The organism is Streptomyces albidoflavus (genome assembly GCF_000719955.1).
Classification (GTDB): Bacteria; Actinomycetota; Actinomycetes; order Streptomycetales; family Streptomycetaceae; genus Streptomyces; species Streptomyces albidoflavus.
Genome location: NZ_JOII01000002.1, coordinates 1 through 226720, shown reverse-complemented (window position 1 = coordinate 226720; position 226720 = coordinate 1). Strand labels below are relative to the sequence as shown.

The following is a 226720-nucleotide window of genomic DNA, read 5'->3' as shown; positions in this document are numbered from 1 at the left end:
CCGGATCGTTCCGGAGCGCGCCCCGATCGTGCCTGCCGCCGCGCGGTCCCCGCAGGCCACCCTGGTTCCCATGAACCGAGCCCTGATCGTCGTCGATGTCCAGGAATCCTTCCGCGCCCGGCCCGAGTGGAGCCGGATGGCCGACCCGGACATCGCCCGTTCCGTCGACCGCCTGGTGGCGCTCGCCCGCGACCGGGGCGACCTCGTCGTCCGCGTCCTGCACACCGAGCCCGGCACCGGCAACGTCTTCGACCCCGAGCGCGGGCACGTCCGCCCGCTCGCCGAGCTGGCCCCGGCGCTGCCCGGCGAACCCGTCCTGACCAAGACCTCGCACAACTGCTTCACCACCACCGAGCTCCAGCGCCTGCTGACCGAGGCCGGCGTCACCGCGCTGACCGTCTGCGGCATCCGCACCGAACAGTGCGTCGAGACCACCGCGCGGATCGGCAGCGACCTCGGGTACGCGATCACCTTCGTCACCGACGCCACCACCACCGACGGGGTCGGCGGCTTCAGCGCCGCCCAGATCGTGGAGCGCACCGAGGCCGTCCTCCGCGACCGGTTCGCCCGGATCGCCACCGTCGCCGAACTGGAGGCCGAAAGAGCGGCCGAGCGCACCGCGGGAGCCGGCGGACTGGCAGTATCGGCCGGGTGACCCACGTCGTCCTCCTGCTGCTGCCCGGCGTCCACCTGCTCGACCTGGCCGGACCGGCCCAGGTCTTCAGTACCGCCACCGACTTCGGACACCCGTACCACCTCAGCTACGTCGCCGAGCGCGAGCAGGTCGTCAGCGCCCAGGGGCTGCCGCTCTCCGCCGCCACCGAGTGGCCCCGCCTGGGCGCCGGTGACCTGCTACTCGTCCCCGGCCGCCGCTCGCTCCGCCTGGGCGGCGGCCCCTGGTTCGGGCCGGAGGCGCAGGCGCGGCTGCGCGCCCACCACGCGGCCGGCGGGACCGTCGCCAGCGTCTGCTCGGGGGCCGGGGCGCTGGGCGAGGCCGGACTGCTCGACGGGCGGCGCTGCACCACCCACCACGAGCTCCAGGACGAGCTGGCCGCCCGTCACCCCCGCGCCACCGTGGTCCGCGACGTCCTGTACACCACCGACGACCGGGTGGTGACCTCGGCGGGGATCGCCAGCGGCATCGACCTCGCCCTCCACCTGCTCGCCGAACGCCACGGCCCCGCACTCGCCGCCCGGGTCGCCCGCAGCATGGTCGTCCACGCCCGCCGCAACGGGCACGAGCCGCAGGCCAGCGTCATGCTCCGGCACCGCGCCCACCTCGACGACGCCGTCCACCGCACCCAGGACCTGATCGACGCCCGCTTCGCCGAACCCCTGCTCCTGGCCGACCTCGCCGACGCCGCCCGGGTCAGCCCCCGCACCCTGACCCGCCTCTTCGCCCGCGCCACCGGCGGCCTGACCCCGCTCCGCTACCAGCAGCAGCTACGGCTGGAGCACGCCCGCCACCTCATCGGCCAGGGCACCCCGGCCGAGACCGCCGCCCGCGCCGTCGGCTTCAGCGACGCGCGGATGCTGCGCCGCCTGCGGCACCGGGAGGCGGCCCCCGCCTGAGCCCTTTACGGAACCCGCGCCACCCCCACGTAGAACCCGCTGCGCTCACTGACCGGCGCGGGCCCCTCCCGGTACCAGTCGGTTGCCGTCACCAGCCCCGGTTCCGCCAGCTCCAGCCCCGCGAAGAACGGCTCGACCTCGGCGCGGGACCGCATCCGCAGCGGGATGGCGCCCTCCTTGTAGGCGTCCTTGGTGTCGTTCTCCAGCTCGGGGTGCTGGTCGGCGGTGCCGTGCGAGAGGACCAGCCAGCTCCCCGACGGCAGCGCGTCGACCAGCGCCCGCGTGACGCCGTACGGGTCGTCGCCGTCCGGGACGAAGTGGAGCAGGGCGATGAGCGAGAGGGCGACCGGCCGGTCGAAGTCCAGGACCGACCGGGCGTGGGCCAGGATCGCCTCGGGGTCGCGGACGTCGGCCTGGATGTAGTCGGTGGCGCCCTCCTCGGTGCTGACCAGCAGGGCCTCGGCGTGGCGCAGCACGATCGGGTCGTTGTCCGCGTAGACCACCCGGGCCGAGGGGATGAGGGCCTGGACGATCTGGTGGAGGTTGGGCTCGGTGGGGATGCCGGTGCCGATGTCGAGGAACTGGTCGACGCCCTGCCCGGCCAGCCAGGCGGCCGCCCGGTGCATGAAGGCGCGGTTGCGCGCGGCGTTGCCCCGCGCCTCGGCCGGGAGCTTCTCCCCGACCTCCTGGTCGACGAGGTAGTGGTCCTTGCCGCCGAGAAGCCAGTCGTAGACCCGGGCCGGGTGCGGCCGGCTGGTGTCGATCACGGGCTTGGGCGTTGCCGTCATGGGCTGCTCCGGTGGGGCTCGGAGGTATGGGACGCGGTACCGGCCGGACGCCGGCCCGGCCACCGGTGCGCTCCTGAGGGCCGCTCAACTCCCTGACGTGCCACGCCAGGTGCGTCACGACCGGCCAGGTGGGCCCCGGTCAGCCGGATTATGCCATCGCTCACCTGCTCGATCCGGCTGGGGCGGGCGGCGCCGCCGGTCCGCTCCGGCGGGGGAGCGGCAGCGCCTGCGGGCTCTGTGGGCCCGGCCCGTACTGCGCGGCCTGCGCCGCGTACATCGCGGCGTACCGGCCGCCCGCCGCGAGGAGCTGGTCGTGGGTGCCCTCCTCGGCGACCCGTCCGCCGTCCAGCACGTAGATCCGGTCGGCCCGGCGGACCGCCGCCATCCGGTGGGTCACCAGCACCACCGCGCGGTCGGGCCCGGCCAGGCCCCGGATGCGGTCGAAGGCGGCGATCTCCGCCTCGGGGTCCAGCGCCGAGGTCGGCTCGTCCACCAGCAGGAAACGGGCGTCGCGGTACTCGGCCCTGGCCAGGCCGATGCGCTGCCACTGGCCGCCGGAGAGGTCGCTGCCGCCCTTGAAGACCCGTGACAGCAGCGTGTCGAGGCCGCGCGGCAGCCCGTCGACCAGCGGGCCCGCGCCCGCCGCCCGGGCCGCCTCGTGGACCTCCGCGGCACCGCCCGGCCGGTCCGGGGCGCCGATCCGGATGTTGGTCCCGGCCGTCATCGGCCACCGCTCGAAGTCCTGGGTGACCAGGCCGACCTGGGCGAAGACCTGGGCCCGGTCGGCCTCGCGCAGATCCACCCCGTCCCACAGCACCCGGCCGGAGGCCGGCAGCAGGAGCCCCGCGAGGAGCTTCATCAGGGTGGACTTGCCCGCGCCGTTCTCCCCGACCACCGCCGTCACCTCGCCGGTCCGCACCCGCAGCGACACCCCGTCGAGCACCGGCTCCGCCCGGTCCGGATAGCCGAACCGCACCTCCTCGAACTGCACTTCCGCCACCTTGGCGGGCAGCGCCGCCCCGCCCACCGGGATGGCCCGCTCCGCCGCCCGCGCCACGCAGTTCTCCAGGTCGGCGACGTACAGCGACTCCTCGGTCAGGTTGTTGAGGCTCACCACCAGCGCCCCCAGCGTCGCCGACCCGGTGCGGATCGCCACCACCGCCGTGCCCGCCACCGCCAGATCGACCCGCCCCGACACCACCAGCAGCCCCAGCGCCACCCAGGTCACCACCATCGCCAGCCCCGAGAGCGCGGCCGCCGCCAGCTCCGTCCCCGCCCGCTCCCGCGCCAGCCTCGCCTGCTCCGCCTCGGCGTTGGCCGCCATCGAGCGGAAGTGCCGCAGGAGGAACGCGCCCGCCCCGTGCACCCGGATCTCCGGCGCCGACTCCCGCGAGGTCAGGTGACGGCCGATCAGGCTGCTGGCCCTGCGGTGCTCCACCCAGAGCATCACCGAGGCGTACCGGCGCTGCGTCACCCGCATCGCGCCCCAGCCGCGCGGGGCCGCGATCAGCACCAGCATCGGCAGCAGCACCGGGTGCAGGACGGTCAGCACGCCCGCCGCCGCCAGCAGCGACAGCAGGCTGTTCACCGTGGAGACGCCCTGCCCCACCATCCGCCGGGCCGAGGAGGCGCCGAGGTCGGCGACGTCGATCAGCCGCCGGAACTCGCCGTCCTCCACCGCCTCCAGCTCCACCGCCACGACCGCGCTCAGGTACCGCTCGTTGGCGGTCCGCTCCACCTTCGGCTCCAGCCGGCCCGTCGCCGCGGTCGACAGCGAGGCGAGCAGCGCCCCGACGACGGCCACCACCCCGCCCGCCACCAGCGCCGGCAGCGCGCCGTGCAGGCGGCCGGCCACCTCACCCGTGCCGAGGAGCGCCCCCAGCACCTGGTTGACCAGGACCAGCCCCACCGCCGCCGCCACGCCCTGCCCCACCTCGGCCGCGCCCACCGTCCACAGCGCCCGCCGGTCGGCCCGCGCCGCCAGCCGCAGCGTGCCCGCCACCATCCCGGGGAAGGCCCGCAGCGTGGCCCCCAGGGTCTGCCCCTCGAAGGCGTACTCGTGGCGGGACCAGCCCGTGTCGTACCGGAGCGGGCCGCCGAACAGCTCCTCCTCCGAGGCCGACACCCGCTGCCGCCCCGGGTCCTCGTCCGTCGGGTCGTCCTTCGGGGACTGCTTCCTCCCCGGCCACCTCACCGCGACGCCCCGTCCCCGCACGCACCCGCCACCGCGTCTCCCCTCGCCGACCGACCGGACGGGCACACCCTCCCCGCCCCGCCCGCCGGTTACGCGCCGCGCTCCCCGTGCGACCTCGGTGTGCCCCCGGGCGCCCCCTCGCGAGGAAGGGGACGCCCGCGGGACCGGGGGTCAGCCGTCCAGGGCCGCCCGCACCAAGGCCTTCGCCTCGTCCTGGACCTCGGCGAGGTGCTGCTCGCCGAGGAACGACTCGGCGTAGATCTTGTACACGTCCTCGGTCCCCGAGGGCCGGGCGGCGAACCAGGCGTCGGCCGTCGTCACCTTGATGCCGCCGATCGGCGCGCCGTTGCCCGGGGCCTCGGTGAGCACCCCGGTGACCGGCTGCCCGGCCAGCGTGTCCGCCGTGACCTGCTCCGGCGAGAGCCGCGCGAGGACCGCCTTCTCCTCGCGGGTGGCCGGCGCGTCGATCCGCGCGTACGCCGGGGCGCCGAACCGGGCGGTCAGCTCCGCGTACCGCTCGGAGGGGCTGCTGCCGGTCACCGCGAGGATCTCCGAGGCGAGCAGCGCCAGGATGATGCCGTCCTTGTCGGTGGTCCACACCGAACCGTCCCGGCGCAGGAAGGAGGCGCCCGCCGACTCCTCCCCGCCGAAGCCGAGCGAGCCGTCGAGCAGCCCGTCCACGAACCACTTGAACCCCACCGGCACCTCGACCAGCTCCCGGCCGAGGTCGGCGGCGACCCGGTCGATCATCGAGGAGGAGACCAGGGTCTTGCCGACGCCGGTGGCGGCCGGCCACCGCTCGCGGTGCTCGAAGAGGTAGCCGATCGCCACCGCCAGGTAGTGGTTGGGGTTCATCAGCCCGCCGTCCGGCGTGACGATGCCGTGCCGGTCGGCGTCGGCGTCGTTCCCCGTGGCGATGGCGAACCGGTCGCGCCCCTCGATCAGCGAGGCCATCGCGTACGGCGACGAGCAGTCCATGCGGATCTTGCCGTCCCAGTCCAGCGTCATGAACGACCAGGCCGGATCGGTCCGCGGATTGACCACCGTCAGGTCCAGCCCGTACTGCTCGGCGATCCGGCCCCAGTACCCCACCGAGGCGCCGCCCAGCGGGTCGGCGCCGATCCGCACGCCCGCCTTGCGCACCGCCGCCAGGTCCACCACCGACTCCAGCGCGTCGGCGTACTGGCTGAGGAAGTCGTGCCGGCCCGTCGTCGGCGCGGCCAGCGCCCGCTCCCACGGGACGCGCCGGACCTCCTTCAGCCCGCCCGCGATGATCTCGTTGGCCCGGTCCTGGATCCACCGGGTCGCCTCGCCCGCCGCCGGGCCGCCGCTGGGCGGGTTGTACTTGAACCCGCCGTCGGTGGGCGGGTTGTGCGAGGGCGTGACCACCACCCCGTCGGCCAGGTGCCCGGTGCGCCCCCGGTTGTACTCCAGGATCGCCAGCGACACCGCGGGCGTCGGCGTGTACCCGTCGTTCAGGTCCAGGAGCACCCGCACCTCGTTGGCGGCGAACACCTCGACGGCCGTCACCCGGGCCGGCTCCGACAGCGCGTGCGTGTCGGCGCCCAGGTAGAGCGGCCCGTCGGTGCCCTGGAGCGCCCGGTACTCGCAGATGGCCTGGGCGGTGGCGGCGATGTGCGCCTCGTTGAACGCCGAGGCCAGCGAGGAACCCCGGTGGCCCGAGGTGCCGAACGTGACCTGCTGAGCCGGGTCCCCCGGGTCGGGCCGCAGCGCGTAATAGGCCGTCACCAGCCGGGGTACGTCGACCAGATCCTCGGGCCGTGCCGTCTCTCCCGCACGCTCGTGGGCCATCCGCCTTCTCCTTCTCCTCGTCCACCGGGGTCCGCCGCCATCTTCGCCGCTCGGCGCATCCGCCGCGAGTACACCCGCCCCCGGGCGGCGGCCCGCCCGCCGCCTTACGGTGGCCGCATGCCCCGCCCCGCCGCCCCCCACCCGGACGACCGCGACTACCCGGCGCTCCGCGCCCCCGGCGCCCCGGACCTGGAGGTCCTGGACACCCGGCTGACCGGCTGCCGGGCCTGCCCCCGGCTGGTGGCCTGGCGCGAGGAGGTCGGCCGGGTACGCCGTGCCGCGTACCGCGACGAGACGTACTGGGCCCGGCCCGTCCCCGGCTTCGGGCCGGCCGACGCCTCCCTCGCCGTCATCGGGCTCGCCCCCGCCGCGCACGGCGGCAACCGCACCGGGCGCCTGTTCACCGGCGACCCCACCAGCGACTTCCTCTTCGCCGCCCTGCACGCCGCGCACCTGGCCGCGCTGCCGTACTCCCACAGCCGCGACGACGGCCAGCGGCTGTACGGCACCCGCCTCGTCTCCCCGGTCCACTGCGTCCCGCCCGACAACCGCCCCACCCCCGCCGAACGCGACACCTGCCGCCCCTGGATGGCCCGCGAACTCGACCTGCTCGGCCCCACCCTGCGCGCCGCCGTCGTCCTCGGCGGCTTCGGCTGGCAGGCCCTGATGCCCGTCCTCACCGCCGCCGGATACGTCCTGCCCAGGCCCCGCCCGGCCTTCGGCCACGGCGCGCACGCCCGGATCGAGGGCCCCGACGGCCCGCTCCACCTCCTCGGCTGCTACCACCCCAGCCCCCGCAACACCTCCACCGGCCGCCTCACCCTTCAGATGGCCACCGACGTCTTCCGCCTCGCCGCCCGCCTCGCCGGGTCCGCCCGCTGAGACCCCCTGCCGCACCCCCACGGCCCTGCGGTACGGTGCGGCCATGCAGCAGCCCCGACTCCGCACCCAGGACGCGCCCTTCCGCGCCTCCTGCGCGCACGGGGTACGACTCGGGCTCAGCCCGCTGCACCGCCGTGGCCGGGTGGGCTCGCCCCCGGCCCCTTCCTGTAGCTGATCCCGGCACCCCCGCCGCGGCCAGGAAGCCCGCCCCGGACCCGTGCGTCCGTGAGGCCCGCCAACCTTACTTTCCCCGCGCGGGACCGGTACCGCCCCACCATGCCGCGCGCCCGCGTGCGCGGCTCCGAGCAGAGGGAGACCGACCGATGAGCATCACCGCGGAACCGACCACCACCACGCCCGCCCGCCCGCTCCTGCGCGACCACCGCATCCCCGCCGACGGCATCCACGAGGGCCCCCGCCTCCTGCGGCGCCTCGCCGAGGGCGCCGAGGACCGGCCGTACGAGCGGTTCACCCTCGTCCCGCAAGGCCCGCTCATCGGCGCCGAGATCCGCGGGCTCGACCTCTCCCGGCCGCTCACCGCAGCCGTCCGCGCCGAACTCGACCGGGCCCTGCTGGAGTGGAAGGTTCTCTTCTTCCGCGGCCAGCACCTCACCTCCGCCGCCCAGCGCGACTTCGCCCGGAACTGGGGCGAGCTGGAGACCAACCCGCTGCTGGCCACCGGCGACGCCGAGGACGTGGTCCGCTTCGACCGCAGCCAGGTCCCCACCTTCGAGAACGTCTGGCACACCGACACCACCTTCCGCGAGAACCCCGCCCTCGGCGCCGTCCTCCAGCTCCGCGAGGTCCCCCCGTACGGCGGCGACACCCTCTGGGCCGACATGGCGGCCGCCTACGACAACCTGCCCGAGGAGGTGCGGGAGCGCGTCGAGGGGCTGCGCGCCGTCCACGACTACCTCCCCGGCTTCGCCCGCTTCACCTCCGCCGGGCACCTCGCCGCCTTCCAGTCCACCTTCCCGCCCGTCGAGCACCCCGTGGTCCGCCGCCACCCGGTGACCGGCCGCCGCACCCTCTTCGTCAACACCTCCTTCACCACCCGCATCACCGGCCTCCCCCAGGAGGAGAGCGACCGGCTGCTGCGCCTCCTCTTCCAGCAGGCCCACGTCCCCGAGTACCAGGTCCGCTTCCACTGGCGCGCCGGTGACGTCGCCTTCTGGGACAACCGGGCCACCCAGCACTACGCCTCCGGCGACTACGCGGGCCACCGGCGCGTCGCCGAACGCGTCGCCGTCGTCGGCGACCGTCCCCACTGAGCCGGCCGACCGGCCCGGCCGCCCCCGCACGCCCCGCCCGGCGCGAAGAATCGCCGCACCCCCACTAGGGTGCGACGAGGGGGCGGCCCCCCGGCCGCACCGTCCGACACACAGGGGGCAAGCCCGGTGAGTCAGCAGCAGCACGCGCCCGAGGAGTACGAGCCCGATCCACGGCGCTGGCGGGCGCTCGGCGTCTGCCTCGTCGCGGGGTTCATGACGCTCCTCGACGTCTCCATCGTCAACGTCGCGCTGCCCTCCATCCGCGAGGGCCTGAACACCCCCGAGTCCGACCTCCAGTGGGTCCTCTCCGGCTACGCCCTCGCCTTCGGCCTCTTCCTCATCCCGGCCGGACGCCTCGGCGACGCCCGGGGCCGGCGCACCGTCTTCATCGCCGGGCTGATCCTCTTCACCCTCTCCTCGGCCGCCTGCGGCGCCGCGCAGAACAGCACCTGGCTGGTCATCGCCCGCCTCGTGCAGGGCGTCGCGGGCGGCCTGATCGCCCCGCAGATCTCCGCCCTCATCCAGCAGATGTTCCGGGGCCGCGAACGGGGCCGCGCCTTCGGCATGTTCGGCACCGTCGTCGGCATCTCCACCGCCGTCGGCCCGCTCCTCGGCGGCCTCCTCATCCAGGCCGCCGGCCACCAGGAGGGCTGGCGCTGGGTCTTCTACGTCAACCTGCCGCTCGGCATCGTCTGCGTCCTGCTCGCCCGGCGCCTGCTCCCCGACACCCCGCACGCGGGCCGGGTACGGCTGCGCGACCTCGACCCGGTCGGCGTCGTCCTGCTCGGCCTCGGGATCGTCGCCCTGCTCCTGCCGTTCGTCCAGTCCCAGCAGTGGAGCGGCAACGGCAAATGGCTGCTGCTCCCGGTCTCGGCCGCCCTCCTCGCCCTCTTCCTGCTCTGGGAACACCGCTGCTCGCGCCGCGGCTTCCAGCCCGTCGTCACCCTCTCGCTCTTCCGGGTGCGCTCGTACTGGCTGGGCTGTCTGCTGATCCTGCTGTACTTCGCCGGGTTCACCTCGATCTTCTTCATCACCACGCTCTACCTCCAGGTCGGCCTGGAGTACACCGCCCTCCAGGCCGGCATCGCCATCACCCCGTTCGCCCTCGGCTCGGGGCTCGCGGCCGGCACCGGAGGCCGCCTCGTCTCCCGGTTCGGCCGGCCCCTGGTGGTCGTCGGGCTCGCCATGGTCGCCGCCGGACTGGCCTTCACCGCGCTCGCCGTACACCTGGTCCCCGGCACCAACGCGGGCTGGGCGATGGCGCTGCCACTGCTCCTCGCCGGACTCGGCAGCGGCCTGGTCATCGCCCCCAACCAGACCCTCACCCTCTCCGAGGTCCCCGTGCACACCGCCGGATCGGCCGGCGGCACCCTCCAGACCGGGCAGCGGGTCGGCTCGGCCGTCGGCATCGCCGCCGTCGGTGCCGTCTTCTTCGCCCAGGTCGGCCCGGACGGCTGGGCCGACGCCTACGACCGCGGCCTGATCGTCTCCGTCGCCTTCGTCGTCGCCGCCCTGATCGCCGCGGTGGCCGACGTCGCCGCCGGCCGCCGGGAGGTCCGCCACGGCACCGGCGGTCCCGCCACCCCCTGACCGCTCGCCCTCCCGTCCGGACGCGCCCGGGAACAGGACGCGTATGTTCCCCCGGACGGGTGGGGAGGAGCCACGAACACCGCCGGCGGGGAACGATGATGACCGTCCCCGCCACCGCCCCCCACCGGAAGGAGCCCGGCGATGAGCAGCCCCGCCACCACCCCCGCGGCCGACCCCAGCGGCAACGCCGAGTACGGCCACAAGCCCTTCAAACGGGCCCGCAGCCACTTCGCCGACCGCATCACCGCCGACGGCCGCGACGGCTGGCCCGTCGAGGCCGGCCGCTACCGCCTGGTCGTCAGCCGCGCCTGCCCCTGGGCCAGCCGCGCCCTGATCGTCCGGCGCCTGCTCGGCCTGGAGGACGCCCTCTCCCTCGGCGTCACCGACCCGCTCCAGGACGACCGGAGCTGGCGCTTCACCCTCGACCCCGACGGCGTCGACCCGGTCCTCGGCATCCGCTACCTCGGCGAGGCGTACCGCGCCCGCGAGCGGGAGTACGACGGCGGGATCAGCGTCCCCGCGATCGTCGACGTCCCCAGCGGCGAACTGGTCACCAACGACTACCAGCAGATGACCCTGGACCTGGAGACCCAGTGGACCGACCTCCAGCGCGACGGCGCCCCGGACCTCTACCCGGAGCGGCTGCGCGAGGAGATCGACGAGGTGATGGACGCCGTCTACCAGGACGTCAACAACGGCGTCTACCGCGCCGGGTTCGCCTCCACCCAGGAGGAGTACGCCGAGGCGTACCGGGCCCTCTTCCGCCGGCTCGACTGGCTCTCCGAGCGGCTGGCGGGCCGCCGCTACCTGGTCGGCGACACCATCACCGAGGCCGACATCCGGCTCTTCACCACCCTGGTCCGCTTCGACGCCGTCTACCACGGCCACTTCAAGTGCAACCGGGAGAAGCTCACCGAGGACCCGGTGCTCTGGGCGTACGCCCGGGACCTCTACCAGACCCCCGGGTTCGGCGACACGGTCGACTTCGACCACATCAAGCGCCACTACTACCAGGTGCACACCGGGATCAACCCGACCGGCATCGTCCCGCTCGGCCCGGACCTCACCGGCTGGCTCTCGCCCCACCACCGCGAGGAGCTGGGCGGCCACCCGTTCGGCGACGGCACCCCGCCCGGACCGCCGCCCGCCGCCGAGGTCATCGGCGCGGCCGGACGTCCCTGACCGGTCAGCCCGGCATCCGGCCGCTGACGATCCGCGTCGTCGAACGGTCCGGGGTCTCGGCGATCTCCCAGGCCCGCGCCCCCAGCCCGGCCGCGGCCCGGCGCTTCTGCTCCGTGTACGGGTCGTGCGCGGTCCAGGCCATCGCGCCGGGGGCGAGCGGGGCCAGCAGCGCCGTGTAGGCGGTCCACTCCGTCACCGAGGGGTCGCCGTGGACGAGGAAGGTCCCGTCGACCGGGCGCAGGGCCCGCAGCAGTTCCGCCCGTTCCTCCTCCGGCTGGAACGGGCGCGCCGGGCCCTTCCAGCCGCGCGTCCGCCGGTCGTCCTCGACCCCCACCAGCAGCGGCAGCCCCCGCTCCCGCACCGCCGCCAGGAACCGCACGTGCCCCACGTGCAGCAGATCGAAGACCCCGGTCACCACGGCGGCCCCGCCCGCGGCCGCCTCGGGCACCACCCCGCCGGGCCACGACAGGGTCAGACCCCCCCCCCGCCCCCCCCCGCCCCCGGGGGGGGGGGGGGGGGGAGGGGGACGAAGCAGACGACGCGGAACGGCTCATGGGAGACACGCTAGTACCCGCCATGACCTGCCGCGTCGGCCCGTGCCCGGCAGCGGGCGCCGGCCTCCACGTCGCGGGAGTGGCGCACCTCACCGAGGGGACCCCGGTGTGCAGGAACATTCGGAGATGGTTCATAGTTGAACCAACCGTGGGAGCGGACGGACAGTGTCCCCGGGCCCGTCCTCCGCCCACAGGGACGATCGTTCGGCTGAAGCCCTGTGGAGCCTTTCGCCGCGAGGCGACCGCCGCCCGCCCCCACCCTGATCCGCCCCGGCCGTGATTCCCCCGTCCCGGCCGGGGCTTCCTTCTGCCCGCCGCCTCCGTACGCGCCGACCGGCACCCGCGTACGGAGGCGGCCGTGCGTCAGCGGCCCACCCGCGCCGCCTCCTCGCAGAGCCGGGCGAACGGTCCGTCGGCCGAGGCCAGTTCCGCGAAACCGCCGTCCTCCACCACGTGGCCGCCCGCCAGCACCACGACCCGGTCGGCCAGCCGGGCGTGGTCGAGCCGGTGCGTCACCATCAGCGTGATCCGCTCCCGGGCGCCCTCGCGGACCGCCGCCAGGACGTGCTGCTCACCGGTGGCGTCCAGGGCGCTGGTCGGCTCGTCGAGGACCAGCAGTCCAGGGGCGCGGTGCAGGGCCCGGCCGCAGGCCAGCCGCTGCCACTGCCCGCCGGACAGCTCGTGCCCGCCCCACAGGGCGCGTGCCAGCAGCGTGTCCAGGCCGTGCGGCATCCGCCCGGCCGCCTCGTCCATCCCGACCCGCCGGGCCGCCCGCCACAGCGCCTCGTCCCCCGGCGTCCCGGCCTGTCCGAGGTGGAGGTTCTCCCGTACGGTCAGCGGCCACCTGCCGATGTTCTGCGGGACCAGGCCCACCTGGCGCCAGACCGACTCGGCGTCCGCCCGGGCGAGGTCGGCGCCGTCCCAGCGCACCGTGCCGCTCGTCGCCGTGACCAGGCCCGTGACCAGCCGGACCAGCGTCGACTTGCCCGCGCCGTTGCCCCCGACCAGGGCCACGACCTCGCCGCGCCGCAGGGTCAGGGAGAGGGGGCCGAGCGTGGGCCGTTCCGCCCCCGGATGCGTGTAGCCGGCCGTCTCCAGCCGGATCTCGCGCGGCGCCGCCACCGCCCGGGTGCCCCGGCGGACCCGGCGGGCTCCGGCGTCGGCGACGAACCGGTGGTAGCCGTCCAGGTAGAGGCCGTCGTGGAAGAGCGCCGCCCCGTACCGGACCAGGTTGCCCAGCGCCCGGCCCGCGCCCTGCGCCGCCACCACCGCGGCCCCGGCCGTCGCGGCCGGCATCCGCCCGGTCAGCACCAGCCCCGCCAGCGTCGCCCACAGCCCAGCCGTGCACACCCCGCCCAGCACCGCCGCGACCGCCCCCACCCGCAGGAACCGGGGTGCGGCGGCCAGCGCGCGCCCCTCGACCCGCTCGCACATCTGCTGGTACCAGCGGTACAGGTACGGCCGCATCGTGTTGGCCCGCAACTCGTCCGCGAGGTCCGGCGTGGTCAGGAACCAGCGCATCACGTCCCGGGTCGTTCGCGCCGAGGTCGACGCCTCGAAGACCTGGTGGTCGATGCGGGCCGCCACCGCCCCGCCCACAGCGCGCGGCACCACCGACAGGGCCAGCACGGCGAGGAGCAAGGGGTGCAGCACCGTCAGCACCGAGGCCGCCACCGCCAGCTGCACCGCCCCCTCCGTCAGCGCCTTGGCGTCCTCGGTGAGCGCCATCGCCCGGCCCACACCGGTCTCGGCCGCCCGGCTCCGGTCGGTGAAGCCGGGATCGTCGAAGGCGGCCGGCTCGGCCCGCATGTGCAGGTCGACCAAGGCCAGTTCCATCGCCCCGGCGATCTTCGGGTTGAGACGCCGGGTCGCCCACTCCGCGACCAGCCGCGCCCCGGCTCCGGCCCCGGTCGCCGCGGCCGCCACCAGCAGCGCTGGCGCCGCCTCCCGAACCGTCCGGGCCGGGTCCCCGGCGCCGAACAGCACCTCCATGGAACGGGCGACGGCGGCGAGTGTCACCGCCGTGCCCGCCCCGGCGGCCAGCTGGCAGCCGAGGACGGCCAGCACCATCCACCGGTCGACCGACCAGGCCAGCCGTACCGTCCGGGCCAGCGCCGCCGGAATGCGCCGCAGCATCCGCCCGAGCGACACCTCCCGCTCCGCCGCCGCGGCGGGGCCGCAGCGCAGCTCGGGACCGGGCGCCTCCGACGGCCCGGGCACGGCGGCCCGCCGCCGGCTCATCGGCGCCCGCCCTCGGCCAGGCCGGCGGGGGCGGTCCCGTGCGCGCGGGAGCGGCAGGCGCCGGGCGGTGCCGCGTCAACCGGCCGTGCGGCCGGCGACGGCACGGGACCGGGGTGATCGAACGCCGGGGCTGCGGCGCCGGAGAAGGGACAAGGGTGCACGGGTCCTCCGCTGAAGGGGTCGACGGATACGAGCGACCGGAGAACGTGCCTGATCAAGAAGGCGTCACGGCCGTCCCCGAGCGAGGCGCCGCACGTATGTGCGAGTGCCGGGGTGGTGGCGGGACGAGGTCCGGGCTGCGCCCGTCGTGTGCCCTGTTCGATTCACTCGTCGGTGCGGAGTCACCCCTGAGGGGGATTGCCTCGCACCCCCGTCGCTGCTGGTGCGGAGCGGACAGGCGCGGTGTAGAGAGGAGGCATGTCGCAGCCTGTCGAAGGCGCTCGCCGGCCGGGACGGGAGGGCCGCGCGCTCGTCGTCGTCCCGGTCGTGTGGATCGTCGCGGTGACCGTCGTCGACGTCCTCGCGCCACCCCACATCCACCTCGGCCCGCTGCTCGTGGCCGCCCCGGCGCTGACCCCGTCGTTCGGCGGCCCCCGGACGGTCGGCGCGGTGGCCGCCCTCGCGGTGATCGCCCAGACGGTCATCGCCGTGGTCCGCGACCCCGCCGAACTCTTCTCCGCCAACCACGAGGCCCAGATCATCGCCCTGGTCCTGGTCGGCGTCAGCCTCGTCGTCTTCTGCGTCCTGCGCGAGCGCCGGGCGAAGGAACTGGAACAGGTCCGGTACGTCTCCGAGGCCGCCCAGCGCGTGGTCCTGCCCCCACTGCCCCGCCGGCTCGGCCCGCTGCGCACCGCCTCCCTGTACCTCGCCGCCGAGGCCGAGGCCCAGATCGGCGGGGACCTCTACGCGGCCGTGCGCACCGCCTCCGGCACCCGGCTGATCATCGGCGACGTGCGCGGCAAGGGCATGCCCGCCGTCCACGAGGCCGCCCTGCTGCTCGGCGCGTTCCGCGTCACCGCCCACCGCCGCGAAGACCTGCGGGATCTGGTCTCGGAGCTGGACCGCAGCGTCCGGTGGGACCTGGCCCAGCCCGGCGGGACGGGGGAGGACGAGGAAACCTTCGTCACCGCCACCGTCCTGGACATCCCCGACCGGGACGGCCAGGTCCGGATGGTCTCCTGCGGGCACCCGCCGCCGATCGTGGTCCGCGACGGCAGGGCCACGACGATCACCGCCCGGCACGCCTCGCCCCCGCTGGGCCTCGGCGGCCTCGCCGACACCCGGCACCACCTCGACGCCTTCCCCTTCGCGCCGGGGGACCTCCTGCTCCTGTACACGGACGGCGTCACCGAGGCCCGGGACGCGGCCGGCACGTTCTACCCGCTGGCCGAACGCGTCACCGGCTGGACCGGGACCGACCCCGACGCCTTCCTGCGCCGCTTCCGCACCGACCTGCTGCGCTACGTCGGCGGACACCTCGACGACGACGCCGCCATGATCGTGGTGGGCCGCACGGCCGCACCCCACGCCTGACTCCTCCGGGAGCGCCCCGCACACACCGACGGGCGGGCCCCGCCGAGGGGACCCGCCCGTCCGTAGCTTCCGGGGGCAGCGGCACTCACACGCCGTGCGAGGTCGCCACCATGCTCACCGTGGCCATCGCCAGGACCACCCAGCCGAACCAGACCCAGCCGTTGCTCTCCAGCGCCACCGAGTACGCCGTCGCGAGCACCAGTGTGCCGACGGTGAGTCCCCCCATGGTCTTCGTGGAACCGTTCATCGGACGCCTCCTTCCGGCGGCCGGGACCGGAACCGGTGCGGGACCGCCTCGGCCTCCATGGTCGCCCGCCAGGCCCCGCACCGCCAGGTCTGTGACCGGCCCGGCGCCCCGGCGTCAGCCGTTGCGGGCGTGGAGCGAGGCGAGATAGGCGTTGTACGCCTCCAGCTCCTGGTCGCCGTCCCGGTCCGCGGCCCGGTCCTTGCGCCGCGCCTGCCGTTCCTCCGAGCGCCGCCACTGGAACAGCAGCGCCAGCAGCACCACCACCGACGGGATCTCGCTGAACGCCCAGGCGATGCCGCCGGCCGCGCTCTGGTCGCTCAGCGGGTCGATGCCCAGCGAGGCCGGCGGGTCCATGTACGTCCCGATCATCGGGCCCGAGGCCATCATCAGGGCGATGCCGAAGAAGGCGTGGAAGGGCATGCCCGCGAAGAGCTCCAGCATCCGCATCACGTAACCCGGCCGGTGCGGGCCCGGGTCGACGCCCATGATCGGCCAGAAGAAGACCAGGCCGACGGCGAGGAAGTGCACCATCATCACGATGTGGCCGGCCGTCGAGCCCATCAGGTAGTCGAAGAGTGGCGTGAAGTACAGGGCGTACAGGCTCGCGATGAACATCGGGATGGTGAACGCGGGGTGCGTGATGATCCGCATGTACCAGCTGTGCAGCAGCTTCAGCAGCAGCTCCCGCGGCCCGGTCCGGCCACGCCCCGCCACCGGCAGCGCCCGCAGCGCCAGCGTGATCGGCGCGCCCAGCAGGAGCAGGATCGGCGTCAGCATGCTGATCACCATGTGCTGCACCATGTGCACGCTGAACATGACCATGCCGTAGTCGTTGAGCTTGGTGCACATCACCAGCAGCACGGTGAGGACGCCGATGACGAACGAGACGGTCCGCCCGACCGGCCAGCGGTCGCCGCGTGCGACCAGCCGCGCCACGCCCCAGCCGTAGAGAGCCAGCCCCAGCAGGCAGGCGAAGAGGAAGAAGCCGTTGAACGACGGCTCCAGGCCCCGGCTCAGCGTGAACGGCGGCAGATCCGTCATCATGCCGTGCCCGCTGTGATCCATGTGTCGCGCTCCCACGGGGAAGGTCCGGCGCCGTACGGAAGGATTCGTACGGGATGTCCGCACCAGACTAGAGGCGCCCCCGGTCGCGTCGGCGGCCGGGGGCGTCCTTGCGCCGCGTGGCGGCGGGCGGATGCGGTCAGAGGACCGTCTGCGCCTCGGCGTACCGCGCCTCGGGCACCGTCTTCAGCGTCTCGACCGCCTCGGCGAGCGGCACCATGGCGATCTCCGTACCGTGCAGCGCCGTCATCTTCCCGAACTCCCCGCGGTGCACGGCCTCCACCGCGTGCCAGCCGAACCGGGTCGCCAGCACCCTGTCGTAGGCGGTGGGGGTGCCGCCGCGCTGCACGTGGCCGAGGATCACCGCGCGGGCCTCCTTGCCGAGCCGCTGCTCCAGCTCGATGGAGAGCTGCTGGGCCACCCCGGCGAACCGCTCGTGGCCGTAGATGTCCTTGCCGCCCACGTCGAACTTCATGGTGCCCTCGACGGGCTTCGCGCCCTCGGCGACGACCACTATGGCGAACTTCTTGCCCATCGAGAACCGCTCGCCGACCACCCGGGTCAGCTCCTCGATGTCGAAGGGCCGCTCGGGGACGACGATGGCGTGCGCGCCGGCCGCCATGCCCGAGTGGAGGGCGATCCAGCCGGTGTGCCGGCCCATGACCTCGACGATCAGCACCCGCTGGTGGGACTCGGCGGTGGTCTTCAGCCGGTCCAGCGCCTCGGTGGCCACGCCGACGGCCGTGTCGAAACCGAAGGTCACGTCGGTGACAGCGATGTCGTTGTCGATGGTCTTCGGCACCCCGACGATCGGCAGGCCCGCGTCGGAGAGCAGCCGGGCCGCCTTGAGGGTGCCCTCGCCGCCGATCGGGATGATCGCGTCGAGACCCAGCTCGGCGACGTGGCCCCGGGCGCGCTCGACGCCGCCGCGCAGGTGGGCCGGCTGCACCCGGGAGGAGCCGAGGATCGTTCCGCCGCGGGCCAGGATGCCGGAGACGGCGTCCAGGTCCAGCTTGCGGTAGTCGCATTCCAGCAGGCCCTTCCAGCCGTCGTGGAATCCGATGACCTCGTCACCGTGGTCGACCACGGCGCGGTGCACGACCGAACGGATGACGGCGTTCAGACCGGGGCAGTCGCCGCCGGAGGTGAGGACACCAATACGCATGGCCCGCAAAACCTTTGCAACGTGGGCGGAGACCGGACCGCGTCGTCCGGCTGGATGGCCGCCACCCTACCGGCGCCGAGGGCCCGTTTCCGAATCCGGAGTCCGCCTGCTGGACCTCTGTCAAGTGTGCGAAGAGGCCGTCGTTTGAGCGGAGTTGGCCCAGCTCAGCGGCGTGCGGGGAACTCCCGCCGGACGCACGCCGGTTGACCTGCGCGGGTACGCCGACGGCGCCGCCCCCGGGTCGGGGACGGCGCCGTCGGGACGCTCGGGAGGGCCGGTCGCGGTCAGGCCGGCTGCTGGGTCGCGGCCGCGATCCGCTCGGCGCGCAGCGCCTCGTACCAGCGGTCGTCGGCCGGGGGCAGTGCGTTGACGTCCAAGGCCAGCTTCAGCAGCAGGTCGCCGATGAGCGGGTTCCGGGCGAGGACCGGGCCGTGCATGTACGTGCCGAAGACCGTCCCGTTGAAGGCGCCCTCGGTGCCGTCGCCGGTGCCGTTGCCCCGGCCCATCCTCACCTTGGCGAAGGCGCTGGCCGAGGGGCCGAGGTGGGTGACGCCCTGGTGGTTCTCGAAACCGGTCAGCTGGGGCAGGCCCAGGCGCGGGTCGATGTCGGCGAGGACGTCGCCGACGCACCGCTCACCCTCGCCCCGGGTCGAGACGACGTCGAGCAGGCCGAGGCCGGCCTGGCGCTGGCCCTGGTCGTTGACGAACTCGTGGCCGAGGATCTGGTAGCCGGCGCAGACCGAGAAGACGATGGCGCCGTTGCCCACCGCGCGGGAGAGGCCGCCGTCGCGGTGCAGCCGCTCGGCCGCGAGCCGCTGCGGCCGGTCCTCGCCGCCGCCGATCAGGTAGATGTCGCCGGAGGTCGGCACCGGCTGGTCGCTGCGGACGTCGATCCGCGTCACGTCCAGCCCCCGCTGCCGGGCCCGGCGCTCGACGACCAGGGCGTTCCCCTGGTCGCCGTAGGTGCTGAGAAGGTCCGGGTAGACCCAGACCAGACGCAGGCTGTTGTCGCTCATGCTGTGGTGTCCTTACGGGCTGGGGCGGATCAGTTGCCGACGCGGCGGCGCACGTCCTGGAACGCGGTGTAGTTCGCGATGATCTCGATCCGGCCGGGCGGGGCCGACTGGACCGCCTCGTCCAGGGTCTCGCACACCCGGAAGTCCAGTCCCGCGACCTCCAGGCGCACCGCCATGTCCAGCTTGCGGTCGCCGATCACGAAGATCGGGTGTCCGGCCAGCTGCGTGTAGTCCACGTCCCACAGCCACGAGGTGTCGGTGCCGTCGGCGCCGCGTGCGTTGACGGAGAGGACGACCGGCGTGGGCGGCGGGTCGATGAGCGAGAAGGTCTCCAGCCAGCCGGCCGGGTTCTTCGCCAGCAGCAGCCTCAGGTTCCGGCCGAGGAACGACACCACGTCGTACCGCCCGGCCACCGCCTGCACCTGGTACATCCGCTCCAGCGCCACCTGCGGCGGTACGCCGAAGACGGCGGCGACGGCCGCGGAGGAGGTGGCGTTGGCCTTGTTGGCGCGGCCCGGCAGCTGGAGGTGGATCGGCCAGGCCGAGCCGTGCGGGTCGAGCACGTGGTCGCCGGTGAGCGCCCAGGTCGGCGTCGGGCGGCGGAAGCCGCACTGACCGCAGAACCAGTCGTCGCCGGGACGCTGCATGACGCCGCCGCAGGACGGGCACGACCAGGCGTCGTCCTTCCACGCCTGCCCGGCCGCGACCCAGACCACCTGCTGCGAGGAGGAGGCGGCCCACACCACCAGCGGGTCGTCGGCGTTGGCGACGATGACGGCCTTCGAGCCGGACAGCCCCTCACGCCATTTCTCCGCCAGCATCCGGGTCTCGGCGGCGCGGTCGAGCTGGTCGCGGGAGAGGTTGAGCAGCGCGATGCACTTCGGCGTGACGTCGCGGGCCACCCCCGCCAGGTACTTCTCGTCGACCTCGATCACGCCGAACTTGGCGTCGGAGCCGCCCGCCAGCGCCGAGGTGATGCCCGCGGGCATGTTGGCGCCGAGCGCGTTGGAGACGACCGGTCCGGCCGCCCGAAGCGCCTCGGCGATCAGCCGGGTCGTCGTCGTCTTGCCGTTGGTCGCCGAGACCAGGACCACGTCCAGGTGCTGCGCGAGCCGCGCCAGAAGATCGGGGTCGAGCCTCAGGGCCACCTTGCCGCCGATCACCGACCCGCTGCCGCGGCCCGCGGCGCGGGACACCGCCGCCGCCGCCTTTCCCGCCGTCACGGCCAGCTTGGCCCGCGGCGACAGCGGCTCCGTGTTGCCTGCCATCGTCCTAGCTCCTCCTTGCGTCCGCGCCCGCGCCTCCACACCTGGCGGCTCGCCGTCGCACCGTCGGTGCCGCGGCTGTCGCCCCTGGGCACCGCACACCGGCCGGGGGGCGTGCGGTCGGGATCAGCCTATCGACTGACGCGCCCGGCCCCGAACCGCGGCACCTGCGCGCTCACCCGCCACGCCGTCCTGCGTACGCTGATCGCCATGCGACAGCGCTCCATTCCGGGCAGCACCGGACGTGTCCGGCCCCTGGCCCTGCTCGGCGACCCGGTCCTCGCCGCCCCCTGCGAGGAGGTCACCGACTTCGGCCCCGCACTCGAACGCCTCGTCGAAGATCTCTTCGCCACCATGTACGCCGCCCGGGGGGTCGGCCTCGCCGCCAACCAGATCGGCGCACCGCTGCGCGTCTTCGTCCACGACTGCCCGGACGACGAGGACCGCCGCCATCTCGGCCACCTCGTCAACCCGCGCCTGGTGGAGGCCGACGGCGTGGTGGTGCGCGGGCCGGAGGGGTGTCTGTCGCTACCCGGACTGGAGGCGGGTACCGAGCGGTACGACCACGCGGTGGTGGAGGGGGTGGACCTGCGGGGCGAGCCGCGCACCGTGCACGGCACCGGCTTCTTCGCCCGCTGCCTGCAGCACGAGAGCGACCATCTGGACGGCACCCTCTACGTCGACCGGCTCACCGGCCTGCGCCGCCGCCGGGTGCTGCGGGCGGCCGCCCGGGCGCCGTGGGCGGGGGAGCGGGAGGCGTAGAGCGCTGCCCTTACAAGGCAGATGTCGCCCCCCCCGCGGACCGCTGTCAGAACCCCGGCCCTCCGGCCTTGTCCCCCGCCGCCGCCAGTCGGCCCCAGAGCAGGTCGGCCAGGGCGCTGACCAGGGCGGCGCGGTCGCACGGGCGCTCCGAGAGCCACCAGTCCCCGGCGGCGTGCATCATGCCGACGATGCCGTGGCCCCAGGCGCGGGCCAGCTCGCCGCCGCGCGGTCCGAGGTCCACGCGCTCGGCGATGACCTGGGCCAGCTCCTCGCCCATCAGTCGCAGCAGGGGCGCCGAGTGGCGGCCCGCGTCGAAGGCGGTGTCGCCCGCCGTCACCGGCTCGCCCTCGGCGGGGTGCATCAGGAAGCGGTAGACCTGCGGCCGGGCCTCGATGGCCGCGAGGTAGGTGTCGAGGGTCGCCTCCACCCGCTCCCGGCGGTCGGCCGGGGCGTCCAGCGCCGCCCGCAGCGAGGCGAGCAGGGCGTCGGTGTGGCGCTTGGCCAGGGCGCTGTAGAGGCCGCCCTTGTCGCCGAAGTGCCGGTAGAGGATCGGCTTGGTGATGCCCGCCTCGGCGGCGATGGCGTTCATCGAGGCGCCGGGGCCGTCCCGCAGGACCACCCGGTCCGCGGCGTCCAGCAGCTCGCGGCGCCGCTGGGCGGCCCGCTGCTCGGCGGTCCGCTGTGTGGTCTCCATGGATTCTCCCCGCCGGCTGCTCATTCGTGACGCCTCGGCAACGTAACACCCTGAACGTCGCCGACCGTGACCGGGCGGCCGGGCCGGGGCGCCCCGGTGGCGGAGGTTGACAGACCCTACCGACCAGTAACAGACTCGGGTTACCGCAAGTAACAAGCAGCTGGAGGGGTCATGGCCGAGTTCACCATGGAGCTCAACGACGAGCAGAAAGAGGTGCGGGACTGGCTGCACGGCTTCGCCGCCGACGTGATCCGCCCGGCCGCGGCCGAGTGGGACGAGCGCGAGGAGACCCCCTGGCCCATCATCCAGGAAGCCGCCAAGGTCGGAATCTACTCCCTCGACTTCTACGCGCAGCAGTACTTCGACCCCACGGGCCTCGGTATCCCGATGGCGATGGAGGAGCTGTTCTGGGGTGACGCGGGGATCGCCCTGTCGATCGTCGGCACCGGCCTCGCCGCCGTCGGCGTCCTCGCCAACGGCACCGAGGAGCAGATCGGCACCTGGATACCCCAGATGTACGGCGACGTGAACGACGTCAAGGTCGCCGCCTTCTGTTCCTCCGAGCCCGACGCCGGCTCCGACGTCGCCTCCATGCGCACCCGCGCCGTCTACGACGAGGCGAAGGACGAGTGGGTGCTCAACGGCACCAAGACCTGGGCGACCAACGGCGGCATCGCCAACGTCCACGTGGTCGTCGCCGTGGTCGACTCGGAGCTGGGCTCCAAGGGGCACGCCTCCTTCATCGTGCCGCCGAACACCCCGGGCCTCTCCCAGGGGCAGAAGTTCCAGAAGCACGGCATCCGCGCCTCGCACACCGCCGAGGTCGTCCTGGAGAACGTCCGCGTCCCCGGCTCCTGCCTGCTCGGCGGCAAGGAGAAGCTCGACGAGCGCCTCGCCCGCGCCCGGGAGCGCGCGAAGAGCGGCGGCGAGCGCGTGAAGAACGCCGCCATGGCCACCTTCGAGGCGTCCCGCCCGGCCGTCGGCGCGATGGCCGTCGGCACCGCCCGCGCCGCCTACGAGGAGGCCCTGGAGTACGCCAAGACGCGGACCCAGTTCGGCCGCCCGATCATCGACAACCAGGGCATCGCCTTCCAGCTCGCCGACATGCGGACCTCCGTCGACGCGGCCCGGCTGCTGGTCTGGCGCGCCTCCTGGATGGCGGTCAACGGCAAGCAGTTCACCGCCGCCGAGGGCTCCATGTCGAAGCTCTTCGCCAGCGAGACGGCGAAGAAGGTCACCGGCCAGGCCATCCAGATCCTCGGCGGCAACGGCTACACCCGCGAGTACCCGGTGGAGCGTATGCACCGGGATGCCGCCATCTACACCATCTTCGAGGGCACGAGCGAGATCCAGCGCCTGGTCATCGCGCGCACCCTGGCGGGTATGCCGATCCGCTGACGCCGACGCGACGGTGCGCGACCGCCGCCCTCCCTGGCAAGGGGAGGGCGGCGGTCGCCGTATGCGGACAAGCGTGACGAGCCGGGACGAATTAGCCTGTTGCCCGGCATGAGCCGCCCGTCCGCAGCGCAGGGAGCACCCCATGAAGGCAGCCGTGGTCCGCAGCTTCACCGAGCCGCTCGTGGTCGAGGAGCGGGAGGTGCCGGAACCCGGCGGGCACCAGGTGCTGGTCCGGATGGAGACCTCCGGCCTCTGCCACACGGACATCCACGCCGCCCACGGCGACTGGCCGGTCAAGCCCAGCCCGCCGTTCGTCCCCGGCCACGAGGGCATCGGCGTCGTCGAGGCCAGAGGCGACCAGGTGGACCACGTACAGGTCGGCCGGCGGGTCGCCATCCCCTGGCTGGGCGAGGCGTGCGGGCACTGCGAGTACTGCGTCAGCGGCTGGGAGACGCTCTGCCTCCAGCAGCAGAACAGCGGCTACTCCGTCGACGGCAGCCACACCGAGTACGCCCTGGCCCACGGCACCTACGTCGTCCCCGTCCCCGACGGCATCGACCCGCTCGACGCCGCCCCGCTGACCTGCGCCGGCGTCACCACGTACAAGGCGGTCAAGCTCTCGGGCGCCCGTCCCGGCAAGCGCGCCCTGGTCTCCGGCATCGGCGGGCTCGGCCACCTCGCCCTCCAGTACGCCACCATCTTCGGCGCCGAGACCATCGCCGTGGACATCACCGACGAGAAGCTCCAGCTCGCCCGCGACCTCGGCGCCGACCACGTCGTCGACGCCCGCACCCAGGACGTGGCCGAGGAGGTGCGGCGGCTCGGCGGCGCGGACGCGGCCATCTCGCTGGCCGTCAGCAACGACTCGTTCCGCGCCGCCTACGACTCGCTCAACCGGGGCGGCACCCTCGTCCTGGTGGCCCTGCCGCCCGAGGGCGAGCTGTCGATCCCGGTCTTCGACACCGTGCTCAACGGCACCACCGTCACCGGGTCCATCGTCGGGACCCGCGAGGACCTGGTGGAGGTCTTCCGGCTCCACCAGCTCGGCCGTACCCGCGTCGTCCGCGAGACCCGCCGCCTGGAGGACATCAACACCTCCATCGACGAGGTGCTGGGCGGCAAGGTGACCGCCCGCCTCGTCTTCGACCTGCGCTGACCGGGGCGGGCGGGCGCGGGGTCAGCGGTACTCCAGCTCCGTCAGCTCGTCGCCGCCGGAGAGATGGCCGGTCACGCGGGGGTCGGGCTCACCGTCGGTACGGACGGCCGCCGTCCGGCCCTGCTCCCGCTCGTGCCCGGAGACCGTCAGTGCCCGCACCTCGCGGCTCCCCGCCGCCAGCGAGTACCACCGGCCCGACGGCGCCCGCCAGGCGGTGCTGGCCACCAGATGCTGCCCGAACCGGCTGCACGCCGCGGTCGGCCCGGTCTCGCCGACCAGCCGCACCGCAGCCCGCCCGGCCTCGGGACGCAGATGGACCAGGACGTGCCCCGGCCCCTGCCAGGTGCTGACCCGGGTGCAGCCCCACACCGCCCGCCCGGCCTCCTCCGGCAGCGTCTGTTCGGCGAAGTCCCAGGTGTTCACCGACCGCACGCCGCTCCGCTCCAGCCCGGCCAGCCGGCAGCCGACCCGGGCCCACGCCGCCAGCGCCGTCTCGCCGGTCGCCTCGCGGGGCGCGCGGGCCCCGGCCCCAGAACCGGGCAGCGGCGTGTACGAGAGGTGGGCCGCCGTCAGTTCGCCCAGGTCGGTCACGAGGAAGGCGTGGTCCTCCACGATCCGGGGCGAGGAGCGCAGCCGTACCACCGGCCACCGCTCACAGGACGCCCCCGCCACCGGCGGCCCGGCCACCGCCTCCGTCACCCCGTCCTCGTCGACCCGCAGCTTCCGGGCATCGCCGCCGGGCCGCAGGAGATCCCGGGTCTTGGCCTCGCCCACCCAGGGGGCGAGCAGGAACCGCACGCCGCTCTCGGTACGGCTGACCACCAGCGCCGCCGCCGTCGTCACATCGGCCTCGTCGGTCCTGGCCACCTCCAGCGAGGGCGGGGAGGAACCATTCAGCGGCTCGGCGTAGCGGGCCGCGCGGGAACCGTCGTGCAGCAGGACCACCGCCGCCCCCGCCACGTCGCCCGCGTAGAGCAGCCGGGGCGGTCCCGCCGGGGGCACCGCGGGCGTCGTACGGGACCGGGACAGTTTCACCCCGGCCGCCTCCGGCGAGCTCCAGGCGCGCAGCGCCCGGCCCAGCAGCTCGGTGTCCTCGGTACGGCCGCCGCGCGGCGGCCACGCCGTGAAGTCCACCCGCGCGGTGTCGGCCCACTGCGCGGCGTCGGTACGCCGCAGCAACGCCGGGTTGAGCGCCGGGGTCCCGCCCCGCGCCTCGGCGACCGGGGCCACCCCGCCCTTGCCGTCCGCCTCGCTCACCTCCGGGCCGGGCGCGGGCGCCGGTCCGGAGACCGCCAGCGCGCAGGAGGCGGCCACCGCGACGAGGCCCACGCCCACCAGCCGGCCCTTGCGGCGGCGGCTCAGCAGGTCGGTCGGCCGGGTCTGCACCTGGCAGGGGTCGAACTCCTGGGAGGCGAGCAGTACTCCGGCCGCCTCGCCGGTCCGCGCCCGTACCCCGGCCGCCTCCTTCAGCGCCGCCTCGGGGTCGGCGACCCCGGCCGCCGCCAGCAGCGCGGCCACGTCCTCCGTACCCAGCTCCTCCAGGGCGTCCAGCGCGAAGGCGGCCCTGGCGGGTGCCGAGACCTCCGCCAGCACCCGGTCGAGCGCCAGTTCCTCGGTACCGCCGGCCCGGGGGAAGAACCGCAGCCCCCACACGGCGGGCAGCCCCGGGCGCAGGGCGCGCGGCGGCGGCAGGCGGCGCGGCCAGAGCCGGGGGCGGTGCTCGAAGGCGAGCGCGGCCGACAGGACCTGGCCGCGCACCCAGGCGTAGCCGACCGGGTCCGTGCTGCCGTCCGGGACCGGGACCTGGCCGCGGCCCGTGGTCAGGCCGGGCAGCGCGCGCTGCACCACGCCGTGGGCGAGCAGGACCCGTCGGTGGCGGCCCAGTGCGGGCGGCAGCACCAGATGGGCCAGGCGCACCAGATGGGCGTAACGCTCGACCACCACCGCCTCGGCCCGGTCGAGCCCGATCCGGGCGGGGGGTGCGGCGTCGGGACGGTGGGGGAGGGGCGCCATGGGTCGGAGAGCCTTTCGCGGGAGCAGGAGACTGGTGCTGACGAGCACTCCGTCAAACGAGTGAACCGGAGGAGGGTCACAGCGCCCGCGCGCACCCGCTCCCACCTGCGCGGCGGCCCCGCGCGCCCACGGTCGCCCCGCCATCTGTGATCCTGGAGCCAGCGAGGTGCGCACGGCGGACGGGAACCCGCCGTGCCGCGCCACCGGACGGCGCCACCGCGCCGCACGACGAAGAGGAGAGGCACCAGAGATGGCACAGCACGTGCGGGGCGTCATCGCCCGCGCCAAGGGCGAGCCCGTGGAACTGACGACGATCGTGGTGCCGGACCCCGGGCCCGGCGAGGCCGTCGTCGACATCCAGGCGTGCGGCGTCTGCCACACCGATCTGCACTACCGCGAGGGCGGCATCAACGACGACTTCCCCTTCCTCCTCGGCCACGAGGCGGCGGGCGTGGTGGAGTCGGTCGGCGAGGGCGTCACCGAGGTCGCCCCCGGCGACTACGTGATCCTCAACTGGCGTGCCGTCTGCGGCCAGTGCCGTGCCTGTAGGCGGGGCCGCCCGCAGTACTGCTTCGACACCCACAACGCCAAGCAGAAGATGACCCTGCTCGACGGCACCGAGCTGACCCCGGCGCTGGGCATCGGCGCCTTCGCCGACAAGACCCTGGTCGCCGCCGGGCAGTGCACCAAGGTCGACCCGGCCGCCTCCCCGGCCGCCGCCGGGCTGCTGGGCTGCGGCGTGATGGCCGGCATCGGCGCCGCCATCAACACCGGCAACGTCGGCCGCGGCGACTCGGTCGCCGTCATCGGCTGCGGCGGGGTCGGCGACGCGGCCGTCGCGGGCGCCCGGCTCGCCGGGGCCCGCCGGATCATCGCCGTCGACATCGACGACCGGAAGCTGGAGAAGGCCCGCTCGGTCGGCGCCACCCACACCGTCAACTCCCGCGAGGCCGACCCCGTCGAGGCCATCCGCGAACTCACCGACGGCTTCGGCGCCGACGTGGTCATCGAGGCCGTCGGCCGGCCCGAGACCTACCGGCAGGCGTTCTACGCCCGCGACCTGGCCGGCACCGTCGTCCTGGTCGGCGTCCCCACCCCCGAGATGAACGTCGAGCTGCCCCTCCTCGACGTCTTCGGCCGCGGCGGCGCCCTCAAGTCCTCCTGGTACGGGGACTGCCTGCCCTCCCGGGACTTCCCGATGCTGATCGACCTCTACCTCCAGGGGCGGCTCGACCTCGACGCGTTCGTCACCGAGACCGTCGGCCTGGACGACGTCGAGGAGGCGTTCGCCCGGATGCACGGCAACGACGTGCTGCGCTCGGTGGTGGTCCTCTGATGGCCGCCCGCATCGAACACCTCGTCACCAGCGGCACCTTCTCGCTGGACGGCGGCACCTGGGACGTCGACAACAACGTGTGGATCGTCGGCGACGACACCGAGGTGATCGTGATCGACGCCGCCCACGACGCGGCCGCCATCGCGGCCGCCGTCGGCGAGCGGAAGCTCGTGGCGATCGTCTCCACCCACGCCCACGACGACCACATCGACGCCGCCCCCGCCCTCGCCGACCGGTACGGCGCGCCGATCCTGCTCCACCCGGACGACCTCGTCCTGTGGGACCAGACCCACCCGGCCCGCCGCCCCGACGCCGACCTCGCCGACGGCCGGCAGATCACCGTCGCCGGGACCACCCTGACGGTGCTGCACACGCCCGGCCACAGTCCCGGGGCCGTCAGCCTGTACGCCCCGGAGCTGCACACCGTCTTCAGCGGCGACACGCTCTTCCAGGGCGGACCCGGCGCGACCGGACGCTCCTTCAGCGACTTCCCCACCATCGTCGCCTCGATCCGGGACCGCCTCCTCACCCTCCCCGAGGCGACCGTGGTCCGCACCGGCCACGGCGACACCACCACCGTCGGCGAGGAGGCCCCGCACCTCGACGAGTGGATCGCCCGCGGCCACTGACCCTGCGTCAGGCCGCGCGCCAGACACGGGACATGCGCCCGCTCCCGCCCGGGGGCGGGCGCTTCCCGTGGTACGAGACGGCGCGCCGGGGCCCGTACACACCCCTTACGCACCCCAGGCACCTGGAGATCACCCCCGCACGCCCCCGATAGGGCACCCTGTCCCCGTGTCCTTCGCCTCGACCCCGTCCTCCTCGCTGCCGAGCCAGTCCCCGCCCGCCGCCCCGCACATGGTGGTCTGCGGGGACGACGCGCTGGCCCAGCGGCTCGCCGCCGAACTCGCCGACGTCTACCGGGTCCGCGTGGTCCTGCTCACCCCGGCCGGCTCCGAGAGCCGCAGCCCCGGCCTGCCCGGCGCCGCCCGTCCACCGGGCCGCGCCTCCCTGCTGCTGGGCCGCGTCTCCTCCGTGATGAACCGCAACGGCGGCCCGGCCACGGCCAACGGCCCCACCCCGCCGCCCGCGCCGCAGGAGCCCCGGCGCTCGGGCCAGGTCCGCGTGGTGGACGCCCCGGCCCCCGACGACGAGGCGTTCGCCGTGGCCCGGGTCCACACCGCCGAGGCGCTGGCCCTCGTCTACGACGACGACGAGACCAACATCCACGCCGCCCTGCGCGCCCGCCGCCTCAACCCCCGCCTGCGGCTGGTGATCCGGCTCTACAACCGCAAGCTCGGCCAGCACCTCGAAGAACTCCTCGAACAGGCCGCCCACCTCGCGGGGCTGGAGGACGTCGACGCCGGTGTCACCGTCATGTCCGACGCCGACACCGCCGCGCCCGCCCTCGCCGCGGCCGCCGTCGCCGGGTCGAGCAAGGTGGTCGAGGCCGACGGCATCCTGCTGCGCGCCGCCGAACGCGACCCCTCCCTGCCGCGCCGCCCGGGCGACCCGCCCCCGGTCACCCTCGCCCTGCTCTCCGCCACCGTCAGCGACCCGGCCGGCTCCGAGGGCTCCGACAGCGACGGCGACACCCCCACCCTGCTCCCCGACGACACCGATGTGGCCGACTCCCAGAGCAGCCGGGCCACCGTCGTCCTGGAACGCGTCGGTACCAGCGTGCCGCAGCTCCCGCGCCGCCGGCTGCGTCGCCGGCTGCGCGGCCGGGGCGCCCCGCTCGGCTCGCTCTTCTCCCGTCAGCTGCGCTGGTCGGTGGCGGGGCTGGTGGCCGCCGTCTGCGTCCTGGCGGTGGTCGCGATCGTCACCACCGACGAACGCCCGCTGCACGCCATGCACATGACGCTGCTGGACCTGCTGGCGATCAACGAGCCCGCCGTGGAGGACGGCGAGGTCCTCACCCGGAAGATCCTCCAGCTGCTCGCCTCCGTCGTCGGCATGCTGCTCCTGCCGTTCCTGCTCGCCGCCGTCCTGGAGGCGCTCGGCACCTTCCGCACCGCCACCCACCTGCGCCGGCCGCCGCGCGGGCTCAGCGGCCATGTGGTCCTGCTGGGCCTGGGAAAGGTCGGCAGCCGGGTGCTGAGCAGGCTGCACGAGATGGAGGTGCCGGTGGTCTGCGTGGAGGAGGACCCCGAGGCCCGGGGCATCGCCCTGGCGCGGCGGCTGCGGGTGCCGACCGTCATCGGCGACGTCACCGAGGAAGGCGTCCTGGAGGCGGCCAAGGTCCACCGGGCCCGCGCGCTGCTCGCCCTCACCAGCGTCGACTCGACCAACCTGGAGGCGGTGCTCTACGCCCGGGGCGTCAAACAGGACCTGCGGGTGGTGATGCGCCTCTTCGACGACGCCTTCGCCACCGCCGTCTACCGCACCCTGCGCGCCGCCCACCCGCAGGCCCGCACCCGCAGCCGCAGCGTCTCCACCCTCTCGGCACCGGCCTTCGCGGTCGCCATGATGGGCCGCCAGATCCTCGGCGCGGTCCCCGTCGAGCGGCGGGTCCTGGTCTTCGCCGCGCTCGACGTCGCCGGCCACCCCGAGTTCGAGGACCGCACCGTCGAGGAGGCGTTCCGGCCCGGCTCCTGGCGCGTCGTCGCCCTCGACGCCGCCCGGCCGGACGAACGCCGCGACCACCTCGGCGCCGTCCCGGGGGAGCGGCGCCCGCCCACCCTGGCCTGGGACATCCACCCCGGTTACGTCCTGCGGGCCCAGGACCGGGTGGTCCTGGTCGCCACCCGGCAGGGCCTCGGTGAACTGCTGGGCCGGCAGGGCATGACCGACCCGGCCGGCCGCTTCTGACCCGCGAGGGTCCGCCGGACGGGCCCGAGCGCCGCCCGGCCCATAGCGGGACGGGCGGCGAGGCGCTCAGAGGCCCGCGGCGGCGTCCCGCAGCGCCTGGATGTCGAGCTTCTTCATCTCCAGCATGGCGCGGGTGGCGCGGGTGGCGGCCTCCCGGTCCGAGGAGGCCAGCAGCTCGACCAGGGCCCGGGGCACGATCTGCCAGGACAGCCCGTACTTGTCCTTGAGCCAGCCGCACTGGACCTCCTCGCCGCCGTCGGCGGTCAGCGCCGCCCAGTAGCGGTCGACCTCCTCCTGCGTCTCGCAGTCCACCGAGAGCGAGATCGCCTCGGTGAAGGTGAACTCCGGTCCGCCGTTGATGGCGACGAACTCCTGTCCCGCCAGCTGGAAGGTGACGGTGACGACGGAGCCCGGCTCACCGGGGCCCGCGTCGGTGAACCGCTCGACGCCGAGGATCCGGGCGTCCTCGAAGAGCGAGGTGTAGAAGGCCGCCGCCTCCTCGGCCTGGCCGTCGAACCAGAGATTGGTGGTGATCTTCTGCATGGCGTGCTCCCGTGCGTTCGGCTCCTCCCGGCCACCGGCGCGGGAGGCGGGGCCGCGGCGGCCCCCTCACAGGGATAGACCGCGCGGGCCCCGCCGATTCATCGGGGCAGCCGTTCGGCGGGTACCGGCGGCTGTGCGGTGGTGGTGTGGTGCAGGAGGTGGTTGAGGGGGAGGGTGGCGGCGCCCTGGGTGATGGCGTCGGGGCCGAGGGTGGAGAGCGTGATCTCGGTGTGGCGCCCCGGGTGGTGCAGGGCGTACCCGCGGGTCCGCTCGCGGATGGTGTCCAGCACCAGCGGCCCGAGCTGGAGCCCGGCCCAGCCGCCGATCAGGATGCGCTGCGGCTGGAAGAGGTTGACCAGGTCGGCGAGGCCGGCGGCCAGGTACTCGGCGGTGTCGTCCAGGATCGCCAGCGCCGTCGGGTCCGCCTCGGCGCCCGCCGCCTCCGGCCGCGCGGCCGCGAGCAGCCGGCTGATCCCGTACTCCTCCGTGGCCTCGTCGGGATCGGGGCCGCCCGCCTCGTGCCAGCGGCTCAGGATGGCCTGCGCGCCGGTGTACGCCTCCAGGCAGCCGCGTGAGCCGCAGCGGCAGGTGCGGCCCCGCACCTGCACGGTCAGATGGCCGAACTCGGCCGGGGTGCCGTGGTCGATGCCGTGGATCTGCCCGTCGGTGACGATGCAGGCGCCGACGCCGGAGCCGAAGAGCACGATGGCCGCGTCGGTGGTGCCGCGCCCGCCGCCGTACCACATCTCGGCCTGGCCCAGCGCCATGGTGCCGTTGCTGATGTGGAAGGCGGTGGCGGGCGGCAGGTCGGTGGCGCCGCGCAGCAGCCGCTCCAGCGGGACGGCGTCCCAGCCGACGGTCTGGCCGTGCACCACCGCCCCCTCCGGGGTGCGCTCGACGATGCCGGGCACCCCGACGCCGATGCCGGTGAGCGCCTCGGCGGCGATGCCCGACTCCTCCAGCACGGCGGCGATGGAGCGCGCGGTGTGCGCGATGACGGTGTCGATGTCGCGGGCGCCGCCGGTCAGCGGCAGCTCGCAGCGGGCGAGTTCGGTCATGGCGAGGTCGAAGAGCTCGGCCCGGACCCGGGTCTCCCCGATGTCGATGCCGATCAGGTACCCGGCTCTGGGAGCCACCCGCAGCAGGGTGCGGGGGCGGCCGCCGTCGGACTCGACGTGCCCGGCCTCCTCGACCAGTCCCTCCGCTGCCAGCTCGGTGACGACGTTGCTGATCGACCCCGAGCTGAGGCCGGTCGCGGGCCCCAGCGCCTGGCGGCTCATCGGGCCCTGGAAATACAACCGTTGCAATACGGCGGCGCGATTGCCGCGCCGCAGGTCGCGGACGGTCCGTCTGTGGTTCTCGGCCATGTGGCTCCTTCCCAGGCCGCAACATACCCGTGTGCGACCTCTTGACGCGACCTTCTCTCGGGGTTTAACTCACGTCCTAAATTAAGCCGTGACGGTGTTCGGGGACTGAACGCCGACGGTCTGGCCGCCACCTGTTGGTGTTTTCCCTGGAAGGGGCGTTTGCCTCATGCGCAGATTCAGAGCCGCCTGTATGACCGCCACAGTCACCGCGCTGGCCACGGTGGTCGCCGGTTGCGGCGGAGGGACCAGCACCTCCGGCGACGGCGGCGCGGACAAGCCCAAGGAGCTCGTCTACTGGGCCTCCAACCAGGGCCCCAGCATCGAGGCGGACAAGAAGATCCTCACCCCCCGGCTGAAGAAGTTCGAGCAGGAGACCGGGATCAAGGTGAAGCTGGAGGTCGTCCCCTGGTCCGACCTGCTCAACCGCATCCTCGCCGCCACCACCTCCGGCCAGGGCCCCGACGTCCTCAACATCGGCAACACCTGGTCCTCCTCGCTCCAGGCCACCGGCGCGCTGCTGCCCTGGGACGACAAGAACTTCGACAAGATCGGCGGCCGCGACCGCTTCGTCGACTCCGCCGTCGGCTCCACCGGCGCCGAGGGCCAGGACCCGGCCGCCGTCCCGCTCTACTCCCTCGCCTACGCCCTGTACTACAACAAGGCGATGTTCGAGGAGGCCGGCATCGACAAGCCCCCGGCCACCTGGGACGAGATGGTCTCCGTCGGCAAGAAGCTGTCCAAGGACGGCAAGTGGGCGCTGGGGGCGGAGGGTTCCAACCTCTCCAACAACATCCACCAGGTGTTCGTGCTGGGCCAGCAGCACGGCGCCGACTTCTTCGACGCCGAGGGCAAGCCCGACTTCACCTCGGACGGTGCCGTCGCGGCCGTGAAGCAGTACGTCGACTTCATGGCCAAGGACAAGATCACCGCGCCCGGCAACGCCGAGTACGCCCAGAACCAGTCCCTCCAGGACTTCGCCAAGGGCAAGACCGCGATGGTGCTCTGGCAGGCCGCGGCCAGCACCTTCAAGAGCCACGGCATGGCCGACGACGACTTCGGCGTCGCCCCCGTCCCGGTCGCCTCCGGCACCCCGGGCACCGGCGAGCAGGTCAACTCCATGGTGGCCGGCATCAACATCGCCGTCTTCAAGAACTCCAAGAACCTCGACGGCGCCACCAAGTTCGTCGAGTTCATGACGAGCGACACCGAGCAGGTCCACCTCAACAAGACCTACGGCTCCATACCCCCGGTCAAGGCCGCCCAGCAGGACAAGGCGTTCGACCGCCCCGACACCGCCGTGCTGCGCGACACCCTCCTGGAGAGCGCCGCGCCGCTCCCGCAGGTCCCCAACGAGTCGCAGTTCGAGACCGCCGTGGGCACCGCCGTCAAGGAGCTCTTCGCCGACGCCGCCGCCGGCCGCGCCATCACCGACGAAGCGGTGAAGACGCGCCTGGCCAAGGCCGAGCAGCAGATGCCGAAGCAGTGAGCGAATCCGTGACTGCCACCGCCGCCCGCCGCCCGGCCGCCTCCGGCCCGGGCGCGGGCGCGGCCGGCGCCGGCCGGCCCTCCCCGGGCCCGGCCGGCGCCCGGCGGCGCCCGCGCATCCCCGCCCGCCTGCGCAAGATCGGCCTGCCCTACCTGCTGCTGCTCCCGGCGCTCCTGCTCGAACTCCTCGTCCACCTCGTGCCGATGGTCATCGGCATCTGGATGGCGTTCAAGGAGATCACGCAGTTCTACATCGCCAACTGGGGCGACGCCCCGTGGGCCGGGCTCGACAACTTCGCCCTCGCCGTCGACTTCAACGCCCCCGTCGGCGAGGCGCTGCTCCGCTCCTTCTTCACCACCTGCCTGTTCACCGTCCTCTCGGTCGGCCTGTGCTGGTGCGTCGGCACCGCCGCCGCCATCTTCATGCAGGACAACTTCCGAGGCCGCGGCATCCTGCGCGCCCTCTTCCTCACCCCGTACGCGCTGCCGGTCTACGCCGCCGTCATCACCTGGGCGTTCATGTTCCAGCGCGACTACGGCCTGGTGAACCACGTCCTCACCGACCAGCTCGGGCTCACCGGCGAGCGGCCGTTCTGGCTCATCGGCGACAACGCCTTCGTCGCCCTGCTGACCGTCTCGGTGTGGAAGGGCTGGCCGTTCGCCTTCCTCATCGTCATGGCCGGGCTCCAGAACATCCCCAAGGAGCTGTACGAGGCCGCCGCCATCGACGGGGCCGGTGTCTGGCAGCAGATCCGCCGGATCACGCTGCCCTCGCTCGCGCCGGTCAACCAGGTGCTGATCCTGGTGCTGTTCCTGTGGACGTTCAACGACTTCAACACGCCGTTCGTCCTCTTCGGTGACTCCGCCCCGGAATCGGCCGACCTCATCTCCATCCACATCTACCAGTCGTCGTTCGTCACCTGGAACTTCGGCTCGGGCTCGGCGATGTCGGCGCTGCTGCTGCTGTTCCTGCTCGTGGTGACCGCCGCCTACCTGCTGGTGACCTCCCGCGGAAGGAAGTCCTCCGATGGCTGACACCACCCTGACCAAGACGGCGGAGCCCACCGGCAGGGCGAGCGGACAGCCACCCGCCGGACCCCGGTCCCGGCCGGCCCGCTCGCCGATGGCCTCGCCCCGCTCGTTCGTGTGGACCCGGTGGATCTTCCTGGCCGTGCTCACGGTCTTCGTGCTGGTCCCGATCTACGTGATGATCTCCAGCTCGCTGAAGCCGCTCCAGGACGTCTCGGGCGAGTTCCGCTGGATTCCCAGCGGGCTGACCGTCCGCCCGTACTTCGACATCTGGGAGACCGTCCCGCTCGCCAGGTACTTCGTGAACTCCCTGATCGTCGCCGGTGCCGCCACCGTCTTCTCGGTGATCGTCGCCGTCTTCGCCGCCTACGGCGTCAGCCGCTACCGCTTCCGCGGCAAGCGCGTCTTCACCGTCACCGTCCTGTCGACGCAGATGTTCCCCGGCATCCTTTTCCTGCTGCCGCTCTTCCTCATCTACGTCAACATCGGCAACGCCACCGGCATCGCACTCTTCGGCTCCCGCGGCGGCCTGATCCTCACCTACCTGACCTTCTCGCTGCCGTTCTCCATCTGGATGCTCATCGGCTACTTCGAGTCGGTCCCGAGGGAACTCGACGAGGCGGCCACCGTGGACGGCTGCGGCCCGCTCGGCGCCCTCTTCCGGGTGGTCGTGCCCGCCGCCACCCCCGGCATCGTCGCCGTCGGCGTCTACTCGTTCATGACCGCCTGGGGCGAAGTCCTCTTCGCCTCCGTCATGACCAACGACACCACCCGGACCCTCTCCATCGGCCTCCAGTCCTACGCCACCCAGAACGACGTCTACTGGAACCAGGTCATGGCCGCCTCCCTGGTGGTGAGCGTCCCCGTCGTCGCCGGCTTCCTGCTGCTCCAGCGCTACCTGGTCGCCGGACTGACCGCCGGCTCCGTCAAGTAACCACCGCGCCTCCGCGCACCCCGTCCCGGCCCCGGCCTCCCGCCGGTACGGCGCCGCGCCCTGCCCCCACAGGCTCCCGAAAGGACCCGCACGTGACCACCACCGACCCCGCGCCGCTCACCGCACCCGCCGCCCCCGATCTCAGCGGTCTGCCCGCCGGCTTCACCTGGGGCGTCGCCACCGCCGCCTACCAGATCGAGGGCGCCGTCGCCGAGGACGGCCGCGCCCCCTCCATCTGGGACACCTTCTCCCACACCCCCGGCAAGGTCGCCGGCGGCGACACCGGTGACGTGGCCTGCGACCACTACCACCGCTGGCCCGAGGACCTCGCCCTGATGAAGCGGCTGGGCGTCGACTCCTACCGCCTCTCGATCGCCTGGCCCCGCGTCCACCCGCAGGGCGACGGCCCCGTCAACGAGGCGGGCCTCGCCTTCTACGACCGGCTCGTCGACGCCCTCCTCGAAGCCGGGATCACCCCGAACGTCACCCTGTACCACTGGGACCTGCCCCAGGCCCTCCAGGACCGGGGCGGCTGGCCGGCCCGCGAGACCGCCGAGCACTTCGCCGCCTACGCCTCCACCGTCGCCGAACGCCTCGGCGACCGCGTCAGCCGCTGGGCCACCCTCAACGAGCCGCTCTGCTCCGCCTGGATCGGCCACCTCGAAGGCACCATGGCTCCCGGCCTGCGCGACATCGACGCCGCCGTGAAGGCCTCGTACCACCTGCTCCTCGGCCACGGCCTCGCCGCCCAGGCCGTCCGCGCCGCCTCCCCGCACGCGAAGATCGGCATCGTCAACAACCTCTCCACCGTCCATGCCGCCACCGACAGCGAGGCCGACCAGGCCGCCGCCCGTCGCATGGACGGCCACACCAACCGCTGGTGGCTCGACCCGGTCCACGGCCGGGGCTTCCCCGCCGACATGCGCGAGGTCTACGGCGTCGACCTGCCCGAACGCCCCGGCGACCTCGACACCATCGCCCAGCGCCTCGACTGGATCGGCCTCAACTACTACTTCCCGGCCGTCGTCGCCGACGACCCCGACGCCCCCCACCCGCACATCCGCACCGTCCGCCGCGAGGGCGTCCCGCGCACCGGCATGGACTGGGAGATCGAGGCAGGCGGCCTGGAGGAACTCCTCCTGCGTCTGACTCGCGAGTACGGCGCACAGTCCATCTACGTCACCGAGAACGGCTCGGCCTTCCCCGACACCGTCGCCCCCGACGGCTCCGTCCACGACCCCGAGCGCACCGCCTACCTCCAGGACCACCTGGCGGCCTGCGCCCGCGCCGCCCGCGCCGGAGCCCCCGTCGACGGCTACTACGCCTGGTCCCTGCTGGACAACTTCGAGTGGGCCTACGGCTACGACAAGCGCTTCGGCCTCGTCCACGTCGACTACCCGACCCAGCGCCGCACCATGAAGACCAGCGGCCACACCTACGCCCGCCTCATCGAGGAGTTCCGCCGCACCCGCTGACCGGGCACCGGCCGGAGCCGGGGCGGCCGCGCCTCAGGGCCGCCCCAGCTCCCGCCCGATCTTCCGCAGCTGCTCGAGGCGCTGCTCCAGCGTCGGGTGCGAGGAGAAGAGCCGGGCCATGCTCGTCCCCGAGGAGAAGGCCGGCACGAAGTAGAACGCGTTGTAGGGCTCGGCCTCGCGCAGATCCCGGGTCGGGATGCGGCCCATCTGGCCGGTGATCTTCGTCAGCGCCGAGGCCAGCGCCGCGGGTCGGCCCGTCAGCAGGGCCGCGCCCCGGTCCGCCGACAGCTCCCGGTACCGCGACAGCAGGCGCGTCAGCAGGAACCCGACGGCGTAGACCACCGCGCTGACCAGCGGGATCAGCATGATGAGCAGGCCCGCCTGGTTGTTGCCGCCGCGTCCGCCCCGGGCCAGGCCGCCCCAGAGGGCCACCCGGGTGATCACCCCGGCCAGGACGCCGAGGAACGAGGCGATCGTCATCACCGCCACGTCCTTGTGGGCCACGTGCGACATCTCGTGCGCCAGGACGCCGTCCAGCTCCTCGGGCTCCAGCCGCCGCAGCAGCCCGGTGGTCACGCAGACCAGGGAGGTCTTCTCGCTGCGGCCGGTGGCGAAGGCGTTCGGCACGTCGCTGTCGGCGATGGCCACCTTCGGTTTCTCCATGTCGGCCAGGGCGCAGATCCGGTCGACCGCCCCGTGCAGCTCCGGCGCCTGCTCCCGGGTGACCTGCCGCGCCCCCATCCCGTACGCCGCGATGGAGTCGCTGAACCAGAACTGGGCCACGAAGAGCCCGCCGACCAGCAGCACGATCAGCGGCCAGGAGCCGCGCGCCACCGCCAGCAGCACCCCCACCAGGACCACGTACAGCAGTCCGATGAAGAACATCGTCATGACCATGCGCGCGGTGAGCCCCCGGTCACCCGCGAACCGCGATCCCCGCCGACCAGCCATCGGAGCACCTCTCACCGGCTGACAACTCTTTCCCCTCCATTCTCTCCTCACCGGCGCGAAACGTGCTGAATCGTCCCGTACGTGACGGTGGCCGGAACGCGTGCGGCCCCCCGCGCCGGCCGGAGCCGGGTGCGGGGGGCCGCGTCGTCGTGCTGAGCGGTCAGGCCGTGTGCAGGGTCAGCCCGTACCGGCCCAGGATCTCGTTGACCGGCTGGTACCAGGTCTCACCGCCGCCGGAGCAGTTGCCCCAGCCGCCGGAGGTGACGCCCTGGGCCTGGTCGCCGCTGATGAAGGAGCCGCCCGAGTCGCCGCCCTCGGCGCAGACGCTGGTCTTGGTCATCTGGTGGACCGCGCCCTGGCTGTAGTTCACGGTCTCGTTCTTGGCCAGCACCGTGCCGCAGTGCCAGTGGGTCGTGGAGCCGGACCGGCAGATGGAGGCGCCGACCGGCGCCTCCGCCGAGCCGCGCACCAGCTGGTCGGAGACGGTGCCCCAGCCGAGCACGACCGGTACGGTCCACCAGCCGTTGCCGACGCTCACGTACGCCATGTCGTCGCCGGGGAACGAGGAGCCCTGGAACGAGCCGATCGTGCTGTTGTCCCAGCCGCGTACTCCCTGGCCGGTGGGGCCGCAGTGACCGGCGGTGACGAAGCCGCCGTGCACCGAGAAGCCGATCGAGCAGCGGACGTTGCCCGTGTAGTACGGGTCCCCGCCGACGGTGCCCGCCGCGAAGGTCTCCGGCGCCGCCGCCACCGTCTCCACCTCGACGGGTCCGGCCGCCCGCGCCCGCTCCACGAAGCCGCGCACCGCCTTCCCGTCCGCCTGGTCCCCGACCACGCTGACCACGACGCTGTTGGCCTGCGGGTCCACCCGCCAGCCGGCCACGCCCCGGGGCGCGTCCAGAGCGTCGATCCGCTCCTTCGCCGCGTCCAGGGTCTTCGCGCTGTGCTCCACCAGCCGGACGGAGGCGCCGGCCCCGGTCACGGCGTCGGCCGCGGCGCGGTCGCTGACCGCCACCACCAGCGCGCCCTTCTCGGCGTCGAACCAGGAGCCGCCGTACGCGGCGCCGGCCGCGCGCTGGGCCTTCTTCTCGACCGCCGTCGCCTCCTTCTCGGCGGCGAGGCGCGCCTTGGCCTCCGCCGGGGTGAGGCCGAGGTCGCGCTCCATCCCGGCCAGCACCGCGCCGGAGGCGACGGGCGCGGGGTCCGGGGCGGCGGTGGCCGCCGGGGTCAGTCCGAACGCGGCCCAGCTGCCGGCGAGCAGCAGGGAGGAGAGGCCGACACGTGCTGCGGTGGTGCGTCTCGTGGTGCGTCTCACGGGGGGACCCTTTCGTCGTTCCAGCGGGGTGGGGGTGGGAACGGAAGTGGTGAGAGCGCTCTCAATCAGGCTCGGCAGGAGCTTAGAAGTGGCCCACTAGGCATGTCCATACCAATAACCGGCCGGATCGGCCGACCTCGCTCACCCGCCCGGACGACCCGGCTTGCCCGCCCCCTCCCACGCCGGAAATCTGGGGGTTTACGCCGATCAGGCCGGGAGTGAGTCACCATGACCGAAGGCCCGTGGGCGGGACCGATTCCGCCCTCCGCCCCACCGGAGCGCCTGCCGCAGCTCGACATCCCCCCGCCCGGCCCGCAGCGCCGCCTGACCGTCTTTTTCCGGCTGCCGCTGCTCGTCCCGCACTTCGTCGTGCTGTTCTTCCTGCACATCGCTGCGTGGTTCGCGACGATCGCCACCTGGTTCGCCGCCCTCGCCACCGCCCGCGTCCCCGACCCGCTGTACCGCTTCCTCGCCGGCTACCTCGGCTGGGCGACCCGGGTGGACGCCGAGGCGATGCTCCTGGTCGACCGGTACCCGCCGTTCGCCCTCCACGCCCCCGGCTATCCGGTACACGTCGAGGTCACCGGCGACCGGCTCAACCGCCTCGCCGTCCTCTTCCGCCTGATCCTGCTGATCCCCGCGCTGATCGTGCAGGCGCTGGCCTCCTCGGGCTGGTGGGTGCTGGGGCTCATCTGGTGGCTGATCGTGCTGGTCATGGGCCGCGTCCCGCAGCCCCTCTTCGAGGCGTCCGCCGCCGTCGTGCGCTTCCGCATGCGCACCGGCGCGTACGCCATGATGCTGACCCCCGCCTACCCGAAGGGGTTCTTCGGCGACCGTCCGGGCGCCCTGGGCACCGACGCCGAGGAGGCCGAGGAGGTCGGCCGGGTCACCGAGAACCTGGGCGCCTCCGGTTCCGCCACCCGGCCGCTGGTCCTGGGCACGCCCGCCACCGTGCTGCTGGTGGTCTTCCTCCTCGCCGGGCTGGCCGGCGGAGCCTCCGGCTCCACCTCCTCGTACACCACGGGCGACGAACCCGGACGCGGGCCCAGTCCCTCCCCGGCCGTCACGGACCGCTGAGCGCCGGACTGTTCCACAGCGGGTACCAGCGGCTGAGATCCGCCTCCAGCGGCAGCTCGTGCTCCAGCGCCCCCTGGACGCGCAGCTCCAGCGCGTTGTCGCGGCGGTCGGCCTGCCGGGGCGCGAACGGGTAGAAGGTGCCGCGCTTGTAGAGGTAGACCAGGCCCAGCGGCCGCCCCGCCTCGTCGCTGTCCTCCGCGCCGGTGAAGCCGACGAGGGAGCAGAGGAGCTGCGGGCCCCAGCCGTGGTCCTGGAGCATGCTGTTGATCGTGTGCAGGTCGTTGACGAGGGCCGGGAGATCGTCCGGGGGCTGCTCGACCTGGAGCCAGGTGTAGCCGTACCGGTCCTGGCTGTACTCCACCGGCTCGCCGCCCTCGGCGGTGTCGGTGTCCAGCAGCTCCCTGATCTCCTGCTTGAGCCGCGCGAACTGCCCGCCCTCGACGCCGGTGAAGCAGACGGCCCCCCGGCCGGTGGGGGTGAAGCCGGTGGCCGCCTGGAGTTCCAGGGCGGCCGACGGCAGGGCGAACCAGTCGTCGAGGTTGGGCTGGATCTGCTTGCGGCGGCCGAAGAGGGCGTCGAGGAATCCCATGGGGCGATCTTCCGTGATCCGCGCGGTGTTCCCGCCGCGACGTGCCGGTCAGGCGTGACCCGGCCCGGGCCACGCCTGACCGGATCAGAGCGGCGTCGTCGTCCGGGCGGGGGCGTACCAGCCGAGGGCCGCGGCGACGAAGAGGGTGGTGGTGAGGAGGACCGCGCCGGCGCGGAGGGCGGGGGAGGAGGTGGTGCGGGCGGCCACCGTCCAGGCGAGGAGGGGGAGTGCGATGCCGAGCAGCACCATCGCGGGGAAGTCGAGGTAGAGCACGCTCCAGTTCGGGCTGGTCTCGAACTCGCCGGGCCACCGGCGGGGAGCCGCCACCGCCCAGGAGCCGAGTCCGGCGGCCCCGCCGAGGGCGGCGGAGAGGCAGCCTCCGGTGGTCTCGGCTCTGCCTTCGGCCTCCGGGTGCTTCCGTCGCGTCGTGGTCATGGAGGTGGGGACGTTCCGTGATCGTCTCCGGTTCCGGGCTCGTGGCGCGTTCCGGTCAGCGCAGGACGAAGGCGTCCGCCAGCATCAGCGCGGCGACGGCGAGCAGCGCCGTGCCGAAGACCCGTTGCACGGTGCGCCCGGAGACCCGCGCGGCCAGCCGCCGGCCGTCCCAGGCGCCGAGGACGGCGGCGGCGGTGAAGGGCCCGACCACGGTCCAGTCCAGCGCCGAGAGCGTGCCGCCGCGGGCCGCGAGGGAGGCGGTGGAGGTCAGGGTGATGACGAGCAGGCTGGTGCCCACCGCCGCCCGTATCGGCAGCCCGACCACCCGCACCAGCGCGGGCACCCCGAGGAACCCGCCGCCCACCCCGAGCAGCCCGGTCACCGCGCCCAGCCCCGCCCCCGCCCCGATCGCCCGCGCGGTGTTCGTCCCGCCGGTGGCGCGGGCCTCGTCGCGGGTCCGCAGCATCCCGGCGGCGGCCACGGCGGCCAGGACCGCGAAGGCGGCGGTGAGCAGGGCGTCGGGCAGCCGGGCGGCGAGCAGGCCGCCGAGGACGGCCGGGAGGAGCCCGGCGGCGGCGAAGAGCAGCCCGGCGCGCCAGCGGACGTTGCCGTCGCGGCCGTGGGCGTACAGCGAGGTGGCCGTGGTGATCGCGACGATGACCAGGCCGGCGGTGGTGGCCTCCACGGGGGAGAAGCCGAGCAGGTAGACCAGGGCCGGGACGGCCAGGACGGAGCCGCCGCCCCCCATGCCGCCCAGCGCGAGCCCGACCACCGCTCCGGCCAGCAGGGCGAGGACCACGGCGCTCATGCCGTGCCCCCGGAGGGGACGGACGGGAGCGGGGGACAGCCGGGGTGGGACATGGTGCGGGGTGGTTCCGTTCGTGCGGCGGTGCGGTGGTGGCGTGCGGGTCGGGCTCAGGTGACGGTGAGCCCGGCGGCCTCGGCGTGGTCGAGCGAGTCGTCGACGGCGACCACCTCGTGGCCCGCGGCGTCCAGCAGGGAGGCGGCGACGGCGGCGCGCATGCCGCCGGCGCAGTGCACCCAGACCGGACCCTCGGGCAGCTCGCCCAGGCGCCCGACGAGGGTGTGGAGCGGGATGTGCAGGGAGCCCTCGATCCGGCGCCCGGAGCGTTCGCTGTCGCGGCGTACGTCCAGGACGGCGGCGGGGCGCTCCCGGGCCAGCTCGGCGAAGGTGGCGCGCCGGAAGGAGGCGGGGGCGGTGCCCGGCGGCAGCCAGTCGGCGGGGCCGCCGGTGGCCGCGGCGGCGGGGCGGTCGATGCCGACCCGGACCAGTTCGCGCTGGGCCTCGGCGAGCTGTGCGGGGCTCTCGGCGAGCAGGGTGACGGGCTTGCCCCAGGGGATGAGCCAGGCCAGGTAGGTGGCGAGCTGCCCGTCGGCCTCGAAGTTGTAGGTGCCGGGCACGTGGCCCTCGGCGAAGGCCACCCGGTGGCGCAGGTCGACCACCCATTCGCCGGCGGCGAGGCGGTCGGCGAGCGCGGCCGGGTCGGCGGTGGCCGGCGGGGTCAGGTCGACCGGGGCGGGGCCCGCGCTGTTCACCGGGCCCATGTGGGCGTAGTAGGCCGGGACGTCGTCGAGGGCGGCCAGCAGGTCGGCGACGAAGGTGTCGGCGTCCTTGACCAGCGCCTCGTTGGCGCTCCGCTCCTGGCCGACGGTGCTGGTCTCGCCGGTGGCCTGCGCCGAGGAGCAGAAGCTGCCGAAGCCGTGGGTGGGCAGGACCGCCGTCGCGTCCGGCAGCGTGCCGGCAAGGCGGTGGGCGGAGGCGTGCTGGGCGCGGGCCAGCTCCTCGGTGAGCCGGGGCTCCACGAGGTCGGGGCGGCCGACGGTGCCGATCAGCAGCGAGCCGCCGGTGAAGGCGGCCACCGGCGTACCCGCCTCGTGCAGGACGTACGCCGTGTGGTGCGGGGTGTGGCCGGGGGTGGCCACGGCGTGCAGGGTCAGCTCCTGGTCGACGCTCGCGCTGTCGCCGTCGTGGACCGGGGTGCGGGGGAAGGAGACCCGGGCGCCGGCCGGGACGAGGTACTCGGCGCCGGTGACCCGGGCCAGCTCCAGCCCGCCGGTGACGTAGTCGTTGTGGACGTGGGTCTCCACCACCAGGGCGATGCGCACGCCCCGGCGCGCGGCGGCCGCGATGACCTGGTCGATGTCGCGCGGGGGGTCCACGGCGACGGCGGTGGTGGCGCCACCCGCCAGGTAGTGGCGGTTGCCGAGGCCGGGTATGGCGATCGTCTCGACGAAGAACACGCTGCGCACTCCTTGCTTCGCGAACTATTACCCCCCGGGGTATCTATTTCACCGTAACAGATGCCCCCGGGGGTATGTTGACCGGCGGTTCCGGAGGCGTGGAACGGCCGTCCGGCCCCGCCCGGGGTGCGGGCGGGGCCGGACGGCCGGGGCGCGGTGCGGGCGGCGGATTCAGCCCCGCCGCAGGAGGTAGGTGTCCATGATCCAGCCCTTGCGCTCACGCGCCTCGGCGCGCAGCTCCGTGATCCGGTCGGCGACCTCGCTCAGCCGGCCCGAGACCAGGATCTCGTCGGGAGTCCCCACGTAGGCGCCCCAGTGGATGACCGGGTCCTCGTCCAGGTGGTGGCGGTACGCCTGCTGGGCGTCGAGCATCACCACCAGGTCGTCCACCCCCTCCGGCCACCCCTGCGCCAGCCGCCGCCCGGTGGTGAACTGCACCGGCCGGGCCACCCGGTTGAGCCCGGTGCGGTGCCGCGCCAGGAGCGCCGAGACGCTGCTGATGCCGGGGATCACCTCGTGGTCGAAGGCCACCCGGCCGCGCTGGAGGATCTCCTCCAGGATGCCGAGGGTCGAGTCGTACAGCGCCGGGTCGCCCCAGACCAGGAAGGCGCCCGTGCCGTCCTCGGGCAGCTCGTCGGTGATCATCCGCTCGTAGACGTCGGCCCGGCGGCTGCGCCAGTCCTCGACCGCCTCGGTGTACGCGGCGGTGCCCGCGCGGCTGTCCCGGTCGCGATCCGGGTCCCTGGCCTCCACCAGCCGGTACGGGCGGTCCCCGGCGTGCTCCGCCAGGATCTCGTGGCGCAGCCGCAGCAGGTCCGCCTTCTCCTCGCCCTTGTCGAGCAGGAAGAACACGTCCACCCGCCGCATCGCCTTCACCGCCTGAAGGGTCAGCTGATCCGGATCTCCCGATCCCATACCGATGACATAGATGTTGCGCACCCGGCCGAGTCTGCCCTACCGCCGCCGGCGCCCGGCCGCCAGCCCCCACGGGCCCGCGCACGGCACCCGTGCGCGCTCCCCGCGGTGATCACCTTGACCGGATCGTGTTCCCGCGGACCGGTCCCCGGGCCCCTTGCCCCGGTATGGGCGAGTGAGCCCGAACACAGTGCGCCGTGCACGCCCCCTGCCTTTGGCGGGATGTGCCCGCCCCCGGCCCCCTCCGGGGGCGTACGCCCCAGCCCCTGTCGCATATGCTTCCGGCCGGTGGCGCCGCACGCGCGTGTCACAGGTGAGTGAGGGGGGTGGAGCGCAGCCGTGCTGCTCCCGCAGGTGATGCCGCCTCCTCCGAGGACGGCAGGAAAGATGAACCCACTGAACGGCACCGGACCGGTGGGCGGCTCCCTCAGAGCCGTCGACGCCGTACTGCTTCTCGTCGAGGACGACCCCGGCGACGCGCTCCTGCTGGAGGAGACGCTCGCCGACAGCGACCTCGACGCCGAACTGGTCAGCGTCCGCACCCTCGCCGAGGCCCAGAGCTACCTCGCCGGGTGCGACCGACTGGTCTGCGTCCTGCTCGACCTGCACCTCCCGGACGTGCACGGCCTCGACTCGGTCACCCGCATCGTGCACTCCGCCCCCGACGCCGCCATCGTCGTGCTGACCGGCCTCGCCGAGTCCGAGGCCGGGCTCGCCGCCGTCGCCACCGGTGCCCAGGACTACCTCGGCAAGGGCCACCTCGACCCCGAGACCCTCAGCCGCGCCGTCCGCTACGCCCTCCAGCGCAAGCAGGTCGAACGCGCCTCCGCGGCCCTGCGCGCCAACGAGCGGATAGCCCAGGAGAACGCCCGGCTCGAACGCGGCCTGCTCCCCGTCCCGCTGCTGCACGGCGAGGACTTCGGCGCGGCCGCGCGGTACGAACCCGGCCGCGCCCACGGCCTGCTCAGCGGCGACTTCTACGACGTCGTGCAGACCGCCGACGGCGCCGTCCACGCGGTCATCGGCGACGTCTCGGGCCACGGCGCGGCCGAGGCCGCACTCGGCGTCTGCCTCCGCGTCGCCTGGCGCACCGCCGTGCTCTGCGGCACCGAGCAGCTGGAGAAGGTCCGGCTGCTGGAGGAGATCCTAGTCGCCGAACGCTCCGACCCGCACGTCTTCGCCACCGTCACCCTGCTCGTCTTCCCGCCCGACCGCCGCTCGGTCCGGGTGGTGCGCGCGGGCCACCCCGGCATGCTGATCCGCTCCGGCACCACCGTCCGCCAGGTGGAGACGCCCGGTGGCATGGCTCTCGGGCTGCTGCCCGGCCGGGGCGAATGGCCGCAGGAGGAGGTGGAGCTGCCGGACGGCGGCCACGTCGTCCTCTTCACCGACGGCCTCTTCGAGGGCCGCACCGGCCCCGACAGCCGCCTCGGCGAGGAGGGGCTGCTGGAGCTGGCTCTGCGCAACGCCGCCCTGGAGCCCGCCGCCTTCGTGGACGCCCTCGTCGACGGCGCCACGGAGGGCGCCGCGCCCTTCGGCGGCCTCGCCGACGATGTCGCTGTTCTGCACCTCGGATGGGGGAAGTCGTGAGTCCGGCCCGCAAGACCTTCCAGGAGCGCCTCTCCGTCCAGGGCTGGGTCCGCCTGGTCCTGATGGCGATGGTCGTCGTCGTCCTCGGCTGCACCGCGGTCGCCGGCGCGCTGCTCTCCCGTACCAACGACCAGACCAACGAACTGGTCGACCGCATCCAGCCGGCCCGCTCCATCGCCTTCCAGCTCCAGAAGTCGCTGCTGGACCAGGAGACCGGGGTCCGGGGCTATGTCCTCTCCGGTGACGCCTCCTTCCTCACCCCCTACGAGGAGGGCCGCGAGGGCGAGCGCGACCACATCGCCCGCATCCGGCAGTACATCGGCGGCGACGCCCGCTTCGCGGAGGACGTCGAGCGCATCGAGAAGGCGGCCGCTGCCTGGCGCCGCGAGCAGGCCGAGCCGCTGATCGCCGCCGTCCGCGAGGGCGGTCCGCAGGCCGCCACCACCGTCGACGTCACCGAGAGCAAGCTCCAGTTCGACTACATCCGGGACCTCTTCGACGCCCAGCAGAGCCACCTGGAGGAGGCCCGCGCCGCCACCCGGGCCGAGCTGAACGACGCCCGCTCGGTCCGCGACATCGTGCTCGTCGTGGTCCTGGTCGTCTTCGTCCTCGCCGTGGTCGTCCTCGCGCTCCTCCTCCACCACATGGTCGGCCGTCCCCTGGAGAGGCTGCAGGCCGCCTCCGGACGCGTCCGCGAAGGCGACTTCGAGCGCCGTATCGAGGTGGGCGGCCCCTCCGACCTCAGGGCCGTCGGCACCGCCGTCGAGGCGATGCGCCGCCGCCTGGTCGAGGAACTGGTCGCCGCCCAGACCCGCGAGACCCTGCTCACCGGCCAGACCGACGAGCTGCGCCGCTCCAACGCCGAGCTGGAGCAGTTCGCCTACGTCGCCTCCCACGACCTCCAGGAGCCGCTGCGCAAGGTCGCCTCCTTCTGCCAGCTGCTGGAGAAGCGGTACAGCGCCGAACTGGACGACCGCGGCCGCCAGTACATCGACTTCGCGGTCGACGGCGCCAAGCGGATGCAGGTCCTCATCAACGACCTGCTCACCTTCTCCCGCGTCGGCCGGGTCGGCGACGCCTGGCAGCAGACCTCGCTCGACGCCGCGCTCGACCGGGCGCTGGGCAACCTGGAGCTGGCCGTCGAGGAGAGCGGTGCCGTCGTCGTCCGGGACGCCCCCCTGCCCGAGATCAGCGGCGACCCCACCACCCTCGCCATGCTCTGGCAGAACCTCCTCGGCAACGCCCTGAAGTTCCGCCGCCCCGACGTGCCGGCCCGGATCGAGATCGACTGCGTCCGCGAGGACGACGACACCTGGCACCTGTCGGTCACCGACAACGGCATCGGCATCGCCCCGGAGTTCTCCGAGAAGGTCTTCGTGATCTTCCAGCGCCTGCACGCCAAGGACGCCTACGGCGGCACCGGCATCGGTCTCGCCCTCTGCCGCAAGATCGTCGAGTTCCACGGCGGCCGGATCTGGCTGGAGCCGGTCGCCGGCCCCGGCGGGGACGGCGACACCGGTGAGGTGCGGGGCACCCGCGTCCACTTCACCCTGCCCGCCGCCGTCACCGGCTCGCGGTCGGACCTGCTCACCCCTGCCACCACCAGCCTTCCGGGAGACGGACAGTGACCACCCCCGCCCAGCCCATCGAAGTCCTGCTCGTCGAGGACGACCCCGGCGACGAGCTGATGACCCGCGAGGCGTTCGAGGACAACAAGATCCGCAACACCCTCCACGTCGTCCGGGACGGCGAGGAGGCCCTCGACTTCCTCTACCGGCGCGGTGCCTACCCCGACGCCCCCCGCCCCGACCTGATCCTGCTCGACCTCAACCTCCCCAAGTACGACGGCAGGCAGGTCCTCGCGCAGATCAAGGCGGACGCGGAACTCGCCCTCATCCCGGTCGTGGTGCTCACCACCTCGTCCGCCGAGGAGGACATCCTGCGCAGCTACAAGCTGCACGCCAACGCCTACGTGACCAAGCCCGTCGACCTGGACCAGTTCATCGCGGCGGTCAAGCAGATCGACGACTTCTTCGTCACGGTGGTGCGGCTCCCGGGCCGCTCCTGACCTGGGACTTCCGCCGGGTGACACCTTTCACGGCGGAAGGAGACATACCCGGGGAATCACGGGGCACAAGGGATTCGAGGAGAACCCACAGAGCTTCTCACCGGGTGCACTGGCAGGAGCAGATGAACGAACAGGTCACCATGGACACGGGCTTTCCCTTCACCGCGGCGGACTCCGTCGAACCGCTGCGGCAGTCAGTGGAGTTCGACGGCGAACCAGGCTGCATAGCGCGAGCCCGCGAGGTCGCGAGCCGCTTCCTCCAGCAGCTCCAGGCCGAGTGGCTGGCCGCCCCGCGGCCGCGCCTCGCCGACGACCTCCTGCTGGTCGTCAGCGAGCTGGTCACCAACGCCGAGCGGCACAGCCACGGTCCGTACGTCCTGGAGCTGGAGGGCACCGACAGCCTGCTGTCGGTCACCGTCTACGACAGCAGTTCGGCCCTGCCGCGCTGGTACGAGCCGGACCCGACGCGCCTCGGCGGCCACGGGCTGGAGATCGTCCGGGCCGTCGCCGACCACGTCACCGCCGAGCGGGTGCCGGTCGGCAAGCGCGTCACCGCCACCTTCACCCTGGCTCCCCAGGCCGCTGGCTGACCTGCCCCGCGGCGGCCCGACCACGCCGTGGAAGTTCACCGGGGGAAGTGTGAAGAAACGGGGGAAGTCGCTTGTTGTCAAAGACTGACGCTCGCTCATATCGTGTGGCCTCGCGCCGCGGCTCCGTGGCCGTGGTGCGTACGGGAGCATCGTCCACGACCACCGGCCTCCAGCCGGTTGATCAGAGAGGTTGTCGTGTCCTCAGCCCAGCCGTCCCCCCGTCCCGCTGACCGTTCGCTCCAGATCCGGCAGCGCTCCGAAGGCGGAGGCATCGTCGTCCAGCTCGGCGGCGATCTCGACCTGGAGAACATCACCCCCCTGGGCCCCGCCCTCTCCGACGCCGCCGCGACCGTCTCCGGCCCCGTCGTGGTGGACCTCTCCGGGGTCGGCTTCGCCGACTCCAGCACGGTCAACGTCTTCCTCCAGGCGTACGGCGCCATCGGGCCCCGGCTGCGGTTCGCCGCGCTCTCCCCCTTCGGCGAGCGGCTTTTCGGGCTCATCGGCCTCCAGAGCGCCCTGCCGGTGCACGAGACGGTGGCCGAGGCGCTCGCGGCCCCGCTGCCCGACGGCGACCACGCCCGCTGAGGGCGACGGGCCGGCCGGGGACTGTGGCCCCGGCCGCCCTCAGCCCAGCAGTACGGCGACCGTCACCAGCGCCGGCACCGCCAGCACCGTGGAGAGCAGCACCGCCTCGCGGGCCAGCCGGACGCCGGTGTCGTAGCGCGAGGCGTAGGTGAAGAGGTTCTGCGCGGCCGGCAGGGCGCTGGTGACCACCACGGTCAGCAGCGCCGGGCCCGTCAGCCCGAAGACGCCCGCGCCCACCGCCCAGGCCGCCACCGGCTGGCCCACCGTCTTCAGCCCGACCGCCAGCAGCACCTGCCCCCGCTCCGGCCCCCGGGCCGGCAAGGTGGCGCCCCGCAGCGAGATCCCGAAGGCCAGCAGCACCGCCGGGACCGCCATCGCCCCCAGCAGCTCCACCGGGTCGAGCAGGGGAGCGGGCACCCGCACCCCCGCGGCCGCCACCGCCACCCCCGCCAGCGAACCGAGCACCACCGGATTGCGCAGCGGAGCCGTGACCACCGCCAGCGGCGAGGTCCGCGCCCCCGGCCGGGACAGGTCGATGACGGTGAGCGCCAGCGGGGAGACGATCAGCAGCTGGAAGAGGAGGACCGGCGCGATCAGGGTGGCGTCGCCGAGCACGTAGACCGCGATCGGGATGCCGAGGTTCCCGGCGTTGACGTACCCCGCGCACAGGGCGCCGATCGTGGTCGGCCCGGTACCCCAATGGCGTAGCGCGCCCACCGCGATGTAGACGCCCGCCACCAGCAGCGTCGAGGCGGCGGTGACCAGCAGGCCCGGGGAGGCCAGCGCGCCGAGGTCGGCGTCGGCGAGGGTGGTGAAGAGCAGGGCGGGGGAGGCCACGTGGAAGGCGAGCCGGGTCAGCACGGGGCCGCCCTGCTCCCCGAGGACGCGGGCGCGCCCCGCCAGGTAACCGGCGGCGATGAGGGCCCCGATGACGGCGAAGCCCTCCAGCACTCCGGTCACGGCCGGCCCCCGGGGCCGGGTATGAGGGAGGGGATGCCGCTCACCGGCTGGTCAGGATCGTGTCGCACATGACCCGCACCCTAAGGATCATGGAAGCCCGCGGGCAAACCTGTCTCACGCCCGCCGCCAAGGCCCGCCCGGCCCCGACCCGAGGAGTCCCGACGCCATGACCGGACCGATCCCGCCCCTCGCCCCGACCGTCCGGCTGCGCCACGGCGCGGAGATGCCCCGCCTCGGCTTCGGCACCTACCCGCTCGACGACACCGAGGCCGAGCACGCCGTCGCCACCGCCATCGAGAACGGCTACCGCCTCATCGACACCGCCGCGCTCTACGGCAACGAGATCGGTGTCGGCCGCGGGCTGCGCGGCGGCGGCGTCGCCCGCGACGAGCTCTTCGTCACCAGCAAGCTCACCAAGGAGCAGCAGGGCACCGGCACCCGCCGCGCCGTCGAGGAGAGCTGCGCCCGCCTGGGCACCGACCACCTCGACCTGTACCTCATCCACTGGCCCGACCCCGCTCAGGACGCCTACGTGGAGACCTTCCGGACCCTGGCCGACCTGATGGGGGAGGGGACGCTGAAGGCGGTCGGCGTCTCCAACTTCAAGCCGCACCACCTGGACCGGATCATCGAGACCACCGGGGTGGTGCCCGACGTCAACCAGATCCAGCTGAGCCCGTACCACACGCGCGACGGCGTCCGGGCCCACCACGAGAAGCTCGGCATCGTCACCGAGGCGTGGAGCCCGCTCGGCCGGGACGGGACCGTCTTCGCCGAGGAGCCGGTACGACGGGCCGCCGAGCGGCACGGGCGCACCCCCGCCCAGATCGTGCTGCGCTGGCACGTCCAGCAGGGCATCGTGCCGGTGCCGAAGTCCGGCCACTCCGAGCGGATGCGGGAGAACCTGGACGTCTTCGGCTTCGAGCTGACCGGGGCCGAGCTGGACGAGATCTCCGGGCTCGACCGGGGCGAGGCGGCCGCCGACGACTCGGACGTCCTCGCGCACTGAGCCGGCCGCACGGCGGGCCGGGCACGGCGCCCTGGGGGCTGCCGGACGTGCACCTGACACCCGGGCATAGGATCGGCCTCCGCATGGACACGATCACTCCCGGGGCGTTCGCCCTGCTCGCCGCGGCCGCCCTGCTCGTCGGCTTCTCCAAGACCTCCGTCAGCGGTGCCAACACCATCAGCCTCGCCGTCTTCGCCGCGGTCCTGCCCGCCAAGGAGTCGACCGGCGTCCTGCTGCCGCTGCTCATCGTCGGCGACATCTGCGCCGTCCTCGTCTACCGGCGGCACGCCCACTGGCCCACGCTCTGGCGCCTCTTCCCGGCCGTCGCCGCCGGGGTGCTGGCCGGCACCGCCTTCCTGGCCCTCGCCGACGACGGGGCGGTCCGCACCTCCATCGGCGCGATCCTGCTGGCGATGTCCGCCATGACGTACTGGCGCCGCCGCAGGGCCGCCCGCGCCCCGGCTGGGACGGACGGGGAACCCGGGCCGGAGGAGGAGCCCGGGACCGGCCGGGGAGGCCGCCTGAAGGCCCGGGGGTACGGCGTCCTCGGCGGCTTCACCACCATGGTCGCCAACGCGGGCGGCCCCGTGATGTCGCTCTACCTGCTTTCGGCCGGCTTCCGGAAGCTCGGATTCCTGGGGACGTCCGCCTGGTTCTTCCTCATCGTCAACACCTCCAAGGTGCCCTTCAGCGTCGGCCTCGGGCTCATCGACGGGCCCTCCCTGCTGCTCGACGCCGTCCTGGTGCTCTTCGTCGTCCCCGGCGCCCTGCTGGGGCGGGCCCTCGCCCACCGGATCAACCAGGCCCTCTTCGACCAGCTGGTCCTCGCGGCCACGGTCGTCGGCGGGGTCCAGCTCCTCCTGCTGGGCTGACGGGCCCGTGCCCCCGCTCAGCGGGAGAGGGCGGCGGCCCGCGCCATGCCGGTCAGCTTCTCGGGGTTGCGCACGGCGTAGATCCCGGTGACGAGACCCTCGTCCAGGCGGAGCGCCACGACGGTGTCCAGCTCCCCGTCCAGGCTGAGGACCAGCGCCGGGTGGCCGTTGACCTGCGCGGGCCGCAGCGAGTCCACGCCGATGCCGGGGACCTTGCCCACCCCGGCCACCAGCAGCCGCGCCACCTTGTCGGCGCCCACGACCGGCCGGGCCGCCGCCTGCTTCACGCCGCCGCCGTCGCCCAGCATGACCACGTCCGGCGCGAGGATGTCGACCAGCCCCTGGAGGTCACCGGTCAGCGTCGCCCGGCGGAACGCCTCCAGCGCCCGCCGCGTCTCGGCCGGGGAGGCGGCGGAGCGGGGGCGCCGCGCCGCGACGTGCGCCCGGGCCCGGTGGGCGATCTGGCGGACCGCCGCCTGGCTCTTGCCGACCGCCTCGGCGATCTCCTCGTACTCGACCGCGAAGACCTCGCGCAGCACGAAGACGGCGCGCTCGGTCGGCGCCAGCGTCTCCAGCACCAGCAGCATCGCCATCGAGAGGCTGTCGGCCAGCTCCACGTCCTCGGCCACGTCCGGTGCGGTGAGCAGGGGTTCGGGCAGCCAGGGGCCGACGTAGGACTCCTTGCGGCGGCCGAGGGTGCGCAGCCGGGTCAGTGCCTGGCGGGTGGTGATCCGCACCAGGTACGCGCGCCGGTCGCGGACCTCGGCGAGGTCGACGCCGGACCAGCGCAGCCAGGTCTCCTGGAGCACGTCCTCCGCGTCGGCCGCCGAGCCGAGCAGCTCGTAGGCGACGGTGAAGAGAAGGTTCCGGTGGGCGACGAACGCCTCCGTCGCCGCGTCCGCCCCGGTCCGCCCGCCATGCTCGGTGTCCATCGCCCGCTCCTGCCCGTCCTGGTCGCTCGGTCGGTTCCTCATGCGCACAGGACGCCGCCGGACACCGCGTTGTGACACCGGTTCACGGTGGCGCTCGTCACGTGCCCGCCCTGTCACGGCGGGCGGGGCGGCCGGCGTCTGGTGGATGTCCGGTACCCACCTCGGCCCACACGTGAGGACACCACCATGAACGCCCGGTTCCCCCTCTTCGAGAACGCCCTCTCCACCCGGTTCGCCAAGCGGTTCTTCGGCGCCGCCCAGGTGATCCTCCAGTCCCCGCTGCCCCGCTCGACCCAGGAACTGGTGTCGCTGCGGGCCAGCCAGATCAACGGCTGCGGCCACTGCGTCGACATGCACACCAAGGAGGCCACCGCCGCCGGGGAGAGCGCCACCCGGCTCCACCTGGTCGCCACCTGGCGCGAGTCCACCGTCTTCACCGAGGCCGAGCGGGCCGCCCTCGCCCTCGCCGAGGAGGGCACCCGGCTCGCCGACGCCCACCAGGGCGTCTCGGACGCCACCTGGGAGCAGGTCCGCGCCCACTACGACGACGACCAGATCGCCGCCCTGGTCTGCCAGGTCGCGGTGATCAACGCCGCCAACCGGCTCGCCGTGATCGTGCGTCAGCCCGGCGGCTCGTACCAGGCCGGCATGCTGGCGGCCGCCGACCTCTGACCGCCCGCGCCGGGGCTCGACCCGGCGGGAGGAACCCCCTCCGGCCGGGCGCCCTTGACCTCGACTTAAGTCGAGGTCCTAGCTTCGCCCTCATGAGCATGGAGACCACGGCATGGACGCAGCTCTACAGCGTCCTCCACGCCGAACAGGACCGCCGCCCCCTCGCCCGCGCCACCGTGCGCCGCATCGCCGCCTTCGCCCGGCCGCACCGCGCCCGCATCGGCTGGTTCGTGGTGCTCAGTGTCGCCACCGCACTGCTCGCCGTCGCCACCCCCGTCCTCGCCGGACAGGTCGTCAACGCCTTCGTCTCCGGCTCCGACCCCTCCCTCGTCACCCGGCTCGCGCTGCTCATCGCCGCCATCGCCGTCGCCGAGGCCGGGCTCGGCATGGTCGCCCGGGGCCTCAGCTCCCGCCTCGGCGAAGGGCTCATCCTCGACCTGCGGACCGCCGTTTTCGACCACGTCCAGCGGATGCCCGTCGCCTTCTTCACCCGGACCCGCACCGGCGCCCTCGTCAGCCGCCTCAACAACGACGTCATCGGCGCCCAGCGCGCCTTCAGCGACACCCTCGCCGGCATCGTCTCCAACGTCGCCACGCTGGTCCTCGCCTTCGTCGTCATGATCGGCCTCTCCTGGCAGGTCACCCTGCTCGCCCTCGTCCTGCTGCCCGTCTTCGTCCTCCCGGCCCGCCGCACAGGGCGCCGCATGGCGGCCCTGCGCCGCGAGGCCGCCGAGCACAACTCCGCCATGAGCACCCGGATGACCGAGCGGTTCTCCGCCCCCGGCGCCACCCTCGTCAAGCTCTTCGGCCGGCCCGCGGACGAGTCCGCCGAGTTCGCCGGACGGGCCCGCCGCGTCCGCGACATCGGTGTGCGCACCGCGATGGCCGAGTACACCTTCATCACCGCCCTGACCCTGGTCTCGGCCCTCGCCCTCGCCCTCGTCTACGGCCTCGGCGGCCGGCTCGCCCTGAGCGGCGCCCTGGAACCGGGCGCCGTCGTCTCCCTCGCCCTCCTGCTGACCCGCCTGTACGCCCCGCTGACCGCCCTCGCCGGAGCCCGCCTGGAGGTGATGACCGCCCTGGTCAGCTTCGAGCGGGTCTTCGAGGTCCTCGACCTGAAGCCGCTCATCGCCGCACCGGAGCACCCCCGCGCGCTGCCCGACGGGCCCCTCGACGTCGCCTTCGAGGACGTCGTCTTCGCCTACCCGTCCGCCGACAAGGTCTCCCTCGCCTCCCTGGAGGAGGTCGCCGCCCTCGACGGCCGCGAGGGCACCGAGGTCCTGCACGGCGTCAGCTTCCGCGCCGAGCCCGGCCAGACCGTCGCCCTGGTCGGCTCCTCCGGCGCCGGCAAGTCCACCATCGCCGCCCTGCTGCCCCGCCTCTACGACACCGACGCGGGCGCCGTGCGGATCGGCGGCCAGGACGTCCGCGACCTCGACGCGGACACCCTGCGCGACGCCCTCGGCATGGTCACCCAGGACGGCCACCTCTTCCACGAGTCGGTCCGCGCCAACCTCCTCCTCGCCCGCCCCGCCGCCACCGAGGAGGAACTCTGGGACGCGCTGCGCCGCGCCCGCCTCGACGGCCTCGTCGCCTCGCTGCCGGACGGCCTCGACACCGTCGTCGGCGAGCGCGGCTACCGGCTCTCCGGCGGCGAGCGCCAGCGCATGACCATCGCCCGGCTGCTGCTGGCCCGCCCGCGCGTCGTCATCCTCGACGAGGCCACCGCCCACCTCGACAACACCTCGGAGGCCGCCGTCCAGGAGGCCCTCGCCGAAGCCCTCGACGGACGGACCGCCCTGGTCATCGCCCACCGCCTCTCCACCGTCCGCACCGCCGACCGCATCCTCGTCGTGGAGGACGGCCGCATCGTCGAACAGGGCACCCACACCGACCTGCTGGCCCGCGAGGGCCGGTACGCGGAGCTGTACCGCACCCAGTTCGCCCCCACCGAGGCGGGGGAGACCGTCGGCTGACCGTGCACATGCCGCCCGGCCGCCCGGAACGTACGGTGGCGACCGGAATGCCGGACCGGCCAAGGAGCGAGGAAATGAGCGAGTCCCCGACCGAGCGTCCCGTCCCCGAGCTGATCGACGACCGGACGGCGGGGATGCTCCGCGCGGTCGCCGAGGACGAGGTGATCGGGCACATCCAGTACCTCGTCCTGGAGACGCCCGAGGCGGCCCTGGCCCCGGTCCACACCATCGTGGACCCGGGCCACGAGGGCCACGGCATCGCCTCCGCGCTGGCCGCCGAGCTCTACGCGACGGCCGGCCGCGAGGGGCTCGCCGTCGCCCCGCTCTGCCCCTACGTCGCCCAGTGGGCCCAGCGCCACCCCGACCGGGCGGCGCCCGCCTCCGAGGAACTGCTGGAGGCGGCCCGCGTCAAGGTGGCCGAGGACCCCTCGCTCTGGTGAACGGCCCGGACCGTACGATCGGCGGATGCTCGCTCTGCTGCACACCTCGCCCGTGCACGTCCCGGTCTTCGACGCCCTGCGGGACCGGCAGCGGCCCGGGCTGACGCTGCGCCACACCGTCGCTCCGGAACTCCTCGACCGGGCCCGGCGCGAGGGGCCCGACGCCGTCGCCGACGAGATCGCCGAGGTGGTGCGGCGGGCGGTGGACGAGGGAGCCGGCGCCGTCCTGTGCACCTGCTCCACCCTCGGCGCCGTCGCCGAGACGCTGCCCGCCCCCGTCCCGGTGCTGCGGGTCGACCGGCCGATGGCCGAGGCGGCGGTGGCCCGCGCCGGGGACGGGCGGATCACCGTGGCCGCCGCCCTCGCCTCCACCCTCGGCCCCACCGCCGACCTGGTCACCGAGGCCGCCCGCCGCGCCGGACACCGCCCCCGGATCACCACCCTCCTGGTTCCCGGCGCCTGGGACCTCTTCGAGGCCGGCGACACCGACGGCTACCACCGGGCCGTGGCCGCCGCCCTCACCCCGGTCACCGGGACCGACGCCGTGGTCCTCGCCCAGGCGTCCATGGAGCCGGCCCGCGCCCTGCTCCCCGCCGAACCGCCGGTCTTCGCCAGCCCCGGCCCCGGGTTCGCGGCCGCCGCGCTGGCCGCCACCGGTGAGCCCGGTCCCCCGAACGGATGAGTGGGCGCGCGAGTGCCGGGTAGCCGTGGGAGACATCAGGAGCCGGAACCTTCCGGCGCCGCCCGTCCACGCCCGCTCCGGGCGCCGGCCGTACGGCGGGGGCACCCCCCGCCCGGCCGCCCCCGGCTGGAGGACACGATGACCCACCCGTACCCCGACCCCGTCCCGCCGGCGCCGCCGAGCCCGGAGCCCGTCCCGCCGGGGCCCGACCGGCCCGACCCGGTGCCCGGGCCCCAGCCCGGACCGCGTCCCCCCGGTCCCGGCAGCCCCGATCCGGTCCCGCCCGGGCCGCCGCCGGACCCCGGCCCGCTCCCCGGGCCAGGTGGTCCCGCGCCGGGTGACCCCGGACCGCTGCCCGAACCCCCGCCGGACCCCGCGCCCTACCCCGACCCGGCGCCTCCGGAGCCCCAGCCCGACCCCCGCTGAGCACCGGGACGGCCCGGCACCCGTGGAACTCCACGGGTGCCGGGCCGTCCGCGTTTGTCTGCGGCCCGGACGGGTCCGCCCATGATCGTTGTCGGTCCGCCGGAGGTGGCCCCGGTGACGGCGTTCGGGCGGATCGGCGCCGTCCCTCCTCCGCTCCGGCCGTCCGCGCACCGCCTCGTCCCGGCCTGTCGCGCCCAGTTCTCCAGCCGTCGGCGCATAACGTCCGGCTCCTATTGGGCTCTGCTTTGGCCGGTGTTCATTTCCCCTGGCCGGGAGTGCTTTTCGCGTTACCGGAATGCTGGAATCCGCAGGGCGCGCACAGCGATACTCACCTTTCGTTCATCTGGGACGAAATCGCCTGCGCGCGGCCGGTATCGAAACCCTGGCGGCGTAAACCTCTGCAGGTAGAGGCCAAATGTGGCCCGATTTCAGCAGCGCGGTCGAAGGAACGTTGAATATCTCGGCCTCCTGGCGCACTGGCCGGTCCGGCATGGCTGACGATTGACAGGTTCTTATTGAGCCACCTAGTGTTCCCGACCGTTCGGGGTCGGCGGTCTGGACCCCGAAACGTCCGATGTGACTTGGGGAGGCTGCATCGAGCCCCCAGTCTGGTATTGCGGCGTACGTGTTCGCCGTTCCATCTTCCACGGGGGGTCGTCTTGATTTCTGCCCGAAATGTGTTGCTGCTGCCGCAGACCAACCAGTTACGCGCGCTCCACACCGTCATACGCGACAGAAGCGCGTCGGGAAGGGACTTCGAGGTCTACTCGCGGCGCATCATCCGGCTGCTGCTGGAGGCGGGGCTCGATCTGCTTCCTTTCGGGAAACGCGACGTCACCACGCCGGTCGGCGAGACCTACCACGGACTCGAATTCACTCCGCGGGTCTGCGGGGTTTCGGTGGTCAGGGCCGGGGAAAGCATGGAGGCTGAGCTGCGAGACATGATCCCCGGAATCCCTATCGGAAAGATCCTGATCCAGCGGGACAAGCGGACAAAGCAGCCCGAGCTGTTCTACAAGCATCTTCCCGGCGACATCGGCTCGGGCCACGTGCTGCTCCTGGAACCCATGCTGGCCACCGGGGGTTCGGCCCTCGCCGCCCTGGACGTGCTGCGCGACGCGGGAGTTCCGGAGGAGAACGTCGTTCTGGTCAACTTCCTGGCGTCCCCCACGGGACTGGAGCGTGTCAGCCTCGCCGCCCCGGACATGAAGATCGTGACGTCCTCGGTGGAGGACGGAATGAACGAACACGCGTTCATGGTGCCCGGCATCGGCGACTTCGGGGACAGGTTCTTCGGCACGGTCCCGACGGCCGCCTCATGAGGCAGCGTGCCGGATTCGACTCCGCGCTCACCGTTCTCGCTCCGGTCGTCTGGGGCAGCACCTATCTGGTGACGACGCAGTTCCTTCCGCCGGACCGGCCGCTCCTCGCCGCCGCCGTGCGGGCCCTGCCGGGCGGGCTGATCCTCACGCTGGCGGGGAGAAAGCTCCCGCAAGGCCATTGGTGGTGGCGGATCCTGGCGCTCGGCGCCCTCAACATCGGCTTCTTCTTCTATCTGCTCTTCGTCGCCGCCTACCACCTGCCCGGCGGTGTCGCCGCGCTGGTCGGCTCCATCCAGCCCGTCTTCGTCCTCCTGCTGTCCGCGCTGCTGCTGCGCGAGAAGATCCGCAGCTGGCAGGTGGGCGCCTGTGTCCTCGGTACGGCCGGGGTGGGCATGCTCGTCCTGGGGCCGGAGGCCGGACTCGACGCGGTCGGGGTGGCCGCCGGTCTGGGGGGTGCCGCATGCATGGCGGCGGGCATCGTCCTGACGAAGCGCTGGGGCCGGCCTCCGGGGGTGGGACTGCTCACCTTCACCGGCTGGCAGCTGGCCGTGGGCGGTCTGCTCATCGCCCCGGTGGCGCTGGCGGCCGAAGGGCTTCCCGACCGGCTGACCTGGCCGAACTTCGCCGGGTTCGCCTACCTCAGCCTCATCGGTGCCCTCCTTGCCTACGCCGTCTGGTTCCGTGGCATCGAGCGGCTCCCGGCCCTGACGGTGTCGCTGCTCGGCTTCGCGAGCCCGCTCGCCGCCACCGTCCTCGGCTACCTCTTCCTGCGACAGGGCCTGACGCTCGTCCAGGGCGCCGGAGCCGTCGCCGTGATCAGCGCGGTCCTGCTGGCCCAGCGCTCCAGCGCGCGGGAGTCCCGGGTGGCCCGGAAGTCCGGCCCGCCACCGGAACCGGCGGAGGCGGGCACGGAGACGCCCGCGGCCGCCGGGCCCGCCCATCCGGCACCGCCTTCGCCGCAGCCCGGTGACCGGCCGGCGGCACGTTCCTCCCAGCCGGTCCCGGAGAGCCGAAAGATCACGGAAAAGGAGCAGTCATGACGCGGCCCGTTCTGTTCGATCTCGACGGGACCCTCGTCGACACCCCGAACGCCATCGTCGAGAACTTCACCGCCACCCTGGCCGAGCTGGGCGCTCCGGCCGCCTCCCCCGAGGAGATCCGGTCCACCATCGGGCTCCCGCTCGAGAAGGCGTTCGCCCAGCTCATCGGAGCCTCCGTGCCCGCCGCCACCCTCGACGCGGCCGTGCCGTGCTACCAACGGCTGTACCGCGAACAGATCGTGCCGAAGGCCAAGTCGTTGCTGTACCCCGGAGTCGTCGACGGCCTGGCCGAGCTGTCCGAGGCGGGCCTGCTGCTCGCCATCGCCACCAGCAAGCACACCGCGAGTGCCGAGGTGCTGCTGACGGCGGCCGGCATCCGGGACCGGTTCGCCATGGTCGTCGGCGCGGACGCCGTCACGGAACCGAAACCGGCTCCGGAGACGGGCCTGCTCATCGCCGCCGAACTGGGCCATCCGGCCGCCCGGGCCATCATGGTCGGTGACACCACCCACGACATCTCGATGGCGCACAACGCCGGTATGCGCAGCGTCGCGGTCACCTACGGCATCCACTCGCCTGGCCAACTGGCCGCGGTCCGGCCCACCTGGACGGTGCGGGACTTCCCCACCGCCGTGGAGCGGATCCTCCGCGCCGACTGACCACGCCCGACCCCGGCGCGCCCGTGCCCAGCGCGCGGCCCCGCCCGTCACCCGTCACTCCCGGCCCGGGGGCAGCTCTTCCCCCGGGCCGTCCGGTAACCCTGCTCCCGGCGGCCGGCCGTCGGGCCATGCCGTGATGCCGTCTCGCACTCCCGCAGGGCACAACAGGGCCGACCACGCCCATGAGTTCACCTCGCACGATCAGCACCAGCCTGCACCGGCGCCCGCCGCCGATCCGGCCGTACCCATCGCAGATCACACACTCGGGGGATCGTCAACGATGAGCACCAGCACGCCGCCACCCGCCACCCGCCAGCACGCCTCCCTGCCCGCCCTGCTGCGCCACCAGGCCCGTGAGCGCGGCGACGACACCGCCGTGACAGCGGCGGAGGGCCGTCTCACCTTCGCGGAACTCCACTCCGCGGCCACGCGGATGGGCTCCCACCTGGTCGGCGCCGGAGTGTCGCCCGACACCTGCGTCGGGCTCTTCGTGGAGCCCTCCGCCGACCTGGTGACAGGTGTGTGGGGCATCCTCACCGCAGGCGCGGCCTATCTTCCGCTCTCGCCCGACTACCCGGACTCCCGGCTTCGCCACATGGCGGCGGACGCCGGAGTCGGCGTGGTCGTCACCCAGAGCCACCTGCGCGCCAGGCTGCACGGCCTGGTTCCCGCGGGCACCCTGGTCGTCACCGTGGACGAGGCCACGGACGCCGACGGCGCGCACCCCCTTCCCGAGCCCCGGGAGGACCACCTCGCCTACGTCATCCACACCTCCGGCAGCACGGGCAGCCCCAAGGGCGTGATGATCGAACACCGCAGTGTCGTCGCCCAGTTACGGTGGCTGACGCGCCGTGGGTATCTCGGCCCGGCGGTCTCCGTCCTGCAGAAGACGCCGATCAGCTTCGACGCGGCGCAGTGGGAGATCCTGGCCTGTGCGGCGGGGGCGCGGGTGGTCATGAGTCCGCCGGGGTCCTTCCGCGACCCGCAGGCGGTCATCGACGCGATCCACACGTACGGCGTCACCTGCCTGCAGGGGGTGCCCACCCTGCTGCGGGCCCTCGTGGACACCGGTGAGCTGGACACCTGCTCGACACTGACCCGGATCTTCTCCGGCGGCGAAGCCCTCACCCGGGCCCTCGCGCAGGAGCTGCTCCGCACCCTGCCAGGCGTCTCGCTGGTCAACCTCTACGGCCCGACCGAGACGACCATCAACGCGACGTCCCTCGAGGTCTCCCCGGACACCCTCGACGACGAGGACCTCCACATCCTGCCCATCGGCAGACCCGCGGACGGCGTCACCTGCCACATCCTGGACGAGAACCTCCGGCCCGTCGGCACCGGGCGGAGCGGGGAACTGTTCATCGGCGGGGTCCAGGTGGCCCGCGGGTACGCCGGCCGGCCCGAGGCGACCCGGGAGCGCTTCCTCACCGCGCCGTCCGCCCCTGGCGAGCGGCTGTACCGCACGGGCGACCTCGCCCGGTGGCGGCCCGACGGCACGATCCAGTACGAGGGCCGCACCGACAACCAGGTCAAACTCCGCGGCTACCGGGTCGAGCTGGAGGAGGTCGCGTCGCGCGTCGAGGAGCACATGTGGGTGCGCAAGGCCGCCGCGGTGGTCACGGACAACCCCCGCACGGGCTCGCAGGTCCTGGTCGCCGCCGTCGAACTCAACGAACACACGGCGGCGGTGATGGACCAGGGGCGCTCCGACGCCGGGCACCACCAGTCCAAGTCCTCCAAGCTCCAGGTGAAGGCCCAGCTCGCCAACCCCGGGCTGCGGGAACCGGAAGAACTGGCAGGCCGGACCGTCGTCCCGCTGGCCGGCGCCGAGGCGACGCCGGAGCAGCGAAGAGCCGCCTTCGCCCGCAAGTCGTACCGGTTCTACGAGGGGGGACGGGCGACCGCCGAGCAGCTCACCGCGCTGCTCACCCCGCCCCCGCCGCCCGCTGCCGCCGCCCGCCGGCCGGGCGGACTCACCCCGCAGGAGCTCGGCTCCCTCCTGCGGTGGCTCGGTCCGCACCGCAGCCCTGACCGACTGCTGCCGAAGTACGCCTACGCGTCCCCCGGAGCCCTGTACGCCACCCAGCTGTACCTGGAGATCGACGGTGTGGCCGGGCTGTCGGGCGTCTACTACCACCACCCCTTCGACCACACCCTCGTACGCGTCGGAGACCACCCGGCGCCGGGCCGCACCGCCGAGCTGAAGATCCACTTCCTGGGGAAGCGGCGGGCCGTCGAGCCCGTCTACAAGAACAACATCGTCGAGGTGCTGGAGTTCGAGGCCGGGCACATGCTCGGGGTCCTGGAGGAGGTGCTGCCGGGCATGGGCCTCATGGTGGCCCCGCACGGCTTCGACCCGGACGCCGCGGCCCGGCTCGACGTCGCGGCGGACGACCACTACCTGGGCACCTTCGCGGTGGTCCCGCACGACGGCCGGCCCCGCCCCGAGGAGGTGGAGCTGTTCCTCCAGGTGCACGGTGACCGGGTCGAGGGACTGCCCGGCGGCCTCTACCGGCACCAGGACGGCACGCTGGTCCGTCTCGGGGACGAGGTGGTGGAGCAGCGCCACGTCATCGCGATCAACCAGGGCGTGTACGAGCGGGCCTCGTTCGGCATCGGCGCCGTCGCGCGGACGAGCGACGACTGGCGCCGGTACATGGTGCTCGGGACCCTGCTGCACCGCCTCCAGCGCGTCGGGGGCATGGGGCTGATGTCGGCGGGGTACTCCTCGCGGACCGGCCACCCGCTGCCCGCCGCGCAGCGCCTGGACGACCTCCTGAGCCGCGCCTCGGTGCGCGCCGCCCCCGCCTCGTACTTCTTCGTGGGGGGTCCGGTCTCCGCGGAACAGGCCGCGCACGAGGGCATGAACGAGGACGCCGTGCACACCAAGGGACCGGCGGAGATGATCCGCGACGACGCCGCCCAGTTCCTCCCCGACTACATGGTCCCGGCGCGGGTCGTCGTGGTGGACCAGCTGCCCGTCACCCCCAACGGCAAGACCGATCTCAAAGCCACCGCCCTCCTGCCCGAGGTGGCCGCCGGCCGGAACACCACCCCGCACGTCGCACCGGCGACGCCCACCGAACGGTGGCTGGCCGGCGAGTGGGGCCGCCTGCTCGGCTACGAAGACGTCTCCACCAGGGACGAGTTCTTCGCCTCCGGAGGCAACTCCCTGCACTCCGTGGCCCTGGTGAACCGGATCAACAGACGGTTCGGGACACAGTTCCCGCTCCAGACGGTGTTCGAGGCACCTACCCTCGCCGAACTGGCCGCCCGCGTGGCGGAGCGCGCCCCGGCACCCGCCTCCAGGCTGATACGCCTCAACAGCGACGGCGCCCCGGCCCGGGCCTTCGTCTGGCCCGGCCTGGGCGGCTACCCCATGAACCTGCGCCCGCTCGCCCTGGGCTTCGACGGTGAGCGCTCGGTGACCGCCGTACAGGCCCAGGGCATCAACACCGGCGAGACCCCCCACCCCACCGTCCGGCGGATGGCGGAGGCGGACATCGCCGAAATACGGCGCGTGCAGCCCTCGGGGCCGTACACCCTCTGGGGCTACTCCTTCGGCGCGCGGGTGGCCTTCGAAGCCGCCTGGCAGCTGGAGCAGGCGGGCGAGAAGGTGGAGGACCTGCTGCTGATCTGCCCGGGCAACCCGCGCGTCCGGACCGAGGACGGCCGGCGCCGGGGCCGCGAGGCATCGTTCGCCAACCCGGTCTACGTGACCATTCTCCACTCCGTTTTCACCGTCACCATCCACGGGCCCGCCGTGGCCGCCTGCCTGCGCGAGACCACCGACGAGGACTCCTTCGTCGCCTTCGTCCATCGCACCATGCCCGCGCTGTCCCCGGAGACGATCCGGCGCATCACCCAGGTCGTCGCGGCGACCTACGCGTTCGAATACACCTTCAGCGAACTGCGGGAGCGTCGGGTCGAGGCACCGGTGACCGTCTTCAAGGCGCACGGGGACGACTACTCGTTCCTGGAGGACAGTTCCGGCTACTCGGCCAGGCCACCGCGGGTGGTGCCCCTCACCGGCGACCACTACGAGGTGCTGAGGGAGCGGGGCGTGGCCGAACTGATCTCCGGCATACGCGCCTTGGACCTCTTCGCCTAGACCCCGACCCGGCCTCGGCCACCGCAGAATCGCACCCGGGAGGAACCCGCCACATGCCACACGTCAGCATCCAGCACTTCAGCCGTACGTTCTCCGAGGCCGAGAAGGCCGAGCTGGTCGAAGCCCTGACCGAGACGGTCACCCGGGTCTTCGGCACCGGGCCGGAGGCGGTGTCCATCGCCGTGGAGCCGGTCGACCCGTCCCGGTGGACCGAGCTCGTCTGGCAGCCGCAGATCGAGGCCCGCCCGCACCTGCTGTGGAAGCAGCCCGGATACACCCCGAACGCCACCACCGAAGGAACCCGATGAATCCCGCAGCACCGTCCATTCCGGTCGTCCACACCGAAGAAGTCCGCGAGGCCCTCCACGAGGGCCGCCCGGTCGTCGCACTGGAGTCCAACGTCATCACCCACGGACTGGCCTACCCGGACAACGCACAGACCGCCCACCAGGTGGAGGCGGCCGTCCGCAAGGGCGGGGCCGTTCCCGCCACGATCTGTCTGGACGGGGGCGCGATCAGAGTCGGCATGAGCGAGGACGACATCGAACGGTTCGCCTCCGAGCCGGGCATCCCGAAGGTCTCCAGCCGCGACCTGCCGGTGGTCCTCGCCAGGGGCGGGCGCGGTGCCACGACTGTCGCCTCCTCCCTGGTCGCCGCCGAACTCGCCGGCATCCCGTTCTTCGCCTCGGCCGGGCTCGGCGGGGTCCACCGGGGCGCGCAGGCCACGATGGACGTCTCCTCGGACCTGATCCAGCTGACCCGTTCCAAGGTGGCGGTCGTCTGCGCGGGCGCCAAGATGATCCTCGACCTGAAGCTGACCATGGAGTACCTGGAGACCCAGTGCGTCCCGGTGATCTCCACCGGCTCGGACGACTTCCCGGCCTTCTACTGCGCCTCCAGCGGCGTGCGTTCCCCGCACCGCGTGGACGACGACGCTCTCCTCGCCCGCATCGTCGCCACCCACTGGGCCGCCGGCCACCCCGGCTCCGTCGTCATCACCACACCCCCGCGCCCCGAGGACGCGGTGGACTCCGCCGAGGCCGAGCAGGCGATCACCGAGGCACTGGCACAGGCGGAGCGGGACGGGGTGAGCGGCCAGGGTCTCACCAAGTACCTGATGCGGGCCGTCGACAAGGCGACCGGAGGCCGGACGGCCCAGGCCAACATGGCCGTGCTGATCTCCACCGCCGAGACCGGGGGCCGGCTCGCCGCCGCCTACGCCCGGCACCTGCAGTCGGGGAACTGACCGAGGGCGCACGCCGGCCGGCCCGGGGATCCTGCCCCGGGCCGGCCGGCGTGCGGCGACGGTCTCAGGCCTCGGTCTCGCTCCGGTCGCCGCCCCAGAACGTGTGGAAGGTGCCGGGGCGGTCGGTGCGGTGGTAGGTGTGGGCGCCGAAGTAGTCGCGCTGGCCCTGGGTGAGGGCGGCGGGCAGGCGCGGGGCGCGCAGGGAGTCGTAGTAGGCGAGAGTGGCCGCGAAGCCGGGGGTGGGGACGCCGTTGGTGACGGCGGTGGCGACGACGGTGCGCCAGTCGTCCTGGGCGGCGGCGGTCTCGTCGGCGAAGCCCTGGTCGGCCAGCAGGCTCACCATCCCGGGCTGGGCGTCGTAGGCCTGGGTGACGCGGTCGAGGAAGGCGGCGCGGATGATGCAGCCGGCGCGCCAGATCGCGGCGATCCTGCCGAGGTCGATGTTCCAGCCGTACTGCTCGCTGCCGACGGCGATCTGGTGGAACCCCTGGGTGTAGGCGACGATCTTCGAGGCGTAGAGGGCCTGTTCGACCTGGTCGGCGAAGGTGGCGGCGTCGTCCGCGGGGAGCTTGCGCGGGGTGGGCCCGGCGAGGTGCCGCGAGGCCTTGCGCAGATCGGCGTGGCCGGAGACCGCGCGGGCGAAGACCGCCTCGGCGATCCCGGAGACCGGAACCCCGAGGTCGAGTGCGCTCTGCACGGTCCACCGCCCGGTCCCCTTCTGCTCGGCCTGGTCCAGGACCACGTCCACGAAGGGCTCACCGGTGGCCGCGTCGGTGTGCGCGAGCACCTCGGCGGTGATCTCGATGAGGTACGAGTCGAGCCGCCCGGTGTTCCAGGTCCGGAAAATCTCCGCGATCTCGGCGGGGGAGTAGCCGCCGACTTCCCGCAGCAGCTGGTACGCCTCCCCGATGAGCTGCATGTCCGCGTACTCGATCCCGTTGTGGACCATCTTGACGAAGTGGCCCGCTCCGTCCGGCCCGACGTGGGTGACGCAGGGGGTGCCGTCGTCGGCCTTCGCGGAGATCTTCTCCAGCATGGGGCCGAGCGCGTCGTAGGACGCGGCGGAGCCGCCCGGCATGATCGACGGGCCGTGCAGCGCGCCCTCCTCGCCGCCGGACACCCCGGTGCCGACGAAGTGGACGCCGCGCTCGCGCAGCGCCTTCTCGCGGCGCCGGGTGTCCTCGAAGTGCGCGTTGCCCCCGTCGATGATCATGTCGCCCTCCTCCAGGAGCGGGGCGAACTCCTCGATCACCGCGTCGGTCGGGGCGCCGGCCTTCACCATGACCAGCACCCGCCGGGGCCGTTCCAGCGACTCGACCAGCTCCTCGGGGGTGGAGGCGGGCAGGAAGGTGCCCTCGTCGCCGAAGCCGGAGACCAGCTCCTCGGTCTTGGCGGCGGTGCGGTTGTGCACCGCCACGGTGTAGCCGTTCCGGGCGAAGTTCCGGGCCAGGTTGCGGCCCATCACCGCCAGGCCGGTGACGCCGATCTGCGCGGTACCAGTGGGCTGGGCTGTCTCACTCATGGCCGTCTCTCTCACACGTTCGGGCAGGCAGGGGGAAAGGAAGGGCGTCAGGTCAGTATCGGCGCGTGACCGCAGGTCCGCGCGCCCGGCGCCGCCTGCCCGCCGCCGCCACCCCCACACCCGGCCACCCCGTGCGGACCCGGTGCCCCGTGCGCCCGTCGTGCGCCCCCTTGTCACGGAGCGTTGACCCCCGTTACGTTCGGGTCCTCACACCACGCCCGGCCGGGGCGGGCCCCGGGCGCGCAAGAGTCAAGGGGGGCCTGTCATGGCCGTACGCGGACGTCACCGGCGCCGGCAGCAGAGCAGAATCAACCGCGCGTCACTCACCGTCACGGCGGGCGGGGCCGGACTGGCCTTACCGCTGGTCGCGGCCGGTACCGCCGACGCCGCCTCCGCCGACACCTGGGCCAAGGTCGCCGCCTGCGAGTCCTCCGGCGACTGGAGCATCAACACCGGCAACGGCTACTACGGCGGCCTCCAGTTCAAGCAGTCCACCTGGGAGGCGTACGGCGGCGGTGCCTACGCGGGCCGCGCCGACCTCGCCTCCAAGGACCAGCAGATCGCGGTCGCCGAGAAGGTGCTCGACGGACAGGGCCCGGGCGCCTGGCCCGCCTGCTCCCAGAAGGCCGGACTGACCCGGGGCGGTCCGGCCCCGGCCGCGCCCGAGGCGGCCCCGCCACCCCGGCCCGCCAAGGCCCCGGCGGCCACGCCCACCACCACCCCCCAGTCCAAGGCCGGCACCGCGGAGATGTACACCGTGGTCCGCGGGGACACCCTCTCCCAGATCGCCGAGGAGCAGCGGGTCAAGGGCGGCTGGCAGCGGCTCTACCAGGCCAACCGCGAGCGGGTCGGCACCGACCCCGACCTGATCGTCCCGGGCCAGCGCCTCCAGGTGAAGCCCGGCGCCGCCACCCCGCCCCAGGACCGCCCCGCCCCCAGGGCCAAGGACAGGACAGGGCCGGAGCCCACCGGCAAGCAGGCGGCCGAGAAGGCGGCGGCCAAGGCGGCGGAGGCGAAGAAGGCCGCGGACGCCAAGAAGGCCGCGGAGGCGAAGAAGGCCGAGGAGGCCAGGAAGGCGGCGGCCGCCAAGAAGGCCGAGGAGGCCCAGAAGGCGGCAGCGGCGAAGAAGAAGGCCGAGGAGGCCAAGAAGGTCTCCGCGCCGAGCACGGCCCGGTTCAGCTCCCCGGTGGACGCGGGGACGGGCACCCCGTACCGGGCCTCCGGGGCCTCCTGGTCGAAGGGGTACCACACCGGGGTCGACTTCCCGGTCCCCACCGGCACCAGCGTCAAGGCCGCCGCCTCGGGCACCGTCGTCTCGGCCGGCTGGGGCGGCTCCTACGGCTACCAGGTCGTCATCAAGCACAACGACGGCAAGTACTCGCAGTACGCCCACCTCTCCGCGCTCACCGTCAGGAGCGGGCAGAGCGTGCAGGCCGGGCAGCGCATCGCCCGCTCCGGCTCGACCGGCAACAGCACCGGCCCCCACCTCCACTTCGAGGTGCGGACCGGCCCCGGCTTCGGCAGCGACATCGACCCGCTCGCCTATCTCCGGGGAGGCGGCGTCAAGGTCTGACCGCCGTTCGCGCGGTCCGGCTCAGCCGTGGCGCGCCGCCTCGGGCCCGGCCGGCTCCGCTCCGGCCGGGCCCGAGGCGGTCTGCCGCCGCTCCGAGGCGGTGGCGTGTGTCCGCATGCGTTCCGTGGTGAGCAGGATCAGCCCTCCGGCGGCGATCACCCCGCAGCTCAGCGCCAGTACCGTGCCCGTCGTGCCGAACCGGAACCCCTCGCCGAAGAGCGCGATCCCGACCGCCGCGGCGGCGACCGGGTTGACCACCGTGACCGTGGCCAGCGGCGCGGCCAGGCCGGCTCCCCGGTAGGACGCCTGGGAGAGGAGCAGTCCGCCCACCGCCAGCACCGCGACCACCGCCAGGTCCGGGATCTGGCCGAGGAGGCCACGGCTGCCCAGCGCCTGCGTGACGATCTTGGTGAAGACCGAGGCGATGCCGAAGGCCACCCCGCCCGCCGCCGCGAGCAGACCGCCGCGCACCGCCGGATGCCGGTGCGCCGCCAGCGCCGCGCCGGCCAGGACGCACACCGTGGCACCGGTGACGATCACCAGGAGGGTGCGTTCCGTCGCGTCGGGGCCACCGTTCCCCGGTGAACCGGTGAGCGCGAGCAGACCGGCCAGCCCGACCGTGGCCATCAGCGCTCCCCGCCAGGCGGTCGCACCGGCCTTGCGGCCCACCAGCAGCGCCGCCATCGGCAGCGCGAAGACTATGGTCAGCGCGCCCAGCGGCTGCACCAGTGTCAGGGGTCCGTAGGCGAGTGCCAGGACGTGCAGAACGGCGCCCGAGCCGTTCAGCGCCACCGCGCCCCACCAGGTGGGACGCCGCCAGGGGACGAAGGCCGGACCCTGTTCCTCGGCCACCCGCTCCTGCACGATCGCCGCGCCGGCGTAGGCGAGCGCGGAGGCCAGGCACATCAGCAGCGACAGTGTCAGATCATTCATGCGATTCGGCTCCCAAGCGGCGCCGCCCTCTGCCGGGGGACATGGCCCGTGTCGTCGTTCCACGGAGGCCCTCGCGCCGACTGCCGCTGGAGTACACGAGGCCGCGATTGCTCCCGTCCCGTGCAGGGGCCACCGCCTTGCGCCGACGGTCCCCGCCTCTCTTCAGTCTCCCGCTCCTGCCCGCTCACCGCCCCCGGAACCCGGCCCGCCCGCGCCACCCCGGCGGCATGGCAAAATTGGCGGGGCCGCCGGTACCGGCGAGCCGCCCCGCCCCGCGAGAAGCGCGTCCCGGCCGGCACCGCCCCGGGACCCCGCGGACGAACACACGAGGAACAACGATGACGGTGGCACCCGAGGGCCAGGAATTCGGCCCCGGCATCGATCCCGAACGTCTGGCCGTCTGCCTGTCGGTCCTGGACGAGCTGGACGGCCTGGAGATCGACCACCCCGACGCGATCACCGTGCGCCGCGCCACGGCCGGGATCTACCGGACGGTCAAGCAGCGCCGCCGACAGGAGCGCAGGGCCGCCAAGACCGCCCACGACCGGTCGGTGACCGAGGCGACCGCGACCGGGTCCGCCGACCGCATCGACGACGAGACGCAGGGGCTGCTGCCCACCGCCTCCGCCGCTGGCACCATCGCCGGGGTGCTCCAGCGCCCCCGCTCCTGCTACATCTGCAAGACCCGCTACGTCGAGGTCGACGTCTTCTACCACCAGCTCTGCCAGAGCTGCGCCCACGAGAACCGCGAGCGCCGCGACGCCCGCACCGACCTCACCGGCAAGCGCGCCCTGCTCACCGGCGGCCGCGCCAAGATCGGCATGTACATCGCGCTGCGGCTGCTGCGCGACGGCGCCCACACCACCGTCACCACGCGCTTCCCCAACGACGCCATCCGCCGCTTCAAGGCGATGCCGGACAGCGACGAGTGGATCCACCGTCTCAAGATCGTCGGCATAGACCTGCGCGACCCCGCCCAGGTGGTCGCCCTCAGCGACTCGCTGGCCGCCGAGGGCCGCCTCGACATCCTCATCAACAACGCCGCGCAGACCGTACGCCGCTCCCCGCAGGCGTACAGCGAGCTGCTCGGCGCCGAGTCCGCGCCGCTCCCCGCCGGTGAGCTGCCCGCCTCCGAGATCATCGGAGGCTTCGGCTCCGGCGCGGTCGCCGCTCTGCCCGGACCCCGCCAGGGCGGGCTGAGCGCCCAGGACATCACCGAACTGGCGCTCGTCACCGGCTCCGCGACCCCGGCCCGGATCGCCGCGGGCACCGCCATCGACGCCGGCGGGCTCGTCCCGGACCTGCACGACTCCAACAGCTGGGTGCAGACCGTGGACGAGGTCGACCCGGTGGAACTGCTGGAGGTGCAGCTCTGCAACTCCACCGCGCCGTTCATCCTCATCAGCCGCCTCCGGCCGGTGATGGCGGCCGCCGCCGAGCAGGCCGGGCGCGCCTACATCGTCAACGTCTCCGCCATGGAGGGCGTGTTCGGCCGGGGCTACAAGGGCGCCGGCCACCCGCACACCAACATGGCCAAGGCCGCGCTGAACATGCTGACCCGCACCAGCGCCCAGGAGATGTTCGAGAAGGACCGCATCCTGATGACCGCCGTCGACACCGGCTGGATCACCGACGAGCGTCCGCACCCGGACAAGATGCGCCTCGCCGAGGAGGGCTTCCACGCCCCGCTCGACCTCGTCGACGGCGCCGCCCGCGTCTACGACCCGGTGGTCCGCGGTGAGGCCGGGGAGGACCTGTACGGGGTCTTCCTCAAGGACTACGCCCCCGGCCAGTGGTGAGGCCGTAGCACCGCCCCCTGCCCCACGCACCCGCGCGGCCCGTTCCTCCTCCGGAGGGGCGGGCCGCGCCGCGTTGGCGGATCATGGCCGGATGAGGTGGGTTCGTCCCGACATTCCGTCCGCAATTCGAGCGCCATCGAGCGCGGCGCCGCTCATTTGGTTAGTCTGGGCGACGGACAGCCCATCCGGGTTCCACCTCACCCACGGCGCGTCCCCGGGACTCACCGGTCACCCGGTGGCCCTCCCGCACGATTCCCGGCGCCACCGCGCCCGAACGGCCTCGAGAGCAGGACCCATGAGGGCGGGCGCCCCGGCACGGAGCCGGACGCGCGGCACCCGACGGGTAACGGAAACGAAGGAGTGCGCGGTGACACCAGAACAGATGGTCCAGGACGAACCTCTCCCTGTCCGGCAGGACCGCAGGATCAAGGTCAGCCAGAACCCCGGCTGCCTCGAAGTGTGGTCGCGGTCGGCCCCGATCCGGCTCGCGGGCTACGAGGACGACCTCGCCGAACCGCACATCCTGCCCAGCGTCGACTGACGCCCGGGCGGCCCCGGACGCCCCGGCCCCACGGCCCCGTGGCGGCGTACGACGCCTCCGCCGGGCCGGGGCCGGGCACCAGCCCGGCCGGGAGAACAGGCCCCAGTCAGGCGGACCCGTATCAGCGCGGCCCCTTCGGTGACCATCATCGAGGGGGCCGTTTTCGGACATAACCGGCCGAGCTGTCGCCGGTGTCGTCAGGTCCGCCCGCCGGGTCCGCCGCTCAGCCGCGTGGGTCCGGCCTGTTCGCGGACGAAGGTCCGGTGCCACCAGTCGCCGGTCGCCCGGCGTTCCTCCCGGGTGGTGAAGCGGTAGCGGTAGAGCAGCACCCGCACATGGACCGGCGGCGCGTCGGGCGGGAACGGGCTGTGCCGCAGCAGCCGCAGGGTGTCCCGGTCGCCGGTGAGCAGGCGCTCCAGGAAGCCGTCGAACCACGGCCGGGCGAACGCGGGGGAGAGCGCCGCGAACCACATCATCCAGTCGAGCCGCAGATGGTACGGGGCGAACTGGCGCGGCCGCCGGGCCGGATCGCCGGGCTTCCCCCGGAACTCGTACGCCAGCCACCGCGTCCCGGGGCCCGGTGCGGGGTCGTCGGTGCCCTCCACCACCAGTTCGTGGCGGACCCGGCTGACCGTGCCGAAGGCGCCGTAGGAGTTGACCAGCCGGAGCGGGTCCCAGGAGCGGTTCATCGCCTGTTGGCGCGAGAGCAGGTTGCGGGCCGGGCGGTAGCTGAGGGCGAGCAGTCCGGCCGTCGCCGCGCACACCACGACCACGTACCAGAGCGGGGGAGCGGCGAAGGCGCGGTCCCCGGCGAGCGGGGTGAGGTCCAGGGCGGTGACCGCCAGGGCGATGGTCAGCCAGTTCAGCCAGGCGAAGTTGCCCGAGGCGACCAGCCAGAGCTGGGTGGCGATCATGAGGCAGGCGGCCGCGCCCGCCACCGGCTGCGGGGTGAAGAGGAGGAACGGCACCCCGAGCTGCACCACGTGGTTGGCGGCCGCCTCCATCCGGTGCACCCGGCGCGGCAGCAGGTGGAAGAGGCGGCTCAGCGGTCCGGGCATCGGCTGCGTCTCGTGGTGGTGGTACAGGCAGGTCAGCTCCTGCCAGCAGCGGTCCCCGCGCCACTTGATCAGCCCCGCGCCGAACTCCAGCCGGAAGAGCGCCCAGCGCAGCAGGAGCAGGACCGGCAGCGGCGGGGCCACCCGGTCGTTGCCCAGCAGGACGGCGAGGAAGCCCGCCTCCAGGATCAGCAGCTCCCACCCGAAGCCGTACCAGAGGCTCCCGGTGTTGACGAAGGACAGGTACAGCACCCACGGCGCCGTCCACAGCAGCATGGCGCCCCACAGCGGCAGCAGCTGGTCGGCGCCGGCCAGCAGCGCCGCCGACAGGGCGCACCCCGCCCAGGCGCAGCAGGCGGTGAGCCGGTCCGAGCGGCGCGGCAGCAGCAGGCTGGGGGAGTGGCGCCACTGGGCCCAGGTGACCGACTCGCGGACCGGGGTCATGCCCCGGCTGCCGCTGAGCGCGCGGAACTGGAGCGCGGTGGTGAGGAAGGCGACCAGGTAGAGCAGGGCCAGCAGCCGCTGGAAGACCAGGCGGCTCAGCCAGTACTCCGGTGCCGCGAACCATTCCATCGGGCCTCTCCTCCGTGCCGGGGCGGGCCCATCGTCACCCCCGCCGTCCCCGCGCCCCCGCATTTCCGCCCGGAACGGGAAAATATCGACCTATCTGCCAAGCGGTGGGAGAGTGGGGACATGGCTGACCGGGGCGCGAACGCCCACTCCCTCCCGGACGACTGGCCGGCGGACCCGGACCCGATCCTGGCTCTGAACCGCATCGGCAGCTTCGACTGGGACCTGGACAGCGGCCTGATGGCGATGGACGGCCAGGCGCTGGCCGTCTTCGACATGCGCCCGGACGAGTACGACGACAACCCCGAGACCCTTTCCGTCCGGATTCCCGAGGACGAGGGGCGCCGCCTGGACGAGACCGTCTCCGAGGCGCTCAAGGCGGGCGTGGAGAACTACGGCGCCTACTTCCGGATGCGGCTGCGGGACGGCACGCTGCGCTGGACCCACACCCAGGGCTACATCCGCCGCGACGAAGAGGGCCGGCCGCTGCGCATCGTCGGCCTGATCCGCGACGCCACCCAGGAACTCAACGACACCACCGCCCGCAGCCGCCGCATCGACCGGCGCCGCCGCGAGGCCGGCATCGTCCAGTCCACCACCGACGCCCTCGCCGGCGCCCGCACCCTCGCCGACGTGATCGAGGTCCTGGAGGACCCGAGCACGCTGGAACGCCTCGGCGCCTCCGACATCGCCCTCGGCCTGCTCGAAGGCGGCCGGGTCCGGCTGCGGGCGACCGGGCCGGCCCTCGGCTTCATCCGCGAGGCCGAACACTTCCGGCTCGACGAGGCGTACCCGATGGCCGAGACGATCCGCACCGTCACCCCCCGTTTCATCGAGAGCCGCGCCGAGTTCGAGCGCCGCTACCCGGCCGTCACCGGGCACCTGCGGCGCAGCGGCATCAGCTCCGCCGCCTACCTGCCGCTCGTCGCCCAGGGCCGCCCCATCGGCGCCCTCGCCGTGCTGTACCGCGAGGACACCCGGTTCGGCGAACGCGCCCGCACCCTCCTCATCGGCCTCGGCTCCACCATCGCCCAGAGCGTCCAGCGGGCCCTCTTCTACGAGCAGGAGAAGGACCTCGCCCAGGGCCTCCAGCAGGCCATGCTGCCGCGCTCCATCCCCGCCGTCCCCGGTGCCCGGATCGCCGTGCGCTACCGCGCCGCGCGGGCCGGGCGCGACGTCGGCGGCGACTGGTACGACGTCATCCCGCTGCCCGGCGGCCACACCGGCCTGGTCATCGGCGACGTCCAGGGCCACGACACGCACGCCGCCGTCGTCATGGGGCAGCTACGGATCGTGCTGCGCGCCTACGCCGCCGAGGGCCACCCGCCCGCCACCGTGATGGCCCGCGCCTCCGCCTTCCTGCGTGAGCTGGACACCGACCGGTTCGTCACCTGCCTGTACGCCGACGCCGACCTCACCACCGGGGTCCTCCAGATCGTCCGCGCCGGCCACCTCGACCCGATGGTCCGCGCCGCCGACGGCACCTGCACCCGCGTCCCCGTCCCCGGCGGCATGCCGCTCGGCCTCTCCGCCGAGTTCGGCCGCCTCCAGTACCCGGTCGCCACCGTCGAACTCGACCCCGGCAACACCCTCATCCTCTGCACCGACGGCCTCGTCGAACGCCCCGGCGACGACCTGGACGACGGCTTCCGCACCCTGGCCCGGCTGGTCCGCGAGGGCCCGGCCGATCTCGACGAGCTGGCCGACGTGCTCTGCGCCGACGTCGACCGCCGCGACGGCCTGGACGACGTGGCGATCCTGCTGATGCGCCGCCGCACCGGCTCCACCCCGGCGGCGGGCGGCCGGCTGCGCCAGCACGTGGCGCCGGAGGACCCCGAGGCGCTCTCCGGGGCCCGCCACCTCATCCGGGCCGCCGTCCGCTCCTGGGGCTCGGGCGAACGCGCCGACGAGATCGAACTGGCCGCCGACGAGATGATCGTCAACGCCCTGATGCACACCGAGGGGTCCGCTGTCGTCACCCTGCGCGTGCTCACCGGCACCGAGCGGCGGCTGCGGGTAGAGGTCGAGGACACCTCCAGCGCCCTGCCCCGCCGCCGCGAGGCCGGCGAGGACGGCGTCTCCGGGCGCGGCCTCTTCCTGGTGGACCGGCTCGCCGACGGCTGGGGCGTCGAGGCGCGCGGCACCGGCAAGTGCGTCTGGTGCGAGTTCGTCGTCCCGCCGGGACCGGGCTGAGCCACCTCCCCGTACAGGAAGCGTTCCGGCGGCCGCTGAGGCAGGCTGGAACCATGCCGGAGCTGCCGGAAGTCGAAGCCCTGCGGGAATTCCTCGCCGTCCACGCCGTCGGCCGGACAGTGGAGCGGGTCCTGCCGGTCGCCTTCCACGTCCTGAAGACCTACGACCCGCCCGCCACCGACCTGGCCGGGCAACGGATCACCGCCGTCGACCGGTACGGCAAGTTCCTCGACCTGACCGTCGGCCCGCTCCACCTCGTCACCCACCTGGCCCGCGCCGGCTGGCTCAAGTGGCAGGACACCGTCCCCGCCGCCCCGCCCCGGCCCGGCAAGGGCCCGCTGGCCCTGCGCGTCGTCCTCGACGACGGCTCCGGCTTCGACCTCACCGAGGCCGGCACGCAGAAACGCCTCGCCGTGTACGTGGTCCGCGACCCCGCCGACGTCCCCGGCATCGCCCGGCTCGGCCCCGACCCGCTCGCCGACGGCTTCGACCGCGACCGGCTCGCCGCGCTCCTCGCCCCCGAGAGCCGCCTGCTCAAAGGCGCCCTGCGGGACCAGAGCCTGATCGCCGGCATCGGCAACGCCTACAGCGACGAGATCCTGCACGCCGCCCGGCTCTCCCCGTTCAAGAACGCCGGACGCCTCACCGACGAGGAGACCACCGCCCTGTACGAGGCGCTCCGCACCACCCTCACCGACGCCGTCGAGCGCGGCCGGGGCGTCGCCGCCGGCCACCTCAAGAAGGAGAAGAAGACCAACCTGCGGGTCCACGGCAAGGACGGCGAACCCTGCCCCGTCTGCGGCGACACCATCCGCTCGGTCAACTTCGCCGACTCCTCCCTCCAGTACTGCCCCCACTGCCAGACCGGCGGCAAGGTCCTCGCCGACCGCCGCCTCAGCCGCCTGCTCAAGTGAGCCGGGGCCCCGGTCCGGGCCCCGCGGGGCCCAGCCAGGGCCCGGACGGATTGGCCGGAACGCGACCTGCGCCTACACTCCACCGGCATGCTGCGCGTACTGGCTGTGGACGACGAGGAACCGGCGCTGGCCGAACTGCTCTACCTGCTGCGCGCCGACCCCCGGGTGCGCGCGGCGGAGGGCGCGACCGACGCCACCGAGGCGCTGCGGCGCATCACCCGGGCCGTGGAGGCGGGCCCGGAGAGCGACGAGGCCATCGACGTACTCTTCCTCGACATCCAGATGGCCGGGCTCACCGGGCTCGACGTGGCCCGCCTGCTGGCCGGATTCGCGCGCCCGCCGCTCATCGTCTTCGTCACCGCCCACGAGGGCTTCGCCGTCCACGCCTTCGACCTCAAGGCCGTCGACTACGTCCTCAAGCCCGTCCGCCGCGAGCGCCTCGCCGAAGCCGTCCGCCGCGTCGCCGAACAGGCCGAGGCCCTCGGGTACCGCCGGGCCGCGCCGCCCGCCACCACCACCCCCGACACCATCCCGGTGGAACTGGGCGGCGTCACCCGCCTCGTCGCCGTCCAGGACATCGCCTACGCCGAGGCCCAGGGGGACTACGCGCGGCTGCACACCCAGGACGCCAGCCACCTGGTCCGCATCCCGCTCACCACGCTGGAGGAGCGGTGGCAGCAGCACGGCTTCGTCCGCATCCACCGCCGCCACCTCGTCGCCCTCCACCGCATCGACGAACTGCGGCTCGACGGCGGCTCGATGAGCGTCCGCGTCGGCGAGGCCGAACTCGCCGTCTCCCGCCGGCACGCCAGCCGACTGCGCGAACTGCTCCTCAGACGCTCCGCGAGCTGACCTTGTGACCTGGCTGTTCGCCGCCGGAGCCGCCTCCCCGAAGAGATCCGCCGACCCCTTCAGCCCGCCCCGGCCAGCGGTTAGACTCCCCGCCGTGTCCGCAGAGCCAGCGCCGCGCCGCGAGACCGTGACCGGCGAACCCCGGCGCGTGCACCGGCCCCAGCGCCCCCACACCCGCTGGGAGATCGACGAACAGACCACCCTCGGCGCCGCCTACGTCCGCTCCCTGATGCGCGGCCAGCTGCGCACCGGTCTGGCCGCCTTCGCCGTCCTCGTCCTGCTCCTCGCCACCCTGCCGCTCTTCTTCGGCGCCCTCGGCAGCGCCACCGTCGTCTGGGTCGTCCTCGGCTTCGCCGCGTACCCCGTCCTCGTCCTCCTCGCCTGGTGGTACGTCCGCCGCGCCGAGCGCAACGAGAGCGACTTCGCCCGCCTCGTCGAGGGTGCCGAGCACCGCGGTGGCCCGTGAACCCGGCCTACGCCATACCGGCCGTCGCCGTCGTCGTCCTCGCCACCGTCCTGATCGGCGGCTTCGGCCTGCGCCTGTCCCGCACCACCTCCGACTTCTACGTCGCCTCCCGCAGCGTCGGCCCCGGCCTCAACGCCGCCGCCATCAGCGGCGAGTACCTCTCCGCCGCCTCCTTCCTCGGCGTCGCCGGACTGCTCCTCGTGCACGGCCCGGACATGCTCTGGTACCCGGTCGGCTACACCGCCGGCTACCTCGTCCTGCTCGTCTTCGTCGCCGCCCCGCTGCGCCGCTCCGGCGCGTACACCCTCCCCGACTTCGCCGAGAGCCGGCTGGAGTCACGGCAGGTGCGGCTGCTCGTCTCGATGTTCGTGGTCGGCGCCGGCTGGCTCTACCTCGTCCCGCAGCTCCAGGGCGCCGGGCTGACCCTCTCGCTGCTCACCGGCGCGCCCCGCTGGCTCGGCGGCGCCGTCGTCGCCGCCGTCGTCATCCTCGCCGTCGCCGCCGGCGGGATGCGCTCCATCACCTTCGTGCAGGCCTTCCAGTACTGGCTCAAACTCACCGCGCTGCTCGTCCCCGCCTTCTTCCTGCTGCTCGTCTGGCACCGCGACGGCGGCGCCGCCCCCTCCTTCCCCGACATCCCGGCCGCCCTGCTCGGCGGCGCCGGCGCCGACCAGCCGCTCGCCACCAGCCGCGCCGCCCACCCGCTCTACGCCACCTACGGGCTGATCTTCGCCACCGTGCTCGGCACCATGGGCCTGCCCCACGTCGTCGTCCGCTTCTACACCAGCCCGCACGGCCGCGCCGCCCGCCGCACCACCCTGATGGTCCTCACCCTGGTCGGCTTCTTCTACCTCCTGCCGCCCGTCTACGGCTGGCTCGGCCGCCTCTACGCCCCCGCCCTCAGCCAGGCCCACGACGCCGACGCCACCGTGCTGCTCCTCCCGGGCCTCATGGTCGGCGGCGTCGGCGGCGACCTCCTCGGCGCCCTGGTCGCCGGAGGCGCCTTCGCCGCCTTCCTCTCCACCGCCTCCGGCCTGACCATGGCGGTCGCCGGGGTGCTCAGCCAGGACGTGCTGCCCTCCCGGGGGGTGCGCCACTTCCGGTTCGCCACCGTGCTCGCCATGGCGGTGCCGTTCGGCGGGACGATCCTGGTCAGCGGCGTGCCCGTGGCCGACGCCGTCGGCATGGCCTTCGCCGTCTCCGCCTCCGCCTTCTGCCCCCTGCTCGTCCTCGGCATCTGGTGGCGGCGGCTCACCCCGCCCGGCGCCGTCGCGGGGCTCCTGCTGGGCGGCGGCTCCTCGCTGCTCGCCGTCGGCCTCACCGTCGCCGGGGTGGTCCGCTCCGGCTGGCTGCACACCCTGCTCGCCTGGCCCGCCGTCTGGTCGGTGCCGGTCGGCTTCCTCACCATGGTCCTGGTCTCCCTCGCCACCCCCGGCAGCGTCCCGCCGCACACCAGCGCCACCATGACCCGGCTCCACCTCCCCGAGGCCCTCACCGTCCGCCGCCCGCCCCCGCCCGGCGAACCCGCCCCGGGCGTACCGCCCGCCCGCCGATCCCGCGTCACCGGAGGCGGCCCATGAGCTCCACCGCCGTCCTGCTCGCCCTCTGCCCGCTGCTGCTCGCCGGCGGCTTCCTGGCCGGCCGCCGCACCGCCCACCCCGCCGGCCGCAGCGACCTCGGCAGCCCCGTCGAACGCGCCACCTTCGAGACCCTGCACACCGCCTCCCTCGCCGCCCCGCCGCTGCGCGCCGGGCTCACCGAGGACAGCGCCCGCAAGGCGGCCCGCCGGCTGCGCTCCCTGCTCGGCACCGACGCCCTCTGCCTCACCAACCGCTCCACCGTGCTCACCTGGCACGGCACCGGCGAACACCACGCCAGACAGGTCCTCGACCGGCTCGCCGAGGTGCTCGACACGGGACGCACCGCCGCCTTCGACTGCGGCTGCCACGCCGACGACTGCCCGCTGCGCTGGGCCGTCGCCGCCCCGATCGTCGTCGACCACCGGGTGCTGGGCGCCCTCGTCGCCTACGCGCCCCGCGAGTCGGCGGTGCTGGCCCGCGCCACCGACGAGGTGGCCCGCTGGGTCTCGGTCCAGCTGGAACTGGCCGAACTCGACCGCTCCCGCACCCGCCTCATCGAGGCCGAGATCAAGGCGCTGCGGGCGCAGATATCCCCGCACTTCATCTTCAACTCGCTGGCCGCCATCGCCTCGTTCGTCCGCACCGACCCCACCCGGGCCCGCGAACTCCTCCTGGAGTTCGCCGACTTCACCCGCTACTCGTTCCGCCGCCACGGCGAGTTCACCACCCTCGCCGACGAACTCCACTCCATCGACCAGTACCTCGCCCTGGTCCGTGCCCGCTTCGGCGACCGGCTCTCCGTCACCCTCCAGATAGCCCCCGAGGTCCTCGCCGTCACCCTCCCCTTCCTCTGTCTCCAGCCGCTGGTGGAGAACGCCGTCAAACACGGCCTGGAGGGCGCGGTCACCCGCAGCCGCATCACCATCACCGCCCAGGACGCGGGCGCCGAGGCGGAGGTGGTCATCGAGGACGACGGCGTCGGCATGGACCCCGACCGCCTCCGCGCCCTCCTGCGCGGCGAGGGCGGCCCCTCGGCAGGCGTCGGCCTCCTCAACGTCGACGAACGCCTGCGCACCGTCTTCGGCGACCCCTACGGCCTGGTCATCGAGACGGCCCGGGGCGCCGGCACCCGCATCACGGTCCGCATCCCGAAGTTCCGCGCGGGAGTGCACTCCTCGCCGCCGGAGGCGGGGGAGTAGACCGGCCCTTCCGCCCGCTGGGGCTGCTGGGGCGAACGGGACCCTGACGTCGCCGTCGTCCGGGGCTTCCCGGACGAGGCCGCGCGGGAGCGGTGGCGTCGTCGCTACGGGCCGTGCGCCGACGCAGCCGGCGTGCTTGCGTTCTGGCTGCCACCGGTCTTCGGCGGGCGGGGGGTGCCGGACGCCTACGCGGCCGAGCTGATCGCCCACTACGGCGCGCGGCGGGACGAGCTCGGACCCCTCCTCAGCCTGAGGCGGCCTCGTACGCCTGGCGGAGTTGTTCGGAGGCGCTGGGGCCCGTGTGGTTCTCGCGGGGGACGCCGAGGTGGATCTCGCGCAGTTCGGCCATGAGTTCGGCGACGAGGTGCGGGGAGTCGGCGAGGACGCGGGCGCGCACCGCCAGGCGCGGGGTGGTGGGCCGGTGCCGTAGCCCCCAGGTGCCGAGGGCGACCATCACGGGGAGGGTCTTGATGCCGGCCTCGGTGAGGGTGTAGGTACCGCGCTGGCCGCGCCGGGCGGCGTCGTCGCGGGTGAGCAGGCCCGCCTCGACGAGCCGGCGCAGGCGGGCGGCGAGGACGTTGGAGGCGATGCCCTCCTCGTTCCGGGTCATCAGCTCGCGGAAGTGCCGCCGCCCGCCGAAGATCACGTCACGCAGCACGATCAGCGTCCACGGGTCGCCCAGCACCTCGACCGCGGCGTTGATCGCACACCCCGAACGGGGTTCCTCGCGCATCGCGTACCTCCTGACTGATTGCGACTCGCAACTCCTGATCGTAAGCTGCGTCAACCAGTTGCGAATCGCAAGCACTCAGGAGAGTGGACCCATGGCCAGGGCGCGCGTGCACAACTTCCATGTCTCTCTCGACGGCTACGGCGCCGGCGAGACGATCACGCTGGAGAAACCGATCGGGGAGGCCCAGGGGCTCTTCGCGCCGTTCGACGGGCGGTTCATCGACGGCCTCGGCGGCGTGGACGCCCCGATCACCCTCGACCGCGCCCTCACCACCACCTGGGGCCAGGGCATCGGCGCCGAGATCATGGGCCGGGGGAAGTTCGGCCCGCAGACCGGCGCCTGGACCGACGACGAGTGGCGCGGCTGGTGGGGCGACGAGCCCCCGTTCCGTACGCCCGTGGTGGTGCTCACCCACCACCGGCGCGACCCCCTCCACTTCGACAACGGCACGAGCTTCCACTTCCTCGACGCGACGCCCGAGGAGGCGCTGGCCCGCGCCGTGGAGCTGGCGGGCGGCCTGGACGTCCGTATCGGCGGCGGCCCCACCACCATCCGGCAGTTCCTGGCGGCGGACCTCGTCGACTTCCTGCACCTGGTGACGGTGCCCCTCACCCTCGGCGCGGGGGTCTCGCTGTGGGAGGGGCTGGCGGGGGTGGAGGACCGGTTCACCGTCGAGTCGGTGACCTCGCCGAGCGGTCTCACCCACCAGTTCTGGAACCGCGTCACCTCCGGCTGAGGCCGTTCCCGCCCGGCGGCTCAGAACAGGTGGATCGCCAGGTGCCCCAGCGGCAGCCCCAGCCGCCACGCCGGGGTCCACACCTGGGGCTGCTCCGCGTCGGGCAGGGCGGCGGCGCCGGGGACGGCGTCCAGGTCGGGGGCGAGGAGTTCGGTCTCCTCCAGCCACCGCCAGGCGGCCCGCGCGAGGCGCAGGTCCGCGTCCTCGGGGCCGCGCGCCGCCCGCTCGGCCAGCCGCCCGGCCACCCACTCCTTCCAGGGCTGGTCGTACGCGGTGAGGGCGAGCCAGGTCTCCAGCTCGGTGACGACCCGGATGCCCGAGAGGGCGTCCTCGGTGTCGGCGAGGAAGACGGTGAGGGCCAGCGCCTCCCGGCCGGCCCGGAACTCGAAGGTGGTCGGCGGCATCAGGTCGCCGGTGCGCAGCAGTTCCTCCGCGATGTACTCCGCGTAGAACCACGCCATCGGCACCGCCGTGCCGCCGGTTCCGCCACTCCCGTCCGTGCCGGTCCCGCTCTCGTACCGCATGCCGTCCTGCCTTCCTCCGGTCCGCGTCCCCGCCGCCCGGGCCGGTGGCCCACGAGGGCGGACAGGGACAGCCGATTACCGCGAGGGGCCACCCGGCAAGGCGCTTTGCCGAGGTTTGACCGAGCGTACGGTTTCAGCGCAGGTCGGTGGCGTATCCCGGCAAAACCCTGCGCAGCGCCCGCAGCGCGTAGTAGGCACGGGACTTGACGGTGCCGACCGGGATGCCGAGCACCGCCGCGGCCTCGGCCACGCTGGCACCGCGGAAGTAGACCTGGTGCAGGACGGCCCGGTGCTCGGGGCTGAGGGTGCGGACGGCCTCGCGTACGTCCAGCGTGGCCGCCGAGCGTTCGGCGTGGTCGGCCGCCACCCGGGAGTGCTCCAGGACCGCGTCGCCCACCTCGGCGGGGCGGGCCCGCCGGGCCCGGCGCGCGTCGATGGCCAGGCGCCGGGCGACGGTGTACAGCCACGGCCGGATCGAGCTGTAGTCGGACCGCAGCGCCTCCGGGTGCTGCCAGACGCGGACGAACGTCTCCTGGACGAGGTCCTCCGCGCGCTGGCGGTCGCCGTCGGTCAGGCGGAGAAGGTAGGCGAAGAGGGCTCCGCCGTGTTCGTGCTGGAGGGCCGCGAGCTCCCGCTCGTGGGTGCGCGCCGCCGGAGCCTCGAAAGTGGTGTGGGTCACGGTGGTCATGGGCGTATGCCAACGCAGCGCGCCCGCGACCGACATACGCCGTGCACGGCTCTGCGGCGGGCGGTCGATGCTGTCGGTGAGTGGTGCGGCGAACGGGCGACCGGACCGGCGGCGCGCCCGGCCGGGTCAGGGGACGACCGTCACCGGCCAGCGGCCCGCCTTCACCAGACGGACCGCCACCGACCCGACGATGCGGTGTCCTGCCTGCTCGGAGGCGCCGACCACCACGGCGTCGGCGGTCAGCTCGTCGGCCGCCTGGACCAGACCGGAGTACGGGTCGCCGTGGAAGGTGTGGAACTCCCAGCGCACCTCGTAGAGGTCCCGCAGCCGCTCCGCCGAGGCGCGCACCTCGCGGATCAGGTCCTCCGCCAGGCCGTCGGGGGCCGCGGCCGGGACCGGCATGCCCATCGCCGTCCCCGCCATGACCACCGGCTGGACGTAGACGATGGCCAGCAGCGACTGCTGGCGGCGGGCGAGACCGGCCGCGTAGGCCGCCGCGCGCAGCGAGGGCGCCGACCCGTCGAGGCCGGCGAGGATCACCTTCGGCCCGTCCGTGCCGCGTTCGAACGAGGACGACTGGTGGCTGGTCACAGCCCAGAGGATAAGCGGTCGCGCCCGGGGCGGAGCGCGTCCCATCGGGTGCAAGTGCCCGGCCGTCCGGTGTGGGGGAGCGGCGGCGGCCCGCCCCACGTGCTTGTCATGAGATATGACGAACGACGCGCCTCTGGTCCCCCGAAGATTCCTGCTGCGGACCGCCGCGGTCCTCGGCGCCGCCGTCACCACCCGCCTGCTCACCGCCGACCCGGTCGCCGAACCGGGCGGCACCCTCCCGGCGGCCGGGCCGCCACCCGCCGCCGGGCCCGGCGCCGCCGTCCCCGCCCACCCCGACCACCGGCTGCGCCCGCTGGCGGGGTACGCCGCGCCCGGGACGGCCCGCCGCCTGCCCACCCCGGTACGGACCAAGCCCGTGCTGCGGATGCCGGGGGCCGCCCACCCCATGGTGCTGACCTTCGACGACGGGCCCGACCCGCGCTACACACCGCCCATCCTCGACCTGCTCCGCCGCCACCACGTGCGGGCCACCTTCTTCGTCTGCGGCGAGATGGCCGAGAACCAGGGCGGGCTGTTGCGGCGGATGGTCGACGAGGGCCATGTGATCGGCAACCACTCCTGGTCGCACCCGCTGCTCACCCGCGCCTCCACCGCCGTCGTCCGCGCCGAGCTGGAGCGCACCAGCGAGGCCGTCGAGCGCGCCGTGGGCCGGCCCCCGCAGTGGATGCGCGCCCCCTACGGCGCGTGGAACCGCCGGGTCTTCCGGCTCGGCGCCGAACTCGGCATGGACGCCTTCGCCTGGACCGTCGACTCGCTGGACTGGAAGGAGCCCGGCACCCGCACCATCATCGACCAGGTGCTCGGCGGCGCCGGCCCGGGCGTCATCGTGCTGGCCCACGACGCGGGCGGCGACCGCTCGCAGACGGTCACCGCGCTCCGCACCTGGCTGCCCCGGCTCCTCGCCGACGGCCACCGCTTCACCGTGCCGGTGCGCGGCGAGGTCTGACGCCGCGTCGGGCCCGCCTCAGGTCACCGCGCCGAGGCGGGCGAAGACGACCACGTTGGCGTCGTACCCGCCGGCGGGCCGGTAGGTGCCGCCGCAGGTGATCAGCCGCAGTTCGGGCCGGCCGGTGTCCCCGTACACCCGCCGGGCCGGGAAGTCCTTCTTCGGCACCACGTCCACGCCGTACACGGTGAAGACCGCCGCCCGCCCGTCGGCGCGGGCCACCTCGACGCGGCCGCCCTTCTCCACCGCGCCCAGGCCGTGGAAGACGGCGGGGCCCTCGGCCCCGTCGATGTGCCCGACCAGGACGGAGGTGCCCCGGGTGCCCGGCGCCGGGGAGCCGGTGAACCAGCCCGCCGGGTGGGGTGCCCGGGCCGGCGGCGGGTCGATCCAGCCCGCCTCGTCCAGCCCGACCGGGCGCACCGGCGCGTCGACCCCCGCCCCCGGCACCCGTACCCGCACCGCCGGTGAGGCGGGCAGTGCGGCGGGCGCGGCACCGGCCGCGGCGGGCGGGGCGGCGGGGGAGCGGGCGCCGGTGGAGGCGGGCGGGGCGGGCTGCGGCGGGCCGCTGTCGAACTCGCCCGAGCCGTTGCGGATCAGGGCCAGCCCGGCCAGCAGCAGCAGGACGAGGATGCCCCAGGGCGCGGGCCACGACGGTGGGCCGAGGCGGTCGAAGGGCCGGGGTTCGGTCATGGCGGCTTCCCCTCTCGACGCGGCCGGACGGGCCTGTCGCCACGGTAGGCGCGGTGCGTGGGGGCGGCGACAGAGCGGGGGCGAACGGGTGGTGGGGCGCGGGTGCCGGTTCGGTCGTCTGACGGGGCGTCGTGATCGCCGACGAGGCGCGCCCGACGTGTCCCTGACGGGCGCTCACCAACCGGAATCCCGATGCTGACGCTCCGCCACACCGTGTGTCCCTCCGGCCGGGCGCGCCCATCCGGGTCGTCGCGCCGGGCGGGGCGGAACGGCTGTGAGCTGGGAGAACCGTACGCGTCGGGGGTGTTGTCCGGCGTGTCGGCCGGTGGGCGGGGCGGGCGCCGACATGCGGGTGGCGGCGGGCGGTCCGAGGGTCTCCCCTGGGAGGCGCTGCCCGCCGACCGACCGGGGGACCGCCCCCGGGGTGTCTCCCGCGGAGGTCCCAGATGCGTACTCCCCGTGCCCGCACGGCCGCCGCCGCGTGCGTCCTGCTGGCGCTGGCGGCCCCGTCGGCCGCCGCGAACAGCGGCACCGGCACCGGTACCGGCAACATCGTCGTCGCCCCGGCGGTCACCACCCGGGACGAGCCGGTGACGGTCACCGTCCACGCCGCCTCGTGCCGTACCGGCTCGGCCTCCTCCCCGGCCTTCGGCGAGACCCCGCTGACCCCGCAGGCGGACGGGGCCGGGGGCCGCGCCACCCCGGCCGTCGCCCGCGACGTGGCACCCGGGAGCTACGACATCACCGTCACCTGCGAGGACGGCCGGTCCGTCACCCGCACCGCGGCCTTCACCGTCATCAACGGCGCCGTCCGCGGCGGCGACGGCCCCGCGCCGTCCGAGGGCACCTCCACCGCCGACCTGGTCATCGGCGGCCTCATGGTGGCCTCCGCCCTGATCGGCGGCGGGGTGCTCTGGCTGCGGGGCGAGGGCAGGGAGGACCGCCCGGCGGGGTGAACCGCCTGCGCCGTCAGCGGTCCAGGTGCGGGAACAGCTCCAGGAACGGCTCGGCCGAGGTCGCCACCCCCCGGCTGTACGGCGCGTCGAAGTCCCAGATCAGGAAGAGCAGGAAGGCGATCAGGGCGGAGAAGAGCCCGGCGAGGATCAACTCCCGGGCCGTCCGCCGGATCTGGAGGGCGAAGATCATCCCCAGGGTCACCAGCCCGCCGGTGATCAGCCCGAACCAGACCACGGCCGGCATGGTCGCCTCGGTGCTGTCGGCGCGGGCGCCACGTGCCTGGTCCGCCGCCATCACCTGGTCCATCAGCGGCTGGTACGCCTGCGCCTCGAACTCGTCGGCCGGTTCGTAGTCGGTGACGGCGTGGCGGACCCGGTCGAGGAGCCGGGCGCCCTCGTCGGTGAGTTCACCCCGGTCGGCCATCGACTGCCACTCGGTGGTCGTGACATGGCCGACATAGGCGTCGACATCCGCCCGGATACGGTCCCGGACGTCCGCCGGGTAGATGCGCACGCGCTCCGAGACCTCGTGCAGCGCCTGGGCCTCGGCGCGGACGTGGTCCTCCGCCGCGTTCCGGGCCTCCCAGACACCCGCGATGGCCAGACCCAGCACGATCGCGTAGACCACGCCGATCATCATCGTCATGTACTCGATGACGTCCGGCGTCTCGCTGGGGTCGTCGTCGTCCCCGACGCGCCGGTGGCGCAGGGTGGTCACCAGCACCACGACAGCGCAGACGGCCGCCATCGCGAGAGTGAGAACAAGCCATTCCGACATGGGTTCCTCCGGCGGTCAGCGAGGCCGCAGCGCGGCGACCGCGAGGACCGCGGGTGCCGTGATGAGCAGGGTGAGCGAGACGAGCGAGGGGCCGTGCCGGGGCTGCGTGCGCCGGGCCGGCGGGCGGTAGGCCGGGTAGACCACCGGCTTCACCGAGGGGCTGGGCGACGCCGACGGGGTCGGGGACGGCTCCGGGGTGGGCGTGGGCCGCGGTTTCGGCGAGGGTGGGGGCGGCGCGGGCGCGGGCGGCGGGGGAGCCGGCGGCGCCGGGCGCGCCGGAGGCTCGACCGCCTTCGGGGGCTCGGGCCTGGGCGCCGGGGCGGGCGGTGGTGGCGGAGGCGGGGGCTCGGGCGCCGGAGGCTTCGGCGTCGGGGTGGGGGCGGGCGTGGGCGGGAGCGGCCCGGCCGAGCAGTCGCCGTCGGTGGAGACTGAGACGTTGCTCTCCCCGTCGTCGCCGATCGAGGCGTAGCCGCAGTCGGAGGCGTGGGCGGGCGGAGGCGCCGTCAGCAGCCAGGCCAGGCAGGCGACCGCCACCAGGCAGAACGGCCGGAGCAGCGGCCGGAGCCCGGGCGGGCGTAAGGGGGCGGCCGGCCCCCGCGCGGATGCGTACACGCCTCGGATCATGGGCCGCCCGCACCCGCCGCACGCGTCGGCCGGGAGTGATTGGTCCGATCGGGTGGTTCCGGAGCGTAAGCGTTTACCCGGAGGCGGGGGTGGACCGGTAACGCTCGGCACGTGTGTCCCGCACCGGTCCCGTCCGGGTGTCCTCGATCACGTGCCACTGGTTCCGGAATTCCCGCTTCCGGTGTTCCGTCGATGCGCCGGGCGTGGGCCGGCGGGGAGATTTCCCTTCAAGGAATCCCCGGATTTCTGCGGTACCTGGTCCAGGTTTTCTTCTTTTCGCCCACCCGTGCCGCGCGTTCCGCACCCGCCCCGCACTTGAGTCCCGGGGGCTTCGGGGGACATGATCCACCCTGCCCCCACAGAGCCGCTGTCGCAGGCTGTGACTGAGAACGGACGGTCAATTTCCGCTTCAGCTCGCTGTATTGGCGGGTGATCAGTAGCCTCTGCCCGAAACACCGGCTGTCCACCTCTGGGAGACATTGATGGAGCGTCCCGCCTGGGCGCCGCGAGGTATCGACATCACGGTGCCGAGCGTGTCCCGCATCCATGACTACTACCTGGGCGGTTCGCACAACTTCGAGGTCGACCGGGAAGCCGCCCGGCAGGCGGTGGGCTTCCTCCCCGGACTGCCGAAGTTCGTCCAGGCCGACCGCGCCTTCACCCGGCGCGCGGTGCGCTGGGCCGTCGGCCAGGGCGTCACCCAGTTCCTGGACATCGGCTCCGGGATCCCCACCCACGGCAACGTCCACGAGACGGCCCGCGCCGCCGATCCCGGCGCCCGCGTCGTCCTCGTCGACCACGACCCGGTCGCCGTCGCACACAGCCGCACGGTCCTCGCCGGTGACGAGCGCGCCGGCGCCTTCGCCGCCGACCTGCGCCGGCCGCGCGAGATCCTGGAGCACCAGGTCACCACCGAGGTGCTGGACCTGACCCGGCCGGTGGCCGTCCTGCTCGTCGGCGTCCTGCACTTCGTGGACGACGCCGACGACCCGTACGCGGCCGTCGCCCAGCTGGTCGAGGGGCTCGCCCCCGGCAGCCTGCTGATCCTCACCCACGCCGCCTTCGACGCCGTCCCGGCCGGCGAGGAGGGTGTGCGCGGCGCCGTCGAGGTCTACCGCTCGGTCCGCGCCCCGCTGGTGGAGCGCTCCCGCGAAGGCATCGCCCGCTTCCTCGACTCCGTCGAACTGGTCGACCCGGGCCTGGTCCCGCTGCCGCGATGGCGCCCCGAGAGCGACGTCGACGACGAACACCCGTACGCCTTCTCGGGCTTCGGCGGCGTCGGGCGCGCCGCGTGAGCGCGCGGGCCGAGGCGGAGGACCGCCTGCGCCGGTTCGCCGCGATCTGGAGCCGCGCCGTCTACCCGGTGACGACCACCTCCCGCACCCGCGCCGAACTGGAGGAGCAGCTCCTGCCGCTGGCCGGCCGGCTCAGCGAGGCGCTCACCGACCGCACCCTGGAGTCCGAGGCCGGGCAGTACGCGGGCGCCGCCCTGGTGGACGCCCACTGCACCGATCCCGAGGCGCTCAGCCGCAGCCTCGACGTGGTCGACTCCTACCTGGTGCTGTACTGCGGCGCCGACGGCGACCGCGAGGAGCAGCGCGCCCGGTGCGCCCGCCTCCAGCACCGGATGGCCGCCGGGTACGCCCGCGCCCTGCGCGACCGCACCCTCGCCGAACAGGAGTCCGTCGCCTGCGCGGCCCTCGACGCGCGCAGCGCCGTCGCCGAGGCGCTGCACGACAGCGAGGTCCGCTTCCGCGCCGTCTTCCAGGGCGCCGCCATCGGCATCGCCATCGCCTCGCTGGACGGCCGGGTGCTGGAGGCCAACGACACCCTGGTCCGCATGTTCGGCGGCCTCGGCCACCCGGTCCGCCGCAACCTCACGGAGTGGGTCCACCCCGACGACGCGCCGCACGTCTGGAACCTCTACGGCGAACTGGTGCGCGGCGAGCGGGAGAGCTACCGCGTGGAGAAGCCCTTCTTCCGCAGCGACGGCACGGTCCTGTGGACCAACCTCACCGTCTCCCTGCTCCGCGACGCCGACGGCGAACCCCAGTACCAACTGGCGCTGCTGGAGGACACCACCGAGCGCCGCCTGCTCCACCTGCGCCTGCGGTACGAGGCGACCCACGACGCGCTCACCGGGCTGCCCAACCGCACCCTCTTCTTCGAGCGGCTGGAGAAGGCCGTCACCCGGCCCGAGGGCCGCTTCTCCCTCTGCTACCTGGACCTGGACGGCTTCAAGACCGTCAACGACAGCCTCGGCCACGCCGCCGGCGACCGGCTCCTGGTCGAGGTCGCCGACCGGCTCCAGTCCTGCGCCACCGCCCCCGGCGAGATGGTCGCGCGACTCGGCGGCGACGAGTTCGTCGCGCTGACCACCGACCCGCGCGACGAACCGGGCCACAGTGAGCTGGCCGGGCGCATCCTCCAGGCGCTGGAGGCCCCGATCAGCATCGACGGCCGCGAACTGCTGGTCCGCGGCTCCATCGGCGTGGTCGACGGGCCGACCGGCGAGCGCGGTCCCGCCGAGGTGCTGCGCAGCGCCGACATCACCATGTACCGGGCCAAGTCGGCGGGCGGCAACCGCTTCGAGCTGGCCGACCCGGAGTCCGACGCCCGCGCCATCACCCGGCACGCCCTGACCACGGCCCTGCCGGCCGCGCTGGAGCGGGGCGAGTTCTTCATCGAGTACCAGCCGCTGGTCCACCTCGGCGACGGCAGCGTGCGCGGCGCGGAGGCGCTGGTGCGCTGGGCCCACCCGCAGCACGGGGTGCTGGGGCCCGACCGGTTCATCCCGCTCGCCGAGCACACCGGGCTCATCGTGCCGCTGGGCCGCTGGGTGCTGGAGGGGGCGGTCCGCCAGGCCCGTCGCTGGCAGGGCACCGACAACGGCCCGGTCCGGATCAACGTCAACGTCTCCCCGATGCAGCTCCACCACCCCGGCCTGGTCGCCGACACCGTGGACATCCTGGAGCGGGAGGGGCTGGAGCCGGGCGCGCTCTGCCTGGAACTCACCGAGTCCGCGCTGATAGGAGCCGACGACGACCTGCTCAAGCCGCTCCGGCGGCTGGCCGAGATGGGCGTGGACATCGCCCTGGACGACTTCGGCACCGGCTACTCCAACCTCGCCAACCTCCGCCGGCTGCCGGTGAGCGTGCTCAAGCTCGACCGGTCCTTCACCCGGGGGATGCAGCAGTACCCGGCCGACCCCGTCGACCGGAAGATCGTCGAGGGGATCGTCGGGCTCGCCCACAGCCTGGACCTCTCGGTCACCGTCGAGGGCGTGGAGACCGGCGCCCAGGCGGACGCCCTGCGGGAACTGGGCTGCGACACCGCCCAGGGCTGGTTCTACGCCCGTCCGGGCCCGCCCGACCGCCTGCACACCCTCGACCTGGTGGACGCCGTCGGCTGAGCCCGGACGTGGGAGACCGGGGCGTTCGCCGCCGGCCAGGCCGTGCGGCGGTGCCAGGCCGCCGCCGGATTCCGCGGACCGCTGATCCCGCCGGCCTATGGGCGCCCGGCGCCCGCCCCTACGCCGCCGGTTCCCGTACCGTCCCCGTCGTCTCCAGCAGCATCCGCTGGAGCTCGCGGGCGGCGCGGGGCGGGTCGACGTCGCCGCGCCGGGCCAGGCCGATGGTGCGGTGGAGGCCGGGGGAGGCGAGCGGGGTCACCTGGACGTCCTGGCCGGCCCGGGTGGCGACCATGCGCGGTACCACGGCGTGGCCGAGGCCGGCGCGGACGAAGCCGAGGACCGCGTCCATCTCGCCGCCCTCCACCGCGAAGGTGGGTTCGAACCCCTCGGCCCGGCAGGCGGAGACGGTCAGTTCCCGCAGGTCGTAGCCGTGCCGGAACATCACGAGCCGCTCGCCCGCCAGATCCGCGATGCGCACCGGATGGTGTCCGCCGGGGGTGGGCACGTCCCGGCCGGAGACGACGACCAGGTCCTCACGGAGCAGTTCGGTGGTGAGCAGCGCGGGGGAGGGGGTGGGCAGCGGCAGCACCACCAGCGCCAGGTCGAGGGCGCCGCGCGCCAGCTCGCGGACCAGATCGTGCGAACCGTTCTCCTCGATCATCAGCCGGATGCCCGGATAGCGGTCGTGGTACGCGCGCAGCACGTCCGGCAGGAGCCCCGTGCACAGGCTCGGGGTGGCGCCGAGGCGGACCCGGCCGCTGCGCAGCTGGACCAGCTCCTGCACCTCGTGGCGGGCGGTGTCGGCGTCCGCGAGGATGCGCCGGGCCAGCGGCAGCAGCGCCTCCCCGGCGTCGGTCAGGGTGATGTTCCCCCGGGCACGCAGGAAGAGGTCGGCGCCCAGCTCCCGCTCCAGGGCCCGGATCTGCTGGGAGAGGGAGGGCTGCGCCACGTGCACCATCTCGGCGGCCCGGGTGAAGTGGCGGGTCTCGGCGACGGCCACGAAGTAGTGGAGCTGCTGGAACTGCATACCGGTACATTACACCCGAATAGTCTAAGCCTATGGAAATGAACTGTTCCATGTCTTGGACCTCTCGGGTCTTCCGGCCCTACCGTCATGCTCATGGCTCTGGCAACGAGGACGGACCGACGGCCGTCCACGATCCGCACGCTCTGGGACTCGTCCGTCGGCAAGAAGACCGTGATGGCCGTGACCGGCCTCATCATGCTCGGCTACCTGGTCGCCCACATGGCGGGCAACCTGAAGATCTTCTTCGGACCCGGTGACTTCAACGGCTACGCCCACTGGCTGCGGACCATGGGCGAGCCGGTCCTCCACTACGAGTGGGCGCTGTGGATCGTGCGGTTCGTGCTGCTGGCCGCCGTGATCCTGCACGCGGTCTCCGCCGCGCAGCTCAGCCGCCGCGACATCAAGGCCCGCCCGGTCAAGTACGTCCACAAGCGGCCGCGCGCCAGCTACGCCACCCGCACCATGCGCTGGGGCGGGATCATCCTCGCCCTGTTCATCGTCTGGCACATCCTGGACCTGACCACGGGCACCGTCCACGCGGGCGACTTCCAGCACGGCCAGGCGTACCAGAACGTCGTCGGGACCTTCTCCACCTGGTACGGCAACACCATCTACATCGTGGCGATGGTCGCGCTCGGCCTGCACATCCAGCACGGCTTCTGGAGCGCCGCCCAGACCCTCGGCGCGGGCAGCAGGAACCGGGACCGGCTGCTGAAGACCGTCGCCAACGTGCTGGCCCTCGTCCTGACCCTCGGCTTCATCGCCGTACCCGTCGCCGTCATGACCGGATTGGTGAGCTGACCCATGGCTGACACCGACTACACCCGCTACACCACCGGCGAGCCGGTCACCGACACCAAGGCGCCCGCCGGACCGGTCAACGAACGCTGGGACACCCGTCGCTTCGAGGCGAAGCTGGTCAACCCCGCCAACCGCCGCAAGCACACCGTGATCGTCGTCGGCACCGGCCTGGCCGGCGGCTCGGCCGGCGCGACCCTGGCCGAACAGGGCTACCACGTCGTCCAGTTCTGCTTCCAGGACTCGCCCCGCCGGGCCCACTCGGTCGCCGCCCAGGGCGGCATCAACGCGGCCAAGAACTACCGCAACGACGGCGACTCCGTGCACCGCCTCTTCTACGACACGGTCAAGGGCGGCGACTTCCGCGCCCGCGAGTCCAACGTCCACCGGCTCGCCCAGATCTCGGTCGAGATCATCGACCAGTGCGTGGCCCAGGGCGTCCCCTTCGCCCGCGAGTACGGCGGCCTGCTCGACAACCGCTCCTTCGGCGGCGTCCAGGTCTCCCGCACCTTCTACGCCCGCGGCCAGACCGGCCAGCAGCTGCTGCTCGGCGCGTACCAGGCGCTCTCCCGGCAGATCGGCGCGGGCACCATCGAGATGCACCACCGCACCGAGATGCTCGACCTGGTCGTGGTCGACGGCAAGGCCCGCGGCATCGTCGCCCGCGACCTGGTCACCGGCCGCATCGACACCTACTTCGCGGACGCCGTCGTCCTCGCCACCGGCGGCTACGGCAACGTCTTCTACCTGTCGACCAACGCGATGAACTCCAACGCGACGGCGATCTGGCGGGCGCACCGCAAGGGCGCGTACTTCGCCAACCCCTGCTTCACGCAGATCCACCCGACCTGCATCCCGCGTACCGGCGACCACCAGTCCAAGCTCACCCTGATGAGCGAGTCGCTGCGCAACGACGGCCGGATCTGGGTGCCCAAGGCCAAGGGCGACCAGCGCCCGCCGGACCAGATCCCCGAGGACGAGCGCGACTACTACCTGGAGCGCATCTACCCCTCCTTCGGCAACCTCGTCCCCCGCGACATCGCCTCCCGCGCCGCCAAGAACGTCTGCGACGAGGGCCGCGGCGTCGGCCCCGGCGGACAGGGCGTCTACCTCGACTTCGCCGAGGCCATCGAGCGGATGGGCCGCAAGACCGTCGAGGCCAAGTACGGCAACCTCTTCGACATGTACCAGCGGATCACCGACGAGGACCCCTACCAGGTCCCGATGCGGATCTACCCCGCCGTGCACTACACGATGGGCGGCCTCTGGGTCGACTACGACCTCCAGACCACCATCCCCGGCCTCTTCGCCATCGGCGAGGCCAACTTCTCCGACCACGGGGCCAACCGCCTGGGCGCCTCCGCGCTCATGCAGGGCCTCGCCGACGGCTACTTCGTCCTGCCGTCGACCATCAACGACTACCTCGCGCGCAACCCGCACACCGAGGACGTCTCCGCCGACCACCCGGCCGTCCAGGAGACCGTCGCCGACACCCAGGACCGCCTCAACCTGCTGCTCTCCGTGGACGGCGACCGCACCCCGGACTCCTTCCACCGCGAGATCGGCGAGCTGATGTGGGAGTACTGCGGGATGGCCCGCACCGAGGACGGGCTGCGCACCGCCCTCGCCCGCATCCCCGAGATCCGCGAGGAGTTCTGGCGCCGCATCAAGGTTCCCGGCACCGGCGAGGAGTTCAACCAGTCGCTGGAGCGCGCCAACCGCGTCGTCGACTACCTGGAGCTGGCAGAGCTGATGTGCCTCGACGCGCTGCACCGCGCCGAGTCCTGCGGCGGCCACTTCCGCGTCGAGTCGCAGACCCCGGACGGCGAGGCCGCCCGGCGGGACGAGGAGTTCTCCTACGCCGCCGCCTGGGAGTTCGGCGGCACCGGCGAGGCGCCCGTCCTGCACAAGGAAGACCTGGTCTTCGAGTACGTCCACCCCACCCAGCGGAGCTACGCATGAAGCTCACCCTGCGCGTCTGGCGGCAGAAGAACGCCGACGAGCCCGGAGCCATGTCCACCTACCAGGTGGACGACATCAGCCAGGACATGTCCTTCCTGGAGATGCTCGACACCCTCAACGAAGAACTCACCCTCAAGGGCGAGGACCCGGTCGCCTTCGACCACGACTGCCGCGAGGGCATCTGCGGCGCGTGCAGCCTCGTCATCAACGGCGACGCGCACGGCCCGGAGCGGACCACCACCTGCCAGCTCCACATGCGCTCGTTCTCCGACGGCGACACCATCGACATCGAGCCGTGGCGCGCCTCGGCCTTCCCGGTCATCAAGGACCTCGTCGTCGACCGGACCGCCTTCGACCGCGTCATCCAGTCCGGCGGCTACATCTCGGCGCCCACCGGCACCGCCCCCGAGGCGCACGCCACCCCGGTGCCCAAGCCCGACGCCGACTACGCCTTCGAGAACGCCGAGTGCATCGGCTGCGGCGCCTGCGTCGCGGCCTGCCCCAACGGCTCGGCGATGCTCTTCACCGCCGCCAAGGTCAGCCACCTCAACGTCCTCCCGCAGGGCGCCCCGGAGCGCGAGTCCCGCGTGCTGGACATGGTGGCCACCATGGACGCCGAGGGCTTCGGCGGCTGCACCCTCGCCGGGGAGTGCGCCACCGCCTGCCCGAAGGGCATCCCGCTCTTCTCCATCACCAACATGAACAAGGAGTGGCTGCGCGCCACCCGCAAGAGCGGCAAGCGCTGACCCACCCCCTAGGCAGACGGGACCGGCCGTGGTGCTCAACCCTCCGGTCCCGTCCCGTGTCCCGCGCCCCTTCCGGCGGGCCACCCCGAGAGCCCCGTCACCGTCCCGGCCGGTCGGTGACGGGGCTCCCGTGCGTCTGCCCCGCCTCAGCCCCCGCCCGCCGGGACGATCCCGGCGAGCCGCGCCAGGCGCCGGTACGAGTCCAGCAGACCCGCCCGGTCGTACGTACTGGTCGTCACCAGCACCTCCTGGGCCCCCGTCGCCTCGATCAGTCCGCCCAGCCGCTCCACGACCTGCTCCTCGGTGCCGTACACCCCGCCGTCCAGCCCCTTCTCCAGCAGGCCCCGCTGCCGCTCGGGCAGCTCCATCGCCTCGATCCGGGCGGCCGCCTCCAGGGGCGGGAAGGTGCCGTGGGTGCGGGCGTGCGACATCGCCCACGCCTCGGGGAGCAGCAGGCGGCGGGCGGAGTCCTCGTCCCGGGCGAGGGCGACCTCGCCGGAGACCACCACGTAGGGTGCGGCCGCCCAGGGGCCGGGCCGGAACTCCTCGCGGTAGGTCCGCGCCGCCTCGGCGAGCTTCTCCCGGCGCGGACCGCCGATCACCAGCGGCAGCCCGGCCGCGGCGGCCGTCCGCGCGCCCGCTCCGGTGGCCAGGACGAAGGCGGGGACCCGCACGGCGTCGGCGGGGCGGGCCCGCAGGCCGGAGGGGGCGGGTCCGTCGAAGTAGCCGAGGAGTTCGGCGAGTCGTTCGGCGAAGGCGTCCGCCTCCTCCTTGCCGCGCCCCAGCGCCTTGCGGACCCCGTCGGTGAAGCCGACCGAACGCCCGAGGCCCATGTCGATCCGGCCCGGGAAGAGCGACTCCAGCACCCCGAACTGCTCGGCCACCACCAGCGGCTGATGGTTGGGCAGCATCACCCCGCCGGTCCCCACCCGGACACGGGAGGTCGCCGAGGCCACCGCCGCCGCCAGCACCGTCGGCGCGGAGCCCGCCACCCCCGGCACCCCGTGGTGCTCCGCGACCCAGAACCGGTGGTACCCGAGCGCCTCCGCCTCGCGCGCCAGCGCCACCGTGTCCCGCAGCGCCTCACCGACCGGCCGGCCCTCCCGCACCCGGGACCGGTCCAGGACCGAGAAACGGACCCCGGGAAAGGGCCCCGTACCCGGCGAGGCCGCGGTGGCGGGGGAGGGGGCTGGGGGGCTCACGGGGCCGGTCACGGTACTCACCTCCGCTGCAACGCCGCGCGCCGGGCGCGCGATTCCCCCGGGGGTTACCGTGACCCGGTGACCGAGCCGCGCCCCCTCGCCGTCTTCGACCTCGACGGCACCCTCGCCGACACCGCCCACCGCCAGCACTTCCTGGAAGGCTCCCCGCGCGACTGGCGGGGGTTCTTCGCCGCCGCGCCGGACGACACGCCGCTCTTTGAGGGGGTCGCGCTGGCCCGTGAGGCCGCCGCCGACTGCGACCTGCTCTATCTGACCGGGCGTCCGGAGCGGTGCCGGGCCGACACCGAGGAGTGGCTGCGGGCGCACGGGCTCCCCGAGGGGCCCGTGCGGATGCGCCGCGACCACGACCGGCGCCCGGCCGTACGCACCAAGCTGGAGGCGTTGCGCGGACTGCGGGCCACCCGCACCGTGCGGATGCTCGTCGACGACGACCCGCTGGTCCTGGCGGAGGCCGAGCGGGCCGGGTTCACGGTGGTGGAGGCGGACTGGGGGCGTACCTCCGCGGAGTTGCGCGCGGGCCAGGAGAGTGAGGGCCGGACCTGATCCGGTCCGGCCCGCTGCGGCGGGGCGGCCGGGCGTCAGCCGCCGTCGGAGCCCTCCAGGCGGAAGCCCACCTTCAGCCCCACCTGGTAGTGGGCGACCTGCCCGTCGGCGATGGCGCCGCGCACCTGGGTGACCTCGAACCAGTCGAGGCCGCGCAGGGTCTGGGAGGCGCGTTCGATGCCGTTGCGGATCGCCTGGTCGACGCCCTCGGGCGAGGTGCCGACGATCTCGGTGACGCGGTAGACGTGATCGGACATGGCGTACGTCCTCCTAGCGGTACGAGTGTGCTCCCCGAGGCGGGTGTCGTCACCCAACCGTAATGGGCGGATTCGCCCTCAGCCTCTTGACCACCGATTTGGTCTATACCAGGGTGGTGCGTACACCCGTACGAGCGCGTGCGCTGCCCCCACACGTCGGGACCTGTCTCCCTCCTGTCCTCAGGCAGAAAGCGACCCACGTGAAGACCCGCTGTACGACCCTTGTCGTGTTCCTCGCCTCCGCCTCCCTCCTGACGGGCTGCGGACTGCTCCCCGGTGGCGACGACCGCGAGGAGGTCACGCTCTGGCTCATGAAGGGCAGTGCGACGGCGGGCTTCGTCGAGCGGTTCACGAAGGAGTTCGAGAAGGAGCACCCCTCCCTGAGCCTCAAGGTCGAGATCCAGGAGTGGGGCGGCATCACCGGGAAGGTCGACGAGGCGCTCAAGTCCGACGAGCACGACACCGCGCCCGACGTCATCGAGGTCGGCAACACCCAGGTCGCCCAGTACGTCGACGGCGGCGGCCTGGTCGACCTGACGCTGGAGTCGATGCGCGACCTCGGCATGGACGACTGGCTCCCCGGCCTCGCCGACCCCGGCCGGTTCGGCGGCTCCCAGTACGGCATCCCCTGGTACGCCGCCAACCGTGTCGTCATCTACAACAAGGACGTCTTCGCCGAGGCCGGCGTCAGCAAGCCCCCGAAGACCCGCGATCAGTGGCTCGCCGACACCGCCAGGATCAACGACTCCGGCAACCAGGGCATCTACCTCGCCGGCCAGGACTGGTACACCCTCTCCGGCTTCATCTGGGACGAGGGCGGCGACCTCGCCAAGGAGTCCGGCAACATCTGGGAAGGCACCCTGGACACCCCCGCCGCCCTGCGCGGCATGGACTTCTACCGGCAGCTCCAGGAACTGGGCAACGGCCCGAAGGACGCCGACGAGGAGAACCCGCCGCAGGCCGAGGTCTTCGCCAAGGGAGACGTCGGACAGATCATCACGGTCCCCGGCACCGCCCAGACCATCGTCGAGGAGAACCCCGCCCTCAAGGGCAAGCTCGGCTTCTTCCCCGTCCCCGGCAAGACCGCCGCCAAGCCCGGCGCCGTCTTCACCGGCGGCTCCGACCTGGTGGTCCGCGAGAAGACCGACAACCGCGCCGGGGCCGTCGAGCTGATCAAGGCGCTGGCCGGCGAGAAGTGGCAGATCGACCTCGCCAAGACGATGAACTACGTGCCCAACAAGACCACCCTCGCCGAGGCCGTCAGCGGCGACGAGGGGTCGGCCGCGATGGCCGAGGGCGCCGCGCACGGCCGGGCCACCCCCAACTCCCCGCGCTGGGCCGCCGTCGAGGGCGACAACCCGATCAAGGCGTACATGACCCAGGTGCTCACCGGCACCGACCCCGAGGCCGCCGCCGAGGCCGCCTCGAAGCGCATCACCAAGACGCTCGACCTGCGCACCCGCTGACCGCACGGCCGTACGCCCGGGGGAAGGAGATCCGTCCCCCGGGCGTACCGGCGCGTCAGGCCAGCGACAGCGACAGGGCGAACCGCCCCGCCCGGTCCGTCCACCAGCCGGCCGCCGTGAGCCCGGCCGCCGCCAGCTCCGCGCGGACGCCCTCCTCGCGGAACTTCGCAGACACCTCCGTACGCACCTCCTCGCCCTCGGCGAACTCCACCGCCAGATCCAGCGCCGGGATCTTCACCGTCGCCGCAGAGCGCGCCCGCAGCCGCATCTCGATCCACTCCCGCTCCGCGTCCCAGCGGGCCACGTGGTCGAAGCGGTCCAGGTCGAAGTCGGCGCCCAGCTCCCGGTTGACCACCCGCAGCACGTTCTTGTCGAACTCGGCCGTCACACCCCGCGCGTCGTCGTAGGCGGCGACCAGGGTCTCCTCGTCCTTCACCAGGTCGGTGCCGAGCAGCAGCCCGTCGCCCGGTGCCATCGACGCCCGCACCGAGGCCAGGAACTCCGCCCGCTCCCCGGGCAGCAGATTGCCCAGCGTCCCGCCGAGGAACGCCACAAGGCGTGGCCCCGGCAGCCCCTCGGGCAGCTCCAGCCGGCCGGTGAAGTCGGCGATCAGCGCGTGCACCCGCAGGCCCTGCCGTTCCCGCGCCAGGGCCTCCCCGGCCCCGCGCAGCGCGCTCTCGCTCACGTCCACCGGGACGTACGCCTCCAGGCCGGTGAGCGCGTCCAGCAGCAGCCGGGTCTTCTCCGAGGAGCCCGAGCCCAGCTCCACCAGCGTCCGGGCCGGGAGCGCCGCCGCGATCTCGCCGGCCCGGTCCGCGAGGATCTCCCGCTCGGCACGGGTCGGGTAGTACTCGGGGAGCCGGGTGATCTCCTCGAACAGTTCGCTGCCCCGCGCGTCGTAGAACCACTTGGGCGGCAGCGTCTTCGGCACCGAGGTGAGCCCGGCGCGGACGTCCGCGCGCAGGGCGGCGCCGGTGGCGTCCTCGGGCAGGGTGCGGGTGATGCGGAACGTGCTCACGCGGAGGGCTCCTTGAGGGGGAGGAGGGTGACTTCCCGGGCATCGGCGAGCAGCAGGGTGCGGTCCGGCACGGCCCGCCACCCCGGCTCGTCGTCGTAGGGCTCGGAGGCGACCACGCGGCCGCCGGCCGGTCCGGGACGGTGGAAGAGGGTGTCGCCCCAGGTGGTGGCGGCGATCGAGCGGCCGTCGGTCAGCAGCAGGTTGAGCCGGGAGCCGGGCGCGGCCGCCGCCACCGCCCGGACCGCCCCGCCGAGCGCGTCGCCCGGCCCCTCGCCACGCCGCAGCCGGTCCCGGACCAGCGCCCACACCAGGGCGGCGTCGCACCGGGACTCCAGCTCCAGCAGGGCCAGCGGCTCCAGCGAGGCGGCGGGCTTGGCCAGCGACTCCGGCCACCCGGCCACCGCCCCGTTGTGGCTGAACAGCCAGGGCCCGTCGGCGTACGGCGCGACCGCCGCCTCCGGGTCCGCGCCCGCCGCCGTCGCGTCACGGACCGCCGCCAGCAGGGCCGTACTGCGCACCACCCGCGCCAGATCGCCGAACGACGGGTCCGCCCAGATCGGGCCCGCCCGGCGGTAGCGCGCCGGGACCGGGTCGCCCGGCGCGTACCAGCCCAGGCCGAACCCGTCGGCGTTGACCGTGCCGTACCGCTGGTGGCGCGGCGCCCAGGACTGGCGGAACAGGCTGTGCTCCGGCGCCGAGACCAGCTCGCCCAGCGGCAGCGCCGGGCCCACGTAGGCCAGGTGACGGCACATCAGGACCGCCCCCGCCCGCTCACGCGGCGCCCTCGCCGGTGGCGGCGTCCCGGGCGGTGCGGAACCCGGCGAAGATCTGGCGGCGCACCGGCAGGTCCCAGTTGCGGAACGTGCCCCGGCAGGCGACCGCGTCCACCCCGAACGACCCGCCGCGCAGCACCTTGTGGGCGTCGCCGAAGAAGACCTCCGAGTACTCGCGGTACGGGAACGGCGCGAACCCCGGGTACGGCAGGAAGTCGCTCGCCGTCCACTCCCACACGTCGCCGATGAGCTGCCCGACGCCCAGCGGCGAACGGCCGGCCGGATAGGCCCCGGCGGGGGCGGGGCGCAGATGGCGCTGGCCCAGGTTGGCGTGGGCGGGGCCCGGGTCGGCGTCGCCCCACGGGTAGCGGCGCGCCCGTCCGGTGGCCGGGTCGAACCGGGCCGCCTTCTCCCACTCGGCCTCCGTCGGCAGCCGCCGCCCGGCCCAGCGGGCGTAGGCGTCCGCCTCGTACCAGCTGACGTGGACCACCGGCTCCTCGGCCGGTACCGGCTCCACCACACCGAACCGGCGCCGCAGCCAGGTCGTCCCCTCCCGCCGCCAGAACAGCGGCGCCCGCAGCCCGTGTTCGCGGACCATCCGCCACCCCGCCGGATGCCACCACCGCTCCTCGTCGTACCCGCCGTCGTCGAGGAACCGCAGATACGCCCCGCAGGTCACCGGGGCCGTGTCCAGCCAGAAGGCGGGCACGTCACGGCGGTGCGCGGGCCGCTCGTTGTCCAGCGCCCACGGCTCGGCCGAGGTGCCCATGGTGAACGGGCCGCCCGGCACCAGCGCCTCCGGGCCCGGCAGCGGCGCCTCCGGCGCGGGGCCGGGCGGCGCCGGGGCGTCCAGCACCGCCGGGCCGCGCCGCAGCTGATGGGTGATGAGCATCGTCTCGTCGTGCTGCTGCTCGTGCTGGGCCACCATGCCGAAGGCGAAGCCGGAGGCGGTCAGCCGCTCACCCTCCACCGGGGCCGCCGCCAGCACGTCCAGCGCCCGGCCCCGTACCTCCGCCGCGTACCGCCGTGCCTCCTCGGGAGCGAGCAGCGGCAGCGAGGGACGCTCGGCGCGCGGATGCTCGAACGCGTCGTACAGCGAGTCGATCTCGGGCCGCAGCGCCTCGCGCCCGCCCACCGCGCGCACCAGCCACAGCTCCTCCTGGTTGCCGATGTGGGCGAGGTCCCAGACCAGCGGGGACATCAGCGGGGAGTGCTGCGCCGTCAGGTCCGGGCCCTCCACGCAGTCGGTGAGCAGCGCGGTCCGCTCCCGCGCCGCGAGCAGCGCGGCCAGCGCCCGCTGCCGCAGCGCCTCGGGGCCGGCCGGGGGCTGCCCGGCGGCCTGCGGTGTGTCTGTGGACGAAGTCATGCCGGTGCGTCCTCTCCCCTGACCGTCCCGTGCGCGGGCGGCCCCTCGGCGGGCCCCCGGCCGGGGCGGATGTCCAGACAGGTGTCCAGGAAGTCGTCGGCGGGGCAGCGCCCCGCCCGCGGGTACCGCTCGGTGAACGCCGCCACCTGGGCGGTCAGCTCCTCGCCGGCGCCCAGGCGGGGCAGCGCCTGGAGCGCGGTGGCGAAGCAGGCCGTGGCCGCCTCCCGCAGCTCCGGGTCGGCGAGGCCCGAGCGGGCCGCCTCCTCCCACAGCGCGTTGTGCGGGGCCGGCCCGCCGGTGGCCCGCTCGGCCAGCGGTTTGACGATCCGGTACGCCGTCTCCGTCGCCTCGGCGTCGTCGAAGAGCGCGCAGGTCACCGCGAGGGGGACCCGCCACCCGTCCTCGCCGGGCTGCGCGTCGATCATCCGCAGCTCCAGGTGGCCGCGCGGGCGCACCGGCGGGAAGAGCGTCGTCAGGTGGTAGGCGAGGTCCTCCTCGGTGACCGGCCGGGGCCCCTTGCCGCGTACCCAGTCACGGAAGGTCAGCCCCTCGGGCGCGTCCCACGGCCCCTCCTCGGCGCGTACGCACATCACCGGGGCGTCCAGCACCCGCTCGGTCCAGGCGGCGCGGGGCTCCGCGTCCAGCGGCGGGGCGGCGGAGCGGCCGGGCTCGATCTCGGCCCACAGGGACTGCCGGGTCGACCGCCACCCGGTGAGCCGGCCCTCGTGGACGGGGGAGTTGGCGAAGGCGGCGACCAGCACCGGCCCCAGGAGATGGGCGAGGTGCCACCGCCGGTGGTGGCCCTGCGGCCCCGGCTCCTCGTACCCCGCGTCCAGGCAGACCTGGACCGAGGCTGAGGAGCGCATCATGTGCCGGCCGGCGGGTCCCGCCCGGTCGAGGTAGCGCTCCATCGCGTCGTAGCGCGGCTCCCGCAGCAGCCGCTCGCCGGGGAGGGAGGGTTCGGTGCCCAGTCCCGTCACCCGCAGGCCGAGGGCGGCCAGCGCCCCGCGCAGCACCACCATGTCGGCGGAGACCTGTTCCACGCAGACGGCCAGCGAGGGCGCGGGCGCGGAGCTGAGTTCGAGCTGGCCACCGGGCTCCACGGTGAACAGCGAGTTCAGCGGCAGGTCCTTGAGGACCGTGTGGGCCGCGCGCAGCCGGTCGGCGGAGACCTCGCGCAGCGGGTCGGCCGCGTCGTGCACGAGCCATTCCAGCTCCACCCCCACCTTGCGGGGCGGGCCGGTCTTGAAACAGATGCCTCGTACCAGGTCCGAGAAGGACTCCTCGCCCAGACCCGTTCCGGGAGGCGAGGTCCCGGGCCAGGCGGGCGCGCCGCCGTCGGGCGGGGGCGAGGAGGCGGACGAGGGGATAGACGACTGGGACATGGACGCACTCCTTGTGGGAGGACCGCCGTGGTGCACGGCGCTCCGCAGGCGGGCGCGCCGTGGTGTCACCCGTCCAGCCAAGACGCTCGGCGCGCATCGCACAACCGCGCCTCCCGGCCGGGCCGGTGATCCGGAAAAGGAGTTGTGCCCCGTAAATCCCGGCCGACACCATGGCACTCCCGGCCGCCGTGCCGGTGGCCGGTACCGGCGTGCCCGCGAGCGGCCGGAGGACCAGCGACAGGAGCGGCGTGAGCGCACGACTGCGGGCGACGGCCCGCGAGACCCAGGAGATCGTTGCCCGGGGCGGGTATCACGCCCCGTCCGGAATCTGGCGCGATCTGTCCGGTCAGCTGGCTCTCGCCCGCGAGGGAACCCGGCTCCACGGACCCGGACCGGTCCCCGTCCCGGACACCCCGCGCGCCACCACCGCCGTCACCGCCGTCACCGTCACCGGGGAGTCCACCACCACCGCCGTCCTGCGACTGGCGGCCGAGGAGGGCGGCCCGGTCGCCGCGCTCAACTTCGCCTCCGCCCGCAACCCCGGCGGCGGCTACCTCAACGGCGCCCAGGCCCAGGAGGAGGCGGTCTGCCGCGCCTCCGCCCTCTACGACTGCCTGCTGCGCGCCCCCGCCTACTACGCCCACCACCGCGAGCACCGGGACGCCCTCTACTCCGACCGGGTCATCTTCGCGCCCGGCGTGCCGGTCTTCCGCGACGACCGGGGCGCCCTGCTGGAGACCCCGCGCACCGCGGGTTTCCTCACCAGCCCAGCCCCCAACGCGGGCGTCCTGCGCCGCACCGACCCCGCCCGGGCGGAGGCCGAGGTGGGGCCCGCGCTCGCCCGCCGGGCCGAGCGCGTCCTGGAGGTGGCCGCCGCCCAGGGGGTGCGCAGGCTGGTGCTGGGCGCCTGGGGCTGCGGCGTCTTCCGGAACGACCCGGCCGAGGTGGCCGGCGCCTTCCGGCGGCTGCTCACCGCACCCGGCGCGCGGTTCGGGGCCACCTTCGACACGGTGGTCTTCGCGGTCCTGGACCGGTCGAAGGCCGGCACCACCCGGTCCGCCTTCGAGAGGACCTTCGCCCCGGAGGGGCCCTGACCGGGCCGCTCCGGGGCCCCGACGGTTCCTCGGGGCTACTTCCAGCCGTACCGCTCGCGCAGCCGCAGCACCACCAGGTTGAAGCGGCCCCGGTCCAGCGCGCACGCCTCGCGCCGCATCCCCGCCTCGTGGACCCGCAGCACCCGGTCGACCGCGACCCACGACGGGCGCTCCTCGCGGTCCCAGGGGCCGGTGCCGATCGCCACGAAGTCGTTGTCGCCGCGCCGGTCCTTGCTGGTCAGCTGGACGGCCAGCAGCGTGCCCGCCCGCTCCCGCGCCACCACCAGCACCGGCCGGTCCTTGCCCCGGCCGTCGTTCTCCTCGTACGGGACCCAGGTCCAGACGATCTCCCCGGGATCGGGGTCGCCGTCCGTCTCGGGCGCGTACTCGGTCCGTACCGCGCCGACGCGGCGCGGGTCGGCCTCGACCGTCGCCGTGGCGCCTTCGCGGCCGGGGGAGGGGGAAAGGGGCTGGTCACCGGTGTCGATAGTCACCCGCGCCACGGTAGGCCCCGCCGCCCGCAACCCGTCCACCGGGTACGGGTGTTCACCGGACCGCCACCTCGGAGCCGCCACAGGCCGCCGGACACGGCGAAGGCGGGGCCGTACCGGCACGGCGGTACGGCCCCGCCTTCGAGGGCCTGGCGGACAGCAGGGGCGGCTGGTCAGCCCTGCGCGTCCGGCTGGTCGCCCTTGCCCTCGGCGGCCTGTGCCTCGGCCACCGACTTGTGGACCTCCTGCATGTCCAGGGCGCGGGCCTGGCCGATGACGTCCTCCAGGGCCTCCGCGGGGAGCGCGCCGGGCTGAGCGAAGACCGCCACCCGGTCGCGGACGATCATCAGGGTCGGGATCGACTGGATGCCGAAGGCGGCGGCCAGCTCCTGCTGCGCCTCGGTGTCGACCTTGCCGAAGACCAGGTCAGGGTGGGTTTCCGAAGCCGCTTCGTAGACCGGTGCGAACGAACGGCACGGACCGCACCAGGACGCCCAGAAGTCGATGAGGACGAACTCGTTGTCCATCACCGTCTGGTCGAAGTTCTCCTTGGTGAGTTCCACAGTGCTCATGAGGTCGTACCTTCCTGCTGACTGCTGAACCGCCTCGCACAACGGCGCGAGCGGCGCTTGTATTCCGTATCCGGGTGCCGCTACCCGTGTGGCCACGGCGCACACCCCCCGTCACACTGGCGCCATGACGCATGCCCGAACGGACGACACGCCCGCCCCCGCGCAGACCCCTGACCACACCTACGACGTGGTCGTCATCGGCGCCGGACCGGTGGGCGAGAACGTCGCCGACCGCGCCCGGGCCGCCGGCCTGAGCGCCGCGATCGTCGAGAGCGAGCTGGTCGGCGGCGAATGCTCGTACTGGGCGTGCATGCCCAGCAAGGCCCTGCTCCGCCCGGTGCTCGCCCAGGCCGACGCCCGCAGACTGCCCGGACTGGAGCGGATGACGGCGGGCCCGCTCGACACCCGTGCCGTCCTCGACCGCCGGGACAGCTTCGCCTCGGACTGGAAGGACGACGGCCAGGTGGAATGGGTCGACTCCACCGGCACCGACCTGTACCGCGGCCACGGCCGCCTCGCCGGGCAACGCCGGGTCACCGTGACCGGCGCCGACGGCCGGGTCACCACCCTCGCCGCCCGGCACGCCGTCGCCCTGTGCACCGGCACCCGGGCCGCCCTCCCCGATCTGCCCGGCATGGCCGCCGCCCGCCCCTGGACCAGCCGCGAGGCCACCAGCGCCGAGGAGGTGCCCGGGCGGCTCGCCGTCGTCGGCGGCGGGGTGGTCGGCGCCGAGATGGCCACCGCCTGGCAGGGCCTGGGCGCGCGGGTCACCCTGCTGGTCCGGGGCGAGGGGCTGCTCGCCGGGATGGAGCCGTTCGCCGGCGAACTGGTCGCCGAGAGCCTGCGCGCCGCCGGGGCCGACGTCCGCACCGGCGTCTCCGTCACGGCCCTGGACCGCGACGCCTCCGGCGTCACCCTCACCCTCGACGACGGCTCCACCCTCCAGGCGGACGAGGTTCTCTTCGCCACCGGCCGCACACCCCGCACCGGCGACCTCGGCCTCGACACGGTGGGCCTGACCCCCGGCGACTGGCTCACCGTCGACGACACCCTCAGGGTCACCGGCAGCGACTGGCTCTACGCGGTCGGCGACTGCAACCACCGCGCCCTCCTCACCCACCAGGGCAAGTACCAGGCCCGCGTCGCCGGCGCGGCCATCGCCGCCCGCGCCCAGGACCGCCCCCTGGACACCGGCGCCTGGGGCGCCCACAGCGCCACCGCCGACCACGCCGCCGTCCCGCAGGTGGTCTTCACCGACCCCGAGGCAGCCTCGGTCGGCCTCACCCTCGCCCAGGCCGAAGCAGCGGGCCACCGCGTCCGCGCCGTCGACCAGGACCTCGCCGCCGTCGCCGGCGCCGCCCTCTTCCGCGACGACTACCGAGGCCGCGCCCGCATGATCGTCGACCTAGACCGCGACATCCTCCTCGGCGTCACCTTCGTCGGCCCCGGCACCGCCGAACTCCTCCACTCCGCCACCATCGCGGTCGCCGGGCAGGTCCCGATCGCCCGCCTGTGGCACGCGGTCCCGCCGTATCCGACGATCAGTGAGGTGTGGCTGCGGCTGCTGGAGGCGTACCGGGGGTGAGAACGCCGCGTCCCCTGTCGCCGCCCACCGGGCGGTGACAGGGGACGCGGCGTCGGCCGGGGTCAGCCGGTGAACGCGCTGATCGCCTCCACCAGGGACCAGATCGCCAGGCCCGCCATGCAGAGCCCGCCGATCCGCTGGACGGTCTTGAGGGGGACGCGCTGGGCGATGAAGCGGCCGGCCAGGAGTGCAAGCGCTGAGACCGACATGAGGGCGGCGGCGGCGCCGATGGCGGTGGACAGGGTGCCGTTGGTGGCCGCCAGATTGGCGGTGGTGATCTGCGTCAGGTCGCCCCACTCGCTGATGAAGACGGCCATGAACGCCGTGGTGTAAACGGGCCAGAAGCCGGTGACGGTCTTGGCGGCGCCCTCCTCGTCCTCGTCGTCGTCCCCGCCGCGCAGCAGCATGAAGGCGCCGAAGGCGAAGAGCAGGGCGGAGACCAGGCGCACGATCCAGTCGGGCAGCAGTCCGATGAGGCTGCCCGCGCCGACCGCGATGGCCACATGGACCAGGAAGGCGGTGGAGGTGCCGAACCAGACGTAGAGCGGGCGCATCCGGGTGCCCATGGCGAGCGAGGCGAACATCGTCTTGTCCGGCAGCTCGGCGAGGAAGATCAGCCCGAAGGCGGTGACGAGCGCCAGGGGGTCGAGACTCATTCCGGGGGCTTTCTGTACGGGGCCGGGCCCCGGATCGTCCCCGTGAGGCCCCGCAGGACCAGCGACGGGAGGACCGCTCGGCCCGGCACGACGGACCGCACCCGCTCTGCTGCGGGCACGGCTTCATGCCTTGGCCGAAGGTCTCGTCCACCGCCCGCCTCTCACGGCGTGCGGCCCGGCGGCCGGGCAGTCCGCGGTGGCGGACGGCCAGTATGTCGACCGGCGGTGTTGCGGGACTACTCCCCTTCGCTGTGCTCCACGGTACCCCACCCGTGCAGCGGCCCGGAAGCGGCCGTCTCAGGCCGGGATGCCCCGCCCGAAGAGGGTGTCCATCTTCTCCCGGAACTCGTGCCGGCGCTGCTTGCGGTGGTCGTGGCGGGCCCGGCGCACGGCCTCCTCCGCCGCCCGCTCCGCGGACTCGACCTCCGCCCGTACCTCCTCCACCGGTACGGCCACCACCGTGCCGCCGAGCCGTCCGGCGAGATCGTCGGCGGCGGCGGGGGAGTAGCCCGGGGCCTCCACCAGGAGCAGGTTCTTGCCGTCGTCCACGTTCTTGCTGAGTACCGTCAAGGCGTCGTGGGTGTGCTCGGCCTCCTCGGTGTCGGCGGTCGCCCCGGCCACGGTGCCCAGGCCCCACCCGAAGAGCACCCCGATCGGGCCGCCGAGGATGCCGACCAGCGCGCCGATGGCGCCGCCGGTCAGGGCCGCCGTCCCCGCCCGCGGCTCGTAGTCCTCCGGCACCGAGAGGACGCCGTCCGCGCTGCGCTCGATGATGGCCGCCCGGGTGACCTCGGGCACGGCCTTGATCTCGGAGAAGGCGCGGTAGGCGGCGCTGGGGTCGGTGAAGGTGAAGAAGAGGACGTTGTCCGAGGGCGGGGTCATGGAAGGCTCCGATCCGGTGCGACTGCGGGACCCGTCCGGCGGACCCGGCCGCCGGGGGCGCGGCGAGCGCCACGGCCATCCAAGCTGAACCGGGCGAACGCCGCATCCGGGACACCGTCCGCCGGGTGGCGGGCGGTCCGGGTCAGGCCGGGCGCAGGGCGACGCCCGCCTCCGGGGAGTCCAGGGAGAAGGTCAGCGTCTCCTGGAGGTAGAGCCGTACGGTCTCCGCGTCGTGGTCGAGGTAGCCGATCGAGAGGTCCTGGCCCAGATAGAGGGAGAAGTCCCCGCCGCGCAGGGAGACGACGGCGCCGCCCTCGATGCCGGGCGCCCAGATGATCTGCCCCACTCCCAGCAGCCGCGCCAGGTGGCTCAGGACCGGGTAGCCGTGGTCGGAGGTCTCGTTGACCGCCGTGTACGCGGTGGCGCCGAGCAGCAGGGCGTACGGTCCCGCCACGCCCGCCAGCCGCAGGGCGGTCAGGGCCTGGCTGACGAGGTCCGGGTAATCGGTGACGGCCTCCGGCAGGTGCAGCTCGGGGTGGGAGCTGCCGCCGCGGATGCCGGTGACCGAGGCGTCCGGCCAGCCCTCGAAGACGGCCCGGTCCTCGGCCATGGCCACCGCCCGGGCGGCGTCCTTCGCCGGGTCCCAGTCGGAGTCCCGCGAGCCGCGCTCCACGTCGTCGATGTCCTGCCGCTGCAGCGTGAACGGGCGGCGCAGCTCGATCAGCGGCAGCGAGGCGTGCAGCCGGGCGCGCAGTCCGTCGCCGGGCGAGGTGATCTCGGTGAGGTGGCCCGTGGTGACGGCGGCCCGGTCCGGGCCGGTGGGCCCGTCGACGTCCACCACGCGCCGCCCGGCCAGGTGCTCCTTGAAGGTGCGGCGCACCTCGTCCTCGATCTCGGCCCAGGCGGCGGCGGAGACCGGCGCCAGGTCGCGGTGCAGGTTGTTCATGACGTCCTCCGGGGGTTGAGGCTGCCGATCCGCAGTGAGGTGTCGGCCGGCGCGGGGGCGGGCACCGTCTCGCGGGCGGGCGCGGCGGCCTCGTCCCGCTCCGCGTCCGGGGCCTCGGCGGCGGACGCCCCGGGCGCGGGCGGCGGGTCGTCCAGGAAGCCGGCGTCGGGCACGAAGTACTGGGAGCCGGTGACGGCGGTCGAGAAGTCGAGGATGCGGTCGTGCCGGGCCTCGTCGGTGCCCAGGAACATGTTCCGCAGCATCTGCTCGGTGACGGCGATGTCGGCGGAGTAGCCGATGAAGTAGGTGCCGAAGGCGTTCTCGCCGAGCGTGCCGAAGGGCATGTTGAGCCGCCTGATCTGCCGCTCCGTCCCGTCCGGCTCGGTGATGGTGTTGAGCGCGACGTGCGAGTCGGCGGGCTTCACGTCGTCGGGCAGCTCGATGTCCTCCAGCTTGGTACGGCCGATCACCCGCTCCTGCTCCTCGACCGGCAGCGCGTTCCAGGTGGAGAGGTCGTGCAGGTACTTCTGCACGACGACGTGGCTGCCGCCCTGGAACTCCGGGTCCTCGTCGCCGACCACCACCGCGGTGAGCGCGGCGTTGCCCTCCGGGTTCTCGGTGCCGTCGACGAAGCCCATCAGGTCGCGCTCGTCGAAGTACTTGAAGCCGTGCACCTCGTCGGCGACGGTCACGGCGCTCCGCAGCCGGTCCATCAGCCGGGCGGCCAGCTCGAAGCAGAGGTCGGCCCGGCGGGCGCGGATGTGGAACAGCACGTCGCCCGGGGTGGACGGGGCGGTGTGGCGCGGCCCGCGCAGTTCCTTGAAGGGGTGGAGCCCGGCCGGGCGCGGCCCGGTGAACAGGCGCCCCCAGGCGTCCGAACCGATCCCCGCCACACAGGTCAGGCCGGCGTCCGGCACCCGGAAGCCCACGGAGCGGCGGAGCGCCGACACGTCCTGGAGGAGGTCGTACACCGTCTCCTCCCCGCCCGGGTCGATGGTCAGCACCAGGAAGATGGCGCTCTCCGTGATCGGGGTGAGGACGGCCTGCGGCTCGGGCGGCGGGCTGGAGTACGGGGACGGTGCGCTCATGAGGGGGCGACTCCCGGGGCGGTGGCGGCGACGGCCCGGACGGGCGTCCGGTCGGCCCACGCTATCTGGGGCCGCCCCCGGTGACCGTGCGTGCCGCTCACCATCCTCGGCAGCACGGCGCCCGCACGCGGGCCGGGCGCGGCCGAACGGGGGTCCGTCCGTACCGCGCCCGGCGCCGGTGGTGCCCGGTCAGCGTGCCGCGGCGCTCGGGCCCAGCTCCGCGAAGTCGCCGCTCATCGCGGCGGCCATCCGCAGGTAGGGGCGGGCCTCGTCGTTCCGGCCCTGCCGCTCCAGGGTCCGGCCGAGCAGCAGCGTCGCGTAACTCTCGACCGGGTCGGCCGCCAGCAGGGTGCGCAGCTCCCGCTCCGCCCGGTCCCAGCGGTCCGCGGGCGTCCCGAACTCGAAGTAGGTCTCGGTCACGCTCTTCCCTCCTGCCGTACGACTGCGGGCCGTACTCCGCTCCCGGCGCCGTTGCCGGGGAGTGCGCCCACTCCCGACAACAGCGGCGGTTGGTTGAACATTCCACCACCTTCGCGGGCCGGTGCCGGATGCGCCGCCCGCCCGCCCGCGAGACGCTGAGGAACGGACCCGTACCGGAGGGAGCCGCCGTGGACCCCGAACACGCGCTGGACCGGATCGCCTTCCTCCTGGAGCGCGCCCAGGAACCCACCTACCGGGTCCGCGCCTTCCGTACCGCCTCCGCCGTCCTGCGCGAGCACGGGCCCGACGAGATCCGCGACCGGGCGGCCGACGGCACGCTGGAGAAGCTCAAGGGGATCGGCCCGAAGACCGGGAAAGTCATCCGCGAGGCCCTCGACGGCCGGACCCCCGCCTACCTCCGGAGCCTGGAGGAGGAGGCCGCGAAGGCACCCCTCGCCGAGGGCGGAGACGCCCTGTACGCCGCGCTGCGCGGCGACTGCCACCTGCACTCCGACTGGTCCGACGGCGGCAGCTCCATCGAGGAGATGGGCCGCGCGGCCATCGCACTCGGCCACGAGTGGGCCGTCCTCACCGACCATTCCCCCCGCCTCACCGTCGCCCACGGGCTGACCGCCGGCCGGCTGCGCCGTCAGCTCGACACGGTGGCCGCCCTCAACGCGGAATGGGCGCCCTTCCGCCTGCTCGCCGGCATCGAGTGCGACATCCTCGAGGACGGCACCCTCGACCAGGAGCCGGAGCTGCTGGACCGCCTCGACCTGGTCGTCGCCTCCGTCCACTCCAAGCTGCGGATGGACGCCCCCGCCATGACCCGGCGCCTGCTCGCCGCCGTCAGCAATCCGCACACCGACGTCCTCGGCCACTGCACCGGCCGCCTCATCACCGGCCGCACCCGCCCGGAGTCCGCCTTCGACGCGGAGGCCGTCTTCGCCGCCTGCGCCGAGTCCGGCACCGCCGTCGAGATCAACAGCCGCCCCGAACGCCTAGACCCCCCGCTCCGCCTGATCCGCGCCGCCCTCGACGCCGGCGCCCTCTTCGCCGTCGACACCGACGCCCACGCCCCCGGGCAGCTCACCTGGCAGCGCCTGGGCTGCGCCCGCGCCGAGGAGTGCGGCGTACCGGCGGAGGACGTCATCACGACCTGGACCGCCGACGAACTGCTGGAGTGGGCCGGGCAGAGCTGACGGGCACGGCCCGGCAGCCCTCGGCGGCCCCCGCGACGCGGCCCCTGTTCCGCCGGACGGGCGGCGTTCCCGCTCCCGGGCTCCTCCAATGGAGGGACCCGCCGACCGTGCCCCGCCCGGACGGGGCACTGATCCCCAACGGGCGGCGGGGCCACCCCCCGCCCTCCGCGTTCCCCGGCCCGTCGCGGGAGCGTCCAGCAGCGAGCCGGAGGAGAGGACCGCAGTGGGCCGCACCGAAGACCCCACGGCCACCGCCGCTCCGGACGGCCCCCACACCACCCGCGCCGGCCCCGGCGGGGCACACCCCGGACCGCACCCCCAGGTCGCCGCCGCCGACCGCGACATCAACGGCACCGTGGGCGCCCTGCTCCACACCCTCCTCGCCGAGCGCCTGAGCGAGGCGTGCGCCACCGACCCCGTCTCCGGGCGGGACATCGCCGAGCGGATCGCGCGGTTCACCTCGCTCGGCGGGCGCCGGCTGCGGCCCGCCCTGCTCTGGTGGGCGCTGCGGGCCTGCGCGCTGCCCGACGGCGACCGGGCGCGGGCCGCGCTCCGGGTGGGTGCCGCCGTCGAACTCCTCCAGACCTGCGCCCTCGTCCACGACGACGTCATGGACAGCTCACGGCTGCGCCGGGGCCGCCCCGCCCTGCACGTCTCCCTCGCCGACCAGTACGGGGCGGCCGGCACCGACCTGTTCGCGGGGGCGGCGGCCGTGCTCGCCGGCGACCTGGCCCTCGCCTGGGCGGAGGACACCCTCGCCGAGACCGAACTCCCCGACCCGGTACGGCGCCGGGTGCGAGCGGTGTGGCGGGTGATGCGCGGCGAGATGGTCGCGGGCCAGTACCTCGACCTGCACGGCCAGGTCACCGCCGACCGCTCGGCCCTGCTCGCGCTGCGCACCGCCCGGCTCAAGAGCGCCCAGTACTCCGCCTCCCGGCCGCTGGAGCTCGGCGCCGTCCTCGCCGGGGCCGAGCCCGCGCTCACCCGGCGCCTCGCCGAGGCCGGCGCCCCCGCCGGGCTCGCCTTCCAGCTCCGCGACGACCTGCTGGGCGTCTTCGGCGACCCGTCCCGCACCGGGAAACCGGCCGGCGACGACATCCGCGAGGGCAAACCCACCCTCCTCGTCGCCCTCGCCCACGCCCGGGCCACCGCGCGGGGCCGCCTCGCCGACGTGGCCGTCCTGGAGGCGGCGCTCGGCGACCCCGCCCTCACCCCGGCCGGCCTCGACGCCGTACGCGAGGTCCTGGAGTCCACCGGCGCCCGCGCCGCCGTCGAGGAGCGCATCGGCCGGATGGCCTGCCGCGCCCTGGCCCGCCTGGACGCCCTGCCGCTCGACCCGGTGGCGGGGGAGCGGCTGCGCGGACTGCTCCGGCTCGCCGCCGGCACCACCCCGGAGCCCGGCCACACGCCCCACCACCCCGAGCGAGAGGCAGGGCATGCGGACACTGCACGGCCCCACTGACCACGTAGTCGTCGTCGGCGCCGGGCTCGCGGGCCTGTCGGCCGCCCTGCACCTGCTCGGCGCCGGCCGCCGCGTCACCCTCGTCGAACGCGAGGCCCTGCCCGGCGGCCGGGCGGGCCGCACCGACCTCGGCGGCTACCAGGTCGACACCGGGCCGACCGTCCTGACCATGCCGCACCTGGTCGAGGAGGCGTTCGCCGCCGTCGGCACCCGCCTCGCCGACCACCTCCACCTCACCGAACTCCACCCCGCCTACCGCGCCCACTTCGCCGACGGCAGCCGCCTCGACGTCCACACCCGGCCCGAGCCGATGGAGGAGGAGATCCGCCGCTTCGCCTCCGCTGGCGAGGCGGCCGGGTACCGGCGGCTGCGCACCTGGCTGGAACGGCTCTACGCCCTCCAGATGCGCCGCTTCATCGACGCCAACTTCGACTCACCGCTCGCCCTGCTCACCCCCGACCTCGCCCGCCTCGCCGCCCTCGGCGGCTTCGGCCGGATGGACGCCCAGGTCGGCCGGTTCATCCGCGACGAACGGCTCCGCCGCGTCTTCACCTTCCAGGCGCTCTACGCGGGCGTCCCCCCGGCCCGCGCGCTGGCCGCCTACGCGGTCATCGCCTACATGGACACCATGGCCGGCGTCCACTTCCCGCGCGGCGGCATGCACGCCCTGCCCCGCGCCATGGCCGAGGCCGCCACCGGGGCGGGCGCCGAGATCCACTACGGCCACACCGTCCAGGCCCTGGAGCGCACCGGCGAGCGGATCACCGCCGTCCGCACCGACCGCGCCCGCATCCCCTGCGACGCCGTCGTCCTCACCCCCGACCTGCCCACCGCCTACCGCCTGCTCGGCCGCACCCCGCGCCGCGCCGTCCCGCTGCGGCACTCCCCGTCGGCGGTGATCCTGCACGCCGGGACCGACCGCACCTGGCCCGGCCTCGGCCACCACACCCTCTCCTTCGGCCGCGCCTGGCACACCACGTTCGACGAACTCACCCGCCACGGACGCCCGATGAGCGACCCCTCACTGCTCATCACCCGGCCCACCGCCACCGACCCCTCCCTCGCCCCCGCCGGACGCCACCTCCACTACGTCCTCGCCCCCTGCCCCAACACCGACATCGGCCCCGGCACCCAGGAGTGGACCGCGCTCGCCCCCGGCTACCGCGACCACCTCCTGCGCGTCCTGGACTCCCGCGGCCTGCCCGGCATCGGCGCCGCCATCGAGGCCGAAGCCCTGGTCACCCCCGTCGACTGGGCCGCGCAGGGGCACGCCGCCGGCACCCCCTTCTCCGCCGCCCACACCTTCGCCCAGACCGGCCCGTTCCGCCCCCGCAACCTGGTGCGCGGCACCGCGAACGCCGTCCTGGCGGGCTGCGGCACCACCCCCGGCGTCGGCGTTCCCACCGTGCTGATCTCCGGCCGGCTCGCCGCCGCCCGCGTCACCGGCCTCCCCGGCGGCACACCCCGGCCCCGCCGCACCGCCCCCGCCGCCGCGACCGCCGGAGGCGGAGCATGAGCGCCCGCGAACTCGACGCCGCCCAGATCACCGACCCCGCCCTGCGCGCCGCCTACCGCACCTGCCGCACCCTCAACGCCCGCCACGGCAGGACGTACTTCCTCGCCACCCGGCTGCTCCCCGTCGAACGCCGCCCGGCCGTGCACAGCCTCTACGGCTTCGCCCGCCACGCCGACGACATCGTCGACGACCTCGGCACCTCGGCCACCACCGGGGAACGCGCCGCCGCCCTCGACCGCCTGGACCGGCGCCTGGCCGCCGGACTGCGCACGGGCACCAGCGACGAGCCGGTGGTCCACGCCCTCGCCGACACCGTCCGCCGCTACGCCATCGACCACCGGCACTTCCACGACTTCATGGCCTCGATGCGCAGCGACCTCACCGTCACCGACTACCCGGACCTCGCCGCGCTGAGCCGCTACACGCACGGCTCCGCCGCCGTCATCGGCCTCCAGATGCTGCCCGTCCTCGGCACCGTCGTCCCCCGCGAGGAGGCCGCCCCCTACGCCGCCGGCCTCGGCGTCGCCTTCCAGCTCACCAACTTCCTCCGCGACGTCGGCGAGGACCTCGACCGGGGCCGGATCTACCTCCCCGCCGACCTCCTCGCCGCCCACGGCGTCGACCGCGCCCTGCTGTGCTGGAGCCGCGCCACCGGCCACCGCGACGCGCGCATCACCCGCGCCCTGCGCGAGGCCGCCGCCGTCACCCGCGAGATCTACCACCGGGCCGCCCCCGGCATCGCCCTGCTCGACCCCGTCGCCCGCCCCTGCATCCGCACCGCCCACATCCTCTACGGCTCCATCCTCGACGCGGTCGCCGCCGACGGCTACGCCGCCGTCCACCGCCGGGCCGTGGTGCCCCGCCGTCGCCGCGCCGCCGTCGCCGCCGACGGCCTCGCCCGCCTCGCCGCCGCCCGTCGCCGCCACCGCCGCGCACCCGCCCCGAAGGTGGAGGCATGAGCCCCCTCCCGCTCCGGCTGCGCCGCGACCCCGTGCCCTGGGACCTGATGCGGCCCACCTGGCGCGAGGCCCGGCCGCCGCTGATCGCCGCCGCCCTCGCCCGCGCCCAGGCCGCCGCCAGCGGCAACTGGTACGTCATCGGCGCCTCCCGCGACCTGCCCCCGGGCGGTGGACGCCCCCTCGGCCGCACCGTCGCCGGTGTCGAGGTGGTCGCCTGGCGCACCGCCGACGGCATCCTCGTCGCGGGCCCGGGCGCCTGCCCGCACCTCGGCGCGCCCCTGCGCGACAGCCCGGTACAGTGCGGCACCCTGGTCTGCCGCTGGCACGGACTGCCCCTGGACGGCGCCCCGTTCGCCGGCTGGCACCCCTACCCCGCGTACGACGACGGCGTACTGCTCTGGGTGCGGCTGGACGAGGCGGGCGGTGAGGCTCCGCTGGACCGGCCGGTGCTCCCGGCCCGCCCCGACCCCCGTACCGCCGTCGACGCCGTCTACACCGCCGTCGGCCGGTGCGAGCCCGAGGACGTCGTCGCCAACCGGCTCGACCCGTGGCACGGGGCCTGGCTCCACCCGTACTCCTTCGTGGACCTGCGCGTCCTCGACGTGCCCGGTGCCGATGCCGCCGCCCCCGACGAGGGGTTCACCGTGGAGGTCTCCTTCAAGGTGGCGGGCCGCGCCGTCGTCCCCGTCCAGGCCGTCTTCACCGCGCCCGAACCCCGCACGGTCGTCATGCACATCACCCAGGGGGAGGGCGTCGGCTCGGTCGTCGAGACCCACGCGACCCCGCTCACCCCCGACGCGACGGGCCGCCCCCGCACGGCCGTCGTGGAGGCCGTCATCGCCGCCTCCACCCGCCCCGGCTTCACCGCAGCCCGCCTCGCCGCCCCTCTCCTCCGCCCCTTCATGCGCGCCACCGCCGCCCGCCTGTGGCGCGACGACCTCGCCTACGCGGAACGCCGTTGGGCGCTCAGGGCGGCGGGACGGTTCCCGGGCTGAGGCGGGGGCGTCTCCCTGGCCTAGGTCCAAAGTCGCCTGGTGCGTGGGGACGGGGGCGCGTGATGATGCCGCGCATGATCGACCCTCACCGGCTGCTGGCCTTCTGCACGATGTCCGTCCTGCTCTCCGCCGTTCCGGGCCCCAGCGTGCTCTTCGTCGTCGGCCGGGCCCTGGCCCACGGGCGCCGGACCGCGCTGGCCTCGGTGCTCGGGAACGCCCTGGGCGGTTACGCCCTGGTCGTGGCGGTCGCCCTGGGCATCGGCACCCTGGTCGAGACCTCGGCCCTGGTCTTCGGCCTGATCAAGTTCGCCGGGGCCGCCTACCTCATCCACCTCGGGGTGAAGGCGGTACGGGCGAGTTGGCGCAGCCGGGACCGCGCCGCCGCTTTCGCCCCGGCGCCCTCCGGCGAGCGGGGCTCGGTCCGGGCCGGCTTCCTGGTCGGCGTGACCAATCCGAAGAGCGTCGTGTTCCTCACCGCGATGCTGCCCCAGTTCGTCGACCGGGAGGCCGGCCACGTCACCCTCCAGATGCTGGTCCTCGGACTGGCCGGAGCGGTGCTGGCCCTGGTCTCCGACGGCCTCTGGGGCCTGACGGCCTCCGCCGCCCGGACCTGGTTCGGCCGCTCGCCCCGGCGCATGGCGATGGTCGGCGGCGCGGGCGGCCTGGCCATGATCGGCCTGGGCACGACGGTGGCGGTCACCGGCCGGGCCGACTAGGCAGACCGGGCAGCCGCCGGTTCCCTACGCCCGCCCCCACTCCTCGTACCGCCCCCGCATCACCGCACTGGCCGCCGGCCCGGCGGTGAACACGTACGCCTCGCTGTCGTCGAGCCGCTCACCGGTCCGCGCGCCGACCACCACCGGTTCGGCCTCCTGGCCGGTGGTGAAGTCGACCAGGGCGACGATCACCGGGCGCAGGGAACGGCCGCCTTCGGTGAGGGCGTACTGGTGGCGGACCGGGCCGGCCCGGTACGGGCGGCGTTCCAGCAGGCCGTCGGCGACCAGGGGCTGATCGGCCGCCTCGGCATCGCTCCCTGACGGCCGGTTCGCCTACCGGCTTGCGAGCCGTGCCAGCCCCCGTAGCAGCGCCGAGCGCCCGCGGTCGGGCACCGTCCACAGGTGCTGGCCGCGTACGCCCCAGCGCTGGAGCAGGGCGTTGGAGGCGAGGAAGCCGGAGGTGGCCGCGCGTTCCATCAGGGCGACGGGCAGGCCGGTGCGGACCAGGTCGCCCGCGACGACCACCGACGGGTCGGGGGTGCTGACGGTGGGCCGGTCCGCGTAGCCGCCGACGGGGAAGTGCGGGCAGTCCTCGAACCACAGATCGCGCCGGTCCACCACCAGCGCGTCCCGGGTCTCCGGGTAGACCTTCGCCAACTCCTCGGTCAGACGCAGCTGTTCGGCCTTGCGATCGCAGCCGGGAGAGGTGGCGTACGCGTGGAGTTCCACCACCGAGCCGCCGGTGCGGGCCGCCCAGCGCGCCGCCTCGCCCTCCCAGCGCTCCAGCACGCTGACGTTGTCCAGCGGCCCGTACCCGCTGGTGCCGAGGAAGCCGGGACGGCCCGCGTCGACGGGGCGGTCCAGCCACAGGCGGCTGACGAGGAACGGGGGAGCGGTCCGCAGCCCGGCCACCCGGCGGCGCCAGCGTGCGTCGGCGAGGTCCGGGGAGGCGGCGGCCAGGTGGCGCAGGCCGCCGGTGTCCAGGGCCAGCACCACGGCGTCGACCGGTACCGTCTCCCGCCCGGCGCTCACCCGGTGGCGCCCGCCGCCCGCGGGCTGGACGCGCTCCACCTCGGTGCCGGTGCGCAGCTCCACGCCGAGCCGGGTGAGGTAGGCGGCCAGCGGGTCCCAGAGCGCCTGCGGGTAGGGCTCGTCGGGGACGTCGAAGAGGAGCCCCTCGGAGGAGCCGAGGAAGTAGATGTGGAACATCAGCGCCAGCTCGGCGGCGGAGAGTTCGGACGGGTCGACGAAGAAGCTCCGGGAGAACACCTCGAACGCCAGGTGCCGGGCCCGCTCGGGGAACCGCACCTGGTCCAGGAAGGCGGCGGCACCGACCCCGTCCAGCCGCGCGTACACCTCCGGCACCCGTACGTCCAGGAGCGGCAGCGCGGCCGCCGCGTCCAGCCCGGCCAGCTCCCGCAGGCCGAAGCTCGGGCTGAGCGTGGCGAAGCCGAGGGCGCTCAGCGGCGGGGTGCGCGGCACGTGGCGGAAGCTGTCGCGGGTGCCGTCGCGGCCGAGGAGCGGGTAGTCGGGCAGGCCGCGCAGCATGGCGAGGGACGGGTCGGCCCGGCGCAGCAGCCCGCGCAGGTTGTAGTACTGCCGGAAGAAGGCGTGGAAGCCCCGGCTCATCGTCACCGGCGAGCCGTCGGACAGGGTGTCGGCCCACCCCGCGAGCCGTCCGCCGAGCTGCTCCCGGCGCTCCAGCAGCGTGACGCGCACGCCGCGTTCGGCGAGGCCGGTGGCGGCGGCGAGCCCCGCGATCCCGCCGCCGATCACCGCGACCCGGGGCGCGTCGGCGCCGAACCAGGGGCGGCCCGGCCCCGCCGGCAGGGACTCGGCCCGGCGGTCGCGGCCCCGGCGGGGCACCTCGCGGCGGGCGGAACGCGTGGTCATGGCTCTCCTCGGTGGGGCGGGGCACCGGCCGGCCGGCGGCGCAGGAAGGGCAGTTCGAGGGCGGTGCGGGTCATCGGCCCCCAGGGCACGTGGCGGCCGATGCCCAGGTCCTGGAGGGGGCCGGTGGCGCCGTCCAGGAAGGCCAGCACCCGTTCCGGGGGCAGCGCCGTGAAGAGCCGGGCGAAGAACGCGGCACCGTCGACGCGTCCTTGGTCCAGGGCGCGCAGCAGCACCGCGTCCATCGCCCGCGACCGGCGCGCGTGGGGGACCGGCGGGACCGGGGCGAGTCCCCGGTGGTACCGGTCGGCGACCCGCCGGGCCTGGCGCTGGACGGCCGCGAAGGTGTAGCCGGTGGAGGGGCGGGTGGCGCCGCCCGCCGTGCCCACGCGGAAGACGCCGGGCGCGGGAGCGCGGGGGAAGCGCGCGTCGGTCATCGGGATGACGCCCTGTTCGCTCCCGGTCACCTCGAACGACCCGAGCCGCAGCACCTTCCCGGTGTAGTCCCGCAGCGCCGCCTCGTACCCGGCCGCGTCCAGCGGGGCCCGGGAGAACTCCGTGTACTCCACCAGCGCCTCGCGCGGGCCGAGCGGCAGCACGTAGCCGAAGGAGAGGCCGTGCGCGGGCTGCGCGGTGCGGAAGTCCATCAGGTCGGCGCAGCCGGGGTCGAAGCGCGGTCCGGCGGTGCGCACGAACCAGCCGCGGAAGTGCTGGAGCAGCGTGGTCCGGGCCGGGGGCAGCATGGGCAGTGGGCGCGAGTCGAAGACCCAGCGCGCACGGCGCCGGTAGGGCCGCCCCCGCGCGTCGTGCCCCTCCGCCACCGGCCCGCCGGGCCCGCCGGTGACCCGGGTGACGGTGGCGGTCTCCCGGACGAAGCCGGGCCGGCCGGACAGCTCGCCGAGCACGAACTCCTCGAACACGTCGGAGCGCAGCATCTTGTAGCGCAGCCCGCGTGGCACGCCCCCGGCCTCCCGGCCCGCGCGGTCGCGTACCCGCAGCCGGTCCCAGGAGGCGGTGAGCACCGCGTCGTACGGGCCGTCGGGGGGACCCCAGTGGCACCAGGTCCGCACGGCGGGGCGCGCGGGGCCGGGCGGCGGCTCCACCAGCACCACGGAGGGGAGGCGCGCGCCCGGGGGCGCCGCGCACAGGTGGTGGGCGAGGGAGAGGCCGGCGGCGCCCGCGCCGACGATGACGATCTCCGCGTCCACCGCGCCGTCCCTCGTCCGTGCCGATACCGGTCCCGCTGCCCTGTCGCTCAGCATCGTCGCCCTCGCCGGGCGCGCGGGAGCGGACCACCGGCGGCGTGTCGTCCGCTTCGGCCCGGCCGCACCGGCCACCGGTCACCCCCGCGGGCCCTGGCAGACTGACCTCCGTGACGACGATGAGCATGGGCGCCAACCTCCCGGTCGACGTGGACCGGGTGCGGCTCGAACTCGGCCGCGCCGACGGCCCCGCCGTGAGCGCCGCCGCGCTGCTGCTGACCGGCGCCGGGCGGGTCCGCTCCGGCGCCGACCTCGTCGCCCGCGACCAGCCCGGCGCCCCCGGAGACGCCGTACGCCACGTCGGCACGCTCGACGGCGCCGAGGCCGTCGAGGTCGACCTGGCGGCGCTCCCCGACTCCACCGAACGCGTCGCGCTCTGCGCCTGGACCGGCTCCGGCACCCTCGGACGGGTCACGGGGCTGCGGCTGCGCCTGGTCGCGGCCGGCTCGGGCACGGTGCTGGCCCACTTCGACATGGCTCCGCGCAGCGAGACCGCGCTGGTCGCCGGCGAGCTCTACCGCCGCGAGGGGCGCTGGCGGTTCCGCGCCGTCGGCCAGGGCTACGACCACGGCTTCGCGGGCCTCGCCGCCGACTTCGGCCTCACCCCCGCCCCGGCACGCGCCCCGCGCCCCGGCCCGGCACCCCGTCCGGCCCCGCCCGCCCGGCCGCAGACCCGTGGTGAGGAACTGCTCCCGGCCGACATGGGCGAACGCCTCTCGCTCCGCAAGCAGCAGGTCGCGACCAGTCTGCGCAAGGGCGGCCTCACCGGCGTCACCGCCCGGGTCATCCTCGTCCTGGACGCCTCCGGCTCGATGAGCGGCCTCTACGCCAAGGGGACCGTCGCCCGGGTCGCCGAACGGATGGCGGCCGTCGCCGCCCTCCTCGACGACGACGGCACCATGCAGGCATGGACCTTCGCCACCCGCCCGGCGCGCCTGCCCGACCTGCACCTCGGCGAGCTGCCCGAGTGGCTGCGGCTGCACGTACGCGTCGGCCAGCTCGGCGTCATCGGCCGCAAGAAGCGCCCCAAGTCCCGCGCCGACGGCCAGGTCGACATGCGCACCGTCGGCATCCAGAACGAGGAGCAGAAGGTCATCGCCGACGTCCGCGCCTACGTCCGCGACCACCCCGTCCCGCTGCCGACGCTGGTGCTCTTCTTCTCCGACGGCGGCGTCTACCGCAGCAAGGAGATCGAACGCGAACTGCGGGCCGCCGCCGACGAGCCGGTCTTCTGGCAGTTCGTGGGACTGGGACGCTCGCACTACGGCGTCCTGGAGTACTTCGACACGCTGGCCGGCCGCACCGTCGACAACGTCGGCTTCTTCGCCGTGGACGACGTCGACCAGGTCGCCGACCCGGAGATGTACGACCGGCTGCTCTCGGAGTTCCCGCTCTGGCTCGGCGCCGCCCGCGAGGCCGGCGTCCTGCGCTGACCGGTGCTCACAGCGGTCCGGGGACGACCCGCTCCTCGGGGTCGGTGACGCCGCCCGGGCAGAGCCGGTCGGCGGGCCAGCCGGCCAGCCGGGCGGCGGCCGCGTAGGCGCTGTCGTAGAACCGCAGGATCTCGGCGCGTGCGTCGGGGGCGGTGCGCACCTCGTCGTAGGGGAGCAGCGCGAGGTGCGCGCCGTTGCTCTCCGTCCACCGCGCGGCAGCGGGCTCCAGCGGCTGCCGGGCGAGACCGTCGGGCTCCGGCGCCGCGTACGCGTAGAAGGCGGGTTCGGGGTAGGAGCGCTCGTCGCCGAACCAGAAGCCGCTGCTGATCACCTCGCGCGAGTACGCCTCCCGGGTGACCGGGTCGGCCGAGGCCCCCTGCGCCACGTGCCGGTCGGAGAACCGGGTCACGGCGATGTCGAAGGTGTGCCAGAAGTGGTGGACCGGGCTGGTCTTGCCGGAGTACCCGGCGGCGTACTCCTCCAGGACCAGCATGACCTGGGTGAGGATCGTCCAGTAGCGCCCCACCGCCGCCGGGTCGTACGTCGCGTGCTCCTCGTCCTCGGCGAACGGACGGGCGGCGTCCGGCAGGTCGAAGGGGTAGGGGTGGGCGGGGACGGTGCTGATGCCCAGGGCGGCCAGGGTCCCGGTGAACCGGCGGTAGAACCCGCCGACCGAGAGGCCGGCCAGGCCGAACGACACCTGCCGCCCGTCGAGGGTCAGCACCCGCAGCCGGTGGGCGGTGAAGTCGAAGTCGACGGTGAAGACCGTGCCGTCGGCCAGCGGGCCGCAGGGCCGGGTGGTGATGCCGTCCCCGGTCAGGTGGAAGGGCACGTTCCACCAGTGGTTGCGCCGGACACTGGCCGCCAGCCGCACCTTCCCGACGATCTGGAGGAAGCGGTGCAGCGTCTCCTTCGTCGGCGCCCAGGACTGCCTGGGCAGCGCGGGGAACAGGTCCATCGGGGGTGCCTCCCGTACGGCACGCCCCGGCCCCGGACGGCCGGGGGCACTGCGTCCCACTCTCGGCTCCGGCGGGCCGGGCCGCATCCGCTGGGCGGCGGCGCGTACCGCGTTCGCCGCGCTGTGGTGGCCGCCCGACCTGCCGTGTTCCAGGCTCGTGCCACCAGCCGCTGCGAAGGGACCCGCGCCATGCCGTCCGGCAACCCGCCCCGCTACGACGACCTCAGCGCCCTCTACCTCAACTGCACCCTGAAGCCGTCACCGGAGACCAGCAACACCGACGGGCTGATCGAGCGGAGCACCGCCGTGATGCGCGCGGGCGGCGTGCGCACGGAGGTGATCCGCCCGGTCGACCGGGACCTGGCCGTCGGCGTCCAGCCCGACATGACCGAGCACGGCGCGGCGAGCGACGGCTGGCCCGAGCTGTACGCCAAGGTGATGGCCGCCGACATCCTGGTGCTCTGCGGCCCGATCTGGCTCGGCGACAACAGCTCCGTCATGAAGCACACCATCGAACGGCTCTACTCCAACTCGGCCGAACTCAACGAGGCCGGCCAGTCCGCCTACTACGGCCGGGTCGGCGGCTGCCTGATCACCGGCAACGAGGACGGCCTCAAACACTGCGCCATGAACATCCTCTACAGCCTCCAGCACATCGGTTTCGCCGTCCCGCCGCAGGCCGACGCGGGGTGGATCGGCGAGGCGGGCCCCGGCCCCAGCTACCTCGAACCGGGCTCGGGCGGCCCCGAGAACGACTTCACCAACCGGAACACCACCTTCGCCGCCTGGAACCTCATGCACCTCGCCGCCCTCCTCAAGCGGGCCGGCGGCATCCCCACGTACGGCAACCAGCGCCCCGAGTGGGACGCCGGCTGCCGCTTCGACGCGCCCAACCCGGAGCACCGCAGCTGACGCGCGCTCACCGCCCGGGGTAGGGCAGCAGTGCCATCTCGCGGGCGTTGCGCACGGCACGGGCCAGCTGCCGCTGCTGCTGGGCGGTGACCCGGGTGATGCGGCGGCTGCGGATCTTGCCGCGGTCGGAGAGGAACTTCCGCAGCAGCTCGGTGTCCTTGTAGTCGATGTAGGTGATGCCCGCCGCGAGCAGCGGGTTGGGGCGGGACTTGACCGGCTTCCGGCCGGCCTCGGAACGACGTGCCACGGCACGCTCCTCACTGGTTGACGGGGTACGGGGGAGAGCGCGCGGGTCAGCGCACCGGGTCGAGGAACCGGGCGAAGGGGTCGGGCAGCTCCCGCAGCAGTCGCCGTCCCGCCCGGAACTCCTCCTCGGTCAGCAGGCAGGAGTCGAGCAGCCGGACCAGGCCGTCGCTGTCGAGCCCCGGCGAGGTGAAGACCAGGTGCTGGCAGCGGTCGCCGTGCGCGGGGTGCCAGTCGAGGGCGGCGGCCGCCCGGCGCACCGGCGGCACCATCTCCCAGGCCGCGTCCGGCAGCGCCGCCAGCCAGGGACCGGCCTCCTCGACGCAGAGCGCGCCGCCCGCGCAGTCCCAGACCAGCAGTGTGTCCGGCCGGTCGGCGAGCCAGAACCGGCCCCGGCTGCGCGCCGCCGCACAGGCCAGATCCTCCAGCGCCGCGAAGAGCCGCCCGGGGTGGAACGGCCGGTCCCGGTGCCACACCGTGGTCGCCACGCCGGCCTCGTCCGCCTCCTGCGGCAGCAGGGCGCAGGCGGGGTGCTGGGCGACGGAGGCCGCCTCGGGGTCGAACCCGGCGAAGGCGAACCGTGCCAACTCGCCGGATCCGAGGGGAACATGGCGGGCCGTCGGGTGGAGCTGGGCCAGCAGCGCCCGGTCCTCGTCGTCGGCCTCCTCGCTCTCGGCCACCGCGAGCACCGGGGCGTACTCCAGCTGCCGCGCCCAGGTGTCGGCGACGGTGCGCTGGTCGGTCCGGGCCGCCGCGAGGCCCGATTCGGCGAGGTCGTCGCCGTTGCCGAGGCAGGGCAGGATCAGGGCGGGGTCGATCGCGGTCATCACCGCCGTGACCGTCAGCTCCTCGCCGCCGTGGGCCGCGACCACCTCGGCCATCGCCTGCGGCTCGACGGAGTCCCACAGCTCGACCACCGCCAGCCGGGTCCGCCCGTCCCCGGCCAGGTGCCGCAGCTCGGGAACGAGGTCCTCCCGCAGGGCGCAGCAGGCGCAGTCGTTGACCAGCGGGGTGTCGCCCGCGCCCAGCTCCCCGGAGCGGTCGCGCACGGTGCGCCGCACGGTGCCGGTGACGGCCGTGGCCAGGTCGTGGTGGAGGGCGACGCTCCCCTCGACCGTGCGCAGCAGCTCCTCGACGGCCGCGCGGCGGGCGTCGGCGTGGAGCCCGGCGACGATCGCGACGGGCAGCGCGCCGGTCACCGGTCCGCCCGCCGTCCGTAACGGCGTTCGAACTGCTCGACGCGGCCCGCGGTGTCCAGCACCCGCGCCTTGCCGGTGTAGAAGGGGTGGCTCGCCGAGGAGATCTCGACGTCGATCACCGGGTACGTCTGGCCGTCCTCCCACTCGACGGTGCGGTCGCCGGTGAGGGTGGAGCGGGTGAGGAAGGCGAAACCGGCCGCGCGGTCGCGGAAGACGACGGGGCGGTAGGCCGGGTGGATTCCGGGCTTCATGGGGGTCTCCTTCGGGAGGGGGCGGAGCGGACGGGGGAGCGGCCGTCAGCGTTCCTCGCGGAAATCGACGTGCCGCCGGGCGACGGGGTCGTACTTGCGCAGGACCAGGCGGTCCGGGTCGTTGCGGCGGTTCTTGCGGGTGACGTAGGTGAATCCGGTGCCGGCGGTGGAGCGGAGCTTGACCACCGGGCGTACTTCGTTGCGAGCCATGCGGGCTAGTATATGGAAACGGTTTTCATCTCCAAATCGGGGAGCCGCATCAGAGAGGCAGGTCACACCGTGTCCGCGCACTGCCAACTGACCGGAGCCAAGCCCGGCTTCGGCAACTCCATCTCCCACTCGCACCGGCGCACCTCGCGCCGCTTCGACCCGAACATCCAGCGCCGCCGCTACTGGCTGCCCAGCGAGGGCCGTACCGTCCGCCTCACCCTGAGCGCGCGGGCGGTCAAGACGATCGACGTGATCGGGATCGAGGCGGCCGTCGCCCGCATCCGCGCCCGGGGAGGGAAGGTCTGATGGCCAAGCGCAGCAAGATCGCCCGCAACGAGCACCGCAAGGCCGTCGTCGAGCGGTACGCCGCCCGCCGCGCCGCACTCAAGGAGATCGTCCGGCGCCCCTCCTCCACCGACGCCGAACGCCGCGACGCCCTCGCCGAGTTGCGCCGCCAGCCGCGCGACGCCAGCCCCACCCGCGTCCGCAACCGCGACAGCGTCGACGGCCGCCCCCGCGGCCACCTGCGCAAGTTCGGGCTCTCCCGGGTGCGGGTCCGCGAACAGGCCCACGCGGGGTTCCTGCCCGGCGTGACCAAGTCGTCCTGGTGAGGTGAGCAGGCGGCCGGGCCCTCACCGGCGGCCCGGCCGCCGCCGTCCCTCCCCGCTGGCGGCCCTCCCCGGCCGGGCGCAGCCTGGAGAAAGGGCGCCCGCCCCGCCGCCGTGCGGCCCGCCGCCCGGCGCCGACCGAGCGAGGAGCGTACCGGTGACCGACCAAGCGATCCCCGGCATCGACCCGGCCGCCGCCCCGAGCGGCCCGGGCTGCGCCGACTGCCTGACGGGGGACGGGCCCGGCTGGTGGTTCCACCTGCGGCGCTGCGCCGCCTGCGGACACATCGGCTGCTGCGACTCCTCGCCGTCCCAGCACGGCACGAAGCACGCCAAGGCGGCCGGCCACCCCTTCATCACCAGCTACGAGCCGGGCGAGGACTGGTTCTACAACAACGAGACCCAGCAGTTCTACGAGGGCCCGCAGCTCGCCCCGCCCACCTCGCACCCGGCCGACCAGCCCGTACCCGGCCCGGCCGGAGCGGTCCCCGAGGACTGGCAGCAGCACCTGAACTGAGCGGCGCGGAGTCCCGCAGCCTCACGCCTCCTCCGCTCCCGGCGGTTCCCGCCGGGTGAGGGCCAGGACCGCCATGTCGTCGTGGAGCCGCCCGCCGCTCCACGCCGTCACCTCGCGGACGACGGTGTCCACCAGTTCCTGCGGCCCGCCGAAGGAGTGCCCGGCCAGCCCGCGCACCGGGTCGTAGAAGACCCCGTGCCGGTCGCGGGCCTCCGTCACGCCGTCCGTGGTCAGCAGCAGGGACGCCCCGGGCGGGAGCGGGAAGGTGTCGGTCTCGGCGTTGTCCGGGCCGGGCAGGCCCGCGCCCAGCGGGGTGCCGGGCGTGCTGCGGATCAGCGGCGCCACCCGCCCGTCCGCCACCAGGTAGGGAGGCAGGTGCCCCCGGCTGAGCAGGACGACCCGGTCACCGCCGGGCGGGATCTCCCCGAGCAGCGCGGTGGTGAACTCCTCGCTGAAACCCTCCCCCTTCTCGCCTTCGGCCCGCTCCGCCGCCGTGTCCAGCCGCCGCGCCAGTGCGTGCAGGTCGGGAGCGTGATGGGCGTTCTCGCGGAAAGCCCCGACCACGGCGGACATCGCGGAGACCGCGGGCAGCCCGTGGCCCCGCACGTCCCCCATCATCAGCCGCACGCCGTACGGGGTGTCCTGGACCGCGAAGAAGTCACCGCCGATCCGCGCCCCCTCGTGCGCGCCCTGGTACCGGGTGGCCACCAGCAGCTCCCCCGCCCGGGGCGGCGGCTGGGGGAGCACCGCCAGCTGGGCGGCCTCGGCGATGTCCCTGGTCAGGGAGAGGCTCCGGTCGCGGTTGTCCATGACCCGCTTGAGCCACAGCCCGATCAGCGAGATGACCAGCACGTCCGCCACGTCGACCAGCCGGGCGGCGGTCGGGCGGTCGAGGCCGAGATCGACGGCGACCGAGGCGACGACGCTGAGCGCCGCGATGACGACGGCGCCACGGAAGCTGAGCACGATGCAGGCGGCGAGCGGGGCCGCCGCGAGCAGGGGGAGCCCGGTGTACGGCTGGGGCCCCACGACGTTGGCGAGGACGCCGCCGACGATCAGCGCCGGAGGCAGCAGGGCCAGCGGGCCTCTGCCCGTCCGGTGGGCCGCCCCGTTCGTCGCTCCTGCTGTGCGCCGTCCCGCCACCCGCCGCGCCTCCTGCCCCCGCCCCGCCGGCCGGGACGTTCCGCCCAGCATGCGCACGGACACCGGGCCCCGGCCAACGCTGGGCGTCCGCCCGGAGCAGCCCGCCGCCGGCTCACCCGACCGCCACGGATTGCGCCCGCGCCCCCGCCCTCGCAGGCTGGTCGAAGGGGACACGCGAAGGCGAGGTGACCGGTGCCATGACCGCGACGATGCACGCGTGGGAGGTCCGCGAACCGGGGCCGGTCGAGGGACAGCCCCTGCGGTACGTGGAGAAACCCGTGCCCACCCCGGGCCCCGGCGAACTCCTGGTGCACGTCCGCACCTGCGGGGTCTGCCGCACCGACCTCCACGTCACCGAGGGCGACCTGCCCGTGCACCGGCCGCACGTCACCCCGGGGCACGAGGTGGTCGGCGTGGTCGCCGCCACCGGGCCGGACGTGGACGGCCACGCCGTCGGTGACCGGGTCGGCGTCGCCTGGCTCCGCTCCACCGACGGCACCTGCCGCTTCTGCCGGCGCGGCGACGAGAACCTCTGCCCCGCCTCCCGCTACACCGGCTGGGACGCCGACGGCGGCTACGCGGAGTACACCACCGTCCCCGCCGCCTTCGCCTACGCGCTGCCCGGCGGCGTCGGCGACACCGCGCTCTCCCCGCTGCTCTGCGCCGGCATCATCGGCTACCGCGCCCTGCTCCGCACCTCCCTCCCCGAGAACGGCCGGCTCGGCCTCTACGGCTTCGGCGGCAGCGCCCACCTCTGCGCACAGCTCGCCCTCGCCCAGGGCGCCCGCGTCCACGTCCTCACCCGGGGCGCCGCCGCCCGGCGCCTCGCCCTCGACCTGGGCGCCGCCTCGGCGGGCGGCGCCGACGGCCGGCCGCCCGAGTCCCTCGACGGGGCCATCCTCTTCGCCCCCGCGGGCGGACTGGTCCCGGTGGCGCTGCGCGCCCTGGACCGAGGCGGCGTCCTCGCCGTCGCCGGCATCCACCTCTCCGACATCCCGCCCCTCAAGTACGAGCAGGACCTCTTCTACGAGCGGGAGGTGCGCAGCGTCACCGCCAACACCCGGCGCGACGGCCGCGACTTCCTCGCCCTCGCCGAACGCCACCGGGTCCGCGCCACCACGCACCCCTACCCGCTCTCCCGCGCCCAGGACGCCCTGCGGGACCTGAAGGCCGGGCGGTTCGACGGCGCCGCCGTCCTGGTCAACGACCTGGAGCCCCGGGGGCCGGTACCGCCCGCCTGATCCGCCGCGCCCCGGCCCCCGGTGGGCTCACTCCTCCTGGGCCACCTCGATGGCCGCGGTCGGGCAGACCTCGGCCGACTCCCGGACGTCGCCGTGGAGCGCGGTGGGCGGTGCGGCGTCGAGGAGGACGACGATGCCGTCCTCGTCCCGCTGGTCGAACACCTCCGGCGCGATCAGCACGCACTGACCGGCGCCGCAGCACTTCTCCTGATCGACAGTGATCTTCATGAGCCGTCCTTCTCCGGTCGCTGGTGGGGTGGTGCCCGGCGTGGAGCCGTTGGTCACCAGGTGACGGGGAGTTCGCGCAGCGGGCTGGTGAGCAGCCCCTCGTGGCGGCGCAGCTCGCGAGGGTCCACGGCGAGGCGGAGGGTGGGCAGTTCCCGCAGCAGCACGGTCAGGACCGCCTGGAGTTCCGTGCGGGCCAGCGGCTGACCGAGGCAGGAGTGCGGACCGACGCCGAAGGCCAGGTGCGGGTTGGGGGAGCGGTCGAGGTCCATGGCCGCCGCGTCCTGCCAGGCGCGCTCGTCCCGGTTGGCGGCCGCCATGCTGCACACCACGGTGGTGCCGCGCGGGACGGTGCCGCCGGAGAACTCGGTGTCCTCGTGGACGTAGCGGAGCATGCCGAAGCCGCTGCCGTTGGGGTCGAACCGCAGCAGTTCCTCGACGGAGCGGCGGACCAGTGAGGGGTCGGCCACCAGGCGCTCCCAGCGGGTGCGGTCGGAGAGCAGATGGGCCGTCATCATCGCGATGAACCCGGCCGTGGTCTCGTGCCCGGCCAGGAGCAGGGCCTGTCCGGTGGCGACCAGTCCCGCCTCGGACATCGGCTCGCCCTCGCTGTCCGCCCCGGCCAGCAGGTGGCTCAGCAGATCGTCGCCGGGCGCGGCCCGCTTGGCGTCGACCAGGCCGCTCATGTACGCGGCGAAGTCGCGGTGGGCGGCCTCGGTCTCGGCCTTGGTGTACCGCGTCGTGTTCAGGAAGGTGTCCGACCACCCCTTGAACGCGTCCCGGTCGCTCTCCGGGACGCCCAGCATGGAGCAGATCACCAGGACGGGCAGCGGGAAGGCGAGGTGAGCGACGAGGTCGGCGGGGCCGCCGTGCTCCCGCATCCGGCCGATCAGCCGGGCGGTCAGCTCCTCCATGCCGGGCCGCAGCGCGGACATCCGGCGCGCGGTGAACCACCGGCCCACCATGCGCCGCCACCGCTCGTGGCCCTCGTCGTTCAGGGCCCTCGCCATCGGGCTGGCGAAGATCCCGGCGGTGTCCCCGGCCGCGACGCGCGCCGCGTCCGGCGATGCCAGCCCTTCCCGGCTGAGCCGGGGGTCGGAGAGGGCCGCCCGGACGTCGTCGTAGCGGGTGAGCAGTGTCGCCTCGTCGCCGCTGGGCAGCGTGACCCGGGCGACCGGGCAGCCCTCGCGCAGTCCGGCCCACTCCTCGGGCGGTTCCAGGGCCGCCTTCGACGTCAGGGGGTAGTCCAGGGGCGGGGTGTCGGCGGAACGAGCCATACGGGCCTCCTCGTCAGTGCGGACAGGGCCCCGAGTAAAGCAGTTGACTTAACTTCTCCGAGCTCTTCTCGGCCATTTACCGGAAAGGCTCGGAACGGGCACGCGCGTACGCGGCTCGGTGGGCGGGGAACGGCCTCGGCCAGGAACTTCCCGGGCCTCCGGATGGGGCCGCCTCCGGACCGCGCGCCGCCCTGCGACGTTCCTGTGGAGAAAGCTGTCGCATTCGGGAGGCGGGCGGGCGGGAGCGTTCGGTGTATGCGGCCGGTAATCGACGCGGACAGGTGAACGGGTGCCGCGCGCCCTTCTCACACTCCGGCGGGAGCCTTCTCCGCGGGCGGGGCGGACTCCTCCCGGGCCGCGCGGCGGGCGGCGGGAATGGCCGACGCGACGACCGCGGAGACGAGTGCGACCCCGCATCCGATCAGCAGTCCGGTACGGAACCCGCTCTCGGAGGTCACGACGGCACCGCCCAGCCCCACCGTCATCTGGGAGAGGACCACGCCCGTCACCGCGGCCCCCGTCGAGGTGCCGAGCGAACGCATCAGGGTGTTGAAACTGTTGGCCGCGGCGGTCTCGGTGCGCGGGACGGAACTCATGATGAGGGCGGGCATCGAGCCGTAGGCGAGTCCGACACCGCTGTTGATCACCATGATGGCGAGCATGATGCCCCAGGCGGAGCCCATCAGGGCCACCGAGGCCCCGTAGCCGGCGGCGATCACCAGGACGCCGGTGATCAGGGTGAACTTGGGGCCGCGTGCGTCGGTGAGCTTCCCGCCGTACGGCGAGACCACCATCATCATGATGCCGCCGGGGGCCATCCACAGGCCCGCCGCGAGGATCGACTGCCCCAGGCCGTACCCGGTGGCCTCGGGGAACTGGAGCAGCTGCGGCATCACCAGCATGCTCGCGTACATCGCGAAACCCACGAAGACCGAGGCGAGGTTGGTGAGCAGTACGCGCGGCCGGGCGGTCGTGCGCAGATCCACCAGGGGGTCGGCGATCCGCAGCTCCCACGCGCCCCAGGCCGGCAGGACGAGGGCCGCCGCCGCGAAGAGGCCGAGCGTGGTGGCCGAACCCCAGCCCCACTCGGCCCCCTTGGAGACCGCGAGGAGCAGGCAGACCAGGCCCGCGCCCAGCCCGACGGCGCCCGCCGCGTCGAACCGCCGGCCCTTGCCCACGGCCGGGACGCTCGGGACGAGGAACCAGACCAGCGCGGCGATCACCGCGGCCAGCGCGGCGGAACCCCAGAAGAGCACCCGCCAGTTCGCGTACTGCGCGACCGCCGCGGAGAGCGGCAGGCCCAGCCCGCCGCCGATCCCCATGGAGGCGCTGACCAGGGCGATGGAGGAGCTGAGCCGTTCCTCGGGCACCACGTCGCGCAGCAGGGCGATGCCGAGCGGCACCATCCCCATTCCCATGCCCTGCAGGCCGCGGCCGACGATCATCGGCACCACCGACGAGGCGAGCGCGCAGACCACGGAGCCGGCCATCAGCGGCACCGAACAGGCCAGCAGCATCCGGCGCTTGCCGAGCAGGTCACCGAGGCGGCCGACGACCGGCACGCAGACCGCGGAGACCAGCAGCGTCACGGTGATCACCCACGTCGCGTTCGAGGCGGACGTGGAGAGGATGCGGGGAAGCTCCGCGATGAGCGGGGTCACCAGCGTCTGCATGATCGCGGCGGTGGTGCCGGCGAAGGCCAGCACGGCGACCACCGCGCCGGGCCGTGCGGTGGGCTGCGAGGAGGCCATGGGCGTGCTCCTGGGGTCGGTGGGGGAGGGGCTGCGAAGTGATGTGCATCGTACACATCGAATGTATCGTGCATGCTACGTGCGTTCTGCACGCGCATGAGACGATGGCTCCGGAGCGTGGGGCGGGGGTACGCCGGTGCTCCCAGGGGTGAACGGAAGGCGGCAGGGCGGATGGGCGAGGCGGCGCGCGAGGTCGAGTACGAGCAGATGCTGTTGGGCCGCCACTCCTTCCTCCACCAGCGCGCCGGGCGGCGCCGGCACGGCGCGCTGGAGCGCAGCGCGTACATCCTGCTCAGCCGCCTGGAGGTGCAGGGGCCGATGTCCATCGGCGAACTGAGTGACGCCTTCGGCCTGGACGCCTCCACGCTCAACCGGCAGACCGCCGCCGTGCTCCGCGCCGGGCTGGCCGAGCGCGTCCCCGATCCGGAGGGCGGCATGGCCCGTAAGTTCCGGATGACCGAGGCCGGGATGGAGGCCCTGCGGGAGGAGCGCGAGGGGGTCGTGGCCTCCCTGGACCGGGTCATGGCCGACTGGCCGGAGGAGGACATCGCCGCCTTCGCCGCCTATCTGCGCCGCTTCAACGCGGGGATCGAGCGGCTCAGCGGCCGTCCGTGGCCCCGCCCCTGAGCCTCCGTCCCCCCTCCCGGCGCACGAGCCCGCAGGCCCCATAGCCCCTGTCGCGCCCCGTCCGCCATGCCCCACCCGCCGGAATCAGCCATCCGGTGCCCCGTCTCCCTGCGGCGGCCGCCGCCGGTCAGGCAGGTCACGGCTTCTCCCGCCCGTGATCCGCCCAAGAGGCCAGGCGTCCGGGCCCTGTTCCGGATCGGACCGGAAAGCGCGCCAACCCCGGGGCGCTCCGCAGCCACCGTGATAGGTCTAGTCCTATGGGCGGGAGACCGCCGAAGCGTGTCCCGTTCGCGCCCTCCGGCGATTCTCCGCCCGGTCGGCGCACGCGACAGACAGGACTGCCCGTGATCGATGTCTTGGTGTGCGTCCGCGTGGAGGACGCCGTACTCGAATTCCTCACCGTGCTGAGCCGGGAGGCGCGTGACGAGGCCGTGGTGGTGCTGGCCGACCCCGAGGTCACCGTCAGCCTCCCGCCCGGCACGGGCCTCGCCGAACGGCTCGCCCTCCTCGCCCCGCACCTGCGTCCGCCCGAGGAGCCGGGCACCCCCTGGCCCACGACGGAAGAGCTGGCCGCCCGGATCGGCGCGGCGGCCGCCGGGCGCGAGGCCGCGGTGTGGACCCACTCGCCCGCCGACAACCGCGAGGCACGCGCCCGGCTGGGCCGGGACACCGTCCGCGCCGCGCACGGGCTGTCGGTGCGGCACGCGGTCGGCCACTCGCCGTATCTCCAGGTCATCAGCGACGAGGACATTCCCCTCACCCCGGAACTGGCCGAGGCGAAGAGGGAGTTCGTCAACCTCCACGGTCAGGAGCTGCTCGCCGCCGGCTCCCCGCAGTACCGGATCGACACCGCTCGCGTCCCGGCCTCCGAGCGCTTCTTCCGCTCGGAGCCCGCCGAGGCCGACCGCCTGTACGCGCTGCTGGCCAGCCTCGGCGACGACGCCGCCGAGGTCGACGACCCCTGGGAGTTCGCCGCCTCCCCCTACGAACGGGCCCGGCTCGACGCCACCCTCGCCTGGACCGTCCGCCACTGCCCGCCCGGAACGGCACCCCTGGTCGAGGCCGGCGCCTGCGAGGGCGCCCTGACCCGCCGCCTGCTCGCCGCCGGCCACCGGGTCCACGCCACCGAGCCCAACGACCGCTTCCGCCACCGCCTGACCACCGCCCTCGCCGGCGCCGAGCACCTGCGCGTCTCGGCCGACGGCCTGAAGGAACTGGCCGACGGGTCCGGACCGCGCGGCCCCCACCTGCTGATCGAGATGCTCTACTACGGCCAGGACCTGGCCCTCCTCGACCGGCTCCCCGCCGACCTCGTCCTCCTCGCCCTCGAACCCGAGGCCCTGCGCACCACCGTCCGGCCCTGGCTCGCCCACACCCCGCACTGGGAGGTGGCCGACGAGACGGTCCTGGTGGAGCCCCGGATCGAGGCCGTCTGCGGCGGCCGCGCCTACCTCACCAAACGCGGCAGCCACGGCCTGGCCCTGCGCCGCAGGACCCCACCGCCCGCCGCCCCCCTTGCCCCCCACTGAGAGAGGGGCGACCGTGGACACCCGCCGCGCGGCCTTCGACGCCTGCGTCGGCCTCGGCTACCACTGCGAGACGACCTATCAGCTCCGGCGGATCACCGGAGTGGAGAGCGCCCACTTCTTCGACTGGCTCGACCTCGACCTGGACGCCGTCACCGAAGCCGTGGACACCGGCTTCCGCGACGTCCTGCGCACCGGAGCCGTCGAGCCCTTCAGCGACGGGCAGTGCGCCCTGGACCGGGGCAGCGACATCCGCTTCTTCCACGACTTCACCCCGGGCGACGGCGAACGCCTCACCCAGAGCGACATCGACCTCCAACTACCCCGGGCCCAAGCCAAGTTCGCCGCCCTCGCGGAGCGCTGGCGGAGACTGACGGCCTCGCCGGCGCGCGTTCTCCACGTCCACCTGGACGCCTTCGACGAGGCGAGCGCCGACGACCTCCGGCGACTGCGCGCCGTCCTCGCCGCCGGCCACCCCGGTCACACCTTCACCCTGCTGTGGCTGCGCCGGACCGCCCCCGCCGACGCCGCGGCCCTCCCGCCCGGCATCCTCACCGGAACCGTCGCCGCCGCCCCCGGCCGCTGGCAGGGCGACGACCGCGCCTGGGACGCCGCCTTCGCCGGCCTGCGCGTTCCCCGACCCCGCCCCGCCCCCACCGAAGCAGGTGACGCATGACCCCGCCCTGGCGCACCGTCGTCCTCTCTCCCCACTTCGACGACGCGGCCCTCTCCGTCGCCGCCCTCGTCCGGCGCCTGCCGCGCCCGCTCACCGTCGTCACCGTCTTCGGCGGGCCCCCGCCCGAGGGCAGCCCCGTCTCCCGGTGGGACGCGACCTGCGGCTTCTCCTCGGCCGCCGAGGCGTACGCCTGCCGCCGCGCCGAGGACGCCCGCGCCTGCGCCCTGCTGGAGGCCGAACAGACCCTGCTGCCCAACCCCGACGGCCCCTACGGCGCCACCGGACCCCTGCGCGGCCTCGACGCCCTGCTGGCCGGCCTCACCGCCGACACCACCGTCCTCGTCCCCCTCGGCACCAACCAGCCCGACCACGAGCGGGTACGGCACCAGGCCCTGGCCGCCCTCGACCGGCCGGACGCCGCCCGCACCCTGGTCTACGCCGACCTGCCCTACACCGGCCACCTCCCCGAATGGGCGACCGACGGCGCCTCCGACGCCCTGGCCGCCAGCCAGAAATGGGGCCTCGCCTACCAGGAGCTGACCCGCCACCACCCCTGCTCCGTCGCCCACGACGTGCGCCTCGACGACGAACAGTGGGCCGCCAAACGCGCCGCCGTCCTCTGCCACGCCTCCCAGCTCGCCCCCCTCGCCGCCGACCACGGCTCCCTCGCCGCCCGCTCCGGCCCCCTGCGCGCGGAACTGGCCTGGACCCTCGACGCCCGGCCCGGCCCCGGCGCGTGAGCCCGGCTATGATCCGCCGATGTCGTTCGACTGGGCCGGCCTGGAGCAGGCCGTACAGGACCAGCTCACCGGTTTCGTCCGGCGGATGCGCGCCGAACATCCCGACGACCGGCTCTACGCCGCCGCCGTCCACGCGTTCCACGCCGAGACCGGCTCGGTGATCGCCTGGCCGCTCGTCGGCGTGGCCGGGGAGCGGGCCGTCGCCTCGGCGGCCGGTGACCGGTGCACGCCCGGGGAACTGCGGTGGAGCCCCGCCGACTGGCCCTGGCAGCTCGATCCCGGTCCCGCCGAGGACGCCTGGGCCGCCCGCCTGGAGGAGGCGGCCACGGCGGACGGGGGACGGCGCTGGGAGCCGGTGCACGCCCGCTACCTGCGGACCGTGGTGAAGGCGTGCCGGGCCGCGCGGCGCGAACTGCTCGCCGAGGACACGGTCGGCCGGGAGTTCCTCGTCGTCGCGATGGACGAGGCGCGGGAACTGGTGCCGCGCACGCTCACCCCGGCCCAGGTGCGCCGGCACTTTCCCGAACTCGACGCGGAGTACCGGGAGACGGCGCGGCTGGCCGCCCTGCCCGTGGGCCGGCGCACCCGCGAGCTGATCGCCCTGGTCGAGGCACCGCCCGGCTCCGCCGCCCTCGGCCGCGAGCAGGCCACCGCGCTGCTCCGGGCCGTGGGCGCCGACGCCGTACCGCAGGTGGTGGAGCGGCTCGCGCACGCGCGTGTGAAGTGGCCGTGGGCCAAGCTCCGGAGCCTGTGCGAGACCGGACCGGCGGAGGCGGACGCCGCCCTCGACGGGCTGAACTCCCGCTGGCCGGCGGTCCGCTGCCACGCGCTGCTGATCCTGGAGGGCGTCCGGCTCTCCCGGGCGCGGCGTGAACGGTTCACCGCCGGCCTCACCCGGCTGTGCCGCGAGGACCCCGACGCCACCGTGCGCGAGGTGGCCGCCGGGGTCGCCCGTCGTACCGGGCGGTGAACCGTCCTCTCACCCGGCCGCCGGATACGGCAGCAACCCCGCGTCGGTCCGCTCCCAGGCCGTGCGCAGGCTCGTGAGCCGGGCGGGCTCCGCCGTCGCCCGGTCCGCCTGTTCGCGCTGGTCGCGGGAGAGGTCGTAGAGGTGGTCGGTGCCGTCCTGGGAGCGGTGGTACTTCCAGTCGCCGCGCCGCAGGGCCCGCTCGCCGCGCACCCGCCAGAACAGGTCGCGTTCCTCCGGGCGTTCGCCGTGCAGCAGGTAGCCGGCGAGGCTGGTGCCGTCCAGCGGGTAGGCGGGGTCCGGCCGGGCGCCGCCGATGTCCAGGAGGGTGGCCGTCCAGTCCGGCGAGTAGACCGGGACGTCGCTGACCTGGCGCGGATCGATCCGGGCCGGCCAGCGCAGGACGGACGGGACCCGGATGCCGCCCTCCTTGAGTGACCCCTTGTTGCCGTCCAGCGGCCAGTTGTACGAGAAGCGCTCGCCGCCGTTGTCGCTGGCGAAGAAGACGAGCGTGTTCTCCTCCTGCCCGGAGCGTTCCAGCGCCCGCAGCACCTGGCCGACGGAACGGTCCAGGTCCTCGACCATCTCCCGGTACTTGTCGAGCGACCCGCCGTCCTGGTGCCACAGGGCGCCCCGGTCACCGGCCTTGATCCGGCGGACGATCTCCGCGCTCTCCTCCTCGTCCCCGTCGGCGATCCACGGCCAGTGCGGGGTGGTGAAGTTGAGGTTGAGCAGCCACGGCTCGCGGTGGTCCCGGCTCACGTACTCGGCGGCCCGCTCGGTCAGGACGCGTGTGTAGTACCGCAGGTCCTGGTACGTGGCGTCGCCCTCGTACAGGTCGTACTCGCCGCCGAGGCCGAGCTTGGAGTAGTACTCCAGCGCGCCGCCGAAGTTGCCGAAGAACTCGTCCCAGCCGGAGCGCGTCGGGCTGTGGTCGGGGAGGTAGCCGCAGTGCCACTTGCCGATCAGCGCGGTGGCGTAACCGGCGTCCCGCAGCAGCGAGGCCAGCGTCGGATGGGACGGCTCCAGCCCCACGGAACGGTCCGCGATCGGCTCGGCCAGACCGCCCGGCGTCCGCCCCGGGTACCGCCCGGTGTACAGGCTGAACCGGGTGGGCGAGCAGGTCGCCGAGCCGGCGTACGCGTCGGTGAACCGCACGCCCTGCCGCGCGAGCCGGTCCAGGTGCGGGGTGCGGATGTGGGGCGAGCCGTACGAGGAGAGATCGGCCCAGCCCAGGTCGTCGCCGAGGATGAACAGGATGTTGGGACGGCGGCCGGTGGGCCTGCCGGGGGCGGCGCGGAACGGCCGTTCGGCGGGCGCGGCGGCGGCAGCGGGTGCGCCCGCCGCCCCGACCGTCGCCGCGGCAGCCGTGGCGCCGAGGGCTGCGCCGAAGGCGCGGCGGCTCAGCGGGGAGGCCGGGGAGGTGCGGGCAGCGGGGCCGGCAGAGGAAGGGACGGGTGAGGAAGGCATGGCGGCGTCTCCGGACAGTGCGGCGGGCCCCGCCCGCACGGCGGCGCCGGGCCCGCGCGGGGGCACGGCCCGTTCACCGAGGCGGCCGGGGGGAGAAGGAAGGAGGAGCGGGGTGGCCCGCGCCACGGCCTGGCCGGCGGAACCGGCGGCGCGGTGGGCGGGCGGAGCGTCAGGAGCAGCGACAGACGGCGCTCGCCAGGCGTCCCAGATCGACGTGGCGGCGCTCCACGAGCGTGACCGAAAGATCACCGAGGGGCTGCATGGCCCAGGACCCTTCCACCCGGCCATGTCCGTGTCAACGTCCCGTCTCGCCCAGCGGACGCGCGGTTCCGTCCGCTCTCAACGCCCCGCACGGGCAAGGGTGGTGAGATGATCCGGCGCGCCCTCACCGTCACCGCCAAGGCCCGGCCGGTCGTCCTTCGCCTCCGCGACCGCCCGGCCGCCGTACGCGATCATCGAGACGTCTTCGCCCGCTCCACGCCACCGACCCCGGAGGACCGATGACCCCGCCGCCCGCCGTCCGCTGGATCTACGCCTTCGCCGACCGGCCCCGGCCCCAGGAGGAGGCCGTCCGCGCTTTCTGGGCGGCCGTCACCGGGAGCACCCTCTCTCCCACGCGAGGAGAGCACGGGGAGTTCGTCACCTTCCTCCCGCCCAGCGGCGCCGACCCGTCCTTCAAGCACCAGACCGTCACCGACGGGCCGGGCGGCGCCCACCTGGACCTCTGCGTCGAGGACGTCCCGGCCTTCGTACGGCACGCCCAGGAGACCGGAGCCACGACGGCGTTCGAGGAACCCGGGCTCAGTGTGCTGCGCTCGCCCGCCGGGCTCGGCTTCTGCGTCGTGCCGTGGGCGGGGGAGCGGACACCGCCGCCCGTGGTCGCCGGCGAGCGCCTGGACCAGGTCTGCCTCGACATCGGCCCCGCCGCCCACGAGCGGGAACTCGCCTTCTGGGCCGCGCTCACCGGCTGGCGGCCGGTGCTCACCGGGCAGCCCGAGTTCCACCGGCTCCGGCCCCCGCTCGGAGTGCCGGTGCGCCTCCTCGTGCAACGGCTCGACGACGAACAGCCCGCCCGCGCCCACCTCGACCTCGCCGTGCTGCGCCCGGCCGAAGCGCGGGCCCGCCACGAGGCGCTCGGCGCGCGCTTCGTCGCCGAGGGCAAGGAGTGGATCGTCCTGCGGGACCCGGCGGGCAGCCTGTACTGCCTCACCGACCGCGACCCGCACGTCCCCACCGGCGGCGAGGCCGAGGCGGACGGGGCGTGCGGGAGGCAGGGCTGCTGAGCGGCGCGCGCCGCTACGGCCGCGGGACGGGTGCGGGGAGGGCGATCGCCGTGCAGACCAGCCCTTCGGCCACCGTCCACCGTCCCTCGAAACCGGTCAGCGGGTCCCCGGAGGTGGTGTGGCCGGGCACCAGCAGGCGGGCGGTGAAGGTTCCGGTGTGCCCTGCCCCCGGGGCCAGGGTGATGTCGGCCTCCTCGAAGTCCAGCCATCGGCCGGTCAGCGGGAACCAGGTCTTGTAGACGCTCTCCTTGGCGCTGAACAGGAGCCGGTCCCAGTGCACGTCAGGACGGTCCCGGCGCAGCGCCGTGTGCCGCTCGCGTTCCGAGGGCAGCGCGATGGTGCCGAGAACGCCGTCGGGCAGCGTGTCGTGCGGCTCCGCGTCGACGCCGACCGACCTGAACCGGGAGGCCAGGCCGACCACCGCGGCCCGGTAGCCGTCGCAGTGCGTCATGCTGCCCGTCACGCCGTCCGGCCACCGCGGTGCCCCGCGCTCGCCCGGCAGCAACGGCGCGGGAGCCACCCCCAGTTCGGCCATGGCCTGCCGGGCGCAGTGGCGCACCGCGGTGAACTCCGCCCGGCGCTTGTGCACGGCGCGGGCGACGACCGCCGCCTCCTCCGCGTACAGCGTGGACTCCGGGACGTCCGCCCGGGTCTCCACCACGCTCAGTCCCTCGGGCAGGATCGTCTTCAGCATGTCAGCGTCCTCGGTTCGCGGGGGCGGGCAGAATGCTCCGCAGAGTGCCCGGCGGTGTCGTGCGGCGCCGCCATTCGCGGGGGTAGCCGACGGAGACCTCCTCGAAGCGGACCCCGTCGTGCCAGGTGGTCCGGGGGATGTGGAGGTGTCCGTAGACCATCGCCGCGGCCTCGTACCGCAGGTGCCAGTCGGCGGTCAGCTCGGTGCCGCACCACTGGGCGAACTCCGGGTAGTGCAGCACCCGGGTGGGCTCGCGCACCAGCGGATAGTGGTTGACCAGGACGGTCGGCCGGCCCTCGCGCTCGGCGTCGAGGCGGCGCGCGGTGAGGGCGACACGGGCCCGGCACCAGTCGTCGCGCCCCGGGTAGGGGTCCGGGTGCAGCAGGAACTCGTCGGTGCAGACCACCCCGGTCTCGTGCGCGTAGGCGAGCGCCTGCTCCTTGGTGTGGGTCCCGGCGGGGCGCCAGGTGTAGTCGTAGCCGAGGAAGAGCGGGACGACCAGCGCGGACGTACCGTCCTCCCCCTCCCAGACCGGGTACGGGTCCTCGGGCGTCACCACTCCCAGGCGGCGGCAGAGCGCGACCAGGTGCTGGTAGCGGGCCTCGCCGCGGAGCTGGACCGTGTCGTCGCGCGGGGTCCACAGCTCGTGGTTGCCGGGGGTCCAGATCACCTTGGCGAAGCGACTGGCGAGCCGGGTCAGCGTCCACTCCACGTCGCGGACGTATTCGCCGATGTCACCGGCGACCAGCAGCCAGTCCCCGTCCCCCGCCGGGCGGAGCCCTTCCACGATCTCGCGGTTCTCCGCGTACCCGATGTGGAGGTCGCTGATCGCGACCAGCCGGCGACTCCCGGACATGCCTACCCCGTACCTTTCCTGTGGGGCACGCCGACGTCCGGCCCCCCGCATGATCAGAGCCTACGGAGCCGGACCGGTCGCGTACACCCCCGTCGTGAAGCTGCCACCGGCAGCGGGCTCACCAGTCGTGCAGGGTGCCGTCCTGGAGGCGGTTGACCGGCAGGTAGGCCGCCTCGTAGGGGTGGGCGGCGGCCAGTTCCTCGTCGAGGCGGACGCCGAGGCCGGGGGTCTCGCCGGGGTGGAGGTGGCCGTCGGTGAAGGTGTAGGCGTGCGGGAAGACCTCGTGGGTGAGCGGGGTGTGGCCGCTGTACTCCTGGATGCCGAAGTTGTGGACGGCCAGGTCGAGGTGGAGGGCGGCCGCCATGCCGACCGGGGAGATGTCCTCGGGCCCGTGGATCGCGGCCTTGACCTGGTACTGGGCGGCGAAGTCGAAGAGCTTGCGGAGCGGGGTGACGCCGCCGAAGTGGGTGACGGCGGAGCGGGCGTAGTCGATGAGCTGCTCGGTGATGAGCCCCCGGTAGTCGTGGACGGTGTTGAAGACCTCGCCGACCGCCAGCGGCGTCGTGGTGTGCCCCCGGACCAGGCGCAGCGCCTCCTGGTTCTCCGCCGGGGTGCAGTCCTCCAGCCAGAACGGCCGGTACGGCTCCAGGTCCTTGCCGAGCCGGGCCGCCTGGACGGGGGTGAGCCGGTGGTGGGCGTCGTGCAGGAGCGGCAGCTCGGGGCCGAACTCGGCGCGTACGGCCTCGAAGACGGCCGGCAGGTGACGCAGGTACGCCTCGGTGTCCCAGTCCTCCACGAGAGGGCGGGCCTGCTGGTGTGCGACGGCCGCCCCCTCGCCGTCGGTGGTGTGGACGCCGTAGACGGCGCGCAGGCCCGGGACGCCGGTCTGGACGCGGACCGCCGGGTACGCCTCGGCCAGCCGGGCGCGGACGGAGTCGAGGAGTTCGGGGATGTCGCGGCCGTTCGCGTGCCCGTAGGTGGCGATCCGGTCGCGGCAGGCCCCGCCGAGCAACTGGTAGAGGGGGAGCCCGGCGGCCTGGGCCTTGATGTCCCACAGGGCGACGTCGACGGCGGCCACCGCGGCCATCGTGACGGGGCCGCGCCGCCAGTACGCGCCCCGGTACAGGTACTGCCAGGTGTCCTCGATCCGGTGCGGGTCCAGCCCGGTCAGCAGCGGGGCGACATGGTCGGAGAGGTAGCTGGCGACGGCGAGTTCGCGCCCGTTGAGGGTGGCGTCGCCGAGGCCGGTCAGCCCCTCGTCGGTCGTCACCTTCAGCGTGACGAAGTTCCGTCCGGGACTGGTGACGACGACCTGGGCGTCGGTGATCCTCATCGGGCTCCTCGGTTGCTGGACCGGACCGAACGTACCTGCGAAAGGGGTGCCGTGGCACCTCCCGGGGTGAGGAGGGGCGCGTGACGTAGCAGGGGCGGCTTCGTTGAGCACGGGTCGGCTCTGAGCGGAAAGGCGATCCGATATGCGGCAGTTCCCCTTGGAGGCGCTCGATACGGCCCCCGGCAGGCTGGTCGAGTGGCGGCTGTGCTCGCCGGACGCGCCGGACGGGGGTGACGGGCCCGGCGCTGCCCGGCGGGCCTCCTTCAACCAGGACAAGCACTTCACCGCCGCCGAACAGAGCCGCGACTCGGCCGATCCGGTGGCCTCCTGGATCGCGGTGACCTTCGAACTGCCCGGTCCGCTCGACCACGCGGCCCTGGAAGAGGCGCTGCTCTCCTTCGTCCGCCGCCACGAGGTGCTTCGGTGCGCCTTCCGGCGCCTGGCCGGCGACCTCTCCTGCGCCTCCTACCCGCCCGAGGGGCTGACCCTCCAGGCGGCGGAACTGGGCGAGTTCACCACCACCCAGGGGGTCCGCGACTTCCTGGCCGAGCGGTTCCGCGCCACCATCGACACCCTGGCCTGGCCCCTGTTCGCGATGGGCGCCGTGGTCCGCGAGTCCTCCACCACGGTGTACCTGGCCTTCGACCACATCGTCTGCGACGGCGTCTCCATGCCCAACGTCGTCCACGACATCGCCCACGCCTACTCCGCCGCCCTCTGCGGCCGCGAGCCGGAACTGCCGCCCACCGGCAGCTACCTGGACTTCGCCGACACCCAGCGCCGCCGCTTTCTGACCCTGACCGCCGAGGACGCGCGGCTGGACCACTGGCGGTCGTACACCGAGCGGGCGGGGGCGTTCTTCCCGCCGTTCCCGCTGGACCTCGGCGTGGAGCCGGGCCGGATGTACCCGATCGTCAACGAGGCGTGCACCCTGCTGGACGCCGGGGGAGCGGCCGCCTTCGACCAGGAGTGCCGGGACGCCGGCGGCAAGCCCTTCATGGGCGTGATGGCCGCGCTCGCCCGGTCCCTGCGCGAGGCCGGGGGACCCGAGATCTACCGGGCACTGATGCCGGTCAGCGAACGGGGCGACGGACCCTGGCGGCACGCCGTCGGCTGGTTCGTCAACACCATGCCCATCGAGTTCCCGGTCCGGCCCGGCGCACAGCTGCCCGACCTGCTCGCCGAGGTGAAGGCCGCCTTCGCGGAGATGATCCGCCATGTCGACGTGCCGTTCGTCCGGGCCTGGGAACTGCTCGCCCCCGAGCACTTCGCCGCCACCTCGTGGCCGTACCCGGTGAACTTCTTCTCCTACATCGACATGCGCCGCAGTCCCGGCGCCGCCCACCACGACGTCTGGCGGCCCACCACCCACGTCTGGTCCTCCCGCGCCAACGGTGCCTGCCTCTGGTTCCAGCGGGACGACGAGGGGCTGCACATGAACGTCATCCACGTCGACACCCCGCAGGCCCGCCGGACCATGACCGGCCTGGAGGAGGGGCTGCGCCGGACCGTGCGGGAGATCGCCGGCGCGGGTGCGGTGCGCGGCCCCGCCGTGGCCACCCTCGCCACGCTGGGGACCCTGCGGCAGCAGGCCGGTACCGCGCCGGTGGGCGCGGGCCGGTAGGAACGCCGCGGCTCCGGGGCGGCGGCGTGCGCCCGCCACCCCGGAACCGGCGTCCGGCATCGGCCTAGGTGAGCGGCTCCACCCAGACGTTCCGGTAGCGGATCTTGCTGCCGTGGTCCTGGAGGCGCAGGGCCCCGGTCGTCGGGTCCTCGGCCGCGCCGCCGCCGGTCGGACCGTCCACCGCCACGTCGTCGTGGACGGTGACCCCGTTCCACACCACCGTGATCCGCGCGTCCTCGGTCTTCTCGCCCGAGGCGTCGTACCGGGCGGCACGGAAGGTGATGTCGTACGTCTGCCAGGTCTTGGGCGCCGTGGCGGCGTTCACGTCCGGCGCCTTCTTGGTGTAGATCGCCCCGGCCTCGTCGTCGGCGAGCGTGGTGTCCCCGTAGGAGTCCAGGATCTGCACCTCGTAGCGTTCCTGGAGGTACACGCCGCTGTTGGCGCGGTCCTGGCCCGTCACGTCCGGCGGCAGCTCCGGCAGCCAGAACTCGACGTGCGCGCGGAAGTCCTGGAACCCCTGCTTGGTGCGGAGGTCCCCGCCGGCGATCTCCATCTCCCCGCCGCTCACCGGCCATTCGGGGGTGCGGCCGTCCGGATGCTGCCAGGCCGCCTGGCCCGTCCCGTCGAAGAGCGGGATACGGGCGCCCTCCGGGTGGACGGCGATCATGTCCAGGTTCACATGGCCACTGTCGCCGTCGTCGTAGGAGTAGGCCACGGTGTTACGGCCCTCGCGCAGCTCCACCTTCTCTGTCGCGGTTCTCCAGGTCTTCCAGTCGGTGGTGGAGGCCAGTTCCGCCTGCCGCACCTTCTCGCCGTTGACGTGGAGGCTCACCGTCTTGGTGCCCGGCGCCGGGTCGGGGCCGTTGGAGTAGCGCAGCCCCACGTCGTACGTGCCCGCCTTCGGGGCCCTCACGTCGAAGGCGACGGACGCGCCCTGCTCGCCGAAGTTGTCGACGAAGCCGCCGCCGGAGTAGCCCGCGTGCTCGGTGTCGACGCCCGCGCCGCCGGTGAGCGCGGCTTCCTCGGCCTCGTACAGGGTGGCCGGAGGCTGGTCGCCCGGCAGGGAGTTGAGGGTGTACCACGCCTCGGTGCTCCACAGCTCGGTGCCCTCGGCGGAGCTGAAGGGGCGCGGCGAGCGGAGGTGGACGACGCGGTTGGCCTTGAGGCCGGGGACGGAGAGGGTGACCTTCTTGCCGTCCTCGGAGAGGGTCGCCTCGCTGACCGACAGGGTCTCCTCGTCGATCTTCGGGCCGCCGTAGTCGGCGGTCGGCGCGTACGCCCACTGCTCGATCTGGTAGCTCTCGGCGAGGCCGGCGGCCGTCTCCTCGGAGAGCGGCTCGGTGTACTCGATCTCGAAACCGCCCGGCTTCGCGCGCATCGCCAGCATGTCGAAGGCCTTGTCACCGCTGGGCGTGAGCTTCTGGAGGCCGTAGGTGAGCTTGCCCTCCTGGCCCCAGTTGCCGCCCGCGCCGAGCCCGCCCGCGTAGATCGCGCCGTCCGGCCCCATGCTGATCCGGTTGACGCCCGCCTCCAGACCCTGGGTGAGGCGGAAGACCGCGCCCTGGTACTCGCCGTCGACCTTCTCCAGGTACGCCCGCTGGATGCCGCCGTAGGTCACGTCCCCGAACAGCATCTGCCCGGCGAACCGGCCCTCCGTCAACTGCAACGGCGTGCTGGGGGAGTTGGCTATCTCGTTCTGCGGCAGCCAGAGCACCGGCTTGGTGACCGGCTGGTCGTCGAAGGGGCCCGACGGGTTGGTGTAGTGGTTGAAGAAGCGGTCCTGCTTGATGTGGAGCAGCTTCGAGGAGGGCAGCCAGCCGCCCTGGTTGTCCAGGACGAACAGGTCGCCCTCGGGGCCGAAGCCGATGCCGTTGGGGGTGCGCAGGCCCCCCGCGAGGTAGCTGACCTTCCCGGTCTCCTTGTCGACCTTGATGGTCGTGCCGCGGTTCTCGGCCGGCTGCGGGTCGGTGGTGGCGCCGCCGTAGTCGATGGCGACGGAGAGGTTCAGGTAGAAGGCGCCGTCCTGGTAGAGCAGGCCGAAGGCGAACTCGTGGAAGTTCCCGCCGTACGGCCAGGTCGCCACCGTCCGCTGCTCGTCGGTGACGTCGTCGCCGTCGGTGTCGGACAGCTCGGTCAGCTCGTGCTTCTGCGAGACGTAGAGCTTGCCGTCGACCGCCTTGATGCCCATCGGCTCCATGAGCCCCTCGGCCACCTTCTTCGCCGTCACCTCCTCGGGACCGGTGTCGCCCTGGACGTGGTCGAGGAGGTAGACCTCGCCGTCGGTGTTGTCGGTGCCGCCCCAGGTGGTCACGGCGAGCCGCCCGTCCGGCAGCCAGTCCATCGCGCTGACCTGCGGCTCGAAGCCGTCGGGGCGCAGGTCGGTCAGGGCGTAGTCCGGGTGGACCCCGTCGAGGGGCAGGCCGTCACCGGGCGAGTCGAGGGCGCCCTCGCACTCCTTGCGGCCGGGCGCCGTCACCCGGACGACGTCCGCGTCCGTGCTCAGCACGGTGTCGGGGACGACGGTGAAGCCGTCGGCGCCCGGCGGCTTCCACTCCAGGGTGAGCTGCTGGTCGTTGGTGCGGTCGAAGTGGTCGATCCGCAGGGCGTGATGGCCCTCGGCCAGCTCCTTGGAGCCGTCCTTGGGCTCGGCGCCGTGCAGCCCGTCGTGGTCGATGACGGTGTCGCCGCCGATCAGCAGCCGCGAACCGTCGTCACTGGTCAGCCGGAAGTCGTAGGTGCCGTCCTCGGGGACGGTGAGGTTGGCGGTGACCTCGGAGACGAAGTGGTCCGCGACACCGAAGTCGTCCGTCGCGCTCCAGTCGATCACCGGCATCAGCTTGTCGACGTTGGGCGTCTGCCCGGCCTTGATCTCGCAGAGTTCGTCGATCGGGGTCTGGAGGTCGAAGACGCGCAGGGTGACACCGGGCTCCTGCGGCGGCAGTTCGTCGCGCGGCCCGGGGGCGGCGGCCGCCGGCACGGCGGAGAACGTGCCGACGAGGAAGGTGGAGACCAGCAGGCCGGTGAGATGTCTGCGGCAGCGGCGGTACGGCCGTAAGAGCATGTTTCCTCCTGGCCCCTCGCGGCGAGGGGCACGTCGCGGCGGTGGGTGGGGCCACCCTGCGCCCGGGGGTGAACGTGCGGCTCGTGCTCTTGCGCGTGCGAGTGGGGCAGCGGTGCGCCCGGACGGGATTCCGGGCGGGTGGCTGCGCCGAGAACAGTAGGAGGCTTCCCTCGGCGCCGTCCATACTTCGTCACCGGAGTGTTCAAAGTTCGTCGCTGGCGACGCAAAGTGCCCGGGGCGGTCGCCGGCGACGCCGGGGAGGACGGCGTCGGACCGTCGGGGAAGCGGCTCGGGCCCGTTCGCCTCAGGCGTCGAGTGGATCCGGGGTGCGGACGATGAGGACCGCCATGTCGTCGTGGCCGTCGCCGGGCTGGTTGGCGATGAGCGCCTCGCGGAGCGCGTCGAGGGGGCCGTCGGCGTGGCGGGCGGCGGTCGCGGCCAGCGCCGCCAGGCCCTGGTCGAGGGGCTCGTCGCGGCGTTCCACCAGCCCGTCGGTGTAGAAGACGACGGTGCTCCCGCAGGGCAGCGTGAGGGTGTGGTCGGGGCGCGGGGCGGTCAGGTCGACGCCGAGCGGCAGCCCCGGCTCGGCGTCCAGGTACCGCGTGGTGGCGTCCGGGAGGACGAGCAGGGGCGGCGGATGGCCCGCGTTGGACCAGCGGAGCGTCCAGTTCCCCGGCCCGTCGGGTTCGATGCGCGCCACACAGGCGGTGGTGAAGAAGCGCTCGTCCGTCATGTGGGCGATCCGGTCCAGCTCGGCCAGGGCGTGACCGGGTGCCGTGGTCTCGCCGAAGGACAGGGCCCTGAGCATCCCGCGGATCTGGGACATGGCCGCCGCGGCGTTCAGGTCGTGGCCGACGACGTCCCCGATGATGGCGGTGCAGGAGCCGTCGGGCAGCTTGACCGCGTCGTACCAGTCGCCGCCCAGATGGCCCGGCGAGGCGGCCGGACGGTAGATCGTGCGCGCCTCGAAGGGGCTCACGTCCAGCAGGCGCGGCAGCAGCAGCCGCTGGAACTGCTCGGCGCTGGTGCGTTCCTGCTGGTACAGCCGCGCGTTCTCGATCGCGACCCCGGCCGTGCCGGCCAGTGCCAGGATCACGCCCTCGTCATGGCTGTCGAAGGGCTGGCCGTCCTCCCGGTCGCACAGGTAGATGTTGCCGTAGACCCGGTCGCGGACCGAGATCGCGACGCCGAGGAGCGAGCGCATCGGCGGGTGGCCGGGCGGGAAACCGACGTACTCCGGATGGGCCGCCATCTCGGCGACCCGCAGCGGCTCGTCGGGATGGTGGATGAGGTGGCCGAGCAGGCCCCGGCCGCGCGGCAGCTCCACCCCGGACAGGTTCGCCAGCTCTTGCGAGCTGAGCCCGAGCGGGATGAACTCGGCCAGGAACTCGCCCTCCTCGTCGAGCACCCCCAGCGCCCCGTACCGGGCACCGGACAGATCCATCGCCGTCCGCACGATGCGCCGCAGCACGGCGGGCAGTTCCAGCTCACCGGTGATGCTGAGCACGGCTTCGAGCAGACCCTGCAGCCGCAGCTGGGCCTGGGCCAGCGCGTGCATCTGCTCGCCGATCCGGTCCAGATCGGAACTGAGCGGCAGATTGAGCAGCGACATGTACGGCACGTCGGCCGACCCGCCACCGGCTCCGTCCGGCGATTCCCGCGTCACCCGTCCGCTTCCTCCCGTCGCCGGCCCGACTGCGCCGCCTGCTCTTCCGCCGTGCCCGCGACGCCCTCGCCGGCCCCTGTCCTGGCAAAAGGAGAGATAATCACGTATCGGCGGGGTGGCGGGGTAGGCCGCCCGGTGCGTCGGCGGACCGGCCCGGGCGTCCGGTCGTCTCCTGGCCGTACCCGGGTCGACTTCCGGGTGTGCGGTGCGCCCGGGCCCCGGCGCTTGGTTGGCTGGTGGGGTGAGGCGACCGGGTGCCGGAACGGGGGACGTGTGGACGTCGGGAGTGTGACCGCCGTGTCGGTCGCCGTGGTGGGGGTCGTCGGGACACTGCTGTCCGCTCTGCTGACCCAGCGCGCCGCGGACCGCAGCCGGCAACGTGAGCGGGAGCGCGCCGAGCTGGCGCGCGAACGCCGGGGCGAGCTGCTGGACGTACGGAGCTGCTACGTCGCCCTCAACACCGCGACACGCCAGTACCTGGCCGCCCTCACCGACCAGGTGCACGCGCTGCGCCGGGACGGCTCCGGCCCGGTACGGCAGCGGCTCACCGACGCCCGCGACCAGCACCGCGACGTGTACGCCGAGGCCCAGCTGCGCGTACCCGACCCGGTCCTCGATCTCGCCGGACAGCTCAGCCGCGAACTGGGCGCGGTCTACGGCATGGTGAAACGACTCGACGCGGGGGCGCCCCGCGAAGGAGACTCCGTCACGGGCGCCCAGGAGCGCATCGACGTGCTCTGGCACCTGCTGCGGGAGATGCGGCGCCGGATGAGGGCCGAGCTGGGCGTACCGGCGACGGCCGGCGGCCGGGAAGCGGCGCTCCCGCCCCCGGCGGGGCAGCGGGAGACGGAGCGCGGCGAAGGCACTCCGGGCACTCCGGGCACTTCGGGAACGAGGAGGGGACGGGATGGACGAGAGTGGTGACGAGCCGGCCGAGGAGCTGTTCACCCTGATCGCGGCTCACCGCACGACGGTCCGCGAGGGGCTCGGCGACGAGCGGTACGCGCTGCTGCTCGCCCGGCTGTACGCACTTGTGGCCGTGCCGTGCGACGACACCATGGAGGTGCGCCGGGCCTACCAGTACGTCTGCCGCGTCCTGCTGGACCTGCCGCACGACCATCCCGTACGCGACGCCGTGGGAGCCCTCCGGCTGACCGCGGCGCCCCCCGGGCCGGGAGTGGCCGTGGGGGCGCGGGAGCTGATGGCGCTGCTGTCGGCGCCGCCGCCGCCCGCTGGACCGGCACTGGGCACGACGGACGAGCTGCTCGGTGCCGCCGCCCTCTCCGCCGACGAGGTCTGCGCGCGCTCGGGGGCGGGGGCCCCCGAGCGCGGGCTGATCAGACTCCCCGACCCGGTGGGCGGCGACCGCTACCCGGAGTTCCAGTTCCCCGAGGGCGGCGGGAGCCCGCACGAGGTCGTCCTGGAGATCAACCGGCTGCTCCTCGCCGACCTCGACCCCTGGGGCGCCGCCGCCTGGTGGCTCAGCGGCAACACCTGGCTGGGCGGCACGCCCGCGTCGCTCCTCGGGCAGCTCCCCGACGCGCAGCTGGTCGCCGCCGCCACGGCACTGGTGGAGGGCGACTGATGACCGGCCTCTTCCCGATGACCTCGCTCGAACTGCACCCCGTCCGGCACGTGATCCCGGCCGGGACCGAGCTGTGGCGGGTGCACAACGTGCGGTACGCGCCCCACCTGTTCAACCCGAAGCTGGCCGATCCCTTCGAGTTCAAGGACGGCAGCCGCTTCGACGGCACGCGGCTCGACCCGTACCACTGCCTCTACCTGGGCGACACCCCCACCACCGCGCTCGCCGAGAGCGTGCTGCGCTCCCGTCCCTTCGAACTGCCCGCGGGCAGGCGCCGCATCCCGTACGTCACCGTCGTGGGGCGCCGCCTGAGCGTGCTGCGGACCCGGTGCGACCTGGTCCTGGTCTCCCTGATCGAGGCGAAGGACCTCGCCGCCGTCTGCCAGGAGTCCACGCTCCTGGAGGACGAGCGGAACTACGTCTCCGCCCGCCGCTGGGCGAGCGAGATCCGCGCGCAGGCGCCCGACGTGGCGGGACTGATCTGGCAGTCCCGCCACAACCGGCCGCAGCGGGCCCTGGTCCTCTTCCACGACCGGTTCGACGGCTGCGGCGGCCAGCCGCTGGACGTGGTGGCGGACGCGGGCATCGCCCGCCTCGACTCCGACGCCGGGATCGACCTGGCCAACCGGTACCTCGAACCCCTGCGGGCCGAGATCTCGCGGCCGCTACGGGACACCGGGGACACCCCCTAGCCGGCTCCGTGCTGCTCCTCGATCAGGCAGCCGGCGAAGGAGTGGGCCGGCGGGTTGAGCGCCTTCCACCGGCGCACCGCCCACCCGACCGGCAGGGCGCGGACGACGGCGCGGCCCCGGACGAGGCTTCGCCCGGACGTACGGCATCACGTGGGGCCTGGGGGCCGCCCTGACCCGCACCGCAGGGCTCCCGTACCCGAAGAGGCGCGCACCTGCTCGGTCTTCGCGCGCCCCGCCCGCCTGGCGGAACTCGGCCTCATCCCGCCCGCCCCCTTCCGACCTGAGCCGGCGGCGGCCGGGATGCGCCCAGAACGCGCCCGGCCCGCGCCCGGCTGGTCCGCTGCAATGGAAACCAGCCCACCGGCCGGCAGTCCGCCGGGCGGGGAGCGGCGGGGGAGCGGGTTCATGGCGAGGTGGTGGCATCCGGTCGTACGCGTCGGCCCGGCGCGGAACGGCGGTACGGGTTCCGGTCGAGGGTGCCCGGCGAAGCCTGCCGCGGGGCCGGAGACCCACGGAGGACGGAGGGCCGCGGCGTGGACGTGAGGTGTCCGGTCTGCGCGACCCCGGAGACGGGACGCGAACTGTGTGAGGTCTGCGGAGTACGCCTGTACGGCGACCCGGTGCTCGGCGCCGCGACCGCCCGCGACCTGGCCGCCGCCGAGGCCGCCCTCGGGGCCGCCCGCCACGCCTGGGACCTGCGCGCCGCCGCACTCGTCGCCCCCGGCCCGGAGACCGACGGCCACCACCGCCTCACCGCCGTCCTCGGGGGAACCCCGCCCGGGGACGGTCACGTACCGGCGGGCGCTCCGCGCGAGGAGACCGGCGACAGCACCCGGGTCCAGGCCCTCCTGGCGGGCCGCGCCCAGGTGTCCTTCCTCGAATGCGCCCCCGACGGGCTCCACCTGACCCAGGTGCAGATCACCCGCGCCGGAATCCCCGTGCCGGGCGACACGTCGAGCACCCCTTGGCGCTCCGTGGTGCCCGCCCTCGACGGAGATCCCACCCTGCGCCGCTTCCAGCTGGCGGGCGGTGTCGGCACCCTCCCGCCGGTGGACCGGCGCGCGTTCGACGAGGCCGTACGCGCCTGGCTCGCCGAGAGCCTGCGCACCGCGCCCGGGGCCACGGCCGTCCTGCTGCGGTCCGCCCCGGGCTGGGAACTCCTGCGGCGCGCCGGGGCCGTGGCGGTCCAGAACCCCGCCGTACGCCTCGCCGCCGACGGGGAGGGCGGCGCGCCCGAGGGCCGGCCCGGCGGCGCGGTCCGGGTGCGGCGGCTCCTGCGCACCCTGCCCCTGCCGGCCGATCACACCCTGCTCCTCGCCCGGGTCGACCCGCACACCGGCGCCGTCCACCCCCACAGCCACGTGCTCTTCCCGGCGGGCCTCGTCCTGCGCCCGGACGAGACCGTGACGGCCGAGGTCACCGTGTACGGCGGCCCCACCGACAGCACGCCCCTCCTCCCGGTACTCGCCGGGCCGCCCGCGCCCGGCACCCCCGCCCTCGCGCTGCGGCAGCTCAAGGTCCGGGCGCTGGAACCGGAGCGGCTCACCTTCGCCCTGCGCGGTCCCGGCGAGGTGGAGCTGGTCGCCCCGGCCGGCGAGCGGACACCGGAGGAGCCCACCGCCGACCTCTCCCGGCTCCTCGCCGCCCTGCCCCGGCGGATGGTCCGCCCGCCGGCCCTGGAACTGCTCCTCACCGTCGACCTCGGCGGCGCCGACCGCGCCGAGACGGAGGAACGCCTGGCCTTCGTCCGGGAGGTCGCCGCCCTCCTGGCCCGCAAGGACCCTGCGGGCGCCACCGTCCGGGCCGGCGCCGTCGGCCACTACGACCACACCGACTACGAGACCGCCTGGGCCAAGGCGGGCCTGCTGCTCCGTGCCCCCGTCGTCGCCCGTCCCCCGGCCGAACTCCACGCCGCCCTCGCCACCTGGTCCCCGGCGCCGGGGCGGCAGGACACCGTCTCCTCCCTGGAGGATGCGCTGCACGAGGCGGCCGTGCTCGCCGCCCGGCGGCCCGTGGGCGCCGACTCGGACGAGACCTGCCGGGTGCTGCTGGTCGTCGGCGGCCGGCCGCCCGCCCCGGCCCGCCAGCACGGAGTCGTACCGGCCTGCCCGCGCGGCACGGACTGGCGGACGGCGCTCGGCCGGCTGCGGGCCGGCGGCTTCCGCCTGCTCGCCCGGACGCACCCCGCGACCGGGCCGCCCGCGCCCGACGCGGCGGCACGCCAGGCCGGACGGTACGCCGCCGAGGCATGGCGGGCCCTCGGCGCCGACGGGGTGTTCCGGCCGGGCGCCGACTCGCCCCAGGACGTGGTCCGCGCCCTCGACCCGCCCTGGCGGCACGAAGGCCCCGCCTGCCCACTCGCCTTCGCCACACCCCTCAGGTGACACCGCCCCACCACGTGGCCCCAGTACGAGGAGAGCCCATGGCCGATCTCTACGACCCGAACCGGAACGAGCCGGTCACGCCCCCGCACGGCGGCGGCCCCCGGCCGGACCCGGAGCCGGTCGCGCTGCCCTCGCCCGCCGGGCCCGCCGACGAAGGCGCCCGGAGCGGCCCGCCGCCCGCCGCACCTCAGCCCGTACCGGACGCCGTGCCCCAGGGGCTGCCGGAACGCGTCCCCACCGCCGGACCGGACGCCGACCGCGTCCGGATCGGCCTGTGGGGCGCACCACGCTCGGGCAAGACCACCTACCTGGCCGCGCTCCCGCTCGCCGCCATGCAGCACCAGCGCCACCACGGCGGCGGCTGGCACATCAGCGGCATGACGGAGGAGGCCAACGCCTACCTCAGCCAGGGCATGGACCTGCTGACCCGGCAACGGGCCTTCCCCGAGGCCACCATGGGCGTCCGCGAGATCGCCTGGTCCGTGCAGGGGCCCCGGAAGAAGCGCAAGCTGGGGCCGGGCCGGCGGCCCAACTTCGTCCTCGACATCCAGGACGCGGCCGGCGAGGTCTACGGCGACGGCCACCCCCAGCAGGCCCAACTGGTCAGCCTCCTCGCCCGCTCCCACGGGCTGATCTACCTCTTCGACCCGCTCGGCGACGCCCAGCGGGCGACCGAGAGCTTCAACTTCCTCCACTCCGCCCTGACCCTGCTCACCGCGCAGGTCCGCAACCGGGGCGGGCTCGTCGACGGCCGGCTGCCCCACCATGTCTCCGTCTGCGTCGCCAAGTTCGACCACCCGGGCATCTTCCAGCCCGCCGCCGAGGCCGGCTGGGTCACCCAGGACCACGAAGGCGCGCAGCTGCCCCGCATCCCCAGGGAGCGCGGCGAGCAGTTCTTCCAGTGGATGTGCGACGACTTCCGGGGCGCCACCGCCCGCCTCGTCCGCGACGCCCTCCAGACCTACTTCGACCCGCGGCGCATCGCGTACTACGCGACCTCCGCCGTCGGCTTCCGCCTCGCCCCGCAGCACGTCTTCGACTACCGGGACTACGTCCAGGAGATCGAGGCCGACGGACGGAAGTACCTGCGCACCTCACCGGGCCCGATCAACGTCCTGGAACCCCTCATCGACCTCGAGGACCGCATCCACCGGGAGACCAACCGGCGCGGGGGCAAGCCGTGGTGAACCGCAGCCCCGGCGGCCGGCGGCTCCCCGCCCACCACGCGGTGCTCGGCAAGCACCCCGGACGCACCATGGGGTACGAGGTGCTGCGCAGCAGCCTCCCCGGCGACCGGGCGGGCGACTACCTCTGGCGGGCCGCCGCCACCGGTGCCCCCGAGGGCCGCGACCCCGAGGGCGCCCTGCCCTGGCGGGTCTTCCTCGCCGCCTCCGACACCCGCCCCACCCCGGCCTGCGCCCGCGTGGAGACCAGCTGGGACGGGACGACCGACGGCACCGGCGCCCCCGGTTACACCTGGCAACTGGCCCTGTTCGACTGGCCGGACGTCTCGGACACCGCCCTGACCTGGACCGGCATCGACCGCGCGCTCTCGGCCCTGCCGACGGGCGGTCCCGGGGGCGAGGAACCGGCGGCCGTCACCGTGCCGGAGACCTCCGCCGCCGAACTCGCCGCCCTCGTCGACGAACTCGGCTTCCCCTGGGCCGCCGGTGTCGCCGCCCTGCTCCTCGACGGCCGGCAGGTCGCCCTCACCCCGAGCCCCGGCCGGCCGCTCCCGGACGTCGCGGAGCGGGTCCGGGTGCTCGACGCGATCTGCTCGCTCCTGCCGTACGCCTGCCGGTCCTGGCTCAGCGCCGCCACCTGGACCGGGCAGGCCGACCACGACCTCCGGCTCTTCTTCGCGCCCGCCGTCCGCCAGGGCCAGAGCACCGCGGTGTACGGCGGCGCCCCGCCGCCGGGCCCCCGGGGCGACGCGGCACGCGGCTACCTGCGGGGCCTGCTCGCGCTGCGGGCCAAGAGCGGCGACACCCACGGCCTGGTGCGGCACCTGCTCGCCGCCACCGGACCGGCCACCCCCGCCCCCGAGCCGTACGGCACCCTCAAGGCCCTGCGTGAGGCGGACCTGCTGGACACGGTGGTCGAGGAGATCGGCGCCGGGGCGGGGGAGCCGGCCGAGGCGGCGCGGGTCCTGCAGCGCCACCCGGCCGACTCCCTCGACGACCGGCGGCTCGCCGTCCTCACCGGCTACCTGGTGGCACACGTCCGCGAGGCCCGGGCCGGAGCGCTCCTCGCCGCCCAGTGGTCGGGGCGGCTCTGCGCCGTCCTCGTGGCGCAGGTTCTCGCCGCCGGGGACCCGGCACGCTCCTTCGAACGGGCCCAGCGCTACCTGGGCGTCGTCCACGCGGAGGTCGAGCCGCACCGGCCCGGCTCCTTCGCCGACCTCTTCCACGCCCTGCTGGACGCCCCGAGTCCGCCCGAGGACTGGGCGGGTTCGCTCATCTACATGGCGGAGGACCAGTGGGGACGCGCCACCGACCGCGCCGACCGCCTCCTCCTCGGCGACGAGGCCGTCGCGCGGACCTGGCTCCGCTACCTGCTGAAGAACCGCCGGCGCAGCCTGCAGCCGCTCGCCCGGCTGGTGCGGCGGGCGCACGGCGAAGGCTCCCCGGCCGCCACCCCCGGCTGGCTCCGCTTCGCCGCCGTACTCCTGGGCGGCGACGCGGAAGCCACCACCGCCAGGGACGCCGCCGACTTCGCCGAGGTCTCCGACCAGGGCTGGCGGACCACCCTGGACATCGCCCGGGAGCAGCGGCGCCCCGAGGCGCTCCGCGCCATGTGGCCCGGGCTGTGGCGGGCCGCCCGCAGCGACCGCACCCTCGGCGAGGCGGTGGCGCGGCTCGTCCCCGCCGACGGGCGGCACGACGGCTCAGTGGCGGCCGACGCCGACCTCTTCTGCGCGGCCAGCGGAACCGGCGGCCCCGGAATGCCCCGCCTGGCCCAGCTCAGCGAGAAGGGGCAGCTCCCCGCGTACGTCGCCGCCCTGATCAACCGGTGCGCCTCCGACGGGGAACTGCGGCGCCTCGCCGTCGACGCCCTCCTCGCCGGCCCGCCGGGGCCGCGCGGCTGGCAGGTGACCGAACAGCTCGCCGCCGCCGTCCCGGGCGCCTTCCTCGGCCTGGTCTGCGACACCGTGCACGACCGGCTCACCGGCCGGGGCCGCCCCCTCGCCGACCTCGACGTACCCCCGTACCTCATGAGACACGTGGCGGCCCGGTACGACCTCGGGTGGCTGCGCCCCGTCGGCGAGTTCCGGCGGGCCGCCGAGAGCGGGGCGCCGTACGAGGAGCTGGCCCGGCTGCTGCTGGAGGCCGGTGTCCCGGTGCGGCTGCCCGCGCAGCTGCTCGACGCGGTCGCCGGCTGGACGGTGACGGAGGGGCCGGGCGGTCTGGAGCAGGTCGCCCGGGCCATGGACGCGGCGGCGCCGGGCTCGCCGGGGCTGCGCCTGTACGGGGCGCTCACCCGCGACGACCGCCACCCGGGGCTGCGCGAGCGGCTGACCGAGCACAGCCGGCACCAACGGGCCTGGCACGAAGCGGTTCTCGCGGAGTTGTGGCACCGCCGGCCGGGCACGCCGCCGGCCGCCGTGCCCGCCGCCGAGGGGGAACGCCCGGGCCTGTTCCGGAAGATGGGCCGCGTCGTCCCCGGGAGGCGGAGATGACGGCCGCCGCCCCGGCTGTCGCCGTCGACGCCGGTTCCCGCTACCTGCGGGTGGCGCGGGCCGACGGCGACGGGCCCCCGTACCTCGTCGACCTGCCCGGCACGGTGCCCGGCGAGGGCCTGCCGACCCCGGACCGGGTCCGCGGCGACCGGGCCGCCGCCCTCGCCGCCGCGTGCGCCGCGTACCGCGCGCACTGCGGCCCGCCCGGCCGGCTGGTCGCGGTCGTCCCGCACGGCGAACGCCCGCCCCCCGCAGGGGAGACGGGGGAGCCGCCGCCTCAACTCCTCGGCGTCCCGCACGCGGTGCTCGCCCTGCTGCGGCACGCGGGCACCCCGCCCCTGTCACCGGTGCTCGTCTGCGACCTGGGCGGTGCCGGGGTGAGCCTCGCCCGGTGCGTCCTCACCGGCGGGACCTGGGCCGTCTCCGGCCCGCCCAGGCACGCGCCCCTGCCCGGCGGCTACGGCGCCGCGTTCGACCGGGCGGTGCTCGACGGGGCCGGGCTGACCGCCGACGACCCGGAGGTCCTGCGGCTGCTGGCCCTCGCCCGGGCCGAGAGCGGGCGGCGGACCGAGGTGGCCCTGGACCGGATGGTGGCGCGCCCGGACCGCGCGGAGCGGCTGGCCGACACCGTGGTGCACGAGGTGGCGGGGCGCGAGATCACCGCCGGCGTCGTGCACCGGGCCTTCGCCCGTCTCACCGAGGGCCTCGACCGGGTACTCGCCGACGCGGGCCCCGACCGTACGCCCGTGGTCGCGGTCGGCGGCGCGGCGCGCTCGGCGACCCTGGTGCGGCACCTCGCGGACCGGCTGGGCCTGCCGGTGCCGCTGCCGGACGGCACCGATCCGGCACTGGCCCCGGTCTTCGGGGCCGCCCTGGTGGCCGCCGGGCGGGTGGACGCGGCCGACCGGTACCCGCACGCCGTCGCCGTACGGGTCCACCGCACCGTGGGCGGGCTGCCGCGCGACGAGGAGCTGGTGATCAGCCCGCCCGGCACGCTCGCCCCGGGCGGGGCCACCGTCTTCGCCGAGACGGGCGGCGAGCGGGTCCGGCTCGGGGCCGCGCCCGCCGAGGGCGGCACCGGACGCGAGGTCCAGCTCCTGGTCCGGGGCGCGGGCACCCGCGGCGGCGTCTCCGCGACCGCCGTGACCGTCTCCGCGGCGGCCGGGGACCGCTTCCACGTGGGCGTACGCGTCACCACCGACGGGACCGCCCACCTCGTCCTCCACCCCCTCGCGCCCGAGGCTCCGGCCCCGCACCGGCACGGAGCCGAACCCGCCGCCCAGGAGATCCCGTTGGGCGCCCTGCCGGCCGATCCCGTGCCCTGACCACCGCCCCTTCGCCGCGACGCGGTCGACCCGCGCGCCCGACCCCTCCAGGAGACCGTCCGTGAAGCCCCACACCAGGCCACCGCGCGGCACGACCGCGCCGCGCCGCCGGGCGGCCGTGGCAGCCGTGCTGCTGGCCGCCACGGCGGTGCTCACCGCTCCGGCGGCCGCCGCCGAAGGACCGAGCCGGGAAGAGATCTACCGGGAACTCGGCGTCGCCGACCAGCCCGTGGACTACGCCGTCCTCGTCGACACCTCCGGATCGATGCGCACCAAGGGCCGCTACGACACGGTGCGGTCCACCCTGCGCGGCTTCCTCGGCGGGCTCTCCCGCTCCGACCACGTCGCGCTCATCACCTTCGACGACCGCCCCGAGGCCCGCTACGTCGGCTCGGCGGGCGACCCCGGCAAGATCGTCGGCCGCCTGCCCAAGTCCCCGGACCCGGACGGCGGGACCGACATCGGCGCCGCCCTCGACCTGGCCCTGCGCGAACTGGAGCGGTCCGACGCCGCGAGCGTCGCCTCCGTGGTCATGCTCACCGACGGGCGCCACGAACCGCCCCGCTCCACCGCCTACCCCAAGGCGTCCGGCGCCCCCTGGGACGCCCTGCACCGGCGCGCCGAGGCCGTCGGTACCCGTGCCGGACTCGCCGGCTACGCCCTGCCGCTGGGCTCCGGAGCGAGCGGCGCCGGCCAGCTCGGCAAGGTCGTCCGGGACACCGTGGTGCTGCGCCCCGGCAGCATCCAGGACCTCGGCGCCTACCTCCGCCGGGCCGGGGACAGCACCCGGGCCCGGTCGGCCGCCCGGCTGCTCGCCGAGGACCGGGGCAAAGGCGTCACCGCGTCCTGGCGGCCCGGCGGCACCCGCGACCTCACCACGGGCTCTGCCGAGGCCGCCGTGACCTTCCGCTCGGCCGCCGCGCACACCCCGCTGACCGTCACCGGCACCCGCCTCACCACCGACGGCGTCCCGCTCCGCGTCAGCGGCGTCCCCGACCGCCTGACCCTGGCCCCCGGCGAGTCCCGGACGTACACCGTGCGGCTGGCGGGCGGCGTGGGCGGGGACGGGCTGCCCTTCCGGCGGACCGAGGAAGGCGCCGCCGCGCTGCGCGTGTCGGGCAAGGTGGCCTCGCCGTGGCAGCGGGCCCTCGCCCCCGACGTCGAGCTGAGGACGCCCGGGACGGTCGCCGCGCGGGGCCGCCCGCTGACCGCCCGCGCGGAGACCGGCTCGGTCCTCTTCCTCCCCGCGCTGCTGCTCGGGGTCGCCGCCGCCCTGGCCCTCGGCTGGCTGCGCTGGCGGAGCGTCCACCGCCCGTCCCTCTCCGGCGGGCTGGGCATCGCGCCGGTCTTCGCGGCGGACACCCCGGGGTGGATCGCCCTCAGCGGGCGGAGGGTGGCGTTCCAGCAGCCAGCGGGCGGACGCGGCACCGTCCACGGACGCCGCCGCCGCACCCCGGAGGGCCCCCGCGTGGACCTGCTGATCCACTACGCCAGGAAGGGCGCCGGGGGCCGTCCCGACCGGGTGACCTGCGCACCGGGAGCCAAGGCCGTCGTCGGCGGGCTCGCGTTCACCCACCGCCCGGACGGCCCGCCGGCCGACGGCCACGCGCCCGAGGGGTCCGGATGACGGAGGCTCAGCCGCTCAACGTGGCCGCCACCCGGGTCGGCACCCGCGCCCTCGGCCCCGGGGTCCGGTCCGTGGTCTGGGTGCAGGGCTGCCCGTTCCGCTGCGCCGGCTGCGTCGCGCCCGAATGGATCCCCGAGCGCCCGGCACGCCGGGCCGACCCGGACCGGCTCGCCGCCGAACTGCTCGCCGACCCCCGGGTCACCGGGTTCACCCTCTCCGGCGGCGAACCGATGAGTCAGGCCGCCGGACTGGCCCGGCTGGTCCGGCGGGCCCGGCTCCTGCGGGACGTCTCCGTGGTCTGCTTCACCGGGTACCGCCTGGAGCGGCTGCGCACCCGGCCGCCCGCACCCGGCGTGCCCGACCTGCTCGACGCCGTCGACGTGCTGATCGACGGCACCTACGTCGCCGCCCTGGACGACGGGCGCGGCCTGCGCGGCAGCGGCAACCAGCGCGTCCACCACCTCACCGGCCGCCTCGCCGAGTGCGGCTACGACTTCGAGGGCCGCCCCCGGGACGTCGAGATCGCCGTCGACGGCCCCGAGGCCCTGCTCGTCGGCGTACCGCCGCGAGGCTTCCCCGCCGCCTTCACGCGGGCGGTCGACGCGGTGCGCGCCCGGCACACGGCGGCGCACCCCCACACCTCCGGGGGCGTCCCGGAGCAGGAAGGACGGTCATGAGCGGCAGGAAGACCATTCAGGTCGACGAGGCACAGTGGCGGCGCGTCCAGCGCAGGGCGCGCCAGCTCCAGGGACTCCAGCGGGACGTCCCCCGGCTGCTCGACGACGTACGGGCGCAGACCAGGGCCGACGTCGACCGGGCGTTCGCCAGCGTCGACGCCCGGCAGCGCCGCCAGGACGAAGCCGTCCGGCAGCTCAGCGACCGGACCCGGCACATCGAGGCCGAGACCGGCCGCCGCCTCCGCGAACAGGCCGAACGCCTCCACCAGGAGCTGCACGAGACGGCGGGCCGCATCGAGGAACAGACCCGGCAGCGCCTCGACGGGCTGCGCCGCGAGGCCGAGCGGGCCCTCGCGGCCGAGCGCGCCGAACGCCGGGCCGAGACCGCCCGCCTCGCGCAGGAGATCGACGCCGTCAAGGCCGACCGGGCCCGCGCCGAGGAGACCGCGCAGACCTGGCTCGCCGACGCCCGCACCATGGCCGGGCTCATCGAGCGCGAACTGCCCCACGAGCGGTACGCACCCGGGCGCCTGGACCGGCTGGTCCAGCGCCTGGCGACGGCCGGGCAAAACGCGGCCGAGCACCGCTTCGACGCCGCGCTCGCCCTCGGGCAGGAGACCTTCCACGAACTGAGCGACCTGCGGGTCGACATCGAACAGCGGGAACTGGCCCGCTGCCTGGCCCGGAAGGAGGCGGTGGAAGCCCTCGTCCAGGTGGAGGCGCTGGCGGAGGAGAACCGGCGACGGCCCGTCGTCGACACCGACGGCACCCCTGTCACCGGGTACTCCCTGGACGTCGCGCACTGGTCCGGCGGTGAGTACGACCAGGTGCGGCAGGACACCGCCGCCGCCCTCACCCGCGCCCGCGACCCGCAGACCGGCACCGACGCCCTGCTCGCCCTGCGCGACGAGGAGGCACCCGCGCTGGAGCGGCGCCTCGGCGAGACGGTGGAGCGGGCCGGGCTGCGCCAGCTCACCTCCCAGCTACGGGTCAACCTCGCCGACGTGGTGGCCCAGACCCTGGCCGAGGTCGCCTTCTACGACCTGGTGGAGGAGGAGTGCCACTACGCGGGGGAGGACGAGCGGGGAGACTTCCACGCCGTGCTGCGCCACGAGGCCACCGGCAACGAGATCAGGGTCCGTATCGCCCAGGCCCACCCGGACTCCGACCAGTGCGTGATCCACGTGGAGACCACCGACCACGACGTCACCGCCGAGGCCGAACTCCGCGACCGCGCCGACGCGGTGTACCAGGCCCTGCGGCAGGAGGGCGGGCCGATGGGCCTGGAGCCGTCCGCACCGGTCGAGGAGACGGTCCTGCCCGCGCCCGCTTCCGTCCGGGGGAGCCGGGACGAGGCGGCCGGTACCACCACGTGAACGCGACCCTGGCGAAGGAGACCCCCGCCCCCGCCGCCCCGCCGCCCGGCACCGAACGGCTCCCCCCGGACGCCGTGCGCACCGGCGAGCCCTTCACCGTCCTCTACGGGCCCGGCGTCGGCGACGTCTTCGTCGACGCCACCGGCGAGGTCCGCACCATGGAGCAGGCGCTCTGGCACATGCTGCGCGCGGCGGGGTTCGAGCGGATCGTCTTCAGCACCTTGCAGGACCCGGTGTACTTCCGCGACGACGCCTCCTGGCGCCGGTCCCGCCGGCCCGTCCGCCGTACGCCGGGCACGGACGGCAGGGCGGGCCCGCCCCGTATGCGCCATGCCGGGCTGCGCGGCCCGCTCGGCGCGACACGGCTCCTGAGGGCGGAGCCGGCCCCGGGAGCCGGGCGGCCCGCCGCCCCGGACGCCGGGGCCGCCCGCGCCTCGGGCATGGCCGACCCGTTCGGCGTGATGACGCTCACCGCGTACCTGCGCGGCACCGGGCACCGTACGGCCGTGGTCTTCCCGCACGCGGACGAGTTCCTGCTGCACAACCAGGCGTCGCGGCAACTCGCCCAGGCCCTCGCCACCTGGGCCTGTGACGGGGTCGAGGGCAACCAGTGGGTCCTCGTCTTCAACCGGACCTCCCTGCACGAGGTGGCCGCCTTCCTCACCGGACTGGGACGCTGCCCGGGCCTGGAGACCTTCGTCACCGAACGCCGCGACGAGCCCGCCCGCGGCGGCACCCACCGCGTCGGCCTCCCCGGCGAGCGGGAACTGGAACGGCTGGTGCACGCGGCCCGGCTGCGCAAGGGGCTGCGGGTCGCCTGGCGCGACCTGGACCGGGTGGTCCGCGCCATGGCCGGGCAGCCCGAGACCGCCCGGGTGTGGCGGTCCCGTCTTCATCAACTTCACGCGAAAGGAGCGCGGTTGGATCGCGAGACGGTCCGCCCCTGGCTGGGCGCGGCCGCCGCCGAGGAACGCACCCCCTGGGAGCGGCTGGCCGCCATGCCCGGCACGGAAGCACTCGTCCGCCGCTTCGAGGGGCTGCGCGCCGAGATGGAGACGGAGGCCGCCCTGCGCGCCCGGGGCCGCCCCTCCGAAGGCGAACCACCCTCACGGCACCTCGTGTTCACCGGCAACCCCGGGACCGGCAAGACCACCGTGGCCCGCCTCCTCGGCGAGATGTACCGGGACGCGGGCGTGCTGACCCGGGGCCACTGCGTGGAGGCCGGACCGGGCGACCTCATCGCCGGATTCGTGGGGCAGACCGCGCAACGGACGGCCGCCGTCATCGACCGGGCCCTGGACGGCGTGCTCTTCATCGACGAGGCGTACGGGCTGAGCGACCAGCGGGAAGGCTTCGGGGACCAGGCGATCGAGACACTGCTCAAGCGCATGGAGGACGACCGGGACCGCCTCGTCGTCGTCGTGGCCGGATACCCGGGCAAGATGGAGGAGTTCCTGGACGCCAACCCCGGGCTCCGCAGCCGCTTTCCCGTCACCAACGTCGTCCCGTTCCCCGACCACGACCCCGGCACCCTGCACACCATCCTCATGAACCGCCTGGCCCAGCGTGGCATGACCGCCGGCGCCGAGGTGGCGGAGGAGCTGCGGCAGATCGTGGAGAACCTGCACCGCACCCGGAGCGCGACCTTCGGCAACGTCCGGGAGATGCGCACCCTCGCCGACGCGGTCCGCTCCCGCTGGTCGGTACGGATCGGGCCGGAGGTGGACGAGCCCGTCACCGGCGAGGACATCCCGGAGACCTACCGCGGTCACCTTCCCCGCCCCGCCCCGGACCCCGCCGAACTCCTCGCGGGCCTCGACGCCTACGTCGGCCTCGCACCGGCCCGCGCGGCGCTCACCGCCCTCGCCTGGCGGCTGCGGATGCGCCAGGAGCGGGGGGCGGGGAACTTCGACCCGCCGCACCTGCTGTTCACCGGGCCGCCCGGGACGGGGAAGACCACCGTCGCGCGGCTGGTCGGCGCACTTTTCCGCTCCCTCGGCCTGCTGCGCGGCGGGCACGTCGTGGAGGTGACCCGCGTCGACCTCGTCGGCGAGTACCTCGGGCAGACCGCGCCCAAGGTGGTGGGCGCGTGCGAACAGGCCATGGACGGCGTGCTTTTCATCGACGAGGCGTACAGCCTGGTCGCCGACGCGGGCGGAAGCGGCGCCGGCTTCGGCAAGGAGGCGGTGGAGGCCCTGCTCCGGGAGATGGAGAGCCGGCGCGGCCGTCTCGTCGTCGTCGCGGCCGGGTACCCCGCCGACCTGGAGCGGCTGCTCGACTCCAACGCGGGACTGCGCTCGCGGTTCACCCTCACGGTGCCGTTCCCCGCGTTCTCCCCGGAGGACCTCGGCGAGATCCTGCGCCGCTCGGCCACCGCCGACGGCTACGTCCTCGCCCCCGGGACCGAGGAACGCGCCCGCCGGCTCCTGGAGGAGACCCGCCGGGCCCGCCCCACCGCCTTCGGCAACGCCCGCGACGTACGGCGCCTGCTGGAGGCCATGGAGGGGCTCAAGGGCGCCCGCTGGGCCGAGGGGGACAGGGGGCCGGAGCTCCTGCCCGAGGACGTACCGGAGGAGCTGGAGACCGGAGGCGTCCGGGCACCGTCGGGGCGGCCGGGTGAGCGGTGACCCCCGGGCCGGTCCCCGCTCAGGCGGCCGGGCTGCCGGTGATCTTCTTCGCGCCGTCGGCCTCCGGGCCGCTCCGCTCCGCGAGGGCGCGGCTCAGGACGCGGTCCGCGTCGGCGAGCCGCCGCTCGACCGTGGCGGTCAGCGCCGCGACCTCCGCCAGGGTCAGGCCCCCGTCCGCCTCCTCGCCCCCGGCGTCCGCGGCCTCCCGCAGGGCTGCGGCCAGCTCACGGTCGGCCCGGGCATGACGCGCCAGCGCGCCGAACGACGGCTCGTAAGCCGTCCGGACCTCCGTCAACTTGCTGTGCAGTGCGTCGAGTTCGCGCTCGCTCTCGCGCAGCCGCTGCTCGGTGTCGGCCAGCTCCCGCTGGGTGGCGGCCACCTCCTCCAGGGCCTCGCGGGTCCGGGGGGCGAGGAGAGCGAGCTGCTCCCCGGTGAGCCGCAGCAGCGACTCGGCGTCGGTGCGCAGGGCGCGGTCCGCCGCCTCGGGGTCCTGGGCGCGCAGCGCGTCCAGGTGGGCGCCGATCTCGGCGCGTTGCGCCCCCAGCGCCTCCGCCTGTGCCGCGAGCCGCGTCAGGCGCTCCAGCTCGGCCGCCTCGCGGCGCAGCTCCTCGTGCTCGGCGACACGGGCCCGCAGTGCGGCCTCGCCCGCCCGCAGCCCGTCCAGCCGCTCGCGCTCGACGGTCACCCGCTCCGCCAGCGCGGCGAGTCCGGCCGTCAGCTCCTCGGCGCTCCGGCGCAACTGCCCGCCCGCCCGCGCCGACTCCAGCAGTACGGGCAGCGCCCCGGCGAGCGCGGGAACCTCGGCCAGCGCGTCGTCCAGCGCCGACAGCACGGCCAGGGCCTCGGCCCCGTCGTCGCCGCTCTCCGGCGTACCGCCCACGAGCGCGCCCGCGGCCCAGCCCACCGCCAGCTCCAGGACCAGCAGCGCCGTCTCCCGGTCGTCCCTCCCGGTCTCCGCCAGCGCCTCCGCGATCCGCTGCCCGGCCCCACTCGCCACGGCCCCTCCTCGGCATACTCGGCGGACCGGCGGCTCCGGGCCGTATGGACCGTCAGGGTAGCGCCGGGAGCGGGGCCGAGGAGGGGGAGACGATGACGGACGGACCACGGGAACGGGGCGCGGAGGCGGTCCAGGCCGCGATCCGGCTGATGGCGGGCGAGGACTGGTGCGACGAGGCGCGGCTGGACGCACTCGTCCGGCGACTCACGGCGGCGGAGGAGGAGTTGACGAGCGTGGGTGAGGAAGCCGCCGAGGTCGGCGTCCACCTGGCCCTTCTCCTCGGCACCCGCTGCCACCTGCGGTACCAGGGCGGCCGGCTCGACCCGGCGGAGCGCGCCGCGGCGCTCGGACGGCTGCGCCGGATCGACCGCCACGCCCCCCTCACTCCCGGACTGCCGGCCCAGGCCCGCATGATGTGCGTCTTCCTGCTCGTGCCCTGGGCCCTGCCCCGCCCGGACGGCACCCGGACCGCCCTCCAGCACGCCCTGCTCCGCGCGGCCGACGGCGAGGTGCTCACCGATGCCCTCCGCCGCGACCTCACCGAGGCCGGCGAGGTGACCGGCCGCCTGATCAGGACCCCGGCCGGCGAGGAGTTCCGCCGGCAGTGCGAGAGCAACCTGGAGGACATCGAGCGGATGCTCGCCGCCGGCTCGCGGAAGCGGGCCGAGACCGCCGCGCCGCACCGCACGGACGGAGCGGACCCGAGCGCCGCCGACCGGCTCCTGGACGCGGTGCGCGGCCTGGTGGAGCTGGCCGACACCTCCGGCACGGCCCGGTTCACCCGGACCCTCCTCTGGCTCGGTACGGCGTTGACCTCCGGGTGGCACGGCGATCCCAGCGGCTCCTTCAGCGCCCGGGAGACCCGGCTGCTGGAGCAGGCGGGCGGCGCGATGCCCGCGGCCGGCGCCGAGGGCGTCCGCCGCGCCGCCGGCCTGGCGCTGGCGAGCCTGCGCGCGCTGCCGCCGGACACGCCGCACCGGGCCAGGGTGGCGCGGCTCCACGCCTACCTGCTGGCGGACTGGGAGACACTGACCGGCGAGCCCGCCGACTACAGCGACGTGGAACGGCCCACGCCGCCGCCGGACGGCGACCGCGCCACCCGCCTCGCCCAGTGGCCGGTCGCCACGGAGACCGACCCCGGCCTCCTGCCGTATCTCGACAGCCATCTGCGGGACTTCGTCGCGCACACCGGCCTGCGCGAGCGGCGCGTGGTCGCGGGCCGCGACGTGCTCCTCGCCCTGCGCACCGGCGACCCCGGTTACCTGGACGACGCCGCCGGGCTCCTCAGGGAGGGCGTCGAGGCGAGCCCCGCGGGCTCCTGGTGGGCCGTCGCTCTCCAGGCCGACCTGGTCCGCGTCCTGGAGCAGGCCGCCCATTACGGCGGCAACTTCCACGACGCGGATGCCGCCCTGGCCGGGCTGCGGGAACTGCGCGCCGGGCTGGACCGGGACGGCTCGGTGCCGCCCGACGCCCCGTTCGCCCTCACCCTCACGCTCTCCGCCGCCGACTGCGAACTGGACCACGCCCGGCGCACCGAGGACCACGCGCACCTGCCACGGCTCCACGCCGAACTGCGGAGCCGGCACGGCGCCCTGCCCCCGGAGAGCGAGTGGCGCGGGCGGCTGGAGAAGCGGCTGGCCGCGGTGGAGGAACTCGTGGCGCCGGCCGGGCAGGACGGGCGGCAGCCGGAGTCGTTCCACGCCGCCCCGCCACCGGACGAGGCCGAGATCTTCCGGCTCCCGCTCGCCGAACTCCGCGCCGCGCTCGCCGAACCCCACCAGTACCGCGACCAGGAGTACGACCGCCGGGGCGCCCTCGGCCTCCGGCTGATGTTCGAGGTGGTACGCGGGACGGGCTCCGCCGCACAGCTGGACGAGGCCATCGGCGAACTGACCCGGGTCCGCCGGCTGATCGCCCGGGGACACGGCCAGGCCCGCCGCGTGGAGGTTTTGACGAAGCTGGCGGAGGCCCACGCCAGGCGTGCCGCCACGCCCGGCGCCCCCGGCACCCGCGCCGACCTGGAGGCGTGCGTGGCGGTCCTCCGCGAGGCGCTCGGTGAACTGGCCGCCGACGTCCTGCTCCAGGAGGGCGCGGGCCACGGCCTGTCGGCGGCCCTCCAGGGGACCGTGCTCTCCTCGCGCCTCGCCTCCATCGCCTTCCGCGCCGGGCGCCCCGCGGAGGCCGTGCGGGACCTGGAGCGGGGCCGGGCCCTGGTGCTCCGCTCCGCCTCCGCCGCACGGGGCATCCCCGCCCTGCTCGACGCCGCCGGACATCCCGCCCTCGCCCGGCAGTGGCGGGCCCGCACCGCCGACGACGCCCCGCCCGTCCCCAGCGGCCTGCGCCGCCAGGCCCTGGCCGCCCTCGGAGTCCGGCGGGGAGACCCGCAGGGTCCGGGCGCCCCACGGCTCCTCGGCGGCGCGACGGTGGAGGAACTCTCCGCCGGGCTCGCCGCCACCGGCACCGACGCGCTGGTCTACCTCATGGCCGGAGTGCCGACGCCCGCCCGTGACTTCCCCGGCCGCGCGCTGATCGTGACCCCCTGCGCCGAGCCCGTCGCGCTCGCCCTGCCCGGCCTCTTCCGCCCGGGCAGCGCAGCACTCGACCGGTATCTGGAGGCGGCCGCCGAACGCTCCCGTCTCCTCACCGGTCCGCGCCCCGGCCGGCAGGCGGCGGCCGCCTGCGAAGCCCGCTGGCAGTCGGCCCTCACCGAGCTGTACGACTGGGCCGGGGAGGCGGTGATGGCCCCGCTCCTCGCCGCCGTCCGCCAGATGCGGCCGGACGGCGGCGACCCGGCACGGCCGCTCCGTGTCGTCCTCGTCCCGTGCGGCCCCCTCGGCGTCGTCCCCTGGCACGCCGCCCGTCTCCCGGCGCCCCCCGGCGGCCCCGGGCCCCGGTACGCCGTCCACGAAGCGGTCCTCAGCCACGCCTCCTCCGGCGCCCAGTTCCTGGCAGCCGCCGCCCGGCGCCGCCTCCCCCTCGCCGCCGGGCCGCAGGTCCTCCTCGCCGACCCCGAACTCTCCCTGCCCTGGGCGGAACTGGAGACGGCCACCCTGCGCGCCACCTGCTACCCCGAAGCGCTCCGGTACGGCGAGTTCCTTACCGCCGACGGCGAGCGGGACGCGGCCGGCACCCCCGAGGACGTCCTCGCCGCCCTGCCCGGCGGCACGGTCCGCGCCTCCCTCGTCCACCTGTCCTGCCACGCCGTCGCCGCGTCCCGGCCCACCGAGTCGGCCCTGCGGCTCGCGGTCCCGCCCGGTGCCCCGGCCGGGGCCGGGCGGCTCACCGTCGCGGGCATCCTCGACGCCTCCGCCGACCAGCGGCCCGGCCCGGCGGGGCCCCTGGTCGTCCTCAGCGCCTGTGAGACCGACCTGAGCGGGGGACACCACGACGAGGCGCTGACCCTGGCCACCGCCCTGGTCGCGGCCGGCGCCGCCGATGTCGTCGGTTCACGCTGGGCGGTCCGCGACGGGCCCACCTCCGCGCTGACGGCCGTCCTCCACCACCACCTCACCGACGGACGCCTCGCCCCGCCCGACGCCCTGCGCGCCACCCAGCTCTGGATGCTCGACCCGCACCGCGAGCCCCCGCCCACCCTCACCGGCCCCCTGCGCGCCGAGGCCGCCCGGCCCGACCTGCACCAGCTCTGCCACTGGGCGGCCTTCACCCACCAGGGCAACCCGGCGCCCGGTCGCCCGATCAGCCTCGCTTGACCGGGCCCGCGCGGGGTAGCGGAGTGTCATGGTCACCGACGAAGCGCCCACCGAGGCGAGCGGGTACGTGCAGCCCGAGATCGACGTCCCCGCCCTCGCGGCCCTGCTCGACGGCGAGTACGCCGAGATCCGCGAGCTCGTCCGCAGCAACCTGAAGACGTACGCCTCGATCCTGGAGGAGGCCGACGAGCTGAGCCTCGACGCCTACCGCGAGCGGGTGCGCGAGCTGGTGGTCGAGATGGCGGCGACGGGCCAGACCGGTATGGGCTTCCCGCGCGAGTACGGCGGGGGAGGGGACGTCGGGGCCTCGATCGCCGCCTTCGAGACCCTGGCCTTCGGCGACCTCTCGGTACTGGTGAAGGTCGGCGTGCAGTTCGGGCTCTTCGGCGGGGCGATCCTGCAACTGGGCACCGAACGCCACCACGACGCCTACCTCCCCGACCTGATCACCGGGAAGCTGATGGGCTGCTTCGCGATGACGGAGACCGGGCACGGCTCCAACGTCCAGGCACTGGGCACCGTCGCGCGGTACGACGCCCGGAGCCAGGAGTTCGTCCTCACCACCCCCGGTGAGGAGGCCCGTAAGGACTACATCGGCAACGCGGCCCGCCACGGTGAGGTGGCCGTGGTCTTCGCCCAGCTGGAGGTGGACGGCACCTCCGAGGGCGTGCACGCCTTCGTGGTGCCCATCCGGGCCGGGGGCGAGCCCGCGCCCGGCGTCCGGATCGAGGACGACGGCCGCAAGATGGGGCTCAACGGCGTCGACAACGGCCGCCTCCACTTCGACGGCGTCCGCATCCCGCGCGAGGCCCTGCTCAACCGCTTCGCCGACGTCACCCCCGAAGGCGTCTACGAGAGCCCGATCGACAACCCCAACCGCCGCTTCTTCACCATGCTCGGCACCCTGGTCCAGGGCCGGGTCAGCGTCGGCGGCGCCGCCGTCAACGCCGCCAAGGTCGCCCTCACCGTGGCCACCCGGTACGCGACCAGGCGCCGCCAGTTCGAGCCGGCCCCGGGCGAGCGGGAGCAGCTCCTGCTCGACTACGGCCTGCACCAGCGCCGGCTGCTGCCGCTCATCGCCCGGACGTACGCGCTGCACTTCGCGCAGGACGTGGTGCGCACCCGGCTCCACGAGGTCTTCTCCGGCATCGAGACCGACGCCCAGGCGCGGCGCGAGCTGGAGGCGCGGGCCGCGGGCACCAAGGCGCTCACCACCTGGCACGCCACCCGCACGATCCAGGAGTGCCGCGAGGCGTGCGGCGGCGCCGGGTACCTCAGCGTCAACCGGTTCGCCGCCCTCAAGAGCGACAGCGACATCTTCACCACCTTCGAGGGCGACAACCACGTCCTGCTGCAACTCGTCGCCAAGGGCCTGCTCACCGACTACGCCAGCGAGTTCGAGGACCTGGACCAGCTCGGCACGGTCCGCCACGTCACCGGCCTCGCCGTCGAGACGCTCCTGGAGAAGACCTCCGCCCACAAGCTGCTGGAGCGCGTCCGCGACCTGCTCCCCGGCGGCGACGAGTGGGACCAGGAGGCCGGGCTGCTCGACTCCGAGTACCAGCTCGCCATGGTCCGCTACCGCGAGGAGCACATGCTCGCCGGCGTGGCCCGGCGCCTCAAGAGCGGCGTCGACCAGAAGCGCGATCCGGGCGCCGTCTTCTCCCAGGTGCAGGACCACGTCATCGCTCTCGCCCACGCCCATGTCGAGCGGCTGGTGCTGGAGGCGTTCGTGGCGAAGGTGCGCGAGCTGCCCGAGGGCGGCGAGAAGGTCGCGCTGGGGCTGCTCTGCGACCTCTTCGCCCTGTCCACGATCGAGGCGGACCGTGCCTGGTTCATGGAACACGGCCGCCTCACCGTCCAGCGCTCCAAGGCCATCACCCGCGAGGTGAACGACCTCTGCCGCAAGATCCGCCCCCTCGCCCTGGACCTGGTCGACGCCTGGGGCGTCCCGCCGGAGCTGCTGCGGGCGCCGGAGCTGGTGGGCTGAGGCCCGGTCAGCCGGACGGCCGGGCCGCCTCCGCGTCGTCCGGAACCCGGCGCAACAGGTCGCCGGGCTGGCAGTCGAGGACGCGGCAGATCGCGTCCAGCGTGCTGAACCGGACGGCCTTCGCGCGGCCGTTCTTGAGGACCGCGATGTTCGCCGGGGTGATCCCGACCGCCTCGGCGAACTCGCCGACCGACATGCCCAGTTCGGCCAGGCGGCGGTCGATGTCGACCACGATCGCCATCAGATGACCTCGGCCATCTCCTGCTGGAGCTCGGTCGCCTTGCGCAGCAGGCTGCGCATGATCACGGTGACCATGGCGAAGGAGGCACCGGCACCGGCGGCCGTGACGGCGGCCGCCAGGGCGCTCTCCAGGCCCATGCCGCCGTCCGGCGACGGGATCTCGGCCAGCAGGAGATGCGTGGCCACCCCCGTCGCGAGCACGGTCGCCGCCACCGAGCTGACGATGACCACGTCGACCCACCGGAAGGCACGGGGTGCGAAGAGCGCCCCGTGCCGCGCCATGCCGAGCAGCCGCCACACCGCGACCAGAGCGACCTGGACACAGGCCACCCCGAGGACGGCCAGCACCGCGTACGGCACGGCGTACGGGGCGTACGGGGGGAACAGTTCCGCCTCGTCGGCCGCCGTCGTGGGGATGACCACGACCTGGCCGAAGAGTCCGACGGCGAGGACCACGACGACGGCGGCCCGGAGCAGGGTGGTGAGGATCGGATGCATGTATCGATAATCGATGGTTTTCTATCGATGGTCAATAGGTCGCCGGCATCGGCGAGGAAGCCGGGGAACACAGGTGCGGCGGGCGGCCGGCTCGGGGAGAGTGGGACGGGTTCCGATCACGAGGAGTCGCCATGCACCTTCCTGACCCCCCGTCCGTCGAAGAGATCCCCTTGGGGGACGAGAAGGACGGGCCGTACGGCATCGCCTCCGGAGCCGACGGCGCGCTGTGGCTCACCTTCGCGGGCAGTGGCCGCATCGCCCGCCTCGCACCGGGCGGCGGACTCCGTACGTACGCCCTCGACGCACCCGGGTGCCGGCCCACGGTGATCACCCCCGGGCCCGACGGCGCCCTCTGGTTCACGCGTCACGGGGACCACCGGATCGGCCGCGTCACCGTCGACGGGGACAGCACCTCCTTCCCCCTGCCGACGCCGGACAGCGGGCCGTTCGGTATCACCGCGGGACCCGACGGCGCGCTCTGGTTCACCGAGACGCGGACCGACCGCGTCGGCCGTATCACCGTGGCGGGAGAGGTCACCGAGTTCGGCCTCCCCGGGACCGCCCCCGGCGCCTTCCCCTCGGCGATCACCGCCGGACCGGACGGAGCCCTGTGGTGCACCCTCAACCAGGCCGACGCCATCGGCCGCGTCACGGTGGACGGCGAGGTCACCACCTACCCCCTGCCCACCTCCGGTGCCGCACCCGTGGGCATCACCAGCGACGGCACCGCCCTGTGGTTCGTCGAGATCGGGGCGGGCCGGATCGTCAGGATCTCGGTGGACGGCGCGATCGAGGAGTTCCCGCTGCCGGACCCCGCTGCGCGCCCCCACGCCGTCGTGGCCCCCGCCCCCGGCGAGTGCTGGTTCACCGAGTGGGGCGCCAACCGGGTCGGCCGCCTCACCGGCGACGGCGAGATCACCGAGTACGACCTGCCCACACCGGCGTCCGAGCCGCACGGCATCACCTCGGGGCCCGACGGCGCGCTCTGGGCGGCCCTGGAGACGGGAGGGGTCGCGCGGATCGTGCCGTGACCGAAGCCCCGGCCTCCCCGGACGCGGAAGGGGCGCCCCCGCATCCCGGGCGGAGCGCCCCTTCCGGCCGTTCACCCACGGTCAGTGCGCGTCGACGCCGCTCACCTCGTTGGGGGCCTGCTCCAGTTCGGTGGAGGCCAGCTTCTTCCCGCTCTCGATGTCGACGGCCGTCAGCTTCTTGTTCGCCGGGTCCGAGACGTACGCCGTGTGGTCGCGGACGAAGAGCGCCGGGCGGGGCTGCTGCCAGTCCAGCGGCTCCTGCCACGCGTCGAGTACGGAGATCTTCCGCTCGACCTTGCCGGTCTCGGGGTCGATGACGTGGATCTTGCCGTCCGTCCCGAGGACGAGGGCCTCACCGTGCGGGCCGCGGGCCAGCGAGCGGAAGGTGTAGCTGGTCCCCAGGTCGACCAGGCGCATCGTGCCGGTCTCCGTGTCGATCAGCGAGACCTGCTCGGGGCGTTCCAGTTCGGCGTCGGGGTCCTGCTTGTAGTCGCCGAGGACGACGGCCGATTCCTCGGAACCGGCCTGGTTGCCGATCCGCCCGTACTCGGTCGGGCTCTGGACCTTCTTGATTGAGCCGTCCTTGTAGACGAGGACGCCGTCCTCGCAGCCGACGACGACCGTCTCGTCCTTCGCGGCGGCCTCCCCGTGCACCTCGGGGCACTTCTCGTTGCGCGTGATCTCCTTACGGTCCTTGTCCAGGACCTTGATGCCGGTGCGCTTCTCCTCCGTGCCGAGGGTCGTCACCAGTTCGCCGCCGGCCAGCTGGATCGCGACCCCGTGGTGCGGCGCGTCGGAGTCGTACGTCTCGCTCTTCGGCTTCCCGTCGCCGAGCTGGGCCGGGTCGAAGATCGTGACCTCGCCGGTGCCGTCGGAGAAGAGGATGGTCCTGCCCGCGTGCCGGACGACGTGGCCGGGCTTGCTGCCCTCGAACTCGACGTCGGTCAGCTTTCCGCCCACCGCGTCCATCACGCGGAAGCCGGTCGACGTGGAGACCATCACGTGACGGTCGTCGCCGGCCGGGTTGACGCGGTTGAAGCCCTTCAGGGGTATGTCCTCGGCGACCTTCAGCGTGGCGCCGTCCAGGAGGTAGAGGCCGCCGTCGTACGTGGCCACGACCGGGTCCTTGACCGGGCCGGCCGAGGCGTCCGTCGTGTCCCGCGCCTTTCCTGCCGCGGGCTCCGTGCTGTCGCCGCCGCACGCGGTGAGCAGGGCGGAGGCGGTGAGCAGGGCGGCGGCAGCGGCGGCCGCGCGGGGGCGTACTGCGTTCTTCATGGGGTTCCTTGGTTTCCTTTTCCGGGAGCTGTCGCCAGGTGCGGCGACAGCGGGGTTCAGCGGGAGGTCAGGCCCTTGGTGATCGCCTCGGTGTTGGCGCGCATCATCTGCAGGTAGGTGGCGGCGCCCTGGCCCTTCGGCGTCAGGGATTCGGAGAAGAGCGGCACCACGTCCACGTCGATCCCGCTCTCGCGCTTCAGCACCTGCGCCAGGCGGTCCGGCTGGGAGGAGTCGGCGAAGATCGCCGGGACCCCGGCCTTCCTGACGGCGGTGGCGAGCGAGTCGAGGTCCGAGGCGCTGGGGGAGGCGAGCGTCGTCCCGCTCGGGATGACGGCGCCGACGACGCGGAAGCCGTAACGGTCCGCCAGGTACCCGAAGACGTGATGGTTGGTCACCAGGCGCCGCCGGTCGGCGGGTACGGACGCGAAGGCGTCCCGCATCGAGGTGTGCAACCCGGCCAGCTCCGCGCCGTACCGCTCGGCGTTCTTCCGCACGGCGGCGGCGTCGACGCCCTCCACGTGCCGGACGACGCGGTCGCCGATGAGGCGTACGGCCTTGCGGACGCGTACGGGATCGGTCCAGAAGTGCGGGTCGGGCCGGCCGGCCGACTCGCCTCCGCTGTAGGTCATCGGGTCGACCGACTCCCCGACGGCCAGGGTGGGTACGCCGGAGACGCGGGCGGCCTCCACGTGGCGCAGGACGTTCTCCTCCAGCCCCAGGCCGTTGTGGACGACGAGGTCGGCCTGTTCCATGGCGGCGGCCTGGGGCGCCGAGACGCCGAAGGAGTGCGGGTCGGCGCCGGGCTGCATCAGGACCGTCACCTCCGCCTCGTCGCCGACGACGTTGCGGGTGAGGTCGCCGAGGATGTTGGTGGTGACGACCACGCTCGGCCGGTGCCGCTGCTCCGTGGCGCAGCCGGTCGCCGTGGCGAGGAGGCAGAGGAGAAGGAGGAGCAGGGACACGTTTCCGGCCCGGCGGGTGGCGGTCATCGGCCGGTCTCCACCATGTGCGTGGGGGTGAGGGAGAGCGGGAAGGCGCGGGCCAGCCGGAGGCGGTCGTTGTAGTCGATCTCGTAGACCTTCCGGGCGCCGGGATCGTTGACGTAGGCGCGGCCGGTGTCGACCTCGATCGTCGCGGAGTCCGCCGCCCGGCCGGCCAGCAGCTTCTTGCGGGCGGTCTGCTTCCCGGAGTCGATGTCCCAGGAGGTGAGGGCCCCGTCCTTGCCCAGGGCCAGCAGGTCGGCGCCCTCGCCGGCGGTGTTGGCGGCGGTGAGCGGGCCGGTCTCGATCCGGGTCCAGGAGCGGTCGGTGACGTCGAGCACCCAGACCGCATCCGCACCGGACGGGCTGACGAGGGTGGTGCTGCCCGCCCGGTGGCGGAAGCCGGCCGCGCGGTCCCGGGCGTCCACCTCCCCGTCGTAGGCGATCTTCTCGGCGCTGAACTTCCCCTTCTCCTCGCGCACGAGGAGCGCGCCGTCGGCGCAGCCGAGGACGACGCCCCGGCGCGTGACGGCCTCGCCGCGCACCTCCGCGCACGGCTCGTCGAGCGAGGCGACCTCGGCGCCCTCGCGGTCGAGCACCCGTACCCGGTCGCGGTCCGTCCCCGCTCCCGCCGCCAGCAGATGCTCCGCGTACGGGACGACGGGCCCCGTGGCGTCGCCGTCCAGGGTGCGGGCGCGGCCGACGGAGCCGCCTTCGAGCTTCTCGCGGTCGAACAGCCGGGTGGGGCCCTCGGCGGGGGAGAGGGCGGTGAGCGCCTGATCGGCGTGGACGTGCTCGGGCGCCTTGCCGCCGATCGTCCCGAGGTCGCGGATGTCGGCCCGGTAGTAGTGGACGTGGTCGCCGTGGTCCACCGTCCAGGAGCCGCTGTCCAGGACGCGGGTGCCGTCCGGGGTGTCCAGGTAGGCGAAGCGGCCGTCGGTGTGGAGCGCCCGTGGTCCGGCGCCGCGCTTCAGCTTCGTGACCTCGCCGGTGATCAGGTCGAGGACGTGGACCGCGCCGCTGCCGGCGTCGGCCAGCACCAGGCGGGACTGCTGCTCGGCCTGTTCCTCGGCCCCTTCGACGTAGCCGTGCGGGACGCCGGAACTGCTCGGCGCCGCGTCGGGCCGCTCGCCGTCGCCGGACCCGCAGGCCGAGAGCAGGGCGGAGCCGACGAGCGCGGCGCAGACGGCCGCGGTGGTTCTGGTCTTCGTACGTGTCATGCCGGATGTCCGTATTCCGTGTGCGGGCCGGGGGCGTCGAGCCGGTGGGCGGTCCGTCCGCGCCACCGGGCCACGGCGCCGGAGGCCAGGACGGAGACGAGGAACTGGAGGACCGCGGTGGCCGCGATGGTCGCCCCGGCGGCGGTGTGCAGGTGCCAGGAGAGGAGGAGGCCCAGGAAGGTGGCGAGCGCGCCCAGGCAGGCGGCGCCGGCCATGATCACCGGAATCCCGCGCGCCCAGGGGAGGACGGCGGCGGGCGGCGCGATGAGCAGCCCGAAGACGAGCAGGGTCCCCACGACGTGGAACGAGGCCACGACGGCAAGCGCGAGCAGGCCGAGCAGCACGGCATGGGCCAGGCGCGGCCGCAGCCCCAGCGTGGCCGCCTTGCGCTCGTCGAAGGCGAGGGCGACGAAAGGCCGGTACCCGAGCACGGAGACGGCCAGGGCGACGCCCAGCGCCACCCCGAGGTAGGCCAGGTCCGCCGGCCGTACGGCGAGCACGTCCCCGAAGAGGAACCCCGTCAGGTCGACGGCGAACGACTGCGACCGCGAGACGATGATCACGCCCAGCGCGAGCATGCCGACGAAGAGCACGCCGATCCCGGTGTCCTGGGAGAGCCTCGGTGAGCGCCGCAGCGCGTGGACGCCCAGGGTCATCACCGCGGCACTGACGCAGGCGCCGACCACCAGGCTGCCGCCCGCCAGCGAGGCGAGCGCGATGCCGGGCAGCAGCCCGTGCGACATCGCGTCCCCGAAGAACGCCATGCCGCGCAGCACCACCCAGGTCCCGGCCAGGGCGCAGACCAGCGAGACGAGCACCCCGCCCCACAAGGCCCGTTGCACGAAGGCCACCTCGAAGGGGGCCGTCAACCATTCCATGGAGCGGGACCCTACAATGAAAACGATTATCATCACAATCAACGAGAGGGAGGCCCTGCGGATGCGGTGGCAGGTGGCACTCGACGAGGTCTCGGCCGGTTACGCGGGACGGCCCGTGCTGCGCCGACTGAGCGCGCACATACCGGCGTTCGCGACGACCGCGCTGGTCGGCCCCAACGGTTCGGGCAAGTCGACGCTGCTCGGCGTGATCGCCGGGGTGATCCCGGTCGCGGCGGGTGAGGTGGCGCACCGCACCGACGGGCGCCCCGCCTTCGTCGTCCAGCGGAGCAGGGTGGCCGACGTGCTGCCGCTCACCGTGCGCGACGCGGTGGCGATGGGCAGGTGGGCGCGGCGCGGGCCCTGGCGCAGGCTGTCCCGCTCCGACCGGCGGGTTGTGGAGACGAGCATGGAGCGCCTCGGCATCGCCGACCTCGCCGGACGGCAGCTGGGCGAAGTCTCCGGCGGGCAGCGCCAGCGCGCCCTGGTCGCCCAAGGGCTCGCCCAGGAGGCGGAGTTGCTGCTGCTGGACGAGCCGACCACCGGGCTCGACATGGCCGCACGGCAGTTGATCACCGACGTGCTCGCCGAGGCGGTCGCGGACGGAGTCACCGTCGTGCAGGCGACCCACGACCTCGACGCGGCGAGGGAGGCGGAGTGCGTCCTGCTGCTCCAGGAAGGACGGCTGGTCGCGTCCGGGGCCCCGGCCACCGTCCTGACCGGCGACACCGTCGAGCGCATCTGGCACTCACCCCGCCCGGCGGGCACTTTCGTCCCGGCGGAGCGGCCCGTGTGAGGGGTGCGGAAGTGAGGGTCGAGCCAACGGCGGTACCGGTACGCGTGTGAGCCGGCCCGCCTGCTCGGCACCCCGGCGCCAAGGACGACAAGGCGACGAGGGGTGCCGGAAAGTCACCTCCCCCCACCCGACCCGGTCGACCGGTGGTGGGGGGGGGAGAGAGGCGACCTCTGTCAGGACTCGACGGCCGTCGCCGTCGCGGTGGCCGGCTGCGGGTGCACGCAGTGCCACCGGTGTCCCGCCGCGTCCTCGGTCGCCGGGGGGAAGGCGGTGGCGCAGGTCTCGTCCGCCTTCCAGCACCGCGTCCGGAACGGGCAGCCCGAGGGCGGGTTGGTCGCGGACGGCACCGGACCGTGCAGCACGATCCGTTCGGGCCGCTCCAGCAGGCTCGGGGTGGCGGAGAGCAGGGCCTCCGTGTACGGGTGGCGGGACTCGCCGGAGACCTGGGAGGCGGCTCCCTCCTCGACGACGCGGCCCAGGTAGAGCACGGCGATGCGATCGGCGAGGTAACGGACGGTCTGGACGTCGTGGGAGATGAAGACCATGCCCAGGCCGAGGCGGGCGCGCAGGTCCACCAGGAGATTGAGGATCTGGGCGCGTACCGACACGTCGAGGGCGCTGGTGGGCTCGTCGGCGACGATCAGTTCCGGGTCCAGCGCCAGGGCGCGGGCGATGGCCACCCGCTGGCGCTGGCCGCCGGAGAGCTGCCCGGGCAGCGCCTCCAGCGTGTGGCCCGGCAGGCCCACCAGGTCGAGGAGTTCCCTCACCCGCGCCTCGCGCTGCTCCGGGGTGCCCCGCCGGTGCACGTCCAGCGGGTCGCGGACGATGCGGCGGACCGAGAGGCGCGGGTTGAGCGCCGTGGCGGGGTCCTGGAAGACCACGCCGACCGCCGGGCCGAACCGCTCGCGCCGCGCGGCCGGGCTCATGCTCCACAGGTCCGTGCCCTGGAAGGAGACCGTGCCCTCGGTCGGCCGCTGGAGGCCGGTGACGACCCGGGCCAGGGTCGACTTGCCGCACCCCGACTCGCCGACCAGGCCGAGGATCTCGCCCCGCCGGATCTCCAGCGAGACGTCGGTCAGCGCGTGCACCGCGTCCTTGCGGAACAGGCCGCCGCCGCGCGCCCGGTGGCGTACGTGGACACCGTCCAGCCGGACCAGGGGAGCGGTCGCGGGGTCCTGCGGTGCGGTCATCGGGCGCTCTCCAGTCGCTCGGTCTGCGGGTGGGCGGTCGCCGGGTGGTGGCAGGCGACGTGGTGGTCCCGCGCCCCCGCGCGTGCGGCCGGGGCGGGCGGGGTGGTGGCGCACAGCTCGGTGGCGGCGGCGCAGCGCGAGGCGAAGCGGCAGCCGGGCCCGAACGCCTTGGGCGCGGGCACCACGCCACGGATCTGGTGGAGCCGCTCGGCGCCGGACTCCAGTGAGACGACCGAGCCGAGCAGGCCCCGGCTGTAGTGGTGGGCGGGGTCGGTCAGCAGGGAGCGGGTGCCGCCGGCCTCGGCGACCTGACCGGCGTACATCACCGCGACGCGGTGGGCGAGGTCGCCGACCAGGGCCAGGTCGTGGGAGACGAGGACCATCGCGAAGCCCAGTTCGTCGCGGAGCCTGACCAGCAGTTCGACGACCTGGGCCTGCACGGTGACGTCGAGCGCGGTGGTCGGCTCGTCGGCGATGAGCAGGCGCGGGCCGCGCGAGAGGGCCATGGCGATCAGGACGCGCTGGCGCTGGCCGCCGGAGAGCTCGTGCGGGTAGCTGCGCAGGGTGCGGGCGGGGGAGAGGCCGACCAGTTCCAGCAGTTCGGCGGGGGTGCGGGTGCCGCCCCGGGAGGTGAGCCGCTTCAGCTGGGTGCCGATGAGGACGGACGGGTTGAGGGAGGACATGGCGTCCTGGTAGACCATCGCGATCTCCGGCCCCATCAGGGCGCGCCGCTCCTTGGCGGTCAGCGTCAGGAGGTCGCGGCCCCGGTAGAGGATCTCCCCCTCGACCCGCGCGTTGCGGGCCAGCAGGCCCATGACGGCGAGGCTGGTGACCGACTTGCCGCACCCCGACTCGCCGACCAGGCCCAGCGTCTCGCCCTCGCGGACGGTGAAGTCGATGCCGTCCACGACGCGGGTGTCGCCGTACCGGTCCGGGAAGCGGATGGTGAGATTCCGTACGGTGAGGAGCGCGGGGGCGTCCTCGGGGAGCGGGGTGACGGCCGGGTCGGTGGCGGACAGGCGGGTGGCGAGCGCCGCCAGGGCCGCGTCCACCTCGTCGGCGTCGGCGGCGGGAGTCGCGGCGGCCGGCTCCTGCCCGGTGTCGTCGCCGCCGGTGCGGGACCTGTCCGGGGAGGCGGCGGCGTCCGTCATCCCCTCGGAGAGGACGTTGAGCGCGAGCACCGTCAGGAGCAGGCAGAGGCCGGGGAAGAGCGTGGCCCACCAGCCGCCCGAGAGCAGCAACTGCCGGCCGTACGCCAGGACGCTGCCCCAGCTGGGGTCGGGGTCCTGCACGCCGGCGCCGATGAAGGAGAGGCTCGCCTCGAAGATGATGGAGTCGGCGACCATCACGGTGGCGAACACCAGGACCGGGGCGGCGCAGTTGACGGCGACGTGCCGGGCGACGATGTGGCCGCGCCGGGCGCCGATGACCTGCTCGGCGGCCACGTAGTCCTCGCCGTACTGCTCCAGCACGTTGGCCCGGACGACGCGGGCCAGGGAGGGCGTGTAGACGAAGGCGATGGTGAAGATGATGACCGGCACGCTGGGGCCGAAGACGGCGACCAGGACGGCGGCCAGCGCGATCGGCGGGAACGACATGACGATGTCGAGGGTGCGCATGACGCCCTCGTCGGCGAGTCTGCGGGAGGTCGCGGCCAGCGCGCCGAGCAGCGAGCCGAGAATCAGGGCGAGCAGCGTCGCGCCGAGGCCGATGACGAGGGAGTACCGGGCGCCGTGCACCACCCGGGCGAAGACGTCACGGCCGGCCCGGTCGGTGCCGAACCAGTGGTCGGCGCCGGGCGGCTGGGCGGGGACGCCGGTGGCGAGCGGGTCCTGGGTCAGGAGCGGGGCGAGGACCGCGCCCAGCACGACCACCACGAGCACGCCGAGGGCGACGCGGGAGGGCACGGGCAGGCGGCGCAGGCGGACGCCGGGCCGCGCCAGCCGCTTGGCGAGGGAAGTGGGGGCGAACATCACACCGTCCTGATGCGCGGGTTGACGAGCAGGTAGAGCAGATCGACGACGACGTTGACCACGAGGAAGGCGACCGCGATGGTGAGCACCGTGCCCTGCACGAGCCCCACGTCGCCCCCGGTGACCCCTTCGAGGATCAGCTTGCCCATGCCGGGCAGGTCGAAGATGGCCTCGATGACGACGGCGCCGCTGAGCATGTAGCCGACCTTGACGCCGAGCACGGTCAACGGCGTGACCAGGGCGTTGCGCAGCACCGACCGGATGATGAGGAAGGGCGGCAGGCCGCTGCCGCGTGCGGTGCGCACGTAGTCCCGGTCGAGTTCGGAGACCATCGAGGTGCGCACCAGCCGGGCCAGCGAGGCGGCGACCGGGAGCGCCAGGGCGACCGCCGGGAGCGTCATGCTCTCCAGCCAGCCGGGGAAGGAGTCCGCCGGGTTGACGTAGCCGCCGGTCGGAAAGAGGCCCATGGCGAGGGCGAACTGCTGGATGAGCAGCACGCCGAGCCAGAACGAGGGCAGCGCCACCCCGGCCATCGACAGGACGCGGAAGACCTGGTCGGGCCAGCGGTCCCGGTACATCGCGCTGAGGACGCCCGCGGTCAGCGCCAGGGCGACGGCGAGCGCGAGGCCGAGCAGGGTGAGCTGGAGGGTCAGCGGGAACGCGGTGGCGATGCGGTCGGCGACGGGCTGGCTGGGCGGCACGGTGACCCCGAGGTCGCCCCGCAGCAGATCACCGAGGAAGGCGAAGTACCGCACGAAGAGCGGGTCGTTGAGGCCGTGCGCCTCGGCGAAGGCGGCGCGGGCAGCCGGGCCGGCGGAGTCGCCGAGCGCGTTGTACGCGGGGTCGGCCGGCGAGAACTGGAGGACGACGAAGACCAGCAGCGTGATGCCGAGGACCATCACCGGCATGATCGCGACGCGGCGCAGCGCGAGCCGGAGGAAAGCAACCATCCTGGGTTTCCTAGGGATTGGGGCGAGGGCCGCCGCCGTGGTGAGGCGGCGGCGGCCGACGGGCCGGGGCGGTGGGGCTCAGGCGCGGCCGACGCCGACGAAGGAGAGCCCGGTGGTGGGCAGCGGCTTGAACCCGCTCAGCGCGCCGGAGTGCCAGGCGGTGGGCAGCTTGCGGTGGAGGACCGGATAGAGGGCGGCCTCCTCGGCGACCAGGTCGGTCACCTCGCCCCACAGCTCCTTGCGCCGGCCGGCGTCCGCCTCCCGGGCGGCGCGGTCCAGGAGCGACCTGGTCTTCTTGTAGACGGGAGAGCCGGCCCACCCGTACCGCTTCTCCGGCCAGAACCCGTAGTAGAACCAGCGCAGCAGCAGGTCCGCGTCGTTGCCGAAGACGGAGGGGTCGCCCGGGGCGGCCAGCACGTCGAAGGTGCCCTTGTCGACCTTGGCGTACTGGGCGGGGGACTGGGCGATGTCGAGACGGGCCTCGATGCCGGCCTCCGCCCAGCTCTCCTTGAGCAGCGGGGCGATGTCCTTGACCCAGCCGGTATCGGTGACCAGCAGGGTGAAGGAGAGCTTCCCGGCTCCCGCCTCGGCGAGGAGCTTTTTCGCCTTGGCCACGTCGTGCCGGTAGACGGTGGCGGCCTTGTGGTAGTCGGGGTGGGTGGGCGGTACGTAGCCGCTGGCGGCCTCGGCGTTGCCCAGCAGCGCGGTCGAGATGATCTTCTCGGTGTCGAGGGCGTAGTGCAGGGCCTGGCGCACCCGCTTGTCCGCGAACCGCTCGTCCGCGCAGTTGAACATGAGGAAGAGCAGCCCGAAGGACTGGACCGACTCCACCGTGTTCTCGCCGGTGATCCCCTTGACGTCGATGTAGGGGACGTCCTCGATGGCCTGGACCCGCCCGGACTCCAGGGCGCTGACCCGGGCGGACGGGTCGGACATCAACCGCCACACCATCTTCCCGGCCTTGGCGGGGTGCGGCCCGTTGTACCGGTCGTACGCCTCCATGACGATCTTGTCCTCGCGGACCGCCTGGACGAAGCGGTAGGGGCCCGAGCCGACGGGCGCGGCGTCGAAGCCCTTCGGGTCGGCGCCCGCGATCTTCTCCGGCACCACCCGCACCACCGATATGCGCGAGGGGAAGAGGGCGAAGGGGTGCTTGAGCTTGAACTCGACCGTCGAGGCGTCGACGGCGGTGACCTGGTCGATGAAGGGCACGAACTGCGCCATCAGGGAGGCGTTCTCCGGGTCCAGGACGCGTTCGAAGCTGAAGACCACGTCCTCGGCGCGGACCGGGGAACCGTCGTGGAAGGTCGCGCCCTTGCGGAGGGTGGCCCGGTAGGTGGTGGCGTTGATCTTCTGGGGCATCTTGGTGGCCAGCGCGGGCCGCGCGGTGAGCGTGGCCGGGTCGAGGTCCACCAGCCCCTCGAAGATGTGCATGTTGGCGGCGTACGGGGTGGCGCCGGAGGTGATCATCGGGTCGAAGCCCGTGGAGAGCGGGTACGAGAGACCGGCTTCGATAGTGTCACCGCCGGCGTCCGACCCGCCGGAGGCCCCTTGGCTGGAGGCCGGACCGCCGCAGGCCGTGAGGCCGGCGGTGACCGCGGTGGCCACACCGATGGCACCGGTGTATCTCATGAAGGTGCGGCGGTCGACGCCAACTGCGTTGCGCGAGGGCAAGGGGTCCTCCAGAAGGAAGATGAGGGATGGTCGAACGGAGAGGAGGCGAGACGGTCGGCGCTCCACCAGGCACATCAGACGTCTGATGTATGATGCTCAATAACAGGGGAACGTAGCTTGCCGAATGAAAGGGGTCAAGAGGTGGCGGTGGGACAGGAGGCGGCGGGGCATACGGTGCCTGGGCCCAAACCGGCACGACAGTCGCTGCGGCAGGAGGTCGTGGACGGCATCAAGGGCTACATCCTGCGCAACCAGCTGCGCCCCGGTGACCCCCTGCCGAGCGAGCCCGCCCTGTGCGAGGCGCTCGGAGCCAGCCGGTCCAGCGTGCGCGAGGCGATCAAGATCCTGGCCGCGCTCGACATCGTCGAGGTGCGCCACGGCCACGGCACCTACGTCGGCAGGCTCAGCCTCTCCGCCCTCGTGGAGAGCCTGACCTTCCGTGGACTGCTCAGCCCCGACGACGACTTCCAGGTGATGTCCGACCTGGTCGAGGTGCGCGAGCTGTTCGAGCGGGGCATGGCCGAGCGGCTCGTCGCCGCCCCCGACCAGGAGCAGATCGACCGCCTCGCCGCGCTGGTCGAGGAGATGCGCAAGGCCGGCGGCGGCAAGGGTGACGGCTTCGTGGAGGCCGACCGCGCCTTCCACGCCCTGCTGGTCGCCCCGCTCGGCAACGACCTCATCGGCCAGCTGTCGATGGCGTTCTGGGACGTCTACGTGATCGTCGCCCCCCATCTCGACGTCTTCACGCACGAGCACGAGGAGGCGACCATCGCCAACCACCAGCGCATCGTCGACGCCATCCGTGACCGCGACCCGGTCGAGTTCGCGACGGCCCTGACCGAGCACTACGCGCCGGTGAAGCAGCGGATCGCGGAGGCTCGCGCCCGCCGCTGACCGGCCCGTACGGACGACGAAGGCACCCCTCCGTCCGAGGGGTGCCTTCGTCGTGCTGTGGGGCGGCCGTCGGGAGCCGATGCCGGACGGCCGGGCGAGTGGGGGCACTTGACGGTCGGCGTCCGGGTCTCTAGTGTCCCGGAATCAAGGACATCAGACGTCTGACTTCCTGGTGTGGGAGTCGGCCTCGCCGGTTCCCCCCTCCCCACGCCTCCGCTCGCAGCGGCGCGTCACGCGCCCGCCTCACCCAACGGGCCCCTCATGCCACTCACGGACCTCACCCTCGCCGAGTGCCTCGCGCTCCGCCCCGACCTCGACGAACCCGCCGGCCTGGACGCCTTCTGGCAGCGGACCCTGGACACGGCGCCCGCCCACCCCACGCCCCCGCGCTTCACCCCCGTGGACACCGGACTGACCCAGGTCACCACCTACGACGCCGTCGTCCCGGGCTTCGCCGGAGAACCCGTCCGGGGCTGGCTCCATCTCCCCGCCGGCGCCCGTGAACCGCTCGGCTGCGTGGTGGAGTTCCTCGGCTACGGACGTGGGCGCGGCCTGCCGCACGAGCAACTGCTCTGGGCGGCCGCCGGGTACGCCCACTTCCTCATGGACACCCGGGGCCAGGGCTGGTCCACCGCCGCCGGGGAGACCCCCGACACCGCCTCGCTCTCCGGCAGCGTGCCCGGCTTCCTCACCCGGGGCGTCGAGAGCCCCCAGGACCACTACTACCGGCGGGTCTTCACCGACGCCGTGCGCTGCGTGGAGGCCGTCCGCGCCCATCCCGCCGTCGACCCGGCCAAGGTCGTGGTGACCGGTGTCAGCCAGGGCGGCGGCATTGCCCTCGCCACGGCCGCGCTCGTCCCCGGCCTCGCCGGCGTCATGCCCGACGTCCCCTTCCTGTGCGACATCCGGCGCGCCGTGCGCCTCGCGGACCGGCCGCCCTACACCGAGGTGGCGGACTACCTCCGCCTGCACCGCGACCGGGCCGCGACCGTCCTCGACACCCTCTCCCACATCGACGCGGCCCTCCTCGCCTCCCGCGCCACCGCTCCCGCCCTCTTCTCCATCGCCATGATGGACGAGGTCTGCCCGCCCTCCACCTGCTTCGCCGCCTACCACCGGTACGGCGGCCCCAAGGACCTGCGTGTCTACGAGTTCAACGGACACGAGGGCGGCGGCGCCCACCACCGGCGCGCACAACTCACCTGGGTCCGGGAGCTGCTGACCGCTCCCGGACCGGCGACCGCCGGCGCTCCCGACGCCCCGCACGACGCCCAGCTCGCCTGATCCGCCCACCGAGAAGAGGTCCGTCCATGCAGCGCCGCACCCTCCTGGCCGTACTCCCCGCGACCTTCGCCCTGCTCACCGCCACCGTCCCCACCGCCCAGGGCGCCACCGCCGACTTCACCTCGCAGGACATCGCCACCGCCGGCACCGGCTCCCCCCACTACCGCATCCCCGCCCTCACCAGGACCACCAAGGGCACCCTGCTCGCCGCCTACGACGCCCGGCCCACCCTCGCCGACCTGCCCGGCAACCTCGGGATCGTCCTGCGGCGCAGCACCGACGGCGGCGCCACCTGGCAGCCCCAGCAGATCGTCCGCAAGGACCCCGCGCCCCAGGGGTACGGCGACCCCAGCCTCCTCGTCGACCGGGAGACCGGGCGCATCTTCGTCTTCTACGCGGCCTCCGTGAACCAGGGCTTCTTCGGCTCCGCCACCGGCAACGACGAGAACGACCCCGACGTCCTCCAGGCCGACTACAGCTACTCCGACGACGACGGCCTCACCTGGCACCACGAACGGATCACCGCCGACATCAAGAACCCCGCCTGGGCCGGCATGTTCGCCGCCTCCGGCGAAGGCATCCAGCTGCGCCACGGCACCCACAAGGGCCGCCTGATCCAGCAGTACGCCATCCGGAACAACGGGGCCAACTACGCCGTCAGCGCCTACAGCGACGACCACGGCGCCACCTGGCGGATGGGCACACCGGTCGGACCCGGCGGCGACGAGAACAAGACCGTGGAGCTGTCCGACGGCCGCGTCCTGCTCAACAACCGCTCCGCGCCCTACCGCACGGTGGCGTACTCCACCGATGGCGGCGTCACCTACACGCCCTTCCAGCAGGACACCGAACTCCCCGACCCCGCCAACAACGGCTCCCTCACCCGCTTCGCACCGGACGTCCCCGCCTCCCACCCGCGCGCCTCCTGGCTGCTCTTCAGCAACACGGCGACCACCGGCAGCCGCAGCAACCTCACCGTCCGCCTCTCCTGCGACAACGGGGAGACCTGGCCCGTCCGCAGGACCGCCGAGGCAGGCTCGGCCGGCTACTCGACCCTCACCCCGCTCAGCGACGGCACCGGGGCAAACCCCCGCGTCGGCATGGCCTGGGAGCGCGCGGACTACCGGCACATCACCTACTCCTCCTTCGACCTGCGCTGGCTCGGCGGCGTCTGCGCCCCGGTCACCGTCACCCCGCCCGCCGCCCTGCCCGCCGGGACCACCACCGAGGTCACCATCCGCGTCGTCAGCCAGAACGACGTGGACCTTCCCGCCGGCACCGTCTCGCTCTCCCTCCCGCAGGGCTGGACCGCCCCCGCCGTCACCCTCCCCGCGCTCAAGCCCGGCCAGGGCGCCAACGTCAAGATCCCCGTCACCGTCCCCGCCGGCACCACCGCCGGCGAGGTCCGGGCCACCGCCACCTACCAGGTGCGCGGCTCCCAGCACGCCTACGGCGACACCACCCTCACCGTCACCACCCCCTGAACCCCCCCCCCGGCCCGCCCGCCCCCGCGTGCGGCGGGCGGGCAGCCTTTCCGTACCACGTACCACCCTCTCGCACAGCCCAGGAGTCCTCATGTCCCCGTCCCAGCCCCTCCGCGGCGTCGTCCCGCCCGTCTGCACCCCGCTCGACGCGGCCGGCGAGGTCGACACCGCCTCGCTCGCCCGGCTCGTCGAGCACCTCGTCGGCGGGGGAGTGCACGGGCTGTTCGCCCTGGGCTCCAGCAGCGAGGTCGCCTTCCTCACCGACCCGCAACGGGAGGTGGCCCTGCGGACGGTGGTCGAGGCCGCCGCCGGGCGCGTCCCCGTCCTCGCCGGCGTCATCGACATGACCACCCCGCGCGTCCTCGCCCACGCCGAGGCCGCCCGCGCGGCCGGCGCCGACGCCCTGGTCGCCACCGCCCCCTTCTACGCCCGCACCCACCCCCGGGAGACCGCCCGCCACTTCCGCACCGTCCGCGACCGCTCCGGCCTGCCGCTCTACGCCTACGACCTCCCCGTCTCGGTCCACAGCAAGCTCTCCCCGGCCCTGGTCCGCGAACTCGCCGAGGACGGCACGCTCGCCGGCCTCAAGGACAGCAGCGGCGACGAAGGCTCCCTGCGCCGGCTCCTCGTCGCCCTCGGCGGCCGGGACGGCCGCGCCGAGGGACCCGCCCCCGCCTTCAGCATCCTCACCGGCTCCGAACTCACCGTGGACGCCGCCCTGCTCGCCGGCGCCGACGGCGTCGTCCCCGGCCTCGGCAACGTCGACCCCGCCGGCTACGTCCGCCTCTACGACGCCGTACGCGCCGGGGACCTGGACCGCGCCGTGGCCGAGCAAGAGCGGCTGGTCGCCCTCTTCGACCTGGTCGACGCGGGGCCCGAGGGCGAGATGGGCCGCAACTCCTCCGCGATCGGCGCGTTCAAGCACGCCCTGCGCCTGCTCGGCGTCGTCGCGCACGGCACCACCGCCGCACCCCAGATCCCGCTGGACGGGACGGCGGTCGCCCACGTCGAGGCGCGGCTGCGCGCGGCCGGCCTGCTCCCCGTCCGATGACGGCCCCGCACCACCCGGGCCCGGTGGTCGGCCTCGACCTGGGCGGCACCAAGATCGCCGCCGCCCTGGTCGCGCCCGACGGCACCGTCCTCACCCGGCGCACCGACCCCACCCCGGCGACACGCGGCCCGGCAGCCGTCCTCGACGCCCTCGCGTTCGCCGCCCGCGCCGTCGGGGCGGCCGGGGCCACCGCGATCGGGGTGGCCGCCGCCGGAGTGATCGACCCGGCCACCGGGACCGTGGTCAGCGCCACCGACACCATCCACGGCTGGGCCGGCACCGCGCTCGGGCCGGGCCTCACCGCCCGTACCGGGCTCCCCGTCGCCTGCGACAACGACGTCCGTGCCGCCGCCGCGACCGAACTGGCGACGCTGCCCGGCGAGGCCGTCCTGCTGTACGCCGCCGTCGGCACCGGGGTGGGCGGCGCCGTCGCCACCTCGGGCCGGCTGCTCCACGGCACCGCCGGCGTCGCCGGGCACCTCGGCCACCTCCCCAGCCCCGAGGCGGCCGGACTGCCCTGCACCTGCGGCGCGACCGGCCACCTGGAGGCCGTCGCGGCCGGGCCCGCCATCACCGCGCACTACCGGCGCACCAGCGGCGAACCCGCCCCGTCCCTGCACACCGTCGCCGCACGCGCGGCCCACGGCGACCCGCACGCCACCTCGGCGATCACCCACGGCGCCCGGGCCGCCGGCCGCGCCCTGGGCGGCCTCGCCAACCTGCTCGCCCCGCACCGCGTCGTCGTCGCCGGCGGCGTACCGCACATCGGCCCGCTCTACCAGGACGCCCTCCGCGACGCCTTCACCGCCGAACTCATGCCACCCCTGCGCGGACTGCGCCCCGCCCCGCCGCTCGCCGGGGCCGACGCCGCCGTCCTCGGCGCGGCAGCCCTGGCCCGCGCCCTGCCCCCGACCCACGCCGCCACCACCGGAGCCCCGTCATGACACCCCGCCGGCCCGCCTCCCCGCTCACCGCCCTGACCGGCCGCCTGATCGTCTCCTGCCAGGCCCCGCCCGGCGACCCGATGCGCGACACCGGCACGCTGGTCCGCATGGCCCGCTCCGCGCAGGCGGGCGGCGCGGCGGCGGTCCGGGTCAACGAACCGGAGGTCGTCGCGGCCACCGCCGCCGCCGTGGACCTCCCCGTGATCGGCCTCTGGAAGGACGGCGACACGGGCGTCTACATCACCCCGACCGTCCGCCACGCCCTCGCCCTCGTGGACGCCGGGGCGGCGATCGTCGCGGCCGACGCCACCGCCCGCCCGCGCCCCGACGGCAGTACCTTCGCCGACCTGGTCGCCGCCGTCCACGCGGGCGGCGGGCTCGTCATGGCCGACGTCGCGACGGCCGACGAGGGACGCGAGGCCGCCGCCCAGGGCGCCGACCTCGTCTCCACGACCCTCTCCGGCTACGCACCGGGCTCTCCCCGGCAGACCCTGCCCGACCTGGAACTGGTCGCCGCACTGGCCCGGTCCGTCGAGGTCCCCGTCGTCGCGGAGGGACGGATCGCCACCCCGGAGCAGGCCGCCGCGGCGCTGGCGGCGGGCGCCACCAGCGTGGTGGTGGGTACCGCGATCACCGCCCCCACCGCCCTGACCCGGCTGTTCGCGGCGGGTCTCACGCCCTGACCGCCCGGCACACCCGACCGACTCACGAACCGGTGGAACCAGCATGGAAGTTGTCATCGTCGAGGACGCCGAGGCGGGCGGCGCCCTCGTGGCCGAGGCCGTCGCCCGGCTGCTCGCCCGCAGACCCGACGCCCTGATCGGCGTCGCCACCGGCTCGACCCCGCTCCCGGTCTACGAGGCGCTCGCGGCCATGGCCCGGCGCGGCGAGGCGGACCTCTCCCGCGCCCGGATCGCCCAGCTGGACGAGTACGCCGGACTCCCGCCCGGGCACCCCGAGTCCTACCGCTCGGTCCTCGCCCGCCAGGTGCTGGAGCCCCTGGGCATAGCGGCGGACTCCTTCCTCGGACCCGACGGGAGCGCCGACGACCCCGCCGCGGCCTGCGCCGCGTACGAGCGGGCGCTCGCCGCCGCCGGCGGAGTGGACCTGCAACTCCTGGGGATTGGCACCGACGGCCACATCGGCTTCAACGAGCCCTGTTCGTCGCTCTCCTCGCGGACCCGGCTCAAGACGCTCACCGAGCGGACCCGCGCCGACAACGCCCGCTTCTTCGGCGGCGACCCCGGCCGGGTGCCGCGCCACGTCCTCACCCAGGGCGTCGGCACCATCCTGGACGCGCGCCACCTGGTCCTCCTAGCCACCGGCGAGGCCAAGGCCGAGGCGGTGGCGGCGACGGTCGAAGGACCGCTCACCGCGAGATGCCCGTCCTCCGCCCTCCAACTCCACCCGCACGCCACCGTCGTCGCCGACGAGGCAGCGGCCTCGCGCCTGGAACTGGCCGCCTACTTCCGCTCCGCCTTCGCGGCCAAGCCGGCCTGGCAGGGCATCTGACGGACGGGCCGGCCCGGCCTGAGCCGGGCCCGGCCCACCCGGCGGACGCCCCGTCAGTACTCCACCCGGTCCCCCTTCGCCACCCACGTGTCGAACGGCCGGGTCCGGTCGGGGAGGTCCAGGTGGGCGACCTCCAGGGGCCAGTCGGCCTGCGGCTTCTTGTCGAACAGGTCGTAGAAGGCGCGGTCGTCGAAGCCGGCCACGGCGGCGTCGTGCCGGTCGGCCGCGTAGACGAGGCGGTCGACGCGGGCCCACAGGGCGGTCGAGAGGCACATCGGGCACGGCTCGCAGGAGGTGATGAGGACGCAGCCCGCGAGGGAGAAGGTGTTCAGCTCCTTGCAGGCGGCGCGGATCGCGCTGACCTCGGCGTGCGCGGAGGGGTCCAGGGTGGCGGTGACCTGGTTGTGGCCGGTGGCGACGACCTGGCCGTCCTTGGCGATCAGGGCGCCGAACGGGCCGCCGCCGCTGCGCGCGCTGTCGGTGGCCAGGGATATCGCCTGCTCCATCCAGGCGCGTTCCAGGGCGCGGACGCCGTCTTCCTGGGCGTGGGTGAGGGTCATCGTTCTTCCTTCGGGAGAGGGGGCCGACGCGGTCAGGAGCCGCAGAGCTGCTCGGGGGAGACCGGGGTGTGGGTGAGGTTCAGCCCGGTGGCGTTGCGGATGGCGTTGACGACGGCGGGCGTGGCCGAGATGGTGGGCGGCTCGCCGACCCCGCGTACGCCGTAGGGGGAGTGCGGGTCGGCACGCTCCAGGACCTCGATGCGCATGGGCGGGGTGTCGAGGATGGTCGGGATCAGGTAGTCGGTGAAGGAGGGGTTGCGGATCTTGCCGTCCTTGACCTTGATCTCCTCCATGACGGCCAGTCCGAGCCCCTGGGTCGACCCGCCCTGGATCTGCCCGACGACTGCGTCCGGGTTGACCGCCTTGCCGACGTCCTGGGCGCAGTCGAGCTGAATGACCTTGACCAGGCCCAGTTCGGTGTCGACCTCCACGACGGCGCGGTGCGCGGCGTAGGCGTGCTGGACGTGGACGCGCCGGCTCTGCCCGGTGACCGGGTCCATCTTGTACGTCTGCAGGTGGTGGTACTCGCGGGTCTCCTCGACCGGCTCCTCGCCCAGGACCTCCACGAGGTCGAGGACGGCGCCGGAGGCGCACACCACCTTGCCGCCGGCCAGGGAGAGCCCGGCCGGGTCCTCGCCGAAACGCCGCGCCACCCGCTCGAAGACCGCCTCCCGCACGGCCGTGCACGCCTCGCGGACGGCGCCGCCGGTGATGTACGTCTGGCGCGAGGCCGAACTCGACCCGGCGTCACCGATGTTGGTGTCCGCCGGGTGGATCGTCACCCGCTCCACGCCCAGTTCGGTGCGGGCGATCTGCTGGTGCACGGTGATCAGCCCCTGGCCGACCTCGGCCGCGGCGGTGTGGACCAGCGCGACCGGCGCACCCCCGATCACCTCCAGGCGCACCCGCGCGGTGGAGTAGTCGTCCACCCCCTCCGCGTAGGAGACGTTCTTGATGATCACGCTGTAGCCGACGCCCCGGACCACGCCCTCGCCGTGCGAGGTGTTGGAGAGCCCGCCGGGCAGCGTGCGGACGTCCCGGGGGAGGTCGGTGGACTCGGGCGGCAGCGGCATCCGCTCCAGACGGGCGAGGAGTTCGGCGACGGGGGCGGGGGAGTCGAGCACCTGCCCGGTGTGCAGGGAGTCCCCCTCCTCGACGGCGTTGAGCCGGCGCAGCCGGACCGGGTCCATCTCCAGGGCGGCCGCCAGCTTGTCCATCTGGAGTTCGTAGGCGAAGGCGGGCTGCACCGCGCCGAGGCCGCGCATCGCGCCGCAGGGCGGGTTGTTGGTGTACAGCCCCCAGCCCTCGATCCTGACGTTGGGCACCACGTAGGGGCCGGTGCCGAGCGAGGTGGCGTTGGAGACGACGACGGGGGTCTTCGAGGCGTACGCGCCGCCGTCGAAGTACATCCGCGCCTTCACGTAGACGAGCTTGCCGTCCTTGGTGGCGCCGTGCTCGTAGTACATCTTCGCGGGGTGGCGGTGGACGTGGCCGTAGAAGGACTCCAGCCGGTTGTAGACCATCTTCACGGGCCGGCCGGTGTGCAGGGCCAGCATGCAGCAGTGGATCTGCATGGAGAGGTCCTCGCGGCCGCCGAAGGCGCCGCCCACGCCGGACATGGTGAAGCGGACCTTCTCCAGCGGGAGGCCGAGGGCGTGGGCCGTCTGCCGCTGGTCGACGTGGAGCCACTGGGTGGCGAGGAAGAGGTCGACGCCGCCGTCCTCGTCGGGGATCGCCAGCCCGGACTCCGGCCCCAGGAACGCCTGGTCCTGCATGCCCATGGTGTACACGTCGGAGACCACGACCTCCGCCTCGGCCTCCGGGTCGCCCTTGACGACCGGCTGGTAGCGGACGATGTTGCCCTCGGGGTGCAGCTTCGGGAGGGTGTCGTCGTGCGCGGCCCGCTCGGGGTCGGTGACCGGCTCCAGGACCTCGTACTCCACGACGATCTTGGCCAGCGCCCGGCGCGCGGTCTCGGGGTGGTCGGCGGCGACCAGGGCCACGGGCTCACCCTGGTAGCGGACGATGTCCTCGGCGAGGACCGGGGTGTCGGAGACCTTCAGGCCGTAGACGTTCTCGCCCGGCACGTCCTGGTGGGTCAGGACCGCGTGCACACCGGGCTGCTTCAGCGCCTCCGAGATGTCCAGGGAGCTGATCCGGGCGTAGGGATGGGGGCTGCGCAGGGTGGAGCCCCAGAGCATGTCCTCGGCCCACAGGTCGGAGGAGTAGGCGTACTCCCCGGTGACCTTCAGAGTGCTGTCCGGGCGCAGCGGGCTGTCCCCGATCCCCCCGGTGACGGCTTCGTCGAGTCGCTGGGAGGTGCGGGCGGGGGAGGTCGGGTGGGACATCGGGAGGTCTCCGTCCTGGTGACGAGGCAGGGCCGGGCACGAGGTGCCGCCTCCCTGCGCCCGGGGGAGGGGCACTGCGACGCGCCGGGCGCCGTCGTACCGCGTACCAGGAGTAGACAGCCCGGGGACCACGGACAACCAGGCGTGGAAGACCTGAAACCGCGCCCCGGACGCCACACGATCTTCGTCGCTTCCTACAGGCGGGGTCCGGCCGCGCGGCCTGAGGAAATGCCTAAGCGGCCCGGTCGGAGGCGCTGCGCAGCACGCAGAACTCGTTGCCCTCGGGGTCGGCGAGGACCGCCCAGCCCGCGCCGTCGGCCTCGCGGCGGTCGGCGACGAGCGTCGCGCCGATCCCCAGCAGCCGCTCCACCTCCTGCTCGCGCGTGGTCTCGGGACGCAGGCACAGGTGGAGCCGGTTCTTGACCGTCTTGGGCTCGGGCACCTGGTGGAAGTAGAGGGCCGGGCTGCCCTCCGCCAGGGTCACCTGCACCTCCGGGTCACCCGGCCGGTCCGCCGCGTCCAGCGGACGCCCGGTCACCTCGCTCCAGAACCGCGCCAGCGCGTACGCGTCCGCACAGTTGATCGCCACGTTCTGCACCACTGAGACCATGCCGGTGATCTTTCCCTCTCCCCGCCCCGGACGCCAGCGCCGCGTCCGGGGCGGGGTGCCGCTCAGAGGCTGAAGCGCTCCGCCGCCAGGAGCGGGCGCAGCCGGGAGTGGAAACCTCCGCTGCGGAACGGGCGCTGGAGCAGGCCGGGGCGCAGGGCCTGGGCCAGGGAGGCCGCGATCATGCCCTGGTCGAGGGCGAGGACGAAGTCGCTGACCCGGCCGGTGTCCACGTTGACCGAGTCCCGGAAGCCGTACCCCTCGTGGTACGCGCCGAAGTCGCGGGCGAGACCGCGCAGGTTGGCGACGGCCTCGCGCGGGGCGTAGGGCAGGGCGAGGAAGGAGGCGTGCGGGGTGACCACGCCGTTGGTGAAGGCCGAGGGCGGCGGGAGGGGCGCGCCGTGGGTGGTGTGGGTGCGGTCGGTGTTGGAGGCGTAGCCGTCCACCTGCATGCCGAGCGCGTCGACGCCGTACTCCTGGTAGCCGCCCTCGGGCACGTTGGCGGGCGAGAAGCCCCAGTAGCCGTACCGGGCCTCGCGCAGGCCGTGGTCGATGTGGCCGCGCACGTACCGCCGGTGGTTGAGGCCCCAGGAGCGGGGCGACCAGCGGGCCTCGGGGACGAAGAGCGGCACCATCAGCGCCTCGAACAGGGAGCCGCCCCAGCTCGGGACCACCTTCCGGCCGCGGTGGGTGTAGTGCCCCTGCCAGACGCGGACGCCGTCCATCGTGACGTACGCGCCGCCGGGCGGCTGCTCCTGCTCGTGCTCGGGCAGCATGGTGCGCAGCAGGCGCCAGTAGTGCTCGGCGGGCAGGGAGCCGTCCGCGATGCCGAGGTAACTGGCCATGCGCGTCTCGGTGTTGAGGGCGCCGTAGTGGTGCTCGGTGAACTCCCCGGTGTCGGTCCAGGCGCCGCCGCGCAGCTGGCCGGGGCCGGCCACGGGGTCGGCGGGGTCGTAGGGCGTGTAGAAGTACGACCAGTCGGCGGCCTCCAGGATGCGGGCGATCCGGGGCCGCAGCGCGGGGGCGGCGTCGGCGGCGATCCGCAGGCCGGTGACGAGCCAGGCGTTGTCGACGGAGGAGAGGAACGGGCGGACCGGCTCCCCGGTGCCGGGCCACTCGGTGAGGACCGAACCGTCGTGGGCGTCGTACCAGTTGAGCCAGAAGCCGTGGTGGCGCTCCAGCCGCTCGACCGCCCGCACGGTGCGTTCCAGCGAGCGGATCATCGCGCTCTCGCCGGTCACGCCGAGCCCCGCGGCCGCCACCGCCGACCACAGCCCGCAGCCGATGTTGGTCGGCGAGGTCTGGCGGGAGACGACCGGCGCCGCCCCGCTGAGGTCGGCCTTGTCGGCGGTCAGGCCGAACTCGGTCGTCATCGCCTCCAGCGACCGGTAGGTGTCGCGGAACCAGCCCAGGAGCCGGAGGTCGCCGCCGGCCGGAGCGGCGGCGGCAGGGGCGGCGAGACCCCCGCAGGTGAGGGCGGCGGCGCCGGTTCCGGCGGCGGTGAGAAAGGTGCGGCGGTCCATCGGAAACCTCTCGGGGAAGGGGCGTCGGTGGCGGTGGGGGGAGCGCTCGGGCAGGAGGGGGCGGTGCGGGTGCCACCGTCCGTCAGGTAGCGGTGGCCCCCGCGCCGCAGGGAGCTGCCATCCCTTTGTATGCGCTTACAGGAAGCGCATACATCACCCTGGGGCAGGGCTGACCGCAAGGCGAGAGGGCGTCGGGTCACGCTTGCGCAACGTGGCCGCGCGGGACCGCCCCTGCCCCGCGCACGCAGCGGCCCGCCCGGTGCGCGAGGTCACCGGGCGGGCCGCTGCGGGGTGGTGCGCGTCAGTCCTGGCGGACCGGGGGGCGCGAGCGGGCGGGGAGCAGCTTGCGGAGCAGGGGCCAGGCCAGGATCAGCAGGATCAGGGCGTAGACGGTCACGGAGAACGGGGTGTTGACCAGGCCGGAGACGCTGCCGTCGCTGATCTGCAGGGCGCGGCGCAGCTGCTGCTCGGCGGCCGGGCCGAGGATGACGCCGATGACGGCGGGCAGCACCGGCAGCCCGTACCGCCGCATGCCGAACCCGATCAGGCCGATGACCAGCAGGATCACCAGGTCGACCGACTCGCCGCCGACCGCGTAGGCGCCGACCGCCGCGAAGAAGAGGATGCCGGCGTAGAGGTAGGGGCGGGGGATGCGCAGCAGCTTGGCCCAGACCGGGGCGAGCGGCAGGTTGAGGGCGAGCAGCAGCACCATGCCGACGAAGAGCGAGGCGATCAGGCCCCACACCAGCTCGGGTTCGCGTTCGAAGAGCAGCGGGCCCGGCTGGATGCCGTACTGCTGGAAGGCGGCGAGCATGACGGCGGCGACGGCGGTGGTCGGCAGCCCCAGGGTCAGCATCGAGACGAGGGTGCCGGCGGCCGAGGCGGAGGCGGCCGACTCGGGGCCCGCCACGCCCTCGATGGCGCCCTTGCCCCACTCCTCCTTGTGCTTGGAGAGCCGCTTCTCGCCCACGTACGACAGGAAGGTCGGGATCTCCGCGCCGCCGGCCGGGATCGCGCCGAACGGGAAACCGATGAACGGCCCGCGCAGCCACGGCTTCCAGGTGCGCTTGAGGTCCTCGCGGCCGAGCCAGGGGCGGCCGACCGGGATGGCCTCGGCGCTGGTGCGGCGCAGGTGGGCGGCGACCCACAGGGCCTCGCCGATGGCGAAGAGCCCGACCGCGACGATGACCACGTCCACGCCGTCGGCCAGCTGGAGCGAGCCGAAGGTCAGGCGCTGCTGGCCCGTCATCTGGTCGAGGCCGACCAGGCCGATGGTGAGGCCGATGAGGAGCGAGGCCAGGCCGCGTACCCGGGAGGAGCCGAGGACGGAGGTGACGGCGATGAAGGCCAGCACCATGATCGCCAGGTAGTCGGGGGCGCCGATGTCGACGGCCAGGCTCGCCACGGTCGGGGCGAGCGCGACCAGCAGGAGCGTGCCGATCATGCCACCGGCGAAGTGGCCGATGGCGGCGGCCGCGAGAGCCTGGGAACCCCGGCCGGCCTTGGCCATGGGGTTGCCCTCCATGGCGGCGACCACGGCGGCGGACTCGCCGGGGGTGTTGAGCAGGATGGAGGTGGTCGAGCCGCCGAACATCGCGCCGTAGTAGATCCCGGCGAACATGATGAAGGCGCCGGTCGGGTCGAGGCCGTAGGTGACGGGCAGCAGCAGGGCCACCGCCATCGCGGGGCCGATGCCCGGCAGGACGCCGATGGCGGTGCCGAGCAGGACGCCGACGGCGGCCCAGAGCAGGTTGAGCGGGGTGAGGGCGGTGCCGAACCCGTCGATCAGGGAGTTGAAGGCATCCATGTCACAGCACTCCCATCAGTGGTCCGCCGGGCAGCGGCACACCGAGCAGGTTGTTGAAGACGACGTAGGTGAAGAGCGCGAGGACGGCCGCGATCAGCGGGTCCCGGTCGATCCGGCGGCTGCCCAGCGCGTAGGCGGTACCCCAGAAGAGGAGCGCGCCGGCGACGGGGAAGCCCACCGGCTCGATCAGGACGGCGGTGGCCAGGAAGACCCCGACCAGCAGCAGGACGGTGCGCAGGTCGGCCGGTTCGTCCAGGTCGACGTCCTCGCCGCCCTCGGCCTCGCCGCGGCCGCCGCGCAGCACGTCCACGGCGAGCAGCACCGCGACGAGCAGCAGGCCCGCGCCGATCACCAGCGGGACGGTCCGCGGGCCGACCGGGCCGCGCTGGGAGATGTCGACGTCCATGGTGAGGGCGTCGGTGAGGACGAGGACGCCGAGCGCCAGCAGCAGGACGCTGACGCCGAGTTCGGAGTGCTCGCGCAGCCAGGCCCGGCGGCCGGACGGGGCCGGCCGCTCCTCGGGCACGGGCTCGGGGGTGGGTCCGGCGGTCACAGTCCCAGCTCCTTCAGTACGTCGACGACCCGCTTGTCCTCGGCGGCCAGGAAGTCGCCGAAGGCGTCACCGGTCAGGAAGGCGTCGTCCCAGCCGTTCCGCTTCATCGAGTCGCGCCACTCGGGGGAGTCGTGCAGCTCCTCCATCAGCGCGACCAGCCGGTCCCGTTCGCCGTCGGTGATCCCGGGCGGCGCCACCACGCCGCGCCAGTTGGTGAACTCGACGTCGTACCCGGCCTCCTGGAGCGTCGGCGCGTCCAGGCCCTTGGCGCGTTCGGGTCCGGTGACGGCCAGCAGCCGCAGTTCGCCGGACTCGATCTGGTCGAGGTACTCGCCGACTCCGGAGACCCCGAAGCCGATCTTGTTGCCCAGGATGGAGGCGAGCAGTTCGCCGCCGCCGTCGAAGGGCACGTAGTTGACCTCCTTCGGCGGGATGCCCGCGGCCTGCGCCATCTGCATCGGCGCGAGGTGGTCGGGGCCGCCGGGCGCCGAGCCGCCGCCGACCGAGACCTTCCCCGGGTTCTCCTTCCAGGCGTCGATGAGCTGGTCGATCGTCTTGTACGGGGAGTTCTTGGCGACCACCACGACGTCCGGCTCCTCGGTGAGCCGGGCGATGGGCGTGGTGTCGGCGAGCGTGCTGGGGGAGTGGTTGGAGCGGGCCGCGCCCACCACGCCCAGCCCCATGGACATGGCGAGCTTGCCGTTGCCGCGCTCGGAGACGAGCCGGCTGAGGCCCACGGTGCCGCCGGCTCCGGGGAGGTTGAACACCTCGACGTTGCGGATGAGTTCCGCGTCCTCGGCGTCCTTGACCAGGGTGCGGGCGGTGATGTCGTACCCCCCGCCGGGGGTGTTGGGAACCATGACGCGGAGTCCGGGGATGTGGGTGCCGGTGTCGGCGCCGCTGCCCTGGGTGAGCAGCGGCGGCCCCGCGAGCACCAGCAGTGCGGCCCCGAACAGGGCGAGGGGAGTGCGCAGACGCACGTGTGCCACCACCTGTCGGTCGAGTACGGGGGACCCGGGGCGCGGCCCACGGGTCCGGTGCGGGTTCTGTTCGTGAGGAGGCTCTGGCCCGCTTCGTGACGGACGAAGCGGCGAGGTGGCCCACATGTTGCCCGCGTGTTAACGGGCTGTCGCCCTTCCGCAATCAACGGACGTTGTGGTCGTTGTGGTCGCGGCCTACGCTGGCGCGATGCTCAGGGTCCTGGTGGTCGACGACGACTTCATGGTGGCGAAACTGCACAGCCGGCAGGTGGCCGCGACGGAGGACTGCGCGGTCGTCGGCGTCGCCCACACCGGGGCGGACGCGCTGCGCGCCGCCGAGCGGCTCCGCCCCGACCTGCTGCTGCTCGACGTCTACCTGCCCGACATGGACGGCATCAGCGTCCTGCGCAAACTGCGCGCCGCCGAGGAGCGCGCACTCGACTCCGGCCCCGGGACCGACGCGCTGTTCATCACGGCGGCCCGGGACGGCGCGACCGTACGCTCGGCGCTGCGCGCGGGCGCCCACCACTACCTGCTCAAACCCTTCCACCAGGCGGCCCTGCGCGAGCAGTTGCGGCACGTGGCGGCGGCGCGCTCCCGGCTCGGCGCCCTGGAGGTCGCCCGGCAGGAGGACGTGGACCAGCTCTTCGGCACCCGGCCGCCCGGCTCGCGGGAACTGCCCAAAGGGCTGGCGGCGCACACCGCGGAACTGGTCGAGCGGACCCTGCGGGACCACCCGGCGGGACTCTCCGCCGCCGAGTGCGCCGGCGCCGGTGCGCTCTCCCGGGTCAGTGCCCGCCGCTACCTGGAGTTCTTCGCCGAGACCGGCCGGGTCCAGGTCGCCCTGCGGTACGGCGGCACGGGCCGCCCGGAGCGCCGGTACACCTGGGTGGCGTAGCCGGGGCGCGGGTCAGCTCTCCCGCACCGGCGTCGAGGGCGCGATGTCGTACGCCTTCTGCACGAGGGCGGGGCGGCGCCCGTCGTTGAGTTCGCGGTCCCACTCCGCGGCGAGCTGTTCGCGGACCTGCGGCTCCATCTCCCCGGGGAGCAGATGGCGGTAGCGCCGGTCCTCGCCGAGCAGGACCCGGACCGTGGCGGCGTGCACCGGCTCCGGGTCGTACTGCTCGTGCGGGAAGGCGAGTGCCGAGTAGTCGAAGAGGCGCTCGGCGGGGTCGTCGCGCCACTCCTTCCACGTCTCGAACATGGTGTCGTTGAAGCCGGTGAGGAAGGGGCCCGGGTTGATCGTGGCCACCGTGACGCCGAACTCGGCCAGCTCCTGGTCGAGGGCGTCCGCGAACGCCTCCACGGCGTGCTTCGAGGCCGCGTACGCACCGGTGAACGGGTCGACGGTGAGGCCCGCGACCGAGGACATGAAGACGATCCGTCCGCTGCGCCGCCGGGCCATCCGCCTGGCGAGCGGCTGGGTGAGCAGGATCGGGCCGATGACGTTGACCTCGAACTGGCGGCGCAGGCGCTCGGCCGGGATGTCCACGGTCGACCCGCCTTCGGAGACGCCGGCGTTGTTGAGCAGCACCTCCACGTCCCAGTCGAGTGCCCGCTCCCGGTCGCCCGGGTCGGTGACGTCGAGCTTCTCGACGCGCAGCTCCACGCCCCGCTCCCGGGCCTCGGCCCGAACCGCGGAGACCTGCGCGATGATCTCCACCCCGGCGATCACGTCGTGTCCGTCGGCGGCGAGCCGCAGGGCGACCTCCTTGCCGAAGCCGCTGCCCGCGCCCGTGATGAGGATCGTCCCCGCCATCGAGGTCCCGCCTTTCCCGCCGTCGTCGGTGCACCCTGGCGCCGCCGTCGGAGGCGGGCCCGAGCCGACCATAAGCACGCCGCTCCAGGGAGGCCCGTGGAGCGGTCCGGCCGGGTGAACGGCGCTCAGGGAGCCGGGACCGGACCGCCCGGGCGGAACCGCTCGACGCCCACGATGTGCCGGACCTTCAGCGGGCGGACGACCACGGCGACCCGCTGCTCCCCGGGCATGATCCACTCGAACCGGTCGCTGCCCAGGTACTTGCGCGCCAGCCGGTCCATCCGGTCGTGCGCCTCGGGGCCCTCGACGAACCGCGCCACCTCGCCGCTGATCTGCACCCGGTCGAAGGGGTTCTCGGCGTCCGCGTGCGAGAGGTAGACGCGGGGGTCGTGGCGCAGGTTCTCCTCCTTCACCCGCCCCACCGAGGTGTTGAAGGTCAGCTCGTTCTCCCCTTCCAGGTCCACCCACATCGGGCTGACCTGCGGGGCTCCGTCGGGGAAGACGGTCCCGACGTACCAGATGAGGGGAGAGCGGAGGCGGGCACGGACGGCTTCGTCGAAGATCGCAGTCATCAATCGAGGCTAACAACCATGATCATGTACGGCGAAGCCCGGCCGTCCGGCCCCTGAACGGGGACGGACGGCCGGGCTTCGCCGTACCGGCTGCCGCTACGCCCTCAGGGCACCTGCACCCAGTCCAGGGTGCGTTCCACGGCCCGCTTCCAGTCCGCGTACCCCGCCGCGCGCTGCTCCTCGGTCCACTCCGGCTCCCAGCGCTTCGACTCGTGCCACTGGGAGCGCAGTTCGTCGGTGTCGCGCCAGAAGCCGACGGCCAGCCCGGCCGCGTAGGCGGCGCCGAGGGCGGTGGTCTCGGCGACCACCGGACGGCTGACCGGGACGCCGAGGACGTCGGCCTGGATCTGCATGCACAGGTCGTTGGCGGTGACCCCGCCGTCGACCTTGAGGACGTCGAGGTGGACGCCGGAGTCCTGCTCCATCGCCTCCACCACGTCGCGGCTCTGGTAGCAGATCGCCTCCAGCGTCGCCCGCGCCAGGTGGCCGCCGCTGTTGTACCGGGCCAGGCCGACGACCGCGCCCCGGGCGTCCGAGCGCCAGTAGGGGGCGAACAGACCGGAGAAGGCGGGTACGAAGTACATGCCCCCGTTGTCCTCGACGGTACGGGCCAGTTCCTCGCTCTCCGGCGCCGACTTGATGATCTTCAGCTGGTCGCGCAGCCACTGCACCGCGGAACCCGTCACCGCGATGGAGCCCTCCAGCGCGTACACCACCGGCTCGTCGCCGAACTTGTACGCCACCGTGGTCAGCAGCCCGTTCTCGGAACGGACCAGCTCCGTGCCGGTGTTCAGGACGAGGAAGTTGCCCGTGCCGTAGGTGTTCTTCGCCTCGCCGGGCGCGAAGCAGACCTGGCCGACGGTGGCCGCCTGCTGGTCGCCGAGGACCCCGCCGATCGGGACGGCGCCCCGCAGCGGCCGCGAGGTGCGCGTCGTGCCGTACGCCTGCGCGTCCGAGGACGGGTTGATGGTGGGCAGCATCGACCGGGGGATGCCGAAGAAGCCCAGCAGCTCGTCGTCCCAGTCGAGGGTCTCCAGGTTCATCAGCATGGTGCGGCTGGCGTTGGTCACGTCGGTGGCGTGGATGCCGCCGTCCGGACCGCCCGTGAGGTTCCACAGGACCCAGGCGTCGGTGTTGCCGAAGATCGCGTGGCCCGCCTCCGCGGCCTCCCGCACCCCCTCGACGTTCTCCAGGATCCACTGGATCTTGCCGCCCGAGAAGTACGTGGCCGGCGGGAGCCCCGCCTTGCGGCGGATGACGTCGCCGCGGCCCGAGCGTTCGAGGGCCGCCGCGATGGCGTCGGTCCGGGTGTCCTGCCAGACGATGGCGTTGTAGTAGGGGCGCCCGTTGCGCGGGTCCCAGACCACCGCCGTCTCACGCTGGTTGGTGATGCCGATGGCCGCCAGGTCGCTCGCCGCCAGCCCGCCGTACCGCAGGGCGTTCTGCATCACCGAGTTGGTGCGTTCCCAGATCTCCACCGGGTCGTGCTCCACCCAGCCGGAGCGGGGCAGGATCTGCTCGTGCTCCAGCTGGTGCTTGGCGACCTCGTTGCCGCCGTGGTCGAAGATCATGAATCGTGTGCTGGTGGTGCCTTGGTCCACCGCACCGATGAAGTCCGCCATGATGTGCTGCCTCTCCGGCTGGTGCCGTCAGCTCTCGGAACGCGGGGCGCGCCCGGGGGGCTCGGGGAGCGCGGTGGGCAGGAGCCGTCCGACGAAGAACTTGTACAGACCCGCTCCGAGCAGACCGCCGACCAGCGGGCCCAGGATGGGCACCCAGAAGTAGAAGTTCCCGTACTGATCTCGCCATGCCCCGCCGTATCCGGTGAGGAAGCTGGCGAGCCTCGGGCCGAAGTCGCGGGCGGGGTTGATCGCGTAGCCCGCGTTGGTGCCCCACGCCATGCCGATGCCGACCACGATCAGGCCCGTGATGAACGGGCCCATGTTGGCGGCCGGCGCCGTGTTGAGCATGTCGGTGACCGCCATGATGAGCAGCAGCAGGATCGCGGTGCCGATCACCTGGTCGCGGAACGCGCCCCACTCGTGCACCGGCAGCGCCGGGTTGCCGTTGGCCGGCAGGGTGGAGAAGACGGTCTGCGTCTTGACGGTGTGGCCGGGGTCGATCTTGGCCAGCGCCTCGCTGTAGTTCCAGCGGACCAGCAGGGCCGCGACGAAGGCACCGGCCGTCTGCGCCAGCGCGTAGGGCAGCACCTTGGCCCAGGAGAAGCCCCGGAACGCGGCGAGGGCCACGGTCACCGCGGGGTTCAGGTGGGCGCCGCTCAGCCGCGCCGCCACGTAGACGCCCATGGTGACACCCAGGCCCCACGCCCACGAGATGCTGTCGTGGTCCCCGAGGCCGCCGGGCGGGTCGGTCAGTTCGCCCGCGGCCACCTGGGCCACCACACCGCATCCGAAGAGAATGAGGATCATCGTGCCGGCGAACTCCGCCGACATCTCCTTCAACAGTCCCGACTTCGCACGTGGCTCAGCCATCGAAGCTCGCCCTCCGCCGGCGGGGCCGGCACTCGACATCCCGAGCAGTGCGAGCAGGCTATGGTTCCGGACCGATCACCGCACACCAGGACGAACCAGGTGTGGCAGACGGGTGGTTCGGCGGGCCGGGAGCGGCTCCGGCGCCCGCCTCAGGTGGCGTCCGGCACCTCCTCGCCGGCGGCCTTCGGGGTGTGCGCCTCGCGCCGGCGCCGGGCGTCCTCGTCGGTGTGCGCGTCGTACGTGACGAGCTTGGGCAGGGCGGCGGTCAGCAGGCCCACCGAGACGACGCAGGCGAGGCCGCCGGTCCAGATGGCCGGGCGGGCGCCGGTCCAGCCGGCCATCGCGCCCGCCCGCACCTGGCCGAGCTGCGGGCCGATGCTGTAGGAGAGGACCTCGATCCCGGCCAGCCGGCCGCGGAGTCCGTCGGGGATGGTCTGGTTCCAGATGGTGGAGCGGCCCAGTCCGCTGAGCATGTCGCCCGCCCCGGCCAGCGCCAGGCAGACCAGCACCAGCCAGACGTTCGACATCCACCCCGCCGCCGCGATGGCCAGCCCCCAGCCGGTGGCGCCGAAGACGACCAGCAGCCCGTGCCGCCGCATCCGCGAGGCCCAGCCGCTGGTCAGGCTCACCAACAGGGAGCCCACCGACCCGGCCGCGTACATCAGGCCCAGCGACCAGTCGGCGTCCAGTTCGTCGGCGAGGAAGGGGAAGATCGTGTTCGGGAAGGCGAAGAACATCGCCGCCAGGTCGATCGCGTACGTCCCCAGCAGCACCGGCCGCGACCAGGCGTAGCGCGCCCCTTCCGCGATCCCCCGCAACGAGGGCTTCGCGGCGTTCTCGGAGGGCGGGGCCGGGGAGAGCCGCAGGCACATCAGCACCGACACGGCGAAGCAGGTCACCGTGGTGGCGTACGCGGGGACGTTGCCCGCGTACGCGACGACCAGGCCGGCCGCGGCGGGGCCGGCGATGGCCCCGGCCTGCCAGCGCAGCGCGTTGAGGGCGGCCGCCGCGGCCAGTTGCTCGTGCGGCACGATCCGGGCCAGCAGGGAGTCCAGCGCGGGGCGTTGCAGCCCCGCCAGCGCGGCCACGCCCGCCGCGACCACGTACAGCGGCCAGAGCATCGGCTCCGGCAGCATCGAGTTGACCAGCAGGATCAGCGCCAGCAGCCCGAGCCCCGCCTCGGTCGACACGATGACCCGCGCCCGGTCCACGGCGTCCGCCAGCGCCCCGCCGTACAGCCCGAAGACGACCAGCGGGACCAGCTCGACCGCGCCCATCGCCCCCACGGCCAGCGGCGACCCGGTCAGCTCCTTGATCTGGAGCGGCAGCGCGACCAGCGCCATGGTGGAGCCGAAGAAGGTGATGAGGCCCTGCCCCCACAGCAGCCGGAAGTCACGCGAGGAGCGCCAGGGAGAGAGGTCGGGCAGGACGGCCGCGAACGTCGGCTTCACGGGCGGCCGCCTTCACGCGGGCGGGACGGGGGCATGGCGGTACTCCACGAGGTGCTGGGGCCGAAGGTGCCGGTTCACCCACGCCCGGCCACAGGGCGGTCGTCGTGGAGTGGCTGCGCGCAGCCGGAGCGAGCAACTTAGGCAAGGCTTACTTGCAGGGTGCACTGTAGAAGCGTGCCCACCGCTGCCGCAATCGATGGATCGGGACACCCGATGTAGTGATCCGGGCAGGCCCGCACCCCTCTCCCGACGCTTCGCGCCTCCCGCCTCGCACCCCCTTCTCTCCCAAATCGTGACTTTCCTCCCATAGCGGTACGCTGATTCGGGCGGTGCCGGGGGGATGACGCTGCTCCACGCCTGGGCGCCGGCACGGACGTCCAGCCCTATGACGCGCGGGAGGAAAGATGAGCAACCCCGAGCAGGACCCCAACCAGCAGGAAGGCCCCGCGGACGGTGGCGCGGCCGGCACGCCGGGTGTCCATGACGGTGGTGCCGACGGAGCCGCGGAGGGTCCGGCGGACGGCGGCGCGGCGGGTACCCCCGGTGTCCACGACGGTGGTGCCGACGGCGGTGCGGAAGGCCCGGCGGACGGCGGTGCGGCCGGTACGCCCGGCGTGCACGACGGCGGAGCCGACGGAGCCGCGGAAGGACCCGCGGACGGCGGCGCGGCGGGCACGCCCGGTGTCCACGACGGTGGTGCCGACGGCGGCGCGGCCGGGACGCCCGGCGTCCACGACGGTGGTGCCGACGGCAGCGCCGATGGGCCCGGCCGGGGCCGTTGACCACTCTCCGGACCGCACACGAGGACCCCGGCGCCACCGGCCCCGGGGTCCTCGAAGCGCGTCTGACGGGGCTGAGCCGTGCGGAGTTCGCCCGCGACTTCTGGGCGCGCACCGCCCTGCTCAACCGCCGCGCCGGTGACTTCTCCGACCTCTTCTCCGCCGCCGCCGTCGACGAACTGATCGCCCGCCGGGGACTGCGCACCCCCTTCCTGCGCGTCGCCAGGAACGGGGCCACGCTCCCCGACACCGCCTACACCTCGCCCGCCGGCGTCGGCGCCACCATCGCCGACCAGCTCGACGACACGGCCCTGTGGCGCGAGTTCGCCGACGGCGCCACCCTCGTCCTGCAGGCGCTGCACCGCACCTGGCAGCCGGTCGCGGAGTTCTGCGCCGGGCTCGGCACGGAACTGGGCCACCCCGTACAGGCCAACGCCTACGTCACCCCGCCGCAGAACCGCGGCTTCGACGACCACTACGACGTCCACGACGTCTTCGTCCTCCAGATCGAGGGCACCAAGCGCTGGCTCGTCCACCGGCCCGTCCACCCCGACCCGCTCCGCGACCAGCCCTGGACCGACCGCCGCCCGGCCGTCGCCGAGGCCGCCGCGAGCGAGCCGTACCTCGACGTGGTGCTCGCCCCCGGCGACGTCCTGTACCTCCCGCGCGGCTGGCTGCACGCCGCCGAGGCGCAGGGCGCCGTCTCGGTCCACCTGACCCTGGGCATCCACACCTGGACCCGGTACACGCTGGCCGAACAGCTCGCCCAGGCCGCGCTGGCCACCCTGCGCGAGGACCCCGCGCTGCGCGCCACGCTCCCGCTCGGCGTGGACGGGCCCGGCGGCGACCTGGAACTGGTCCGCGCAAGCCTCACCGCCGCCCTGGCCCAGGCCGACCCCGCCCCGCTCTTCCACCGGGCCCGGCGCGCGCAGGGCCGACCCGCACCGCTGGGACCGCTGGCCCAGCTCGCGGCCGTCGACACGCTCGGCCCCGACACGCCCGTACGGCTGCGCGGAGCGCTCGCACCCCGGCTGGAGGGCAACCGCCTCACCACCCGGGCCGGCTGGCTCGAATTCCCGGACACCGAACTCCCGGCCGTGGCCCGCCTGCTCGACGGTGCGCCCCACCGCGCCGGTGACCTGGGCGTCGCCCTCGTCGCGCGGCTGCTGCGGGCGGGCGTTCTGGTCCCCGACGACGAGCGCGCCGCCGACGGTGACTGACCTCCCCCGCTTCTTCTGCGCCGACGCGGCCCGCCGACGCGGCGACCCGCTCGCCGGGACCGCGCCGTTCGGCCTCGTCTGGGTCCTCATCGAGTACCCGGGCGGCTGGCCCCCCAACGGCTTCGACGGCCTCGACCTCGAACCGGGCGTCAAGGCCCTGGTGTTCGCCGCCGCCCAGTCGGTCAAGGCCCGCATCCTCCTGATCCGCCGCCACGGCCGCCGCACGCTCGGCGGCCCGCGCCGCTGGGCCGTCCTGCGGTACGCCGGCTCCGGTGCCCACCACCAGCAGTGGGGGACCTGGACCCGCGACGAGGAACTGGCCGGGATCGTCGCCGCCCTGGCCGCCCCCGGCGAGCCGGGCCTGCCGCCCGTCGTCCTCGTCTGCGCCCACGGCCTGCACGACACCTGCTGCGCGGTCCGCGGCCGGCCCGCCGCCCGCGCCCTGAGCCGGCTGCACCCCGGCCTCGTCTGGGAGTCGACCCACGTCGGCGGCGACCGCTTCGCCGCCAACGTGGTCGTCCTGCCCGACGGCGTCTACTACGGCGGCCTCGACGCCGCCACCGCGGTCACCACGGTCGAGGAACACCTGCGCGACCGCGTCCACGCCGGCCACCTGCGCGGATACACCGACCTCGTCCCCGCCCAGCAGGTGGCGGTCGGCGCCGCCCTCCAGCACTTCGGCCCCGCCGGCCGCCACGCCTGGACGGTCACCGCCACCACCCGCCTCGACGACCACTGGCACGTCCACCTCACCGGCCATCCCCCGCACCCGGCCCTCCTCGACGTGGAGGTCCGCTCCCACCGCACGCCCCCACGCCAACTGACCTGCCGCGGCCTGGCCCGAAGCTCGACGGTCGTCTACGAGGCCACCGGGCTGCGCTGGGACTGACCTCACCGCTGCCCCGTGACGTACGCGCTCGCGGCATCCGGGGTCACGGGCCCGCCCGGCCGGCGAGACAGGAGACGACGGCTTCGCAGAGGCCGCAGCCCTCGCCGGTGCCATGAGGCGGGCAGGCTCGTGGACCGCTCCGGCGACCTCGCCCACGCCGCTTTCCTCGCGGTCCACGTCCTGTGCGGCGCCGTGACCTGTAGGGCGTACGCCCGCCAGGCCGCCTGAGGCCGGGCCCTGCCCGTCAGGCCCCGGAGCGGCACCGTTCCGGGGCCCGGTCCTGCCCGCACGTCGCCACGGCGTAGGTCACCAGCCCGTACGCGAGGTGCGGGACGATGTCCGAGGCCCAGTCCTTGCCCGACCAGGTCCGTGGATCGCTGACCTTCGTCCCCGCCATCGGGAGGTCGGCGGCGGCCATGGCCAGCGCGCCGGTGAGGGGACCGCCCACCCACCACGGCAGGCGCAGGCCCGCGCCGTGCAGGACGGCGACGGCGGCCCCGGTGCCGCAGCCCGCGGCGATGCCCGCCAGGGCGCCGAGGCCGGTGAGCCGGTTGGTCCGGGTGGGGCCCTCGCCGGGGACCGGGTGCCCGGTGTCCTCGGCGAGCCGCTCGACGACCTCGCCGGGGGCTCCGCTGGAGCCTCTTCCCCGGTAGGCCATGTCCCCGTAGGTCACGGCGTCCAGCACGGTGGTGCCGGCGGCGCCGGCGATCAGGCCTCGGACAAGGTTTCGCAGCATGCCCGAGGGGGTTCCCGGTCACCGCCTTGTCTGAAACCTCCCTTTCGTGCGGCCGGGGTGTCGCCGCGCACGCCCCGGCATCGCGGGATTCCGGCACCCGGCCGCGGACGGCGGTACGCGGGCGGACGGTGCGGGGGCGGCGGCGATCACCTGTGGTGGACTGGGGGCACCCCGGCGCGACGCCCTGGACCGGAAGTGGTGATCTCCATCCGCATCGACCTCAACGCCGACCTCGCCGAAGGCTTCGGACGCTGGGAACTCGGCGACGACGACGCCCTCCTGACGGTGGTGACCAGCGCCAACGTGGCCTGCGGCTTCCACGCGGGCGACCCCACCGTCATCCGGGGCGCCTGCCGCCAGGCAGCCGCCGGACGCGTCGCGGTCGGCGCCCAGGTCGGCTACCGCGACCTCGCCGGATTCGGGCGCCGCTTCATCGACGTACCGCCCGGCGAACTCGCCGACGACGTGCTCTACCAGATCGGCGCCCTCGACGGACTGGCCCGCGCCTCCGGCACCCGGGTGCGGTACGTCAAGCCGCACGGCGCGCTCTACAACGCGATCGTCCACCACGAGGAGCAGGCCGGGGCCGTGGTCGCGGCCGTCCGCGCCTGGGACCCGGGGACGCCGGTGCTCGGTCTGCCCGGGTCGCGCTGGCTGGCGCTGGCCGAGGCGGCCGGACTCCCGGTCTACCGCGAGGCGTTCGCCGACCGCGCCTACACGCCCTTCGGCACGCTGGTCCCGCGCCGGGAGCGCGGCGCGGTGCTGCACGATGCCGAGGAGATCGCCGAACGGTGCGTCCGCCTCGCCCGTGGCGAGCCCATCACCGCGATCGACGGCACCCCGCTCGTCGTCCACGCCGACTCGCTCTGCGTGCACGGCGACACCCCGGGCGCCGTGGTCGTCGCCCTCGCCGTCCGTGAGCGGCTGGAGGCCGAGGGGATCACCCTGCGCGCCTTCACCGGGGAGGAGGGCTGACGTGAGGTTCCTGCCCTGCGCCGACCAGGGGCTGCTGGTCGACACCGGCTCGCTCGACGAGGCCCTGGCCCTCTACCGCGCGCTGGAGGAGAGCCCGCCGACGGGCGTCGAGGACCTGGTCCCGGCGGCCCGCACGGTCCTGCTGCGACTGGCGCCCGGCGCCGACCCGGCCCGGGTCGAACAGGCCGTGCGCGGCCTGGAGCCGGGCGAGGCCCGGACCGGCACGGGCGAGCTGGTGCGGATTCCCGTGGTGTACGACGGGGAGGACCTGCCCGGCGTCGCGGAGCTGACCGGCCTGCCGGTCCGCGAGGTCGTCCGGCTGCACATCTCGCCCATCTGGACGGTCGCCTTCGGCGGTTTCGCCCCCGGCTTCGGCTACCTCACCGGCGGCCCACCGGAACTGACCGTGCCCCGGCGCGCCGAGTCCCGCACCCGCGTCCCGGCCGGAGCGGTCGGCCTGGCCGGCGAGTACAGCGGCGTCTACCCGCGCCCCTCCCCGGGCGGCTGGCAGCTCATCGGCCGTACGGAGCTGGAGCTGTGGCGCGAGGACCGCACACCCCCCGCCCTGCTGCGGCCCGGCGTCCGGGTCCGCTTCGAGGAGGCGGGACAGCCATGAGCGGGGACGCCCTGGAGATCGTGGCCACCGGGCCGCTGGCCACCGTGCAGGACCTCGGCCGGCCCGGGCTGGCCGCCATCGGGGTCGGCGCGTCGGGCGCCGCCGACCGCTCGGCCCTGCGCCTCGCCAACCGCCTCGTCGGCAACCCGGAAGGCGCCGCCGCCGTCGAGGCCACCCTCGGCGGACTCGCCGTACGCGCCCTGCGCCCGCTGACCGTGGCGGTGACTGGAGCCCCGGCACCGCTCAGCACCGGAGCGGCCCGGTCGGTGATCCAGCTCGCCGAGGGGGAGCGCCTGGAACTGGGAACACCCCCGGCGGGACTGCGGAGTTACCTCGCGGTGCGCGGCGGGCTCACCGTCCCCGAGGTACTCGGCTCGCGCTCCCGCGACCTCCTCGCCGCCCTGGGCCCGCCCCCGCTCGCCCCCGGCGACGTACTCCCGGCCGGTCCGGCCCCCGCCGCCTTCCCCTGCGTCGACCTGGCACCCGTACGCACCGCTTTCGGCGGCGAGCCGGAGCTGCGCGTGGCACTGGGGCCGCGCGACGACTGGTTCACCCCCGAGGCCGTACGCCGCCTCCTGGCCGAGCCGTGGACGGTCGGCGCGGCCAGCGACCGGGTCGGCATGCGCCTCGAAGGCCCCGCACTGGAACGCGCCGTCGGCGGCGAACTCCCCAGCGAGGGCATGGTCCCCGGCGCCCTCCAGGTGCCGCCCGGCGGCCGCCCCGTCCTCTTCCTGGCCGACCACCCGGTGACCGGCGGCTACCCGGTCGTCGCCTGCGTCCTCCGTGCCGACCTGGACCTCGCCGCCCAGGCCCGGCCGGGGCAGACCCTGCGGTTCCGGGTGGCGCGGGGCTGAGCCGGCGGGCGACCCGGTCCGCGGCCGTCCGCCCGCGCTCAGAAGACCGCGAGCGGATTGACCGCGAGCCCCGTGGTGCCCGTGATGCGCGGCGGCGCGAGGACGAGCATGAAGCTCCACCGGCGCAGGGCGGCGCACCGGTCGGCGAGGTCGTCGAGGGCGGCGGCGTCCACCAGCGGCAGCCCGAGCCGTGCCAGGGCGACCTGATGCATCGGCATCGGAAGACTCGCGGGACGGGCGTCGCTGATGTCCCCGATGTAGAGGGCCGCGCCGTGCTCGTCCAGCCATGCGACGGCGCTGAGGTCCAGCCCCGGCACGGGCTGCGTCATGGGCCGGTCCACGTCCCAGCCACCCCGGACCACGACCGCGTCGCCCGGGTGCACCGACGTCCCGGCCCGGTCGAGCGCCGCGTCGAGCTCCGCTCCGCAGACGCGGTGGCCCGCGTCGAGACGGCCGCCGCTAGGGACCAGGTCGAGGAGGACGCCCCGCGTGACGATGCCCTTGCCGGCATGGTCGGCGGAGGCGTGGCGGACCCCGGTGGGGGTGAGCGCCTCCTGGAGCGGGACACCCGGGTAGACCTGGTCGCCGACGGGGATGTGGGCGAGGGCATCGAAGTGGGTCAGTCCGGCGTTGTGGGTGTTGATGAGCAGGGAGTCCGTGACGGCCACGGGCCGGACGCCGTTGAAGTTCACGACCTGCATGACCGGTGCGGGCACCGTCGCGGGGGTCCCGACCGGCGCGAGGCCGGTGGTGAGCGGTACGGGGGTGGTCGGCCGCGCGAGGCTGACGGAGGTACCGTCGCGCACCTCGGCGGCGGCGCGCGACCGTGCCGCGTCGTCGATGAGATTGAGCGCCCCTATCTCGTCGGAGTCGCCCCAGCGCCCCCAGTTGAGGGGCGGATCGTTCTCGCTCATGCGCGTCTCCTTCCTCGGCTCGTTCACGCGCGGGCCGGCTCCGCCGTGTGAAGGCTCGTCAGCCGGTCCAGGGCGGCGCGGAGGCCGGCGTCTCCGGTGCCCCGGGCGCTGAGATGACCGTCGGGACGGACGAGGAGCCACTCCCCGTCCGTCGCGGCCAGGGTGTCGTGGACCGTGCCGTCCGGGTCCCACACGCGGCGATCGCCGCCGTCGTACCGGTGCCGGTGCCGGCTGATCGTCAGGATCTCCACCCAGACCGGCAGCGGTCCGGCCCCGGCGGCGGGGTGATCCTGTCCGCCCGGCTCCTCGCTCCCGGCGAAGACGAGCAGGTGCCAGGCAGGAGACCTGAGTTTCTCGCGCAGGATCGTCCAGCCCGGTGACTGGGCGTCGGCGGCCCGGATCTGCGTGAGGCGCTCGCCGGGACGCGGGCCCCCGCCCGTACCGCCGCCGGGCACCGTCAGTGGGCTGTCGGGGTAGGCGATGGCCAGTCCCGACATGTTCCGGATGAGCTGGCGCTGGAAGTCACGGGGAGAGTGCGCGGGGCCGCCGGTGCCGTCGGCCTTGTCGACCATGATGGTGTCCATGACCTCGCCGGTGGAGGCGAGCAGGGCCTGGCCGATGGGGACGCGCTCGGCGTCGTAGGTGTCGAGCAGCGTGGCGTCGGCGTGGCCGTGCACCACCATGGCCAGTTTCCACGCCAGGTTGTACGCGTCCTGGATGCCGGTGTTGAGGCCCTGCCCGGAGGCGGGGGAGTGGACGTGGGCCGCGTCCCCCGAGACGAAGCACCGCCCGAGGCGCATCGCGGGAACCGCGCGCTGCTGGATGGTGAACTTCGACGCCCAGCTGGGCCTTTCGACGACCGTGTCGCGCCCCAGGGCCCGCGACAGCTTGGCGCTGAACTGCCGGGCGATCTGCTCGGGGTCGTCAGGCTGCCCTTCGCCGGTCGTGTCCAGCAGTCGCCACTTGCCCGGCTCCGGGACGGGAACAGCATCAGGGTGCCGCCCCGCGCGAACAGCCAGTGCACGCCGTCGATGTCCACGTCGGTGTGGACGAGCGCGTCGGCGATCAGCCAGGTGTGGGCCGGTTCCCCGGCCAGGGGCAGCCCGAGAGTCTTGCGGACGGTCGAGTGCCCGCCGTCGCAGCCCCACAAGTACCGTGCGCGCACGGTCTCCTCGGTGCCGTCGGGGCCGCGCAGCACGGCCGTGACGGCGTCCGCGTCCTGCCGGAAGGACTCCAGCCCGGTGTTCCCCTCCACCGCGACCCCGGCCGCCGCGCCCTGTCCCCGCAGTACGCGCTCGATGATCACCTGATCGACGTTGAACATGTACGGAAAGCGCGTCGGCAGCCCGCCGAAGTCGAAATCGAGCCGGTTCGGGTGGCCGCCCCGGTGCATGACGAACGTGTTGATCCGTGTTCCGTGCGGCGCGATCTCGCCGAGAATGCCGAGCTGGTCGTAGATCTCCAGGCTCCGGGCGTGGGAACCGAGCGCACGGCTGGTGGTCGCCGGAGCGGCCGCGGCGTCCACCAGGCGCACCGACACGCCCGACCGCGCCAGCAGTGCCGCCGCCGTCAGCCCGACCGGTCCGGCACCCGCCACGAGTACGTCGACGTCATAGCCTGTCATGCGACCACGCTCCCTGCGTTAGCTTAGCTGACACAGGGACGCTACACGACGAGCGAGGAGACCCGCGACCATGACGGCTGAGGACCGCCCGGAGGGGCAACTGCCGCTGCCCGTACTCCTGCAACGAGGCTCCCGGTGGTTCTCCGACGAGCTGGCGGAGCGCCTGGAGGCCGCGGGGACGCCCCCCGTGACACCGGCGCACACCACCGTGCTCGCCCATCTGCGTCACGAATCGGCGCTGAGCGTCGCGGAGCTGGCCCGCCGGGCCGGCGTCACCCGCCAGACGATGCACCGCGCCGTCACCCAGCTCGTCGGTGAAGGGCTGCTGACGAGCGAGCCGGGGCCCGGCTTCCCGCGCAGCACCCTGATCCGGCTGACCGACGCGGGCTGTCGGCGTCGCGACATCGCCCTCGGCATCCTTCGTGACCTGGAGGAGGAACTCGGAAAGCGGCTCGGGCCCGAGGTGGTGGCCGGGCTGCGCGACACCCTGGCCCGCGCCTGGCCGAGCTGAGGAGTCACCGCCCCACCGGGTCCGCCTCCGCGCCGTCCCCCGGGGTGACCAGGGCGAGATGGCCGCCGTCGTCCATCGGGGTCGGCAGCGTCAGCGTGGCGACCTCCTCGGCGTGGTCGGCGTCGACCAGGTGCACCTCGCCGTGGCCGCCCCGGCTCACCGCGACCAGCGGGCCGCCCGGGGAGGCCGCGACCGCCCGGCGCTGGACGCCGTCCCACGGGGTGCCGCCAGGCCGGGGCGCGCCCGCCATCGCGGGGAGGGGGAGCCGCGCCGCCACGTACGGCCGTTCGCCGCGTCCGGTCGGCGCGGCGAGCAGGACCAGTTCGTCGCCGTCCGGGTGGACCCGGGCGAACGCGACGTGCCGGACGGCCACCGCGAGCCGGAAGACCAGCCCGGGGCCGAGCGGCACCCGCCCGGTCAGCCCCGAGTCGAGCTGGTGCCACCAGGCGTCGTTGGACCACTCCGGCCACCGCCCCGGATCGCCGAGGCCGCCGCGTACGCACGACCACAGCATCCGGCGCACCGGGTCCAGCCGCAGGTAGTAGCCCCGCCCGCCGCTCCGGCCGTCCGCCGCCCAGGGCAGCGGGGCTTCGGCGACGAGGGTGTCGCCCTCCCGGCGGGCCCGGTGGACGCCTGAGCCCGCCGCCGCGAACAGCCGCTCCGTGACCGGGTCGTGGGCGTCGCCGTGGCCGTCGGCGTCGGGCAGCGGGAGCCGCTGGTGGGGCGGGAGCGGCGGGCAGGCGGGCGCGGCGGTGAGGAGCGTGTCGTGGTGGTAGGCGGCCAGTTCGCCGGGCTCCCGGTGGCGCAGGACGACCAGCGGACGCCCACCGCCGAGGACGGTCACCCCCGGTTCGCCGACGCGGGTGCGGACCCGGACCGTACGGGCACCCTCCGGCGCCGCCAGGTCGACGGCGGTCAACAGGTCGCTCCACGCTGCCTCGTTCCGGCCGAGTCCGGTGGTGACGGCGAGGTGACGCCCGCCGGGCGCGGCGGCCAGGTGCTCGGCCGGCACCGCCACCGGCACCGACGCGCGCAGCAGCGGGCGCCCCGCGTCCGGACCGTACGGATCGAGTACCAGCAGCTCGCCGGCCCGGTCGTCCACGCAGGCGGCCAGATCCCCGGGCAGTGCGAGGAAACCGGCGTGCTCGGCCAGATGGCGACCGGCCAGCACGGCCACTTCCGCTCCGGACGGCAGGTCCAACAGGGCGATACGACCGGCTACTTGGTCCGCCGCCAGCAGACGCGGGGGCAGGGGCACGGGGAACTCCTCGGTAGGGGGTGCGGGGGCCGGGCGCAGGGCGCGGAACCGCACCGCATTCTATTGGCAATGATTATCATGTGTATTCTCTCGGCGGAAGACGGGCGAACGCCGGGGCCGCAGAGGCGTCCCACGCGTCCCCGCAGGACGGAACCGAGGGATGAAGCCATGCCACGCACAGCGATGAGGCTCCGCCGGTGGGCCGCGACAGCGGTCCTGGGAACACTGCTGGCCGGTTGCGGAACCGGCGGCCCCGCGCCGGACGCGGCCGACGGCCAGGGAACGGGGAAGGGCGGCGGTGCGCGGACCGGCACCGACGTGCGGCCGATCGAGGCCGCCACCCGCGTCACCGACGCCAAGGGCGTCACCGTCTCCCTGGAGAAGCCGCCGGAGAAGATCGTCTGCCTGGTCGCCCTCTGCGACGACATGCTGACGGAGCTGGGGATGACCCCGGCCGCCACCAACTCCGGCCTGCTCGCCCACCCCGAGTTCCTCGGCAAGGAGAAGGCCGCCGCGATACCCGTGGTCCCCGGCGGCTTCCTGAGCCCCGAGGCCGAGGCGATCCTCTCCCACCGGCCCGACCTGGTGATCGGTCTGGAGGACACCCACGGCAAGCTCGCCCCCGCCCTCGAAGGCGCCACCACCTTCTGGCCCGTCCAGCCCGGCTCCTGGCAGGACAGCGTGGCCTACCTGCGCGACCTCGCCGCCCTCACCGGCCGGACCGAACAGGGCGAACGCGCCGAGAAGACCTTCCGCACCCGGCTCGCCGAGGCCGAGCGGAACCGGAGCGAGAAGACCTCGCTCATCATCTTCGGCAGCGACGAGAACTTCGGCGTCGCGACGCCCGAGACCGACGTGGCCGCCGGGCTCTTCCCCAAGCTCTCCGCCTACCCGTGGAAGAGCCGGGGCGTGGACGGCTCGTACAGCCTGGAGGAGATCCTCGCCCGCGATGTCGACGTGCTCTTCGTGGAGACGCTCTCCTTCGGCGGCGAGGACGGCAAGCTCTCCGAGAAGCTCGCGGACAACCCGCTCTGGGCCCGCATCCCCGCCGTCGAGCAGGGCAAGGTCGTCGAGGTCGACCCCGAGGTCTGGGCCAAGGGGCGCGGCACCCGGTCGCTGGGGATCGTGCTCGACGAGGCCACGGCCGCACTGCGGTGAGGCGGCCGCCCGCTCCCTGGCTCTGGCTGCTCGCCGTCGCCCTGCCCTGCGCGGTGGCCGCCCTGAGCCTCGGGACGCCGTACGTCCCCGCGCACCGGCTGCCGCAGGTGCTGGGCGGGGACGGCCTCGCCTCCGTCGTCGTCGGTGAACTGCGGCTGCCCCGGCTGGTGCTGGCGCTGGTCGCCGGGGCCTGTCTCGGCGCGGCGGGGCTGGTCCTCCAGGAGGCGCTGCGCAACCCGCTCGCCGTGCCCGAGATGCTCGGTGTCTCCAGCGGGGCCGCCCTGGGAGTGGCGGCGCCGCTGGTCCTCTCCCTGTCCGTGCCGCTCGCCGTACAGCCCTTCCTCGCGCTGGCCGGGGCGGCGCTCGGCGGGCTGCTGACGCTGGCCGCCGCCGGACTGGGCCGCAGCCCCTCGGCGGTCCTGCTCACCGGCGCCGCCGTCGCCGCAGCCCTCCAGGCCGCGCTGCTGGTACTGATGGTCCTCGCCGACCAGCTCGACCTCCAGCTCATCTACCGCTATCTGCTCGGCAGCCTCTCCGCCCGCACCTGGGACGACGTCACCGGGCTCTGGCCGTGGCTGGCCGTGGCGCTGCCCGCCCTGGTCCTCTGCGTCCCCGTCCTCGGTGTGCTGCGCCTGGGCGACGACGACGCGCGGGCCCTCGGGGTGCGGGTGGGCCGCGCCCGGGTGGCCGCGCTCGGCGTCACCGTGCTGCTCATCGCCCCCGTCGTCGCGGTGTGCGGCCCGGTGGCCTGGGTCGGCTTCCTCGCCCCGCACCTGGCCCGGCGGCTGCGGCCCGGCGCCGACGCGGCGGGGCTGCTCGGGTACGCGGCCGCCTGCGGCGCCGTCGTCGTGGTCTGCGCCGACCTGCCCGCCCGGCTCCTGCTCGCCCCCGTCGAGACCCCGGTCGGCGCCTGGACCGCCCTGTTCGGGGTGCCGGTCGGTGTGGCCCTGCTCAAATGGCGCACGCCCGAACGCAGTTCACCGGCCCCCGCGCCCGGCGACCGGGCCGCCCTGCGGAAGGCCGAGCGGTGAGCGCCGCGCGGACCGCCGCGCCGGTGCTCCGGAGAGGCCGGACCGGTACCCGGGTCAAGGCGGCCGTCCTGGTGGTCCTCGCCCTCGCGGCCGGGGTGGCGGGGCTCGTCGCCGGGCCCGCCGTGACCACGGCCGACGTCGCCGAGGTCTTCGCGGGCGGCGGGGACCCGCTCGCCCGGCACATCGTGCTCAACCTCCGTCTGCCGCGCGCCCTGGTCGCCCTCACCGCCGGGGCCTGCCTCGCCCTGGCCGGGCTGGTCCTCCAGTCGGCCCTGCGCAACCCGTTGGCCGGTCCCGAGGTCACCGGGGTCACCCCGGGGGCGGTGCTCGGGGCGGTCACCGCGACCGGGCTCGGCCTGGCCGGCTGGCAGTCGCCGACCGCCGTGGTGGTGGCCGCCTGCCTCGGTGGCTGCGCCGGGGCCGGGCTGCTCTGGCTGCTCGCCGGGCGGGAGCGGGGCGACCCCGAACAGACCGCCGTGCACGGCGTCCTGGTCTCCGCCGTGCTGACCGGTGCCACCGCCGTGGTGCTGCTGATCGCCCCCGGCGAACTCGGCAGCGTCGTGCAGTGGCTGGTCGGCTCCACCGAGGGACGCGTCTGGCGGCACTGGGAACTCCTGTGGCCGTGGGCCCTGTGCTGGGGGGCCGCCGCCTGGCTGCTGGCCGGGCCGCTGACGCTGCTGCGGTGCGGCGACGAACAGGCCGCCGCGCTGGGCCTCGACATCGGGCGGGCCCGCGCCGCCGCCCTGGCCTGCGCGGTGGCACTCACCGCCGGGGCGGTCTCGGCGGTGGGCGCGCTCGGCTTCGTGGGGCTGCTGGTCCCGCACGTCGCCCTCGCCGTGTTCGGCGCCGACCTGCGGGCCACTCTGCCCGGCGCCGCCCTGCTCGGCGCGGTCGTGGTGGGCGGCGCCGACGCGGGGGCCCAACTGCTCTCCCGCGCCCTGGCCCAGGCCCTGGACGCCGACCGGCTCACCGTCCCCGTGGGTGCCCTGACCACCTGCGCGGGCGCCGCCCTGCTGCTGATCGTGGCCCGGCGCCGCGCCGACCTGCGATGAGCCGGCCGACACCGCACGCCCCCGAGGCGTACCGAACCACGGCCGTGCGGGCGTCCGCGCCGCCGGTACCGACGAGTGACGGCCCCGCCCGGCGAGCACGGGCGGGGCCGGAAGGAGAAGTGATGGACCATCGGGAACCGGGTGCCGTGGTCGCGGAAGGGCTGCGGTTCGGCTATCCGGGACGCGAGGTGCTGCGCGGGGTCGACCTGCGGATCGGCGCGGGGGAACTGGTCGCCCTGGTCGGCCTCAACGGCTGCGGGAAGAGCACCTTCCTGCGGCTCGCCGCCGGGCTGCTCCGTCCGGACGCCGGGCGCGTCCTGCTGGACGGGGAGGAGGTGGCGCGGCTCTCCCGCCGGGGCGCCGCCCGCCGGGTGGCCCTGCTCCACCAGTCGGCTCCGCCCGTACCGGGGCTGACCGTGCGCCAGCTGGTCCGGCAGGGACGGTACGCGGCCCGGGGGCCGCTCGGGATGCTCCGCGACGGGGACGACGCGGTGAGCGCGCGGGCGCTGGCCGACGCCGGGGTCGCCGACTGGGCCGGGCGGCCGGTCGACGCGCTCTCCGGCGGGGAGCGGCAGCGCGTACGGCTGGCCATGGCGCTGGCCCAGGACACCCGGATTCTCCTCCTCGACGAACCGACCACCTACCTGGACCTCAGGCACCAGCTGGAAGTGCTCCAGACCGTGGTCCGGCTGCGCGCGGAACGCGGTCTGACGGTGGTGATGGTGGTGCACGACCTCAACCACGCCGCCCGGTTCGCCGACCGGATCGTCGCCCTCCGGGACGGCCGGGTGGCCGCCGACGGCAAGCCCGCCGCCATCGTCACCCCCGCGCTCCTCGCCGAAGTGCTGGGTGTCGAGGGGCGGGTGGCGCCGGACGAGCGGGGCGGCTGGCCGGTCTGTTACCCAGATCACCCTCTGGGGGTCGCAAGCCACTTGCGGAATGAAAATCATATTCATTAATGTCCGTGGTGCGGCAGGCGCCACGCCGTTCACGTCCACCACGCATCGAACCGAATGGAGCTCAACTCATGGAGCACGACAAGGTGTTCGCCCCGATCGCCGACCCGGGCCAGCTGGCCCACCTCTCCGCCACCCACTCCAACGCCCTCGTCGAGAACCCCTTCGACGACGCCGACGAGGCCGGTGCCGCGGACGACAAGTAGTCGGCCCCGGCCGCCGGTGACGGCGGCCGGCTGACACCCGTGACGGGCCCGCCCGGCGAACCCCCGGGCGGGCCCGTTGCGTTCGGCGCCCCGCAGCGCGGCGCCGCTCATCCCCTCGCACTTCATCCGACGGAGGTTTCCGTGACCAGCAGCCGACTCGCCCCGGGCGCCGGGATCGTCACCGTCCCCGGCGGCCGGCCCGCCGTACGCACCGCCGAGGGCGAGTTCCTGCACCTCGACACCGGCACCGCCGACCTCGCCGCGCTCACCCGCCACCTGGTCGCTGGCGAAGCCGCCTCCGACGCCGAAGTGGCCCGCGTCGCGGCGGCGTTCGAGCGCGAGGGCCACGCGGTCCGGCCGGGCCCTGAAGAGGGCGGCGCGCTCACCGGCCGTACCGTCCTGGTGCTGGGTGACGCACGGCTCACCGGCCCGCTCGCCCGGTACGCGGCCGCCGAAGGCGCCCGCACCCGGCACGCCACCCCCGAGCACGTCGGCCGGCTCGCCGACGGTGAAGGGGCGGACGCGTCCACCGTCGTCGTCTGGTGCCTCGACGAGCCGGCGCCGCCCGCGCTCTGGGACGCCGCCGACCGGCTGCCCGCACACGGCACGGCCTGGCTGCGCTGCCACCGCGAGGGCGCCCACCTGTGGACCGAACCGCTCGCCGCCGCCCCCGGCGACGTGACCTCCGCCCACGTCCGTCTCCGCCGCCTCGCCGCCACCTCCGCCCACCGCCAGCTCGCCGCCTACTGGGCCGGACACCGCACCCCCGACAACGGCCCGCACCCCGGCGAGGCCGCCGCCGCCCTGGTCGCCGCCCTCCTCACCGCCGACCTCCTCGCCTGGGCCGCGCCGGGCCCCGGCTCCGGGCTCCCCGCGCGCCGCAGGCTCCGCCGCGTCGACCTGCGCGACCTCACCGTCACCGAACACCCCGTACTGCCCGTACCGCCGGTGGCCCCGCTGCCCGCAAGGGGGAGCGGCCCGGCATGACGCCCGCGACCACCCGCCTCACCACCGCCGACGGCACCACCCTCGCCACCGACCTCCACCTCCCCGCCACGCCGGGCCCCCACCCCGCGGTGCTGATCCGCACCCCGTACGACCGCCGCGCCCACCGGGCCGAGTTGCGCGGCTGGGCGGAGCGCGGCTTCGCCGCCGTCGCGCAGGACGTGCGCGGCCGGCACGGCTCGGCGGGGGAGTGGCACCCGTACCGCGACCACGAGGCCGAGGACGGCGTGGCCACGCTGGACTGGATACGCGCCCAGCCGTGGAGCGACGGCCGCGTGGTCGCCGCCGGGGCCTCGTACGCCGCGTACTGCGCCCTCGCCGCCGCCCTCTGCCCCGGCGCCCGAGGCCCGGACGCGGTGATCGCCGCCGTCCCCGCCCTCGGCCTCACCGAGACGGCCCGCGAACCCACCGGACCCGAACGCCTCTGGGCCCGCCTCGGCTGGTGGGCGGCCCACGGCGACCGGCGCGACTCCGCGCCCGACGCCCTCGACCGCGCCCTCGCCCGGGACCCGAGCCTGCCCGCACACCTGCCGCTGACCCGGATCGCGGACCGGCTCGACCGCCAACTCCCGTCCTGGCCCGCGCTGTGGGCGGACTGCCGGCGTGGGCGCCTGGTCGCCCACGGCTCCGCCGCCCGGCTCCCGCTGCTCGCCGTCGGCGGCACCCGCGACCCCTTCGCCGAGGACACCGTCGCCCTCTGGCGCGGCTGGGGCGGCCCCGCCCGGCTGCTGCTCGGCCCGTGGGGCCACACCCTCACGGCGGAGACCCGCCCCGGCACCCCGGGCCGCGTCGACCTCGGCGCCCTCTGCGCCCGCTGGGCCCGGGCCGCGCTCGACGGAGAACTCGGTCCCGGGCGGCGCGGCGTCATCGGCCTCGCGGAGAGCGGACGCTGGCACCACCTCACGGACACCCCGACCCGGCCCGAAGGGCCCGAAGTGGCGGGCTGTGTGTGGCAGTTCGGCGCCGCCAACGGCCTGCGTCTGCTCGCCGGCGCCGAGTTCACCGCCGACCCGGACCGCCCCGTACGCTCCGACGACCTCACCGTCCCGCGCGGGGCCCCCGTCGACCGCTGCCTGCTCGCCACCCCGCCGCTGCCCCGCCCCCTCGACCTGGCGGGCCCCGCCGAGGCCCGGCTGACCGTCGTCGCGGACACGCCCCGCGCCGACTGGGCGGTCCGCGTCGTCGCCCTCGACCCGGCCGGACGCGCCGATCCCCTCGCCTTCGGCATCGTCCGGCGCGACGCCCCGCCCGGCATCCCGCACCCCGTCACCGTGCCGCTCGGGACCCTCGGGCGGACCCTGGCCGCCGGGACCAGGCTGCGCGTCGAGATCGCCGGCCACCACTTCCCCGCGCACGCCCGCAACCCGCACACCGGCGAGGACCCCGTCACCGCCACCCGCCTGGCCGCCTCCCGCCGCACCGTCCGCAGCGAGGGCAGCGCCCTCCACCTGCCCGTGGCCGGCCGCCCCCGCCCCGTCGACCCCGTACCGGAGACCTGCCGATGACCGCCGCCCTGCCCCTCGACGCCCTCGTCGACCCCCACTGCGGACTCGTCCGCGACGTCGCGCCCGTCCCGCACCCCGAGGGCGCGCCACCCCGCTACACCGCCATGACCGCGCACGTCGCCGACGCCCGCCGGTTCGGCGCCTGGCCCGCCGACCGGGTCTCGCTCGGCACCACCTTCGGCGACCCGGCCGGTGCCTGGACCGCCGCCGTCGCCGAGGCCGTCGAACGGTACTGCGGCAACCGGCTCCCGCCGCCCGGCCACCCCGACGCACCCCGCCGCGCCACCGCCGCCCAGCTCACCGCCGAGGGACACCAGGTGTACGGCCCGGACGACGTGCCCGCCTACGCGCCCTGGCAGTACCGCCGCCCCGCCTTCCCCTACGCCCCGCTCACGCCCGGCACCCCCGCCCTCTGGGCGCGCGGCACGGAGAACGGCCGCGACTGCTGGGCGCCGGTCGCCCTCACCCACCTCAACTGGCGCCAGGGAGAACTGCGTGCACTGCCGCGCACCCACCACCTCAACTACGCGGGCATCGCCACCGGACAGGGACTCGCCGACGCCGCCGAACGCGCCCTCCTCGAAGTGGTCGAGCGGGACGCCCTCGAACTGTGGTGGCACCTGGACGGGCCCACCCGGGGCGTCGACCCCGGCAGCGTCCCCGGGCTCGACGCCGACCTCGCCGGGTCCGGCCTGGAGGTGAGCATCGTCGAGATGCCCTCGGAGTTCGCGCCCTGCGTGGCCGCCCTGGTCCACGACGCCCGGCGGGGTGTCCACGCGGCCGGTTTCGCCTGCCGCTTCGACCCGGCCGAAGCCGCCCGCAAGGCCGTCCTGGAAGCCGTCCACACCTGGGTCTTCACCCTGGGCGCCGAAGCCGCCGACGGCTGGGTGCACCAGGCCGTCGAGGCCGGCGTCCTGGCCCGCGGCCTCTACCTGGACCACCGGGCCGACCGCCGCTACCTCGACGACTGCGGCGAGGAGTTCGCCGCCGTACGGGACCTCGGCGCCCACGTCCAGGCATGGCTCGACCCGCGCCTCGCCCCCCTCGCCCGCCGCTTCACCGCACCCGCCCTCGGGACCGTCCCCGTCGCCGAGCTCGCGCCCGGAAGCCGGGAGCGGCTCGACGCCGCCCTCGCCGCGGGCGGCCACCGCGTCCTCACCTTCGACCTGACCACCGAGGACGTCGCCGAGACCGCCCTGCGCGTCGCCCGCGTCCTGGTCGGCGGCCTCGTCCCCAACGCCCCCGCCGCCTTCGGCTACTACGGCTGCCCCCGCTTCGCCACCGCCGCCCTCGCCCGGGGCTGGCGCACCGAACCCCCGCGCGACCCCGCCGACTTCACCCTCGCCCCCGCCCCGCACATGTGACCCCCGGCTCCCCCATGACCCCTGACGCCACCCTCGGCCACGCCCTCGCCCTCGCCAGATCACCCCGCACCCCGGCCCGCGCCACCC

Annotated in this window: 206 protein-coding genes and 2 pseudogenes; 114 read left to right on the top strand and 94 right to left on the bottom strand. The window is 74.4% G+C overall.

Going from position 1 to position 226720, the window contains the following annotated elements:
- The first annotated feature begins 70 nt into the window (after window positions 1–70).
- Window positions 71–655 (top strand): cysteine hydrolase family protein, encoded by a 585-nt coding sequence (locus IF45_RS0102765; RefSeq protein ID WP_030305254.1) that lies wholly within the window; start codon window positions 71–73, stop codon window positions 653–655.
- On the top strand, window positions 652–1572 hold the full coding sequence (locus tag IF45_RS0102760; protein ID WP_003946807.1) for a GlxA family transcriptional regulator: 921 nt from the start codon (window positions 652–654) through the stop codon (window positions 1570–1572). Before IF45_RS0102765 ends, IF45_RS0102760 begins: the two co-directional genes overlap by 4 nt.
- A 5-nt stretch (window positions 1573–1577) precedes the next feature.
- Here the strand turns inward: IF45_RS0102760 and IF45_RS0102755 are convergent, their stop codons facing one another.
- From IF45_RS0102755 to pgm, 3 genes are all read right to left on the bottom strand, one after another.
- A complete protein-coding gene (locus IF45_RS0102755; RefSeq protein WP_003946806.1) occupies window positions 1578–2360 on the bottom strand; it encodes an SAM-dependent methyltransferase in 783 nt (260 codons plus the stop codon).
- A 160-nt stretch (window positions 2361–2520) separates the two neighbouring features.
- Window positions 2521–4485 (bottom strand): ABC transporter ATP-binding protein, encoded by a 1965-nt coding sequence (locus tag IF45_RS0102750; protein ID WP_030305252.1) that lies wholly within the window; start codon window positions 4483–4485, stop codon window positions 2521–2523.
- Window positions 4486–4725: 240 nt separating this feature from the next.
- Window positions 4726–6366 carry a phosphoglucomutase (alpha-D-glucose-1,6-bisphosphate-dependent) gene (pgm, locus tag IF45_RS0102740; protein WP_030305250.1) on the bottom strand — a complete coding sequence of 547 codons (1641 nt, stop codon included), beginning with the start codon at window positions 6364–6366 and terminating at the stop codon, window positions 4726–4728.
- A 117-nt stretch (window positions 6367–6483) separates the two neighbouring features.
- Between pgm and IF45_RS0102735 the strand changes: the two genes are divergently transcribed.
- From IF45_RS0102735 to IF45_RS0102720, 4 genes are all read left to right on the top strand, one after another.
- Complete coding sequence (locus IF45_RS0102735; RefSeq protein ID WP_030305249.1) at window positions 6484–7248, top strand: uracil-DNA glycosylase; 765 nt, start codon at window positions 6484–6486, stop codon at window positions 7246–7248.
- Window positions 7249–7571: 323 nt separating this feature from the next.
- Complete coding sequence (locus tag IF45_RS0102730) at window positions 7572–8519, top strand: TauD/TfdA dioxygenase family protein (protein WP_030305248.1); 948 nt, start codon at window positions 7572–7574, stop codon at window positions 8517–8519.
- Window positions 8520–8645: 126 nt separating this feature from the next.
- Complete coding sequence (locus IF45_RS0102725; RefSeq protein ID WP_030305247.1) at window positions 8646–10109, top strand: MFS transporter; 1464 nt, start codon at window positions 8646–8648, stop codon at window positions 10107–10109.
- A 141-nt stretch (window positions 10110–10250) separates the two neighbouring features.
- Entirely contained in the window at window positions 10251–11291 is a 1041-nt protein-coding gene (locus tag IF45_RS0102720) for a glutathione S-transferase family protein (protein ID WP_010639679.1), read from the top strand.
- Window positions 11292–11295: 4 nt separating this feature from the next.
- On the opposite strand, the gene IF45_RS0102715 is transcribed toward IF45_RS0102720, so the two are convergent.
- A complete protein-coding gene (locus IF45_RS0102715; RefSeq protein ID WP_018894020.1) occupies window positions 11296–11739 on the bottom strand; it encodes an adenylyltransferase/cytidyltransferase family protein in 444 nt (147 codons plus the stop codon).
- A gap of 469 nt (window positions 11740–12208) precedes the next feature.
- Window positions 12209–13996: an ATP-binding cassette domain-containing protein gene (locus IF45_RS0102710; protein ID WP_030305245.1), complete on the bottom strand. Its 1788-nt coding sequence runs from the start codon at window positions 13994–13996 to the stop codon at window positions 12209–12211.
- 507 nt (window positions 13997–14503) lie between these two features.
- Here IF45_RS0102710 and IF45_RS0102705 point away from each other — a divergent pair.
- A complete protein-coding gene (locus IF45_RS0102705; protein ID WP_030305243.1) occupies window positions 14504–15619 on the top strand; it encodes a PP2C family protein-serine/threonine phosphatase in 1116 nt (371 codons plus the stop codon).
- A gap of 85 nt (window positions 15620–15704) precedes the next feature.
- On the opposite strand, the gene IF45_RS33225 is transcribed toward IF45_RS0102705, so the two are convergent.
- From IF45_RS33225 to IF45_RS0102680, 5 genes are all read right to left on the bottom strand, one after another.
- Window positions 15705–15866: a hypothetical protein gene (locus tag IF45_RS33225; RefSeq protein WP_008414999.1), complete on the bottom strand. Its 162-nt coding sequence runs from the start codon at window positions 15864–15866 to the stop codon at window positions 15705–15707.
- Window positions 15867–15980: 114 nt separating this feature from the next.
- Window positions 15981–16931 carry a cytochrome c oxidase assembly protein gene (locus tag IF45_RS0102695; protein WP_030305241.1) on the bottom strand — a complete coding sequence of 317 codons (951 nt, stop codon included), beginning with the start codon at window positions 16929–16931 and terminating at the stop codon, window positions 15981–15983.
- Window positions 16932–17067: 136 nt separating this feature from the next.
- Complete coding sequence (locus IF45_RS0102690; protein WP_003946794.1) at window positions 17068–18093, bottom strand: 6-phosphofructokinase; 1026 nt, start codon at window positions 18091–18093, stop codon at window positions 17068–17070.
- A 284-nt stretch (window positions 18094–18377) separates the two neighbouring features.
- A complete protein-coding gene (locus tag IF45_RS0102685; protein WP_003946793.1) occupies window positions 18378–19109 on the bottom strand; it encodes a type 1 glutamine amidotransferase in 732 nt (243 codons plus the stop codon).
- Between the two features lie 29 nt (window positions 19110–19138).
- A complete protein-coding gene (locus IF45_RS0102680) occupies window positions 19139–20377 on the bottom strand; it encodes a MurT ligase domain-containing protein (RefSeq protein WP_003946792.1) in 1239 nt (412 codons plus the stop codon).
- A gap of 207 nt (window positions 20378–20584) precedes the next feature.
- Here IF45_RS0102680 and def point away from each other — a divergent pair, with 207 nt between their 5' ends.
- Window positions 20585–21136 carry a peptide deformylase gene (gene def, locus IF45_RS0102675; RefSeq protein ID WP_030305239.1) on the top strand — a complete coding sequence of 184 codons (552 nt, stop codon included), beginning with the start codon at window positions 20585–20587 and terminating at the stop codon, window positions 21134–21136.
- Window positions 21137–21182: 46 nt separating this feature from the next.
- On the opposite strand, the gene IF45_RS0102670 is transcribed toward def, so the two are convergent.
- A complete protein-coding gene (locus tag IF45_RS0102670; RefSeq protein ID WP_030305237.1) occupies window positions 21183–21830 on the bottom strand; it encodes a TetR/AcrR family transcriptional regulator in 648 nt (215 codons plus the stop codon).
- Between the two features lie 171 nt (window positions 21831–22001).
- On the opposite strand from IF45_RS0102670, the gene IF45_RS0102665 reads away from it, so the two are divergent.
- Window positions 22002–23228 (top strand): acyl-CoA dehydrogenase family protein, encoded by a 1227-nt coding sequence (locus IF45_RS0102665; protein WP_030305235.1) that lies wholly within the window; start codon window positions 22002–22004, stop codon window positions 23226–23228.
- A 142-nt stretch (window positions 23229–23370) separates the two neighbouring features.
- Window positions 23371–24384, top strand: coding sequence for an alcohol dehydrogenase AdhP (gene adhP, locus IF45_RS0102660; RefSeq protein WP_030305234.1), 1014 nt, complete (start codon window positions 23371–23373; stop codon window positions 24382–24384).
- 21 nt (window positions 24385–24405) lie between these two features.
- On the opposite strand, the gene IF45_RS0102655 is transcribed toward adhP, so the two are convergent.
- The gene (locus tag IF45_RS0102655; protein WP_030305233.1) at window positions 24406–26397 is read right to left on the bottom strand and encodes a hypothetical protein; all 1992 of its coding nucleotides are present in this window, start codon (window positions 26395–26397) and stop codon (window positions 24406–24408) included.
- 250 nt (window positions 26398–26647) lie between these two features.
- On the opposite strand from IF45_RS0102655, the gene IF45_RS0102650 reads away from it, so the two are divergent.
- The 3 genes from IF45_RS0102650 to IF45_RS0102640 all read left to right on the top strand — a co-directional run bounded on the left by IF45_RS0102650 (window position 26648) and on the right by IF45_RS0102640 (window position 30544).
- Window positions 26648–27733 (top strand): S-(hydroxymethyl)mycothiol dehydrogenase, encoded by a 1086-nt coding sequence (locus IF45_RS0102650; protein ID WP_030305232.1) that lies wholly within the window; start codon window positions 26648–26650, stop codon window positions 27731–27733.
- Window positions 27733–28362 (top strand): MBL fold metallo-hydrolase, encoded by a 630-nt coding sequence (locus IF45_RS0102645; RefSeq protein WP_003946785.1) that lies wholly within the window; start codon window positions 27733–27735, stop codon window positions 28360–28362. The genes IF45_RS0102650 and IF45_RS0102645 overlap by 1 nt, the downstream gene beginning before the upstream one ends.
- Window positions 28363–28528: 166 nt before the next feature.
- The gene (locus tag IF45_RS0102640; RefSeq protein ID WP_008414983.1) at window positions 28529–30544 is read left to right on the top strand and encodes an NAD-binding protein; all 2016 of its coding nucleotides are present in this window, start codon (window positions 28529–28531) and stop codon (window positions 30542–30544) included.
- Between the two features lie 66 nt (window positions 30545–30610).
- Here IF45_RS0102640 and IF45_RS0102635 read toward each other — a convergent pair whose 3' ends face one another.
- Both IF45_RS0102635 and IF45_RS0102630 read right to left on the bottom strand, forming a co-directional pair.
- Window positions 30611–31087: a VOC family protein gene (locus tag IF45_RS0102635; RefSeq protein WP_003946783.1), complete on the bottom strand. Its 477-nt coding sequence runs from the start codon at window positions 31085–31087 to the stop codon at window positions 30611–30613.
- Between the two features lie 98 nt (window positions 31088–31185).
- The gene (locus IF45_RS0102630; protein ID WP_015508244.1) at window positions 31186–32454 is read right to left on the bottom strand and encodes an ROK family transcriptional regulator; all 1269 of its coding nucleotides are present in this window, start codon (window positions 32452–32454) and stop codon (window positions 31186–31188) included.
- Between the two features lie 166 nt (window positions 32455–32620).
- Here IF45_RS0102630 and IF45_RS0102625 point away from each other — a divergent pair, with 166 nt between their 5' ends.
- The 4 genes from IF45_RS0102625 to IF45_RS0102610 all read left to right on the top strand — a co-directional run bounded on the left by IF45_RS0102625 (window position 32621) and on the right by IF45_RS0102610 (window position 37377).
- Window positions 32621–33940 carry an ABC transporter substrate-binding protein gene (locus IF45_RS0102625; protein WP_030305231.1) on the top strand — a complete coding sequence of 440 codons (1320 nt, stop codon included), beginning with the start codon at window positions 32621–32623 and terminating at the stop codon, window positions 33938–33940.
- Between the two features lie 8 nt (window positions 33941–33948).
- The gene (locus IF45_RS0102620) at window positions 33949–34974 is read left to right on the top strand and encodes a carbohydrate ABC transporter permease (RefSeq protein WP_018894026.1); all 1026 of its coding nucleotides are present in this window, start codon (window positions 33949–33951) and stop codon (window positions 34972–34974) included.
- Between the two features lie 88 nt (window positions 34975–35062).
- Window positions 35063–35902, top strand: coding sequence for a carbohydrate ABC transporter permease (locus tag IF45_RS0102615; RefSeq protein WP_030305229.1), 840 nt, complete (start codon window positions 35063–35065; stop codon window positions 35900–35902).
- Window positions 35903–35994: 92 nt separating this feature from the next.
- Window positions 35995–37377: a GH1 family beta-glucosidase gene (locus IF45_RS0102610; RefSeq protein WP_018471106.1), complete on the top strand. Its 1383-nt coding sequence runs from the start codon at window positions 35995–35997 to the stop codon at window positions 37375–37377.
- A gap of 33 nt (window positions 37378–37410) precedes the next feature.
- On the opposite strand, the gene htpX is transcribed toward IF45_RS0102610, so the two are convergent.
- The gene (gene htpX, locus IF45_RS0102605; protein ID WP_008413611.1) at window positions 37411–38328 is read right to left on the bottom strand and encodes a zinc metalloprotease HtpX; all 918 of its coding nucleotides are present in this window, start codon (window positions 38326–38328) and stop codon (window positions 37411–37413) included.
- A 160-nt stretch (window positions 38329–38488) separates the two neighbouring features.
- On the bottom strand, window positions 38489–39643 hold the full coding sequence (locus IF45_RS0102600) for a S1 family peptidase (RefSeq protein WP_030305223.1): 1155 nt from the start codon (window positions 39641–39643) through the stop codon (window positions 38489–38491).
- Window positions 39644–39871: 228 nt separating this feature from the next.
- On the opposite strand from IF45_RS0102600, the gene IF45_RS0102595 reads away from it, so the two are divergent.
- Window positions 39872–40720, top strand: coding sequence for a DUF4389 domain-containing protein (locus IF45_RS0102595; RefSeq protein ID WP_030305222.1), 849 nt, complete (start codon window positions 39872–39874; stop codon window positions 40718–40720).
- On the opposite strand, the gene pspAB is transcribed toward IF45_RS0102595, so the two are convergent.
- The 5 genes from pspAB to cobF form a co-directional block, all read right to left on the bottom strand.
- Entirely contained in the window at window positions 40707–41309 is a 603-nt protein-coding gene (pspAB, locus tag IF45_RS0102590; RefSeq protein ID WP_018471103.1) for a PspA-associated protein PspAB, read from the bottom strand. The genes IF45_RS0102595 and pspAB overlap by 14 nt on opposite strands.
- An 84-nt stretch (window positions 41310–41393) precedes the next feature.
- Complete coding sequence (locus IF45_RS0102585; protein ID WP_003946773.1) at window positions 41394–41744, bottom strand: hypothetical protein; 351 nt, start codon at window positions 41742–41744, stop codon at window positions 41394–41396.
- Window positions 41745–41799: 55 nt separating this feature from the next.
- Window positions 41800–42552: a sulfite exporter TauE/SafE family protein gene (locus IF45_RS0102580; protein WP_030305220.1), complete on the bottom strand. Its 753-nt coding sequence runs from the start codon at window positions 42550–42552 to the stop codon at window positions 41800–41802.
- A 107-nt stretch (window positions 42553–42659) separates the two neighbouring features.
- Window positions 42660–44006 (bottom strand): MBL fold metallo-hydrolase, encoded by a 1347-nt coding sequence (locus IF45_RS0102575; protein ID WP_030305218.1) that lies wholly within the window; start codon window positions 44004–44006, stop codon window positions 42660–42662.
- A gap of 171 nt (window positions 44007–44177) precedes the next feature.
- Complete coding sequence (gene cobF / locus IF45_RS0102570; protein WP_003946770.1) at window positions 44178–44945, bottom strand: precorrin-6A synthase (deacetylating); 768 nt, start codon at window positions 44943–44945, stop codon at window positions 44178–44180.
- A 363-nt stretch (window positions 44946–45308) separates the two neighbouring features.
- Between cobF and IF45_RS0102565 the strand changes: the two genes are divergently transcribed.
- The 5 genes from IF45_RS0102565 to IF45_RS0102545 all read left to right on the top strand — a co-directional run bounded on the left by IF45_RS0102565 (window position 45309) and on the right by IF45_RS0102545 (window position 49754).
- The gene (locus IF45_RS0102565) at window positions 45309–46511 is read left to right on the top strand and encodes a PP2C family protein-serine/threonine phosphatase (protein WP_015508250.1); all 1203 of its coding nucleotides are present in this window, start codon (window positions 45309–45311) and stop codon (window positions 46509–46511) included.
- A complete protein-coding gene (locus tag IF45_RS0102560; protein WP_030305216.1) occupies window positions 46508–48139 on the top strand; it encodes a sensor histidine kinase in 1632 nt (543 codons plus the stop codon). The genes IF45_RS0102565 and IF45_RS0102560 overlap by 4 nt, the downstream gene beginning before the upstream one ends.
- Window positions 48136–48579, top strand: coding sequence for a response regulator (locus IF45_RS0102555; RefSeq protein ID WP_003946767.1), 444 nt, complete (start codon window positions 48136–48138; stop codon window positions 48577–48579). The genes IF45_RS0102560 and IF45_RS0102555 overlap by 4 nt, the downstream gene beginning before the upstream one ends.
- Window positions 48580–48701: 122 nt before the next feature.
- Window positions 48702–49169: an ATP-binding protein gene (locus tag IF45_RS0102550; protein WP_008413591.1), complete on the top strand. Its 468-nt coding sequence runs from the start codon at window positions 48702–48704 to the stop codon at window positions 49167–49169.
- A gap of 195 nt (window positions 49170–49364) precedes the next feature.
- Window positions 49365–49754, top strand: coding sequence for an STAS domain-containing protein (locus tag IF45_RS0102545; protein WP_030305214.1), 390 nt, complete (start codon window positions 49365–49367; stop codon window positions 49752–49754).
- A 39-nt stretch (window positions 49755–49793) separates the two neighbouring features.
- Here the strand turns inward: IF45_RS0102545 and IF45_RS0102540 are convergent, their stop codons facing one another.
- Window positions 49794–50714 (bottom strand): AEC family transporter, encoded by a 921-nt coding sequence (locus IF45_RS0102540; RefSeq protein ID WP_003946764.1) that lies wholly within the window; start codon window positions 50712–50714, stop codon window positions 49794–49796.
- A gap of 166 nt (window positions 50715–50880) precedes the next feature.
- On the opposite strand from IF45_RS0102540, the gene IF45_RS0102535 reads away from it, so the two are divergent.
- Together IF45_RS0102535 and IF45_RS0102530 are read left to right on the top strand one after the other, a co-directional pair.
- The gene (locus IF45_RS0102535) at window positions 50881–51723 is read left to right on the top strand and encodes an aldo/keto reductase (protein ID WP_003946763.1); all 843 of its coding nucleotides are present in this window, start codon (window positions 50881–50883) and stop codon (window positions 51721–51723) included.
- 83 nt (window positions 51724–51806) lie between these two features.
- Window positions 51807–52595, top strand: a complete 789-nt coding sequence (locus tag IF45_RS0102530; protein WP_008413585.1) for a sulfite exporter TauE/SafE family protein — start codon at window positions 51807–51809, stop codon at window positions 52593–52595.
- 17 nt (window positions 52596–52612) lie between these two features.
- On the opposite strand, the gene IF45_RS0102525 is transcribed toward IF45_RS0102530, so the two are convergent.
- Window positions 52613–53527 carry an RNA polymerase sigma-70 factor gene (locus tag IF45_RS0102525; protein ID WP_030305212.1) on the bottom strand — a complete coding sequence of 305 codons (915 nt, stop codon included), beginning with the start codon at window positions 53525–53527 and terminating at the stop codon, window positions 52613–52615.
- Window positions 53528–53713: 186 nt separating this feature from the next.
- Between IF45_RS0102525 and IF45_RS0102520 the strand changes: the two genes are divergently transcribed.
- The 10 genes from IF45_RS0102520 (at window position 53714) to IF45_RS0102475 (ending at window position 66101) form a co-directional block, all read left to right on the top strand.
- On the top strand, window positions 53714–54199 hold the full coding sequence (locus IF45_RS0102520) for a carboxymuconolactone decarboxylase family protein (protein ID WP_003946760.1): 486 nt from the start codon (window positions 53714–53716) through the stop codon (window positions 54197–54199).
- Window positions 54200–54291: 92 nt separating this feature from the next.
- On the top strand, window positions 54292–56175 hold the full coding sequence (locus IF45_RS0102515) for an ABC transporter ATP-binding protein (protein WP_003946759.1): 1884 nt from the start codon (window positions 54292–54294) through the stop codon (window positions 56173–56175).
- Window positions 56176–56249: 74 nt separating this feature from the next.
- Window positions 56250–56615, top strand: a complete 366-nt coding sequence (locus IF45_RS0102510) for a GNAT family N-acetyltransferase (RefSeq protein ID WP_003946758.1) — start codon at window positions 56250–56252, stop codon at window positions 56613–56615.
- Between the two features lie 25 nt (window positions 56616–56640).
- Window positions 56641–57297, top strand: a complete 657-nt coding sequence (locus IF45_RS0102505) for an arylsulfatase (RefSeq protein WP_003946757.1) — start codon at window positions 56641–56643, stop codon at window positions 57295–57297.
- A 1103-nt stretch (window positions 57298–58400) separates the two neighbouring features.
- Window positions 58401–59045 (top strand): uracil phosphoribosyltransferase, encoded by a 645-nt coding sequence (gene upp / locus IF45_RS0102500; RefSeq protein ID WP_030305209.1) that lies wholly within the window; start codon window positions 58401–58403, stop codon window positions 59043–59045.
- Entirely contained in the window at window positions 59042–60085 is a 1044-nt protein-coding gene (locus IF45_RS0102495; protein ID WP_003946754.1) for an EamA family transporter, read from the top strand. Before upp ends, IF45_RS0102495 begins: the two co-directional genes overlap by 4 nt.
- The gene (locus IF45_RS0102490) at window positions 60082–60744 is read left to right on the top strand and encodes an HAD family hydrolase (RefSeq protein WP_003946753.1); all 663 of its coding nucleotides are present in this window, start codon (window positions 60082–60084) and stop codon (window positions 60742–60744) included. Before IF45_RS0102495 ends, IF45_RS0102490 begins: the two co-directional genes overlap by 4 nt.
- A gap of 280 nt (window positions 60745–61024) precedes the next feature.
- Entirely contained in the window at window positions 61025–64855 is a 3831-nt protein-coding gene (locus tag IF45_RS0102485; protein WP_030305207.1) for an amino acid adenylation domain-containing protein, read from the top strand.
- A gap of 53 nt (window positions 64856–64908) precedes the next feature.
- Entirely contained in the window at window positions 64909–65163 is a 255-nt protein-coding gene (locus IF45_RS0102480; RefSeq protein WP_003946751.1) for a tautomerase family protein, read from the top strand.
- On the top strand, window positions 65160–66101 hold the full coding sequence (locus tag IF45_RS0102475) for a pseudouridine-5'-phosphate glycosidase (RefSeq protein WP_003946750.1): 942 nt from the start codon (window positions 65160–65162) through the stop codon (window positions 66099–66101). Before IF45_RS0102480 ends, IF45_RS0102475 begins: the two co-directional genes overlap by 4 nt.
- 64 nt (window positions 66102–66165) lie before the next feature.
- Here the strand turns inward: IF45_RS0102475 and gnd are convergent, their stop codons facing one another.
- Window positions 66166–67623 carry an NADP-dependent phosphogluconate dehydrogenase gene (gnd, locus tag IF45_RS0102470; RefSeq protein WP_030305206.1) on the bottom strand — a complete coding sequence of 486 codons (1458 nt, stop codon included), beginning with the start codon at window positions 67621–67623 and terminating at the stop codon, window positions 66166–66168.
- 265 nt (window positions 67624–67888) lie between these two features.
- Here gnd and IF45_RS0102465 point away from each other — a divergent pair, with 265 nt between their 5' ends.
- Complete coding sequence (locus IF45_RS0102465; RefSeq protein ID WP_030305204.1) at window positions 67889–69196, top strand: peptidoglycan DD-metalloendopeptidase family protein; 1308 nt, start codon at window positions 67889–67891, stop codon at window positions 69194–69196.
- A gap of 21 nt (window positions 69197–69217) precedes the next feature.
- Here the strand turns inward: IF45_RS0102465 and IF45_RS0102460 are convergent, their stop codons facing one another.
- Window positions 69218–70129 carry a DMT family transporter gene (locus IF45_RS0102460; protein ID WP_030305203.1) on the bottom strand — a complete coding sequence of 304 codons (912 nt, stop codon included), beginning with the start codon at window positions 70127–70129 and terminating at the stop codon, window positions 69218–69220.
- A 338-nt stretch (window positions 70130–70467) separates the two neighbouring features.
- Between IF45_RS0102460 and IF45_RS0102455 the strand changes: the two genes are divergently transcribed.
- Window positions 70468–71928, top strand: a complete 1461-nt coding sequence (locus IF45_RS0102455; RefSeq protein ID WP_003946746.1) for an SDR family NAD(P)-dependent oxidoreductase — start codon at window positions 70468–70470, stop codon at window positions 71926–71928.
- Between the two features lie 367 nt (window positions 71929–72295).
- Window positions 72296–72469 (top strand): hypothetical protein, encoded by a 174-nt coding sequence (locus tag IF45_RS33090; RefSeq protein WP_015508256.1) that lies wholly within the window; start codon window positions 72296–72298, stop codon window positions 72467–72469.
- Window positions 72470–72666: 197 nt separating this feature from the next.
- On the opposite strand, the gene IF45_RS0102445 is transcribed toward IF45_RS33090, so the two are convergent.
- Entirely contained in the window at window positions 72667–74097 is a 1431-nt protein-coding gene (locus IF45_RS0102445; RefSeq protein WP_030305201.1) for a lipase maturation factor family protein, read from the bottom strand.
- Between the two features lie 120 nt (window positions 74098–74217).
- Here IF45_RS0102445 and IF45_RS0102440 point away from each other — a divergent pair, with 120 nt between their 5' ends.
- The 6 genes from IF45_RS0102440 to IF45_RS0102415 all read left to right on the top strand — a co-directional run bounded on the left by IF45_RS0102440 (window position 74218) and on the right by IF45_RS0102415 (window position 81298).
- Window positions 74218–76287 carry a SpoIIE family protein phosphatase gene (locus IF45_RS0102440; RefSeq protein ID WP_003946743.1) on the top strand — a complete coding sequence of 690 codons (2070 nt, stop codon included), beginning with the start codon at window positions 74218–74220 and terminating at the stop codon, window positions 76285–76287.
- A 53-nt stretch (window positions 76288–76340) separates the two neighbouring features.
- A complete protein-coding gene (locus tag IF45_RS0102435; protein ID WP_003946742.1) occupies window positions 76341–77201 on the top strand; it encodes an Fpg/Nei family DNA glycosylase in 861 nt (286 codons plus the stop codon).
- An 87-nt stretch (window positions 77202–77288) separates the two neighbouring features.
- Window positions 77289–78053, top strand: coding sequence for a LytR/AlgR family response regulator transcription factor (locus IF45_RS0102430; RefSeq protein ID WP_018471082.1), 765 nt, complete (start codon window positions 77289–77291; stop codon window positions 78051–78053).
- Between the two features lie 94 nt (window positions 78054–78147).
- Window positions 78148–78519, top strand: a complete 372-nt coding sequence (locus IF45_RS0102425; RefSeq protein ID WP_003946740.1) for a DUF485 domain-containing protein — start codon at window positions 78148–78150, stop codon at window positions 78517–78519.
- Complete coding sequence (locus tag IF45_RS0102420; protein ID WP_030305197.1) at window positions 78516–80099, top strand: sodium/solute symporter; 1584 nt, start codon at window positions 78516–78518, stop codon at window positions 80097–80099. The genes IF45_RS0102425 and IF45_RS0102420 overlap by 4 nt, the downstream gene beginning before the upstream one ends.
- Window positions 80096–81298 carry a histidine kinase gene (locus IF45_RS0102415; protein ID WP_003946738.1) on the top strand — a complete coding sequence of 401 codons (1203 nt, stop codon included), beginning with the start codon at window positions 80096–80098 and terminating at the stop codon, window positions 81296–81298. The genes IF45_RS0102420 and IF45_RS0102415 overlap by 4 nt, the downstream gene beginning before the upstream one ends.
- 244 nt (window positions 81299–81542) lie before the next feature.
- Here IF45_RS0102415 and IF45_RS0102410 read toward each other — a convergent pair whose 3' ends face one another.
- A complete protein-coding gene (locus tag IF45_RS0102410; RefSeq protein WP_030305195.1) occupies window positions 81543–82031 on the bottom strand; it encodes a winged helix-turn-helix transcriptional regulator in 489 nt (162 codons plus the stop codon).
- Between the two features lie 91 nt (window positions 82032–82122).
- On the opposite strand from IF45_RS0102410, the gene IF45_RS0102405 reads away from it, so the two are divergent.
- Window positions 82123–82767 (top strand): dihydrofolate reductase family protein, encoded by a 645-nt coding sequence (locus IF45_RS0102405; protein ID WP_008416865.1) that lies wholly within the window; start codon window positions 82123–82125, stop codon window positions 82765–82767.
- Window positions 82768–82787: 20 nt separating this feature from the next.
- Here the strand turns inward: IF45_RS0102405 and IF45_RS0102400 are convergent, their stop codons facing one another.
- The 3 genes from IF45_RS0102400 to IF45_RS0102390 all read right to left on the bottom strand — a co-directional run bounded on the left by IF45_RS0102400 (window position 82788) and on the right by IF45_RS0102390 (window position 84570).
- Window positions 82788–83291 carry a hypothetical protein gene (locus IF45_RS0102400; protein WP_030305193.1) on the bottom strand — a complete coding sequence of 168 codons (504 nt, stop codon included), beginning with the start codon at window positions 83289–83291 and terminating at the stop codon, window positions 82788–82790.
- A gap of 133 nt (window positions 83292–83424) precedes the next feature.
- Window positions 83425–83979, bottom strand: a complete 555-nt coding sequence (locus IF45_RS0102395) for a sigma-70 family RNA polymerase sigma factor (RefSeq protein ID WP_030305191.1) — start codon at window positions 83977–83979, stop codon at window positions 83425–83427.
- Between the two features lie 126 nt (window positions 83980–84105).
- Window positions 84106–84570 (bottom strand): universal stress protein, encoded by a 465-nt coding sequence (locus IF45_RS0102390; RefSeq protein WP_008416863.1) that lies wholly within the window; start codon window positions 84568–84570, stop codon window positions 84106–84108.
- A 115-nt stretch (window positions 84571–84685) separates the two neighbouring features.
- Here IF45_RS0102390 and IF45_RS0102385 point away from each other — a divergent pair, with 115 nt between their 5' ends.
- Window positions 84686–85537 (top strand): polysaccharide deacetylase family protein, encoded by an 852-nt coding sequence (locus tag IF45_RS0102385; protein WP_030305189.1) that lies wholly within the window; start codon window positions 84686–84688, stop codon window positions 85535–85537.
- An 18-nt stretch (window positions 85538–85555) separates the two neighbouring features.
- On the opposite strand, the gene IF45_RS0102380 is transcribed toward IF45_RS0102385, so the two are convergent.
- Window positions 85556–86227 carry a class F sortase gene (locus tag IF45_RS0102380; protein WP_030305186.1) on the bottom strand — a complete coding sequence of 224 codons (672 nt, stop codon included), beginning with the start codon at window positions 86225–86227 and terminating at the stop codon, window positions 85556–85558.
- A gap of 446 nt (window positions 86228–86673) precedes the next feature.
- Between IF45_RS0102380 and IF45_RS0102375 the strand changes: the two genes are divergently transcribed.
- Complete coding sequence (locus IF45_RS0102375) at window positions 86674–87183, top strand: hypothetical protein (RefSeq protein WP_030305184.1); 510 nt, start codon at window positions 86674–86676, stop codon at window positions 87181–87183.
- A gap of 13 nt (window positions 87184–87196) precedes the next feature.
- Here IF45_RS0102375 and IF45_RS0102370 read toward each other — a convergent pair whose 3' ends face one another.
- Both IF45_RS0102370 and IF45_RS33085 read right to left on the bottom strand, forming a co-directional pair.
- Window positions 87197–87961 (bottom strand): bestrophin-like domain, encoded by a 765-nt coding sequence (locus IF45_RS0102370; protein WP_093559706.1) that lies wholly within the window; start codon window positions 87959–87961, stop codon window positions 87197–87199.
- A 15-nt stretch (window positions 87962–87976) separates the two neighbouring features.
- The gene (locus tag IF45_RS33085) at window positions 87977–88573 is read right to left on the bottom strand and encodes a hypothetical protein (protein ID WP_157846480.1); all 597 of its coding nucleotides are present in this window, start codon (window positions 88571–88573) and stop codon (window positions 87977–87979) included.
- A 494-nt stretch (window positions 88574–89067) separates the two neighbouring features.
- Here IF45_RS33085 and IF45_RS0102355 point away from each other — a divergent pair, with 494 nt between their 5' ends.
- Both IF45_RS0102355 and IF45_RS0102350 read left to right on the top strand, forming a co-directional pair.
- Window positions 89068–89880, top strand: coding sequence for an SAM-dependent methyltransferase (locus tag IF45_RS0102355; protein WP_008416323.1), 813 nt, complete (start codon window positions 89068–89070; stop codon window positions 89878–89880).
- The gene (locus IF45_RS0102350) at window positions 89877–91997 is read left to right on the top strand and encodes a putative bifunctional diguanylate cyclase/phosphodiesterase (protein WP_018471071.1); all 2121 of its coding nucleotides are present in this window, start codon (window positions 89877–89879) and stop codon (window positions 91995–91997) included. Before IF45_RS0102355 ends, IF45_RS0102350 begins: the two co-directional genes overlap by 4 nt.
- 118 nt (window positions 91998–92115) lie before the next feature.
- Here IF45_RS0102350 and IF45_RS0102345 read toward each other — a convergent pair whose 3' ends face one another.
- On the bottom strand, window positions 92116–93024 hold the full coding sequence (locus tag IF45_RS0102345) for a LysR family transcriptional regulator (RefSeq protein WP_008409625.1): 909 nt from the start codon (window positions 93022–93024) through the stop codon (window positions 92116–92118).
- A gap of 93 nt (window positions 93025–93117) precedes the next feature.
- Here IF45_RS0102345 and IF45_RS0102340 point away from each other — a divergent pair, with 93 nt between their 5' ends.
- The 3 genes from IF45_RS0102340 to IF45_RS0102330 are packed head-to-tail and all read left to right on the top strand — an operon-like array spanning window position 93118 to window position 96530.
- Window positions 93118–93825 carry a succinate dehydrogenase gene (locus IF45_RS0102340; RefSeq protein ID WP_026048107.1) on the top strand — a complete coding sequence of 236 codons (708 nt, stop codon included), beginning with the start codon at window positions 93118–93120 and terminating at the stop codon, window positions 93823–93825.
- Between the two features lie 3 nt (window positions 93826–93828).
- Window positions 93829–95784: a fumarate reductase/succinate dehydrogenase flavoprotein subunit gene (locus IF45_RS0102335; protein ID WP_003946725.1), complete on the top strand. Its 1956-nt coding sequence runs from the start codon at window positions 93829–93831 to the stop codon at window positions 95782–95784.
- Window positions 95781–96530 (top strand): succinate dehydrogenase/fumarate reductase iron-sulfur subunit, encoded by a 750-nt coding sequence (locus IF45_RS0102330; RefSeq protein WP_003946724.1) that lies wholly within the window; start codon window positions 95781–95783, stop codon window positions 96528–96530. Before IF45_RS0102335 ends, IF45_RS0102330 begins: the two co-directional genes overlap by 4 nt.
- A gap of 146 nt (window positions 96531–96676) precedes the next feature.
- Here the strand turns inward: IF45_RS0102330 and IF45_RS0102325 are convergent, their stop codons facing one another.
- Window positions 96677–97744 carry an MsnO8 family LLM class oxidoreductase gene (locus tag IF45_RS0102325; protein WP_030305175.1) on the bottom strand — a complete coding sequence of 356 codons (1068 nt, stop codon included), beginning with the start codon at window positions 97742–97744 and terminating at the stop codon, window positions 96677–96679.
- Window positions 97745–97810: 66 nt separating this feature from the next.
- On the opposite strand from IF45_RS0102325, the gene IF45_RS0102320 reads away from it, so the two are divergent.
- A complete protein-coding gene (locus IF45_RS0102320; RefSeq protein ID WP_030305174.1) occupies window positions 97811–98296 on the top strand; it encodes a phosphatase domain-containing protein in 486 nt (161 codons plus the stop codon).
- Between the two features lie 35 nt (window positions 98297–98331).
- Here IF45_RS0102320 and IF45_RS0102315 read toward each other — a convergent pair whose 3' ends face one another.
- Window positions 98332–98553, bottom strand: coding sequence for a dodecin (locus IF45_RS0102315; RefSeq protein ID WP_008409618.1), 222 nt, complete (start codon window positions 98551–98553; stop codon window positions 98332–98334).
- 200 nt (window positions 98554–98753) lie between these two features.
- On the opposite strand from IF45_RS0102315, the gene IF45_RS0102310 reads away from it, so the two are divergent.
- Entirely contained in the window at window positions 98754–100019 is a 1266-nt protein-coding gene (locus tag IF45_RS0102310; RefSeq protein WP_440862112.1) for an extracellular solute-binding protein, read from the top strand.
- A gap of 55 nt (window positions 100020–100074) precedes the next feature.
- On the opposite strand, the gene egtD is transcribed toward IF45_RS0102310, so the two are convergent.
- From egtD to egtA, 4 genes are read right to left on the bottom strand one after another with little or no spacing between them, the layout of a single operon-like run.
- On the bottom strand, window positions 100075–101037 hold the full coding sequence (gene egtD, locus IF45_RS0102305) for an L-histidine N(alpha)-methyltransferase (RefSeq protein WP_003946719.1): 963 nt from the start codon (window positions 101035–101037) through the stop codon (window positions 100075–100077).
- Window positions 101034–101789: an ergothioneine biosynthesis protein EgtC gene (gene egtC, locus IF45_RS0102300; RefSeq protein ID WP_010639581.1), complete on the bottom strand. Its 756-nt coding sequence runs from the start codon at window positions 101787–101789 to the stop codon at window positions 101034–101036. Before egtC ends, egtD begins: the two co-directional genes overlap by 4 nt.
- A 19-nt stretch (window positions 101790–101808) precedes the next feature.
- Entirely contained in the window at window positions 101809–103176 is a 1368-nt protein-coding gene (egtB, locus tag IF45_RS0102295; RefSeq protein ID WP_030305173.1) for an ergothioneine biosynthesis protein EgtB, read from the bottom strand.
- The gene (gene egtA, locus IF45_RS0102290) at window positions 103173–104561 is read right to left on the bottom strand and encodes an ergothioneine biosynthesis glutamate--cysteine ligase EgtA (protein WP_030305172.1); all 1389 of its coding nucleotides are present in this window, start codon (window positions 104559–104561) and stop codon (window positions 103173–103175) included. The genes egtB and egtA overlap by 4 nt, the downstream gene beginning before the upstream one ends.
- 248 nt (window positions 104562–104809) lie before the next feature.
- Here egtA and IF45_RS0102285 point away from each other — a divergent pair, with 248 nt between their 5' ends.
- Window positions 104810–105655, top strand: coding sequence for a TIGR02452 family protein (locus IF45_RS0102285; RefSeq protein ID WP_030305170.1), 846 nt, complete (start codon window positions 104810–104812; stop codon window positions 105653–105655).
- A 35-nt stretch (window positions 105656–105690) separates the two neighbouring features.
- Here the strand turns inward: IF45_RS0102285 and IF45_RS0102280 are convergent, their stop codons facing one another.
- Together IF45_RS0102280 and trxA are read right to left on the bottom strand one after the other, a co-directional pair.
- Window positions 105691–106149: a type II toxin-antitoxin system PemK/MazF family toxin gene (locus tag IF45_RS0102280; protein ID WP_051720661.1), complete on the bottom strand. Its 459-nt coding sequence runs from the start codon at window positions 106147–106149 to the stop codon at window positions 105691–105693.
- 170 nt (window positions 106150–106319) lie between these two features.
- Window positions 106320–106718, bottom strand: a complete 399-nt coding sequence (trxA, locus tag IF45_RS0102275; RefSeq protein ID WP_008405183.1) for a thioredoxin — start codon at window positions 106716–106718, stop codon at window positions 106320–106322.
- A 124-nt stretch (window positions 106719–106842) separates the two neighbouring features.
- Here trxA and IF45_RS0102270 point away from each other — a divergent pair, with 124 nt between their 5' ends.
- Window positions 106843–108303 (top strand): dihydrolipoyl dehydrogenase family protein, encoded by a 1461-nt coding sequence (locus IF45_RS0102270; RefSeq protein ID WP_030305165.1) that lies wholly within the window; start codon window positions 106843–106845, stop codon window positions 108301–108303.
- A 62-nt stretch (window positions 108304–108365) separates the two neighbouring features.
- On the opposite strand, the gene IF45_RS0102265 is transcribed toward IF45_RS0102270, so the two are convergent.
- The 5 genes from IF45_RS0102265 to IF45_RS31205 all read right to left on the bottom strand — a co-directional run bounded on the left by IF45_RS0102265 (window position 108366) and on the right by IF45_RS31205 (window position 112295).
- Complete coding sequence (locus IF45_RS0102265) at window positions 108366–108959, bottom strand: TMEM165/GDT1 family protein (RefSeq protein ID WP_003946712.1); 594 nt, start codon at window positions 108957–108959, stop codon at window positions 108366–108368.
- Window positions 108960–109256: 297 nt separating this feature from the next.
- Window positions 109257–109841 (bottom strand): hypothetical protein, encoded by a 585-nt coding sequence (locus tag IF45_RS0102260; RefSeq protein ID WP_003946711.1) that lies wholly within the window; start codon window positions 109839–109841, stop codon window positions 109257–109259.
- 142 nt (window positions 109842–109983) lie between these two features.
- Window positions 109984–110787, bottom strand: coding sequence for a family 1 encapsulin nanocompartment shell protein (locus tag IF45_RS0102255; protein WP_030305163.1), 804 nt, complete (start codon window positions 110785–110787; stop codon window positions 109984–109986).
- Complete coding sequence (locus tag IF45_RS0102250; protein WP_008405174.1) at window positions 110784–111875, bottom strand: Dyp-type peroxidase; 1092 nt, start codon at window positions 111873–111875, stop codon at window positions 110784–110786. Before IF45_RS0102250 ends, IF45_RS0102255 begins: the two co-directional genes overlap by 4 nt.
- A gap of 189 nt (window positions 111876–112064) precedes the next feature.
- Entirely contained in the window at window positions 112065–112295 is a 231-nt protein-coding gene (locus IF45_RS31205; protein ID WP_078842829.1) for a tetratricopeptide repeat protein, read from the bottom strand.
- Window positions 112296–112483: 188 nt separating this feature from the next.
- On the opposite strand from IF45_RS31205, the gene IF45_RS0102240 reads away from it, so the two are divergent.
- The 6 genes from IF45_RS0102240 (at window position 112484) to IF45_RS0102215 (ending at window position 119145) form a co-directional block, all read left to right on the top strand.
- A complete protein-coding gene (locus tag IF45_RS0102240) occupies window positions 112484–113497 on the top strand; it encodes a PHP domain-containing protein (protein WP_030305160.1) in 1014 nt (337 codons plus the stop codon).
- 223 nt (window positions 113498–113720) lie between these two features.
- Complete coding sequence (locus IF45_RS0102235; protein ID WP_015508271.1) at window positions 113721–114959, top strand: polyprenyl synthetase family protein; 1239 nt, start codon at window positions 113721–113723, stop codon at window positions 114957–114959.
- Window positions 114934–116475, top strand: coding sequence for a phytoene desaturase family protein (gene crtI, locus IF45_RS0102230; protein WP_030305157.1), 1542 nt, complete (start codon window positions 114934–114936; stop codon window positions 116473–116475). Before IF45_RS0102235 ends, crtI begins: the two co-directional genes overlap by 26 nt.
- Window positions 116472–117434 carry a phytoene/squalene synthase family protein gene (locus tag IF45_RS0102225; RefSeq protein ID WP_030305155.1) on the top strand — a complete coding sequence of 321 codons (963 nt, stop codon included), beginning with the start codon at window positions 116472–116474 and terminating at the stop codon, window positions 117432–117434. Before crtI ends, IF45_RS0102225 begins: the two co-directional genes overlap by 4 nt.
- Complete coding sequence (locus IF45_RS0102220; RefSeq protein ID WP_030305153.1) at window positions 117431–118429, top strand: DUF5914 domain-containing protein; 999 nt, start codon at window positions 117431–117433, stop codon at window positions 118427–118429. The genes IF45_RS0102225 and IF45_RS0102220 overlap by 4 nt, the downstream gene beginning before the upstream one ends.
- Window positions 118430–118491: 62 nt before the next feature.
- Window positions 118492–119145, top strand: a complete 654-nt coding sequence (locus IF45_RS0102215; RefSeq protein WP_010639532.1) for a LysE family translocator — start codon at window positions 118492–118494, stop codon at window positions 119143–119145.
- Window positions 119146–119169: 24 nt separating this feature from the next.
- Here IF45_RS0102215 and IF45_RS32075 read toward each other — a convergent pair.
- The 3 genes and pseudogenes from IF45_RS32075 to IF45_RS0102195 all read right to left on the bottom strand — a co-directional run.
- Window positions 119170–119433 (bottom strand): annotated as a pseudogene (locus IF45_RS32075) (winged helix-turn-helix transcriptional regulator); the annotation flags it as partial.
- A gap of 45 nt (window positions 119434–119478) precedes the next feature.
- Window positions 119479–121038 carry an FAD-dependent oxidoreductase gene (locus tag IF45_RS0102200; protein WP_030305149.1) on the bottom strand — a complete coding sequence of 520 codons (1560 nt, stop codon included), beginning with the start codon at window positions 121036–121038 and terminating at the stop codon, window positions 119479–119481.
- Window positions 121035–122243 carry a lycopene cyclase family protein gene (locus tag IF45_RS0102195; RefSeq protein WP_030305147.1) on the bottom strand — a complete coding sequence of 403 codons (1209 nt, stop codon included), beginning with the start codon at window positions 122241–122243 and terminating at the stop codon, window positions 121035–121037. Before IF45_RS0102195 ends, IF45_RS0102200 begins: the two co-directional genes overlap by 4 nt.
- 179 nt (window positions 122244–122422) lie before the next feature.
- On the opposite strand from IF45_RS0102195, the gene IF45_RS0102190 reads away from it, so the two are divergent.
- On the top strand, window positions 122423–123730 hold the full coding sequence (locus IF45_RS0102190; RefSeq protein WP_078842827.1) for a vWA domain-containing protein: 1308 nt from the start codon (window positions 122423–122425) through the stop codon (window positions 123728–123730).
- Between the two features lie 7 nt (window positions 123731–123737).
- Here the strand turns inward: IF45_RS0102190 and IF45_RS0102185 are convergent, their stop codons facing one another.
- Window positions 123738–124688: a DUF5996 family protein gene (locus tag IF45_RS0102185; RefSeq protein WP_003946696.1), complete on the bottom strand. Its 951-nt coding sequence runs from the start codon at window positions 124686–124688 to the stop codon at window positions 123738–123740.
- 189 nt (window positions 124689–124877) lie between these two features.
- Here IF45_RS0102185 and IF45_RS0102180 point away from each other — a divergent pair, with 189 nt between their 5' ends.
- On the top strand, window positions 124878–125600 hold the full coding sequence (locus tag IF45_RS0102180) for a flavodoxin family protein (RefSeq protein ID WP_003946695.1): 723 nt from the start codon (window positions 124878–124880) through the stop codon (window positions 125598–125600).
- A 7-nt stretch (window positions 125601–125607) separates the two neighbouring features.
- On the opposite strand, the gene rpsR is transcribed toward IF45_RS0102180, so the two are convergent.
- Genes rpsR through rpmG form a run of 4 tightly spaced genes read right to left on the bottom strand, consistent with a single transcriptional unit; the run spans window position 125608 to window position 127503 of the window.
- A complete protein-coding gene (gene rpsR, locus IF45_RS0102175; RefSeq protein WP_003946694.1) occupies window positions 125608–125847 on the bottom strand; it encodes a 30S ribosomal protein S18 in 240 nt (79 codons plus the stop codon).
- Window positions 125848–125893: 46 nt separating this feature from the next.
- Entirely contained in the window at window positions 125894–127042 is a 1149-nt protein-coding gene (locus IF45_RS0102170) for a CobW family GTP-binding protein (RefSeq protein WP_030305139.1), read from the bottom strand.
- On the bottom strand, window positions 127039–127293 hold the full coding sequence (locus IF45_RS0102165) for a type B 50S ribosomal protein L31 (RefSeq protein ID WP_003946692.1): 255 nt from the start codon (window positions 127291–127293) through the stop codon (window positions 127039–127041). The genes IF45_RS0102170 and IF45_RS0102165 overlap by 4 nt, the downstream gene beginning before the upstream one ends.
- A gap of 45 nt (window positions 127294–127338) precedes the next feature.
- On the bottom strand, window positions 127339–127503 hold the full coding sequence (rpmG, locus tag IF45_RS0102160; RefSeq protein WP_003946691.1) for a 50S ribosomal protein L33: 165 nt from the start codon (window positions 127501–127503) through the stop codon (window positions 127339–127341).
- 69 nt (window positions 127504–127572) lie between these two features.
- Between rpmG and rpmB the strand changes: the two genes are divergently transcribed.
- The 3 genes from rpmB (at window position 127573) to IF45_RS0102145 (ending at window position 128628) form a co-directional block, all read left to right on the top strand.
- Window positions 127573–127809 carry a 50S ribosomal protein L28 gene (gene rpmB, locus IF45_RS0102155; protein WP_003946690.1) on the top strand — a complete coding sequence of 79 codons (237 nt, stop codon included), beginning with the start codon at window positions 127573–127575 and terminating at the stop codon, window positions 127807–127809.
- Window positions 127809–128114, top strand: a complete 306-nt coding sequence (gene rpsN / locus IF45_RS0102150; RefSeq protein ID WP_003946689.1) for a 30S ribosomal protein S14 — start codon at window positions 127809–127811, stop codon at window positions 128112–128114. The genes rpmB and rpsN overlap by 1 nt, the downstream gene beginning before the upstream one ends.
- A 154-nt stretch (window positions 128115–128268) precedes the next feature.
- A complete protein-coding gene (locus IF45_RS0102145; protein WP_010639520.1) occupies window positions 128269–128628 on the top strand; it encodes a UBP-type zinc finger domain-containing protein in 360 nt (119 codons plus the stop codon).
- 21 nt (window positions 128629–128649) lie between these two features.
- Here the strand turns inward: IF45_RS0102145 and IF45_RS0102140 are convergent, their stop codons facing one another.
- The gene (locus IF45_RS0102140) at window positions 128650–129771 is read right to left on the bottom strand and encodes a PP2C family protein-serine/threonine phosphatase (protein WP_030305136.1); all 1122 of its coding nucleotides are present in this window, start codon (window positions 129769–129771) and stop codon (window positions 128650–128652) included.
- A gap of 209 nt (window positions 129772–129980) precedes the next feature.
- Here IF45_RS0102140 and IF45_RS0102135 point away from each other — a divergent pair, with 209 nt between their 5' ends.
- Window positions 129981–131012, top strand: a complete 1032-nt coding sequence (locus IF45_RS0102135; RefSeq protein WP_178132473.1) for a zinc-binding alcohol dehydrogenase family protein — start codon at window positions 129981–129983, stop codon at window positions 131010–131012.
- Between the two features lie 27 nt (window positions 131013–131039).
- Here the strand turns inward: IF45_RS0102135 and IF45_RS0102130 are convergent, their stop codons facing one another.
- The 3 genes from IF45_RS0102130 to IF45_RS0102120 form a co-directional block, all read right to left on the bottom strand.
- Window positions 131040–131240, bottom strand: coding sequence for a ferredoxin (locus tag IF45_RS0102130; protein WP_030305133.1), 201 nt, complete (start codon window positions 131238–131240; stop codon window positions 131040–131042).
- A gap of 53 nt (window positions 131241–131293) precedes the next feature.
- On the bottom strand, window positions 131294–132514 hold the full coding sequence (locus IF45_RS0102125; protein ID WP_003946683.1) for a cytochrome P450: 1221 nt from the start codon (window positions 132512–132514) through the stop codon (window positions 131294–131296).
- A 305-nt stretch (window positions 132515–132819) separates the two neighbouring features.
- Entirely contained in the window at window positions 132820–134265 is a 1446-nt protein-coding gene (locus tag IF45_RS0102120) for an MFS transporter (protein ID WP_003946682.1), read from the bottom strand.
- 171 nt (window positions 134266–134436) lie between these two features.
- On the opposite strand from IF45_RS0102120, the gene IF45_RS0102115 reads away from it, so the two are divergent.
- From IF45_RS0102115 to IF45_RS0102095, 5 genes are all read left to right on the top strand, one after another.
- Window positions 134437–134892, top strand: coding sequence for a MarR family winged helix-turn-helix transcriptional regulator (locus IF45_RS0102115; RefSeq protein WP_003946681.1), 456 nt, complete (start codon window positions 134437–134439; stop codon window positions 134890–134892).
- A gap of 344 nt (window positions 134893–135236) precedes the next feature.
- Entirely contained in the window at window positions 135237–136421 is a 1185-nt protein-coding gene (locus IF45_RS0102110) for a hypothetical protein (protein ID WP_015508276.1), read from the top strand.
- 13 nt (window positions 136422–136434) lie between these two features.
- Window positions 136435–137094, top strand: a complete 660-nt coding sequence (locus IF45_RS0102105) for a DUF1796 family putative cysteine peptidase (protein WP_003946679.1) — start codon at window positions 136435–136437, stop codon at window positions 137092–137094.
- On the top strand, window positions 137091–137834 hold the full coding sequence (locus tag IF45_RS0102100; protein ID WP_003946678.1) for a PIG-L deacetylase family protein: 744 nt from the start codon (window positions 137091–137093) through the stop codon (window positions 137832–137834). Before IF45_RS0102105 ends, IF45_RS0102100 begins: the two co-directional genes overlap by 4 nt.
- Before the next feature lie 19 nt (window positions 137835–137853).
- The gene (locus tag IF45_RS0102095; protein WP_003946677.1) at window positions 137854–138804 is read left to right on the top strand and encodes a DUF4303 domain-containing protein; all 951 of its coding nucleotides are present in this window, start codon (window positions 137854–137856) and stop codon (window positions 138802–138804) included.
- A 9-nt stretch (window positions 138805–138813) separates the two neighbouring features.
- Here IF45_RS0102095 and IF45_RS0102090 read toward each other — a convergent pair whose 3' ends face one another.
- Window positions 138814–140271, bottom strand: coding sequence for a sulfatase-like hydrolase/transferase (locus IF45_RS0102090; protein WP_008405124.1), 1458 nt, complete (start codon window positions 140269–140271; stop codon window positions 138814–138816).
- Window positions 140272–140440: 169 nt separating this feature from the next.
- Window positions 140441–140533, bottom strand: a complete 93-nt coding sequence (locus IF45_RS34350) for a putative leader peptide (RefSeq protein WP_350495117.1) — start codon at window positions 140531–140533, stop codon at window positions 140441–140443.
- A gap of 107 nt (window positions 140534–140640) precedes the next feature.
- On the opposite strand from IF45_RS34350, the gene IF45_RS33735 reads away from it, so the two are divergent.
- Window positions 140641–140775: a hypothetical protein gene (locus tag IF45_RS33735; protein ID WP_003946675.1), complete on the top strand. Its 135-nt coding sequence runs from the start codon at window positions 140641–140643 to the stop codon at window positions 140773–140775.
- On the top strand, window positions 140772–141554 hold the full coding sequence (locus tag IF45_RS0102085) for a VOC family protein (RefSeq protein ID WP_003946674.1): 783 nt from the start codon (window positions 140772–140774) through the stop codon (window positions 141552–141554). Before IF45_RS33735 ends, IF45_RS0102085 begins: the two co-directional genes overlap by 4 nt.
- 13 nt (window positions 141555–141567) lie before the next feature.
- On the opposite strand, the gene IF45_RS0102080 is transcribed toward IF45_RS0102085, so the two are convergent.
- From IF45_RS0102080 to manD, 3 genes are all read right to left on the bottom strand, one after another.
- On the bottom strand, window positions 141568–142248 hold the full coding sequence (locus IF45_RS0102080) for a 4'-phosphopantetheinyl transferase family protein (protein ID WP_003946673.1): 681 nt from the start codon (window positions 142246–142248) through the stop codon (window positions 141568–141570).
- Between the two features lies 1 nt (window position 142249).
- On the bottom strand, window positions 142250–143104 hold the full coding sequence (locus tag IF45_RS0102075) for a metallophosphoesterase family protein (RefSeq protein ID WP_015508278.1): 855 nt from the start codon (window positions 143102–143104) through the stop codon (window positions 142250–142252).
- A gap of 118 nt (window positions 143105–143222) precedes the next feature.
- Window positions 143223–144437: a D-mannonate dehydratase ManD gene (gene manD / locus IF45_RS0102070; protein ID WP_003946671.1), complete on the bottom strand. Its 1215-nt coding sequence runs from the start codon at window positions 144435–144437 to the stop codon at window positions 143223–143225.
- A gap of 142 nt (window positions 144438–144579) precedes the next feature.
- Between manD and IF45_RS0102065 the strand changes: the two genes are divergently transcribed.
- Complete coding sequence (locus tag IF45_RS0102065; RefSeq protein WP_003946670.1) at window positions 144580–146061, top strand: condensation domain-containing protein; 1482 nt, start codon at window positions 144580–144582, stop codon at window positions 146059–146061.
- 64 nt (window positions 146062–146125) lie between these two features.
- On the opposite strand, the gene IF45_RS0102060 is transcribed toward IF45_RS0102065, so the two are convergent.
- Window positions 146126–149122, bottom strand: coding sequence for a 3-keto-alpha-glucoside-1,2-lyase-like domain-containing protein (locus IF45_RS0102060; protein ID WP_030305130.1), 2997 nt, complete (start codon window positions 149120–149122; stop codon window positions 146126–146128).
- A gap of 304 nt (window positions 149123–149426) precedes the next feature.
- Window positions 149427–150788: a PP2C family protein-serine/threonine phosphatase gene (locus IF45_RS0102055; protein WP_008407881.1), complete on the bottom strand. Its 1362-nt coding sequence runs from the start codon at window positions 150786–150788 to the stop codon at window positions 149427–149429.
- Window positions 150789–151061: 273 nt separating this feature from the next.
- On the opposite strand from IF45_RS0102055, the gene IF45_RS0102050 reads away from it, so the two are divergent.
- From IF45_RS0102050 to IF45_RS0101995, 11 genes are all read left to right on the top strand, one after another.
- Window positions 151062–151712 (top strand): hypothetical protein, encoded by a 651-nt coding sequence (locus IF45_RS0102050; RefSeq protein ID WP_030305127.1) that lies wholly within the window; start codon window positions 151062–151064, stop codon window positions 151710–151712.
- Window positions 151696–152373, top strand: a complete 678-nt coding sequence (locus IF45_RS0102045; protein WP_008407886.1) for a hypothetical protein — start codon at window positions 151696–151698, stop codon at window positions 152371–152373. Before IF45_RS0102050 ends, IF45_RS0102045 begins: the two co-directional genes overlap by 17 nt.
- Window positions 152373–153065: an RES family NAD+ phosphorylase gene (locus tag IF45_RS0102040; RefSeq protein ID WP_008407888.1), complete on the top strand. Its 693-nt coding sequence runs from the start codon at window positions 152373–152375 to the stop codon at window positions 153063–153065. The genes IF45_RS0102045 and IF45_RS0102040 overlap by 1 nt, the downstream gene beginning before the upstream one ends.
- 533 nt (window positions 153066–153598) lie before the next feature.
- Window positions 153599–155449: a serine/threonine-protein kinase gene (locus IF45_RS0102030; RefSeq protein WP_030305124.1), complete on the top strand. Its 1851-nt coding sequence runs from the start codon at window positions 153599–153601 to the stop codon at window positions 155447–155449.
- A gap of 38 nt (window positions 155450–155487) precedes the next feature.
- Window positions 155488–156636: a hypothetical protein gene (locus tag IF45_RS0102025; RefSeq protein WP_030305122.1), complete on the top strand. Its 1149-nt coding sequence runs from the start codon at window positions 155488–155490 to the stop codon at window positions 156634–156636.
- Entirely contained in the window at window positions 156630–159128 is a 2499-nt protein-coding gene (locus IF45_RS0102020) for a hypothetical protein (protein ID WP_030305120.1), read from the top strand. Before IF45_RS0102025 ends, IF45_RS0102020 begins: the two co-directional genes overlap by 7 nt.
- Window positions 159125–160453: an FGGY-family carbohydrate kinase gene (locus IF45_RS0102015; protein ID WP_030305117.1), complete on the top strand. Its 1329-nt coding sequence runs from the start codon at window positions 159125–159127 to the stop codon at window positions 160451–160453. Before IF45_RS0102020 ends, IF45_RS0102015 begins: the two co-directional genes overlap by 4 nt.
- Before the next feature lie 61 nt (window positions 160454–160514).
- Window positions 160515–162080: a vWA domain-containing protein gene (locus IF45_RS0102010; protein ID WP_030305115.1), complete on the top strand. Its 1566-nt coding sequence runs from the start codon at window positions 160515–160517 to the stop codon at window positions 162078–162080.
- Complete coding sequence (locus IF45_RS0102005) at window positions 162077–162757, top strand: 4Fe-4S single cluster domain-containing protein (protein WP_030305113.1); 681 nt, start codon at window positions 162077–162079, stop codon at window positions 162755–162757. Before IF45_RS0102010 ends, IF45_RS0102005 begins: the two co-directional genes overlap by 4 nt.
- A complete protein-coding gene (locus IF45_RS0102000) occupies window positions 162754–164133 on the top strand; it encodes a coiled-coil domain-containing protein (RefSeq protein WP_030305111.1) in 1380 nt (459 codons plus the stop codon). The genes IF45_RS0102005 and IF45_RS0102000 overlap by 4 nt, the downstream gene beginning before the upstream one ends.
- A complete protein-coding gene (locus tag IF45_RS0101995) occupies window positions 164130–166760 on the top strand; it encodes an AAA family ATPase (protein WP_030305109.1) in 2631 nt (876 codons plus the stop codon). Before IF45_RS0102000 ends, IF45_RS0101995 begins: the two co-directional genes overlap by 4 nt.
- 19 nt (window positions 166761–166779) lie before the next feature.
- Here the strand turns inward: IF45_RS0101995 and IF45_RS0101990 are convergent, their stop codons facing one another.
- Window positions 166780–167757 (bottom strand): coiled-coil domain-containing protein, encoded by a 978-nt coding sequence (locus IF45_RS0101990; protein ID WP_030305107.1) that lies wholly within the window; start codon window positions 167755–167757, stop codon window positions 166780–166782.
- 92 nt (window positions 167758–167849) lie between these two features.
- Between IF45_RS0101990 and IF45_RS31885 the strand changes: the two genes are divergently transcribed.
- Together IF45_RS31885 and IF45_RS0101980 are read left to right on the top strand one after the other, a co-directional pair.
- Window positions 167850–171467 carry a CHAT domain-containing protein gene (locus tag IF45_RS31885; protein ID WP_051720660.1) on the top strand — a complete coding sequence of 1206 codons (3618 nt, stop codon included), beginning with the start codon at window positions 167850–167852 and terminating at the stop codon, window positions 171465–171467.
- 28 nt (window positions 171468–171495) lie between these two features.
- Window positions 171496–173457, top strand: a complete 1962-nt coding sequence (locus IF45_RS0101980; protein WP_003946657.1) for an acyl-CoA dehydrogenase family protein — start codon at window positions 171496–171498, stop codon at window positions 173455–173457.
- A gap of 7 nt (window positions 173458–173464) precedes the next feature.
- On the opposite strand, the gene IF45_RS0101975 is transcribed toward IF45_RS0101980, so the two are convergent.
- Together IF45_RS0101975 and IF45_RS0101970 are read right to left on the bottom strand one after the other, a co-directional pair.
- Entirely contained in the window at window positions 173465–173698 is a 234-nt protein-coding gene (locus IF45_RS0101975; protein ID WP_008410051.1) for a helix-turn-helix domain-containing protein, read from the bottom strand.
- Window positions 173698–174195, bottom strand: a complete 498-nt coding sequence (locus IF45_RS0101970; RefSeq protein ID WP_003946655.1) for a DUF2975 domain-containing protein — start codon at window positions 174193–174195, stop codon at window positions 173698–173700. Before IF45_RS0101970 ends, IF45_RS0101975 begins: the two co-directional genes overlap by 1 nt.
- 131 nt (window positions 174196–174326) lie before the next feature.
- Here IF45_RS0101970 and IF45_RS0101965 point away from each other — a divergent pair, with 131 nt between their 5' ends.
- Complete coding sequence (locus IF45_RS0101965; protein ID WP_030305102.1) at window positions 174327–175226, top strand: Vgb family protein; 900 nt, start codon at window positions 174327–174329, stop codon at window positions 175224–175226.
- 81 nt (window positions 175227–175307) lie between these two features.
- On the opposite strand, the gene aztD is transcribed toward IF45_RS0101965, so the two are convergent.
- Genes aztD through aztB form a run of 4 tightly spaced genes read right to left on the bottom strand, consistent with a single transcriptional unit; the run spans window position 175308 to window position 179579 of the window.
- Entirely contained in the window at window positions 175308–176501 is a 1194-nt protein-coding gene (aztD, locus tag IF45_RS0101960) for a zinc metallochaperone AztD (protein ID WP_030305101.1), read from the bottom strand.
- A gap of 56 nt (window positions 176502–176557) precedes the next feature.
- Window positions 176558–177490, bottom strand: a complete 933-nt coding sequence (gene aztC, locus IF45_RS0101955; RefSeq protein ID WP_030305099.1) for a zinc ABC transporter substrate-binding protein AztC — start codon at window positions 177488–177490, stop codon at window positions 176558–176560.
- Window positions 177487–178701: a hypothetical protein gene (locus IF45_RS0101950; protein ID WP_030305097.1), complete on the bottom strand. Its 1215-nt coding sequence runs from the start codon at window positions 178699–178701 to the stop codon at window positions 177487–177489. The genes aztC and IF45_RS0101950 overlap by 4 nt, the downstream gene beginning before the upstream one ends.
- A complete protein-coding gene (gene aztB / locus IF45_RS0101945; protein ID WP_015508286.1) occupies window positions 178698–179579 on the bottom strand; it encodes a zinc ABC transporter permease AztB in 882 nt (293 codons plus the stop codon). The genes IF45_RS0101950 and aztB overlap by 4 nt, the downstream gene beginning before the upstream one ends.
- 61 nt (window positions 179580–179640) lie before the next feature.
- Here aztB and aztA point away from each other — a divergent pair, with 61 nt between their 5' ends.
- Window positions 179641–180372 (top strand): zinc ABC transporter ATP-binding protein AztA, encoded by a 732-nt coding sequence (aztA, locus tag IF45_RS0101940; protein WP_030305095.1) that lies wholly within the window; start codon window positions 179641–179643, stop codon window positions 180370–180372.
- Between the two features lie 173 nt (window positions 180373–180545).
- Here the strand turns inward: aztA and IF45_RS0101935 are convergent, their stop codons facing one another.
- From IF45_RS0101935 to IF45_RS0101920, 4 genes are all read right to left on the bottom strand, one after another.
- Window positions 180546–181562, bottom strand: a complete 1017-nt coding sequence (locus IF45_RS0101935; RefSeq protein WP_030305093.1) for an ABC transporter ATP-binding protein — start codon at window positions 181560–181562, stop codon at window positions 180546–180548.
- The gene (locus IF45_RS0101930) at window positions 181559–183535 is read right to left on the bottom strand and encodes a dipeptide/oligopeptide/nickel ABC transporter permease/ATP-binding protein (protein WP_030305089.1); all 1977 of its coding nucleotides are present in this window, start codon (window positions 183533–183535) and stop codon (window positions 181559–181561) included. The genes IF45_RS0101935 and IF45_RS0101930 overlap by 4 nt, the downstream gene beginning before the upstream one ends.
- Window positions 183535–184485, bottom strand: a complete 951-nt coding sequence (locus tag IF45_RS0101925) for an ABC transporter permease (protein WP_030305087.1) — start codon at window positions 184483–184485, stop codon at window positions 183535–183537. Before IF45_RS0101925 ends, IF45_RS0101930 begins: the two co-directional genes overlap by 1 nt.
- A gap of 78 nt (window positions 184486–184563) precedes the next feature.
- On the bottom strand, window positions 184564–186117 hold the full coding sequence (locus IF45_RS0101920) for an ABC transporter substrate-binding protein (RefSeq protein WP_051720662.1): 1554 nt from the start codon (window positions 186115–186117) through the stop codon (window positions 184564–184566).
- 183 nt (window positions 186118–186300) lie between these two features.
- Here IF45_RS0101920 and IF45_RS0101915 point away from each other — a divergent pair, with 183 nt between their 5' ends.
- The 7 genes from IF45_RS0101915 (at window position 186301) to nagB (ending at window position 193328) form a co-directional block, all read left to right on the top strand.
- Window positions 186301–187053, top strand: coding sequence for a FadR/GntR family transcriptional regulator (locus IF45_RS0101915; RefSeq protein ID WP_037637511.1), 753 nt, complete (start codon window positions 186301–186303; stop codon window positions 187051–187053).
- Between the two features lie 261 nt (window positions 187054–187314).
- Complete coding sequence (locus IF45_RS0101910) at window positions 187315–188337, top strand: acetylxylan esterase (protein WP_030305081.1); 1023 nt, start codon at window positions 187315–187317, stop codon at window positions 188335–188337.
- A 26-nt stretch (window positions 188338–188363) separates the two neighbouring features.
- Window positions 188364–189821 (top strand): exo-alpha-sialidase, encoded by a 1458-nt coding sequence (locus IF45_RS0101905; RefSeq protein WP_030305078.1) that lies wholly within the window; start codon window positions 188364–188366, stop codon window positions 189819–189821.
- A gap of 91 nt (window positions 189822–189912) precedes the next feature.
- A complete protein-coding gene (locus tag IF45_RS0101900) occupies window positions 189913–190872 on the top strand; it encodes a dihydrodipicolinate synthase family protein (RefSeq protein WP_030305076.1) in 960 nt (319 codons plus the stop codon).
- On the top strand, window positions 190869–191816 hold the full coding sequence (locus IF45_RS0101895; RefSeq protein ID WP_030305074.1) for an ROK family protein: 948 nt from the start codon (window positions 190869–190871) through the stop codon (window positions 191814–191816). The genes IF45_RS0101900 and IF45_RS0101895 overlap by 4 nt, the downstream gene beginning before the upstream one ends.
- The gene (locus IF45_RS0101890) at window positions 191813–192499 is read left to right on the top strand and encodes an N-acetylmannosamine-6-phosphate 2-epimerase (RefSeq protein WP_030305072.1); all 687 of its coding nucleotides are present in this window, start codon (window positions 191813–191815) and stop codon (window positions 192497–192499) included. The genes IF45_RS0101895 and IF45_RS0101890 overlap by 4 nt, the downstream gene beginning before the upstream one ends.
- Before the next feature lie 43 nt (window positions 192500–192542).
- Window positions 192543–193328 carry a glucosamine-6-phosphate deaminase gene (nagB, locus tag IF45_RS0101885; protein WP_030305069.1) on the top strand — a complete coding sequence of 262 codons (786 nt, stop codon included), beginning with the start codon at window positions 192543–192545 and terminating at the stop codon, window positions 193326–193328.
- A gap of 53 nt (window positions 193329–193381) precedes the next feature.
- On the opposite strand, the gene IF45_RS0101880 is transcribed toward nagB, so the two are convergent.
- The 7 genes from IF45_RS0101880 to IF45_RS0101850 all read right to left on the bottom strand — a co-directional run bounded on the left by IF45_RS0101880 (window position 193382) and on the right by IF45_RS0101850 (window position 201706).
- Window positions 193382–193888 carry a nucleoside deaminase gene (locus tag IF45_RS0101880; RefSeq protein ID WP_010639477.1) on the bottom strand — a complete coding sequence of 169 codons (507 nt, stop codon included), beginning with the start codon at window positions 193886–193888 and terminating at the stop codon, window positions 193382–193384.
- A gap of 32 nt (window positions 193889–193920) precedes the next feature.
- Window positions 193921–196236 (bottom strand): xanthine dehydrogenase subunit D, encoded by a 2316-nt coding sequence (gene pucD / locus IF45_RS0101875; RefSeq protein WP_008410035.1) that lies wholly within the window; start codon window positions 196234–196236, stop codon window positions 193921–193923.
- A 232-nt stretch (window positions 196237–196468) separates the two neighbouring features.
- Window positions 196469–196846, bottom strand: coding sequence for a VOC family protein (locus tag IF45_RS0101870; protein WP_030305067.1), 378 nt, complete (start codon window positions 196844–196846; stop codon window positions 196469–196471).
- A gap of 62 nt (window positions 196847–196908) precedes the next feature.
- Window positions 196909–198366 carry a glucoamylase family protein gene (locus tag IF45_RS0101865; RefSeq protein ID WP_030305066.1) on the bottom strand — a complete coding sequence of 486 codons (1458 nt, stop codon included), beginning with the start codon at window positions 198364–198366 and terminating at the stop codon, window positions 196909–196911.
- A gap of 301 nt (window positions 198367–198667) precedes the next feature.
- The gene (locus IF45_RS0101860) at window positions 198668–200173 is read right to left on the bottom strand and encodes a tripartite tricarboxylate transporter permease (protein ID WP_003946645.1); all 1506 of its coding nucleotides are present in this window, start codon (window positions 200171–200173) and stop codon (window positions 198668–198670) included.
- Window position 200174: 1 nt separating this feature from the next.
- Window positions 200175–200726 (bottom strand): tripartite tricarboxylate transporter TctB family protein, encoded by a 552-nt coding sequence (locus tag IF45_RS0101855; protein WP_008410027.1) that lies wholly within the window; start codon window positions 200724–200726, stop codon window positions 200175–200177.
- Window positions 200723–201706, bottom strand: a complete 984-nt coding sequence (locus tag IF45_RS0101850; protein ID WP_018894117.1) for a Bug family tripartite tricarboxylate transporter substrate binding protein — start codon at window positions 201704–201706, stop codon at window positions 200723–200725. The genes IF45_RS0101855 and IF45_RS0101850 overlap by 4 nt, the downstream gene beginning before the upstream one ends.
- 208 nt (window positions 201707–201914) lie before the next feature.
- On the opposite strand from IF45_RS0101850, the gene IF45_RS0101845 reads away from it, so the two are divergent.
- Complete coding sequence (locus IF45_RS0101845) at window positions 201915–202604, top strand: response regulator (RefSeq protein ID WP_030305065.1); 690 nt, start codon at window positions 201915–201917, stop codon at window positions 202602–202604.
- A 12-nt stretch (window positions 202605–202616) separates the two neighbouring features.
- On the opposite strand, the gene IF45_RS0101840 is transcribed toward IF45_RS0101845, so the two are convergent.
- From IF45_RS0101840 to IF45_RS0101820, 5 genes are all read right to left on the bottom strand, one after another.
- A complete protein-coding gene (locus tag IF45_RS0101840; RefSeq protein ID WP_008410021.1) occupies window positions 202617–203465 on the bottom strand; it encodes an SDR family oxidoreductase in 849 nt (282 codons plus the stop codon).
- Between the two features lie 125 nt (window positions 203466–203590).
- Window positions 203591–204037: a TIGR03618 family F420-dependent PPOX class oxidoreductase gene (locus tag IF45_RS0101835; protein ID WP_003946640.1), complete on the bottom strand. Its 447-nt coding sequence runs from the start codon at window positions 204035–204037 to the stop codon at window positions 203591–203593.
- A 104-nt stretch (window positions 204038–204141) separates the two neighbouring features.
- Entirely contained in the window at window positions 204142–205659 is a 1518-nt protein-coding gene (gene glpK / locus IF45_RS0101830; protein WP_003946639.1) for a glycerol kinase GlpK, read from the bottom strand.
- 27 nt (window positions 205660–205686) lie between these two features.
- On the bottom strand, window positions 205687–206529 hold the full coding sequence (locus IF45_RS0101825) for an MIP/aquaporin family protein (RefSeq protein ID WP_030305062.1): 843 nt from the start codon (window positions 206527–206529) through the stop codon (window positions 205687–205689).
- A gap of 149 nt (window positions 206530–206678) precedes the next feature.
- Complete coding sequence (locus IF45_RS0101820; RefSeq protein ID WP_030305060.1) at window positions 206679–207980, bottom strand: MFS transporter; 1302 nt, start codon at window positions 207978–207980, stop codon at window positions 206679–206681.
- A gap of 404 nt (window positions 207981–208384) precedes the next feature.
- Here IF45_RS0101820 and IF45_RS34345 point away from each other — a divergent pair, with 404 nt between their 5' ends.
- From IF45_RS34345 to IF45_RS0101805, 3 genes are read left to right on the top strand one after another with little or no spacing between them, the layout of a single operon-like run.
- The gene (locus IF45_RS34345) at window positions 208385–208762 is read left to right on the top strand and encodes a BatC protein (protein WP_078842825.1); all 378 of its coding nucleotides are present in this window, start codon (window positions 208385–208387) and stop codon (window positions 208760–208762) included.
- Window positions 208759–209979 carry a cupin domain-containing protein gene (locus IF45_RS0101810; RefSeq protein ID WP_030305057.1) on the top strand — a complete coding sequence of 407 codons (1221 nt, stop codon included), beginning with the start codon at window positions 208759–208761 and terminating at the stop codon, window positions 209977–209979. The genes IF45_RS34345 and IF45_RS0101810 overlap by 4 nt, the downstream gene beginning before the upstream one ends.
- The gene (locus IF45_RS0101805) at window positions 209972–210868 is read left to right on the top strand and encodes a ferredoxin family protein (RefSeq protein ID WP_008410009.1); all 897 of its coding nucleotides are present in this window, start codon (window positions 209972–209974) and stop codon (window positions 210866–210868) included. Before IF45_RS0101810 ends, IF45_RS0101805 begins: the two co-directional genes overlap by 8 nt.
- 244 nt (window positions 210869–211112) lie before the next feature.
- Here IF45_RS0101805 and IF45_RS0101795 read toward each other — a convergent pair whose 3' ends face one another.
- Window positions 211113–211604, bottom strand: coding sequence for a hypothetical protein (locus IF45_RS0101795; RefSeq protein WP_003946632.1), 492 nt, complete (start codon window positions 211602–211604; stop codon window positions 211113–211115).
- A gap of 195 nt (window positions 211605–211799) precedes the next feature.
- Here IF45_RS0101795 and IF45_RS0101790 point away from each other — a divergent pair, with 195 nt between their 5' ends.
- From IF45_RS0101790 to IF45_RS0101780, 3 genes are read left to right on the top strand one after another with little or no spacing between them, the layout of a single operon-like run.
- Window positions 211800–212579: a LamB/YcsF family protein gene (locus IF45_RS0101790; protein ID WP_020571983.1), complete on the top strand. Its 780-nt coding sequence runs from the start codon at window positions 211800–211802 to the stop codon at window positions 212577–212579.
- A 1-nt stretch (window position 212580) separates the two neighbouring features.
- Window positions 212581–213195 carry a 5-oxoprolinase subunit B family protein gene (locus IF45_RS0101785; RefSeq protein WP_030305044.1) on the top strand — a complete coding sequence of 205 codons (615 nt, stop codon included), beginning with the start codon at window positions 212581–212583 and terminating at the stop codon, window positions 213193–213195.
- Complete coding sequence (locus tag IF45_RS0101780) at window positions 213192–214049, top strand: 5-oxoprolinase subunit C family protein (protein ID WP_030305042.1); 858 nt, start codon at window positions 213192–213194, stop codon at window positions 214047–214049. Before IF45_RS0101785 ends, IF45_RS0101780 begins: the two co-directional genes overlap by 4 nt.
- A gap of 38 nt (window positions 214050–214087) precedes the next feature.
- Here the strand turns inward: IF45_RS0101780 and IF45_RS0101775 are convergent, their stop codons facing one another.
- The 3 genes and pseudogenes from IF45_RS0101775 to IF45_RS33725 all read right to left on the bottom strand — a co-directional run.
- A complete protein-coding gene (locus tag IF45_RS0101775) occupies window positions 214088–214963 on the bottom strand; it encodes a cyclase family protein (RefSeq protein WP_030305041.1) in 876 nt (291 codons plus the stop codon).
- Between the two features lie 23 nt (window positions 214964–214986).
- Window positions 214987–215850 (bottom strand): FAD-dependent monooxygenase, encoded by an 864-nt coding sequence (locus IF45_RS34230; protein WP_272921788.1) that lies wholly within the window; start codon window positions 215848–215850, stop codon window positions 214987–214989.
- Between the two features lie 137 nt (window positions 215851–215987).
- Window positions 215988–216587, bottom strand: a pseudogene (locus tag IF45_RS33725) (FAD-dependent monooxygenase); the annotation flags it as partial.
- Between the two features lie 70 nt (window positions 216588–216657).
- Here IF45_RS33725 and IF45_RS0101765 point away from each other — a divergent pair.
- Window positions 216658–217098: a MarR family winged helix-turn-helix transcriptional regulator gene (locus IF45_RS0101765; RefSeq protein WP_030305039.1), complete on the top strand. Its 441-nt coding sequence runs from the start codon at window positions 216658–216660 to the stop codon at window positions 217096–217098.
- Window positions 217099–217102: 4 nt separating this feature from the next.
- On the opposite strand, the gene IF45_RS0101760 is transcribed toward IF45_RS0101765, so the two are convergent.
- Window positions 217103–218356: a hypothetical protein gene (locus IF45_RS0101760; RefSeq protein WP_030305038.1), complete on the bottom strand. Its 1254-nt coding sequence runs from the start codon at window positions 218354–218356 to the stop codon at window positions 217103–217105.
- Window positions 218357–218524: 168 nt separating this feature from the next.
- Here IF45_RS0101760 and IF45_RS0101755 point away from each other — a divergent pair, with 168 nt between their 5' ends.
- The 8 genes from IF45_RS0101755 to IF45_RS0101720 all read left to right on the top strand — a co-directional run bounded on the left by IF45_RS0101755 (window position 218525) and on the right by IF45_RS0101720 (window position 226633).
- Entirely contained in the window at window positions 218525–219514 is a 990-nt protein-coding gene (locus tag IF45_RS0101755) for an ABC transporter substrate-binding protein (RefSeq protein ID WP_015508294.1), read from the top strand.
- Complete coding sequence (locus tag IF45_RS0101750; protein ID WP_003946623.1) at window positions 219511–220545, top strand: FecCD family ABC transporter permease; 1035 nt, start codon at window positions 219511–219513, stop codon at window positions 220543–220545. Before IF45_RS0101755 ends, IF45_RS0101750 begins: the two co-directional genes overlap by 4 nt.
- On the top strand, window positions 220542–221597 hold the full coding sequence (locus tag IF45_RS0101745) for a FecCD family ABC transporter permease (protein WP_015508295.1): 1056 nt from the start codon (window positions 220542–220544) through the stop codon (window positions 221595–221597). Before IF45_RS0101750 ends, IF45_RS0101745 begins: the two co-directional genes overlap by 4 nt.
- A 122-nt stretch (window positions 221598–221719) precedes the next feature.
- Entirely contained in the window at window positions 221720–222556 is an 837-nt protein-coding gene (locus IF45_RS0101740; RefSeq protein WP_030305026.1) for an ABC transporter ATP-binding protein, read from the top strand.
- 68 nt (window positions 222557–222624) lie between these two features.
- Window positions 222625–222759, top strand: a complete 135-nt coding sequence (amiA, locus tag IF45_RS33720; protein WP_008409986.1) for a streptamidine family RiPP — start codon at window positions 222625–222627, stop codon at window positions 222757–222759.
- 141 nt (window positions 222760–222900) lie between these two features.
- The gene (locus IF45_RS0101730; protein ID WP_030305025.1) at window positions 222901–223746 is read left to right on the top strand and encodes a hypothetical protein; all 846 of its coding nucleotides are present in this window, start codon (window positions 222901–222903) and stop codon (window positions 223744–223746) included.
- Window positions 223743–225269: a CocE/NonD family hydrolase gene (locus IF45_RS0101725; RefSeq protein ID WP_030305022.1), complete on the top strand. Its 1527-nt coding sequence runs from the start codon at window positions 223743–223745 to the stop codon at window positions 225267–225269. The genes IF45_RS0101730 and IF45_RS0101725 overlap by 4 nt, the downstream gene beginning before the upstream one ends.
- Complete coding sequence (locus IF45_RS0101720) at window positions 225266–226633, top strand: YcaO-like family protein (protein WP_030305021.1); 1368 nt, start codon at window positions 225266–225268, stop codon at window positions 226631–226633. Before IF45_RS0101725 ends, IF45_RS0101720 begins: the two co-directional genes overlap by 4 nt.
- The last annotated feature ends 87 nt before the right edge of the window (window positions 226634–226720 follow it).

Coding starts and splice junctions, on each gene's coding strand:
- gnd (WP_030305206.1), bottom strand. CDS start 67,623: ATGAGTGAGACAGCCCAGCCCACTGGTACCGCGCAGATCGGCGTCACC.
- IF45_RS0102115 (WP_003946681.1), top strand. CDS start 134,437: ATGGGCGAGGCGGCGCGCGAGGTCGAGTACGAGCAGATGCTGTTGGGC.
- IF45_RS0102265 (WP_003946712.1), bottom strand. CDS start 108,959: ATGAGTCTCGACCCCCTGGCGCTCGTCACCGCCTTCGGGCTGATCTTC.
- IF45_RS0102485 (WP_030305207.1), top strand. CDS start 61,025: ATGAGCACCAGCACGCCGCCACCCGCCACCCGCCAGCACGCCTCCCTG.
- def (WP_030305239.1), top strand. CDS start 20,585: ATGCGACAGCGCTCCATTCCGGGCAGCACCGGACGTGTCCGGCCCCTG.
- IF45_RS0102530 (WP_008413585.1), top strand. CDS start 51,807: ATGGACACGATCACTCCCGGGGCGTTCGCCCTGCTCGCCGCGGCCGCC.
- IF45_RS0102410 (WP_030305195.1), bottom strand. CDS start 82,031: ATGCGCGAGGAACCCCGTTCGGGGTGTGCGATCAACGCCGCGGTCGAG.
- IF45_RS0102200 (WP_030305149.1), bottom strand. CDS start 121,038: ATGACCACGCGTTCCGCCCGCCGCGAGGTGCCCCGCCGGGGCCGCGAC.
- IF45_RS0102670 (WP_030305237.1), bottom strand. CDS start 21,830: ATGGAGACCACACAGCGGACCGCCGAGCAGCGGGCCGCCCAGCGGCGC.
- IF45_RS0102625 (WP_030305231.1), top strand. CDS start 32,621: ATGCGCAGATTCAGAGCCGCCTGTATGACCGCCACAGTCACCGCGCTG.
- rpsN (WP_003946689.1), top strand. CDS start 127,809: ATGGCCAAGCGCAGCAAGATCGCCCGCAACGAGCACCGCAAGGCCGTC.
- nagB (WP_030305069.1), top strand. CDS start 192,543: ATGGAAGTTGTCATCGTCGAGGACGCCGAGGCGGGCGGCGCCCTCGTG.
- IF45_RS0101865 (WP_030305066.1), bottom strand. CDS start 198,366: ATGGACCGCCGCACCTTTCTCACCGCCGCCGGAACCGGCGCCGCCGCC.
- IF45_RS0102690 (WP_003946794.1), bottom strand. CDS start 18,093: ATGCGTATTGGTGTCCTCACCTCCGGCGGCGACTGCCCCGGTCTGAAC.
- IF45_RS0102695 (WP_030305241.1), bottom strand. CDS start 16,931: ATGGATCACAGCGGGCACGGCATGATGACGGATCTGCCGCCGTTCACG.
- IF45_RS0101920 (WP_051720662.1), bottom strand. CDS start 186,117: ATGAGATACACCGGTGCCATCGGTGTGGCCACCGCGGTCACCGCCGGC.
- IF45_RS0102525 (WP_030305212.1), bottom strand. CDS start 53,527: ATGGACACCGAGCATGGCGGGCGGACCGGGGCGGACGCGGCGACGGAG.
- IF45_RS0102185 (WP_003946696.1), bottom strand. CDS start 124,688: ATGGACCTGTTCCCCGCGCTGCCCAGGCAGTCCTGGGCGCCGACGAAG.
- IF45_RS0102435 (WP_003946742.1), top strand. CDS start 76,341: ATGCCGGAGCTGCCGGAAGTCGAAGCCCTGCGGGAATTCCTCGCCGTC.
- egtB (WP_030305173.1), bottom strand. CDS start 103,176: ATGACTTCGTCCACAGACACACCGCAGGCCGCCGGGCAGCCCCCGGCC.
- IF45_RS0102480 (WP_003946751.1), top strand. CDS start 64,909: ATGCCACACGTCAGCATCCAGCACTTCAGCCGTACGTTCTCCGAGGCC.
- IF45_RS0102510 (WP_003946758.1), top strand. CDS start 56,250: ATGAGCGAGTCCCCGACCGAGCGTCCCGTCCCCGAGCTGATCGACGAC.
- IF45_RS0101725 (WP_030305022.1), top strand. CDS start 223,743: ATGACGCCCGCGACCACCCGCCTCACCACCGCCGACGGCACCACCCTC.
- IF45_RS0102490 (WP_003946753.1), top strand. CDS start 60,082: ATGACGCGGCCCGTTCTGTTCGATCTCGACGGGACCCTCGTCGACACC.
- IF45_RS0102165 (WP_003946692.1), bottom strand. CDS start 127,293: ATGAAGCCCGGAATCCACCCGGCCTACCGCCCCGTCGTCTTCCGCGAC.
- IF45_RS0102755 (WP_003946806.1), bottom strand. CDS start 2,360: ATGACGGCAACGCCCAAGCCCGTGATCGACACCAGCCGGCCGCACCCG.
- IF45_RS0102270 (WP_030305165.1), top strand. CDS start 106,843: ATGACGCATGCCCGAACGGACGACACGCCCGCCCCCGCGCAGACCCCT.
- trxA (WP_008405183.1), bottom strand. CDS start 106,718: ATGAGCACTGTGGAACTCACCAAGGAGAACTTCGACCAGACGGTGATG.
- IF45_RS0101765 (WP_030305039.1), top strand. CDS start 216,658: ATGACGGCTGAGGACCGCCCGGAGGGGCAACTGCCGCTGCCCGTACTC.
- IF45_RS0102615 (WP_030305229.1), top strand. CDS start 35,063: ATGGCCTCGCCCCGCTCGTTCGTGTGGACCCGGTGGATCTTCCTGGCC.
- IF45_RS0101950 (WP_030305097.1), bottom strand. CDS start 178,701: ATGACACGTACGAAGACCAGAACCACCGCGGCCGTCTGCGCCGCGCTC.
- IF45_RS33735 (WP_003946675.1), top strand. CDS start 140,641: ATGATCCGGCGCGCCCTCACCGTCACCGCCAAGGCCCGGCCGGTCGTC.
- IF45_RS0101835 (WP_003946640.1), bottom strand. CDS start 204,037: ATGACTGCGATCTTCGACGAAGCCGTCCGTGCCCGCCTCCGCTCTCCC.
- IF45_RS0102060 (WP_030305130.1), bottom strand. CDS start 149,122: ATGCTCTTACGGCCGTACCGCCGCTGCCGCAGACATCTCACCGGCCTG.
- IF45_RS0102765 (WP_030305254.1), top strand. CDS start 71: ATGAACCGAGCCCTGATCGTCGTCGATGTCCAGGAATCCTTCCGCGCC.
- IF45_RS34350 (WP_350495117.1), bottom strand. CDS start 140,533: ATGCAGCCCCTCGGTGATCTTTCGGTCACGCTCGTGGAGCGCCGCCAC.
- IF45_RS0102080 (WP_003946673.1), bottom strand. CDS start 142,248: ATGCTGAAGACGATCCTGCCCGAGGGACTGAGCGTGGTGGAGACCCGG.
- IF45_RS0102120 (WP_003946682.1), bottom strand. CDS start 134,265: ATGGCCTCCTCGCAGCCCACCGCACGGCCCGGCGCGGTGGTCGCCGTG.
- IF45_RS0101825 (WP_030305062.1), bottom strand. CDS start 206,529: ATGGCTGAGCCACGTGCGAAGTCGGGACTGTTGAAGGAGATGTCGGCG.
- IF45_RS0102340 (WP_026048107.1), top strand. CDS start 93,118: ATGGCTCTGGCAACGAGGACGGACCGACGGCCGTCCACGATCCGCACG.
- IF45_RS0102100 (WP_003946678.1), top strand. CDS start 137,091: ATGACCCCGCCCTGGCGCACCGTCGTCCTCTCTCCCCACTTCGACGAC.
- IF45_RS0101870 (WP_030305067.1), bottom strand. CDS start 196,846: ATGGTCTCAGTGGTGCAGAACGTGGCGATCAACTGTGCGGACGCGTAC.
- IF45_RS0101755 (WP_015508294.1), top strand. CDS start 218,525: ATGCCACGCACAGCGATGAGGCTCCGCCGGTGGGCCGCGACAGCGGTC.
- IF45_RS0102685 (WP_003946793.1), bottom strand. CDS start 19,109: ATGAGCGACAACAGCCTGCGTCTGGTCTGGGTCTACCCGGACCTTCTC.
- IF45_RS0101975 (WP_008410051.1), bottom strand. CDS start 173,698: ATGGCGATCGTGGTCGACATCGACCGCCGCCTGGCCGAACTGGGCATG.
- IF45_RS0102585 (WP_003946773.1), bottom strand. CDS start 41,744: ATGACCACGACGCGACGGAAGCACCCGGAGGCCGAAGGCAGAGCCGAG.
- adhP (WP_030305234.1), top strand. CDS start 23,371: ATGAAGGCAGCCGTGGTCCGCAGCTTCACCGAGCCGCTCGTGGTCGAG.
- IF45_RS0102000 (WP_030305111.1), top strand. CDS start 162,754: ATGAGCGGCAGGAAGACCATTCAGGTCGACGAGGCACAGTGGCGGCGC.
- IF45_RS33225 (WP_008414999.1), bottom strand. CDS start 15,866: ATGAACGGTTCCACGAAGACCATGGGGGGACTCACCGTCGGCACACTG.
- IF45_RS0102065 (WP_003946670.1), top strand. CDS start 144,580: ATGCGGCAGTTCCCCTTGGAGGCGCTCGATACGGCCCCCGGCAGGCTG.
- pgm (WP_030305250.1), bottom strand. CDS start 6,366: ATGGCCCACGAGCGTGCGGGAGAGACGGCACGGCCCGAGGATCTGGTC.
- IF45_RS0101840 (WP_008410021.1), bottom strand. CDS start 203,465: ATGGCGGGGACGATCCTCATCACGGGCGCGGGCAGCGGCTTCGGCAAG.
- IF45_RS0102375 (WP_030305184.1), top strand. CDS start 86,674: ATGCGTACTCCCCGTGCCCGCACGGCCGCCGCCGCGTGCGTCCTGCTG.
- IF45_RS0102380 (WP_030305186.1), bottom strand. CDS start 86,227: ATGACCGAACCCCGGCCCTTCGACCGCCTCGGCCCACCGTCGTGGCCC.
- IF45_RS0102455 (WP_003946746.1), top strand. CDS start 70,468: ATGACGGTGGCACCCGAGGGCCAGGAATTCGGCCCCGGCATCGATCCC.
- htpX (WP_008413611.1), bottom strand. CDS start 38,328: ATGGCTGGTCGGCGGGGATCGCGGTTCGCGGGTGACCGGGGGCTCACC.
- glpK (WP_003946639.1), bottom strand. CDS start 205,659: ATGGCGGACTTCATCGGTGCGGTGGACCAAGGCACCACCAGCACACGA.
- aztD (WP_030305101.1), bottom strand. CDS start 176,501: ATGAAGAACGCAGTACGCCCCCGCGCGGCCGCCGCTGCCGCCGCCCTG.
- aztB (WP_015508286.1), bottom strand. CDS start 179,579: ATGGAATGGTTGACGGCCCCCTTCGAGGTGGCCTTCGTGCAACGGGCC.
- amiA (WP_008409986.1), top strand. CDS start 222,625: ATGGAGCACGACAAGGTGTTCGCCCCGATCGCCGACCCGGGCCAGCTG.
- IF45_RS0102135 (WP_178132473.1), top strand. CDS start 129,981: ATGCACGCGTGGGAGGTCCGCGAACCGGGGCCGGTCGAGGGACAGCCC.
- pspAB (WP_018471103.1), bottom strand. CDS start 41,309: ATGGGATTCCTCGACGCCCTCTTCGGCCGCCGCAAGCAGATCCAGCCC.
- IF45_RS0101895 (WP_030305074.1), top strand. CDS start 190,869: ATGACGGCCCCGCACCACCCGGGCCCGGTGGTCGGCCTCGACCTGGGC.
- IF45_RS0102730 (WP_030305248.1), top strand. CDS start 7,572: ATGAGCATCACCGCGGAACCGACCACCACCACGCCCGCCCGCCCGCTC.
- IF45_RS0102330 (WP_003946724.1), top strand. CDS start 95,781: ATGAAGCTCACCCTGCGCGTCTGGCGGCAGAAGAACGCCGACGAGCCC.
- IF45_RS0102475 (WP_003946750.1), top strand. CDS start 65,160: ATGAATCCCGCAGCACCGTCCATTCCGGTCGTCCACACCGAAGAAGTC.
- IF45_RS0101910 (WP_030305081.1), top strand. CDS start 187,315: ATGCCACTCACGGACCTCACCCTCGCCGAGTGCCTCGCGCTCCGCCCC.
- IF45_RS0102220 (WP_030305153.1), top strand. CDS start 117,431: ATGAGCCCCCTCCCGCTCCGGCTGCGCCGCGACCCCGTGCCCTGGGAC.
- IF45_RS0101860 (WP_003946645.1), bottom strand. CDS start 200,173: ATGGATGCCTTCAACTCCCTGATCGACGGGTTCGGCACCGCCCTCACC.
- IF45_RS0101965 (WP_030305102.1), top strand. CDS start 174,327: ATGCACCTTCCTGACCCCCCGTCCGTCGAAGAGATCCCCTTGGGGGAC.
- IF45_RS0102550 (WP_008413591.1), top strand. CDS start 48,702: ATGAACGAACAGGTCACCATGGACACGGGCTTTCCCTTCACCGCGGCG.
- IF45_RS0101905 (WP_030305078.1), top strand. CDS start 188,364: ATGCAGCGCCGCACCCTCCTGGCCGTACTCCCCGCGACCTTCGCCCTG.
- IF45_RS0102665 (WP_030305235.1), top strand. CDS start 22,002: ATGGCCGAGTTCACCATGGAGCTCAACGACGAGCAGAAAGAGGTGCGG.
- IF45_RS0102430 (WP_018471082.1), top strand. CDS start 77,289: ATGCTGCGCGTACTGGCTGTGGACGACGAGGAACCGGCGCTGGCCGAA.
- IF45_RS0102735 (WP_030305249.1), top strand. CDS start 6,484: ATGCCCCGCCCCGCCGCCCCCCACCCGGACGACCGCGACTACCCGGCG.
- IF45_RS0102355 (WP_008416323.1), top strand. CDS start 89,068: ATGGAGCGTCCCGCCTGGGCGCCGCGAGGTATCGACATCACGGTGCCG.
- IF45_RS0102565 (WP_015508250.1), top strand. CDS start 45,309: ATGAACCCACTGAACGGCACCGGACCGGTGGGCGGCTCCCTCAGAGCC.
- IF45_RS0101775 (WP_030305041.1), bottom strand. CDS start 214,963: ATGAGCGAGAACGATCCGCCCCTCAACTGGGGGCGCTGGGGCGACTCC.
- IF45_RS0102645 (WP_003946785.1), top strand. CDS start 27,733: ATGGCCGCCCGCATCGAACACCTCGTCACCAGCGGCACCTTCTCGCTG.
- IF45_RS0102465 (WP_030305204.1), top strand. CDS start 67,889: ATGGCCGTACGCGGACGTCACCGGCGCCGGCAGCAGAGCAGAATCAAC.
- IF45_RS0102045 (WP_008407886.1), top strand. CDS start 151,696: ATGGACGAGAGTGGTGACGAGCCGGCCGAGGAGCTGTTCACCCTGATC.
- IF45_RS0102400 (WP_030305193.1), bottom strand. CDS start 83,291: ATGCGGTACGAGAGCGGGACCGGCACGGACGGGAGTGGCGGAACCGGC.
- IF45_RS0102315 (WP_008409618.1), bottom strand. CDS start 98,553: ATGTCCGATCACGTCTACCGCGTCACCGAGATCGTCGGCACCTCGCCC.
- IF45_RS0101845 (WP_030305065.1), top strand. CDS start 201,915: ATGCTCAGGGTCCTGGTGGTCGACGACGACTTCATGGTGGCGAAACTG.
- IF45_RS0102650 (WP_030305232.1), top strand. CDS start 26,648: ATGGCACAGCACGTGCGGGGCGTCATCGCCCGCGCCAAGGGCGAGCCC.
- pucD (WP_008410035.1), bottom strand. CDS start 196,236: ATGTCCCACCCGACCTCCCCCGCCCGCACCTCCCAGCGACTCGACGAA.
- IF45_RS0101720 (WP_030305021.1), top strand. CDS start 225,266: ATGACCGCCGCCCTGCCCCTCGACGCCCTCGTCGACCCCCACTGCGGA.
- aztA (WP_030305095.1), top strand. CDS start 179,641: ATGCGGTGGCAGGTGGCACTCGACGAGGTCTCGGCCGGTTACGCGGGA.
- IF45_RS0102515 (WP_003946759.1), top strand. CDS start 54,292: ATGAGCATGGAGACCACGGCATGGACGCAGCTCTACAGCGTCCTCCAC.
- IF45_RS0102085 (WP_003946674.1), top strand. CDS start 140,772: ATGACCCCGCCGCCCGCCGTCCGCTGGATCTACGCCTTCGCCGACCGG.
- IF45_RS0102535 (WP_003946763.1), top strand. CDS start 50,881: ATGACCGGACCGATCCCGCCCCTCGCCCCGACCGTCCGGCTGCGCCAC.
- IF45_RS0102015 (WP_030305117.1), top strand. CDS start 159,125: ATGACGGCCGCCGCCCCGGCTGTCGCCGTCGACGCCGGTTCCCGCTAC.
- IF45_RS0101980 (WP_003946657.1), top strand. CDS start 171,496: ATGGTCACCGACGAAGCGCCCACCGAGGCGAGCGGGTACGTGCAGCCC.
- IF45_RS0102395 (WP_030305191.1), bottom strand. CDS start 83,979: ATGACCACCGTGACCCACACCACTTTCGAGGCTCCGGCGGCGCGCACC.
- IF45_RS0101740 (WP_030305026.1), top strand. CDS start 221,720: ATGGACCATCGGGAACCGGGTGCCGTGGTCGCGGAAGGGCTGCGGTTC.
- IF45_RS0102595 (WP_030305222.1), top strand. CDS start 39,872: ATGACCGAAGGCCCGTGGGCGGGACCGATTCCGCCCTCCGCCCCACCG.
- IF45_RS0101930 (WP_030305089.1), bottom strand. CDS start 183,535: ATGTTCGCCCCCACTTCCCTCGCCAAGCGGCTGGCGCGGCCCGGCGTC.
- IF45_RS0102090 (WP_008405124.1), bottom strand. CDS start 140,271: ATGCCTTCCTCACCCGTCCCTTCCTCTGCCGGCCCCGCTGCCCGCACC.
- IF45_RS0101780 (WP_030305042.1), top strand. CDS start 213,192: ATGAGCGGGGACGCCCTGGAGATCGTGGCCACCGGGCCGCTGGCCACC.
- IF45_RS0102655 (WP_030305233.1), bottom strand. CDS start 26,397: ATGGCGCCCCTCCCCCACCGTCCCGACGCCGCACCCCCCGCCCGGATC.
- IF45_RS0101890 (WP_030305072.1), top strand. CDS start 191,813: ATGACACCCCGCCGGCCCGCCTCCCCGCTCACCGCCCTGACCGGCCGC.
- manD (WP_003946671.1), bottom strand. CDS start 144,437: ATGAGGATCACCGACGCCCAGGTCGTCGTCACCAGTCCCGGACGGAAC.
- IF45_RS0102215 (WP_010639532.1), top strand. CDS start 118,492: ATGATGCCGCGCATGATCGACCCTCACCGGCTGCTGGCCTTCTGCACG.
- IF45_RS0102225 (WP_030305155.1), top strand. CDS start 116,472: ATGAGCGCCCGCGAACTCGACGCCGCCCAGATCACCGACCCCGCCCTG.
- aztC (WP_030305099.1), bottom strand. CDS start 177,490: ATGACCGCCACCCGCCGGGCCGGAAACGTGTCCCTGCTCCTCCTTCTC.
- IF45_RS0102705 (WP_030305243.1), top strand. CDS start 14,504: ATGTCGCAGCCTGTCGAAGGCGCTCGCCGGCCGGGACGGGAGGGCCGC.
- IF45_RS0102335 (WP_003946725.1), top strand. CDS start 93,829: ATGGCTGACACCGACTACACCCGCTACACCACCGGCGAGCCGGTCACC.
- IF45_RS0102630 (WP_015508244.1), bottom strand. CDS start 32,454: ATGGCCGAGAACCACAGACGGACCGTCCGCGACCTGCGGCGCGGCAAT.
- IF45_RS0102635 (WP_003946783.1), bottom strand. CDS start 31,087: ATGCAGAAGATCACCACCAATCTCTGGTTCGACGGCCAGGCCGAGGAG.
- IF45_RS0102370 (WP_093559706.1), bottom strand. CDS start 87,961: ATGTCGGAATGGCTTGTTCTCACTCTCGCGATGGCGGCCGTCTGCGCT.
- IF45_RS0102385 (WP_030305189.1), top strand. CDS start 84,686: ATGACGAACGACGCGCCTCTGGTCCCCCGAAGATTCCTGCTGCGGACC.
- IF45_RS0102040 (WP_008407888.1), top strand. CDS start 152,373: ATGACCGGCCTCTTCCCGATGACCTCGCTCGAACTGCACCCCGTCCGG.
- IF45_RS0102075 (WP_015508278.1), bottom strand. CDS start 143,104: ATGTCCGGGAGTCGCCGGCTGGTCGCGATCAGCGACCTCCACATCGGG.
- IF45_RS0102460 (WP_030305203.1), bottom strand. CDS start 70,129: ATGAATGATCTGACACTGTCGCTGCTGATGTGCCTGGCCTCCGCGCTC.
- IF45_RS0101880 (WP_010639477.1), bottom strand. CDS start 193,888: ATGACCCTCACCCACGCCCAGGAAGACGGCGTCCGCGCCCTGGAACGC.
- IF45_RS34345 (WP_078842825.1), top strand. CDS start 208,385: ATGAGCAACCCCGAGCAGGACCCCAACCAGCAGGAAGGCCCCGCGGAC.
- IF45_RS0102025 (WP_030305122.1), top strand. CDS start 155,488: ATGGCCGATCTCTACGACCCGAACCGGAACGAGCCGGTCACGCCCCCG.
- egtC (WP_010639581.1), bottom strand. CDS start 101,789: ATGTGCCGTCACCTGGCCTACGTGGGCCCGGCGCTGCCGCTGGGCGAG.
- IF45_RS0101970 (WP_003946655.1), bottom strand. CDS start 174,195: ATGCATCCGATCCTCACCACCCTGCTCCGGGCCGCCGTCGTCGTGGTC.
- IF45_RS0102720 (WP_010639679.1), top strand. CDS start 10,251: ATGAGCAGCCCCGCCACCACCCCCGCGGCCGACCCCAGCGGCAACGCC.
- IF45_RS0102260 (WP_003946711.1), bottom strand. CDS start 109,841: ATGACCCCGCCCTCGGACAACGTCCTCTTCTTCACCTTCACCGACCCC.
- IF45_RS0102415 (WP_003946738.1), top strand. CDS start 80,096: ATGAGCTCCACCGCCGTCCTGCTCGCCCTCTGCCCGCTGCTGCTCGCC.
- IF45_RS0102520 (WP_003946760.1), top strand. CDS start 53,714: ATGAACGCCCGGTTCCCCCTCTTCGAGAACGCCCTCTCCACCCGGTTC.
- IF45_RS0101925 (WP_030305087.1), bottom strand. CDS start 184,485: ATGGTTGCTTTCCTCCGGCTCGCGCTGCGCCGCGTCGCGATCATGCCG.
- IF45_RS0102250 (WP_008405174.1), bottom strand. CDS start 111,875: ATGAGCGCACCGTCCCCGTACTCCAGCCCGCCGCCCGAGCCGCAGGCC.
- IF45_RS0102125 (WP_003946683.1), bottom strand. CDS start 132,514: ATGGCTCGTTCCGCCGACACCCCGCCCCTGGACTACCCCCTGACGTCG.
- IF45_RS0102445 (WP_030305201.1), bottom strand. CDS start 74,097: ATGGAATGGTTCGCGGCACCGGAGTACTGGCTGAGCCGCCTGGTCTTC.
- IF45_RS0102505 (WP_003946757.1), top strand. CDS start 56,641: ATGCTCGCTCTGCTGCACACCTCGCCCGTGCACGTCCCGGTCTTCGAC.
- IF45_RS0102495 (WP_003946754.1), top strand. CDS start 59,042: ATGAGGCAGCGTGCCGGATTCGACTCCGCGCTCACCGTTCTCGCTCCG.
- IF45_RS0102405 (WP_008416865.1), top strand. CDS start 82,123: ATGGCCAGGGCGCGCGTGCACAACTTCCATGTCTCTCTCGACGGCTAC.
- IF45_RS0102345 (WP_008409625.1), bottom strand. CDS start 93,024: ATGCAGTTCCAGCAGCTCCACTACTTCGTGGCCGTCGCCGAGACCCGC.
- IF45_RS0102440 (WP_003946743.1), top strand. CDS start 74,218: ATGGCTGACCGGGGCGCGAACGCCCACTCCCTCCCGGACGACTGGCCG.
- IF45_RS0102005 (WP_030305113.1), top strand. CDS start 162,077: ATGACGGAGGCTCAGCCGCTCAACGTGGCCGCCACCCGGGTCGGCACC.
- IF45_RS0102190 (WP_078842827.1), top strand. CDS start 122,423: ATGGGCGCCAACCTCCCGGTCGACGTGGACCGGGTGCGGCTCGAACTC.
- IF45_RS0101935 (WP_030305093.1), bottom strand. CDS start 181,562: ATGACCGCACCGCAGGACCCCGCGACCGCTCCCCTGGTCCGGCTGGAC.
- IF45_RS0102255 (WP_030305163.1), bottom strand. CDS start 110,787: ATGAACAACCTGCACCGCGACCTGGCGCCGGTCTCCGCCGCCGCCTGG.
- IF45_RS0101900 (WP_030305076.1), top strand. CDS start 189,913: ATGTCCCCGTCCCAGCCCCTCCGCGGCGTCGTCCCGCCCGTCTGCACC.
- IF45_RS0102680 (WP_003946792.1), bottom strand. CDS start 20,377: ATGGCAGGCAACACGGAGCCGCTGTCGCCGCGGGCCAAGCTGGCCGTG.
- IF45_RS0102130 (WP_030305133.1), bottom strand. CDS start 131,240: ATGAAGATCACTGTCGATCAGGAGAAGTGCTGCGGCGCCGGTCAGTGC.
- IF45_RS0101795 (WP_003946632.1), bottom strand. CDS start 211,604: ATGCTGCGAAACCTTGTCCGAGGCCTGATCGCCGGCGCCGCCGGCACC.
- crtI (WP_030305157.1), top strand. CDS start 114,934: ATGCGGACACTGCACGGCCCCACTGACCACGTAGTCGTCGTCGGCGCC.
- IF45_RS0102180 (WP_003946695.1), top strand. CDS start 124,878: ATGCCGTCCGGCAACCCGCCCCGCTACGACGACCTCAGCGCCCTCTAC.
- IF45_RS0102580 (WP_030305220.1), bottom strand. CDS start 42,552: ATGAGCGCCGTGGTCCTCGCCCTGCTGGCCGGAGCGGTGGTCGGGCTC.
- IF45_RS31885 (WP_051720660.1), top strand. CDS start 167,850: ATGACGGACGGACCACGGGAACGGGGCGCGGAGGCGGTCCAGGCCGCG.
- egtA (WP_030305172.1), bottom strand. CDS start 104,561: ATGTCCCAGTCGTCTATCCCCTCGTCCGCCTCCTCGCCCCCGCCCGAC.
- rpmG (WP_003946691.1), bottom strand. CDS start 127,503: ATGGCTCGCAACGAAGTACGCCCGGTGGTCAAGCTCCGCTCCACCGCC.
- IF45_RS0102095 (WP_003946677.1), top strand. CDS start 137,854: ATGTCGTTCGACTGGGCCGGCCTGGAGCAGGCCGTACAGGACCAGCTC.